Here is a 226,257-nt window from a genome sequence, read left to right as displayed (position 1 = left end):
CGGGCGGCTGGCTCTCCCGCGACACCGCCCACCGCTTCGCCGACTACACCGCCCTGGTGGCCGACCGGCTCGCCGACCGGATCCCGATGTGGATCACCCTGAACGAGCCCTTCGTCCACATGGCCTTCGGCTACGCCACCGGCGTGCACGCCCCCGGCCAGGTCCTGCTCACCGGGGCCCTGCCCGCCGCCCACCACCAGCTCCTCGGGCACGGCCTGGCCACGGCCGCGCTCCGGGCGCGCGGTGCGGAGCGCGTGCTGATCACCAACAACTGCACCCCGGTCCGGCCCGCCTCGGCCGACCCCGCCGACCTGGCCGCCGCCGACGCCTACGACGTCCTGCACAACCGGCTGTTCAACGACCCGGTCCTGCTCGGGACCTACCCCGACCTCGACGCGTACGGCGCGGCGCTCGACTGCGTCCGCGACGGCGATCTGGAGCTCATCTCCGCCCCGCTCGACGGGCTCGGCGTCAACTACTACAACCCCACCCGGATCGCCGCCCCCGACGCCGAGGCGGCCGCGCTCGGCCTGCCGTTCACCGACGCCGGGATCACCGGCCACCCCGTCACCGCCTTCGGCTGGCCCGTCGTCCCCGACGGCCTGCGCGAGCTCCTGACCGGCCTGAAGGCGAGGTACGGCGACGCCCTGCCGCCGGTCTACGTCACCGAGAACGGCTGCTCGCAGTCCGACGAGCCCGGCCCGGACGGCACGGTCGACGACCCGGAGCGGATCGCCTACCTCGACGGGCACATCGCGGCGATGGAGCGGGCCGCGGCCGAGGGGGTGGACGTCCGCGGCTACTACGTCTGGTCGCTGCTGGACAACTTCGAGTGGGCGGAGGGCTACCACCAGCGGTTCGGCCTGGTCCACGTCGACTTCGCCACCCAGCGGCGCACCCCCAAGGCCTCCTACCACTGGTTCCGGGAGCACATCGCCCGCCGCCGGGCGCGGCCCTGAACCCGCCCCGCGATCACAGCCCGCCGCCGGGCGCGGCCCTGAACCCGCCCCGCGGTCGCAGTTCGACCCCGGGCTCGGCACCGGACCCTGCCCCCGCCGCCTCATCAGGTGCCGGGTCCGGCACCGGTGCCTGACCCGGTGCCGGACCCGGCACCTGACCTGGTGTCGACCTGGCGCCGGCGACCCTTCGGGCGCTGCCACGGGTGACGGCGTCCTCATCCACGGTGATCAATCGATATCCAATCTTCGCAATCGGCGCCTTGAGCCCATTCCATGGCAACGGCATAGTGGGGCAGATCACAGCGCACCCCCGTCGCGGCCGCGATCCTCGGGGGGCCGACCGCTGCCCGCGGCCGCCCCCGCGCAGGACCGCGCGGAATTGGACACGATGAATGAGCACCCCCCGGCCGATCCGCACGAAGATCCTCGCAATCCTCCTGATCCCGTTGGTCTCCCTGGTCGCCCTGTGGGGCTACAACGCCTACTCCACCGCCGTCCAGATCTCCGGCATCGCCCAGAGCCAGAGCCGGTGGCAGGAGGTCGGCGCCCCGGTCCAGCGGCTGGTCGGGGAGCTGCGCCGGGAGCGGCAGCTGTCCGCCGAGGCCGCCGGGCGCACCGGGGGCCGGGCGGTGCTCCAGGAGCAGCGGCGGGCCACCGACGGCGCGGCCACGCGCCTGCGTGAGCTGGTCGTCTCCATCGGCCTGCAGGACGCGACGGGCCCCGACGACGGCGCCGACGCCGCCGCCACCGACGGCATGCGCTCCCTGCTGGGGGCCCTCGACGGGCTCGGCGCGCTGCGCTCCTCCGCCGACGGGGGGCAGGCCTCCCCGCTCCAGGTGACCGAGGGCTACAACAACCTCGTCAGCCTCGCCCAGCGGCAGTTCAACACCGCCGAGACGCTCACCGACGTGCCGTCCTACCGCATCATCCGCGGTCTCTCGTCCTACTCCGGCGCCCCCGAGTACCTCGCCCGCCAGCGCGCCGTCCTCACCGTCGCCCTGGCGCGCGGCGAGATGACCCCGGCCGAGCACACCGCCTTCGTCGCGGCGATGACCGGCCGCAGGCTGGTGCTCGCCAACGCCGAGCGCGACATGGGCCCCGAGCTGCGGGCGATGCACCGGGAGCTCGCCGCCGGCACCACCTACCGGCGCTTCCAGACGGCCGAGGACGAGATCGCCGCCTGGGCAGGGAGCGGGGCGCCGCCGGTGGACGGCGCGGTGTGGAACCGGGACTCCGAGTCCGTCCTCGCCGCCTTCGACTCCAACGTGCAGCGGGAGCTGGCCCGCGCCGGGGCCAAGGGGGACGTGCTCAAGTCCGCGGCGCTGTGGCGGATCGGACTGGTCCTGGGCCTGGGCCTGCTCGCCGTCGTCGCCTCGATCGTGCTCTCCTACCGGTTCGGCCGCTCCCTCGTCGACGAGCTGACCCGGCTGCGGGCCTCGGCCGCCGAACTGGCCGAGGAGCGGCTGCCCCGGTTGGTCGAACGGCTGCGCAAGGGCGAGGACGTCGACCCGGCGGCCGAGGCCCCCGAGCTGGCGCCCTCGCAGACGGCCGAGGTGGACGGCGTCGTGCGCGCCTTCTCGGCCGTCCGGCGGACCGCCATGGAGGCCGCGGTCGGCCAGGCCGTGCTCCGCAAGGGCCTCGGCCAGGTCTTCCTCAACCTGGCCCGGCGCAACCAGGCCCTGCTCCACCGCCAGCTCGCGCTGCTGGACGCGATGGAGCGCCGGACCGAGGACCCCGAGACGCTGGAGGACCTGTTCAGGGTCGACCACCTGACCACCCGCATGCGCCGCCACGCGGAGAACCTGATCGTGCTGTCCGACGCGGCGCCCGCCCGCCGGTGGCGCGACCCGGTGCCCGTCTTCGACGTGGTGCGCAGCGCCGTACTGGAGGTCGAGGACTACACCCGCGTCACGGTGCTGCCGATGCCCGACGCGCCGCTGCTCATCGGCGCCGCGGTGACCGACGTGATCCACCTGGTCGCCGAGCTGGTCGAGAACGCCACCGCCTTCTCCCCGCCGGGTACCGCGATCCACGTCCGCGGCATGCCGGCGGCCAACGGCTTCTCGATCGAGGTCGAGGACCGCGGCCTGGGCCTGGGGCAGGTCTGCGTCGAGGCGCTCAACGGCCGGCTCGCCGACCCGCCGGAGTTCGACCCGGCCGACAGCGACCGGCTCGGCCTGTTCGTCGTCTCCCGGCTCGCGGCCCGGCACGGGATCAGGGTCGTGCTGCGGCCCTCCCCCTACGACGGCGCCACGGCGATCGTGCTGCTACCCAACTCCGTCCTCGCCGCCCCCGGCCTGCCGTACGACGGGCCGTACGGCGAGCTCCCCACCCGTACCGACCGCCTGGTCCGCGGCGACGGACCCCGCCGGGCGCTGAGCGCCGTACCGGACGCCGTACCGGACGCTGTCCCGGCCGCGGCGCCCGACGCAGCACGGGAGACGGCACCGGCCGCAGTACCCGACGCGGCATGGAACGCGGTCCCGGGGACGGCACCGGCCGCGGTGCCCCGCGCGGTGCGGGACACGGCACCGGACCCGGCGCCCCGGTCGCTCTTCACTCCGGTGGAGGCGCCGCCCCCGCAGACTCCGCAGGCCCCGGTCCTCCCGCCCCACCCCGTGGCGGAGACCGGGCCCGCGCTCCCCCCGCAGCGCGAACCGGTCCCCGGTGATCCCGACGACCTCGACGACCTCGACGGGCTGCCCGTACGGGTACGGCAGGCCAGCCTGGCCCCCCAGCTGCGCCGGTCGCACCCGGCGCGCCAACCCGACCTCCCCGCCAACAACCGATCGCCCGAGGAGATCCTCAACCGCATGTCGTCCATGCAGCGCGGCTGGCAGCAGGGCCGCAGTCAGGCCGAGCGGCACAGCGGGCCGTGGAACGGCCCGCGGAACGGAAAGGAGGGCCACCCCGATGGCCGACCCCAGATCTGAGCTCAGCTGGCTGCTGGACGACCTCACCCGGCGCGTCCCCGGGATCCGGCACGCCATCGTGCTGTCCTCCGACGGACTGGCCATGGGCGGGTCCCAGGGCCTGACCCGGGAGGACGCCGAGCACCTGTCCGCCATCTCCGCGGGCAGTCACAGCCTCGCCCAGGGGGCGGGACGGCATTTCGGCCTCGGCGGCGTTCGGCAGACCATCATCGAGCTGGAGGGCGGCTTCCTGTTCGTCACCGCGGCCGGGCAGGGCGCCCGGCTCGCCGTGCTCGCCGCGCAGGACGCCGACCTCGGCATGGTCACCTACGAGATGGCGCTGCTCGTCAAGCGTGTCGGCGACCACCTGTCCGCCCAGCCCAGGACCGCGGCTCCGGCGCCGGCCTGGAACGGCGGGCGGCGGTGACGGGAGACGACCCGGGCCCGCTGGTCCGGCTCTACGGGCTGACCGGCGGCCGGGCCCGTCCGGCGGGCGAGTCCTTCGACCTGGTGGCCATCGTCACGACCACGGCCGCGGCCACCGCCGTCGTCGTGGCCGCGGCCGCCGGTGCGCCCGCCGTCACGGCCGCCGGCGCGCCCGCCGAGCCGTCCGGGCTGGTCCCCGAGCACCTCGCCGCGCTCGCGCTGTGCCGCCGGCCCACCCCGGTGGCGGACGTCGCGGCGCACCTCCGCCTGCCGCTCAACGTCACCCGCGTGCTCCTGGGCGACCTGCGGCACCAGGGCCTGGTGACCATCGACCGGCCGCGGCCCGCGGCGCAGACGATCGACGAGAACATCTACAGGGAAGTGCTGCATGGACTACGCAGGCTCTGAGCCGGCGTCGGCCGCGGTCACCGATCCGGCGATGGCGATCAAGATCCTCATCGCGGGCGGCTTCGGCGTCGGCAAGACGACCATGGTCGGCACCATCAGCGAGATCCGGCCGCTGCACACCGAGGAGGTGCTGAGCGAGCGCGGCGTCGGCGTGGACGACGTCTCGGGCGTGGAGGCCAAGACCACCACGACCGTCGCGCTCGACTTCGGCCGCATCACCATCCGCGAGGGCCTCTGGCTCTACCTGTTCGGCACCCCCGGCCAGGACCGGTTCTGGTTCATGTGGGACGAGCTGGCCCAGGGCGCCCTCGGCGCCGTGGTGCTCGCCGACACCCGCCGCCTGCAGGACTGCTTCCCCGCCGTGGACTACTTCGAGCAGCTGGGCCTGCCGTTCGTGGTCGCCGTCAACTGCTTCGACGGCGCCCGCCGCCACGACCCGGTCAAGGTACGGCGGGCGCTCGGCCTGGACGGGGTGGCGCCGATCCTGATGTGCGACGTGCGCGAACGCGACTCGGTCAAGGAGGTGCTGACCTCCCTGGTCACATACTCGGTCGGCGGCGCCTTCCCCGGCGGCTGACGGCTCCCGGCCGGGCCGCCGATGGGGAGGGCCGGCGGCACCCGCCGCTGGCCCTCCCCGTCGGCCGGAGATCAGCCGCGCGTCCACTTCTGGTTGGGCGTGCCGGCGCAGTCCCACAGCTGGAGCCGGGCGCCGTTGGCGGAGTTGCGGTCCACCACGTCCACGCACCGGTTGGAGACCGGGTTGACCAGGTCGCCGGCCGCGTTGAGCCGGAACTGCTGGGCGGCGTTGCCCTTGCACGGGTGGAGCTGGATCGGCGTGCCGTTGGCGGTGCCGGCCCCCGCGGCGTCCATGCACATGCCCATCGCGCTCACGGTGCCGTCGCCGTTGACGGACCACTTCTGGGCGGCGCTGCCGTTGCAGTCGTACATCTGCAGCCGGACGCCGTCGGCGGCCTTTCCGCCGGGGATGTCGATGCAGCGGCCGTTCAGCTTCGACTTCAGGACGCTCCCGCTCCCGGGGGTGCCGGGGGTCCCGGGGTTGGTGGGCGCCTGGTCGGTCGCGGAGACGCGGACGTAGTCGATCAGCATGGTCTGCGGGAACGAGGTGCTCGCGTCGGGGCTGCCCGGCCAGTTTCCGCCGACCGCCACGTTGAGAATCATGAAGAACGGGTGGTCGTAGACCCACTTGTTGCCGCGGATGCCGGACGGCGTCAGACGGAAGTACTCCGCTCCGTCCAGATACCAGACGATGAGGTTGGGCGACCAGTCGACCCGGTAGGTGTGGAAGGCGTCGCCGAGCGGCGCGCCGATCGTGCGGCTCCCGCCGATGCCGCCGCCGCCGGAGTAGCCGGGGCCGTGCACGGTGCCGTGGACCGTGTTCGGCGCCTTGCCGACGTTCTCCATGATGTCGATCTCACCGGTGTTCGGCCAGTCGTTGCCGCCGAGCATCCAGAACGCCGGCCAGATGCCCTGCCCCTTGGGGATCTTGATCCGGGCCTCGAACCGGCCGTAGGCCTGGCTGAACTTGCCCGCGGTCAGGATGCGGCCCGAGGTGTACTGGCAGGCCCCGTAGTGGCACTGGAGGTTGGACGGGTTCCCCTTGCGGGCGGTGATGGCCAGGTGGCCCTTGCCGTCGTGGTACACGTTCTGGGTCGAGTTGGTGTAGTACTGCAGCTCGTTGTTGCCCCAGCCGCCGCCCCCGATGTCGAACTTCCACTTGGAGGAGTCGACGGAGGTCCCGGCGGCGCCGTTGAACTCGTCGGACCAGGTCACGGGGCCGGCGGCGGCGGCCTCGGCCCGGCCGTCGCCCGTGGCGGTGACCAGCGTGGTGGCCAGGGCGAGGACCGTGGTCAGGGCAGCGAGAAGTGATCGGCGTTTGCGCATGGGGGATGGTTCCGCTCTGTGGTCGTTGCCGGGCGCGGCCTGCCGGCCCGCCCGCCGTACGGAGGCGCCGTCGCGATGCGGCGCTGTCTGAGAAGACCGTTACGGCTGAAGTCACGAAGATGTAACCGCACGCCGGAACCACTGTCAATACGAAACTTTATTTAAGGTTTATTTATGGTTGACAAGCCTGGTGAAGCCGGTACGGTGGCCTCCTCCACGCGGTCGGCCGCCTGCAGGGGCACGGTGAAGCCGGCACCGCGGCCACCGGACGGGAACGGCAGTCGGCTCAGGACCCCTCGTACAGGCGGTCGAGACCGACGAGTTGCAGGTCGTCACGCCCCTGCGCGATCTCCTGCAGCCCGGGCACGAACCCGGCGGCGCTGAAGAGCAGGAGCCGCATGCCGGGGCCCGCCCGGTCGTCCCGGCGGACGAGCAGCTCGCGGAGGCGCTCGAGACGTTCGAGATGGCCCTGTCCGACGACGTCGCCGTACTTCGCCTCGCCGATCGCCAGAATGCTCTCTCTCCCATCGTCGGTCCGGCCGAAGACGACGACGTCGAGCTCGTGGCCCGTCTTGGCCGCCGGGTCGGGCAGGACGCCGGAGGCGACGCGGGTGCGCAGGCCGCCGAGGGCCTCCGGACCGGCGTGCCAGCGCGTCCATACGCGGGCGAGATGCTCGAAGTGCGGACCGAGGACCTTGCTTCGGAAAGCCGCCTGCGACCGCTCCCATACCTGCTCGGCGTAGCCGGGACGCTCCAGGTCCGTCCACTCCGGCCGCATGATCGCGTGGTAGAAGCCGAGAATGGGCTCGGTGATCCGGTACGCGGAGCGCTTGCCGTGGAAGGCGTCCGCCTCCCTGGCGATCATCCCGACGTCCTCCAGCACGGTCAGCGCATGGCTGAGATCGGTGGACTTGCGGCCGAGGTATCCGGCGATGCCGCCCCGGGTGTGGTTGCCCCCCGCAATCGCCGACAGGACGCCGTGGTACAGGGCCGTGTCCCGCAGCTCGGGCTCCTCGGCGAGGAGGAACCGCGCCTCCCGGAACAGCGGACGGCCGGGGTTCAGCACGTTCCGGACCACCCACGGACCGAAATCATCGATGCCGCCGGGGGCGTCACCCAGCGTGAACTCGCGCCGATAGGCGGGGGTGCCGCCCACCACGGCGTTGACGAGCAGGGCCAGGGCGGGATCGGAGATGCCCCAGAAGTCCCGGGCCTGCCGGTAGTCCAGCGTGGGGACGACCAGTTCCAGGCTCGCCCGGCCTCTCAGCGGCGCGGTCCCCGCCAGCAGCGCCCCCATGAAGGAGAGCGCCGAACCGCACAGCAGCAGCCGTACGGCGCCGCTCCGGCGCTGCCCCTGCGGGCCGAGGGCCCGCTGGATCAGCGAGGGCAGCTGTGGGGAGGCCTTCACCAGGTAGGGGAACTCGTCGATGACCACGGGAACCGGCCCGGAGCCGGCGATCGCCATGAGGGTCTCGACGGCCTCGTCCCAGTGCGCGAACCTGCGGGGAGCCGGTTCGCCGAGATGGCGGGCGAGCGCCGTGCCGAACTGGTGCAGGGACTCGGCCTCGGTCGCCTCGGTCGCGGCGAAGTAGAACCCTCCCGCCGCCCGGCAGACCGCGTCCAGCAGGAACGTCTTGCCCTGTCGGCGCCGCCCGGACACCACGCCGAGCGTCGCCTCCGCTCCCGGATAGCGGACGAACCGCGTCAGCTCCGACCACTCGTAGTCCCGATCGAACATCTCTGCGGGCTTGTCCACGATCGGCCTCCTCAATGATGAGGAAGCCTATTATAAGCGTTCTCCTTATAGCTATTCAGTCGGATCGCCGCAGGCCGGAGCTCCATACGTCGCCGTTCAGCGCCTTCCCGGGGTCTTCCTCCTCGATCCCGGGCGCGCAGGCCGGGCGTCCGTCCGGCCGCCGGACCTCAAACCCCGCCTCCCGAGCTCCCGCCAGACGTCGGGCCGGCACAGCCCCTGCACGTCGTGGAAGTTCGCGTACGCCAGCGGGGTCACTCTCAGCTCCAGCCAGCTCTCCTTGTTCAGCACCCGGTGCCACCTGGCCAGAGGGAGGTGGAGATGACTCGGCATCCCGGTCTTGTCCTGGCTGGTGATCTTCAGGACGTCGGCGTGCCCGGCGGAGGCGCGCAGCACCAGGACGGGCCGGTCCTTCGACTCGTTCCCGTCCTCCCGGAAGGGCACGTTCGCGTACCAGACCTCCCCCGGTCGGGGCGGCCAGAGACCCCCGGAGCGGTCGGCGGCCCGGCTCAGCGTCCCGGTGCGCAGCTGCCGGACTAGCCGCCAGACGGCCGATCCCAGCAGGAGCACGGCGGCCGCCTGGAGGACCGCCAGCAGGAAGGCCGCCCACAGCGCCGCGCCCGAACCCGCCTGTTCTCCGGTCAGCACCGCCAGACCGTCCACCCCGGTCGTCACGCCGACGGCGACGCACGCACCGAGCACCGCCGCCGCCCACGCCAGCTGCGGCAGCGGCGCGAGCCCGTCCGCCATCCGCCACGCCGCCACGCAGGCGAGGGCCGCCGCCAGCGAGGCGCCGGCCCAGGTCCCGGAGACCGACGTGACCGGCAGCCCGCTCCGCTCGGCCGCGAGCACCGCCGTGACGCACGCGGCCAGCAGCAGCACGGCCCTCAGCACCAGGTACGGCCGGCGGAGCGGCGGCAGGACGGGCCGGAACCACCAGGCGACCGCCAGCGCGGCGAACGGCGACGCGGCGGTCACCAGCCAGACCTCCGGGTGCCGATCCAGCTCCGCGGTGCCCAGGTACATCAGCACCCCGGCCGGATACGCCATCACGTTCGCCCCCGCCCACAGGGCCAACGCCTTCAGCGGCCACCCCAGGCACCCGGCCCTGGACCGGCCACCGGTCTCACCCTTGACCAGGGCGAAGAACAGCGCCGGCACGATCGCGCAGGCGATCAGCAGCGGCTCGATCCAGCTCACCCCCGGTGCGGGCGCGGCCGGCCGGACCGACGCCACGAGACCGAGCGGACCCGCGCCCTGCGGCCACATCGATGGAACGAGGAGTGCCGCCACCATATGTCGCATCCGTCCTTGATCACCTTCTTGGTCCGGACAGACTCGCACGGATCACCCGCGCCGTACAGGTGATCGGGATGGCAAGGGCTGCTTCACCCGGGCACCCGGGACGCGGTGAACACCTTCTACATGCGACTGGAGGAGAAGGTCGGTCTGTGCGAGACCGCCAGGATGACCGAGCGGCTCGGACTCAGGCGCGCCGACGGAGCACCGCTCCGGGAACTGGAGACGTTCACGCTGGGCGTCAACGAGGTCGACCCCGTCTCGGTGGCCAACTCCTACGCGAGCCTCGCCGCCCGCGGCCGTTTCTGCGAGCCGACGGTGATCACGGAGATCCGCGATGACTCCGGTGCCCTGCGCTCCTTCCCGCCGCGCTGCCGCCAGATCCTGGACCCGGAGGTCGCCGACGCGGTCACCGGACTGCTGTCGGACGCCCTGGAGAGGAGCACGCTCCAGGGTCTCGGCCGCGAGGCGGCGGGCATGCCCGGCACGACCGACGCCTTCACCGCCGCCTGGTACGCCGGTTACACCCCCGGCCTGGCCTCGGCCGTCAGCGTCGGCGACCCCCGCGGGTACCAGCACCCCCTGATCGACGTCACCATCGGCGGCCGTCACCACCCTCAGGTGGACGGCACGTCGGTTCCCGGCCTGATCTGGAAGGAGGCGATGACCGAGGCGGTGCGCCGGACGCACGAGACCGGCTTCGTCCGGCCGGACGCCGTGCGCTTCGGCGCCTGCCGCGACGCCTGCCCGGACTGACCGCCGCGAACCCGGGCTCGCTCCGCGGGTTCAGACCGGCGTCCCTCAGCAGCCGCCCTCCCACGGCCCCGGCGAAACCTACCGCCGGGGCTCGCCGTACCAGCGCCAGGTGGTGAGCCGCGGGTGTCCGGGCAGTTCGGCGCGGCCGGTGGCCCACAGCAGGGCGGGCCAGGGGTCCGTGTCCCGCGGAGCATCCGGGAAGAGCCGGGCGAGCACCCGCGAGCACAGGCCGGCGGGCGGGTTCCAGGCGAGCCCGAGCCCCTGCGCCACGTCATGGGTGTGCACCAGGGTCTCCACGATCCCCATGGCGGCGAAGCCCTCCGGGTCCGACGCCCCGAAGACGTGGTGGGCGCGGACGTGCGGCGGCGTCGTGCGCACCATGGCGACCAGCAGCGCGCCGCTGGCCTCCAGCACCTGCAGCAACCCGGCCGGTCCCGCCGCGCGGTCGGCGTGGACGACGCTGGCCGGGCCTCCTGGCCTGCGCGACCGCAACACGAAGGGCACCTCGCCGTCCATCGGCGGTGTCCTGGGGCCCAGCTGCGCGGCGTACGCGAAGAGGTCGTCGCCGAGGTGCTCGACGGTCTCCCAGCAGTCCCACTCCAGCGTTCCCGCCCTGGCGTCCCAGACCGCGGCGGGCGCCTCGCGGAGAAGGGCCACGGCGAGTCGCACGGCCTGGTCGAGGTCGTCCACGGTGACCGGGGGTCTGAACGGTTCGGCTGTTCTCGGCATGACAGGGACCGTACCGGCTGCGGCGGGGGCCCGGCCGGCCGCGGCCGGGTCCGGGACCGGCCACCCGCGCGTGGGGGGGGTGGCCGGTGGCCGCGCGGTGCCCGGCATGACGCCGCGTGGCGGCCCCGGGAGACCGGGACCGCCACGCGGCGCGGGGAAGCCGTCGTCACACGGCCCAGGCGTACAGCGTGCGGATGCCGCCGCACCAGGCCTCGATGTCGGTGATGCCGCGGTTGACGGTGTACGGTCCGCAGTCCCACCAGAACGAGTTCTCCACCATGATCTGGACCGTGGAGTTCGGACCGCAGTGGTTGTACTTCGCCCGCCGGTCGGGGGTCTCGGTGAAGTGGATGTAACCGCAGCCGTACGCCGAGGTGTTACCGGTCGCCGTCTGGGCCGACGCCGACGAAGCGCTGCCCAGCAGGGATCCGGCCATCAGCAGCCCGGCCACGCCCGCGGCGATTCTCGTCGCTCTCATGCGCACTCCTGAATCGTGATGATCTCCGAACGCAGGTAGCCTGTCACCCCTCCCGGCACGCCGACAGCGGCGCGGCTGCCAAAAAGCAGCGGATCACTGCCAGTCCCGCCCCTGCCGCCACCTGGGCGTCATGCCGGCGCTCCCAGCGCACGCCGGCCCGCGTTCCTCCTCGCGGCGGCACGGTGCGTCATGGTCGATCGGACACCGGAGGGAACCGGTCCGGACGATGCTGCTCCGTTTCCGAGGGTGACGTCAGGTCAGAACATCGAGATGTGCACGTGGTCGATGTGGTTGGCGGTGTTGCCGCCGCGGTCGGACATCATCCGCCAGCCCGCGCCGGTCCGCACGTCGTAGTACTTCTGCTGCCAGATGACGTACATCACGCCGAGCCGCCGCCCGTTGGTGATCGCCCACTGGGCCAGGCGGTCGCCGCGGGCCTTGGCCTCGGGGGTCGGGACCCGGCCGCCGGCGCTCATCATGAAGTCGCAGGCCCGGCCGCTGCCGTGGTCGCCGGGGTCGCCGGGGCGCAGGCAGCCGTAGTGATACGGCATCGGGAAGTTCTGCAGCACCAGGTTGCGCATGGCGACCGTGCGGGCGGTAAGGCCGCCGGTCCCCGACGGCTGCTGGAAGCCGTACTTGGCCAGCAGCGTCTCGATCTTGACGCGGTCTTTCTTGAGCCTGGCGATGTCCCGCTGGAGCCGGGTGATCTCGGCGGCGGCCTTCTTCTCCGCCTTCTTGGCCTCCGCGATCAGCTCCTTGACGCGGATCAGCTGGGTGGCCCGCTGGCTGGCGAGGTAGGACATGGCCGCGGCCTGGTCGAGGACGGCTCCCGCGTCGCCCTTGAAGCTCAGCAGGCTGCCGGTGTCCAGCGGGCCGCCCATGTAGGTGGTCTGGGCGAAGCGGACCACGTCGGTCTGCGCGGTGGCCAGGGCCCGCTTGAGGCTCTTGGCGGTCTCGGTGGCCTTCTTGGCCTTGACCCGGGCGTCCTCCAGGGTCTGCACCTGGCCGCGGTAGAGCTTGTTGAGCTTGCTCGCCTCGGCCGTCAGCTTCTTCAGCTGGGCCTCCGGGTCGAGCCGGGTGGTGTGCCCGGCGCTCGCGCCCGCCATCGCGGGAGTCAGCAGGAGCGCCGCGAGCAGGACACCCAGCATCGCCGGGCGGCTCGGTCGCACGCTTCGCTCACCTCCAGAGCCCCTTGCGGACCGAGCGAAACTATAGAAGACGATCTTCAAGCCCGCCACCGGAACCGTGGAACTCGTACACCTTTGATGGACTGTCTACCAGTTTGTGAGATTTGAACAAAATTTCCGGACATGCCCTCGGAGCAGGGAAAGGAGACGGCCTTCCGCCGGGCGAGGACGCACCACGGCATGACAAGAGGGTACGGCCCCGGCCGCCCTCCTGACGGCCGAGTGCGGAACACCGGCGAGCCCGCGGAGGCCCCTTGCCATCACCCATAGAACATGATTCGGTCTCATGGGCGAGAGGCCTTGTGAAGCGCCTCCTCCCGCATGACACTGTCCGAGCAAGCACTCGCTCGGAAAACCGGCTCCGGTCCGCCCACCAGGAGGCAAGACACCATGCGCCAGCACGACACGCTGTTCATCGGGGGCGACTGGGTCGCTCCCGCCGGCACCGGGACCATCGACGTCATCTCGCCCCACACCGAGGAGGTCGTCGGCCGCGTCCCCGAGGGCACCCCCGCCGACATGGACCGCGCGGTGGCCGCCGCCCGCCGGGCCTTCGACCACGGCCCGTGGCCCCGGATGACGATGGCCGAGCGCGCCGCCGTCGTCGGCAGGCTCGCCGAGATCTACGCGGCCCGGCAGGGCGAGATGGCGGAGATCATCACGGAGGAGATGGGCTCGCCCATCACCTTCTCCCAGATGGCCCAGGCCCCGCAGCCGCTCGGCATGCTGCAGTACTACGCCGAGCTCGGCGCGACCTTCCCCGTGGAGGAGGAGCGGCCCGGCACGTTCGGCCCGGTGACCGTACGGCGCGAGCCCGTCGGCGTGGTCGCCGCGATCGTCCCGTGGAACGTCCCGCAGTTCGTCATCATGATCAAGCTGGCCCCCGCGCTCGTCGCGGGCTGCGCGATCGTGGTCAAGCCCGCGCCGGAGACCCCGCTCGACTCCTACCTCCTGGCCGAGATGGTCAAGGAGGCCGGGATCCCCGACGGCGTCGTCAACATCGTCGCCGCAGGGCGCGAGGCCGGCGAGCACCTGGTCTCCCACCCCGGCGTGGACAAGGTCGCCTTCACCGGCTCCACCGCCGCCGGCCGCCGCATCGGGAGCATCTGCGGCGAGCAGCTCAAGCGCTGCACCCTGGAGCTCGGCGGCAAGTCCGCCGCGATCATCCTGGACGACTGCGACCTGTCCTCCGCGATGGGCTTCCTGTCGATCGCCTCCCTGATGAACAACGGCCAGGCGTGCGTCGCGCAGACCCGCATCCTCGCCTCCCGCAACCGCTACGACGAGGTGGTGGACGCGGTCGCCGCGATGGTGCGGAGCATGCCGGTCGGCGACCCCGCCGACCCGGCCACCGGCATCGGCCCGCTGGTCGCCCAGCGCCAGCAGGCGCGGGTGGAGGACTACATCAGGATCGGCATCGACGAGGGCGCCAAGCCGGTCGTCGGCGGCCTGGAGCGCCCCCTCGACCGCGGCTGGTACGTGGCCCCCACCGTCTTCGCCGGCGCCACCAACGAGATGCGGATCGCCCGCGAGGAGATCTTCGGCCCGGTCCTGACCGTGATCCCCTACGAGGACGAGGCCGACGCGGTCCGCATCGCCAACGACAGCGACTACGGCCTGGCGGGCACGGTGTGGACCGCCGACACCGAGCGCGGCATGGAGGTGGCCCGCCAGGTGCGCACCGGCACCTACGGCGTCAACCTCTTCATGATCGAGACCAGCTCCCCGTTCGGCGGCTTCAAGAGCAGCGGCCTCGGGCGCGAGCTCGGCCCCGAGGGCCTGGCGGCCTATCTGGAGTACAAGTCCATCGCCCGCCTGGGCTGAGTCCCGGCGGTCCCGCGGCCCGGTGCCGGCACTCCCGCGACCGGCGTCCGACGTCCGGCCTCCCCGCAACCGGCGCCCCCGGCGCTCCGGCGCCCGGCGGCTCGATGGACGCGCCGGTACGGCTCCCGCCAGCCGTACCGGCGCACCCGCCCTCGGATGGATCACCCAGCGCGCCCCCGCGACGCTGGGCGACCGCCCGACTGCATGAAGTATGCCCCACGACCACCGGTTGGCAGTGGTTCGTGTCCCGTGGGCTTCTCCCGGCGGATTTCATCCATCCACTGTAGGTAGACGCCTTTTATCCGCGATCGGTTCGGGAGATGACGTCGAGAGTCTGGCGGGCGATCTCCAGTTCCTCGTCGGTGGGGACCACCGCCACCTTGACCCGCGAGCCGCCGGCCGAGATCACGCCCTCGCCCGCCGCGTTGAGGCCGTCGTCCAGGACGATCCCGAGCGCCTCCAGGCCGCTCAGCGCCCGCGCCCTGACCAGGGAGGAGTTCTCCCCGATGCCGCCGGTGAACGCGATCACGTCCACCGTCCCGAGCACCGCGTAGTAGGCGCCGACGTACTTGCGCAGCCGGTGGCAGTAGACCGCGTGGGCCAGCTCCGCCTCCGGGTCCCCGGCGGCCACCCGCTTCTCCACCGCGCGCATGTCGTTGTCGCCGCAGAGGCCGAGCAGGCCGCTGCGCCGGTTGAGCAGCTCGTCGATCCGCTCGACCTCCATCCCGGCCTCGCGGCGCAGGTGCATCAGCACCCCGGGGTCCACGTCACCGCTCCGGGTGCCCATGACGAGCCCCTCCAGCGGGGTCAGGCCCATGGAGGTCTCCACGCACCGCCCGCCCGCCACCGCCGAGGCGCTGGCGCCGTTGCCCAGGTGCAGCACGATCACGTTGGGCCCGCCGGGGCCCGGCCGGTCGGCCAGCCCTGCCGCCGCACGCGAGACGTAGGCGTGGGAGGTGCCGTGGAAGCCGTAGCGCCGGATGCCGTACCGCTCGGCGGTCTCGCGGTCGATCGCGTAGGTCGCGGCGGCGGCCGGGACCGTGCAGTGGAAGGCGGTGTCGAAGACCGCGACCTGCGGCAGGTCGGGGCGGATCCGCCGGGCCACCTCGATGCCCGCCAGGTTCGCCGGGTTGTGCAGGGGCGCCAGCGGGATGAGCCGTTCGATCCGCTCCGCCACCTCGTCGGTGATCAGCGTGGGCTCGGTGAAGTCCCGGCCGCCGTGGACGACCCGGTGCCCGATCGCGGTCAGCTCCGGCGAGTCGATCCCGAACCCGGCGGAGGCCAGTTCCGCGGAGACCGCGTCCAGCGCCGCACCGTGGTCGGCGACCGGGGAGCCGGGCTCGCCGATCCGCTCCACCAGGCCCGAGGCCAGCCGCACGGCCGTCCCCTGCCCGTCCCCGCCGCCGTCGCCGCCGTCGCCGATGGAGAGCAGCCGGTACTTCAGGGACGACGAGCCGGAGTTGATCACCAGGATGTGGGTCATCGGGTCTCTCCCTGCGCCTGGATGGCGGTGATGGCCACCGTGCTGACGATGTCGGTGACCAGCGCGCCGCGCGACAGGTCGTTGACCGGCTTGCGCAGGCCCTGCAGGACCGGGCCGACCGCGACCGCCCCGGCCGAGCGCTGCACCGCCTTGTAGGTGTTGTTGCCGGTGTTCAGGTCGGGGAAGATCAGTACGGTCGCCCGCCCGGCCACCTGGGAGCCGGGCAACTTGGCCGCGGCCACCCGGGGGTCCACCGCCGCGTCGTACTGGACGGGCCCCTCCACCAGCAGGCCCGGCGCCCGCTCGGCGACCATGGCGGTGGCCTCGCGGACCTTGTCGACGTCGGCGCCGCTGCCCGAGCGACCGGTGGAGTACGACAGCATCGCGATCCGGGGCTCGACGCCGAACCGCTCCGCCGTACGGGCCGAGGAGATCGCGATGTCGGCGAGCTGCCCGGCGTCCGGGTCGGGGTTGATCGCGCAGTCGCCGTAGACGAGCACCCGGTCGGCCAGGCACATGAAGAACACCGAGGAGACGATCGAGGTGCCCGGGACCGTCCTGATGATCTGGAAGGCGGGCAGGATCGTCGCGGCGGTGGTGTGCGCGGCGCCGGAGACCATGCCGTCCACGTCGCCCCGGTGCAGCATCATCGTGCCGAAGAAGTTGACGTCGGTGACCACGTCCCTGGCCCGCTCCAGGGTGATGCCCTTGTGCGCCCGGAGCGCGGCGTACTCCTCGGCGAAGGCGTCGCGCAGCGGCGAGCTCAGCGGGTCGGTCACGGTCACCCCGTCCAGGTCGAGGCCGAGGTCGGCGATCCGCCGCCGGACCACCTCCTCGCGGCCCAGCAGGGTGAGGTCCACGATGCCGCGGCGGACGAGGACGTCGGCGGCCCGCAGGATGCGGTCCTCCTCGCCCTCCGGCAGCACGATGTGCCTGCGGTCGGCCCGCGCCCGCTCCAGCAGCGTGTGCTCGAACATCATCGGGGTGACCCGCTCGGAGCGGGCCAGCTCGATGCGGTCGGCCAGACCGGCGGTGTCGACGTGCGCGTCGAAGTGGCCGAGCGCCGTCTCGATCTTGCGGGGGTTGTCCGCGCCGAGCCGTCCCTCCAGCCCGGCCAGGGTGGTGGCCACGGTGAAGCTGTCGTCGGCGGCCGCCAGCACCGGCATGCCGGGGGCCAGCCGCGCGGTGAGCGCCCGCACGTTGGCAGTGGGCTTCTCGCCCAGCGTGAGCACCACGCCGGAGGGGCGGGCCGTACCGGCCGCCTCGGCGGCCAGCGAGGCCAGCAGCAGGTCGGGCCGGTCACCGGGGGTGATCACCAGCGCCCCGTCCACCAGGTGCGAGAGGAACAGCGGGATCGTCGCGCCGCCGAACACGAACCCGGTCACGTCCCGGCGCAGCCCGTCCTCCTCTCCCTGGATCTGCTCGGCCCGCACGGCCTGCGCCACCTGGCCGACGGTCGGCGCCGACAGCGACGGGTGCTCGGGGATGACGTAGAACGGCACCGGCAGGTCGGGCTCGACGGTCATCTCGGGCGGGACCCGGTTGGCGATCACCGCCAGGACGGTGCAGCCCAGGTCGGAGAAGACCTGGTAGCCGGTGCGCATCTCCATCGCGATCTCGTCGGCGGAGTCGGCGTGCGCGCCGACCACCACGATCACCGGGGCGCCGAACTCGGCGGCGAGGCGGGCGTTGAAGGCCAGTTCGCGGGGGAGGTCGTCGGTGGCGAAGGAGCTGCCCAGCACCAGCAGCGCGTCGCACTCGCGCTCCAGCGTGTGGAAGCGGGCGACCAGGCGGCCGATCAGCTCCTCCGCGCCCCGCTGCGCGTAGATCTCGGCCGCGTCCTCGGCGGTCACCCCGATCGCCGAGGCGGCCGGGCGGTATCTGTCGTCGAGGAGCTCGGAGGCGCGCTCGCCCCGGGCGATCGGCCGGAACACGCCGGTGCGGTCGACCCGGCGGGTCAGCAGCTCCATCAGCCCGAGCTCGACGATCTGCCGGCCGTCTCCCGGGCCCAGACCGGCCACGTAGATGCTCCGCATGCCCATTTACCCCCGCCTCGACCCGTTGCCGTGCACACCAGGACTAAACCATGGCCGCCCACCGCCCGATCCGGCGGATCAGGGCGGGCGTGGCCGCCGTCTCCGCGTGGCCGTACCCGGGCTCCACCCACAGCTCCTTCGGGTCCCGGGCGGAGTCGTGGATCTGGTGCGCGTGGTCGAGCGGGAAGAACGCGTCGGCGTCGCCGTGAACCACCAGCAGCGGCGCCGGGGCGATGTGCGCGGCGGCCTCGTACGGCGCGGGCGGGACCGGGTCCCACGGTTTGCGGGAGATCCGCGTGCCCTTGCCCAGCCGCGCCGCCAGCCGCCCGGCCGGACGCTCGATCGCCCAGTGGACCTGGCGCATCGGCCGGGTCCCCCGGTAGTGCCAGCGCGCGGGGGCGCTGACCGCGACCACGCCGTCCACGCCCTTCAGCAGGCCCGCGTGCCGGAGCGCCACCGCCCCGCCCATCGAGAACCCGACGGTCACGACCCTGGTGTAGCCGATCGCCCGCGTGTGCCGCACGGCCGCGTCCAGGTCGTGGATCTCCAGGTCCCCGACGGTCGACTCCCCGCCGGACCGGCCGTGCCCCCGGAAGTCGAGCGCGACCACCCCGCCGAAGGCGCTGAGCACGTGGGCGATCCGCCGGGTGGTCCGCTCCCTGAGCGATCCGGTGAAGCCGTGCGCCAGCACGATCCCCAGGTCCCCGCCGCCTCCCGGCGGGGTGTGCGCGGCGTCGATCCGTACGCCGTCCCGGGTGATGAGCGTCGCGGGGAAGGAGGGGGTCAGGGGCATGTGCCGAGCTTAGGCAGTGCCGGTGCGATGTCCGTACGGCGCCCGCACGGAACCGCGCGGTGCCGTTCCGTACGGCGCCCGCACGGAACCGCGCGGTGCCCGGCACCGTGCCGCGCGGGGCCCGTGCGCAGGTGAGCGAGGGGTACGACCGGGTACCCGGAAGGTGAGCGCGCGGATGTCCGGGAGGTGAACGGGAAGCGCTTGACGCCGAGAGCGCGTTAGCGAAGGCGGGAATCAACTAAAATGGTACGGCCGCACGTCCGCGGCCAGCCTCCACGATCACAGAGTGAGACTCCATCATGCCTTTGAACAGCCGCGACGACCTGCGGAACATCGCGATCATCGCGCACGTCGACCACGGCAAGACCACTCTCGTGGATGCCATGCTCTGGCAGTCCGGGGCCTTCCGGGCCAACCAGGACGTGGACGACCGTGTCATGGACTCCAACGACCTCGAGCGCGAGAAGGGCATCACCATTCTCGCGAAGAACACCGCCGTCAAGCACGGCGGCATGACCCTCAACATCATCGACACCCCCGGCCACGCCGACTTCGGCGGCGAGGTCGAGCGCGGCCTGTCGATGGTCGACGGCGTCGTGCTGCTGGTGGACGCCTCCGAGGGCCCGCTGCCGCAGACCCGGTTCGTGCTGCGCAAGGCGTTCGCCGCCAAGATGCCGGTCATCCTCTGCATCAACAAGGTCGACCGCCCCGACGCCCGGATCAAGGAGGTCGTGGACGAGGTCTACGAGCTCTTCATGGACCTGGACGCGACCGAGGAGCAGATCGACTTCCCGATCGTCTACGCCTCGGCCAAGGCCGGCCGGGCCTCGCTGAACCGTCCCGAGGACGGCGGCATGCCGGACTCCGACGATCTGGAGCCGCTCTTCCAGGTCATCAAGGAGACCATCCCGGCTCCGACCTACGACCCCTCGGCTCCGCTGCAGGCGCACGTCACCAACCTGGACGCCTCGTCCTACCTGGGCCGGATCGCGCTGTGCCGCGTCCACCAGGGCACCATCAAGAAGGGCCAGCAGGTCTCCTGGTGCCGCACCGACGGCACCATCCAGAAGGTGAAGATCACCGAGCTGCTGATGACCGACGCGCTGGAGCGCAAGCCCGCCGAGGAGGCGGGCCCCGGCGACATCATCGCGATCGCCGGCATCCCGGAGATCATGATCGGTGAGACGCTCGCCGACCCCGAGGACCCGCGCCCGCTCCCGCTGATCACCGTGGACGAGCCCGCCATCTCGATGGTCATCGGCACCAACACCTCGCCGCTGGTCGGCAAGGTCAAGGGCGCCAAGGTGACCGCCCGCATGGTCAAGGACCGCCTGGACAAGGAGCTCGTCGGCAACGTCTCGCTGCGCGTGCTCCCGACCGAGCGCCCGGACGCCTGGGAGGTCCAGGGCCGCGGTGAGCTGGCGCTGGCCATCCTGGTCGAGCAGATGCGCCGCGAGGGCTACGAGCTGACCGTCGGCAAGCCGCAGGTCGTCACCAAGACGATCGACGGCAAGCTGCACGAGCCGGTCGAGCGCCTGACCGTCGACTGCCCGGAGGAGTACCTCGGCGCCGTCACCCAGCTGCTGGCCGTCCGCAAGGGCCGCATGGAGCACATGACCAACCACGGCACCGGCTGGATCCGGATGGAGTTCGTGGTCCCGGCCCGCGGCCTGATCGGCTTCCGGACCGAGTTCCTCACCGAGACCCGCGGCACCGGCCTGGTCCACCACGTCTTCGAGGCCTACGAGCCGTGGTTCGGCGAGCTGCGCACCCGCAACAACGGCTCCCTGGTCGCCGACCGCTCCGGCCCGGTGACCGCGTTCGCCATGCTCAACCTGCAGGAGCGCGGCGTGCTGTTCGTCTCGCCGGGCACCGAGGTCTACGAGGGCATGATCGTCGGCGAGAACTCGCGCTCCGACGACATGGACGTGAACATCACCAAGGAGAAGAAGCTCACCAACATGCGCTCCTCCACCGCGGACGAGACCGAGAAGGTCATCCCGCCGCGCCAGCTCTCCCTGGAGCAGGCGCTGGAGTTCATCCGCGAGGACGAGTGCGTGGAGATCACTCCGGAGTCCGTGCGCATCCGCAAGGTCGTCCTCGACGCCGCCACCCGCGGCCGCAGCGCCGCCCGCGCCAAGCGCGGCGGCTGAGCGTCCGTCCGGACCCGGCCACCGGACGCCGCCGAGCGGCCGCGGGGCGGCGCCTGCGCCGCCCCGGAGTCCGGGACCCGGACGGCCCGGCACGACCTGACTGACCGAAAGGGCTGGGGCCCGCCGCATGCGGCGGGCCCCAGCCCTTTTCCTTGTCCCCTTAAACCCCCTTTGTCGCATATATGGCTAACTCTAGGGTTGCACCCCATTTGCGGCGGTATGGAGACAGGCGAGATTTCTTCTCCGCACGGAGGCGGAGCACAGCCACGACACATGGGGGATCTTCCATGCACCGCACACCGCACCGCACACCGCATCTGCTCCTGGCCGCGGTCCTGGGCGCGGGGGCGCTCGCAGCCGGAGGCGCCTCGGCGGAGGCCTCGCCGGAACCGCCCGACCTCCCCGACCTGCCCGTCCCGACCGGCCCGACGGGCCGGGACCCCGCACCGGACGACACCGTCGACGGCCCTCCCGGCCCGACCGGCACCGCCGAGCAGGGGTCTCCCGATCCGACCGGCACGGCCTCCCCCGGAGCGGGCGGCGCCTCGGGCCGGGCCGACGTCAAGGACGCCGACGGCAGGTCCGTCGGCACCTTCAGCGTCGAGGAGGAGGACGGCAGGTCCGTGGTGACGGTCACCGTCAAGGGACTGCCGGACGGGTTCCACGGCTTCCACCTCCACGGCAAGGGCGTCTGCAGCGCCGAGTCGACCGATCCCGTCACCGGCGGCCCGTTCTCCAGCGCGGGCACGCACCTCAGCCTGGAGGAGGCCTCCCACCCCGACCACACCGGCGACATGCCCGACCTCCTGGTCGGCCGGGACGGCACCGGCGCCGCCTCCTTCGTCACCGACCGCTTCCAGGTGCGCCAGCTCTTCGACGGCGACGGCACCGCCGTCATCATCCACGCCCAGCCGGACAACCAGGCCAACATCCCCGACCGCTACAGCCACCCGGAGGCCACCGCAAGTCCCGGCGCCGACGCCGGCGCCATGACGAAAGGCCCCGACGCCGTGACCCGGAGGGGCGGAGACTCCGGCCAGCACATCGCCTGCGGCGTGCTCACCGAGCGCTGACCCCGAGCACCGGCCCCGAGCGCCGGCCCCGAGCGCCGACCGCTCTCATCGCCCCGGGCGCACCGGGCCAGGCGTCAGCGCTTCAGGCACGCCCGGCCCGGCGTCAGCGCTTCAGGTACGCCCGGCCCGGCGTCAGCGCGCGGCCGTACAGCTCCGAGAGCGTCACGAACGTGTAGCCCCTGGCCGCGAGGTCCTCCAGCAGCGCGGGGACGGTCTCCACCGTCACGCGGTGGATGTCGTGCATCAGCACGATGGAGCCCGGCTCCGCGCCGCCCGCGCGACGCAGCAGGGCCGCGCCGTCGCGCTCCAGCCAGTCCAGGGTGTCGACGTTCCACAGGATCTGGGCCAGTCCCTCGCGGCGGCTCGTCGAGGCGACCCTGCGGTCGGTGGCGCCGTACGGCGGGCGCATGAAGGCCATCCGCACCCCGGTGACCCGCCGCACCGCCTCCTGGGTGCGGCGCAGCTCCTCCTCGATGCCGTCCTCCGGCAGCCCGGTGAGATCGGCGTGGCTCCAGGAGTGGTTGCCCAGCTCGTGCCCCTCCGCCACCATGCGGCGCAGGTCCGCGCCGTCGCCGTCGGCCACCGTCCGCCCGATCACGAAGAAGGTCGCCCTGGCGCGGTGGGCGGCGAGGGTGTCGAGCAGCGGCCCGGTGTACTCGCCCGGCCCGTCGTCGAAGGTGAGCGCCACACACCTGGTCCTGGCGCAGTCCACCTTCCGGGCGGCGGGCGGGACGGGGAACCGGGCCGCCGGCCACTGCGGCTGGATCTCGGCGAGGTCCCTGGCCAGGGTCTCCGGATCCGGTGGAGGCGGGACCGGTGATCCGATCCCGAGCAGCAGGGCGATAGGCGCCGTCCACAGTCGCATGAGTCCCCCCGAAGCACCGCGGAGGTCAGCGGCGGTCCTCCGCCGCCTCCTCCCGCAAGATCTTGGCCAGGTCCTCCCACCAGAGTGGGACGTCGGTCTGCAGCTCGGCGTGTCGGCGTGCTATCCGAATGGCGCATCCAGTGGGATCTGTACCCAGATGGCGACACTTCACCGACCCTTCCCGCCACCGGTAGAAACCATCGCGGAAGCGCACCACCAGGCCGACCCAGACGGAGAGGGTGACCCCGTCCCCGAGCTCGCAGGCGCCGGTGATCCCCAGCCTCTCCAGCTCCGCCCGCAGGGCGGCCGCCGCCCCGTCCCGCCCGCTCACGCCGTCCCTCCGGCGGACGTCGGCGGCAGCGGACGGCGGCCGGGGAGCGAGTCGGGCACACCCATCCGGAACATCCGAAGTCGCATTCTGCAATGATGCGGCTTCGCACCGTCGCCGTGAAGCCTTTCGGTGTTATTGGTCGGGCGTCTCGCGCGGCTCCGTCACGACCATCACGAAGCGGAGCGGGCCTTCGCCCTCGTTGGCGTACCTGTGCGGCCGGTCCGCGCTGAACACGACGGCCCCGCCGGCGCCGACGACGTGGCTGCGGCCGTACACGGTGAGGGTGAGCTCGCCCTCGAGCACCGTCAGCATCTCCCGGGTCCCCGGCGGATGGGCGTCGCCGTCGTGGTGGTCGCCGGGGGCCAGCCGCCAGTCCCACAGCTCCAGGATGGCGGGCGCGTCGGTGCCGACCAGCAGGCGGGCCGCGCTCGCCCGGCCGTGCGCGAAGGTGACCACGTCGGCCGGGTGCACGACGCGGACCACGGGCGTGTCGGAGACCTCGACCATCCTGGCGACCGTCACCCCGAGCGCGTCGGCGATCCGGGTCAGCGTGTTGATGCTGGGGTTGGTCCTGCCCTGCTCGACCTGGACCAGCATGCCCCGGCTGACCCCCGACCGCGCGGCGAGCTCGTCGAGCGTCATCTGCCGGTGCGCCCGCTGGGCGCGCACGTTGTTGGCGATGGCGGCGGTGATCGTCTCCGGGTCCATGAGTGCAGTGTAGTGAACTTCACGTACATTCCACTGATCTCAGTGTGCTGTACTAACAGTGCAATCCAATGGACTGAGGTGAACGATGACAGCGGTGGTCCTGGCGACGGCCTGTGCCCTGGTGTACGGCACGGCGGACTTCTTCGGCGGGCTCGCCACCCGGCGCTCGCAGGTGCTCGCGGTGGTCGTGCTCTCCCAGCTGGCGGGCCTGGCCCTGGTCGCGGCGCTGCTGCCGTTCCTGCCGGGCACGCCCAGCGCCGCGGCCCTCGCCTGGGGCATGGCGGCCGGGGTGGCCGGAGCCGCCGCGCTGGTGCTGTTCTACCGCGCCCTGGCCACCGGCGTGATGTCCGTGGTCGCGCCGGTCACCGCGGCGACCTCGGCGACGCTCCCGGTGCTGTACGGCCTGGCGACCGGCGAGCGCCCCCAGCCGGTCGCGTTGGGCGGCATCGCGCTGGCCCTGGTGGCGGTGGTCCTGGTGAGCCGGGACTCCTCCCCCGCCTCGGCGGGCCGCGCCTACGGCCCGATCCTGGCCGCGCTGGGCTCCGGCGCGGGCTTCGGCTGCTTCTTCGTCCTGCTCGCCCGCAGCCCCGGGGACGGCGGCATGTGGCCGCTGTTCGGCGCACGGCTGGCCTCGGTGGCGCTGATCGCCCTGCTGGCCGTGGTCACCCGCCGCACCCTGCGCCCCGGGAACGGCGGCGCGCTGCGGATCATCGTGGTGGCCGGGGCGCTGGACATGGCGGCCAACGTCCTGTTCGTGCTGGCCGAGCAGCGCGGCATGATCGCCCTCGTCGGCGTACTGGCCTCGCTGTACCCGGCGAGCACGCTGGTGCTGGCCCGCTACGTGCTCGGCGAACGGCTCAACGGGGTTCAGCTGACGGGGATCGGGGCCACGCTCGCCGCGGTCGCGCTGATCGCCGCGGGCTGATCTCCGGCCGGCCCCGAGGGGCCGCCGGCTAGGCGGCCTGGCGCTGCTCCGGGAGCCGGAGCGCGCCCTCCTCGTGGGCGTAGTCGGCCAGCATGGTGCGGAGCTGGCGGCGGCCGCGGTGCAGCCGGGACATGACCGTGCCGATGGGGGTGCCCATCCGCTCTGCGATCTCCTTGTAGGCGAAGCCCTCGACGTCGGCGAGGTAGACGGCCACCCGGAAGTCCTCCGGCAGGGCCCGCAGGGCGTTCATCACCGCGTTGTCGGGAAGCTGCTCCAGGGCCTCGGTCTCGGCCGACTTGAGGCCGGTGGAGGTGTGGGACTCGGCGGCGGCTAGCTGCCAGTCCTCGATCTCCTCGGTGGCCGAGAGCTTCGGCGAGCGCTGCTTCTTGCGGTAGTCGTTGATGAAGTTGTTGGTGAGGATCCGGTGCAGCCACGCCTTGAGGTTGGTGCCCTCGCGGAACTGGTGGTAGGAGGTGAACGCCTTGGTGACGGTCTCCTGCACCAGGTCCTCGGCGTCGGCCGAGTTGCGGGTCAGACGCATGGCGGATGCGTAGAGCTGCCCGGTCACCGGCACGACGTCGCGTTCGAACCAGTCCTGCCGCTGCTCGTCGGTTATCGAGATCATGTCATCCCCCTCGTGTTCTTCCCCCCATGACCGCCTGCCCCGGATGCGGCACAGTCTTCTCGACGGTCCGGCTCATGGTCCCATCGGCGTCGTAAGAGGGCCGTTAAGGATTCCGCACGGTCGAAAGGTCGATGGGTGCCCCTGCCGTGGGCGGATGCGACACGCCCTACAGTCGGACAAGTATCGTTATCGTAACATCCTTCACTCGACTTGACAGAGAATGTGTCTGGTATCACATAACACCTGGTAGGACTACCTTTGGGGGCATGCGATACGTGGACCGACACGACCCCGAGACCCGCTCCTGGGTGGCCGAGGCCATCCGCCTCGTCGAGGCCGACGCCAACCGTAGCTGCGACACTCATCTCCACGTCTTTCCGCTGCCCGCGCACTGGGGAGTAAACCTCTACCTGAAAGACGAGTCCGTCCACCCCACCGGTTCACTCAAGCACCGCCTGGCCCGCTCGTTGTTCCTGTACGGCCTGGCCGGCGGCTGGATCGGCCCGTCCACCACGGTCGTGGAGGCCTCCAGCGGGTCGACCGCGGTGAGCGAGGCCTACTTCGCCCGCCTGCTCGGCCTGCCGTTCATCGCGGTGATGCCCGCCTCCACCTCGCCCGAGAAGATCGCCCTGATCGAGTTCCACGGCGGCAAGTGCCACCTGGTGGACGATCCCGGGACGATCTACTCCGAGTCCCGGCGGCTGGCCGCCGAGACGGGCGGCCACTTCATGGACCAGTTCACCTACGCCGAGCGGGCCACCGACTGGCGCGGCAACAACAACATCGCCGAGAGCATCTTCAACCAGATGGCGATGGAGCCCCACCCCGAGCCCGCCTGGATCGTGGTCGGCGCCGGGACCGGCGGCACCTCCTCCACGATCGGCCGCTACATCCGCTACCGCCGCCACGCCACCCGGCTGGCCGTGGTGGACCCCGAGGGCTCGGCCTTCTACCCCTCCTGGTGCTCCGGCGACCCCGAGGTCACCGCCCCCGGCTCCATCATCGAGGGCATCGGCCGCCCCCGGGTCGAGCCGTCCTTCATGCCCGCCGTGATCGACCGCATGATCCAGGTCCCCGACGCCCGGTCCGTCGCCGCCATGCGCTGGGTCCGCGAGGTCACCGGCCGGGACGTGGGCGGTTCCACCGGAACCAACGTGGCGGCGGCCGTACAGCTCATCCGGGAGATGCGCGAGGCGGGCGAGCGGGGCAGCGTGGTGACGCTGATCTGCGACGGCGGCGAGCGCTACCGCGGCACCTACGCCGACGACGCCTGGCTGGCCGGCCGCGGCCTGGACATCGCCCCGCACCTGGCCGAGTTCCGCGCCTTCCTCTCCGGGTCCTGAAAGCCGGGTCCTGAAGGTCCGGGAAGGGGCCTCCCGGTGGGAGACCCCGAGAGGCCGCCTCCCCGGCGGGACCGCCGCGGAGGCCGTCCCGCCCGGGGCGGGACGGCCTGCCTGCCATAGGGTGAGCACCGCATGGACGGATCTTGAAGCGGCCGAGAGAAGGGGTGCGCGACATGTCACATGATCGTCCCGGGCGGACCGGGAACGCCGACGTCGATCGGCTGCTCGACGATTTCGGCGCGGTCTCCCGGCACTACGAGAAGATCTACGAGGAGCTCGCCGACCTGCGGGGACGCGGCGAGGCCGCCGACGGCCTGGTGCGGGTCGAGGTCGCCCCGGGCGGCGCGCTGCTCGGGGTGGACATCGACCCGCGGGCCATGCGGCTGGGCTCCGCGGCGCTGGCCGAGGCCATCATGGAGGCCTCCACCACCGCCACCGAGCGGGCCACGGCCCGGATGACCGAGGTGCTCGAGCCCGTCATCGGCCGGGCCAACGGGTTCAGCGAGTCGCTCCAGGGCAGGCTGCCGCGCATGGACGTCGACTCCTCGATCACGTCCGACCCGCGCGTCTCCGAGGCGCTGCGCGGCCTGCAGGAGTTGCGCGACAAATACGGGAGCTGACGCCCGGGCGGCCGGCGGGGCACGCGGTGCCCCGCCGGCCGCCGGTCAGATGCGGCTCCAGCCCTCACTGCCGGACTGCTGCACGCTGCGGCGCCGGATGTCGTCGAAGTCCGTCCTGCCGTCGGTGCCGTCGCTGTCCAGGTTGGCCTGCGGCAGCGGGAACTGGTTGTCCGCGCTCATCAGCGCCGACAGGTTGCCGAGGCTGAAGATGAGCGCCGCGGTCGCGCCGACGACCGCGTTGACCGCCGTGCCCATGAGGATGAGGCCGGACGAGTCCTTCGTGGCCTCGGCCATGCTCTGGATCGCCTTCCCCTTCGTCACCAGCGCGACGCCGGCGGGGGTGGGGTTGGCCGCCCCGATGACCTGCATGCGGCTCCCGATCAGCTGCATGATCTCCGAGGTGATGATGACGCCCAGCAGGGCGTTGATGACCGTCCCGGCGTTGTCGACGATCTTGTGGATCTCCGACTGGGCGTTCTGCACGGAGGTGGCCATCTGCGCGGCGGCGTTCTCCGTCTGGATGACCTCGTGGAAGACCACCGCCATGAAGCGGTCGAACGCCCTGCGGTCGGCCCCCTCGGGCCAGGCGTCCTGGACCGCCTTGAGCTTGGTGTCCCACTCCCGCATCCGCAGGTGCATCAGCTTGAGGTTGACCGTGCGCCAGTCGTTCCACACCTTGGTGATCTGCTCGTCGCCCCACGGCTGGGCGAGCAGCCAGACGGCTCCCGCACCCGCCGCCGGCTTGGCGAGCTTGCCCGCCAGCTGGATCTTGGCCATGGTCGACGCCCAAGCCGGCCCGTAGGTGCCCAGCGCCTTCATCCCGGCGATGACCGCCGTCTGGCCGATCAGGCCGGTGAGCGGCTCTTCTCCCGCCATGGATCCCTCCCCCGTCCGTGTTCTCCGCCTGCCGTCCGCAGCCGCGCTAGTCCGTCAGTCCCTGGTCCTTCTTGCGGGCCTCCGCCAGGTCCGCCTGGTCCTGGCGGAGCTTCGCCTGGAGATCGGCCACCTTCTGGACCTTGTTCTCCACGTCGGCGGCGGCCTGCAGGGCGGCGAGCTCGGCCGCCCGGTAGTGGGCCACCACGCTGAGCAGGCCCGCGTGGACGCCGTTGAGGCACGCGACGAAGTCCTTCAGCTGCCGGGCCTGGTACTCGCGGGCGGGGGTGTAGTTGCCGGCGACCGTGGCCGCGCCGATGGCGCCCCACTGGTAGGCGCTCAGGTGGGTCCCGTCGGCCAGCGTGCTGGCGTCCTCCGCGAGGGGCAGCAGCGTGGCGATCAGCTCGTCCGTCGCGCTCCTCAGCTTCTCCGCGTCGACCTCGACCATCCGCGTCGGCCTCCCGTTCTCTCCGCGATGCCCATGAACGGGAAGTTAATCAAGAGCAGACGGGAGAAGGCCACCCTTTTGCGATCTTTCATACGGAAAAGCCCGGCACCGCAACGGTGCCGGGCTCGTCCACGGGACGCGGTCAGCCGGCCTTGGCCGGGTCGACCTCGAAGATCTTCGCCAGGTCGTCGAGGACGACGTGGGCACCCTGGAGGCCGACGGCCGCCATCCAGGTGGTGTCGTCGACCACGTGCTGCTCGCCCTTGAGCTTGCCCCAGAGCGGGTTGGTCTGGAACTTCTTCTGGATCGCCTGGACCTCCGGGTCCGGGTAGGAGACGACGAAGATGTGGTCGGCGTCGAGCTGCGGGATGTTCTCCTCGCTGATCGGCACCATGATCGTCTCAGTGGTGGTCGGCTGGCCCTCGGGGCGCGGGAAGCCGACGTCCTTCAGCACCAGGCCGGAGTAGGAGTTCTCCACGTACAGGCGGACGGTCGGCTCACCGGCGAACCGGGCGACGGAGACGGTGGGCATCTCCCCCTCCTTGGCCTTGACGGCCTCGCCGATCTTGGCCGCGCGGTCCTCGTAGGCCTTGATCCGCTCGTCGGCGAGGGCCTCCTTGCCCAGGGCCCGGCCCATCAGCCGGAGGTTGTCCTTCCAGATGGCGCCGGTGGTCTCGCTGAACACCGTCGGCGCGATCTGTGTGAGCTTGTCGTACAGCGCCTCGTGGCGGATCTTCGCCGAGACGATCAGATCGGGCTTGAGCGCGATGATCTGCTCCAGGCTCGGCGCCTCCAGGGTGCCGACCGGCTTGATGTTCTGCGCCTGGTCCATGACCGGGGCCAGGTAGTCGGGGAGCTTCTCGTCGATGCCCCGGTAGACGGTGTAGCCGACGACCTCGGTGTCCAGCGTCAGCACCGCATCGACGAAGCTCTGGTCGAGCGCGACGACCCGCTTGGGCTGCGCCGGGATCTCGGTCTCGCCCATGGCGTGCTTCACCGTCCGCGGGTAGGACGCGCCGTCGGCCGCGGGCGCCGAGGGCGCCGCGGTGGTCGTGCCGCCCGCCGTACCGGAGGTGTCCGACCCGCAGGCCGCTAGTCCGAGAGCCAGTACGGCTCCCGCCACACTCACGGTCAGCGTACGTAGCGCTCTCATCTGGAGATCCTCTCAGGCAGGTAAGGCTAACCTCATTTAGCTTAGCCATGCCTAAACTGGCATACTCGGAGCGGTTCCGGCAAACGACCGGTGGACGAGAGGGGTGCGGGTGAGCACAGCGGTAGCCGCGGCGCGGCCGCCGTCCCCCGGTCGCGCACGGACGCTCCAGGCCCGCCGGGGACGGCTCCTGCTCGTCCTGGCCGGGCTGTCCGCCGCCCTCGCCGCGGCGGTCGTGCTGAGCATCGCGATCGGCGCCAAGTCCGTCCCGCTCTCCGGCGTCTGGCACGGGCTCACCGGGCCGACCGGCACCGAGAGCGACATCATCGTCCGCTCGCTGCGGGTGCCCAGGACGGCGCTGGGCATCCTGGCCGGGGTCGCGCTCGGCGTCGCGGGCGCGCTCATGCAGGGCCACACCCGCAACCCCCTGGCCGACCCCGGGCTGCTCGGCGTCACCCAGGGGGCCGCGTTCGCGATGGTGCTGAGCATCATGGTCCTGGGCGTCACCGGCCTCTACTCCTACGTCTGGTTCGGCATGGCGGGCGCCCTGGTCGCCAGCGTGGGCGTCTTCGCGCTCGGCATGGCCGGCGGGCGCGGCGGGCCCACCCCGGTCACCCTGGCCCTGGCCGGCACCGCGGTCAGCGCCTTCCTCTACGGCCTCACCTCGGCCCTCGTGCTCGCCGACGACCAGGCCATGGACGTCTTCCGGTTCTGGCAGACGGGCTCCATCGCCGCACGCGGCGCCGAGACCGCCTGGCAGGTGCTGCCGTTCATCGCCGCCGGCCTGGTCCTGGCGCTCGTCAACGCCCCCGGCCTCAACGCGCTCTCCCTCGGCGAGGACGTCGCCCGCGCCCTCGGCCAGAACGTCGCGCTGACCCGCGCGGTCGGCGTCGCCGCGGTCACCCTGCTCACCGGCGGCGCGGTCGCGGCCTGCGGCTCGCTCGCCTTCGTCGGCCTGATGGTCCCGCACCTGGTCCGTCCCCTGTCCGGCCCGGACCACCGCTGGCTCCTGCCGTACTCCGGGCTGGCCGGCGCGACCGCCCTCCTCCTGGCCGACGTGGTCGGCCGGGTCGTCGCCCGCCCCGGCGAGCTGGAGGTCGGCGTCGTGCTCGCGCTGACCGGCGCGCCGTTCTTCGTCGCCCTGGTCCGCCGCAGGAAGCCGGTGCGCCTGTGACCCTCCTCCCCGGCGGCGGCACCGGCGCCCTTCCCGAAGACCCCCCCGGCGGCCTCCGCGGTGCCCTTCCCGAAGACCCTCCCGGTGGCCTCCGCGGCAGCCTCGCCGAAGACCCTCCCGGCGGCCCTCCCCGCGGCGCCGAGGCTTCCTCCGCCCGCCTGCGGCTCCCGCGCGAGCGGCCGGTCCGCCTCGGTCCCGCCTCGTGGCTGCTCCGCCTGCGCTCGGCAGCCGTCTGCCTGGTCCTGCTGGCCGCCGCGCTGCTGCTGATGGGGCTGGGCATGCGCATCGGCGACCTGCCGATGACGGTGCCCGAGGTGTTCCAGGCGATCGCCGGAGACGGACCGGCCCACTTCGTGGTGATGGAGCTCCGGCTCCCCCGCGCGCTCACCGGCGCGCTGGTCGGCACGGCGTTCGCGCTGTCCGGCGCGATCACCCAGGCCGTCGCCCGCAACCCGCTGGCCAGTCCCGACATCCTCGGCGTCACCACCGGCGCCAGCGTGGCCGTGGTCGCGGCCATCGTGGCGGCGGGGAGCACCGCCGGCGGGCCCAGCGGCGCCCTGGTCACGTTCGGCATCCCGGCGCTGGCCCTGGCGGGCGGCCTGGCCGGCGCGCTGGCCGTCTACCTGCTGGCCTGGCGGGGCGGGCTGGACGGCTACCGCCTGGTCCTGGTCGGCATCGGCGTCACCGCCGTGTTCGGCAACGTCAAGTACTGGCTGCTGACCGTCGGCGACGTCAACGACAGCAGCCGCGCCATGGTCTGGATCAGCGGCTCGCTGCACGGCCGGGGCTGGGAGCACGTCCATCCGGTCGCGCTCGCCCTGGCCGTGCTCGTCCCGCTGACGCTGCTGGGCACCCGCTCGCTCGGCGCGCTGCGCTTCGGCGACGACACGGTGACCGGGCTGGGCGTGCGGATGAACCTCGCGCGCGGCCTGATGATCCTCGCCGCCGTGCTGCTCGCCGCGGTCGCCACGGCCTCCGCCGGGCCCGTCGCCTTCGTCGCGCTGGCCGCCCCGCAGATCGCGCTCCGCCTGGCCGGTACGGCCCAGCCCCCGCTGGTGGTCTCCGCGCTGACCGGCGCCGTCCTCACCACCGCCGCCGACCTGGCCGCGCGGACCGCGTTCAGCCCCGTCGAGCTGCCGGTGGGCGTGGTCACCGCCGTCCTCGGCGCCCCCTATCTGATCTACCTTCTCGTCCGCGTGCGCAGAGAGGCCCGTTCATGAGACTTCAAGCCGTCGACGTCAGGCTGGGGTACGGCGACCGCGTCATCGTCGACGGACTCGACCTGGGCATCGAGACCGGCACGGTGACCACGATCATCGGCCCCAACGGGTGCGGCAAGTCCACGCTGCTCCGGGCGCTGGGGCGGCTGCTCAAGCCCTCCGGCGGCGAGGTGCTGCTGGACGGCAAGCGCATCGACCGCATGCCCACCAAGGAGGTCGCCAAGGTCCTCGGCGTGCTCCCGCAGGCGCCGACGGCCCCCGAGGGGCTGACCGTGGCCGACCTGGTGGCCCGGGGACGGCACCCGCACCAGACCTGGTACCGGCAGTGGTCGTCCGACGACGAGTCCGCGGTGAGCGAGGCGCTGTCCATGACGGGCCTGCTCGACCTGGGCGAGCGCCCGCTGGACGAGCTCTCCGGCGGCCAGCGCCAGCGCGCCTGGATCTCCATGGCCCTCGCGCAGGGCACCGACCTGCTCCTGCTCGACGAGCCGACGACCTTCCTGGACCTGGCGCACCAGATCGAGGTGCTGGAACTCGTCCGCAGGCTCCACGGCGAGCTGGGCCGTACCGTCGTGATGGTCCTGCACGACCTCAACCTGGCCGCCCGCTACGCCGACCGGCTGGTCGCCATGCGCGGCGGCCGGGTCATCGCCGCGGGCGCCCCGGCGGAGGTGCTCACCGAGTCGCTGCTCTCGGAGGTCTTCGACCTCGACGCCAAGGTCATCGAGGATCCGGTCGCGGGCACCCCGCTGGTCATCCCCATCGGGGTGCGCCAGCCGGCGGCCCGGAGCTGAGCCCCCGGTCCTCTCCCACCGCCGGTCCCACCGGAACGGCCGGTTCGGGCGCGGCCCGGCGGACGCTCCCCGGCGAGACGCCGAAGGCCCGTTTGAACGCCCGGCAGAACGCGGCCTCGGACCGGTAGCCGAACCGGCGGGCGACGGCCGAGAGCGGCTCCGCCGTCCGCCGGAGGTGCTCGCGGGCCAGCTGTAGGCGCCATCGGGCGAGGTAGCGCATGGCGGACTCGCCGACCAGGCCGGTGAACCTCGCGGAGAAGGCCGAGCGCGACATGCCGGCCTCCCCGGCGAGGGAGGCGACGTCCCAGTCCCGTTCGGGCTCGCGGTGGATCAGCAGCAGCGCCCGGCCCACCTGCTCGTCCCGCAGGGCGGCCAGCCAGCCCCGGTTCGCCTCGGGCGACGAGTCGAGCCAGGCCCGGATCGCCTGGATGACGAGGACGTCGGCGAGCCGGGTGATGACGGTCTCCCCGCCCGGCCGCAGCGCGAGCGCCTCACGGGAGATGAGGTGGAGCGTGCCGGCCAGCCAGCCGGCGGCGGCGTCGTCCCACGAGTCGAGGTGCAGGACGTCCGGGAGCCGCTCGACGAGGCGCCGGGCCACCGCGTGGTCGGGCCGGACCACCCCGCAGGTGACGTGGGTGAACTCCCCGCCGCCGCCGTGGCGCATGATCTCGTACCGCTCGCTGACCTGCTCCACCGGTATCTCGAAGAGCGGTTCGGTCCCGGCCTCGGGACCGCTCCGCAACCGGTGTGGGAGGCCGTGCGGGACCAGGGTGAGGCTGCCCCGCCGGAGCGGGCGCGGCTCGGCGCCGTCGACCTCGAGCAGGCACCCGCCCTCGGTGACGACGTAGAACATCATGAGCCCCTCGAGGGACGGCACCTGGACGCCCCAGGGGGCGGTGAGCTCGGCACGGCAGTAGAGGGCGCCCGTGAGCCGGAGCAGGTGCAGCGTCTCGCCGAGGGGATCGGCCGGGGCGGGGAACTGGCGGACGGCGCTCGGCATGGTGCCACGGTGCCATTGATGTGACCGATCGTCCACGAAGCTGGACGAACGGCAAAGAGATCCGGACTTTTCTTCATTGGAAGTCCAGCCGATCCGCTCCAGAGTGGACTCGACATCGATCCGGTCGGATCGGACCCTCATTCAAGGAGCACGCGACCATGCGGCGACGCCCCGCCCTCGTCATCGGATCGACCGGCAAGACCGGCCGCCGGATCGTCCACCGCCTCACCGGGCTCGGCCACCCGGTGCGGGGCGCCTCACGGCGCTCCGACCCGCCCTTCGTCTGGGAGGAGCCGTCCACCTGGTCCGAGGCGCTCCGCGGCGCCGGATCCGTCTACGTCTCGTTCTTCCCCGACCTCGCCGCACCCGGCGCGCCGACCGCGATAGAGACGCTGACCTCGTACGCGGCCGACGCGGGCGTCGAGCGGCTGGTGCTGCTCTCCGGGCGGGGCGAGGCCAACGCGCAGCGCTGCGAGGAGATCGTCCGCGAGTCCGGTCTCACCTGGACGCTCATCCGAACGAGCTGGTTCTCGCAGAACTTCACCGAGGGCCACCTGCTCCCGTCGGTGCTGGAAGGCGTGATCGCGCTGCCGGCCGGCGACGTCGCCGAGCCGTTCGTCGACGCCGACGACATCGCCGACGTCGCGGCCGCCGCGCTCACCGGCGACGGCCACTCCGGCCGGCTCTACGAGCTCACCGGGCCGCGGCTGCTGACCTTCTACGAGGCCGCGGCCGAGATCTCGAAGACCGCGGGCCACGATGTCGGGTACGTCCCCGTCACCTCGGAGCGGTTCCACGCCGCCGTCGCGCAGAGCGCCGGATCCGACTACGCCGACCTGCTCACGAACCTCTGCGCCGAGGTGTTCGACGGACGCAACGAGTCACTCGCTCACGGCGTGCGGGAAGCGCTCGGCCGGGAGCCCCGCGACTTCACCGACTTCTGCCGCGCCGCGGCCGCGTCCGGCGTGTGGACCCGATGACCGCGCCCCGCCGGGAGAACGCCGACCCGTCCCGTACGGTCCCCGCCGTACCGGAACGACCCGCCCGCCGGAGAGGAGAAAGAAGATGCGGAACACGAGACCTCTGAAATCCATCCTGTTCGTGTCCGGCCTGGTGGTGATCGTGATCGGCACGGCCACGCTGTTCGCGCCCGTGGCCTTCAACGGGTTCAACGGCGTCGAGCTCGGCGGGGACGCCGGCCTGCTCAGCGAGGTGCGGGCCGCAGGCGGCGCCCTGCTGGCGAGCGGTGTGGTGATCATGCTCGGCGCGTTCGTCCCGCGGCTGGCGTTCACCGCCGCGCTCCTCGGCACCGTGACCTATCTCGCCTACGGACTGTCCCGAGTGCTGAGCATCGCCGTGGACGGGATGCCCGGGAGCGGGCTCGTGCTCGCGGCGGCCGTGGAGACGGTCCTCGGCCTGGCCTGCGCCCTCGTTCTCGTACGGTGTCTCCGCGATCCCCGCGGCGGTGCGGAACCGGACGTGCCCCCGCGCCGCGGCGCTCCGCCGACGTCGGCCCGCATCGACTGATCCGGCGCGGAAGAGCAGGCGGAGACCCGGTCCCGGGAGAGGGAGAAGGAAGGGCCGCCTCCCGGGGGTTCCGGGAGACGGCCCTGTCGTCCGTACGGGATCAGTCGCCCAGCAGCGCGTCCACGAAGACCTCGGGGTCGAACGGGGCCAGGTCGTCGGGGCCCTCGCCGAGGCCGACGAGCTTGACCGGGACGCCCAGCTCGCGCTGGACCGAGATGACGATGCCGCCCTTGGCGGTGCCGTCGAGCTTGGTCAGGGCGATGCCGGTGATGTTGACGACCTCGGCGAACACCTGGGCCTGGCGCATGCCGTTCTGACCGGTGGTGGCGTCGAGGACCAGCAGCACCTCGTCCACCGTGGCCTTCTTCTCGATGACGCGCTTGACCTTGCCGAGCTCGTCCATCAGGCCGGTCTTGGTGTGCAGGCGGCCGGCCGTGTCCACGATCACGACGTCGACCTTCTCCTCCATGCCCTTGGCCACGGCGTCGAAGGCGACGGAGGCGGGGTCGCCCCCCTCGGGACCGCGCACCACCTCGGCCCCGGCCCGGTCGCCCCAGGTCTGGAGCTGGTCGGCGGCGGCGGCGCGGAAGGTGTCGGCCGCGCCGAGCACCACCCGGTTGCCGTCGCCGATCAGGGACCGGGCAAGCTTGCCGGTGGTCGTGGTCTTGCCCGTGCCGTTGACGCCCACCACGAGGACGACGGCCGGGCGCTCGCCGTGCTTGGCGACCCGCAGGGTGCGGTCGGTGTCGGCGCCGATCTGGGTGAGCAGCTGCTCCTTCAGCAGGCCGCGGACCTCGGCCGGCGTCCGGCTGCCGAGCACCTTCACCCGGGTGCGCAGCTCCTCGACCATCGCCTGGGTCGGCGCGACGCCCACGTCGGCGGTGATCAGGGTCTCCTCGATCTCGTCCCAGACGTCGTCGTCGAGGCGGTCGCGGGAGAGCAGCTCCAGCAGGCCCTTGCCGAGGGTGCTCTGCGAGCGGGCCAGCCGGGCGCGGAGCCGTACCATCCGGCCGGCGGACGGCGGCGGGACCTCGATCGGCGGGGCGACCGGGACCTCGATCGGCCGGGCCGGGGGCGGGACGGTGGTCGTCGCCTCGTCCTCGATGACGGCGCCCCTGGACGGCGCCTGCCCCTCCTCCTCGGGGATCGGCGGCGCCTCCGGCGGTCTCACCGGCGGCGGGGCCGCCTTCCGCCCCTGTCGGAACAGCAGGAACATGCCGCCCGCCGTCAGCACGACGACGGCGGCGATGATCAGGATCAGGCCGAGATAGCTCTCCACAACCGCCTAGTTTCCCAGACGCCCGGTGATAGTCCGACCTTTCGAGGTTCGGGACGTTCCGTGTCCTTTCGACGCCGCGTCCTTCGCACCGCGTCCTTTCGGCACCGCCCGCTCCGGCACCCGCTCCGGCGGCGGCACCAGACACCGGCACCAGACATCGGCACCGGGCACCGGGCACCGGGCACCGGGCACCGGGCACCGGGATCAGGCTTCGGCCTTCAGCCGCTGGCTGATGACCTGGGTGACGCCGTCGCCGCGCATCGACACGCCGTACAGCGCGTCGGCGATCTCCATGGTCCGCTTCTGGTGGGTGATGACGATGAGCTGGGAGGTCTCCCGCAGCTCCTCGAAGAGGGTCAGCAGCCGCTGGGTGTTGGTGTCGTCCAGGGCCGCCTCGACCTCGTCCATCACGTAGAACGGCGAGGGCCGCGCCTTGAAGATGGCCACCAGGAACGCCACCGCGGTCAGCGAGCGCTCGCCGCCCGACAGCAGCGACAGGCGCTTGACCTTCTTGCCCGGCGGGCGCGCCTCGACCTCGACCCCCGTGGTCAGCATGTCCTCGGGGTCGGTGAGCAGCAGCCGGCCCTCCCCGCCGGGGAAGACCCTGCCGAAGATCGTCTGGAACTCCCTGGCCACGTCGGCGTAGGCGGCCGAGAAGACCTGCTCGACCCGCTCGTCGACCTCCTTGACCACCAGCAGCAGGTCCCGGCGGGTCTTCTTGAGGTCCTCCAGCTGCGAGGTGAGGAACGCGTGCCGCTCCTCCAGCGCCGCGAACTCCTCCAGCGCCAGCGGGTTCACCTTGCCCAGCTGCGCCATCTGCCGTTCGGCCGCCCTGGCCCGCTTCTCCTGCTCCTGCCGGTCGTACGGCGCCGGCTCGCCGTCGGCCGACGGGACCGGCTCGCCGGGGCCGTACTCGGCGATGAGGACGTCCGGCTCGACGCCGTACTCCTCCACCGCGCGGGTCTGCAGCTGCTCCAGGCGCAGCCGCTGCTCGGTCCTGGCCATCTCGCTGCCGTGCACCCGGTTGACCAGCTTGTCGAGCTCCGCGGAGAGCTCCCGGACCCGGGCGCGGACGGACCTGAGCGAGGCGTCGATCCGGCCGCGGGCCTGCTCGGCCTCGTCGCGCTGGACCGCGGCCGCGGCGATCGAGGCCTCCAGCGCGCGCAGGGCCGACTCCGCGCCCCGCACGACCGCCGCGGCCGCCTCCGCCTGCCGGCGCCGGCGCTCCCGGAGCTCGGCCGCCCTGGCGCGCTCCTCGCGCTCCCGCGCCGCCGCCCGCACCAGCCCTTCGGCCCGGCCCGCGATGCCCTTGACCCGCTCCTCGGCCGTCCGTACGGCCAGGCGGGCCTCCATCTCGGTCTGCCGGGCCTCCGCGCAGAGCTCGGCGAGCTCGTCGCGGACCGCCGTGGACGGCTCGTCCTCCACATCCGCGGCGTCCGCGGCGGCGGCCAGCCGCTCCTCCAGCTCCGCCAGCTCGGCCATGCCCCGCCCGCGCGCCTCCTCGGCGGCCCGCACGCCCTCGGCCAGCCGCAGGCACTCGTCGCGGGCGGCCTGCGCCGCCGCATCGAGCTGGGCGAGCCGCCGGGCCGCCGCCGCGGCCCGCTGGTCGGCGTCGCGCTGCCTGCTCCGGACCTGGTCCAGCGCGGCCTGCGCCGCGTTGACCCCGGCCTGGGCGGTCTGCACGCCCGTCTGGGCCTCCGCCGCCCGGGCGCGCGCGGCCTCCACGGCGAGCCGCGCCTCCTCCTCGGCCTGCGCCGCCTCCTCCATGACCGCCGCGGCCCGCTCGGCCGCCACCCGGGCCCCGGCCAGGTCGGACGCGGCCTCGTCCAGCGCGGCCCGCACCGCCAGGGCCGACGATCCCGGCTCGGAACCACCCCGGGCCGCGTAGGCGCCCAGCACGTCGCCGGAACGGGTGACGGCCCGCAGTCCGGGGCGCTGCTCGACCGCCTTCCCGGCCGTCTGCAGGTCGTCGACGACGAGCACGTCCGTCAGCAGCGCGGCGACGGCCGCCCGCAGCTCCTCCGGAGCGTCCACCAGGTCGGCGGCCCACTCCGCGCCCGCCACCGGCACCGGACCGGCCGGCGGGCAGGGTCCCTCGGCGGCGATGACCAGGGACGCCTGCCCCTGACCGGTGGCCCGCAGAAGCTCCATGGCGTCCACCGCGGACTGGAGCGACCCCACCGCGACGGCCTCGGCCGCGGCGCCGAGCACCGCGGCCACGGCCGCCTCCGCGCCCGGGCGGACGGTCAGCAGCGTGGCGACCGGGCCGAGCACCCCGGTGCCGGGTCCACCGGCGGCCAGCAGCGCCGCACCGCCGTCCGTGCCCTTGGCCAGGCTCAGCTCCAGCGCCTCGAACCTCGCCTCCAGCGCGGCGACCTGGCGCTGCGCCTCCTGGTCGGCGGTGCGCGCGGCCGCCAGGGCGGCTCCGGCCGCGCTCAGCGCCGCGTTCGGCCCCCCGACGGCCGCCCGGGCCTCATCGGCCGCGGCCTTGGCCGCCTCGACCGCCAGTCCGGCCGATTCCACGGCCTCCAGCGCGATCTCCAGCTCCTCGGCCAGCGCGGGGTCGGCCGTCGGATCGGCCTGCTCCTGGCCGTCGCGCTCGGCCCGGGCCAGCTCGGCCCGGTGCTCGGCCTCGGTGAGCGAGCGGGTCAGCCGGCCGATCTCCTCGGCGGCCGCCTCGGTACGGCTGCGCGCCGCGCCGACCTGCCCCCGGAGCCGGGCCAGTCCCTCGCGCCGGTCGGCCGCGGCGCGCGCCTCGGCGGCCAGTCTCCGCTCCTCCGCGGCGAGCGCGCCCTCGGCCTCGGCCCGCCGGGCCACCTCCCGGGCCAGCGCCTCCTGCTCCTGCTCCAGCAGCTCGGCCAGGACCCGCTCCTGCTCGCGGACCTCCTCCGCCTCGCGCTCGAGGTCCTCCGGATCACGTCCGCGCCGTTCCACGCCCGTGTCGGCGGCGTGCCGGTGCCGCTCGGCGGCCAGCCCGGCCAGGCCCCGCAGCCGGTCGCGGATCGAGGAGAGCCGGAAGTAGGTCTCCTGCGCGGCGGCCAGGCGCGGCTGGGCCTCGGCCTCGGCGGCCTCCAGCTCGGTCTCGTCGCGCTGGCCCTGCTCCAGCTCCGCCTCCACGGCTCTGCGGCGCGCCAGGACCGCGGCCTCGTCTGCGGCCTCACGCTCCAGCGCGGTCCGCAGGGTGAGCACGTCGTCGGCGAGCAGGCGCAGCCGCGCGTCCCGGAGGTCGGCCTGGATCACGGCGGCCCTGCGGGCGATCTCCGCCTGGCGGCCCAGCGGCTTGAGCTGGCGGCGCAGCTCGGTGGTGAGGTCCTGGACGCGGGTCATATTGGCCTGCATCGCGTCCAGTTTGCGCAGCGCCTTCTCCTTGCGCTTGCGATGCTTCAGGACGCCGGCGGCCTCCTCGATGAACGCCCTGCGGTCCTCGGGGCCGGCGTGCAGGACCTGGTCGAGCTGGCCCTGGCCGACGATGACGTGCATCTCGCGGCCGATCCCGGAGTCCGACAGCAGCTCCTGGATGTCGAGGAGACGGCAGGTGTCGCCGTTGATGGCGTACTCGCTCTGGCCGCCCCGGAACATCAGGCGGCTGATGGTGACCTCGGTGTAGTCGATCGGCAGGGCGCCGTCGGTGTTGTCGATGGTGAGCGTCACCTCGGCGCGGCCCAGCGGGGCCCGCGAGGAGGTCCCGGCGAAGATGACGTCCTCCATCTTGCCGCCGCGCAGGGACTTGGCGCTGTGCTCGCCCATGACCCAGGCCAGGGCGTCGACCACGTTGGACTTGCCCGAGCCGTTGGGGCCGACGACGGCGGTGATGCCCGGCTCGAAGCGGAGCGTGGTCGCCGAGGCGAAGGACTTGAAGCCGCGCAGGGTGAGAGTCTTCAAATACATGGAAACCCCCTCGTCCCTGGTCTGCGCGGATCATCGGCCGGAGGTCCCGGTGCGGAGGCCGGGTCGGCGCCCCGGCGTCCCCGGGACCTCGCGGGACCTCGCGGGGCCACACGGAGCCACGGCACCGGCACCCGATCCGGGCCGGCGGCGGGCCCTTAGCGGGGAAGACTACCGTTCTTCGCCCGCGCCCGCCCATGCACGGCTTATGGTGCCCTGCATGGACGTGGAGCGCGGCGAGCGGGGAGCGCCACTACCCCCCCAGAACAGGGAAAATCCGCTTAGAAGACGAAGTTTTATGATCACCGGCGGCTTGGCGCTGCTCGGCCTCGGCGCCACCGCCGTGATGGCCGGGCCGGACGGCGTCCGGAAGGCCTACGGGCAGATCAGGTGCGGCAGGATGCCCGACCCTCCCGAGGTGCCGCCGGGCACGCTGCAGCGCAGCACGATGGACGACCGCAGGGTGGTGATCGGCATCCCTCCGGCCACCCGGGGCAGGATCCCGGTGGTGGTCATGCTGCACGGGGCCGCGGGTGACGCGCTGACCCCGTTCGAGCTCTACGCGGTGGACCGCTATCTGGCAGCGGGGGGCGCGCGCTTCGCGGTGGCCTCGATCGACGACTGGCCCTCGGCGGACATCGAGGGGCGGCTCCTGCCCTACCTGCGCGACTGCGGACTGGACACCGACCGGATCGGGCTGATGGGCTGGTCGGCCGGGGGTGCCGGAGCGCTCCGCCTCGCCGCCGAGCTGGGCGAGAAGAAGGTGGCCGTGGTCGTGGCGGTCGCACCGGCCATCACGACGGCGCAGGCGCCGCTGCGCGAGCTGGTGGACATCCCCGTCTGGCTGGGCTGCGGCGACCGCGACGGCTGGGCCAGGCAGACCGAGACGATGCTGAAAGGCCTGAGGGCACTGGGCGCGACGGCCGAGGGCGGGATCTCCGGCGGATGCCACAACGCGGCCTACCGCCGCCGGGTCCTGCCCGAGCAACTGGCCTTCGTCTCACGCCACATCCACCTCCGAGAAGGCGGATGATGGAGGGAAATGACAAGGGACGCCCCGTTGAGGCGTCCCTGGACAGGTGTTGCTCCGCGCCGGCCTCGGGAACCCGTCCCTGAACCCCGCACATCCGCGCCGGATCCGACTCGGATCCGCCGCCCCGACGGGCGAAGGTTCAGGAGAAGGGCCCTAGGTGAGAGCCGGCTCGCGATCCTGCAGGCGGGGGAACGCCTCTTCGCGGTTGCCTGCCGCGAGTTCGTCGTTCTGGGCCTGGAGCCGGGTGAGCTCTGCCTCGAGGTCGCGGATGCGCTGCTGAAGGCGACGCATTTCCGAGACCATCCGAGGGTCAGGACCGCCGACGTGGCCGAGTAGAGCCTTCGCCATGGTTAAGGGTCCTCCACGCTGAGTGACCAGACTGGTTCGCGCACTTCTTGCCGCGGGAGGGGTGCGCGTGGTTCCTATCAAGAGTCGCACCGGTGAGGGAGACGGTCAAGTTGAACACTCCGCATGGATGCACCTGTGGACACTCTCGACAGCTAAATATACCCCATTAAGGCGTTTCAAGGGAAGTGTCAGCGCTCCACGAAACCGGATAGATTTTCTCTCGCCTCGCTCCAGCGCTCCACGACCGTGTCCACCCGGCCGGGGGTCCCGCCGCCCCGGAGCAGCTCCAGCAGTTCGCCGGCCGCCTTCTCCGGCCCTTCGGCCACGACCTCCACCCGGCCGTCGTCGGTGTTCCTCGCCCAGCCGGCCAGGCCGAGCTCCAGCGCCCGCGCCCGCGTCCACCAGCGGAAACCCACGCCCTGCACCTTGCCCCTGACCCATGCGGTCAGCCGTACCTCCGTCATGCCCCCATCTTCCGGGACCGCCGCGGGGGAGGCTGGCAGCGGGGGCAGCTGTAGGAGGAGCGGTTCATGAACGACTCCCGGACGATCGGGGCGCCGCACCTCCGGCAGGGCAGGCCGCGCCTGCCGTACACGGCGAGTGACCGCTCGAAGTAGCCGCTCTCGCCATTGACATTCACGTAGAGACTGTCGAAAGATGTGCCGCCCTCCGCCAGGGCCTCGCTCATCACCTCGCGGGCGGCCGCCAGCAGTTCCGCGATCTTCGGCCGGGTCAGCGTGTCCGCGGGCCGCGTGCCGTGCAGCCGGGCCCTCCAGAGCGCCTCGTCGGCGTAGATGTTCCCGACCCCGCTGATCAGCGACTGGTCCAGCAGCGCCCGCTTGACCTCGGTCCGCCTGCGCCGCAGGCCGATGGTGAACAGCTCGTCGTCGAACTCGGCCTCGAAGGGGTCCGCCGCGATGTGCGCGATGGGCTCCGGCACCCACCGCGGCAGCCGGAGGGTCATCGGGGCGACCAGCACGTGCCCGAAGGTGCGCTGGTCGACGAAGCGGAGTTCGGGGCCGCCGTCGGCGAATCCCAGCCGGATGCGCAGGTGGCGCTCGGGGGCCGCGTCCGGCTCGACCACCAGCAGCTGGCCGCTCATCCCGAGGTGCGCCAGGATCGCGTCGGAGCCGTCCAGCGGGAGCCAGAGGTACTTGCCCCGGCGCTCGGCCGAGCCGATCGTGCGGCCCGCCAGCCGGGCGGCGAACTCCTCCGCGCCCGGGACGTGGCGCCGGACCGCCCGCGGGTGGAGCACCTCGGCCCGGGCGACGGTCCGCCCGGCGACCCAGCGCTCCAGGCCCCGCCGGACGACCTCGACCTCGGGCAACTCGGGCATGCGCGTCCCTTCCCGCCGACCGGTCTCAGCTCGCCTCGCGCGCGTCCCGGTCGGTCCTGATGCGGTTCCATGCGGCCTCGGCGGCCTGCTGCTCGGCCTCCTTCTTCGAGCGCCCGGCGCCCGAGCCGTACTCCTCGCCGCCCAGGCGGACGACCGCGCTGAAGGACTTGGCGTGGTCCGGGCCGCTCTCCGCGACGTGGTACTCGGGCACGCCGAGCGACTCCGAGGCCGTCAGCTCCTGCAGGGAGGTCTTCCAGTCGAGCCCCGCGCCCAGCGAGGCCGAGTGGGCGATGAGGGGGTCGAAGAGCAGGTGGACGACCCGGAACGACTCGTCCAGGCCCTTGTCCACGTAGACCGAGCCGATCAGCGCCTCGAGGGTGTCGGCGAGGATCGAGGACTTGTCGCGCCCCCCGGTGCCCTCCTCGCCGCGGCCGAGCCGCAGGAACCGGCCCAGGCCCAGGCCGCGCGCCACGTCGGCGAGGGCGCGCATGTTGACCACGGCGGCCCGCAGCTTGGCCAGCTGGCCCTCGGGCAGGTCGGGGTGGTTGCGGTAGAGGGTGTCGGTGACGACGAGACCCAGCACCGAGTCGCCGAGGAACTCCAGGCGCTCGTTGGTGGGCAGGCCGCCGTTCTCGTAGGCGTAGGAGCGGTGGGTCAGCGCCCGCTCCAGGATCGCCGCGTCCAGCCGCACGGACAGGATCTCTTCCAGCTCGTCCCGCACGGCCTCCACGGCCACCGGCTTCACGCTTGCTGCCACGTCTTCTTCTCCTCGCACGACGGTCGATCGAATGCGCGATGGCGAAGAGGCGAGACGAGAGATCGTCCGGATACTCCGAAGACGTGGTGGGCGCCGGGAGGGTACGCGTGACCGCGGACCCCGGCGTCCACCACGGCCGCGGGTGGACCGCCATCGCACTGGCGGGCGGACGGTGACGCCGGCCGGGAGCGAAGCGCTCCCGGCCGGCGTCCGTCGGTCAGAATGCGATCAGGCGGAGGGCTCGATCACCTGACGGCGGTTGTAGGTGCCGCAGGTCGGGCACACCATGTGCGGACGCTTCGGCGAGCGGCACTGGGGGCAGCTCACGAGCGAAACCGCGGCGGCCTTCCACTGCGACCGGCGGGAGCGAGTGTTGCTCCGCGACATTTTGCGCTTGGGGACAGCCACGTCAGCTCTCCTGATCGTTGTTATGTTCCGGAACCAGACCTTGCAACTTCGCCCAGCGGGCGTCGATCACCTCGTGCCCGTGGCCAGGCTCGGCATCAGCCAGCCTGACCCCGCACTCCGTGCAGAGCCCGGCGCAGTCCTCACTGCACAGCGGGCTCAACGGCAGTGTGAGCACCACCGCGTCGCGGAACACCGGTTCGAGGTCGAGCAGGTCACCGTCGAGGAGAAGGTCGTCCTCGGCTGCATCCTCAGCCGAGTAGAAGTACAGCTCCTGGAACGACACCTCGTTCTCCGAGGTGACCGGCTCCAGGCACCGTGCGCACTCCCCCCGCAGCGGGGACCGCGCCGTGCCCGTGACGAGCACGCCTTCCATGACCGACTCAAGCCGGATGTCCAGCTCGACATCGGCGTCCTTGGGGACGCCGATCATGTCGACGCCGGTCTCCGCCGGTGCCGGAAGAGTCAGGTGCAGCTGCTTCATGGCCCCCGGACGCCGCCCCAGTTCGTGGGTGGAGACCACCCAGGGGGCGCGAGGATCAAGGTGCAGAGTCATTCCGCTCTCATCAGGCATGGCGAATCACCGCCGTCGTGCAAGGCCGAAATAAGAGAATACCAGGGGTCGGAGTCTGCTTCGCGAGCCCTCGCCCCCCGCACTCCGCGGCGCGGGCCGGCACCGGGCCACCCGGCCCCCCGTCAGCCCCTGAGCCGCTCGACCAGCAGGTCCTGGACGAGATCGGGGACCAGCCCGGCCACGCTCCCGCCGTACCGGACGATCTCCTTGATCCGGCTGGACGACAGGAAGGACACCTCGGGACCGGTCGCCATGAACAGCGTCTCGACCCCGGACATCCGGTAGTTCAGCTGGGCCTGCTGCAGCTCGTAGTCGAAGTCGCTGACCGCGCGCAGTCCCTTGACGATCGCTGGGATCTCCTGCTGCCTGCAGTAGTCCACCAGCAGGCCGTGGAACTTGTCCACGCGCACGTTGCCGTACTCCTTCGTCACGGCCTGGAGCATCTCGATGCGCTCCTCGACCGTGAACAGGCTCTTCTTCTCGATGTTGATCAGGACTGCGACGACGACCTCGTCGTACTGCCGGGAGGCCCGGCCGATGATGTCCAGATGACCGTTGGTGACGGGGTCGAACGACCCCGGACAGACGACGCGACGCAAGGCGAACCCCCAGGTTTACGGATTCCCGGCGGCGCGACCGTACCAAACGGACGCTTCGCCGTAACGACGGACCCTCTCCTCTTCGTATCCGGCCGGCCAGACCAGGTCCTTCCCCCGGCTCTCCCGTTCCACCGCGACCAGCGCGTCCGGAGCGAGCCACCCGCCGTCGCGCAGGCGCTCCAGCACCGCGTCGACCTCCTCGGCCGTCACCGCGTAGGGCGGGTCGGCGAAGACGAGGTCGTACGGCTCGGCGGCGCCCCGGGCGAGCACCCGCTCCACCCGGTCGGCGGCGAGTTCGGCGCCCGGCAGCCCGAGGGAGGCGATGTTCTCCCTGATCGTCCTGACCGCCCTGGCGTCGGACTCGACCAGTAGCGCGTGGTCCGCCCCACGCGACAGCGCCTCCAGCCCGATCGCGCCGGACCCGGCGTACAGGTCCAGCACCCGGGTGCCGTCCAGCGGGCCGAGCAGCGAGCCCACCGTGGAGAAGATCCCCTCCCTGGCCCGGTCGCTCGTCGGCCGGGTCCGGTTCCCCGGCGGCACGGCCAGCCTTCTTCCCCCTGCGACACCTGCGATGACTCGACTCACCCGTCCATTGTCCCGTGTCGCAGCCGAACACATAACCGCAGGTCAGAGGGTTTTCGCCGGTCGATCCCGGTCAAGAGTGGGCAAGGGACGGCGACGAAAGCGCAAGGGTCGTTCCCTCGGGTCCCGCCGCCCTGCAAGATGAGTCCTGCGGCCTTCGAGTGACCCAGGGGAAGGCCGGCCGGCGTGATCGTGAGCCCTTCCGCACGCCGGTACTCTCGGCACCTGACCCGAGAGATGGGCCCAGGCGGGGACGGCATTCGGGGGGAGGCCGTCCCCGCAACTGGGCGTTCGGGCGTTGACCCGGCGATCGGGTTCCGGCACCGGCGACCACCGCACGGGGAGCACCTCCACCGACCACCGCACGGGACCGGGGCACCACCTCGGCGACCGCCGCACCGGGCACTCCCCGTCACGCCTTCTCGAGGTACTCCGCCCGCTCGTCGGCGAGCAGCCGGTCGATCTCCGCCCGCAGGACCGGGTGCCCGGCCAGGTCCGGATCGGCCGCCAGCATCGCCTCCGCCTCGTCCCGGGCGGCCTGGATGACGTCCTCGTCCCGGAGCAGCCGGAGCATCTTCAGCGACGACCTGCGGCCCGACTGGGCCACACCCAGCACGTCACCCTCCCTGCGCTGCTCCAGGTCCACCCGGGACAGCTCGAAGCCGTCCAGGGTCGAGGCGACCGCGTCGAGCCGCTCGCGCGCGGGGGTGCCCTGCGGCGCCTCGCTCACCAGGAGGCACAGGCCCGGCAGGCCGCCCCGGCCGACACGGCCGCGGAGCTGGTGGAGCTGGGAGACGCCGAAGCGGTCGGCATCCATGATCACCATGACCGACGAGTTCGGCACGTCCACGCCGACCTCGATGACCGTGGTCGCCACCAGGACGTCGACCTCGCCGCGGGCGAAGGCCCGCATCACGGCGTCCTTCTCCTCCGGCGGCAGCTTGCCGTGGAGCACGGCGGTGCGCAGTCCCTTCAGCGGCCCGTCGGCGAGGGTCGCCGCCACGTCCAGCACCGCCAGCGGCGGCCGGCGCTCGTCGTCCGCCTTGGCCAGGTCGCCCTCGTCGCCCTCCAGGTCGCCGATGCGCGGGCACACGACGTAGGCCTGCCGACCGAGCTCGATCTCCTCACGCACCCGGACCCAGGCGCGGTCCAGGAAGTGCGGCTTCTCCGCGACGGGGACCACGTGCGTGGTGATCGGGGCGCGGCCGGAGGGCAGCTGCGAGAGCGTGGAGACGGTCAGGTCGCCGAAGACGGTCATGGCGACCGTGCGCGGGATCGGGGTGGCGGTCATGACCAGGACGTGCGGGCGCCCGCCCCCCGCCTTCTCGCGCAGCGCGTCGCGCTGCTCCACGCCGAAGCGGTGCTGCTCGTCGACCACGACCAGCCCCAGGTCGGCGAACTGGACCCGTTCCTGGAGCACGGCGTGGGTGCCGACCACGATCCCGGCCGTCCCGGAGGCCGCGTCGAGCATCGCCGCCCGGCGGGCCGCGGCGCCGAGCGAGCCGGTCAGCAGGGCGACCGCGGTGCCGCCGAACATGCCGCCGGCGGCCAGGTCGCCGAGCATGGCGGTGATCGACCGGTGGTGCTGCTGGGCGAGCACCTCGGTGGGGGCGAGCAGCACGGCCTGGCCGCCGGCGTCGACCACCTGGAGCATGGCCCGCAGCGCCACCACGGTCTTGCCCGCGCCGACCTCGCCCTGGAGCAGCCGGTGCATCGGGTGGTCGAGGGCCAGGTCGGCGGCGATCTCCTCGCCCACGCTCTGCTGCCCCTCGGTGAGCCGGAACGGCAGCCGCCCGTCGAAGTCGGCCAGCAGCCCGTCGCCGCGCCGCGGCCGGGGCGTCGCCGACCAGGCGGCGGCGGCCATCTTCCGCTGCAGCAGCACGGCCTGGAGCAGGAACGCCTCGTCGAACCTGAGCCGCTTGCGCGCCCGGCTCACGTCGGCGTGGTCGCGCGGCCGGTGGATCGCCAGCAGCGCCTCGGTCAGGCCCGGCAGCCCGTGCCGGGCGCGCAGGTCCTCCGGGAGGGGGTCCTCCAGGGAGCCCATGGTGTCGAGGACCACGCCCAGGGCCCGCCGCAGCGCCCAGGGCGTCACGTCCTTGCCCGCCGGGTAGATCGGCACCAGCGCCGCGGCGAACTCCCCCGCGTCGCGCTCGGCCTCGTCGATCATCTCGAACTCGGGGTGGGAGAGCTGCCACTTGCGCCGCTCGCCCTGGCCGAACGCGCCGACCTTCCCGGCGAACATGCCCCGGGCGCCCGGGCGCAGCCGCGTCTCGGCGATGTGCGAGGCCTTGCCGAAGAACGACAGGTAGATCTTGCTCCGGCGGCCGTCGACGACCTCGACCTCCAGCCAGGTGCCGCCCTTGTTGCGCATCGGCTTGCGCATCACCCTGGTGACCTCGCCCACCACCGTGACGTGCTCGTCGACCCGCAGGTCGTCGAGGTCGGTCAGCTCGCCCCGCTGGGCGTAGCGCCGCGGGTAGTGCCGGAGCAGGTCGCCGACGGTCCGCAGGTCCAGGACGCTCTCCAGCAGCTTGGCCGTGCGGGGGTCCAGCACCTTGCCCGTCGGCTCGTCGAAGCTCGTCACGCCAGCTTTCTACCGCCTCCGGGCGACAGAATTCACCCGCATCCGCCTTCCCGCCTCCTCCGGCCCGGCTCACTCGACCCCGACGAGCAGCGGGTAACCGCCCTGCCCTCCCCCGTAGCGGACGACCTCGATGTCCGGCCGGGTCTCGGCCAGACGATCCTGTACGGCCTGCGCCAGCCCGGCGGGCGCGTCCGCGCCCTCCAGCAGGGTGACCAGCTCGCTGCTGGAGGACACCATCCGGCCGACGACCTCCAGCGCGGTCTCCACCAGGTCCGCGCCGACCAGGGCGGCGTCCCCGTCGATCACGCCGAGCACGGCCCCGGGCCGGATCAGCCCCGCGCTCGTCATGACCTCGCGGTCGGCCACCCACACGTGCCCGTGGCGGGTGTGCGCGGCCGCCTCGGTCATCGCGACCACGTCGTCGTCGAACCGCCGCAGCGGGTCGTGGACGGCCAGCGCCGCCAGGCCCTGCACCGACGCCCGGGTGGGCAGGACGCTCACCGCGAGCCCCTCCTCGCGAGCGATCTCGGCGGCGGCCGCCGCGACCTCGCGCGCCCCGCTGTCGTTGGGCAGGACCACGACCTCCGTGCCCGCCCCCCGGATCGCGGCTAGCACCGCGGCCAGGGACGGGCTGGAGCCCGGCTCGCGCCGGACCACGACGGCTCCCGAACGCTCGAACACCTCGCCCAGGGCGGGCCCCGCCGCCACCGCCACCACGCCCCGCCCGCCCGCGGCCGGGTGCGTCCGGCCGGACCCGGCCAGATAGGTCACCCTGATCCGGTGCGGCCTGCCGCCGGCCCGCAGGGCGGCCTCGATCGCCGCTCCCGCGTCCTCCACGTGCACGTGCACGTTCCACAGACCGTCCCCGCCCACGACGACCAGCGAGTCGCCGAGCGCGTCCAGCTCGCCGCGCAGGGTCTCCACGGCCTCGTCGCCGGCGTCCAGCAGGTACATGACCTCGTAGCCCGGGTGCCCCTCGGGCCGGTGCGGCTCCTCCGGCCCCGGCACGACCCTGCGGACCGGCGCGGGGACGTCGGGCCGCTCGGCGTAGGAGCCGGTCACCACCGCGGCGAGGCTCTCCAGGATGAGCGTCAGGCCCGCCGCGCCCGCGTCCACCACGCCGTTGCGGGACAGCACCTCCAGTTGGTCCGGGGTGCGCCGGAGCGCGGCGCGGGCCTCCTGCGCGGCCCTCGCGGCCACCGAGGCGAGGTCGCCGGACAGGTCGCGCACGGCGGAGGCCGCCGCGCCGAGCACGCTCAGCAGCGTGCCCTCGACCGGCCGCTCCACCGCGCCGCGCGCCAGCTCCGCGGCCCTGGCCAGACCGCGGCCGAGATCCGCGCCGCCGCCCTCGGCCGTCCTCAGCACCTCGGCGAGGCCGCGGAGCGCCTGGCTGACGATGACCCCCGAGTTACCCCGCGCGCCGAGCAAGGCGCCCTGGGCGAGGGTCCGCCAGGTCGTGGCCGCGTCGGCGTCGCCGGGCAGCCCGTCCAGCGCCTCGGCCGCCGAGAGCATGGTCAGGTGGAGGTTGGTGCCGGTGTCGCCGTCGGGCACGGGGAAGACGTTGAGGGCGTCGATCTCCTCCCTGGCCCGGCCCAGCGTCTCCGCGGCCAGCCATGACCACCGCCGGACCGCCGGCGGGTCGAGAACCTGCAGCATGCCTGCCCTCCGTGCCTGCGGGCGCGTTCGCCCCTCGTCCCCGGCGGTCGCGCCTCCCTGCGGGGCACGACCGGCGCGCCCGCCTCCGGACGCGGTCCGCCGCCGCGGCCGCCCGGATGCGCTACGGTTGCCTTTCGGAGATTATCCCCGTTCGGCCAGTCGTGGCAGCTCGCGTTGGCACGCACGGTCAGGCATCGGATATCCTCGTTTGGCCAGCCGGTCGTCCCGGCATGCCCGATGACCGCCCAGCGGATCGGGTCTCTCGACTGATATAAGGAGCGAACCGTGGCTTCCGTCTGCGACGTTTGCGCTAAGAAGCCGATCTTCGGCAACAACGTCTCCCACTCGCACCGCCGCACCCGTCGCAGCTGGAGCCCGAACATCCAGCCCGTGCGCGCGGTCGTGAACGGCACGCCGAAGCGGCTGAACGTGTGCACCTCCTGCATCAAGGCCGGCAAGGTCACCCGCTAGCCCAGGCTCTCCGCACAGCCCGCCGCCCCTCCGCCGAGGGGCGGCGGGCTGTCGGCTTTCCCGGAGGACGGACCGCCGGTTCAACGGAACCGCTGGCGGTGAACATGTTTTCGCAACCCGTCCACCGCACGGACCGTGACTCTCTATCGTCACAGCGTGACCATCACCTGCTTCCCTCGCGGCAACGTACGCGACATGACCAAGAAGATCGGCGTCGACCTCCCCGATGACCTGTACCGGTGGATGCAGTCCGAGGTCAGGGCCGGCCGGGCCCCCTCCATCTCCGGGTTGATCGCGGAGGTCGTCGAGCACCAGCGCAGCCGGGCGGAGCTGTCCGCGCTCGTCGCCGACCTCAGGACGGAGTTCGGCCCGCCGACCGCGGAGAGCAGGAAGCGGATCGACGAGGCCGTCGACGCCCTGTGCACGGTCCAGGAGACCGAGCCGGCCAGAAGGGGGCGGACGGCGTGACGCGCCCCGCCGGCCTGCGGCGCTTCGTGTTCGACACCGGGGCCCTCGTCGGGCTCGAACGGGGCAACCCCGACGTGATCGAGGCCCTGGAGCGGATCCTCGCGGGCGAGCTGGAGGGCGTCGTGCCCCGCACGGTGCTGGCCGAGGCCGGCCGGGACGGGACCCGCCGGGTACGGCTGGCCGCGGCGTTCAACCGCGCCCGGCGGATCCGCCACGGCTCGCTGGTGATCGACGAGCTGACCCCGGAGCGCGCCATGGAGATCGGTCGGAAGATCGGCGAGTGCGGCCATGACGACGTGGTCGACGTGAACGTCGCCCTGTGCGCCCGCAGCTCCCCTTCGGGGGTCGTCGACGCCATCGTGCTCACCGGCGACCGCGACGGCATCACCCGCGTCGACGGCGCGCTGGACCGCGTGATCATCGACGTCTGAGAACGGGTCCCGTCAGGCGCGCTGCCGCCAGGCGTGGTCCACCGGGCCGATGCCCGCGCCCAGCGCGAACCCCCGGGCGATCGCTCCGGTGACGTACTCCTTGGCCTTCCCCACCGCGGACGGGACGTCCTCGCCGAGGGCCAGCCAGGAGGCCACCGCCGAGGCCAGGGTACAGCCCGTGCCGTGGGTGTGCCGGTTGTCGTGGCGTTCCGCGGTGAAGCGGAACTCCCGGTCGCCGTCGGTGAGCAGGTCCACCGGGGCGCCCGGCAGGTGGCCGCCCTTGACCAGTGCCCAGGCGGGACCGAGCGCCAGGATCGCGTCCGCGGCCCGGCGCAGGTCCCTCTCGTCCTCGACCTTCACCCCGGTGAGCTGGGATACCTCCCAGAGGTTGGGGGTGACGACCGTGGCCACGGGCAGCAGCCGGGACTTGACGGTCTCCACGGCTTCGGGCGCCAGCAGGGCGTCCCCGTGCTTGGAGACGCCGACCGGATCCACCACGACCGGCGCGTCCACCCCGGACAGCGCCTCGGCGACGGTCTCCACGAGCACCGCCGAGGCCAGCATCCCCGTCTTGACGGCCTGGGCCCCGATGTCGCCGAGCACCGAGTCGAGCTGGGCCCGTACCGCCTCGGGCGGGAGCTCCCAGTAGCCCTGCACGCCCAGTGAGTTCTGCGCCGTCACCGCGGCGATGACGCTCATGCCGTGCACGCCGAGGGCCAGCATGGTCTTCAGGTCGGCCTGGATGCCCGCGCCACCGCCGGAGTCGGAGCCGGCGACGGTCAGCACGCGGGGAGGGGACGAAACGGTCATGGACCTCATCCAACCAGCTTCCGCCGGATTCCGTGGCGCCGTGTCCCCCGGCGGGCGGCCGCCACGCGGGTTCGGCACCGCGGCACGGCCCGCCTGGGACACGGGTCGCCGGGGCGGCCCTCAGCCCTTCCCGTCCAGCGGAAGAGGGAGCGGGAGCGGGAGCGGGATCCCAGGTCGGTCCCCGTTCCCGGAGTCGGGGGGCGGAGCGGTCGAGGGCGCCTGCGTGGGCGTGGGAGCGGCGGTCTGCGTGGGCGTGGGAGCGGCGGTCCGCGTGGGGGTCTCTTCGCGGGGCGTGCCCGGCCTTCCCGCGGACAGGTCCTGCTTCCGGGCCTCCTCGTCGCCGCCGGACGCCGATCCCGTCCCCCGGGGACGCCGGGTGGGCTCCTGCGCGGCGGGACGGGCCTTCGGGGTGCGGCTCGCCCCCGGGCGGCCGGTCGTCTCCTCGGGAGACGGGGACGGCGACGGGGCAGCGGTCGAGGACCGCTCCGGCCGCGGGGGCTCCTCCCCGGGGTCGGGTTCCCCGGGCTCGGCGGCATCTCCCTCGGGGCCCGCCGTCGGGCACTCCCCGGTCGAGCAGCCGAAGAGCGGCCCGGCCGAGTCCTTCCACGCCTGGACGCCGGCCGCGGTCCCGCCCAGCATCGCGGCCGCGGCGGCGACCGTCAGCGCCGCCACCTTGACCGGCGCCCCGAGGCGCCACCGCCCGCCGGTCCGGTCCGCCTCCGCGGGGCCGGAGTCCACGCGGTCCTCCGGCGCCGGGAGGACGTCGCCGGTCGCCGACTGCTCCGGACGGAGCCTGCGCCCGATCGGCGCGTCCGCGGGCTCGGGTCGCCCGCCACGGTGGAGGGCGTCCTCCGCCGCCGGCTCGTGACTACCCATGGCACCTCGTTCTCGCAGGACGTCGACCGCCAATCTTCCTACCATTTCGGTAAAGATCTGTCACAATTTTCGCCGATGCACCGGCCGGTGACAGATGTCACGTCCGGAAATGATCCCAGCCGCGGTGCTCCGAGGTCCTGTCTCCGGCTTCGACCCCCTCGCCCTCCGTCACGCGCCCGATCTCCGTCCAGGCAGGCGGGAGCCGTACGCCGCCGGGGAAGGTCGCGGCCAGGGCGTGGTCCTCTCCGCCGGTGAGCACCCAGTCCAGCGGGTCGGCGCCGAGCAGGCGGGCCGCGGTCTCCAGCTCTTCGGGAACGGTGAAGGCCGAGAGGTCGAGCGCGACGCCCACGCCGCCGGCCTCGGCGATGTGCCCCAGGTCCTGCAGGAGCCCGTCGCTGACGTCCAGCATCGCGGTCGCGCCCAGTTCGGCGGCCTGGACCCCGCACGGATAGGGCGGCCGCGGGCGGCGGTGGGCGTCCACCAGGGTCTCCAGCTCCGCCGGGGCCGGATCGCCGGGTCCGGCGCCCCCGGCGCGGCCGGCCTGGAGCAGGGCGAGCCCGGCCGCGGCGTGGCCGAGGCGCCCCGCCACCGCGACCACGTCGCCGGGGCGGGCCCCCGAACGCGTGACCGGCGTGCGCCCGCCCAGGTCGCCGAGGGCCGTCACGCCGATCACCACCAGGTCGCAGCGGGTGGTGTCGCCGCCCACGACGCTCGCCCCGACCAGGTCGCACTCGTCCCGGAAGCCGTCGGCGAGGTCGTCCAGCCAGCGGGCGGCGGTGGTGGCGGGCAGGCCGAGGCCCACCACGACGCCGGTGGGGACCGCCCCCATCGCGACGACGTCGGCGAGGTTCTGAGCTGCGGCTTTACGCCCGATATCGTAGGCACTAGACCAGTCAAGACGGAAATGTCTATTCTCAAGCAGTAAGTCCGTTGTGACGACGACCCGTCCGTCGGGCGCACCCACCAGCGCGGCGTCGTCCCCCGGGCCGAGCAGGACGGTCCGGCCCTGCGGCAAGCGTCCGGCAATACGCGCAACGATTCCGAATTCGCCGAGATCTCCGACTGTGATGACGCACCTCCCGTTCATCACAGGGTACGGTTGCCCTCCGGTACTGATCCAATCGCCCGGGAGGACGTGATGGTGCAGGCCTACATCCTTATCCAGACCGAAGTCGGCAAGGCCGCGGACGTCGCGCGCCAGATCTCCTCGATCTCCGGCGTCACGCAGGCCGAGGACGTCACCGGCCCCTACGACGTGATCGTGCGCGCGGAGGCCCGGAACGTGGACGAGCTCGGCAAACTCGTGGTGGCGCAGATCCAGGCGGTGGAGGGGATCACGCGGACCCTCACCTGCCCCATCGTGCACATCTGACCCGCGGGAAGACGCATGTCTCTCCGGTTCGCCCGCCGGGTCGAGCGGTCTCCCCGCTCCACCCGCGGGACCGACCGGTCTCCCGGCTTCGCCCGCCGGGCCGGCTGGGCCTGCGCCCTGCTGGCCCTGGCGGGATGCGGCGGGGCGGTCCGCATGGACCCGCCCTCGCCGGAGCCGCCGGCCGCCGCCGCGTGCCGTGCGCTCGCCGGGCGCCTGCCCCAGGTGCTCGACGGCGCCGAGCGGACCGAGTCGGACCCCCCGTCGCCGTACGTCGCGGTCTGGGGGGCCGGCGAGATCGGGCTGCGCTGCGGGGTGCCGCGCCCGGCGAACATGGCCGCCACCGACCAGGTGCCGGTGGTCGACGACGTGGCGTGGTTCGCCGACCCCGCCCGGCCCGCGTTGTTCACCGCGATCGGGCGGGCGGCCTACGTCGAGGTGACGATCTCCCGCGCGCACGCTCCGGAGAGCGTGCTGGTCGAGCTCGCGGTCCCCGTCAAGGCGGCGCTACCGCAGACCGGGTGAGCGCTCCAGGGCGAGCCGGATCAGCCGGTCGACCAGCTCGGCGTACGGCAGGCCGGTGGCCTCCCACAGCTGCGGCGCGGCCGACATCGCGGTGAAGCCCGGCATCGTGTTGATCTCGTTGAGCAGCAGCCTGCCGTCGTCGGTGCAGAAGAAGTCGACCCGGGCCAGCCCCTCGCAGCCCAGCGCCTCGAACGCCCGCACGGCCATGGCCCGCAGGTCCTCGGTCAGCCCGCCGGACAGGTCCGCCGGCACGACCAGGGACATGTCGTCCCCAACGTACTTGGCCTCGAAGTCGTAGAACTCGTGGTCGCCGTGGACCAGGATCTCCCCCGGGAGGCTGGCCTGCGGCGGCTCGTCCCCCAGGGACTCCAGCACGGCGCACTCGATCTCCCTGCCGGTGATCGCGGCCTCGACCAGCACCTTGGGGTCGTGCTCCCGGGCCAGCTCGACGGCGCGCTCCAGCTCCTCGAGGTCCGAGGCCTTGGAGATGCCCTGGCTCGACCCCGCCCGGGCCGGCTTGACGAAGACCGGCCAGCCCAGCTCCTGGACCTCCTTGAGGACCCGGTCCCGGTCCACCCGCCAGTCGCGGTCGCGGATCGTGACGTACGGGCCCACGGGCAGGCCCGAGGCCGCCAGCACCATCTTCATGTAGGCCTTGTCCATGCCGACCGCGCTGGCCAGCACGCCGGAGCCGACGTAGCGGACCCCCGCCATCTCGAGCAGGCCCTGGATGGTGCCGTCCTCGGCGAACGGGCCGTGCATGACCGGGAAGACCACGTCCACCCGCCCGAGCTCGACCGGGACGCTGGAGGCGTCGCGGGCCACCAGCGGGCCGTCGCCGGACGGCAGCACGAGCTCGGCCCCCCGGGCGTCCACGGACGGCAGTTCGCCGCCCTCGATCGCGTAGCGCTGGTCGCCGGAGGCGAGCACCCACCGCCCGTCCCGGGCGATCCCGATGGGGATCACCTCGTATCTGGACCGGTCGATCACCTCCAGCACGCTGCCCGCTCCGAGGATGGAGACGGCGTGCTCGGAGTTGCGGCCGCCGAAGAGGATCGCCACCCGCGGCCGAGGTGTGTGCTGCTCGCTCATGATGACCGAATGTACCCCCTCTGGGAGGTGAATCCGGTTGTCAGGCGCGCCTATCTCCCCGAAGCGAGCAGGGAGTCGAGCGCCCTGGTGACGTCCACGATGAGATCCTCGGCGTCCTCCAGCCCGATCGAGAAGCGCACGGCCCCCGCGTCGCCCCCCGCGTCCTCGCCGGATCGGCGGCCGAGGGAGGCGGTGCACACGGCCTTGGTGCGCGTGCCGCCCGCCGAGGAGGCGGGCGAGACCAGCCTGAGCGCGCCGGCCAGCCGTACCCCCGCGTCGTGACCACCGTGCGGGGTCACCGTCACGCAGGCGCCGTACCGGGTGCCCTCCGGGCCGGAGTCGAACAGGTGCCTGGCGAGCCGGTGGCCGGGGTGCCCGGGGAGGCCGGGGTAGTCGACCCGGTGGACGGCGGGGTGCTTGGCCACGGCCGCGGCGAACACCATCGCGGTGGAGCACATGCGGCGCACCCGCAGCGGCAGCGTCTCCAGGCCCCGGCGGAGCAGGAAGGCGTCGTCCGGGGAGAGTTCGGCCCCCGTGTCGACGCGGACCCGGCGGAGCCGGGCGATCAGGTCGGGACGGCCCACGACGACGCCGCCGGTGCAGTCGTCGTGCCCCCCGAGGTAGGTGGTCGCGGAGTGGACCACGAGGTCGGCGCCGTGCTCCAGGGGGCGGCACACGACCGGCGTGGCGAAGGTCGAGTCGACCACCAGGAGGGCTCCGGCGGAGCGGGCGATCCGGTAGAGGCCGCGGACGTCGGCCACGGCCGCCGACGGGGTGGAGAGCGTCTCCGCGTATATGATCTTCGTGCTCCGCCGGACCGCCGCGCCCACCCGGCCGAGATCGGCGTAGTCGACGAAGTCCGCGCTCACCCCGAACCTGGACAGCACGTTCGTGATCAGCGAGTGGGTCCGGTCGTGGACCTGGGCGGGGGCGACGACGTGCGCCCCCGAGCGCAGGAAGGTCATCAGCACCGCGTTGACCGCGGCCGTCCCCGAGGCGAAGGCCTGGCCCGCGACGTCCTCGGGCGCGGCCGCGCCCTCCAGGGAGGCGACGGCCGCGGCGAAGGCGGCGGTGGTCGGGTTGTCGACGCGGTCGGCGGCGTCCTCCCCCGTCGCCTCCGGGCCGCCGGGCGGGCCGGTGCGGCTCCACGCGGAGCTGCGCCACACCGGCAGGCCGAGAGGGCTGCCCGGAGGGCCCGCCGGGGCCGGCAGGTGCGCCGAGCGGGTGTTCTCGCCCCGCTGCCGGCGTGCGGGGCGGTTCACACGCCGTACCGTTCGGGTTTGGGGGTCCGCGACATCAGCAGCATCGCGGCCTCGCGGGGGGGCATGCCGTCATGGACGACGGCCACCACGACCTCGGTGATCGGCATCTCCACGTCGTGCTTTCTGGCCAGTTCGAGGACCGACTCGCAGGACTTGACGCCCTCTGCGGTCTGCTTGGTGGCGGCGACGACCTCGGCCAGGGTCATGCCCCGTCCCAGATTCTCACCGAAGGTGCGGTTCCGGGACAACGGTGAGGTACAGGTCGCCACCAGGTCGCCCATCCCCGCCAGCCCCGCGAACGTGTGCGGGTCGGCGCCGAGCGCCGCGCCGAGCCGGGAGATCTCCGCCAGCCCGCGCGTCATGAGCATCGCGCTGACGTTGTCGCCCATCCCCATGCCCGCCGAGACCCCGACGGCGAGCGCGATGACGTTCTTGACCGCCCCGCCGAGCTCCACACCCACCACGTCGGGGTTGGTGTAGGGGCGGAACCACGGCGGCAGGTGGCAGGCCGCCTGCAGCCGCTCCATGGCCCCCTCGTCGGGGCAGGCGACCACCGTCGCGGCGGGCTGGCCGCGGACGATCTCGCCGACCAGGTTGGGACCCGACACCACCGCGACCCGCTCCGCCGGAACCTCGGCGACCTCGCAGATCACCTCGCTCATCCGCTTGGTGGTGCCGAGCTCGATGCCCTTCATCAGGCTCACCAGGACCGCGTCGTCCGGCAGGTCCGGCTTCCAGGCGGTCAGGTTGCCGCGCAGGGTCTGCGAGGGCACGGCGAGCACCACGAAGTCGGCGCCGTCGAGCGCCTCGGCCGGCTCGGTGGTGGCGCGCAGCGTCTCGGGCAGGGCCGTACCCGGCAGGTAGTCGGGGTTCTCGTGGCGGCGGTCGATCGCCTCGACGATCTCCGGGCGCCTGCCCCACAGGGTCGTCCGGGTGCCCGCCCCGGCGAGGATCATCGCGAAAGTCGTGCCCCATGAACCCGTCCCGAACACGGCAGCCTTGGTCATTTCATCACCGTACGCCGAAGTCAGCCGTGAGAGGGCTTCTTGAACGGGGCGGCAGGCGCCTTCCGCCCGCGCAGCTCGGCCAGCTGGGCCGTGATCGCCGCCATGATGTCGGCGGTCGCCGCGCGCAGCGTCTCGGCCCCGGGCGGCCGCCCGCCGAGCCCTTCACGGTACTTCGACAGGTCCACCGGGGGCCCGACCTGTACGCGGAACGTCTTGCGAGGCAGGAGGCGGGGCCGCCTGCTGCCGTAGGGCAGGATCTCCTGCGCGCCCCAGTGCGCCACCGGGATCACCGGCACCCCGGTCTCCAGGGCCAGCCGCGCCGCGCCCGTCTTGCCCTCCATGGGCCAGAAGTCCGGATCGCGGGTGCAGGTGCCCTCGGGGTAGAACATCACGCACGCCCCCTCGTCGATCCGCTCCCGGGACGCCTCCAGCGAGCGGGCCGCGTCCGCGCTGCCCCGGTAGACGGGGATCGCCCGCATCGCCCGCACCATGCGGCCGATCACCGGCACCGAGAAGAGCCCGGACTTGGCCAGGACCACCGGCCAGCGCCCGTGGTCGTACAGGAAGTGCGCGACCAGGAAGGGGTCCACCCACGACAGGTGGTTGGTCACCATGATGATCGCGCCTTCGCGCGGCAACCGCTCCGCGTGCCGCCACTCCTTCTTCACCAGGAGCCACGAGATCGGTTTGACGATCACGACGGCCACCGCGACCCAGAACCTGGTCGGCCATCCGGGGCGTCTCATCCGCTCCTCCATACGCTCGGGGGGTACACCTCGAGTCTTCCGGTTGGCTCCGGAGGCTGTCGAGACGGGATGCTTAAGGGTATGCCTCCTTCCGAGAGCCCGGACTGGACCCTCGTCGTCCCGGTCAAGACCCTGGTGGCGGCCAAGACCCGGCTGTCCGAGGCCGCGGGCCCGCACCGCGCCGCGCTGGCGGTGGCGATCGCCTGCGACACCGTCGAGGCCGCGCTGAGCTGCGGCCCCGTCGCGCGCGTCGTGGTGGTGACGGGCGACCCGGTGGCCGCCGAGGCGCTGGCCGGGGTGGGCGCCCGCGTGGTCGGCGACCCGGAGGCGGGGCTCAACGCGGCGCTGCGCCACGGCGCGGGCGAGGCCGTACGGCTGGCGCCCGGTGACGCGGTCGGCGCGCTCCAGGCCGACCTGCCGGCCCTGCGCCCCGCGGAGCTGGCGCTCGTGCTGGCCGCCGCGGCCGAGTTCGACCAGGCCTTCCTGCCCGACGCGGCCGAGGTCGGCACGACCTTCTACGGCACGCGGCCCGGCGTCCCGTTCACCCCGGGGTTCGGCGGCGCCTCCCGCGACCGCCACCTGCGGCGCGGCGCGAAGGAGCTCTTCCTGACGGGGGCCGACTCGGTGCGCCGGGACGTGGACACCCCCGGCGACCTGCGCGCCGCCCTCGCCCTGGGCACCGGTCCGCGCACCCGCGCGGTGGCCTGGCTCATCGGGATGAGGTCTCCGGAGCGGAGACCTCCCGGAGACTGAGGATCCCCCGGGACGTCAGCACCGGCAGGTGGGCCAGGGCGATGCCGGCCGCGGCGGTCCACAGGGCCGTCCGGGCGTCGAGCAGCTCCCCCAGCACCCCGCCGAGCAGGCCGCCGAGCGGCGCCGCCCCCCACATCAGGAACCGCATGCTGGCGTTCATCCGGCCGAGCAGGCGCTCCGGGGTGATCCGCTGGCGGTAGCTCAGCTGGTTGACGCTGAACACCGCCGCGCCCACCCCGTTGAGCGCGTTGCCGAGGACGAACGGCGCCAGCGCCCATCCCGGGCCGGCCAGCGGGGCGAGCAGGACGGCCGCGGCGGCCAGTGCGGCTCCGCCGTACATCGCCGGGCCGGCGCCGGAGCGGGCGGCGGCGCGGGGGGCGAGGAACGCGCCCGCCAGCCAGCCGGCGGGTGCGGCCGCCAGGAGCAGGCCGTACCCCACCGGATCGACGCCGAGGAACCTGAGCAGGAAGAACGGCTGGGCGACGGACCAGACGCCGTTGGAGAGCATGACCAGCGCGCCGACCAGGGCGATACGCCGCAGGACCGGGTGGCCGGCGACGTACCGGACCCCCTCGGCGACCTCCTCCCGGAGCCGTCGCCGCTCTCCGGCCGGCGCCGGGTCCTCCTGCGCCCGCACGCCGCCGAGCAGCAGCGCCGAGACCAGGTGGCTGACGCCGTCGGCGAGCAGGGCGACCGGCGCGGTCACCGCGTGCACCAGTCCGCCGCCCAGCGGGGGACCGGAGAGCACCGCCGCGCCGCGCAGCGTCTCCAGGACCCCGTTGCCCCGCAGCACGTCGTCCCGGCCGACCAGGGAGGGCAGGAAGCTCATGTGCGCGACGTCGAAGAAGACCGATCCCAGGCCCATGAGCAGCGCGACCGCGTACAGGTGCGGCAGGGTGAGCGCGTCCAGGAGCACGGCGGCCGGAACGGAGAGCAGCGCGGCGCCCCGCAGCAGGTCGCTCCAGATCATGATCGGACGGCGCCGCAGCCGGTCCACCCACACGCCGGCGGGCAGCCCGACGAGCAGGAACGCGGCCGTCTCCGCGGCGGTGAGCAGGCCGAGCTGGAGAGGACTCGCCTCCAGCGTGAGCAGGGCGACCAGCGGGAGGGCGACGATGGTGACCTGGGTGCCGAACTGGCTGATCGCGTCGGCGCCCAGGAAGAGCCGGAACGACCTGTTCCGCCACATCCCCGCCCGCTCGTCCCCGGTCCGCACAGCCGTGAATGATCGCCGCCCGCGATGCGCCGGTCAAACCCTTTTCCGGTACGGCCGGCGGACGGAGGCGCTCCGCCGCACGGCCGGCGGGAGCCGTGAGGCGGCCGGACCCGGCCGCGTTAGGGTGGTGGGCGTGCAGGCGACGGTGAGGACCTTCGACCCCGCGACCCGGTCCGGGTCGGTGTTCCTGGACGACGGGACCGAGGTCCCGTTCGGCGCCGAGGCGTTCGACGCCGGGCCGCTCCGGCTGCTGAGACCGGGTCAGCGGGTCAACATCTCCGTGGACGGCGGACTGGTCACCTACGTGACGCTCTCGACGTTCCCGCTGCCGGACTGACCCGCGCGCCACCGGGCCGCGCGCGGGAGCCGGAGGGCTGCTCGTCCCGGCGGGCGCGCGCCACCCGATCGCGCCCGCGCGCAGGAGAGCGGCCTCCGTATCCGCCCGGTCCCGCCACCGGACGCCGCGCCCGCCGGACACGCCGAGCGCCCGGCCCCACGCGGGGATCCGGGCGCCCGATGTGCGATTCCGCCGCTCGGCGGAGGCCGCCTGGCTGCGGGTGCTACTTCTTGGCGGCCTTCTTGCCGCCCTCGTTGACGAGGTCCTTGAAGTCGGAGCCGGCGCGGAACTTCGGCGCCCAGCTCTCGGCCACCTTGATCTCGGCGCCCGTCGAGGGGTTCCGGGCCGTGCGGGCCGGCTTGTGCGCCATCTCGAAGGCGCCGAAACCCGTGATGGAGACCTTGTCGCCGCTGGCGACGGCCTTCTGGATGGTGTCGAGCACGGCGTTCACGGCCTCGGTGGCCGTCTTCTTGTCGCCCACCCGATCCGCGATGGCGTCGACGAGTTCTTTCTTGTTCATGAAGATTGTCCCTTGTTGCCGATGTCCGGGAGTGGGTCTCAAGACAGGAAGCCCGTCTCACCCGATTTGTCGCCGAGAGGGGTCTCAGGTGGAGCGAGAGACCCCTTACCCGCTTGAAATTAGGGGACGGAAGCGTGTGACTCAATCACCTTCCGCAATATTTCCAGCACTCCGTGTGTCTGAAACCAGGTCATCGAGGTCAATCAGGAACGATTCCAGGCGGGTGGCCGCTCGGTCCAGGTCGTGTTTGGCCGCTCCGCAGATGGCCAGCAGGTGCTTGGCCAGGCGCTGCCGCGTCTCCGGAGGCACGGGCAGCACGCGGACGCGGCTGTGCGCCTCGCGCAGCAGCCGCGCCAGCTCTCGTTCGGAGCGGGTCAGACCGTCGTCGGCAGCCATGGCTGCCGGCCATTCTCGTACGCCGTCACGTCGTCGGCGTTGCGCAGGGTCAGGCCGATGTCGTCCAGGCCCTCCATCAGCCGCCAGCGGGTGTAGTCGTCGATCTCGAAACCGGCGGACTCGGCGCCCCAGCGCACCCGGCGCTCCCCCAGGTCGACGGTGACCTCGAGGGCGGGGTCGGCCTCCACGGCCGACTGCAGCGCCTCGACGGTCTCGGCCGGCAGCACGACCGGGAGCAGCCCCATCTTGGTGGAGTTGTTACGGAAGATGTCGCCGAACCGGGCCGCGATCACGACGCGGAAGCCGTACTGCTGCAGGGCCCAGACCGCGTGCTCACGCGAGGAGCCGGTGCCGAAGTCCGGTCCGGAGACGAGGATCGAGGCGCCCTGGTAGGCGGGCTGGTTCAGGACGAAGTCCGGGTCCTCGCGCCAGGCGGAGAACAGGCCCTTCTCGAAGCCGGTCCGGCTGACCTGCTTGAGCCAGACGGCCGGGATGATCTGGTCGGTGTCGACGTTGCTGCGGCGCAGCGGCACGGCCCGGCCGGTGTGCGCGGTGAAGGCTTCCATGGTCGTGTCTCCTAGGCCAGGTCGGCGGGGGCGGTCAGCTTGCCGGTGACGGCGGTGGCGGCGGCGACGGCGGGCGAGACCAGGTGGGTGCGGCCGCCCTTGCCCTGGCGTCCCTCGAAGTTGCGGTTGGAGGTCGAGGCGCTGCGCTCGCCGGGGGCGAGGGTGTCGGGGTTCATGCCCAGGCACATCGAGCAGCCCGCCTCGCGCCACTCGGCGCCGGCGGCCTTGAACACCTCGTGCAGGCCCTCCTGCTCGGCCTGGAGTTTGACCAGCATCGAGCCGGGGACGATCAGCGTCCGGGTCACGACGCTGCGGCCGCGCAGCACCTCGGCCGCGGCCCGCAGGTCCTCCAGCCGGCCGTTGGTGCAGGAGCCCACGAAGACGGTGTCCACCTCGACCTCGCGGAGCGGGGTGCCGGGGGTGAGCCCCATGTACTCCAGCGCGCGGCGGGCGGCCGCCGGGTCGTTGGTCTCCTCGGGCGCCGGCACGGCCGTGCCCAGCGGGGCGCCCTGGCCGGGGTTGGTCCCCCAGGTGACGAACGGGGTCAGGGTCGAGGCGTCGATCTCCACGACGGTGTCGAAGACCGCGTCGGAGTCGGTGACCAAGGACTTCCAGTATTCGACGGCGGCGTCCCACTGCTCGCCGGTCGGGGCGTGGGGACGTCCCTGGAGGTAGGCGAACGTGGTCTCGTCGGGGGCGATCATGCCCGCGCGGGCGCCGGCCTCGATGGACATGTTGCAGATGGTCATCCGGCCCTCCATGGAGAGCTTGCGGATGGCCTCGCCGCGGTATTCGACGATGTAGCCCTGACCGCCGCCGGTGCCGATCTTCGCGATGATCGCCAGGATCAGGTCCTTGGCCGTGACGCCGGGCGGCAGCTCGCCGGAGACCTCGATGGCCATCGTCTTGGGCCGGTAGGCGGGCAGCGTCTGGGTGGCCAGCACGTGCTCCACCTCGGAGGTGCCGATGCCGAAGGCGATGCCGCCGAAGGCGCCGTGCGTCGAGGTGTGAGAATCACCACAGACGATGGTCATGCCGGGCTGGGTCAGACCGAACTGCGGGCCGATGATGTGCACGACGCCCTGGCCCGCGTCGCCCATCGGGTGCAGCCGGACGCCGAACTCGGCGCAGTTCTTGCGCAGCGTCTCGACCTGGGTCTTGGAGACCGGGTCGGTGATCGGGCCGAGCAGGGTCGGGACGTTGTGGTCCTCGGTGGCGATGGTGAGGTCCGGCCGCCGCACGGTCCGCCCCGCCATGCGCAGGCCGTCGAACGCCTGCGGGCTGGTCACCTCGTGGATGAGGTGCAGGTCGATGTAGAGCAGGTCGGGCTCTCCCTCGGCACGTCGCACGACGTGCTGCTCCCAGACCTTCTCCGCCAGCGTGCGGCCCATTGTCGCCTCCCTTTCGTTGCGACGCTGCGCGTCGTCGCCCGACTTGCCTTCTCATATGTCGAGACTGCAGTATCGGTGTATGGACAACTCTAGCGGAGTCGGCGTACTCGACAAGGCCGTTCTGGTGCTCAACGCCCTCGAGGCCGGCCCGGCATCCCTCGCGCAGCTCGTCCAGGCGACCGGCCTGGCCCGCCCCACCGCCCACCGGCTGGCGGTCGCGCTGGAGCACCACCGCATCGTCTCGCGCGACACGCAGGGCCGGTTCGTGCTGGGATCGCGGCTCTCGGAGCTGTCCACGGCCGCCGGCGAGGACCGGCTGCTGGCCGTCGCCTCGCCCGTGCTCACCCAGTTGCGGGACATGACCGGAGAAAGCGCACAACTTTACCGCCGCCAGGGCGACGAACGGGTCTGCGTGGCCGCCGCCGAGCGCTCCAGCGGGCTGCGCGACACCGTGCCGGTCGGCTCGGCCCTGCCGATGTTCGCCGGTTCGGCCGCGCAGATCCTGCTGGCCTGGGAGGAGCCCGACCGCCTCCACCGCGGCCTGCGCGGGGCCAAGTTCACCGCGGCCACGCTGTCGAGCGTCCGCCGCCGGGGCTGGGCGCACAGCGTCGGTGAGCGCGAGCAGGGGGTCGCCAGCGTCTCGGCCCCGATACGGGGCGCGGGCGGCAAGGTGATCGCCGCGGTCTCGGTGTCCGGGCCGATCGAGCGCCTCACCCGCACCCCCGGCAGGCTGCACGCCGCCCCCGTGGTCGCCGCCGCCGAGCGCATCACCGAGGCGATGCGCAGGAACGGCTGAGCCGTACGGCGCCGCCGCGCCGGACACCCTGCCGAACACCGGGCCGAACACCGGGCGGCACACCGTGCGGGAACACCGCGCACCGCGGCCGGTCGCCCACCCGATATGAGGAGGCGAGCACCCCCGCGGGCCCCTAGGCTGGGCGGGTGACAGATCGCATCGAGGCAGCCGCCGCTGAACTGCGTCCCCTGCTCCAAGAATTCATCCTCTGGGCCCGTGAGAACGCGCCCGGCAGCGATTCGAACCTGGTGGGCTCCGTCGCCCTGTGGCACCGGTTGATCGCCTCCGACGACGTCGGCCGCTGGAGGACCTCCGATCTGCGCACGGTGCTCCTGGAGCGGATGCCGAAGGTGGTGGAGGATCCCGAGGCCGCGGCGGAGGGACTGGTGCCCGCCGTCCGCGCCTACCTGGCCTACCTGTCGGACACCGCCCGGCTCTCGGCGGGCTCCTCCCCGCTCAAGGAGATGCTCGCCGAGCTCGACGAGATCGAGGACGACGTCGTCGACGCGATGGAGGAGCTGCTCTCCGAGGACGGCGAGGACGCCGAGGAGTACGACGAGGAGGAGTTCGAGGGGCTGGGCGACTTCGAGCCGTTCGCCGACCGGCTCGCCGCGCTGCCGACGATCCGGCTCCGGCCCGACGCCGAGCTGGCCGCGGCCGCGCGCCGGTCCGTCCTGATCGCCAAGGCCCGGGACCTGGCCGTCTGGGTCGGGACCGAGCGCCGGGTGGGCGAGGAGGACCTGCTCACCGACGCCGAGATCGCCGAGGCGCTGGCCGTCCTCGGGTTCCCCGTGCCGGAGGCGGTGGAGGGCCGGCTGGCCGACGCCGTGCCCGCCCTGTGGAACGTCTGGAACCTCGCGATCGACCTGGACTTCCTCCAGCCCGAGGGCGAGGACACCGTCAGCGTCGACCCCGACACCGCCGACTGGCCCTTCGAGGAGGACGACGACGTCCTGGACGCCTGGCTGGCCGGGCTGCACTCGATCGACTACGGCGACCCCGAGCTGGACGACGAGGACGCCACGATCGCCCTGTCCGGGCTGACCCGGGCGCTGCTGGTCCGGGTGCTGCTGGCGACCGGCTCCAAATCCCTCGACGATCTCCGCACCGAGCTGGCCGAGGCCGCCGCCGAGTACGACGACCTGGGCGCCGAGGCCTGGGACGCCGCCACCACGCAGTACGGCGACCCGCTCAACCCGGTGCTGGACTGGCTGTCGGGATACGGCATGGTCGAGGTCGAGCACGACCAGGTGCGGCTGACGCCGCTGGGCATGGAGGGCCTCGTCCACCTGGTGGACGAGGCCGACATCGAGCTGGACGCCCGGCCCGCCATCGACGCGATGACGGCCCTGGACCTGCTCGCCTTCAGCGCGGAGCTGCCCGAGGAGGAGGCCGACGCCGAGTTCGCCGCGTGGATGGAGCTCCGCGAGCCCGCCCGGGCCGCCGAGGAGCTGCTGGCGGCCGCGGCGGAGGACGACGCGGACGCGCTGGTCCGCGTCCAGGCGGCCAGCGTGGTCGGCTCGCTGGGCGCGGTGGCCGTGCCGGCCTGGCGCCGGGCCCTGGACGAGCCGTCTCTGCACCCCTACGCGGCCACGCACCTGGCCCAGCTGGGCGTCGAGGACGTCCCCGCGCCGACCCAGGCCGACACGCACTGGCTGATCCTCGACATGCTGACCATCTCCGCCGGACTCGGCCGCCCCGAGTTCGTCAGCAGCCTGGACGACATCGGCCCGACCTCGATGCTGGTCGGCCTGCTGGACGTCATCTGGAAGGTCCCCCACCCGCACCTGGAGGAGCTGCTGGAGACGATCTCCAAGGCCCACCCGGACCGGCAGGTGGGCAAGGCCGCCAAGCGGGCCCTGTTCAAGGCCCGCTCCGGCGACAACTAACGCGCCGCGCGGAGGGCCCGCCGGGCCCTCCGCGCCGCCCCCTTCCCAGGGCCTCCCGAGTCCTCCGCGCCGGCCCTTTCCCGGACCCCTCGGACCCTCCGCGCCGCCCTCCCTCCCGAGCCCCCCGCGTCGGCCCTTTCCCGGACCCTGCGCCCGGCGCCCTCCCGGGCCCCTCACCCGGCGGCCTCCTGCCAGTCGGGAAGCGGCCGGTAGATCGGGATGCCCGCGGCCTCCAGCTCCTCCCGGATCCTGAAGTACTCCTCGCCGAACGGGTCCACCCCGGCCAGCGGCATGAGGCCGCGCCGGACGGCCAGGTCGTGCGGGGCGAGCGCGGCGGCCGCCGCCAGATGCCGCCCGGCCGCGGCGGTACGGCCGGCGCGCAGCAGCCACGCCGCCACCCGGCCGTGCAGCCGGGCCAGGCGCTCGTCGGCGGTGGGAGCGCGCAGCTCGCGCAGCTCCGTCCCCGTGTCGCCCTCGATCACCCATCGGCGCAGGGCGGCGACGGCCCGCTCGGAGGACAGGCCGTTCATCGACCGGAAGGTGTCGGTGGCCGTCATGGTGTCCTGGGGACGGGCGATGCGGCCGTCGGGATCGATCCAGACCACGGTCGGCACGTTGACCACGTTGTACAGCTCGGCGATCCGGCCGTCGGCGTCGACCACCGCCGGATGGGTCAGGCCGGCGAGCCACTCCCCGGCGTGATCGGGGTCACGGTCGAGGGAGACGCTGACCACGCTGAAGCCGTACCCGCCCAGCTCGCGGTGGAGCTCCTCCCAGGCCGGCAGGTCGTAGCGGCAGCCGCACCAGGAGGCCCAGAAGACCAGCGCGACCTTGGCGCCGCGGAGCCCGGGCAGCGGGCCGAACTCCGGTGCCCGGTCCAGCACGGGCTCGACGGGTTCTCCGACCGCGACCACGCCCTCGTCCGGGTCGGCCACCGCCTGCCGGCCGAGCAACCCGGCGAAGGCGACCAGGTCCACGCCGTCGGCCGTCTCGGCCGCCGCGGCCCGGAACGAGGGGATGCACGCCTCGCCCCGGCACCAGCCGTGCGGCTTGCGCTCCCAGCCGAGCACCGGCGCGCCGTACGGCACGACCAGGCCGTCGATCGCGTCCTCGCGCCCGTCCGCCAGCAGGGTGATCATCATCGACCTCCATTGGATAGCTGTGGTACCCAATTATCAGGCAGCGGCACTATCCAATCAAGGGGGCAGGCCTGGAAATGCAGAAGACCCCTAGAAGCCGATGCTTCCAGGGGTCCTGCGATGTAGCCCCGACCGGATTCGAACCGGCGCTACCGCCTTGAGAGGGCGGCGTCCTAGGCCACTAGACGACGGAGCCTTGCAAATGTGACAGTGGTAGTCCCGACCGGATTCGAACCGGCGCTACCGCCTTGAGAGGGCGGCGTCCTGGGCCACTAGACGACGGGACCCTACGCACTGTCATCGGATCCGGAGGGGACCGGATCCATGCGATCTCCTTGCGGAGATCGCAGCTGGGGTACCAGGACTCGAACCTAGACTAACTGAACCAGAATCAGTCGTGCTGCCAATTACACCATACCCCACCGCTTCGGACTTTCCTTTCGGAGCGCCCTGGCGACTCCGAAAGAATAGCCCACCTTGAGTGCAAGGACCAAAACGATTGTCCCCGGCCCGCCCGGAACCCAACCCCGTGACGCCGGAGTGCCCGGCGGAGCCCGTCTGTGTAACGCTGCTCAGAAGATCCGTCCGCCGTGATCCGTATGCGAGGAGCCCACGCCTTGACCGTGAACCCGTCCAACCCCTTCTTCACCGCCAGCCCGCTGCCCTACCGGCTGCCGCCCTTCGCCGAGATCCGCGAGGAGCACTACCTGCCCGCGTTCGAGCGCGGCATGGCCGAGCAACTGCAGGAGGTGGCGGCGATCGCGGGCAGCACCGAACCCGCCACCTTCGCCAACACCGTCGAGGCCCTCGAGCGCTCCGGGCAGATCCTGAAGCGGACCGCGACCGTCTTCTTCAGCCTCGCCTCCTCCGACGCGACCGACGGCATCCGGGCGATCGAGAAGGAGATCGCCCCCCGGCTGACCAAGCACTCCGACGCCATCCACCTCGACCGCGCGCTCTACGCCCGGCTCAAGCAGGTCTCCACCGACGACCCCGAGGAGGCCTGGCTGCTGGAGAAGTACCGCGAGGACTTCGTCCGGGCCGGAGCCGAGCTGTCGGAGACCGAGCAGGAGCGGCTGAGGGCCCTCAACGAGGAGCTCTCCACGCTCGCCACGGCCTTCTCCCAGAACCTGCTGACGGCCTCCACCGCCTCGGCCCTGGTCGTCGAGGACGCCAAGGAGCTGGACGGGCTCGCCGAGAGCACGATCAAGGCGATCGAGAAGGACGGCCGGTACGTCCTTCCGCTGCTCAACTTCACCAACCAGCCGGCCCTGGCCGAGCTGACCGACCGCGGGACCCGCAGGAGGCTGTACGAGCTCTCGGTGAACCGGGCACCGGAGAACTTCGGGCTCGCGGCCAGGATGGCGGCGCTCCGCGCCGAGCGGGCGGCCCTGCTCGGCTTCCCCAGCCACGCGGCCTACTCCGTCGCCGACCAGACCGCCAAGACCACCGGCGCCGTCGAGGAGCTGCTCGGCAAGCTGGTGGGCCCGGCGGTGGCCAACGCCCGGCGGGAGGCCGAGGCGCTGAGCGAGCAGGCCGGGTTCGCCATCGAGCCGTGGGACTGGTCGTTCTACGCCGAGAAGGTGCGCAAGGCCCGCTACGACTTCGACGGCGCCGAGCTGCGCCCCTACTTCGAGCTGGACCGGGTGCTGCGGGACGGCGTCTTCCGCGCGGCCGGCGAGCTGTACGGCGTCACCTTCACCGACCGGCCCGACCTGGACGGCTACCACCCCGACGTGCGGGTCTACGAGGTCGCGGACGCCGACGGGTCGCCGCTCGGCCTGTTCGTCTTCGACCCCTACGCGCGGCCCACCAAGCGGGGCGGCGCGTGGATGAACAACCTGGTGGACCAGTCCCGCCTGTTCGGCGAGCTCCCCGTGGTGATGAACAACCTCAACATCACCAAGCCCGCGGAGGGCCCGACGCTGCTGACCTTCGACGAGGTCAACACCGCCTTCCACGAGTTCGGCCACGCGCTGCACGGCCTGTTCTCCGACGTGCGCTTCCCGCGCGTCTCCGGCACCACGGTCCCCCGCGACTTCGTGGAGTACCCCTCGCAGGTCAACGAGATGTGGGCGACCTGGCCGTCCATCCTGGAGGGCTTCGCCCGGCACCACGAGACGGGCGAGCCCGTCCCGGCGGAGCTGCTGGAGAAGATGCGGGCCGCGGAGAGGTTCAACCAGGGCTTCGCGACCGTGGAGTACCTCGCCGCGGCGCTGCTCGACTGGGCCTGGCACCGGCTCGCCCCGGGCGAGACGGTCGAGGACCCCGAGGCCTTCGAGGCCGCGGCCCTGGAGCGCGCCGGGATCGCCCTGGAGCTGGTCCGCCCCCGCTACCGGACCAACTACTTCGCGCACATCTTCTCGTCCGGCGTGGGCGGCTACAGCGCCGGCTACTACTCCTACATCTGGAGCGAGGTCCTCGACGCCGACAGCGTCGAGTGGTTCAAGGAGAACGGCGGCCTGCGGCGCGAGAACGGCGACCACTTCCGCGCCGCGCTGCTGTCGGTCGGCGGGTCCAAGGACGTGATGGACGCCTTCCGCGACTTCCGCGGGCGCGACCCGCGCATCGAGCCCCTGCTGGAGCGCCGGGGACTGCTGGCCTGACACGCCGGAGGCGGCCGGAGAGGTCCTCTCCGGCCGCCTCGGGCCCGCTCAGGTCTCGCAGACGTGCGCGGCGCCGCACGCGTGTGCTCGGCGCCGCACGCGCGCTCAGCCTCGCAGCCGCGTCAGCGCCGCGCGCACGCGCTCGATCGAGCGCTCCCGGCCGAGGGCCTCGATCGACTCGAACAGCGGCAGGCCGACCGTCCGCCCGGTGACCGCCACCCGGACCGGGGCCTGGGCCTTGCCGAGCTTGAGCCCGTGCTCGGCGCCGACCTCCTCCAGCGCGGTCTTCAGCGACTCGGGGTCCATGTCCGCCGTCTCCAGCCGGGCGAGGTAGCCGCTGAGGATCTCCTCCGGGGAGTTCTTCATCGCCTTGTCCCACGACGCCTGGTCGAAGACCGGCTCGTCCAGGAAGAGGAAGTCCACGTTGGCGGTGATCTCCGACAGGACCGCGATGCGGGTCTGCGCCAGCGGCGCGACCCTGGCGAACAGCTCCCGGTCCCAGCTCGGGTCGAGCCAGGGCTCGCAGCGCGCGGCGAACTCCTCCGGCGGCAGGGCCCGGATGTACTCGCCGTTGAAGGCGCGCAGCTTCTTCTCGTCGAAGAACGCGTTCGCCGAGTTGACGTCCTCCAGCCTGAACAGCGGCACCATCTCCGCCCAGGGCATGATCTCCCGGTCCTCGCCGGGGCCCCAGCCGAGCAGCATCAGATAGTTGACCATCGCCTCGGCCAGGTAGCCCTCGTCGCGGTAGGACTCCAGGGCCACCTTGTCCCGGCGCTTGGAGAGCTTCTTGCGCTGCTCGTTGACGATCACCGGCAGGTGCGCCCAGACCGGCGGGTTCGCGCCGAGCGCGGGCCAGAGCAGCTGCTGGCGCTGGGCGTTGGCCAGGTGCTCCTCGCCGCGGACCACGTGGGTGATGCCCTGGGTGATGTCGTCGACGGCGTTGGCCAGGACGTACAGCGGGGAGCCGTCGCTGCGCGCGATGACGAAGTCCTCCTGCGCGTCGTTCGGGAACTCCACCCGGCCGCGGATCACGTCGTCCACGACCGTGACGCCCTCGTCGGGGGTCCGGAAGCGGACCGCGCCCGCGGACAGGGCCCGGTCGCGGCAGAAGCCGTCGTAGCCCTTGTGCTCGGAACCGGTGCGCTCCTGGAGCAGCTCGCGGGTGCAGTCGCAGTAGTAGGCCTTGCCGTCGGCGAGCAGCTTGGCCACGGCCTCGCGGTGCTGCGATTCGTTCTCCGACTGGAAGTGCGGGCCCTCGAAGACCGGGTTGTCGCCGCTGATGCCGATCCAGGCCAGCGCGGACAGGATGCCCTCGGTCCACTCGGGCCGGTTGCGCGCCGCGTCGGTGTCCTCGATGCGCAGGACGAAGCGGCCCCCGGACTGCTCGGCCAGGGCCCAGTTGAACAGTGCCGAGCGGGCGCCGCCGACGTGGAACATGCCGGTCGGCGAAGGAGCGAAACGAACCCTGATCATCGCGAGACCACCCGGTTGCTGAGAGTGCCGATACCTTCGATGCTGACGCTGACCTCGTCGCCGATCTCGAGCGGCCCGACCCCCTCGGGCGTCCCGGTCAGGATGACGTCGCCGGGGATCAGGGTCATGACCGCGCTCACGTGCGCGATCAGCGCGGGGATGTCGTACATGAGCTTGGAGGTGCGCGAGCTCTGCCGTACCTCGCCGTTCACCTTCGTGGTGATGCCGAGGTCGGCCGGGTCGAGCTCGGTCTGGATCCACGGGCCGAGCGGGCAGAAGGTGTCGAAGCCCTTCGCCCGGGTGAACTGCACGTCCTTCTTCTGCAGGTCGCGGGCGGTGACGTCGTTGGCGCAGGTGTAGCCGAAGACGACCTCGTGCGCCCGCTCGACGGGCACCTCCCGGCAGAGCCTGCCGATGACCACCGCCAGCTCGCCCTCGAAGTCGACCCGCCGGGAGAGCCCGACGGGGTAGGCGACGGCCTCCGACGGGCCGATCACCGAGGTGGACGGCTTCAGGAACACCAGCGGCTCGTCGGGGACCTCCCCGCCCATCTCGCGGGCGTGCTCGGCGTAGTTCTTGCCGATGGCGACGACCTTGCTGGGCAGCATGGGCGCGAGCAGCTTGACCTGCGAGAGCGCGTGCCGCTCGCCGGTGAACTGGATCGGGCCGAACGGGTGCCCGGAGATCCCGGAGACGAACTCCTCGCCGGGGCCGCCCTCGACCACCCCGAATCCGACACCGTCACCTGTGGAGAACCTCGCTATACGCACCCCACAAGGCTAGTCGCGGTCGAGGTCCCGCCGGACCGCCCCCGCCGGGTACGGCCCGGCTCCGCCCCGGGGCCCGTCCCGCCACGCCCGCCGGAGCGGTTCCCCGGCCCCCGGGGCGGAGATCGTAGGGTGACCGGAGAAGACGTCCTGAAAGGAGCCCGCATGTCGGTTGTGAAGATGAACGTGCTCACCGTGCCCGCGGAGATGCGCGAGGAACTGGAGCGCCGGTTCTCCAACCGGGCCGGGATCGTGGAGTCGGCCGACGGGTTCGAGTGGTTCGAGCTGCTCCGCCCGGTCGACGGCACCGATCGCTACCTGGTCTACACGCGCTGGCGGTCCGAGGAGGACTTCAAGCGCTGGACCGAGAGCCAGGCGTTCCAGCGGGGCCACGCCCAGGCCGCGGCCGAGGCCGGCGCGCAGGGCCACGGGCACGGACAGGGCCACGGACAGGGACAAGGACAGGGCCACGGGCACGAACAGGCCCAAGGACACGGCCACGGCCACGGGCACGGCGGCCCCGCCGCCTCGGGGGCCGAGGTGTGGTCGTTCGAGGTCGTGCAGAGCGCCGGGCCCAAGGCCTGAGCACGGAGCCCCGCCGCCGGCCGTACCCGGTGGGGAGACCGGCGGCGGGGCGGGCTGTGACCGGGGCCGGAACCGGGCGGCCGGCAGGTCAGCAGGCCGGCGGGCGGGAGGCCGGCGGGCGGGAGGTCAGCGGGCGGGAGGTCAGCGGTCCAGCGGGTTGGCCTGGATGCGGCCGACGACGCCGTTGCGGACGAACTCCCCGGCCAGGCTCTCCGGCTTGCGCTCCCCCTGCGCCTTGATGCAGGCGGCGAACTCCTTGCCGATCTCCAGCCGGGGGTGGCGCTCCAGCACCTCGGCCCGCAGGCCGGCGGGCCAGTCCTCCGGTCGCCGCCCGGAGATGTCCAGGCCGGTGGAGAGCTCCAGCAGGTGCCCCTCGGGGTCGGCGGCGACGTCCACCTCGGCCCACATGTGCCGCACGACCACCTCCGAGGCGCGCCTGCGGCGCTCGACCGGCCAGCCCGCGCCCGCGGCGAACACCCACGCGACGTGGCCCCCGGCCTCCTCGAACGGGACCGTGTGGCTGTCGAACTCCGCCACCAGCCCGATGTCGTGGAACATCGACGAGACGTACAGCAGCTCGGCGTCGAAGGCGATGTCACGGGCCTGCGCGTAGGCCGCCGCCCACAGGTAGGCCCGGACCGAGTGGTTCAGCAGGGAGGGCGAGCAGTAGGCCTCGGCCGTCTCCAGCGCGGCGCGGCAGGCGGCGGTGTCGGGGACCGTGATGTCGGCGAGTCTCATGCCGACCAGCATGTCCGCCCGCACCTGACCGGACGAGCGGCCGGGAGGCCATCCGCCGATAGGATCCCGCCATGGGTTCTCCGGCAGCGCTCTTCCCCCCGGGCCCTCCCGGCACCGGCCCCTCCCCCGCGGACCGGCCCACGGACCCGCTCGCGGCGGACCTCCCTGCGGACCGGCCCACGGACCCGCCCGCGGCGGACCTCTCCGCGGACCCGCCCGCGGCGCCCCTCCCCACGGGCTTCTCGACCGTCGCGGTGCTGCTCTTCGACCAGATCCCCCTCTTCGAGGCGTCGGTGCCGATCGCGGTCTTCGGCGAGCGGCGGGAGGGCATGCCCGAGTTCGACGTCCGGGCGGTGGCCGCCGAGGGGGGCCCGGTGCGCACGGACGCCGGCATGACCCTCGCCGCGCCGTACGGCCTGGACGCCGTCGACGACGCCGACCTGGTGATCGTGCCGACCTGGCGCAACCCGTCCGCGGGCCGCCCGCCGTCGCCGGAGGCGCTGGAGTCGCTGCGCCGGGCCCACGGCAGGGGCGCGACGGTCGTCTCCCTGTGCCTCGGCACGTTCGTGCTGGCGGCCACCGGGCTGCTGGACGGGCGTCCGGCCACCACGCACTGGCGCTACGCGGGACTCCTCGCCTCGGCGTACCCGCGCGTCGAGGTCCGGCCCGACGTGCTCTACGTGGACGAGGGGGACATCCTCACCTCGGCGGGCAGCACCGGCGGCATCGACCTCTGCCTGCACCTGGTCCGCCGCGCGTACGGCACGCAGGTGGCCAACACCATCGCCAGGAGCCTCGTCACGCCGCCGCACCGGGCCGGCGGCCAGGCCCAGTACATCGACCACCCCGTCCCCGCCCCGGCCGCCGGCGACCCGTTCGGCGACGTCCTCGACTGGGCCCTGCGCCACCTGGACCGGGAGCTGAGCGTGGACGCCCTCGCCGCCCGGGCGCTGATGAGCCGCCGCACCTTCGACCGGCGCTTCCGCCGGGCCACCGGGACCACGCCCGCCCAGTGGCTGCTCCACCAGCGCGTTCTGCACGCCCGGCGGCTGCTGGAGACGACCGCCGAGCCGGTCGAGCAGGTGGCCCGCAGATCGGGCTTCGCCTCCGCGGTGGCGCTGCGGCCCCACTTCCGCCGCCAGGTGGGGGTCTCCCCCACCGCCTACCGGGAGGCCTTCGGCCCGGGCGGGACGGACGGCCCGGACCGAGGCTCGGACCGAGGCCCGGACCGCACCGGTCACACGGATGGCGTGAATCTCTCGGTGGTCGGCTGAGCCGGCGCTCACCCGGGACCCGCCCGAACCGCGAGGCTGGACGCGTGAAACGAGCCCTCATCGTCATCGACGTCCAGAACGAGTACTTCACCGGCGCCCTGCCGATCGCCCACCCGCCGCGCGAGGAGAGCCTCGCCAACGTCCTGACCGCGATGGACACCGCCCGCGCGCACGGCGTCCCGGTGGTCGTGGTCCGGCACACCGCCCCGGCCTCGTCGCCGATCTTCGCCTCCGGCGGGCACGGGTGGGAGCTGCGCGAGGAGGTGGCGGGCAGGCCGTACGACCACCTGGTGGACAAGGCGAGGGCCTCGGCCTTCACCGGGACGGATCTCGGGGAGTGGCTGGATGCGCGCGGGATCGACACGCTGACCGTCGCCGGCTACATGACCCAGAACTGCGACGAGTCGACCGCCCGCGACGCCTTCCACCGCGGCCTGTCCGTGGAGTTCCTCGCGGACGCCACCGGCACGGTCGCGCTGTCGAACCGGGCGGGGAGCCTGACCGCCCGGCAGGTCCACGAGCACGTACTGGTGGTGATGGACTCCAACTTCGCCTCGGTGGCCACCACCGCCGAGTGGACCGCCGCGGTGCAGGCGGGTGAACCGCTGCCGCTGACCGGCATCTGGGCGAGCACCCGCTGAACCACCGTGTGAGCCGCGACGTGAGCCGCGGCCGGTCGTCCGTCCCGGTCCCTGCCCGGGCCCCGATTCCGGCCCCGGTCCCTGCCCCGATCCCTGCCTGAGCCCCGGCTCCGACCTGGGCCGGGGCCCGGTAAACCGCCCCTGTGCATCTGGTTGCTAACGATGTGCTGGAAGAGGGCATCCCTGCTTGACCGGTTTGGTGGGATTCGGTCAGCTTGATCCGCCCTCTTCACTCGGCCCGGAAGGAACTGGCGTGCGCCGCCGCACACGAGCACTCGTACTCCCCACCGCCCTCCTGCTGACCTGCGGCGCGATGGTCGGCACCGCCCAGACCGCCGGCGCCGACGGCACCGCGGTCAAACGCACGGCCGAGTGCCAGGGCGACTGGCTGCCCGCGACCCCGACGTCCGCCGACGTCATGGCCGGGCAGGTGGACTTCCTCGGCCTGCCCGCGGTCAAGGTGGGCAAGGACGTCGACTGGCGGACCGACCCCTACCGCAACCGCTCCTGGAGCATGGTCTTCCACTCCCTGCGCTGGATGGGCCGCCTGGTCGCCGACTACGAGACCAACGGGGACAAGGCCTACCTGACCCGCGCCACCGAGATCGCCAAGGACTGGGTGGCGGACAACCCCCGCCGCGGCGGGGGCAGCCCGTACGCCTGGCAGGAGCACCCGATCGCGCTGCGCGCCCCCGCGCTGGTCTGCCTGAGCAAGCACGTCGGCGAGTCCTGGCTGACCAGGAGCCTGGCCGAGCACGCCTCGATGCTCTCCGACCCCAGGCTGTACGAGAAGGGCCACAACCACGGCATCGACCAGGACATCGCACTGCTCGGCATCGGCTGCCGCTACAGGCGCGACGAGTGGTCCTCCCTGGCGATCCGCCGCCTGACCGAGACCGTCGACCTCGACGTCGACTCCCAGGGCGCGCTGCGCGAGCAGGCGCCCCGCTACGCGACCTACGTCCACGACCGGCTCAAGGTGGCCATGGACGACATCAGGGAGTGCGGCCGGAAGGTGCCACCCTCGATCGAGAAGCGCTGGGAGTCGCTCAAGGACTTCGTCGCCCACTCCACCCAGCCCAACGGCTTCATGGTGCCGATCGGGGACGGCGGCGCCGACGTCCGCCCGGTCGGCTACGACAGCCCGAAGAAGACCGTGAAGGTGTACGGCAACGGCTACGTCTACGGCCGGACCGCCTGGGACAAGCCGGAGTCGGCGTTCTACTCCATCCGGTTCGGCCCGGGCACCAGGCACCACGGCCACGAGGACCACCTGGGCGTCACCTACTACGCCCAGGGCCGCGACGTCCTGGTCGACGCGGGCTTCCACTCCTACGAGAACAGCGGCTACCGCCGCTGGACGATGTCCCCCGAGGCGCACAACGTGCCGGTCGTGGCCGGCGCCCGCTTCCGCCCCCGGACCGCCACGGCCCTGAGCAGGTCGTCGATCGGCGGGGACCGGCAGAGCTTCCGCCTCACCGACAGGGCGTACGGCGTGCCGCGCACCCGCTCGGTCCTGGTCAACCACGGCGAGGACGTGATGGCCGTCCTCGACACGGTGCCCAAGGGCTCGAAGGTCGGCAACCTGTGGCACTTCGCCCCGGGGTTGTCGGTGGTCTCCGAGGGGGGCGGCCGGGTCGTCGTCAAGGACAAGACGGGCTGGAAGGCGACGCTGGTCCAGCTGGCGATGCCGGCCTGCACGCCGGTCGGCGGACAGAAGGTCGTCCGCGGCGCGAGCAGCCCCTACCAGGGCTGGGTCTCCACCGCCTATCTGAAGAAGGAGGCCGCCCCCGCGGTCGTCTCCCCCGCCGTCGCGGGCGGGCTGCTGACCGTGGTGGTGCCCGGCACCGACCGGCCCTCGGTCTCCTGCTCTGACGGCAGGGTCCGGCTGGAGACCTCCGACGGCTCGGTCTCCTTCAAGGCCGGTCGCGCGGACCTCTCCTGACTCGCCCTCCTCCGAGGCCGGCCGCGCGGACCCCTCCTGACGTGCGGTGCGGGCGGGGCGTGGCCGCGCCGTACCCCGCCCGCACCGCCCCGGCGCTCAGCCCGCCTCGTGCCCCGCGCGCAGCAGGCCGTAGGTGACGGCCTGCTCCAGGGCCTGCCAGGAGGCCTCGATGATGTTCTCGTCGACGCCCACGGTCGCCCACTCGGCGGTCGCGTCGCTGGAGGTGATCAGCACGCGCGTGATCGCGTCGGTGCCGTGCGTGCCCTCGAGGATCCGTACCTTGAAGTCGATCAGCTCGACCCCGGCCAGCTCCGGGTAGAGCCGCTCCAGTCCCGCCCGCACCGCGCGGTCCAGCGCGTTGACCGGGCCGTTGCCCTCTCCGGTGGCGACGATCCGCTCGCCCTTGGCGTGCAGCTTGACCGTGGCCTCGCTGACCAGCTCGCCGCCGCGCGTGCGCTCGACGATGACCCGCCAGGACTCGACCGCGAAGTGCCGGCGCCGCTCGCCCGCCACGGTGTCGCGGAGCAGCAGCTCGAAGGAGGCGTCGGCCGCCTCGAACGTGTAGCCCCGCGACTCCAGGTCCTTGACCCGGTCCACCAGGTCGCGCGAGGTCTCGGGCGACAGCTCGTAGCCCAGCTCGCGGCCCTTGAGCTCGACCGAGGCGCGCCCGGCCATGTCGGAGACGAGCATCCGCATGTCGTTGCCGACCTGCGCCGGGTCGATGTGCTGGTAGAGGTTGGGGTCGACCTTGATCGCGCTGGCGTGCAGCCCGGCCTTGTGCGCGAAGGCGGAGACGCCGACGTAGGGCGCGTGGGAGTTCGGGGTGACGTTGGTCACCTCGGTGATCGCGTGCGCGATGCGGGTCATGTCGGCCAGCGCCTCCCGCGGCACGAGGTCGAAGCCCCGCTTGAGCTGGAGGTTGGCCACCACGGTGAACAGGTTGGCGTTGCCGGAGCGCTCGCCGTACCCGTTGGCGCAGCCCTGCACGTGGGTGGCGCCGGCCTTGACCGCGGCCAGCGTGTTGGCCACCGCGCAGCCGGTGTCGTCGTGGCAGTGGATGCCGACGCGGGCGCCGGTGCCGACCGCCTCGTGGACGACCTCGGCGAGCTCGTCGGGGAGCATGCCGCCGTTGGTGTCGCAGAGCGCGATCACCGACGCGCCCGCCTCCGCGGCGGTCCGCAGGACCTCCAGTGCGTAGGCCGGGTTGGACTTGTAGCCGTCGAAGAAGTGCTCGGCGTCGAGGAAGACCCGCTGGCCCTCCGCCCGGAGGTGGGAGACCGTGTCGCGGATCATCGCGAGGTTCTCCTGCAGGGTCGTGCGCAGGGCCAGCTCGACGTGCCGGTCGTGACTCTTGGCGACGAGGGTCACGACCGGCGCGCCGGATTCGCGCAGTGCGGCGACCAGTGGGTCGTCGGCCGCCTTCACCCCGGCCCGGCGGGTCGCGCCGAACGCGGCGAGCTGCGCGTGCTTCAGGTCGAGCTCGGTCCGAGCCCGCCGGAAGAATTCGGTGTCCTTGGGGTTCGCGCCGGGCCAGCCGCCCTCGATGAACCCGACGCCCAGGCCGTCCAGGTGCCGCGCGATGGCCAGCTTGTCGGCCACCGTCAGGTTGAGGCCCTCCTGCTGCGCCCCGTCGCGGAGCGTCGTGTCGTAGACGTGGAAGCGGTCGTCGGTCATTGAGGATCTCCTTCGCGGTGCGATGATCGCCGCGCGCCCGTCCGGCCCCGGAAAGCAAAAAGACCCCTCACGGACGTGAGAGGTCTGCGCGCTGGCGGTGTCCCTTTTCAGCCAGCGCGCCTGCCGATAATGAGCAGACCGTAGAACATGATGCTCCGAAGTCTGCCACACGCGGCCACCATCTGACACATTGATCTCGGGATACGAGACGTACGGCACAGCCCCGCAGGAGGGGCCCCGCCCCGGGAGATCGACTCCGACCAGCGAGAATGGCCGGATGAAGGCGACTTATCTCGAACCGGCCGTCGGGCAGTATCTGCTCGCGCACACCGCCCGGCCCGACGAGCTGCTGGACGCCCTGGCCCTGGAGACGCGCGAGCTCATGGGCGAGCGGGCGAACATGCAGATCGCCCCCGACCAGGGCCGCTTCCTCACCATGATCGCCCAGATCTCCGCCGCCCGGAACGCCGTGGAGGTCGGCACCTTCACCGGCTACTCCTCCGTCTGCCTGGCCCGCGGCCTGGCCCCCGGCGGCCGGCTGACCTGCTTCGACGCCAGCGAGGAGTGGACCGCGGTGGCCCGCCGCTACTGGGAGAAGGCCGGCGTCGCCGACCGCGTCGAACTGCGGCTCGGCCCGGCCGAGGCGCGGCTGCGCGAGCTGACCGGCGGCCCGCCCGTCGACCTGGCCTTCATCGACGCCGACAAGCCCGGCTACCCGGTCTACTACGAGATCCTGATGTCCGTCCTGGCCCCGGGCGGGGTGATCCTCGTCGACAACACCTTGTGGAGCGGCCGGGTCGCCCATCCCAACGAGCGCGACGAGACCACCCAGGTGATGCGCGAGTTCAACGACCTGGTCATGGCCGACCCCCGGAGCACTTCGATCATGCTCCCCATGGCCGACGGCCTGACCATGATTCGAAAGCACTGACGAGAACTTTCCGAACCTCCGGACGGGCTGCAGACTTTGCCGTTACTTTGTGCGGCGCGTCAAACACGTTGCGTCCGCCCACCAGGAGGGGATGATGGACCCATGTCCAAAGTTCTGGCTCGTCGTAAGGCGAAGTGCATGTCGGATCGCGAGGAGATCGACCAGCGCTACCAGCATGAGTGCGCGCAGTGGCCCGACCGGAAGGTCGAGATCATCAGCGGCCGGATCGTGGTGAGGGAGTTGCCTACGTTCGACCACGCGAAGACCATCCTCTGGCTGCTGTCCCAGCTCCTTCCCGTGGCGACAGAGCGAGGATGGCTTCCCGTCTGGGGCATGAAGCTCTTCCTCGGCGTCCAGAAGGACCGCTACATACCGGACCTCCTCGTCCTCCCCCGCGATCCGCGCATGTGGGACGACGAGAACGTCCACGCGGAGGAGGCGCTCCTCGTCGTCGAGGTCGTCTCCCCCAGCAGCCAGAGCGACGACCATGTCGTCAAACCGCGGAACTGCGCCGCAGCGGGAGTCCCCCTCTACCTGGTGATCGACGCCTTCGAGAACCAGGTCACGCTGTTCAGCCAGCCGAGCGAGACGGGTTACCTCAACGAGGTCACCGAGACGATCGGCAAGCCGATCGAGCTGCCCGCGCCGTGGGATCTCACGATCGACACGGGCAGGCTGCTCACGGGAGAAAGCACAGGCGACACCGGGAAGTAAGACCGCCGCATGGAGAGAGCCCGGGTGGGACGGACGGGATCGGGCCCTCTCCTGCAGCACGGCGGACCGGCTCGCGACCGCGGACCCGGCCAGGACCGGGGCGCGAACGGGCGCGGACCGCAGGGGAGGCCGGTCAGCAGATCTTGTGGACCCAGCCGTGCGCGTCGGGGCGGGTGCCGTACTGGATGCCGGTGAGCTCCTCGCGGATGCGGCGGGTGACCGGGCCCGGAGTGCCGTCGCCGACCGTCCAGGCGCGGTCGGCGCCCTTGACCGAGCCGACCGGGGTGACGACCGCCGCGGTGCCGCAGGCGAAGACCTCGGTGAGCTCGCCCGACTCGCAGCCCGCCTGCCACTCCTCGATCGAGATGCGGCCCTCCTCGGCGGTGAGGCCGAGGCTGCCGGCCAGGGTGAGGATCGAGTCGCGGGTGATGCCCGGCAGCAGCGTGCCGGTGAGCGCCGGGGTGAGCAGGCGGTCGCCGTAGACGAAGAACAGGTTCATCCCGCCCATCTCCTCGACGTAGCGGTGCTCGTTCGCGTCCAGCCAGACCACCTGGTCGCAGCCCTGCTCGACGGCCTGGCGCTGGGCCACGAACGCCGCCGCGTAGTTGCCGCCGCACTTGGCGAAACCGGTGCCGCCGGGGGCCGCGCGGGTGTACTCCGTGGAGAGCCAGACCGAGACCGCCTTGCTGGCGCCGAAGTAGGCGGCGGCCGGGGAGGCGATCACCATGTACCGGTAGTTCTTCGACGGGTAGTTCACGCCGAGCGCGGGCTGCGTGGCGATCATGAAGGGCCGCAGGTAGAGGCTGTGTCCCTCGGTCGTCGGCACCCACTCGCGGTCGGTCTGGACGAGCAGCTCCAGCGACTCGACGAACGTCTCCTCGGGCAGCTCGGGCATGGCCATGCGCAGCGCGGAGGCGTTGAAGCGGGCCGCGTTGGCGTACGGCCGGAAGGAGACGATCGCCCCGCTGCTCGGCTGCCGGTAGGCCTTGAGCCCCTCGAAGAGCTCCTGGGCGTAGTGGAAGACCGAGGTCGCCGGGTCCAGGGTCAGCGGGCCGTACGGCGTGAGCCGCGCGTCGTGCCAGCCCTCGCCCTCGGTGTAGTCGATCGAGATCATGTGGTCGGTGAAGACCTGCCCGAACCCGGGACTCTCCATTACCCGCTCCCGCTCTGCCGCGGTGCGCGCGTGGTCGGAGAGCTGCACGTCGAAGCCGAGCTTCTGAGCGGTGGTCATGACGGAGATCCTTCTCTTTGTGGCGGGTCTACCCTTTAGTCCATTCTGCGACGGACCGGGTAACGGGAAACTACTGCATTCCGGCCGGTGATCGGCAGGAGGCGGGACCGGCGGAAGTGGCCGCGGACGCGAAGACGCGCCCGGCGGCTCACTGGGAGCCGCCGGGCGCGTCTGGGGTCGGGGTGGGCGGCTTCCTCAGCCGACTACTCGGGCGGTGATGTCGTCGCCGATCTCCTGGGTGGTCCGGCCGCTCCAGCCGGTCTGCCGCTCGACCAGGTCGTCGGCGACGGCCTGCTCGACCCGGGCGGCCTCCTCGGCCAGGCCCAGGTGGTCCAGGAGCATGGCGACCGACAGGATCGTGGCGGTGGGGTCGGCCTTGCTCTGCCCGGCGATGTCGGGGGCGCTGCCGTGGACCGGCTCGAACATGCTCGGTGCGGTGCGCTCGGGGTTGATGTTGCCACTGGCCGCCAGGCCGATGCCGCCGGCGATCGCCGCGCCGATGTCGGTGATGATGTCGCCGAAGAGGTTGTCGGTGACGATCACGTCGAACCGCTGCGGCTGGTTGACGAAGAACATCGAGGCCGCGTCGATGTGGCAGTAGTCGGACTCGACGTCGGGGTACTCCAGGCTGACGCGGTCGACGGTGCGGGCCCACAGGTCGCCCGCGTAGGTCAGCACGTTGGTCTTGTGCACCAGCGTCAGCTTCCTGCGGGGGCGGGAGAGCGCCTTGTCGAAGGCGTAGCGGACCACGCGCTCGACGCCGTGGGCGGTGTTCACCGACTCCTGGGTGGCGATCTCGTGCGGGGTGCCGCGGCGCAGCACGCCGCCGGCCCCGGCGTACAGGCCCTCGGTGCCCTCCCGCACGACGACCATGTCGATCTCCTCGGGGCGGACCCCGCCCAGCGGGGTCTCCACACCGGGGAAGAGCTTGACCGGGCGGAGGTTGACGTAGTGGTCGAGGTCGAAGCGGAGCCGGAGCAGCAGGTCGCGCTCCAGGACGCCCGGGGGCACGCTGGGGTCGCCGATCGCGCCGAGCAGGATCGCGTCGTAGCCGCGCAGCTCGTCCAGGACCGTGTCCGGGAGGGTCTCACCGGTCTCGTGGTAGCGCTTGGCGCCGAGGTCGTAGGTGGTGGTCTCCACCTTCCCCCCGACCGCTTCGAGGACCTTCAGGCCTTCGGCGACGACTTCGGTCCCGATCCCGTCACCCGGGATGACCGCCAGGCGGATGTTACGCGAATCCATGAGGGCACCTTACCGGTCCGTCCCGGTACTCGGACAACGGTCTCACCAATCGGACACTTCGGATGTCCCGGGCAGATCGGAGCGGGCGGGGCGATCGGGGCGGCGCACCGGCGCCCGCCCATTCGGCTAGCGGTTCGGCGCACCGCCGTTGTCGCGGCGGTCCAGCGCCGCCTGGAGGGCCTCTGCGGCCTCCTCCTTGGCGTCCTCGGGACGGTTCCAGGGATACATGTCGTACATGGCGACTCTCATCTCGGTCGTACGGAAAGCGGCACGGGACCAGGGGAGGGGGTCCGGAGGTGCCGATCGCGGCCCCGGACCGGGCCTGGGGTCGCGGGTCCGGATCGCGGACCGGCGACGAGGGGCCCGTCACCAGGAGGCGCCACCGCAGCGCGGCGGGCCGCCGGCCTGCCCCTCAGGCTCCGCCGTGACAGGTGAGGACGACGAGAACCTGGCGTATTTCATCCCAGACTACCTGGTCACCGCGATGCCGTCTCGCCCGCCGTACGGACTTCCCACATGCTGAGACGGCCGCCGCCCCTCGGACGAGGGACGGCGGCCGTCTCGGAGAGCGTCGCCGCGGGTGCGGTCCGCCGGTCGCCGCGGGCGGGGGCCGCTAGTCGGCCAGGTCGACCGTGCGGCCGCCCTCGGCGCCGATCTCGGCGACGATCTGCTCGACGACGTCGGCCGGGATGGCGGTGTCGACGGTCAGCGCGATGAGCGCCTTGCCGCCCTTGGCGTGCCGCGCCACCTGCATGGAGGCGATGTTGATGCCGTGGTCGCCCAGGATGCGGCCGACGACGCCGACGACGCCGGGGCGGTCGGAGTAGGTGAGGAACGACAGGTGGTCGGTCGGCTCGATCTCGATCTGGTAGCCGTTGACCTCGACGATCTTCGTGATCTGCCGCGGGCCGGACAGGGTGCCCGAGACCGAGACCGTGCGGCCGTCGGCCAGGACGCCGCGGACGGTCACCACGTTGCGCCAGTCGGGGCTCTCCGAGCCGGTGACCAGCTCCACCGTCACGCCGCGGTCCTTGGCCAGGAGCGGGGCGTTGACGTAGGTGACGGAGTCCTCGACCACGTCGGTGAAGACGCCCTTGAGCGCGGCCAGCTCCAGCACCCGGACGTCCTGGGCGGCGATCTCGCCGCGGACCTCGACGTCGAGCCTGGTGGCGACCTCGCCGGCCAGGGCGGTGAACACGCGGCCGAGCTTCTCGGCCAGCGGCAGGCCCGGCTTGACGTCCTCGGCGACGGCGCCGCCCTGGACGTTGACCGCGTCCGGCACGAACTCGCCCGCCAGGGCCAGCTTCACGCTCCGCGCGACCTGGGTGCCGGCCTTCTCCTGGGCCTCGTGGGTGGAGGCGCCCAGGTGCGGGGTGACGACGACCTGGTCCAGCTCGAACAGCGGGCTGTCGGTGACGGGCTCCTTGGGGAACACGTCGATGCCGGCGCCGGCGACGCGGCCCTCCTTGATCGCGGAGTACAGGGCGCCCTCGTCGATGATGCCGCCGCGGGCCACGTTGATCAGGCGGACCGACGGCTTGACCAGGTGCAGCTCCTTGTCACCGATGAGGCCGATCGTCTCCTTGGACTTCGGCAGGTGCACGGTGATGAAGTCGGCCTCACGCAGGGCCTCCTCCAGCGAGACCAGGCGCACGCCCATCTGCGCGGCGCGGGCCGGCTGCAGGTAGGGGTCGTAGGCGATCAGTTCGACGCCGAACGGCTGCAGGCGCTGGGCGACCAGCTGGCCGATCTTGCCGAGGCCGAGGATCGCGACGACCTTCTCGTCGAGCTCCACGCCGGTGTACTTCGAGCGCTTCCACTCGCCGCCCTTGAGCGCGGAGTGCGCCTGGGCGACGTTGCGGGCGGAGGCGAGGATCAGCGCGACGGTGTGCTCGGCGGCGCTGGTGATGTTGGAGGTCGGCGCGTTGACGACCATGACGCCGGCCTTGGTCGCGGCCTCCACGTCCACGTTGTCCAGGCCGACGCCCGCGCGGGCGACGACGCGGAGCCGGGGCGCGTGCGCGATGGCTTCGGCGTCCACCTGGGTGGCGCTGCGCACGATGAGCGCGTCCACGTCGGCGAGGGCGGGCAGGAACTGGGCGCGGTCGGCGCCGTCGGTGTGACGGACCTCGAAGTCCGCGCCCAGGACCGCGAGACCGGCCTCGGAGAGTTCCTCTGCGACCAGTACGACGGGCTTGTTCACTGGTGGTTCCTTACGAGACGGGGAGGGCTGCACCGGATCTCACGCAGTCTATCGACGCTTGTGAACGTGTTCACGAGTGTCCCGCGATCCGAGACGGAGATCACCCCCGGCCTGCGGGCGGAGACTGGTACCCAATCCCCCCGAATCTCATGCACGGAACCTTCAACTTGGTATTGCTGCGATAAATCTTCACGATTACCCTCATAAGCCGTGGTCCTCTACCTATCGTTCGTCATATGAGCATCGGCAACCCCGCTCTCGGCGATGTGCTCGCGCAGCACGGCGGCCCGCACCGGCTGCTGGCCGCGCTTGCCGAAGGGGGGCTCCTCGTCGCCGTGCGACCGGACCGCTCCGTCGTCCTCGGGACGACGCAGGCCGGTGACCGGGTGCTGCTCGGATACACCTCGGCGGGCACCTACGCACGGCACGGCGGCAGCCACTCCCTGTCGGACTGCGACGCCGACACCATCCTCGACATCCAGCGCGTCACGGGCGTGCGCGAGATCGTGATCGACGCCGCCGGGCCCACGGCTGCGGCCGTACCGATCGAGGACCTCCTGCGGTACCTGCGCTCCACCCGCCCCGGTCCCGCGCCGGCGCTGTCGGGCACGACCCCGACCGCCTACGCGACCGGGGCGATGGCGACGGTCAGCCGCGCCTCGGCGGTGAGCTCGGCCGGTTCGGCCGGTCCGGTGGGTTCGGCGGCCCCGCTGGCCCCGGCCGGTCCGATGAGCCCGCTGGCCTCGCCCACCCCTCCGCTCTCGCCGAGCCCGCCCGCGCCGCCGAGCCGGCCGCTCCCTCCGGCCCGGCCGATGACCACCCCGGTGCCCGCGGCCTCCGCCCAGCCGTGGATCCCCGCGCCGCGGCCCCACCTGTCGGGGCCGATGCAGATGGTCGACCCCGGCTACAAGCGGTGCGCCCACCCGATCCTGCCCGCGCTGCGCGTGGCGATCGCCCAGCTCCTCGCCGACTTCCCGCTCATCCACCACGTGTGGATCTCCGAGGCCCGGACCGCCTCGGGGGCTCCCGGGATCATGCTCCACGTCAAGGTGCACATGTCCGCGGCCGAGGACGTGGTGCGCGACCTGCACCGCATGGTGCGGGCCCGGCTGCCCCAGCTGGCGGCGAGCGACGCGCCGATCCTCATGGCGCGGGTCGCCGACGCGCGCAGCGAGCAGCGCATGATCGAGGTCGGCGCCCACGTGGTCTGCGCCGACGTACGGGACTGACCGCGGCCTCCAGCCTCCACGGGGCTCCGTGACCGCCCCGGGGCGCCTCCGGCGGCTCTCCGGGGCCGTTCCGGAGCTCTCCGGGGCGGGGAACGCGGTGGACCCGCGCGTCCGTGCGGCGGGTCGCCGTGCCATGCTTCGCGGCGTACGTCCCGGACGCTCCCGGACCGCCGCTGACGGCTCCGCCCCGCGGGGTTCTGGTAACCATGCCCTTGCGGGTCTGGCCGTCCAGCGGCCCGGCGGGCGCCGCGCGCTCCCCGGCAGGCCAGGCCGCCGTCCCCGCGGTGATCAGCTTCACCGCGGCGCCGACGACCTGCAAGCACCGGCTCGCGGAGGTTCAGCAGAGATGACCCGTTCCAACCCGATCCATCAGCTGCGCTATGCCGTACGGCATCCGGACCGGATCGTCCCGCACGTGCGGAGGCTGGCCCGGGACACCTGGTTCCGGCTGCGCACCGGCGACCACGTCAGCTACTACCGGGCCGTGATGAAGTCGGACACGGCGCGCAGCCCCGAGGCGGCGGTGGGCAGCAAGTCGCACGAGCGCTGGCTCGCCCTCGGCCGGATGCAGTTCGACTACCTGGTCGGGCACGGCCTGCGCCCCGAGCACCGGATGCTGGAGATCGGCTGCGGCAACCTGCGCGCCGGCCGCCTGTTCATCGACCACCTCGACACCGGCGGCTACTACGGCATCGACATCTCCCCCGACATCCTCGTCGCCGCCCAGAAGACCCTCACCGCGTACGGCCTGCGCGACAAGCTCCCGCACCTGACCCCGGTCCGGGACCTGAAGCTGGAGTTCCTGCCCGACGCCCACTTCGACGTGGTGCACGCGCACAGCGTCTTCTCCCACTCCCCGCTGCACGTGATCGAGGAGTGCTTCGCCCACGTGGGCCGCGTCATGCGGCCGGGCGGCTGGTTCGACTTCACCTTCGACCGGACCGAGGGCCGCGAGCACCAGGTGCTGCGCGAGGACTTCTACTACCGGACCGAGACGCTGGTGAACCTGGCCGCCCGGTACGGCCTGACGGCCAAGTTCATGGACGACTGGGAGGAGCTCCCGCACAAGCAGTCCAAGATCCGCATCACCCTGCCGTAGCCGTACCGCCCGGTCCTCCCCCGGCTCGTCGGCGGAGGACCGGGCCGGGGTCAGGCGATCCGGCGGGTGAGCGTCACCTTCGTCCGGGCGGACAGCGCCGCGATGAGCGCCGCCGCCAGCGGCAGGACCAAGCCCACCGCCAGGAACACCGGCCATGGCACGGCGAGGACCGCCTCCGATCTCTCGATCGGTACCCCGTTGAGCCCCACCTCGCGCCACCGGCCCATCTGCACGTCTCGCTGGAGCGTCAGGGCGAATCCGGGGACCAGCCCGGCCAGCAGCCCGAGAGGGGCGCCGAATCCGGCGATGAACAGCGCCTGGCCCGCCGCGACCGCCTGCCAGGTCCACGGCCTCGCCCCGACGGCGGAGAGCGTGGCCAGGTCGGACCGGGCGTCGGCGAGGGCGAGGCCGGCGGCGGTGAAGGTGCCGCCGAGCATCACCACCGAGGCGACGGCCGCCATGATCCACAGATTGAGGGTCTCATCGGGGGGATTCGCGAGAACGCCCCGTTCCACATGGACCGCGACGTTGGGGGTGACGGCCCGCACCGGGGCGTTGAACCGCCGTTCCTGCTCCGGGGTAGGCCGGGCGACCGCCGGATCCACGATGAGGTGGTGCAGCCTGGCCTTCAGCCCGACCTCTGCGAGCGCGGGGACGGGCACCACGCCGAGGACCATGGACGCTCCCCGGACGATGGCCGTCGTCGCGGGCAGAGTGATCTGCTTCGGCACGGCCGAGTCGGACATCCCCTGGGCCGAGGCGCGGAGCCGGACCTTCCCGCCGCGGACCGCCTCCGGGTTGAAGATCACCGCCTTGCCCTCCGCCAGCGCCGCCTCGGCCGCCGGATCGGTCCGGCCCAGCAGGAAGCGGAGCAGGCCGGGGCCGCCCGCGGGCAGCTCACCGAGGGGACCCACCGAGATCGCGCAGTCGTTGCAGCGGCCCTCCATCGGGTCGAAGTGGACGATCCGGCCGTCGGCGTCGACCGGCTGGTAGGCCTCCACCAGCGGCACTCCGGGAAGCGCCTGCTCAATGATCGGGCGGATCTTCTTCCAGGAGTCCTCGGTGACGTCATCGCCGTAGACGGCCGTGGCGCCCAACGGGTAGGACGGCCGGTAGCTCTCCACCCGGGAGCGCTCCGCACCGGCGATGACCACCGCGACCGTGCCGAAGGCGGCGGCCGCGGCCATGACCGCCACCACCGCGGGAGCCGTCCGGCCCCGGTTCCGGGCGGCATCGCGGACGGCCAGCCGGAGGGGCAGCGGGAGCCCGCCCGCCGGCCTGTCCGCCAGCCGGACCAGCAGCGGGGTCAGCAGGACCAGCCCGAGCAGCCCGAGCACCGCGCCGCCGATGACCCACGTGGTCTCCGCCCGGATCCCGTGGACCGTCGCACCCGTCCCCGCTGCCAGCAGGGCCAGTCCCAGCAGCGGCCAGCCGGCCCGGTCCCGCGGCCGGACCCGCCGGTCGGCGAGCACCGCCGCGGGACTCGTCCTCCCGGCCTGCACGGCCGGCACCACGGCCGCCGCCACCCCGCTGAACACGCCGAGCGCCACGGTGAGGGCGATCCGCCCCACCGGCACCTCGAACGGTCCCAACCCGCCGTCCGGCCAGACCCCGACGACGGATGCGGCCACCCGGGCCGCGCCGATCCCGAGCAGCGCGCCGAGCGCGGAGCCGGCCAGCCCCAGGGTCAGCCCGTCCGCCAGCACGACCAGCTTGAGGTGGCGGGCCGAGCCGCCCTGGGCGGCGACGAGCGCGAGTTCCCGGCGCCGGCGGCGCAGGCCGACGGCGAAGGCGGGCCCGGCCAGCAGCGCCACCTCGATCACGAGCAGGGTCACCGACAGACCGGCGAGCAGGAGCCCTTCCGTGCGGCCGGTCTCCGGGAAGGGGGCGAGGGCGTCCCGCGGCCCGTCACCGGTCGCGGGCGGATCCTCCAGGACCGCGCGCGAGAGCACGGCCAGTCCTTCCCGGTTCAGCCGGAGCGTCTCCTCCCAGGTGACCGGCTCCGGCGCGTCCAGCAGCCAGAAGCGCTCGGCCTCCGTCCCTGCGGGGAGCAGACTCCCGGGCAGCCCGATGATCGTCCTGCCGTACTCGTGGGGTTGCTCCCGCACGATCCCCACCACCCGCTTGGGCAGGTCGTCACGGGTGTAGCGGAGGGTCGTGCCGATCGCGGCCTCCACCGGGCCGGTGACCGCGACCTCGTCGGCGCTCTTCGGGTGGCGCCCGCCGAGCAGCGGGAACATGCCCGCCGTCATCGGGTCCCGCAGGTCGACCTCGGCGGCCTCCGCATCGCCGTACGCGGCGCCGGTCCGGTACTCCAGAAAGGCCCGGCTCATCGGGATCACCCGGCTGCCCGCCCCGGCCAGCCCCTGGATCTCCGCACCGCTCCGGGGCGGCCGCTCCGGTTCCCCCGTCCGGGCTTCCCAGAAGCCCGTGTCGTCCTGCCGGATCGGCACCGCCGCCCGGGTGTCCGTCAGCCTGGCATCGGCCGAGCCGAGCTTCAGCGGCACCCGTTCGAGCTCGGTGAGATCGCCGGTCGCCTGCCAGGTGAGCATGAAGGAGACCGCGAGCACGGGCAGGCCGATCATGGTCATGATCAGGGCGCTGCGCCCCTTCGTCCGCAGGGCGTCGCGGCGGGAGATCCGCAGGGCGGCGCGGAGGGCGGCCAGCGGGGATCGGGTGGTCTTCTCCATCCGACCGGCGCTCATCGGGCGCTCTCCAGAGGCGCGGCGGTGGAGTCGGCGATCTCACCGTCGCGCAGGAAGACCACCCGGTCGGCCCAGGCGGCGTAGCGCGGCTCGTGGGTGACCAGCAGCACGGCCGCGCCGGCGTCGCAGCGGGTGCGCAGCAGACGCAGGACGTCGTCGCCGGTGGGGGTGTCCAGCGCGCCGGTGGGCTCGTCGGCCAGGATCAGCCGCCGCTCGCCGACGAGGGCGCGGGCGATGGCGACCCGCTGCCGCTGGCCGCCGGAGAGCTCGTCGGGGAAGCGGCCGGGCTCGGTGATCCCGATCTCGGCGAGGATCTCCGCGGCCTCACTCCGGGCCTGCCGCGCCCGCACACCGTCCAGCTCGCGCGGGAGCATCACGTTTTCGGCGGCGGTCAGCGACGGGATCAGGTTGAGGTCCTGGAAGACGTAGCCGACGTGCCTGCGGCGCAGCGCCGCGAGCTCCCGGGCGGACAGCCCGGACAGCGGCGCGCCCTCGACGGTCACCTCGCCCGAGGTGGGCGCGTCCAGCCCACCGGCCAGGTTCAGCAGGGTCGACTTGCCGGACCCCGACGGTCCCATCACCGCGACCAGCTCTCCGGCGACGACGTCCAGGCTCACCCCGCGCAGCGCGGGTACGGCCTGCGGGCCGTCGCCGTGGACGCGGGTGACGTCCGCGAGCCGTACGACCGGGTCGAAACTCATCAGAACTCCTCGTCTGGGGAGGGCCCGGATCCCGGCTCCGGGGAGCGGGTGGCCTCCGGTGTCTCCTGCGTGCGGGGGGAGGCCGCGAGCACGGCCTCGCAGTGGTCGAGCCAGCGCTGCTCCGCCTCGGCCTGGAAGATCATCGAGTCGAGCACCAGCCGCTGCGCCGGGCCCTCGGCACCCGCCATGGCCCGGGTGAGCTCCTGCAGCGCGCGCATGGTCGCGGTGCGCTGGGCCCGGATCACCGGGCGCGGGTCGGCGCCGGCCGCGACCGCCATGGCCAGCTTGACGACCAGTTCGTCCCGGGGCCGGTCGGACCGGGCGACGGGGGTGCTGAGCCATCGCTCCATCTCGGCCCGGCCGGCCTCGGTGATCGTGTAGACGACCCGGCCCTGGGCGTCCTGCTCGCCGGGGGCGACCAGGCCGTCGCGTTCCAGCCGCGAGAGCGTCGTGTAGACCTGGCCGATGTTGAGCGGCCAGATCGCCCCCGTCGACGCCTCGAACTCGGAACGCAACTGGTAGCCGTAGCGGGGCCCCTGGCTCAGCAGGGCGAGCAGCCCTTGTCGGATCGCCATGGATACTGAGTATGCATACTCGGTATGGTCACGGCAACCGAGGGTGGGGATCCGCATATTCTGGACAGGAATCGGGGTTGGGACCGATACTCGGGGGATGAGCTCGACGCATCCCCCGGCCCGCGCATCCGACGGGGACCGCGATCGTGCGATCAACGAGCTCCGGGACCGCGCCGTCGAGGGGCGACTTTCGCACGACACGTTCCTCGGACGCGTCGACATGGCCCTGCGCGCCCGCAACCAGGGCGAGCTGGAGAACCTGGTCGCCGACCTGCCGCAGCGCGGCCGGTTCCGCCGCATGGTGACGGAGGTCGTCTCGTCGATCTCCGACTTCACCACCCGGGTGGAGTCCGCCTGGCGCCGGCCGCGGCTGCCCAAACTGGCCCTGCCCGGCGACGCCCGCAACCGCTATGTGGTGGGCCGGGGTTCGGCCTGCGACCTGGTCCTGGCCGACCTGACGGTCTCCCGGATCCACGCCGAGCTCCGCCGGGACGAGGAGGACTGGATCCTCGTCGACCTCGGCTCGCTCAACGGCACCCGGCTGAACGACTGGCGGCTGGTCGGTCCGGCGCGGGTCCGGCCGGGCGACGTGATCTCCTTCGGCGACTGCGCCTTCGTGGTGGTCACGCCCCAGCCGACCTGAGCTCCTGCTCCGTGAGGAGATAGCGCGTCGTCAGCAGCACCGCGATCCCGGCGAAGAGGGCGGGGACCAGCGTGCCGCCGTACAGCACGGCCCGGACCGCCGACGCGGGCTGCTCCACCGCCGCGCCCGAGCCTGACTCCACGAAGCCCGCCACGCCCAGCAGCCAGCCGAGCACCAGCGCGCCGAACGCGAAGACCACCGTCTCGGCCGCCGTCCACAGGCCGGTGAACACCCCGGCCCGGTTCCTGCCGGTGACCGCCGCATCATGGACGATCACGTCGGAGAGCATCGAGAACTGCAGCAGCTGCAGGCCTGCGTAGCCGACGCCGACGACGAGCACGCAAGCGTGCGCGTAGACCGGTCCGAGCTCCTCCGTCAGCGCCATCGCGGCCGCCCCGGCGGCGAACAGCGACGAGGCCGCGAGCATCGCCCCGCGCTTGTCGTAGCGCCGAGACAGGGCGACCCAGCCCGGCATCGTCACCAGCAGCGGCCCGACGATGCACAGCAGGAGGGTGCTGGTCGCCCCGGGATCGCCCAGCGTGTAGGTCGCGAAGTACGGCGCGCCCGCGAGCAGCGTCCCGGCGGCGAACATCTGGGCGCAGCTCAGGCCGAGCAGCAGCAGGAACGGCCGGTTCGTGCGGGCCGCGGCGAACTGCGCGCGCAACGACGGCTCGGACTCGGCCCGGACGACCACCGGGGCGCGGGCCGTACCGAAGAAGGAGGCCAGCATCGACACGAGCAGCACCGCGGCGACGACCACCCCCATGAGCCGGTAGCCGGACACCTCGGTGCCCGCGATCGCGGGGGCCACGGAACCGGACAGCAGGATCGCCAGGCCGATGAAGACCATCTTCCACTGCAGGATCGCCGAGCGCTCGTGGTAGTCGCCGGTCATCTCGGCCGGCATCGCCTTGTAGGGGACCTCGTAGAAGGCGTAGGCCGTGGCGGTGAGCAGGTAGCAGACCGCCACGTACGCCGCGGCGGGCAGGCCGGTCAGCGGCGGGCCCGCGAACGTCGCGGCGAACGCCGGGGGCAGGGTGAGCGCGCCCAGCAGCATCCAGGGGCGGCGGGCGCCGAAGCGGGAGACCGTCCGGTCGGAGCGCTGGCCGACCCAGGGGTTGACGACGACGTCCCAGACCTTGGGGAGGAAGGCCACCAGGCCCGCGATCCAGGCGGGCACGGCCAGCACGTTGGTCATGTAGAACAGCAGCAGCAGGCCCGGGACGGTGCCGAAGGTGGCGGTGCAGACCGAGCCGACGCCGTAGCCGAGGCGCACGCCCTGCGGAACGGTGGAGACCCGGGCACCGGACGCCGGTGTGATCATTGCCACATTGAACCCCACCAAGTGCCCGCTTGGTAGACCCCGTCGGCGCCCGTCTCGCTCCCGACCCCTTGGAGCGCTCCACCGCTACGGCTGTCAACCTCACTCCTGCGCCGGAAATATTCCTAAAGATGAATAGTTGACGCTTCTGTGGCATTTTGTCCGAAATTTCGTACAGGGGGCGTTCGTTGGCGGTGAAATGCGGAATTTATCCAGGTCAGACCATCTGAAGGATGGAGGACCCGACATGCGCAGACCGCTAGGAGCACTCGTGTGCCTCGGCGCCGTGACGGCCCTGGGCAGTCCGGCCGTCGCCGCCCCCGCGGTCGAGCCGACCGCCACTCCCACCGCGACGAGCGGCGTGGCGGCGACCCCCGAGGAGGACGAGGTGGTGCGGCTGACGAACATCCAGCGCCAGAAGGGGGGCTGCCGCGCCCTCGTCAACAACCCGTACCTCCGCAAGGCCGCCTACGGCCACTCGCTCGACATGGCCACCCAGAACTACTTCAGCCACACCTCCAAGGACGGCAGGAACGTCGGCGACCGCATCAGGGCGGCCGGCTACACCGGGGCCCGGCGCTGGGCGGAGAACATCGCCTGGGGCCAGCAGACCCCGTCCGCGGTGGTCACGGCCTGGATGAACAGCTCGGGGCACCGGGCCAACATCATGAACTGCGCCTACGCCGACATCGGGGTGGGCCTGGCCAAGAACAGCAGCGGCCGGCCGTACTGGACGCAGAACTTCGCCGCCAAGCAGTGACCCAACGCCGACCCAGCAGCGATCCGGAGGCGCGGGGAGGTTCCGCCCCTCCGGAGGCGTCCGGCCGGGACGTGCCGCCTCCCGGAGGGAGGCCGGCCGGAGGGCCGTACGTCCTCCGGCCGACCCTCGCATCCCCAAGATTTTTTCCGGGATTTCCCGATCTTTACGGACGTGTCCGGAATCAGAATATGCCTGGTCGAAATCGGTCCAACGGCGTTCCGCGACGCGTCAGCCGCCCCTTCGGTTTACCTGAGCCTCAGATTTTTGTCTGAAATTTCGTGACAAGACATGTCTGTGGGGACCAGAATGCGGACCCATCCAGCGTCCACCCATCTGGAGGAACCCACATGCGCAGACCGCTCGGAGCACTGATGTGCCTCGGAAGTCTGGCGGCCCTGAGCACTCCCGCCGTCGCGGCCCACGCCGCGGCAGGCCCGGGGGACATGTGCGGCGTGTCGGTGAGCGCCCCCTATGTCACGCCCGCCGGGAAGATCGAGGCGTCCGCGGCCCGCGCCGGCTGCGAGAACACCTCTCTGGTCCGGCTCCGCATCAAGCGCGCCCAGCCCGGTCCCGACCGGGTCGTCAAGAGCGGGTCCCAGCGAGGGCTCGTCAACGGTCAGCTCAACGTCAGCCTGCACTGCAGCAAGGCCGTCCGCACGTACTACGCCGAGGTCGTCGACTACCGGGGCAACCAGGCCCGGTCCCTTCCGATCCGGCTGTCCTGCTCCCTCCCGGGCTTCCCGTCCCCCACGGCCACCGCGGTGCCGAGCGCCACGCCTACCACCCCGGCCCCGCCGACCGCCAAGCCCACCACCCCCGCCCCGCCGAGCGGCACCCCCACGGCCAAGCCCACCACCCCGGCGCCCCCGAGCAGCACGCCCACGAACAAGCCCACCACCCCCGCCCCGCCGACCGCCAAGCCCACCACTCCGGCCCCGCCGAGCAGCACGCCCGGCAACCCCGGCACGCCCGGCGCCGTGGGCACGGCCGAGGAGAACGAGGTCGTGCGGCTGACCAACGTCGAGCGGGCCAAGGGCGGCTGCGCCCCCCTCAAGCACGACCCGCAGCTGCGCCAGTCGGCCTACGGCCACTCCGCCGACATGGCCGCCAAGGGCTACTTCGACCACAAGTCCCAGGACGGCCGCTCCTTCATGGACCGCATCCGCGGGGCCGGCTTCACCGGGGGCAGGGCCTTCGCGGAGAACATCGCCTGGGGCTACCCGAACCCGGCCGCCGTGGTCAACGGCTGGATGAACAGCTCCGGCCACAAGGCCAACATCATGAACTGCGGCTACAACCTCATCGGCGTCGGCGCGGCCAAGAACGCGCAGGGCCAGATCTACTGGACCCAGAACTTCGCCACCAGGTAGGACCCCGGACGGCCGAGGGGTCTCCTCGCCGCTCCCCCGCGTGCCCCGCGGGCCCTTTCGTCCTCCGCCGCCGCCGTCCGGGCGGTCACGGCGGGCACGGGACCCGCAGGGCGCTCCCGGCCGACCCCCCACCGGGAGAAGACGACGCCCCCGCGACGGTCATCCGTCGCGGGGGCGTCGCCGTACGGGGGACTCCCCGTACGGCCGGCACCGGAGGGTTCCCGGGCCTACTTGTCCTTGAGCCAGCTCATCATCGGGCGGAGCTTGGCGCCGGTCTTCTCGATCGGGTGCTCGGCCAGCTCCTCGCGGTAGGCGGTGAAGCGCTTCTGGCCGCCGTCGAACTCGTCGACGAGCTCCTTGGCGAACTCGCCGGACTGGATCTCCGCCAGGATGCGCTGCATCTCCTTCTTCGTCTCCGGCGTCACGACGCGCGGGCCGCGGGAGTAGCCGCCGTACTCGGCGGTGTCGGAGACCGACCAGTACATCTTGTGGATGCCGCCCTCGTACATGAGGTCGACGATCAGCTTCATCTCGTGCAGGCACTCGAAGTAGGCGACCTCGGGCTGGTAGCCGGCCTCGATCAGGGTCTCGAACCCGGCCTTGATCAGCTCGGAGACGCCGCCGCACAGCACGGCCTGCTCGCCGAAGAGGTCGGTCTCGGTCTCCTCGGTGAAGGTCGTCTTCAGCGCGCCCGCCCGGGTGCCGCCGATGCCCTTGGCGTACGACAGGACCAGCGGCCAGGCGTTGCCGGTGGCGTCCTTCTCGACGGCGACGAGGCACGGCACGCCGCGGCCCGCGGCGTACTGGCGGCGGACGAGGTGGCCGGGGCCCTTGGGGGCGACCATCGCGACGTCGACGCCCTCGGGCGCCTCGATGAGGCCGTAGCGGATGTTCAGTCCGTGGCCGAAGAAGAGCGCGTCGCCCTGCTGCAGGTTCGGCAGGATGTCCTGCGCGTACAGGTGGCGCTGGATGTGGTCCGGCGCGAGGATCATGATCAGGTCGGCCTCGGCGGCCGCCTCCGCCGGGGTCAGCACGCGCAGGCCGTCGGCCTCGGCCTTCTCCCTGCTCTTGGAGCCCTCGGGCAGGCCGACGCGGACGTCCACGCCGGAGTCCCGCAGGGAGAGCGCGTGGGCGTGGCCCTGGCTGCCGTACCCGATGACGGCCACGACGCGGCCCTGGATGATCGACAGGTCGGCCTGGTCGTCGTAGAAGATCTCAGTCACTTACTTGAACCTTTCAGGGTTTTGTACGGCTCTGCTCGCGGTCGGGCTTCCCGCCCCGCGCGCGTCGCGCCCGTCCGGATCCGCTCCGGGCGGCCGCTCCGCTCGCTCGGCGATCCGCCCGCTACGCGGTCCGGTCCAGGGCCCGGAGGGAGCGGTCGGTGATGGAACGGGCGCCGCGGCCGATGGCCACCATGCCCGACTGGACGAGTTCCTTGATGCCGAACGGCTCCAGGACCTTGATGAAGGCCTCCAGCTTGTCCGGCGTCCCGGTGACCTCGATGGTCACCGCGTCGGAGGCGACGTCGACGCAGCGCGCCCGGAACAGATTGACCAGTTCCAGCACGTTCGAGCGGGTCTCGGCGTCGGCCCGCACCTTGATCAGCATGAGTTCGCGTTGGACCGACTGGCCCGGGTCGAGCTCCACGATCTTCAGCACGTTGATCAGCTTGTTGAGCTGCTTGGTGACCTGCTCCAGGGGCAGTTCCTCGACGTTGACCACGATGGTCATCCGCGAGATGTCCGCGTGCTCGGTCGGACCCACCGCCAGCGAGTCGATGTTGAACCCGCGGCGGCTGAACAGCGCCGCGACGCGCGCGAGCACGCCGGGCTTGTTCTCCACCAGGACGGAGAGCGTGTGCCTGCTCATGCGTTCCTCCTCGCCTGGCGGCTCGTCGACGCATTCGCAAGCTCGCTGTGTCTCTTGGTTCGCTCGCTGCGCTCGCTCACGTCCTACTCCTCGCTGTCCCAGACCGGCGCCATGTCGCGCGCGAACTTGATGTCGTCGTTGCTGGTCCCGGCGGCGACCATCGGCCAGACCATCGCGTCCTGGTGGACGACGAAGTCGATCACCACCGGCACGTCGTTGATCTCCATCGCCTTCTCGATGGTCGCGTCCACGTCCTCGGGACGCTCGCAGCGCAGGCCCACACAACCGTACGCTTCCGCGAGCTTGACGAAGTCGGGGATCCGGCGGACCGTCTGCAGGTCGGTGTTGGAGTAGCGCTCGTTGTAGAAGAGCGTCTGCCACTGGCGGACCATGCCGAGGTTGCCGTTGTTGATGACCGCGATCTTGATCGGCACGCCCTCGATGGTGCAGGTGGCCAGCTCCTGGTTGGTCATCTGGAAGCAGCCGTCGCCGTCGATGGCCCAGACCGTGGCGTCGGGGCGGCCCATCTTGGCGCCCATCGCGGCCGGGACCGCGAAGCCCATGGTGCCGGCGCCGCCGGAGTTGATGAACGTGCCGGGCTTCTCGTAGCCGATGAACTGCGCGGCCCACATCTGGTGCTGGCCGACGCCCGCGGTGTAGATCGCGTCCGGACCGACGAGCGCGCTCAGCCGCTCCATGACGTACTGCGGGGCCAGCGAGCCGTCCTCGAACTCGGTGTAGCCGAGGGGGTAGGTCTTCTTGTAGGTGCCGAGGGCCGTCCACCAGTCGGTGTAGTCGCCCTTCCGGTCGTCCGCGCGCACCATGGCGATCAGCTCGGTGAGGACCTCCTTGCAGTCGCCCACGATCGGGACGTCCGCGTGCCGGTTCTTGGAGATCTCGGCCGGGTCGATGTCGGCGTGGACCACCTTGGCGTACGGCGCGAAGCTGGACAGCTCGCCGGTGACCCGGTCGTCGAAGCGCACGCCCAGCCCGATGAGCAGGTCGGACTTCTGCAGCGCGCCGACCGCCGACACCGAGCCGTGCATGCCGGGCATGCCCATGTGCTGCGGGTGGCTGTCGGGGAAGGTGCCGCGCGCCATCAGGGTGGTGACCACCGGGATGCCGGTCAGCTCGGCGAACTCCAGCAGCTCCGGCGAGGCGCCCGCCTTGTGCACGCCGCCGCCGACGTACAGCACCGGCCGCTTCGCCTCGGCGATCAGCTTGACCGCCTCGCGGATCTGCTTGGAGTGCGGCCGGGTCACCGGCCGGTAGCCCGGCAGCTGCATCGCCGGCGGCCAGCTCGGGAAGGTCGTCATGGCCTGGAGGGCGTCCTTGGCGATGTCGACCAGGACCGGGCCCGGGCGGCCGGTGGAGGCGATGTGGAAGGCCTCCAGGATCGTCCGCGGGATCTCGGCCGGGTCGGTGACCAGGAAGTTGTGCTTCGTGATCGGCATGGTGATGCCGGAGATGTCGGCTTCCTGGAACGCGTCGGTGCCGATCGCGGCGCTCGCCACCTGGCCGGTGATCGCGACCATCGGGACGGAGTCCATGTAGGCGTCGGCGATCGGGGTGACCAGGTTGGTCGCGCCCGGGCCGCTGGTGGCCATGCACACCCCGACCCTGCCGGTGGCCTGCGCGTAGCCCTGGGCGGCGTGCCCCGCGCCCTGCTCGTGCCGTACGAGCACGTGCCGGACCTTGGTCGAGTCGTAGAGGGGATCGTAGGCGGGGAGGATCGCCCCGCCCGGAATCCCGAACACGGTGTCAACCCCGACGTGCTCCAGCGCCCTCACGAGGGCCTGGGCTCCTGTCATCTGTTCGGTCATCGGCTCGTTCCTTGCGTGGCTGATGCGTGGCTGAGCTTCCTGCTGGCATAAAAAATGCCCCGTCCGCCTACGTGAGGCGGAGCCGGGGCGGCGCGCAGGTCGGAGTGCTTCGCTTAACGGCCTGCGCGCCGGCGAAGTACTACGCGGATCCCACGGTGATGCATGGCTCCACCATGACCGACGGAGCGTTCCGGCGTCAAATCCATGGAACGCAAGTCTCAGGATACGAGATGTCAGGCGGTGCCCTGCAGGCTGGAGGCGCCGGCCGGCATCAGCGAGTCGACGCCCCGGGCGGTCATCGGCCGCGCCACCAGGTATCCCTGGCCGTGCGTGCAGCCCATCTCCCGCAGCAGCTCCAGCTGCTCGGCGCGCTCGATGCCCTCGGCGACCACGGTGAGCCCGAGGTCGTGGCCGAGCCGCACGATCGTGCGGGTCAGCAGCGTCAGCGTCTCGTCCGAGCCGAGTCCCGACACGAACGACGGATCGATCTTGATCATGTCCACGGGGAGCTGGCGCAGGAACGCCAGCGAGGCGTAACCGGTGCCGAAGTCGTCGATCGCCAGCCGTACGCCCAGGTTCCGCAACGCCGAGAGGCGGTCGGTGATCTCCTCGGCGTCCTCGACCAGCATCTCCTCGATCACTTCGAGGGTGAGCGCGCTGGGCGGCAGGCCGCTCTCGGCCAGCGCCGACTCCACCGTCTCCACGAAGCGCGGTGCGATGATCTGCCGGGCCGACAGGTTGAGCGAGAGCCCGATGTCCCACGACGAGGCCCGCCACGCGGCCACCTCCTGGCACGCCTGGCGCAGGATCCACTCGCTCAGCGGCACGATCAGGCCGGTGTCCTCGGCCGGCCCCAGGAACTGCTCCGGCGGCACGAACGCGCTCCCCCGCCACCAGCGCACCAGCGCCTCCACCGCGGTGACCCGCGAGGTCGCCAGGTCCACCACCGGCTGGTACTCGATGGCGAACTGGTTCTCCAGCAGCGCCCGCTGCAGGTCCGCGGCGAGCTCCAGGCGGCGGACCACGTCGGCGTGCATGTGCGCGGCGAACACCTCGACCCGGCGCCCGCCCAGCTCCTTGGCGCGGGCCATCGCCACGTCGGCGTTGCGGATCAGGTCGGCCGAGGGCACGTCGTCGTCGGCGAAGGCCACCCCGACGCTCGCGGTCAGCGCGATGTCGCGGTCGGCCACCCGGAACGGCTCGGAGGAGACCGTGTGGACCAGCAGCTCGGCCAGGTCCACCGCCGTCTGCGCGTCCGCCCCCGTCTCCAGCAGCACCGCGAACTCGTCGCCGCCCCAGCGCGCCAGGGTGTCGTCGGCCCGTACCGCGGCGCGCAGCCGGCGCGCGGCCTGGCCGAGCAGGTAGTCGCCGCTGGCGTGGCCGACCGAGTCGTTGACCGAGGTGAAGCCGTCCAGGTCGAGGAAGACCACGACGGCGCGGCTCTCGCCGGGGCGGGCCAGCACCTCGCGGGTGCGCTCCTCGAAGTAGGCGCGGTTGGGCAGGCCGGTCACGCCGTCGTGGAAGGTGAGGTGGGCGACCTGGTTGCGCAGGGCCTCCTCGTCGCTGACGTCGCGGGCGGTGATCAGCAGCAGGTCCTGCCCGCGCACGTGCCGGGTGACCACCGACTCGGTCGGCCGCCAGGTGCCGTCGGCCGCCCGGACCCGGCAGGCGATCATGAAGGCCTCCGGGCCCCGGACCGGCTCCTCCTCCAGGCTCATCGCGCGCAGCGCCTCCTGGATCCCGGGCAGGTCCTCGGGATGGACGTAGTCGAAGACCGGCTGCCCGGTCAGCTCGTCGGGGCGGTAGCCGTACAGGATCTCCACGCCGGCGCCGACCTCGTGCATCACGCCGTCGTAGTCGCACAGCAGGACCACGTCGCCGGTGCTCTCCGCCAGGTCGCGCAGCTGCCGCTCGCCGAGGTCGACCAGGACCCGCGCGCGGCCGATCTCCGCCAGCGCCCCCGACAGCCGGACCAGCAGGACGACCACGACCGACGCCGAGACGACCGCCAGGACCTGCACCGGTCCCTGCGCGCCGCCCCTGAGCACCCGGAGGAGCACGACCGCGGTGGCGGCGGCGACCAGCAGCAGCGGCACCGCCGCGATCAGCGGTGAGGCGGGCCGCGGCACGGGCCGCTCCCCGTCGTCCTCCGGCGCGCGCCCGCTCCAGGGGACCGCGGCGAGCAGCAGGAACGCCATGGGGGCGGGCCACGCCCAGGGCATGGACGGGGTCTCCCCGGCGAGCCGGGTCACCGCGGTGGCCGTCTCCGCGACGGTGATCGCCCCGAGCACGGCGAGCGCCGCCAGGCCCACCGGCCAGGCCGACCGGCGGATCGGCACCACCGCCGGACCGACCACGCAGGTCAGCAGCAGGCAGAGCAGCGGCGGGGCGAAGTTGACCGCGAAGTCGCCCGCCCCGGCCGCCTCCCGGTAGACCGGGCCCAGCACGAGCACCCAGGCGATCACGAGGAGGGAGGCCGCGCAGACGTAGGCGTCCGACAGGTCCCGCATGAACGCCCTGCCGTACGCGGGCCGGGCCGCGGACAGGCCCGTGCCCACCGCCAGCATCGCCGTGCCGGCCAGCAGCACCAGGTCGGCGAAGTTCACCGCGAACGGCGTGCCGTCCGCGAACGGCCGGACGGCGGTCCCGGCCAGCCAGGTCATCGACCCCGCGGCGAGCCAGCGCCAGGCGAGCGCCCTGCGGCGGCCCGTCACCCGGGAGGCCGCGGCCAGCAGCGACACCGCGGCGATCCCCGCCGTCACGGCTCCCGCCACCGCACCCGCGGCCACGGCCTGGACGCCGCTGACGAGAGCGGCAACGAACCCCGCCACGCCGACCGCGGCGGCGGCCGCCAGAGGTGTCCGGGGATCACGCCAGCGGATCAATGTCGTCTGCCCATCCAGTGTCGATTCGTCCCGCTCGCGCGGCGTCCCTCTGTCCGTCGCGCTCACGGTGCCCCTCGGGCACGTCGTCCTGTGCTCTCCGTGTCCTGTGAAGTCCCCGGAAGAGCACAGGGCCAGTGTGTGCTCTCCGTTGAGCGCCGGAGGTGACAACACCGCAGTCGTCACCGTTCTGATAACCATGCGAGCGATCAGTGTCGCAGGAGACCACGATATCCACCGAAGGTCACGGGGCAGCCACGGTACGGATTCCTTTTCTCCCCTGCCTTTCTGTGTCAGTAAGATCCGGTAATGACGTTCTTGAGCGGCTCACCTGCGAGATAGCGCAGGAGCTGCGAGCGGAGCAGGCGCAGCGTGCGCCGTCCCGAGGCGGGGGTGCTACCCGCGACGTGCGGGGTGAGGAAGACCCCGGGGGCCGTCCACAGCGGGTGGCCGGGCGGCAGCGGCTCGGGGTCGGTCACGTCGAGCGCGGCCAGGATCCGCTTCTTCTCCAGCTCGGCCACGAGCGCGCCGGTGTCCACCACCCCTCCCCGGGCCGCGTTCACCAGCAGCGCGCCGTCCTTCATCGCGCCCAGGAACGCCGTGTCGACCAGTCCGGCGGTGTCGGCCGTGGCCGGGACCAGCAGCACCACCACGTCCGCCCGGGGCAGCAGTGCGGGCAGCTCGTCCTGCCCGTGCACGCCTGCCCGCGCGGTCCTGGCCACCCGGACCACCTCCACCTCGAACCCGGCCAGCCGCCGCTCCAGGGCCTCGCCGATCGAGCCGTACCCCACGATCAGCACGGTCGAGTCGGCCAGCACGCCCGTGTGGCGGTAGGTCCACTCCCCTTGCTCCTGGGCCCGGACGAAGCCGGGGAACTCCCGCAGCACCGCGATCATCGCGCCGACCGCCCACTCCGCGGTGCCCGCGTCGTGCACCCCCCGCGCGTTGCAGAGCGTCACCCCCTCCGGCAGGTGCGGCCGGTACGGCTCCACCCCCGCGGTGACGGTCTGCAGCAGCCGCAGGGAGGACATCCGGCCCAGCAGCTCCGCGGCCCCCTCCACCGTGACCAGCGGCGGGATCCAGACCTCGACCTCGTCAGCCCCCGCGGGCGCCGGCCCGCGGCCGTCGTAGACGACGCACTCCACGTCGGGCAGATCGCTCAGGACATCGGCGGCGGCCTCGGAGGGAACCCAGATCTTCATGGCATGGATTATCGCCGCCCGCGCTCACGAGCCCTTCCGCGGCACCGGTCGTGTATGGATAGAGGGACGGACGAGACGGGAGAGCCCCATGACCGGCATGACCTCACACGGCGCGGGCCGCACGCGCTGGGCGGCCCTCCTGATCGCGGCGTCCGCCGTGCTGGCGGGCGGGTGCTCGGAGGCCCCCGCCCCCGCCGCCTCCCAGCCGACCCGCCCCTCCCCGCCGCCGGGGTCACCGGCGGCGACCTCCCCGGCCGAGGAGCCCGGACCGGCCGCCGAGCCGCGCGTCCTGGCGAAGGACCTCGCCGTGCCCTGGGGGATCGCGTTCCTGCCCGGCGGCGACGCGCTGGTGACCGAGCGGGACACCGCCCGGCTGCTCCGGGTGACGGCGGCCGGGAAGGTCTCCGAGGTCGCGCGGATCGACGGCGTCCGGCCGGACGGCGAGGGCGGCCTGATGGGCGTCGCGGTCTCCCCCTCGTTCGAGCGGGACCGGCACGTCTTCCTCTACTACACCGCCGCCTCGGACAACCGGATCGTGCGCTACCGCTACGACCGCACCCTGACCGGCGCCACGGTCGTCCTCGACGGCATCCCGAAGGGCGCCATCCACAACGGCGGCCGCCTGGCCTTCGGCCCCGACGGCCAGCTGTACGCCTCCACCGGGGAGGTCGGCGACCGTTCCCTCGCCCAGGACCGGGACTCCCTCGCCGGCAAGATCCTGCGCATGACCCCGGACGGCAGGCCCGCCCCCGGCAACCCGTTCTCCAGCGTGGTCTGGAGCTACGGCCACCGCAACGTCCAGGGCCTGGCCTGGGACCCGTCGGGGCGGATGTACGCCAGCGAGTTCGGCCAGAACTCCTTCGACGAGCTCAACCTGATCACCAAGGGCGGCAACTACGGCTGGCCCGAGGTGGAGGGCACCGGCGGCGGCTCCCGCTTCATCGACCCGATCGCCACCTGGAGCACCGACGAGGCCTCCCCCTCCGGCCTGGCCTACGCCGACGGCTCCCTCTGGATGGCCGCCCTGCGCGGCGCCCGGCTCTGGCGCGTCCCGCTCACCGCGGACGGCGGGGCCGGCGAGCCCGTCCCGCTCTTCACCGACCGGTACGGCCGGCTCCGCGCGGTCGCCACCGCGCCCGGCGGCTCCCTGTGGTTCGGCACCAGCAACAAGGACGGCCGCGGCTCCCCCGCCGCAGACGACGACCGCCTCTTCACGCTCGCCCCCTGACCGCGGCGCGGGCGCGGACCGGCTACGCCGCGCCCGTGGATCGTCATGGAGCCGGTGCCGTGGATCGTCATGGAGCCGGTGCGCGGCCGGTCCCTGCAGGAGCACCTCTCGCGAGAACCGCTGACCCCGGCGGACGCGGCGCGGGTGGGCCGCGGAATCCCGGCCGCGCCGCGGACCGCCCACGACGTCGGTCCGGCGGCGGATCCGCGGGTCCTCCGCAAGATCTACCTCGCGGCGTCTTCACCCGTACATTCGACACAAAAGGATCATTTACCCTCTGTAGGCACACGTTCACGGACGCGAGGAATCCCGCGTCCGGACGATTCCATCCCCTCAAGGAAGAGGGGATCTACGGGGAGTACATCCATGAGGCGATGGATCGCCACTGTCACCACCACTGCCGCCGTCGCGGTCGCCGCCGCGGCGACCGCACCGGCCATGATCGCGCCCGCGCACGCGCAGGCCGCCCCCAAGGGACCGGTGACCGCGCCCGAGCGCGAGCAGGCGCGGGCCCTTCCCAAGGGAGCCGTGGCCGCGCTCAAGCGCCGGCAGGAGCGGGCCTCGGCCAAGAGAGCGGTGACCGCGCTCAAGCGTCAGTTCGTCGCCGGTCGCGGCGTCAAGGTCACGGAGACGATCACCAGCCGGCAGACCGGCAGCGGGGGCGCGTTCACCTCCCGGTTCCGGACGACGGGCGCGTACATGTTCGGCGCCTCCGGCGCGGTCGCTTCCGACCTCACCTACGCCCACGATTCCGGCGGTTCCGGAATTCGGGTCATCACGACGCGCAATGCGTCCTACACCTCCGGAGGCTTCTTCGGAGGCATGCTGCCCGAGGGCAAGACCTGGCTGCGCTGGCCGGGCCCGGAGAGCTTCTCCTCCTCGGTGGTCAACGCCCTGGAACCCACCACGCTCAAGGGCCTACTGGCCACCACGGAGAAGAAGCGCCGCGGCGGAAAGATCGACGGCGTCTCCACGACGCTTCGCACGGGCTCCATCACGGTCCGCCAGCTCTATGCGGCCTCGCCCTCCCTGCGGCGGCTGCTCGGCGAGAAGCCCCAGGGGGCGACCGGCGACCTCGTCATCGACTGGAGGCTGTGGCAGGACGGCAAGCAGCGCACCCGCAAGCTGGTCAGCTCCTACACCGAGTCGACGCAGGGCCTGCGGGGCAGCTGGCGCACGAAGGTCACCGCCACCAGCCTCTTCAGGGCCTGGGGCACCAAGATCACCATCAAGGCGCCGGCGGCCGCCTCGGTCCTGGACATCGAGGACTGGCAGCCCGAGGAGCCGCTGCCGGTGATGCCGGACCTGCGTCCGCCCCTCCCCGGCCGCGACCGGTGAGCACCGGGCTCCCTCCCCGGGCTAGTCGCCCTCGGTGGGAGCCTCAGTGGAGGCGACGCACTTGAGGTCGGTCTCGGGCTTGTAGACGGTCTTCTCCGTCTCCCGCTTGACCTCCTTGCCGTCCTTCTTGAAGACGCGGGTCACGTCGATGGTGAACCCCTGCTGACCGACCATCGGGATGCAGTCCGGGCCGCTGTCGGTCTTCCTCTCGAATGGGGTGACGTTGTAGCGCTCCGAGGAGATGGACTCGATCTCGTAGCGCTTGGTGCTCCAGAAGGCGACGGTGACCGAGGTGCTCGTGGTCGAGGTCTTCACCAGCACGCCGTACGGCGAGTCGTTCTTCCAGCGGAAGTCCGGCGCCGGCCAGGAGACCGTCGACTCGCGTCCGGCCGGGTAGCGGGAGATGTAGAACTCGTGCGCCATGTGCTGGACGTCCTGGAGACCGCCGAAGAACACCGCGTTGTACATCGTCGTGACGAACTGGGAGATGCCTCCGCCCACGGAGGGCACCAGCCTGCCGCCCGCGATCATGGGGGCCTCGACGAAGCCGCGGGCCGTGTCGCGCTCGCCGACGACGCCGTTGAGGGAGAAGGTCTCACCGGGCTTGACCAGGTGGCCGTCCAGCAGCTTGGCGATCGTGCGGATGTTGGTGACCCGGGGAGGGCAGCACTCGAACGGCGTGGTGAACTCGCTGATCTTCTCCTTGATGCCGAGCTTGCGCAGCTCGGCCTCGGAGGTGCGCGGCCGGACCGTCGTGAGGCTGACCGGGATCGTCCGGCTGCCGCCCTCGGAGACCAGCTCCGCCACGGCGGCGGCGAGCTTCTTGTCGTCCACGCCCCGGCCCTTGCGGCCCGGGACCAGCTCCGGCTTGCCGCCGACGATCCGGAAGGTGGGTTCGCGGGGCGCCTGTGCCTGGTCGACCAGGTCCTTCTCGACTGTCGCGACGGCCTTCCTGGCGTCGAAGACGGGCCGCATGCCGCCGGAGTCGCCGGGCTCGAAGGACAGGTGGGCGGCGACCGTCTCGACCGGGAGGACGGCCTGCCGCGCTCCCGCCTTCAGGGTGATCGGGCCGGACAGGGCCTTGCCCGCGGAGGCCGCGGTCTTCGCGACCACGGCGGCGGTGACCTTCGGCTTGATCACGGTGACCGGCAGCTCCACCGGCCCGGCCGGGCCGAGGTAGGCCTTCTGGATCGCGGCGGCCGCGGCCGCCTTCTCCAGCTCGCGGCCGTCCCGGGGCTTCACCGTCACCGGCTCGACGCCCTTGAAGCGGACCGCGCCCTCCACGACCTCCCGGTCGATGTCCTCGGCCAGCGCCGCCACGGCGGCGTCCAGCCGTTCGGAGTCGACCGAGTGCCTGGGGTCCAGCTCGGTGGTGCCGGTGAGCGCGCGCCACACCTCTCCCGGGGTGGGGAAGTCGCTGGGCGCCTGGTCGATGGTGGCGACCACGTCGAGTTCGAGGCCCGCCTTCTCGGGGTCCAGTTCGTGGCGCTTGCCGAAGGCCGTCAGCACCATCGGCTCGCCCGCCCGCTCCGCCAGCCGCTCCCTGAGCCGGTCGGCCGCCTCGGTCGCGGTGAGCCCGCCGATGTCGACGCCCCGGACCCGGGTGCCGGACAGGATCTTGCCGGACATGGCGACCGCGGGGACCGCGTAGGCGAGAGCGGCCAGGACCAGCAGGAGCACGGTGACGAGGAGGAGCCTCCGGCTCCGGCCGCGCGGGGCCCGCTCCTCCCGGCCGGGGGGACCCGCCGGGGAGGGATCGCCGGGGCCGCCCTGCGGCGGGCGGGGCGGAATCGGCTGCTCGGGCGGCGGGGCCGCCATCCGCCAGGGCTGGGGCGGGGACGCGGCCTGCGGCAGGCCCGTTCCTCCCGCGGCCGGTCCGGCGGTCCGGCCGAAGCCGGCGGGCTCCCCGGAGGGCCCGAAGATGTCGGGTGAGACGCCCGGAGGGAGGCGGGGGCCACCGGTCGGGGCGGCGCCCGGAGTGCCGTTCGGGGCACCGTTCGGGGCAGGGCCCGGCCGCTCCGCGGCGGGCCGGCGCGGGTCCCGTGACCCGGCTGCGGCGCCCGGTCGGACGGGGTGCGAGGGCAGGGGGACCGCGGCGAACGGATCCGTCGGTGGTTCGGTTGGCCTTCCGGCGTTCCGCACGGCCTCCGTCCCCTCCTTCACGCTTTCTCCCCCCGGCAACCCTAAACCACAATGGTCGGCCATCGCCCCCGAAGGGGTAACAAATCAACCGGTCCACAGGTAGCGGTGCTCCGGCCGGCCGGCGGTGCCGTACCTCGGCCGGAGGCGGGTCCGGCCGGTGGCGCACAGGTGCTCCAGGTAGCGCCGGGCGCTGACCCGCGACAGTCCGGTGAGCGCCGCCACCTCGGTCGCCGACAGGTCGGCGCCCGCCTCCCTGAGCACGTCCTCCACGAGGGCGCAGGTCGTGCCGGACAAGCCCTTGGGCAGCGGCTGCGGGCCGCCTCCGCTCCCGCCCTCGCCGAACAGCCGGTCGATCTCGCCCTGGCCCGCGCCGGAGCCGATCGCGGAGAGCTGCCGGCGCAGGTCGGCGTAGCGCTCCAGCCGCTCGGTGAGCGCGCCGGCCGCGAACGGCTTGACCAGGTAGTTCACCGCGCCGCCGTGCATGGCCGCGCGCACCGTGGCCGCGTCGCGCGCGGCGGTGACGACCAGGACGTCGACGGGGTGGGCGGCGCCTCTCAGCGTCCTGAGCACGTCCAGTCCCGACATGTCCGGCAGGTAGATGTCGAGCAGCACCAGGTCCGGCCGGTGCCGCGCCACCGCGGCCAGCGCCGTCTCCCCGGTGTGCGCGGCGCCGACCACGGTGAACCCGGGCACCCGCGCGACGTACCCGGCGTGGATCCTGGCCACCATGAAGTCGTCGTCCACGACCAGGACGCCGGTCTGCGGCGCCGTTCCCCGGGGGGCGCTCACGCGGCCTCCTCCCTGCGGGGCAGCAGGGCCGTGAAGACCGCGCCGCCCGCGTTGTGCACCCGGATCCAGCCACCGCGCCGCAGGCAGGCCTGCCGGGTCAGGGCCAGGCCCAGCCCGCGGGGGCCGGACCGGGCGACCTTCGTGGTGAAGCCCTCCCGGAACACCTCCTCGGCCAGCGCGGGGCTGACGCCGGGGCCCGAGTCGCCGACGCGGACGTGCAGGCCGTCCTTCTCGGTGCGCACCGAGACCTCCACCGTCCCTCCGATCTCCTCCAGCACGTCCAGGGCGTTGGCCACCAGGTTGCCGACGACGAGCACGGCGTCCTGCGGGTCGCCGAGCGCGCCCTCCTCCACCCGGCAGTCGTCGGCGAGCACCAGGGTCGCGCCCCGCTCGGCCGCCTCGGCGGACTTGGCCAGCAGCAGCGCGGCCAGGGTCGGGTCGGCGACCTTCTCCCTGATGCCCGCGGAGTGGTGGCCGATCACCTCGGTGGTCCGGGTGATGTAGCCGATCGCCGTCTCGTGCTCGCCGAGCTCCAGCAGGCCGACGACGGTGTGCATGCGGTTGGCGAACTCGTGGGCCTGGGCGCGCAGCGCGTCGGTCGTGCTGCTGGCCTGGTCGAGCGCGCGCGCCAGCCGTACCAGCTCGGTCCGGTCGCGCAGGGTGACCACCCAGCCGTTGCTCCGCCCGCGTACGGCCACCGGCATGCGGTTGAGCACCAGCACCCGGTCGCGGTGCAGGACCACCAGGTCGTCGCCCTCGTCCTCCCCGGCCAGCACGTCGCGCATGCGGTCGGAGAGCGGCATCTCCTCGATCCGGCGGCCGACGTCGCAGGGCGACAGGCCGAGCAGTTCCCGGGCGGCGTCGTTGAGCAGTGTCACCCTGCCCTGCAGGTCGAGGGCGACCACGCCCTCCTTCACGCCGTGCAGCACGCCTTCGCGCTGCTCCAGCAGGGAGGCGATCTCCGCCGGCTCGAGGCCGAAGGTCTGCCGGCGGACCCGGCGGGCGATCAGCGCGGCCCCGGCCGATCCGGCGAGGAGCACGGCCAGCACGGTCCAGAGCAGCGGCGGCAGGGCCGCGCCGAACTGGCCCGCGACGGTCTCCTCCAACACCCCGACCGAGGTCAGGCCGATGATCGCGCCGGAGGCGTCGCGGACGGGGGCCTTGCCCCGCACCGAGCGGCCGAGGGTCCCGGTCTGGACGCCGGTCCAGGCGCGGCCGGTGGACAGGACCGGTGAGCCGTCGGTGGACAGCCGCCTGCCGATCAGCTCCGGGTTGGGGTGGGTGTAGCGGATCTGGTCGCGGTTGGCGATCACCACGTAGTCCGCGCCGGTCGCGGCCTGCACGCCCAGCGCTATCGGCTGCAGGACCGACGGTGGGCGGGGGTGGGCGAACGCCTCCCGCACCTCGGGCAGCCCGGCCACCGCCTCGGCGATGGCCAGGGCCCGCTGCTGGTGCCGCCGCTCGAGCTGGTCGCGCAGGTGCTCCGTCCAGACGCCCGCCGTACCGCCCGCCGAGAGCAGCACGACCGCCATCTGCAGCACGAACAGCTGGGTGCCGAGAGAGGCGCTGAGGATCTTTCGCACGAGTACTCCCAGGTCAGAGACCTCATGAAAGCACCCGGAGGTCACGGCCGGGTCGCGGGCGGCCCGGCGGCCGTGACCAATACGACCGATACGACGGCAAGCACGCAAAGCATCGACAGCGCGGCGCGCACCCCCCAGCATCCTCACCACGCCGTTTCTTTCGTTGTCAGGAGATGACATGCGCCTTCGCAGACTCGCGGTCCTGGCGATCCTGCCGCTCGCCGCCCTCACGGCCTGCGGCTCGGGGTCGGCCACGGGCACCAGCGCGCTGAGGATCATGGCCCCCGCCTCGCCCGGCGGCGGCTGGGACCAGACCGCCCGTACGGCGGAGCAGGCCCTCAAGAGCCTCGACCCGTCCCGCAAGATCGAGGTCTACAACGTGCCGGGGGCGGGCGGCACCATCGGCCTGTCCCAGCTGGAGCGGGAGAAGGGCAACGGCGACCTGCTGATGACCATGGGGTTGGTCATGGTGGGCGCGGTCGAGCAGAACAAGTCGCAGGTGACCCTGGCCGACACCACGCCCGTGGCGAAGCTGGTCGAGGAGTACGAGCTCGTCGTCGTCCCCGCCGAGTCCCCGCACCGGACGCTGGCGGACCTGGTCGCGGCGTGGAAGGCGGACCCCGCGAAGATCGCGGTCGCGGGGGGTTCGGCCGGCGGCACCGATCACATCGTGGCGGGGCTGATGGCCAAGGCCGCCGGGATCGACCCCAAGCGGGTCAACTACGTCGCGCACTCCGGCGGCGGCGAGGCGCTGAACGCGCTGCTGGGCAACAAGGTCGCGATGGGCGTCTCCGGGGTCGGCGAGTTCGCCGAGCACGTGAAGTCGGGACGGCTGCGCGCCCTCGGCGTGTCCGCTCCGGCGCGGATCGCGAGCGTGGACGCGCCCACGCTGAAGGAGGCCGGCCTGGACGTCGAGCTGGCCAACTGGCGCGGTTTCGTCGCCCCCCGCGACCTGGACGAGGAGGCCCAGAAGAAGCTGGTCGACCTGGTCACCAAGATGCACGGGTCGCAGGCGTGGAAGGACGCGGTGGCCAAGAACGGCTGGACCGACGCCTTCCAGGCGGGCAAGCCGTTCGCCGACTTCCTGGCGGCCGAGCAGATCCGGATCAAGGCCATCATCGCCGAGATGGGGCTCGTCTCCTGATGTCCTCCGACATGTCCTCGCACGAGGAGCCGGAGGAGCGCCCTGCCGCCGGGGCCGCCGGGGCCGCCGGGGCCGGTGGAACCGCCGAGGCCGAGGGCGGGCCCGCCGTACCGGAGCGGAGAGCCGCCGGGAGCGGGTGGGACTGGCGGCGGCCGGAGCTGGTGATGGCGCTGGTCGTCGCGGGGCTCGGCGGGTTCGTGCTCGCGGGTACGGCGGACGTCTCCGCCGCCAGCTCCACGCTGGGGCTGGGGCCCCGCTTCTTCCCTGTGCTCGTCGGGATCGCGCTGCTGCTGATCGGGGTCTGCTACGCGGCCGACGTGGTCCGCGGCGGCCGCGGCGACCCGGAGGAGAGCGAGGACGTCGACGCCGCCGCCCCCGCGGACTGGCGGACGGTGGCCCAGGTCAGTGTGATCTTCCTGGCCTTCGCGGGCCTGGTCGACCCGCTGGGCTGGATCATCGCGGGCGCGCTGCTGTTCTTCGGGCTGGCGGTGACGCTCGGCGCGGAGCACCGGCTCCGGGCGGGCGCACTCGCGATCGTCCTGTCCACCCTGTCCTACCTGGCCTTCGTCAAGGGCCTGGGCGTCTCGCTGCCCGCCGGGCTGCTCTCGGGGGTGATCTAGGTGGAGTCGTTCCGGTTGCTGCTGGACGGGTTCGCGACCGCGCTCACCCCGGTCAACCTGCTCTACGCGCTGGCCGGGGTGACCCTCGGCACGCTGGTGGGGGTGCTGCCCGGCATCGGCCCGGCGATGACCGTGGCCCTGCTGCTGCCGATCACCTTCAACGTGCCCCCGGCCGGCGCGTTCATCATGTTCGCCGGGATCTACTACGGCGGCATGTACGGCGGGTCCACGACCTCGATCCTGCTCAACACGCCCGGTGAGAGCTCCTCGATGATCACCGCGCTGGAGGGCAACAAGATGGCGCGGCGCGGCCGGGCCGCCCAGGCCCTGGCCACGGCGGCGATCGGGTCGTTCGTCGCGGGCACGATCGCCACGGGCCTGCTGGTGGTCGCGGCCCCCCTGGTCGTGGACTTCGCGATCTCCTTCGGGCCGGAGGACTACTTCGCGCTGGCGGTGCTGGCGTTCACCGCGGTCTCGTCGGTGCTCTCGCGCTCGGTGGTGCGCGGCCTGGCCTCACTGGGGTTCGGCCTGGTCATCGGCCTGGTCGGGATCGACGAGCAGACCGGGCAGGCCCGGCTGACCCTGGGTGTCCCGCAGCTGCTCGGCGGCATCGAGGTGGTGGTCGTCGCGGTCGGCCTGTTCGCGCTGGGTGAGGCGCTCTACGTGGCCTCCCGGCTCCGCCACGGCGAGCCGGAGATCATCCCGGTCGGCCGGGCGTTCCTCGGCCGCTCCGACTGGTCCCGGTCCTGGCGGCCGTGGCTGCGCGGGACCGCGCTGGGCTTCCCGTTCGGCGCGCTGCCGGGCGGCGGCGCGGAGATCCCGACGTTCCTGTCCTACTCGATCGAGCGGCGGCTGGCCCGCGGGGTCGCCCGCGAGGAGTACGGCAGGGGTGCGATCGAGGGCGTCGCGGGTCCCGAGGCGGCCAACAACGCCTCCGCCGCAGGCACCCTGGTCCCGCTGCTCACCCTGGGCCTGCCCACCTCGGCCACCGCCGCGATCATGCTGGCGGCCTTCCAGCAGTACGGCCTGCAGCCCGGCCCCCAGCTGTTCGACCACAACCCGGCCCTGGTCTGGGGCATGATCGCGTCGCTGTTCCTGGGCAACGCCATGCTGCTGGTGCTCAACCTGCCGCTGGCCCCGGTCTGGGCGAAGGTGCTGCACATCCCCCGGCCCTACCTCTACGCCGGGATCGTGCTGTTCGCCGCGCTCGGCGTCTACGCCCTGAACGCCTCCTGGGTCGACCTGGTGGTGCTCTACGTCCTGGGTCTGCTCGGCTTCGCGATGCGCTGCTTCGGCCTGCCGATCGCGCCCGCGGTGATCGGCATGATCCTGGGCCCGATGGCGGAGATCCAGCTGCGCCGGGCGCTGGCCATCGGCGCGGGCGACGCCGCGGTCCTGGTGCGCAGCCCGATCGCGGCGGCCCTGCTGGCGCTGTCGCTGCTGGCCCTGCTCACCCCGCTGGTCAGGGCGCTGGTCAGGAGGCTGCTCGCACGCCGGGCGGGGAGCCGGTGACGCCGGGGACCGCCCGCCCCCTTCCCGCGGGCGGTCCCGGAACCGGCCGCCCGTTCTCTCCCCGCGGGGCCGGCACGGGCCGCCCGCCCGTTCTCCTCGCGGGCGGCCCCGGCACGGGCCCGGGAGCCGGTCACCCGCCGGTGCGCCTGCGGACCAGCTCCCTGTCCTCCTCCGGCAGGGCGTCGGCGGCGAGCAGCCGCGGCAGCAGATCCGGCTCGGTGGTCAGCGCGCGGAAGGCGAGCGCGACGGTGACGTCGTGGCCGGGCCGGTGCACGATCTCGACCGGGTCGCCGCCGCGGATGTCCCCCGGCTCGATCACCCGCAGGTACGGGCCCGGCAGCGCCGCCCGGGTGAACCGCTTGATCCAGCCCTCCACCTCCAGCCAGCCCTGGAACGTCCCGCAGGGGATGCGCGGGCACGAGACCTCCAGGACCGTGTCACGCCCGATCCGCCAGCGCTCCCCGATCAGGGCGCCGTTGACGTCGAGGCCGGAGGTCGTGAGGTTCTCCCCGAAGGCGCCGTTCGGCAGCGGCCTGCCCAGCTCGGCCTCCCAGAGGTCGAGGTCCTCGCGGGCGTAGGCGTAGACGGCCTGGTCCGATCCGCCGTGGTGCTTCACGTCGTAGACGCGGTCGCCCGCCAGGCCGACCGCGCCGGTGCCCTTGGGGCCGGGTTCGCGCACGGCGACCGGGCCGTCGGCGGGGCGCTTGTCGATGCCCGTCGCGCCCAGGTTCTTCCACGGGTTGGGCCGGGGCCGGCCGATGTTGACGGACAGCAGCTTCATGCGGATGACGGTACGGCCCCACCGCGGACCGTGCGACCCGTTATCTCCCGGTGCGGCGGGGTGCATGAGAATGGTGCGGTTCGGGACGGGGCGCACGCGTCCGGCCGGGGTCGCATCTCGACGGGCGGATCGGCGGGTGGTACGACCCCGGACAGAGGCGCATGTCCGACCGTGGGCAGACGCCGCATGCTCCGGTGCGACGATAGCTTGCCGCCATGGAATGGGCTGAACGGCGGTTCGACGGAAAGAGCGTCGCCGACGCCGCGGTGACCGACGAGCGCAGGCGCATCGCCCGGGAACTGCACGACGTCATCGGTCACAGCATGAGCCTGATCGCCGTCAAGGCCGCCGTCGCCAACCACGTCGCCGACGCCCGTCCGCAGGAGATGCGCGCCGCGCTGGCCGTCATCGAGCAGACCAGCCGCAGCACGCTCGCCGAGATCCACCGGGTGCTCGACCTGCTGCGCGCCGACGGCGACCCCCGGCAGGACCGGCTGCCCGCGCCCGGCATGGGGGACCTGCCCGAACTGGCCGCCCACGCCCGCTCGGCCGGGATCGAGGTGGAGCTGACCGTCCGCGAAAGGGCCGTGCTGCCCGCCACGGTCGCGGTGTCGGTGTACCGGATCGTGCAGCGGGCCCTGGCCAACGTCGTCACCCACGCCGGGCCCACCCGCTGCGCGGTCACCGTCGACGTCGACGGGCGGGAGGCCGTGATCGAGGTCGTCGACGACGGCCCCCGCCACGGCCGTCCGCCGCGCGCGGACCACGCCGGCCGGGACGGTCACGGCCTGATCGGCATGCGCGAGCGCGCCAAGATGTACGGAGGCGCGTTCGAGGCGGGGCCCCGGCCCGGAGGAGGCTTCCGCGTGGCGGCCCGGCTGCCCTACGACCCGGACGGCACCCCGGTATGAGCACCACCGGACCCGGACGGCGGTCGCGCACCAGGCGGGTCTGTCCAGTGAACCGCGCTGTCCCGTGATTCGAGGTACGGATTTGCCGCAGATGCAAGCGCCCCACCTGGCCCGGGGGATCACCCTCGCCGTTCTGGGCGCGTTCGCCAGCGTGTACCTGCTGGCCGGGGTGCCGATCGCGATCGCCGTGTTCGCGCTGCAGCTCGTTCACGTCCTGCCGGCGCTCGGGAGGTTCCGGGGGCCGATGCTGTTCGCCGTACAGGCCGGAGCCGGGTTCTGGGGCGTTCTCGCCTCCGGCGCGTCCGTCGGCATGCTCGGCTTCCTGGCCGGGTCGCTGCTGCTGTCTCCGCTGTGGCCGCTCGCTCCGGCGGTCGCCGTGGCGGCGGCGGTGATCGGCTCCGTCCGGTACGGCGAAGCGTCCGCCACGGCCGACGCCACGATCACGATGGTCCTGATCGCGCTGGTGGTCTACGGCCTGACCCGGCTCACCGAGCGGGTCGACCAACTGCACTCGGCCAGGCTCGCCCTCGCCGTGACCGCCGTCGCCGAGGAGCGGCTGCGCATCACCGCCGAACTGAGCGACGGTCTCGGGCGAGGCCTCACCATGATCGCTGCAGGCGGCAGGCGCGCCCTGGCCGAGCCGGAACGCACGGCTGAGATCCTCGGACAGGTCGCGGACATGGCGCGGCGGGCTCTGGCCGAGGCGCGGGCCGCCGCCTCCGGGTACCGCGCCATGTCCCTGGCGCCCGAGATCACCACCGCCCGCGCGATGCTGATGGCCGCGGGCGTGACCGCGCAAGTGCGCGCCGGCCACGCCGAACCGCTGGGGCCCGCGGGCGCGCTGCTCGCGGCCGTGCTCCGGGAGGCGGTGACCGAGGTCGTACGGCGCGGCACGGCGACGACGTGCGAGATCGAGACCGACACGTCCGAGGGCGGAGTCCGGCTCCGCGTCTCCAACGACGGAGCCAGGACCGCGGAGGACGAGAGCCTGGGCGACCTTCCCGGCCGGGTCGCCGAGGCGGGCGGATCGCTCACGACGGGCCTGTCCTCCACCGGCCGTTTCACCGTCTCCGTCGTGCTTCCCAGCACCGGATCCGCTCCGTCGCTCCCGCCGGACGACCGGCACGCCTCCGTTCTCTCCTTCACCCTGCTGGCCGTCGTCCTGGCCGGGTTCAGCGCCAAGGCGCTGCTCCGGCTCCCGGCGGACTCGCTGCTCCCGGCGGCCGCCTGCCTCGGGCTGATCCTTCTCCTCCAGCTCCGCCTGGTGTCCGGCCGCCACCTGCGGTCACTGGCGGTCATGGCCCTGCTCACCTATCTCCCGATCCCCGCCTTCGGCGAGGTCTGGCTGGGCGTCGCCGGTTTCCTCTCCGGTCCGCTCCTGCTGGCCTTCCCCGCGGTGCTCGCCTGGCCGCTCGTCGCCTCCGTGACGGCGAGCGCCGCGGTCATCGGCGTCGTCCTCGGGCTGGAGCCCGCCGTGACGGTGAACCACACCGTGAGCACGCTGGTGACCGGCCTGGTCGTCCACGGACTCATCCGCCTGGCCCTGCTGGCGAAGGAGATCCAGGCGGTCAAGGAGGGACTGGCCCGCTCGGCGGTGGTCGAGGAGCGCCTGCGCGCCGCCCGGGACCTGCACGACCTGCTCGGCCACAGCATGGCGGCGATCCTCCTCAAGTGCGAGCTGGCCAGGAGGCTCGACCCCGTCCGGGCCCGCGCCGAGATCGAGGACGTGCTCGGGATGGTGGAGAAGGCCGAGGCCGACATGCGCTCCGTCTCCGGGGAGCGGCACGAGATGACGCTGGCCGCCGAGGCGGAGTCGGCGCGGTCGCTCCTGGGCGCCGCGGGCATCGATGTCACGGTCGAGCTGGGCCACGGCCGCGTCACCGCGGGGGTCGAGACCGTGCTGAGCACGGTGCTGCGTGAGGCGGTGACCAACGTGCTCCGGCACAGCACAGCACGCCGCTGCACGATCGCGACGGACCGCGGGCAGGGCGAGGTACGGCTCCGCGTGCGCAACGACGGTGTTCGCCCGGCAGCGGTACCCGCCGGGGGTCCCGCCCCGGACCGGACCGCGGGGCGCCGCGGCTCGGCGGGAGTCGGAAACCTGACCACGCGGCTGGCCGTCCTCGGCGGCGGTCTCGCCACCACCCGTGACGGCGAGCGGTTCGAGATCGAGGCCCGTGTCCCCGCCGCGTCCCCCGCCATGTCCGTACCCGCCGGCTGAGGCTCCCCGCGCCTCGGACGGCACGGCGCCGCGGTCCCTCCCCGGACGGCCCCGTCCGCCGCCTCAGCCCCGACCGGCCCGTCCCCGGGCGGCCCGGTCGCAGGGCGGTCCGCACCCGCATGGCCCGGTCCCCGTCCTGGCCGTGCGGGCACGGCGCGGTCAGATCCAGCCCGCCTCTCTCGCGACGCGCACCGCGTCGACCCGGTTGCGGGCGTTGAGCTTGGCGACGATCGCGGTGATGTAGTTGCGCACGGTTCCCGCGCTCAGGAAGAGGCGCCCGGCGATCTCGGCGGCGTCGATCCCCTCCGCCACCAGCCGGAGCACGTCGGCCTCGCGGGGGGTGAGCGGGTTGTCGGCCAGGTCCCAGGCCGTCACCGCCAACGAGGGGTCGAGCACCCGCTCGCCGCCGGCCACCGCGCGGATGGCGGCCACCAGTTCCTCCGGCGGTGCGGTCTTCAGCAGGAACCCGTCCGCCCTCGCACCGAGCGCCCGGCGGAGATGACCCGGCTTGCCGTACGCGGTGAGCATGAGCGTCCGGCAGGCGGGCAGCCGCGAGCGGAGCTCTCCCGCGGCGGCGAGGCCGTCGAGCGCGCCGGGCATGTCGATGTCGAGGACCGCGACGTCGGGCCGGTGCAGAAGCGCGGCGGGCACCACGGCGTCGCCCGACTCGACGGCGGCGACGACCTCCAGGTCCTCCTCCAGGCCCAGCAGCGCCACCAGGGCGCCCCGGACGACGTGCTGGTCCTCGGCCAGCAGCACACGGATCACGGGACATGTCTACCAGTGCCCGGATCATGACGATGTCACGGTCCGCCGGTGATCACATCTCTGGCCCGGCGGACCGCAGGCCAGCAGGCTGGCAGGCATGACGGATGTGGTGCGTTTGGACGCGGTGAGCAAGGTGTACGGCACGGGCCAGGGCGCGGTGGCGGCCCTGCGCGAGGTGACGGTGGGCATCCCGCAGGGGAGCTTCACCGCGGTGATGGGGCCGTCGGGATCGGGGAAGAGCACGTTCCTGCACTGCGCGGCCGGGCTGGACGCACCGTCCTCGGGCTCGGTACGGCTGGGCGGCACCGAGCTGACCGGGATGGACGAGACGCGGCTGACGAAGCTGCGCAGGCAGCGGATCGGATTCGTGTTCCAGGCGTTCAACCTGGTGCCCTCGCTGACCGTGACCGAGAACATCACGCTGCCGCTCCGGCTCTCGGGCAGCCGGGTGGATCGGGCCTGGCTCCGCGAGGTCGTCTCGAGGGTCGGCCTGGACGGGCGGACCGGGCACCGGCCCGCCCAGCTCTCCGGCGGGCAGCAGCAGCGGGTGGCCATCGCCCGGGCGCTGGCGGTCCGGCCCGAGGTGGTCTTCGGCGACGAGCCCACCGGAGCGCTCGACACGATGACCGCCCGTGACGTGCTGAGGCTGCTCCGCGAGGTGGTGGACGGCATGGGCCAGACCGTGGTGATGGTCACCCACGACCCGGTGGCGGCCTCCTACGCCGACACCGTCCTGTTCCTGGCCGACGGCCGGATCGTGGACGCGATGACCGCGCCCACCTCCGACCGGGTGGCCGAGCGCATGACCAGACTGGGAGCGTGGGTTTAATGATCTTCTTCGCGTTGCGGGCGATCCGGCACCGCAAGGCCGGCTTCGCGGGCGCCTTCCTCGCCCTGATGTGCGCGGCGGCCCTGGTCTGCGCCTGCGGGATGCTGCTGGAGACCGGGCTGCGCGGCGGCGTCGCCCCCGAACGCTACGCGGGCGCCCCGGTGCTCGTCGCGGGCGACCGGTATGCCCGCGAGACGATCCGGAAGTCGGAGGAGAAGACCAAGACGAAGGCCAAGGCCCTGTCGGAGCGCCGGTGGATCCCCGCCTCCCTCGCCGGGGAGCTGGGCCGGCTGCCGGGGGTCGGGCGGGTGGTCACCGAGGTGACGTTCCCCGTCCTGGTCGCGGGCCGGTCCTTCTGGGGGCACGGCTGGGAGTCGGCCCCGCTCACTCCGTTCACCCTGCGCGCCGGACGCGCGCCCGGGAACGGGAACGAACTGGTGGCGGACGCGCGGGCGGGGCTGGACGTGGGCGCCGAGGTGACCGTGGAGTCACCGGCGGGATCACGGGTCTACCGGGTGTCGGGCGTCACCGCCGAGGCCCTGCCCAGCCAGGACACGCTGTTCTTCGCCGCCGCCGAGGCCCGCCGCCTGGCCGGCCGCCCCGGTCTGGTCAGCGCGATCGGCGTCTTCCCCCGGTCCGGTGCGCCTCGGACCGACCTGACCCCGGTGCTCGGCGGTGCGGTCGCCCACACCGGGGACGAGCGCGGCGCGGCCGAGTTCCTCGACGCGGAGCAGGCACGGCTGAAGCTGATCAGCATGGGCGGCGCCCTCGGCGGTACCGCGCTGCTGGTCGCGGTCCTCGTCGTGGTCGGCACGTTCGCGCTCTCCGTCCAGCAGCGCCACCGGGAGATCGCCCTGCTGAGAGCGGTCGCGGCGACACCCCGGCAGGTGCGCCGGCTGCTCGGCGGCGAGGCGCTCGTGCTCGGCGTCGTCGCCGGAGCCCTGGGGTCCGCTCTGGGAATCGGCCTGGGCTTCTGGCTGCGCTCCCGGTTCGTCGCGCTGGGTGTGATGCCGGAGAACCTGCGGCTCGTGGTGAGCCCGTTCCCGGTACTCGCCGCGCTCGCGGCGACCGTCCTGGCCGCCTGGACCGCCGCGCGCGTCTCCGCCCGCCGGACCGCCCGCATCCGCCCGGTCGAGGCCCTCGGCGAGGCGGCGCTGCCGACCGCGCGCCTGCCCCGGGGACGGATGCTCGCCGGGCTGTCGTGCGCCGCGGGCGGTGCCGTGCTGACGTCGGTGCTGTCGGGGTTGTCCACCGAGGCGGCGTCCGGTCCGGTGACGATGCTGACCCCACTGGTGTGGACGGTCGCGGTCGCCCTGCTCGGCCCGGTGATCGCCCGGGTGTCCGTCGCGGTGCTCGGAGTGGTGCTGCGCGCCTCCCGGGTGAGCGGGTACCTCGCCGCGGCGAACCTGCGGGCCGGGTCGCACCGACTGGCCTCGGTGATCACTCCACTCAGCCTGATGGTCGCGATGACGTGCACGATCCTGTTCGTGCAGACCACGATGGGGCACGCCGCCCAGGAGGAGGCGGCGGCGGGCGACCGCGCCGACTACGTGCTCGGCCCGCGGGTCTCCTCCGCCGCGGCCGAGGCCGTACGCGGGGTGCCGGGCGTGGAGGCGGTCACCGAGGTGCTGCACACCTCGGTCCGGGTCGGCCTGGAGAAGTACGGCGCACGAGCCGTCACACCCGCGGGGCTCTCGTCGACGCTCGACCCCGGAGTGGTCGCCGGATCGCTGCACGGGCTCGGCCCGCAGACGGTCGCCGTCAGCCGGACCGCCGCGTCCCGCCTCGGCGTGTCGGTCGGCTCGCCGCTCCGGCTCGTCCTCGGCGACGGCGCCGGCGCGACGCTCCGCGTCGTCGCCGTCTACGAGCGGGGCCTCGGGTACGGCGAGCTCCTCCTGGCGCACGAGCTGGTGCGCCCGCACGTCGACGATCCCTTCTCCACCGTCCTGGTCTCGGCGCCGTCGCTCTCCCGCGCGGCCCTGGAGCGGGCCGCACCGGGCGTCGCGGTGCTCGACAGGGCCCGGGCCGCCGCGGCGGGCACACCGAACGCCGAGGTCAACTACGTGGCGATGGGTCTGATCATCGCGTTCACCGCGATCGCCGCGGTCAACACGCTGGCGATGTCCGCCGCGGACCGCTCCCGCGAGTTCGCCCTGCTCCGCCTCGTCGGCACCACGCGCCGGCAGGTGCTGAGGACGGCCCGTCTGGAGACGCTGACCGCGGTGCTCGTCTCGGTGACCGTCGGCACGGTGATCTCGCTGGTCACGCTCACGGCCTTCAGCCTGGGCATGACCGGTTCGGCACGGCCGTACGTGCCGCCGCCGGCCTACCTGGCCGTGGTCGCCTCGGTGGCCGTCCTGGCCCTGGCCGCCACCGCCCTTCCCGCGCGGCTCGTGCTTCGTGCCCGTCCCGCCGAGGCGATCTCCTGATCTGCGGATCCGGACGGCCCTCGGCAGGCGCCGGACACCGCGAAGGCGCGGGCCCGCCGGTCGGGACCGGTGGGCCCGCGCCTTCGCGGATCACTCCCCCTCTGGGACGGCGCCGCCCCGGAGAGGCCTACTCGGAGACGCCGAGCTTCTGCAGGATCAGCTCGCGGGCCCGGCCCGCGTCGGCCTTGCCGCGGCTGGCCTTCATGACGCCGCCGACCAGCGCGCCGGCTGCGGCGATCTTGCCGTTGCGGACCTTGTCCGCCGCGTCGGCGTTGTCCGCCAGCACCTGGTCGATGATCGCCGACAGCTCGCCCTCGTCGTTGACGATCTGCAGGCCGCGGGCGGCCACCACGTCGTCCGGCGAGCCCTCGCCGTTCAGCACGCCCTCCAGCACCTGGCGGGCCAGCTTGTCGTTGAGCGCGCCGCCGGCGACCATCGCGCAGACCCGCGCGATCTCGTCCGGGGTGATCCGCAGCGCGCTCAGCGGCACGCCGGCCTCGTTGGCCCGGCGGGCCAGCTCGCCCATCCACCACTTGCGGGCGTCCGCGGGCGGTGCGCCGGCGGACACCGTCGCCTCGACCAGGTCGATGGCGTCGGCGTTGTGCATGGCCTCCATGTCCAGGTCGGACACGCCCCACTCCTGCTGGAGCCGCTTGCGCTTCAGCCGCGGCAGCTCCGGCAGGGCCGTCTTGAGCGCGGCCACCCAGGCGAAGTCCGGGGCGATCGGCACCAGGTCGGGCTCGGGGAAGTAGCGGTAGTCCTGCGCCTCCTCCTTGGACCGGCCCGAGGTGGTGGTGCCGGTGTCCTCGTGGAAGTGGCGGGTCTCCTGGACGATCCGGCCGCCGCCGGCGAGGATCCCGGCCTGGCGTTCGATCTCGCTGCGGACCGCGCGCTCGACGCTGCGCAGCGAGTTGACGTTCTTGGTCTCGGTCCGGGTGCCCCACTCGGAGGCGCCGCGCGGCATGAGGGAGACGTTGACGTCGCACCGCATGGAGCCCTCCTCCATGCGCACGTCGGAGACGCCGAGGGAGCGCATGACCTCGCGCAGCTCGGTGACGTAGGCGCGGGCGACCTCGGGCGCGAGCCGGTCGGTGCCGGGGATCGGCTTGGTGACGATCTCCACCAGCGGGATGCCCGCGCGGTTGTAGTCGACGATCGAGTAGTCGGCGCCGTGGATGCGGCCGGTCGCGCCGCCCATGTGGGTGGACTTGCCGGTGTCCTCCTCCAGGTGCACGCGCTCGATCTCGATGCGCACCGTCTGACCGTTCACCTCGACGTCGAGGTAGCCGTCGAAGCAGAGCGGCTCGTCGTACTGGCTGATCTGGTAGTTCTTCGGCATGTCCGGATAGAAGTAGTTCTTCCGGGCGAAGCGGCACCACTCGGCGATGGAGCAGTTCAGCGCCAGGCCGATCCGGATCGTCGACTCGATCGCCTTGGCGTTGGCCGTCGGCAGCGAACCCGGCAGCGCCAGGCAGACCGGGCAGACGTGGGTGTTCGGCGGCGCGCCGAACGTCGTCGGGCAGGCGCAGAACATCTTCGAGGCCGTACCGAGCTCGACGTGCGTCTCCAGGCCCAGCACCGGCTCGAAGCGCTCCAGCGCCTCGTCGTACGGCATGAGCGTGCCTGTACTCATGATTCGTTCACCATTTCCATCAGATCTAGCGAGGGAACTGCCGGGTTCACCCGGCAGGGGAATCGCTTCCCTGTTACAGTTCGTCTGCTTGAAACGGGCAGGGCTTGTCCGTCGCCTACCTCAGCAGAGGAAAGCGAGAAGCCGCTCCCTTCAGGGAGCGGAGGAGTCACCAGTCCGATCCGGGAGAGCCGGAGCGTTCTGCGATGACAGTGCCGTCGTGGGCCGTCGCCGCGGGCGGTGGGAGGCGTCAAAGGTACCCGAGTCCCTTCAGCGCGTTCCGCGTCTCGGCGACCCAGCCGGCGTAGCCGGGGACCCGGGCCAGGACGGCGAGGTCGATGTTGCGTCCGATGTACTCGAAGTAGTCGCCGACCGGCTTGCCCCGCCGGGGCGCGGTCGCGGTCAGCACCTCCCGCGGGTAGGCGATCCGCTCGACGTCGGCCGGGCTGGCGGGCAGCCGGGACAGGTCGCTGCCCGGCAGCCCGGCCCACGCGGCGGGGTCCGCCAGCGGCCAGGCCTCGGTGTCGCCCAGGCCGACCACCGGCACCAGGTAGTGCGAGTGGTAGCGGATCCCGTCCGACCGGCCGCGTTCGCGGTCGCCGGACCGGGCGAAGATCAGGTGGCAGTCGCCCGCCAGCTCCTCCAGCGCCGCCACCAGGTGCTCGCGGCCGCACACGATGACCCGCGTGGCCTCGACGTCCACGGTGTACGGCGAGGCCCGCACGAGCTCGCGGAGCTGCCGGGGCACCACCACGCTCAGGAAGCCCCCGTCCGCGTCCCCCTCGGCGACCAGGCCGGGGACCAGGGAGCGGCTGCTCATGCCGCCGCCCCGAGGTACTGGCGGAGCTGCCGGGGCGAGACGAACGTGCCCGGCTCGCCGTCCGGCAGGACCGGCTTGGCCACGCTCACCCGCGACGTCCGGTCGGCCGCCGGGTCGACCCGCACCACCGCGTCCAGGAAGACCAGCGACTCCGGGGCCGTCCGGCCGAGCTCGGCGACCACCGCCGGCGAGTGGCTGGTCACGATCACCTGCCGGTACGGCTCCGCGCCGCCGGGCTCGCGGACCCGCTGCCGGACCCGCCGGAGCAGCTCGCCCAGCCGCCCGGGGTGCACGCCGGCCTCGACCTCCTCCACCAGGAGGGTGGCCGGGTGGTCCGGGTCGTGCAGGGCCGCCAGCAGGCCGGTGATCCGCAGGGTCCCGTCCGACAGCAGCGCCACCGGGACCTCGCCCTGGCCGTCCAGGATCAGGTCGAAGGACCACTCGCCGCGCTCCAGCCGGGGCAGGAGCCCGGCCGCGCCGGGGACCAGCGCGGCGAGGTCGGCCACCAGGTCGGCGAAGGCCGCCGTGCCCGCCATCCGGCCGAGCACCGCGGCGAGGTTCGCCCCGTCGGCGGCCAGCGGCCCGAGGTCGTCCGGCGCGCCCCGCCCGCGCATGGCGCGCGGGACCGGGGCGTGGCGGCGCCACGCGGCGACCGTGCGGCGGGGCGTGCCCGCCGGGTCGGGATCCACCACCATGAGCTCCAGCAGCTCCGGCGGGAGCCGCCGGGCCACGTGGCTGACGACCGCCCCGGTGGACCTCGGGATGCGCAGCACCATCTCCGCGCCCGTGTCGAACCGGACCGGGAGCAGGGCCCCGGGCTCCGGGGAGACCAGGGCCTCCACCGCGACGGTGAACGCCGCGACGGGGGCGCCCTGCGCGACCCGGTGGAACTGCTCGTTCGGCGCTCCCCGGCGCGCGCCGAGGAGACCGCCGGAGCCGCCGACCTCGTCGGCGACGAAGCCCAGCGCGTCGAACAGGTTGGACTTGCCCCCGGCGTTCGGACCGACCAGCGCGAGGAACGGCGGCACGTCGATCTCGAAGTCCAGGAACGACTTGAACCCGTCGATCTCGATGCGAGTGATCACTCCCCCGTTTCCTCCCCGGTGCCCTGCCCGCGCCTAGAGCGCGGGCGCCTTGGACAGCAGACCGCCGCCCCAGCGGTCCGTCAGGGCCCGCTCCACCGCGGCGCCGACCCGGTAGCAGCGGTCGTCGCCGAGCACGGGCGCCATGATCTGCAGACCGACCGGGAGGCCGTCCTCGTCCGCCAGACCGCACGGCACCGAGATGGCCGCGTTGCCGGCCAGGTTGGTGGGGATCGTGCACAGGTCGGCGAGGTACATCGCCATGGGGTCGTCGGCGCGCTCGCCGATCGGGAACGCAGTGGTCGGCGTGGTCGGCGAGACGAGCACGTCCACCTGGTGGAAGGCCGCCTCGAAGTCGCGGGCGATCAGCGTGCGGACCTTCTGCGCCTGCCCGTAGTAGGCGTCGTAGTAGCCGCTGGACAGCGCGTAGGTGCCCAGGATGATGCGCCGCTTGACCTCGGGGCCGAAGCCCTGCGCCCGGGTCAGCGCCATGACCTCCTCGGCCGACCGCGTGCCGTCGTCGCCGACGCGCAGGCCGTACCGCATCGCGTCGAAGCGCGCCAGGTTGGACGAGCACTCCGACGGGGCGATGAGGTAGTAGGCGGGCAGCGCGGTGGTGAACGACGGGCAGGAGACCTCGACGACCTTGGCGCCGAGGGACTCCAGCAGCTCCACGGTCTCCCGGAAGCGGGCCAGCACGCCCGGCTGGTAGCCGTCCCCGCCGAACTCCTTGACCACGCCGATCCGCAGGCCCGCCACGTCGCCCTCGCGGGCCGCCTCGGCGACCCGCGGCACGGCGGCGTCGATGGAGGTGGAGTCCATCGCGTCGTGCCCGGAGAACGCCTCGTGCAGCAGCGCCGCGTCCAGCACGGTGCGGGCGAACGGGCCCGGGGTGTCCAGGGAGCTGGCGAAGGCGATCAGGCCGTAGCGGGAGGAGCCGCCGTAGGTCGGCTTCATGCCGACGATGCCGGTGACGGCGGCGGGCTGCCGGATGGAGCCGCCGGTGTCGGTGCCGGTGGACAGCGGGGCCTCGTAGGCCGCGACCGCCGCGGACGAGCCGCCGGAGGAGCCGCCCGGGATGCGGGACAGGTCCCACGGGTTGCGGGTGACGCCGTAGGCGGAGTTCTCGGTGGAGGAGCCCATCGCGAACTCGTCCAGGTTGGTCTTGCCGAGGATCACCAGCCCGGCCTCGCGCAGCCGCCGGGTCACGGTCGCGTCGTACGGCGGGCGCCAGCCCTCGAGGATCTTCGATCCCGCGGTGGTGGGCATGTCCGTGGTGGTGAAGACGTCCTTGTGCGCGATCGGCACACCCGCCAGCGGGCCGAGCTCCTCGCCCGCCGCCAGGCGCTCGTCGACCCTCCGCGCCTGCGCCAGGGTCGTCTCGGCGTCGACGTGCAGGAACGCGTTGACCTGCGGCTCGACGGCGGCGATCCGGTCGAGGTGGGCCTGGGCGACCTCCACGGCCGAGGTCTCGCCGCTCGCGATCAGCGCGCCGAGCTCGGCGGCGGTCTTGTGGATCAGGCTCATGCTTCCTCCCCGAGGATGCGCGGGACGCGGAAGCGGTTCTCCTCGACGGCCGGGGCGCCGGACAGCGCCGCCTCGGGCGTCAGGCCGGGCCGTACCTCGTCGGGACGGTAGACGTTGGTGAGCGGGAGCGCGTGCGAGGACGGCGGGATGTCGTCGGCCGCCACCTCGGCGACGCGGGCGACCGCACCGATGATCACATCGAGCTGGGCGGCGAAGTGGTCGAGCTCCTCGTCGGACAGCGCCAGCCTGGACAGCCGGGCGAGGTGAGCGACCTCGTCGCGGGTTATGGCGGACATGAGTCGTTGAACCCGTTTCGTGGAATGGCAATCGGACACTGTCATCCTAGAGTGCGTGACCGTACGTGCCCGACTCCTCGGGTTCGGGTACGGCTCGGCGCCGCCGGAGAGCGCCTCCCCGGCTCCCCTCCCGACGTGCCCGGCGGCCGTCCCACGCCCGCCGCCGGAGTTTCCGTACTTCGCCGAACCCTGAACTCCGCATTGCCGGAAGGAGGCAGGAGGGCACTTCGTCGAAGTACAGTCCTACTTCTTCTCGAAATACTATCGCTGGCGATAGTATCCCCGGGAGAAGTCTCAGGGAGGTCGCATGGGCGGGTTCGTCGGCCGGGAGCACGAGCTGGCGTCGCTCGACTCGCTGCTCGGCCAGGTGCGATCAGAGATCTCCACGGCGCGTCCCGGCCGATGCGTGCTGATGCGTGGACGGCGGCGGATCGGCAAGTCGACTCTGGCCGAGGAGTTCCTCAACCGGAGCGGCCTGCCGTCGCTGTTCTACACGGCGGCGCGCGCCGACGCCCAGACCGAGCTGCGACAGCTCATGGACGACGTCTCCGCTTCCGGGCTACCGGGAAAGGACGTCTTCGCGGAGACGGCCCCGAGCACGTGGAACGGGGCCCTGCAACTCCTCGCCGACGCTCTGCCCGGTGACGGCCCCTCCGTCGTCGTGATCGACGAGGTCCCCTACCTCATGGAACGCGTCGACGCCTTCGAAGGCCTCCTGCAGCGTGCCTGGGACCGGTTCCTCAGCCGGAAACCCGTCCTGCTCGTCCTCATCGGCTCCGACCTGTCGATGATGGAGGCCCTGAACGGCTACGAGCGCCCGTTCCACCAGCGGGGGACCGAGATGGTCGTCGGACCGCTCAACCCCCACGAGATCCAGCGCATGCTCCAGCTCTCCCCGGCCGACGCGTTCGACGCCACCGTCGTCACGGGCGGTCTCCCCCTGGTCTGCGGCGAATGGCCGCGCGGGGCGTCGCTCTGGGAGTACCTGCACGGCGCCCTGACGAATCCGGTCTCCGCGCTCCTGGTGTCCGCCGAGCGCTCACTCGCGGCCGAGTTCCCGGTGGAGGCACAGGCCAGCCAGGTGCTGCAGGCGATCGGCAGCGGCGAGCGCACGTTCACCAACATCGCCCGGAAGGCTGGCGGCATCTCCCACAGCACGCTGTCCCGCGCGGCAGATCTACTGACCACCAAGGGGATGGTGGCCGGTGAGCTCCCCGTGTCCCTGCGCCCGTCGAAGGAGCGCCGCTACCGGGTCACCGACCCCTACCTGCGCTTCTGGCTCTCCTTCCTCCATCCGCACATGCCGGAGATCGAGCGCCGCCGCGGCGATCTGACCCTCCGGCGGATCGTCTCGCGGTGGAGCACCTGGCGGGGACGCGCCATCGAGCCGCTCGTACGCGAGTCACTGGCCAGGCTGCTGCCGGACGACAGGCTCCCGGAGGCTCCGACGGTCGGCTCCTACTGGACCCGGAGCAACGACTTGGAGATCGACATCGTCGGAGCCGACCGCGGACCGATCGCGCGGGAGCTCCGCTTCCTCGGATCGATCAAGTGGCTGGAGAACGCCGCCTTCGACGACCACGACCTGGCCGCGCTGGCCAGGCACCGCGCCGCCCTCACCGGTGATCCGGTGCCCCTCGTCGCCGTCTCCCGCAACGGGGTCTCCTGTTCGGGCCTGACCGCGTCGTACGGCCCCGACGATCTGATGAGCGCCTGGGGCTAGGCCGTCTGGGGGTCGAGCAGCCCGGCCGGGTCGGGCACCCGGAAGGCGGGCCGGACCGGGGCGCGGTGCTCGCGGAGCCAGGCCGTCGCGTCGGCGGCGGACATCGGCTCGGCGAACCACCAGCCCTGGGCGAGGTCGCAGCCCATCTCCTCCAGGCGCGCGGCCACCTCGGCCGACTCGACGCCCTCGGCGACCGAGCGCAGCCCCAGCGAGCGGACCAGGTCGACGATGGAGCGGACGATCCGCTCGTCGTCCCCGGACTCGCAGATCCTCCGCACGAACGAGGCGTCGATCTTGACCTCGGCCACCGGGAGCCGCTGCAGGCGCACCAGCGAGGAGTAGCCGGTGCCGAAGTCGTCCAGGGCGAGCGGCACGCCCAGGGAGTTCAGCGCCCGTACGGCGTCGGCGGTGTAAGCCTGGTCGGTCATCAGGATGCGCTCGGTGACCTCCAGCTGGATCGCCTTGGGCGGCAGCCGGTGCTTCGCCAGGCCGGCCTCCAGCCGTTCGGGGAGGGCGGAGTCGAGCAGGTCGCGGGCCGAGACGTTGACGGAGATCTGCTCGTGCACCCCCGCGTGCCACCAGTCGGCGGCCTGCTCCAGCGCCGCGTCGATGACGTACTCGGTGAGCTGGCGCATCAGGTAGGACTGCTCGGCGAGCGGGATGAAGTCGTCCGGGTAGACCGTCCCCCGCACCGGGTGGCGCCAGCGCAGCAGCGCCTCCACCCCCCGCACCTGCCCGGCGGCCAGATCGATCTTCGGCTGGTAGTGCAGCGCGAGCTCGCCGCGGTCGATGGCCCGGCGCAGGTCGCCGAGGAGGCCGAGCCGTTCGGGGCTGTTTCGGTCCTTGTCGGCGACGTAGAGCTCGACGCCGGTCCGGCCCTCCTTGGCGAGGTACATCGCCACGTCGGAGCGCTGCAGCAGCAGCTCGAAGTCCGGCGCGTGGTCGGGGTGGAGCGCGATGCCGATCGAGGCGTCCATGTCGAAGGTCATGCCCTCCAGCCGGACCGGCTCGGTGAGCGCCACCCGCAGGCGCGCGGCCACCTCTCGCGCCGCGGCGGCGTCCCGGACCGAGGGCAGCAGCACCGCGAACTCGTCGCCGCCGAGCCGGGCGACCACGTCCCCCGGCCGCACACTGTGGGTCAGCCGGTGCGCCACCGTCTGCAGCAGCCGGTCGCCCACCGGGTGCCCGAGCGTGTCGTTGACCTCCTTGAAGCGGTCGAGGTCCAGCAGGAGCAGGCCGACCCGCTCCCCCTGCCGCGCCCGCGCCTCGGCGAGCGCCTCCTCGGTGCGCAGCACGAGCAGCTTCCGGTTCGGCAGCCCGGTCAGCCCGTCGTGCATCGCCTGGTGGTCGCGGCGGACCGAGATCGTGGCGGTGAAGTAGACGGCGGCCATCGGCGCGACGAACAGCGGCACCAGCGCCGGGGAGTGGTTCATGACCACCACGACGAGCGGGGCCAGGCCGAGCAGCGCGGCGTAGACCAGGCTCTGGTGGCCGATCGTGGTCCTGATCACCCGGTGGACCGACCGCCGCTCGTGCAGCGCGACCGCCCCGCACACCAGCAGCCCCCTGGTCACGAAGTAGGCCAGCCCGGCCAGGCCGATGGCGAGCAGGTCGGTGCCGGCCGGGACCCAGGCGGCCCCCGGCCGGTGGCCGAACAGCGCGAGCACCGCCCCGGCCGCCGCGCAGGCCAGCGTCACCTGGGCGACGTTGAACAGGACCCGGTGCCACGCCTTGCGGGTGACCGCCCCGTTGAACAGGATGCCGACCGCCTGCATCAGCGCGGCGACCGGCAGCCCGTAGTGGAGCAGCGCGGCGAAGGTGAACATCGTCGACGGGTAGGTGCCCCCCGCCGCCGTCGACGACGAGAGCAGCACCGGTCGCAGGTCCCCCAGCACGATCAGGACCATGAGCGTCCAGAACAGCGGGGAGCGCACGAGGTCCGCCGGGTCGCCGGGACTGATCCACCACAGCGCCGCGACCAGGGCGGCGATCCCGGTGGCGGTGACCGCCGTGAGGTAGGCCCACAGGGGCGAGCCCACACGTGGTCCGGTGTCGCGTGTATCTGTTGGGTCGGCCATGAGTAATAAAACCCCCATTAGTTCACTATGGGAGAGTACGGCCTCCGGGCCACTTCGCGAAACCGATTGGGCACGTTCTGTGACGGGATGCAGAGAACGTGCACACAGCGGCTCCCACCGTCGCGGAGCGTCATCCCTCCGGCGGGACCGCCATCGCCGCCGCGGCCTCGGGCCCCTCCTTGAGGAGGACCTCCAGGCCGCCCTCGTTGAGGATCGGCACGCCCAGCTTGACCGCCTTGTCGAACTTGGAGCCGGCGTTCTCCCCGGCGATCACGAAGGAGGTCTTCTTCGACACCGAGCCGGAGACCTTCCCGCCCCTGCCCGACAGTGCGGCTCCCGCCTCGTCGCGGGTGTAGCCCGCCAGCGTGCCGGTGACCACGAAGGTCAGCCCGGCCAGGGTCTGCGGCGGCAGGTCGGCCGGCGGCGCGTCCTCCATCCGGACCCCGGCGGCCCGCCAGCGATCGACGATCTCCCGGTGCCAGCCGACCTCGAACCAGTCGCGGATCGCCGCGGCCACCCGCGGGCCGACGCCCTCGACCGCGGCGAGCTCCTCCTCGGAGGCCGCCATGATCGCGTCCATCGAGCCGAACTCGGCGGCGACGGCCTGGGCGGTGGGCGGGCCGACGTGCCGGATGGAGAGCGCCACCAGCACCCGCCAGAGCGGCCGGTCCTTGGCCTTCTCCAGCTCCTGGAGCATCTTCTCGGCGTTCTTGCTGGGCGTGCCGTTCTTGTTGGCGAAGAAGGTGACGACCTTGGGGGCGCCGGTCTCGGGGTCGGTCTTCGGCAGGCCGGTGTCGATGTCCCGGACGACCGACTCGATCGGCAGCAACCGCTCGATGGTCAGGTCGAACAGGTCGGCCTCGGTGCGGACCGGCGGCTCGTGTGGGGGCAGCGGCTGGGTCAGCGCGGTGGCCGCCACGTAGCCCAGGCCCTCGATGTCGAGGGACTTGCGCCCGGCGGCGAAGTAGATGCGCTCGCGGAGCTGGGCCGGGCAGGCCTGGGTGTTGGGGCAGCGCAGGTCGGCGTCGCCCTCCTTCTCGTAGGCCAGCTCGGTGCCACACTCCGGGCAGTGGGTCGGCATGGTGAACTCGCGCTCGGTGCCGTCGCGCAGCTCCTCGACCGGCTTGACGATCTCCGGGATCACGTCGCCCGCCTTGCGCAGCACCACGGTGTCGCCGATCCGCACCCCCTTGCGCGCGACCTCCGAGCCGTTGTGGAGCGTGGCCCGCTCGACCGTGGAGCCCGCCACCACCACCGGCTCCATGACCCCGAACGGCGTGACCCGGCCGGTCCGGCCGACGCCCACCTGGATGTCGAGGAGCTTGGTGTTGACCTCCTCGGGGGGGTATTTGTAGGCGATCGCCCAGCGCGGCGCCCGGCTGGTGGAGCCGAGGTTGCGCTGGATCTCGACGCGGTCGGCCTTCACCACGACGCCGTCGATCTCGTAGGCCGGGTCGTGGCGGTGCTCCCGGTAGAACTCGATGAACTCGTTGACCCCGTCGAGGTCGTCGACGACCCGGTAGAGGTCGCTCACCGGCAGGCCGAACTCCCGGAGCCGGTCGTAGACCTCCGACTGGGCCCGCGGCCGCTCGCTCCCCTGCCACACGCCGACCCCGTGGACGATCATCCGCAGCGGGCGCCGGGCGGTGACCCGCGGGTCCTTCTGCCGCAGCGAGCCCGCCGCGGAGTTGCGCGGGTTGGCGAACTGCGCCCTGCCCGCCTCGGCCAGCTGCTCGTTCAGCCTGGTGAACTCCGCGACCGGGATGTAGACCTCGCCCCGGACCTCGACCAGGTCGGGCACGCCGTCGCCGGTCAGGCGGTGCGGGATGTCGGCGATGGTGCGCACGTTGGCCGTCACGTCGTCGCCGACCCGGCCGTCGCCCCGGACCACCCCTCGGACCAGCCTGCCCTTCTCGTAGACCAGGGAGATCGCCAGGCCGTCGATCTTCAGCTCGCACAGGTAGGGCCCCGGGTCCTGCTCGGCCAGCCGCTCGATCCGCGCCTGCCAGGAGGCCAGGTCGTCGGCGTCGAACGCGTTGTCCAGGCTCTCCATCCGGCTCAGGTGCTCGACCGGCGTGAAATCCCCCGAGATCGGCGCGCCGACCTTCTGCGTCGGCGAGTCGGGGGTGCGCAGGGCGGGGTGCTCCTCCTCCAGGGCGTGCAGCTCGCGCATCCACGTGTCGTACTGCGCGTCGCTGGCGGTCGGCGCGTCGAGCACGTAGTAGCGCCAGTTGGCCTCCTCGACCAGCTCGCTCAGCTCCGCGTGCCGCTCCAGCGCCGCCACCGGAACGCCCTCGACCTCTACGCCCATCGCCTGTTCTCCCCTCGTCGGACCGGCCAGGGAGAATCTATCGCCGGGCACCGACATCCGGCCGGGCGGCGGGCGGTGCACCACTGGCGGACACGACCGGGACGGCGGCGGCCGGGCGCGGTGCGGGCCGCACGGCCCGTGGCCGGGACGGCGGCGGCCGGGCGCGGTGCGGGCCGCACGGCCCGTGGCCGGGGGCCCGGGTCACCCGGGCCCCCGGCCGCCGGGGATCAGCCGCCCTGGCGGTAGACGGTCCTCCAGGACGTGCACCGGCCGGTGGGCCCGCCGGAGGTGCCCCGGCAGACCTTCGCCTTGACCGTCAGGGGATAGCCGATGTTCTTGCGGAACGTGCCCGTGCCCGGCGTGCAGTTGTAGTAGGCCGCCGAGCCCCAGCGGCCGGTGCTCCCGCTCAGCCAGCGCAGCTGCACCCACGAGCAGCCCTTCCCCCGGGTGTCGTAGAGGTCGCCCCGGATCTGGAAGGCGCTCTGGGTGACGACGATCCTGCCCTTGGCGGTGGCGTGGCCGTCGGTGGAGTGGATCGGTCCCCATTTCCAGGAGGAGGCCGCCGCGTCGGCCGAGGCCGCCGTGGACCCGCCGAGGGTGAGGGCCGCGGCGGCGGTCAGGCCGAGCAGGACACGGAACCCGGTGCGCATCGAAACTCCAGACATGTGATCGGTTCAGCGACACGTCCAGAGATAGGGCCTCGTACTTGCACCCCGCTTGAAGCTCCGTAGGACCGCTGGCAGGAGTGGCCGTCCCGCTCCTCCGTCCGGTCGGAAACCTCTGACGGGCCGTGCCCGGAGGCGCCCGTACGGCCCGCGGCACCCCGGGCGGGCCCCGCCCGGTGAGGACCGGCCTACTCGCCCGGGTCCTCGCGCAGCACCCGGGCCGACTCCCGGCACTTGGCCAGCGCGGCCCTGGCGTAGGCGGGCGAGGCCCCGGCCAGGCCGCAGGCGGGGGTGAGCACGACCTGGGAGGCCAGGGTCGCGGAGGGGAAGCCCAGGCGGCGCCAGAGCTCGACGGCGGGCCGGGCGACCTCCCCGACGTCCGGGAGCGGGGCGTCGGCGCCGGGCACGACCCCGAGGAGGAACGCCGTCCCCGCCTCGACGGACTCGCCGATCGCGTCCTCGTCGCGCCGTCGCAGCAGGGAGGCGTCCAGCGAGACGCCCTTCACCCCCGCCTCGCGCAGGACCCGCAGGGGCACGCCGGGGGCGCAGCAGTGCACGACCGGGAAGGCGGCGTCCGGGAGCACCGACCGGAGCCGCTCGGCGGCCACCGGCGCCTCGACTGCGCGCAGCCGGCCGAAGCCCGACGCCGTCGGCACCGTGCCGGCGAGCACGCCGGGCAGACCCGGCTCGTCGAGCTGGACCACGATCTCCGTCGCACCCGGCACCCGCTTGCGGACCTCCGCGAGGTGCAGGGCGAGCCCTTCGGCGTAGGACGCCACGAGGTCGCGCACCGCTCCGGGGTCGGCGAGCGTCCGGTCGCCGTGGCGCAGTTCGACGGCCCCGGCCAGAGTCCACGGCCCGCACACCTGGATCTTGAAGGGGCCCTCGTAGCCCTGGGCCGCCTCCTCCAGGCCGTCGAGGTCGCGCAGCAGGTGGTCACGGGCCCGTTTGGCGTCCCGGCCGGGCCTGTCGGTGAAGCGCCAGCCCGAGGGCTGCACCTCCACGGCCAGCTCCACCAGCAGGGACGCGGCCCTCCCGATCATGTCCGCGCCGACTCCGCGCGCCGGGAGCTCCGGCAGGTACGGCAGAGCGGGCGTCTCGCCGAAGACGATCCTGACCGCCTCGGCGTGGTCCTCACCCGGGTGCGACCCGATGCCGGTCGCGGCCGCCTCATCCCACGGAAACACGTTCACGACGGTCAGCTTAGGCCCGGCGGGCGATCCGCACCGATCACCCTGCCCGGCGGGCGGTGTCACCGGTGTTCCGGTACGACCCGGAACGCCAGGGTTCCCGATTCGTTAGGAAATGAAACGTGGAATACCGACGAAGCGGGTGATGAGGACGAGACAGATTTGCTTGGATGGTCCTAGATCAACCCATAGACGCTTATATCGATAGCGGGGATGGAAGGAATTCCATGGGCGATTTACACCCATTGCTACCTAACGATCCGGAACGTATCGGTATATACGTTCTGATCGGGCGGTTCTCCCCGGACCCCGGGCAGGCCGTTTACCTGGGTCATCTGCTGGACGACGACACGCCTCGCGTGATCCGCATGCTGGAGCCCCGCCCGGACGCCGACCCGCAGGCGCGGGAGCGGATCACCAACGGGCTGAACGCGGCCAAGCGGGTCTCGGGAGCCCACACCGCCCGGCTGGTCGAGGTCGGCTGGTTCGACGACGCGCCGTACGTGGTCCGCGAGCACGTCGAAGGGCGCTCGCTCCGTGCGACGGTGTCCGCGGACGGGCCGCTCACCGGGGACGCGCTGGAGCGGCTCGCCGTGGGCACGCTCAACGCCCTCACCGCCGTCCACATGTCCGGGATCGTCCACGGCGGGCTCACCCCCGACACGGTGCTCCTGGGTCCCGACGGCCCCCGGGTGTGCGACGTCGGCCTCGGCGCGGCGGGATCCGAGCCGGACTACGTCGCGCCCGAGCGCCTCCGTGCGGGGCTCCTCCCCGACGGCGCTCCGGGTGCTCCCGGTGCGCCCCCGGCTCCGGGCGCCCCCGGTGCGTCCACCGCCGCGAAACCCGCCGACCTGTTCGCCTGGGCGGCGACGGTCGCCTACGCGGCCACCGGCCGGCCGCCCTACGGCGGCCGGCCCGAGCTGGTGCTGGAGGGGCCCGCCGACCTGAGCGGCATCCCGGCGGCGCTCCGCCCGCTCATCGCCGCCTGCCTGGACAAGCGTCCGGAGGCCCGGCCGGACGCGGGCGCGGCCATGCTGCGGCTGCTCGGCGAGCGCCCCGAGGACCGCGTGCTGTCCGCCGTCCCCGTCCCGCAGGAGGGCCGCCCGGTCCTCCCCGGCGACGACCTGCGGGGAGAGGTCATGCCGGGTGCGGCCGGGCAGCCCGGTCCCGGTGCGCCGACGGCCCCCGCCCCCCAGGTCTGGGGCGCGCCGCCCCTGCCGGGGGATCCGCCGCCGGCGAACGTGACCGTGCTCGCCGCACCCGTCAGGGAGCGGCCGAGGACCGGAGGGCTCTCCCTCCTCCTGGCGGCCTGCGTGGGCGTGGTCGCCCTGCTGTCCGGACTCGGGGTCTGGGCCGCGGGGAAGTACACCTCCCTGGACAACGCAGGACGGACGGCCGCCGACGGGGCCGCTCCCCGGATCCCGCTGGAACTGGCCGGGCGGGGAGAGGACCAGGCCGCTGACGGCGACCAGGGGCAGGGCACCGGCACGGGACAGGGCACCGGAGACGACCCGGTGAACAGGGTCACGGTGCCGTGGGGGACGACCCCGGAGCCGCGGGAGGGCGATGTCGGGCCGCTGCAGCTGCCCACCGACATCCCCGCCGTGCCCACCGTCGCGCCCGTCCCGACGCTGAGCTCGCTCACCCCGCCCCCGGTCCCCGTTCCGTCGACCGCGGCGCCGCAGCAGACGGACCGGCCCGGCACGCAGCAGACCCCCACCGCCGCGCCGGCCCCCACGGCCACCGCGACGCAGCAGCCGGCGACCCCGCAGCCGACGGTGACCCTCACGGTGACGCCGCAACCGGCTCCGGAGTCCCCGCAGCCCACGGGGTCGCCCGCGCCCTCTCCGTCGACCACCCCCGGGGTGACGCCCACCGCCGCTCCGGCGCCCTCGGTGACGCCCACTGCGGTTCCGTCGGCTTCGGCGACGCCCACTGCGGTTCCGTCGGCTTCGGCGACGGCCACGCCCACGGCGGTTCCGAGCGTGCCGCCGGCGACGCCCACCGCGGCCAAGCCCACCACGGCACCGACCCAGGTCAAGCCCACCACGGCACCGACCCGGGCCAAGCCCACCACCACCGCGGCCAAGCCCACCTGGAACCCGTCGGCCATCACGGCCAAGCCGACGCCGACCCGGGCCAAGCCCACCTGGAACCCGCCGACCAGCACGGCCAAGCCGGTCCCCACCGGTGTGCTGCCGACGGTCGGGGCCGGCCCGTCGCGGACCGCGACGGCGCCCGCTCCCCCGCCCCCCGCCGGGCTGTTCAGCCCGCAGGAGGTCTGCGGGGCGGGGTACGTCCCGCAGCGGTCCCTGTCGTTCAACGGCGGGACGGTCCACCAGCTCTACAACGCGTCCACCGGGAACAACTGCGTGGTCACCGTCAAGAGCAGCGACGTGGGCAAGGCGAGCCAGCTCTGGGCCACGCTCGAGGTGCAGGGCGGCGGTTCCCTGACCGACAGGGGCTCCTTCGAGTACTACGCGGGACCGGTCGTCCTCCCCGCCAAGGGCAAGTGCGTGCGCTTCTCGGGCGGCGGCCCCGGCGGCCAGGCCTCCTCGGACTGGGGGAACTGCCGCTGACCCCGTCCTGAAGGCCCGTTCCGGGCCTGACGCGCCCCCTCCCGGACGGCCCCGGTCTCCGGGAGGGGGCTTCCGGCCGTTCCCCCCGGTCCTCTGCGGAGACCCGGGGAACGGCACCCGACCGAGTTCGGCGGGCGGCCGTACGGAGGCCGCCCGCGCGGAGGTGAAGATTCCGTGATCGCCGGAAGGCTCGCCGCGGGTGTGCTGACACTGGCGGTCGCCGCCCCGCCCGCCGCCGGGAACGCGGCGGCGGGCGGGGCGGCGGGGTCCGACTGCACGCCGCAGCGCGGGACGACGAGCATCGGCGAGTCGTGGGCCCAGCGGCGCCTGAACCTGCCGGAGGTCTGGCGGCTCACCAAGGGCGCGGGGGTGACGGTGGCGATCGTGGACAGCGGCGTGGACACCCGGCACCCGCAGCTGAAGGTGGCCTCGTCCGTCGACCTCACCGGCACGCACGGTTACGACTGCGTCGGGCACGGCACGGCCGTGGCGGGCATCATCGCGGGAGCCGAGATCCGCGGGGTGCCCTTCACGGGTGTCGCGCCCCGGGCCAAGTTGATCTCGATCAAGCAGACCAACGAGAGCAACGGCGACGTGGGCAAACTGGCCCAGGGGATCGTGCGCGCCGTCGAGCTCGGCGCGGACGTGGTCAACGTCTCCATCCAGGCGGCCGACCAGCCGGATCTGAAGGCCGCGGTCGACTACGCGCTGGCCCAGGACGTGGTGGTGGTGGCCGCGGCGGGCAACGTCCAGCGGTCCGACGGCTCGGCGGCCCCCGCCTACCCGGCCGCCTACCCGGGCGTGCTCTCCGTCGGCTCGGCGGGTCCCGAGGGCGGCAGGGCGGACTCGTCCAACGCGTCGACCCCCGTCTCCGTCCTGGCCCCCGGCACCGCCGTCACCGCCCCCTGGCCGGGCCTCGCCTACCGGGAGGACCTGGAGGGGACCAGCTTCGCCGCGCCGTACGTCGCGGGGGTGGCCGCGCTGGTGCGGGCCCGGTACCCAGGGCTGGACCAGGTGCGGGTACGGCGGCGCATCGAGCTGACCGCCGACGGCGCCTCCGGCTCCGGGACCGGCGCGGGGATGGTCAACCCGCTGCTCGCCGTGTCCGCGATCCTGCCGGAGACGGTCGCGATCGCGCCGCAGGATCCCGCCCCGCTGCCGCCCGGCGCGGTACGGCCCGCACCCGCCGAGGACGTCAGAGGGATCTCGATCGCGGGCCGGGTCGCCCTGTTCTCCCTCTCCGCGGCGGTCCTGGCCGCCCTGGCCGGCGTCGTCGTCCCGCTGGGCCGGCGGCGCGGATGGCGGCCAGGCGCGCAGCGCCCCGCCACCCGGCCCGCGAGTCCGCAGCGCTCCCCTCTCTAGCCTGGAAGGCCGCGGCGCTCCCCTGCCCGGTCTGGGAGGCCGCGGCGGCTTCCCGGCCGGGCGGGGAGCCGGCGGGCCTCCCGCCCGGGCGGGAAGGCGCCGCTACGCGCGGAAGCCGCTGCGCCTCTCGAAGTCCCGGCGCGCGCCGCCGAGCAGCTCTCCCAGGCTGGGCAGGCTCCCCAGGCGCAGCCCGTGCATCATCTCGTCCTTCGCCCGGGCCGCGGCCTCCTCCGCGGCCCCGACCGCCGCGACGACGGCCTCGCCGAGGGAGGCGCCGTCGAGCCGGCGCCGGCTGAGCACGTGGATCTCGAGGTCGAGGAGCGAGCCGAGCGCGTCGACCGTGGCGACGACGCGTCCTTCGTCCGCGGTGCCGTGGAAGCGCCTGCCGCTCCACTCCTCCACGGCCGACTCCAGCTCCGCGAGCGCCTCGGGGAGCCGTTCGGCGAGTTCGAGGAGTTCGTGCTCCTCCACGGTCACGCCCCCCTCAGCAGCGCGTCGACCGCCGGTGCCAGCGGGTCCGCCGGGACGACCGGGCCGTCCGGGTCCGCCAGATCCGGAGGCCGCGTGCCGGTCGCCTCGGCGACCGCTTCGGCCAGTTCCGCCCCCGCGGCCTCGCGCGCCCGCCGGATCGCCTCCACGACGGCCCGGCCCAGTTCCTCGTGGTCGAGGTCCCGCATCGCCCGGGCGCCGACGGTGACGGCGAGCAGCCTGCCCGACCCCGAGACCCTCACCCGGATCCCGCCGTCGGCCGCGTCCGCCTCCACCTCCCGCCCGCTCAGCCCGCGGAGCGCGGCGGTCAGCCGGTCGACCTGCTCGCCGACCTCCCGCAGGAGGCCCGCGACGTCACCCTCGGCACCGGCCGCGAACGCGGTGATCTGCCCTGTCCGTTCCATCTTCCGTCCGTCCGCGCTCATCCGGGGCGCTCCCGTCACCGGTGGTGCGGGGCGCGCTTCCAGTAGTCGTCGTTGATGTTGCCGGGGTCGGTCACGCCGGGAGGCAGGCCCAGCCGCCGCGGCCCCCTGTCCGGGTCCCCGCCGGTCCAGAAGGCGGCCCGCAGGTCGTTCAGCTTGAGTTCGAGCTTGTTGAGCTCCGTCTCGTAGCCGTTGTAGACGTCGGCGAACTGCTTGACCAGGTTCCCCAGCCCTCCGGCGAAGGTCGCCACGTAGGCCATGAGGGCCCCCCTGGCGACCGGGTTGGTCGTGCTGAGCGCCGTGAGCGTCTTGAAGATCGGCGCGGAGGCCGCATAGATCGCGAAGACCGAGAGGTCGTACTCCAGGACCTCCTTGTACTGGCCCTGCATGGTGGTGCTCATGTCGTCGGACACCTTGGTCAGCGCGCCGAACAGGCCGTTGGTGTTGAACCGCAGGTGCGTCTGGAGCGCCTGCTTGGCCTCGCCCTGCCAGTTCGGGGAGACCTCGTCGAAGAACGCCCGCCACAGGTCCGCCCGGCCGCTCTCCAGCCGCCCGGAGATCTCCTTCCAGGTGTCCCTGCGGTTCGCGAAGAGGAAGGGGTTGCCGATGTTCGCGGTCGCGGCGACGTCCAGGGCGAGGGCGGCGGCGCCGATGCCCGACATCACCATGGCGGTCCGGGTCGGCTGCCGCAGCACGTTCAGCGACCCCATCAGCTTGCGGAAGAAACCGGGGTCGGTCCGGGCCTGCCCGACCGGCGCGGCCGCGCGGGCCTGCCCGACCGGACCGGGCCCGCCGGCCGGCCCCACCTGCACGGTCCGGCGGACCGTGCCGTGGCGGTCGGTGACGTACAGCGGGCCCTGCCGTGGCTGCTGCCCGCCCGGGAGCAGCGGATTCTCGCTCAGGGCTTCCCTCCCGCCGCGTTGGCCCGCTCCACCTGCACGTACGTGGCGGCCACCCGCACCAGCCGCTCGGAGTCCGATGCGAGGGTCTCCCGCAGGACCCGCGCGCCCGCCGCCCAGGTGTCCGCGACGGCGTTGAGCCGGTTGACGAAGAGCAGCCCGACGAGCGGGACGCCCGCGAGCGGGGCGAGGTTCCACCCCTCGAAGCGGGGCGTCCCGTCCAGCGCGCCCTGCACCTCGGTGCCCGCGTCCCCCGCGGTCCCCGCGAACTTCTCCAGGTGCCCGGCCGCGACCTCGTATCCGGGGGTCTGAGGAGCCAATCGACCAGCCTCCGAGAATCGTCTCCGTACCGCTGTACCGCCGTGCCGTCACCGTGTCCCCGGCGCCGCCGGGCCGCGCGTCGCCGCGCGTACGGCCGGGCGGCGGCTCAGAGGCTACGGGGCCCCCGTTAACGCCGGGCGGCCTGCGGATGTCCGGGCGCTTTCCGGCTTCCTGCCGTGTTCCTGCCGGCGTCCTGCGATCTCTCCCGTCCAGGCGTCCCGGGGCCTCCCCTGCCCGCCTTCCCCCCGCCTCGGAAGAGAGGAAGATCCCTTTTCTGTCTCGGAGGGGGCAACTCCTTGATCGCGCTTCTATGCTGTCGGCTACCGCGTGTCCGGCGAGACGGAGGTGGAATGCAGACCCGTCGCGATCTCTACCAGGCGTACCGGCTGATGACGCAGCGACTGGGCACGGCTCTGCTCCAGGGCGAGCCGGACCTGCCCGAGTCGCCGATGCGCAGGTACAACGTGGCGATGTTCTGCGCGGTGCTGGCCGCCGTCCTGGTGGCGGTCGTCTTCGGCGTGCTGGGGCTGCTGCGCCCGGGCGGCGCCACCGCGCTCACCGAACCCGGCACGGTCCTCGTCGAGGAGGAGTCGGGCGCGACGTTCGTCTACAGCGCTCCGCAGCGGCGGATGATCCCCGTCGCCAACGTGGCCTCCGCCCGGCTGCTCCTGGGCACGCAGGGCGCGAAGGTCCGGACGGTGACCTCGGCCTCGCTCGCCCGCTTCGCCCGGGGCACGCTGGTGGGCATCCCGGGCGCTCCGGAGTCGCTGCCCGCGCCCGACCGCCTGGTCCGCGCGCCGTGGTCGGCCTGCGTGGTGGAGGGCACGGACGCCACCGGCGGACGCAGGCCGTACACGTCCCTGATCGGCGGCTTCGAGGTCGGCGGGCGCCCGATCGGGCAGGACTCCGCCATGGTGGTCGAGGAGGGCGGGCAGACCTGGATGCTCTGGTCGAACCGGCGGATGCGGGTGGCGTCCGAGAGCGTGCGGGCGCTGCCGGAGGGAGGGCGCCGGCAGGTCCCGGCCGCCTGGCTCAACGCGCTGCCCGCCGGACCCGACCTGCGCAGTCCCTGGATCCCGGGGCTGGGCCGCGCGGTGCGCGGGCCGGACGGCCGCGGGTCCGCGGCGGGCCGGGTGTACACCGTTCCGCCGGCCGTCGGCGGCCCCGCCAAGTGGTACGTCCTGCTCTCCGACGGGCTGGCGAGCCTCACCCCCGTCCAGGCGGACCTGCTCCTGCAGAACCCCGCGACCAGGAAGGCGTACGGCCGCGCCCCCGTCCGGGCGATCACGCTGGACGCCGCGACCGCGAACGCGACGCGGGTCTCGAAGACCCGGCTGGACTCCACCGGCCTCCCCGAGACCATGCCGAAGGTCATCGAGCCGGACCCGGCGGACCCGCTCTGCGCCGTCTACTCCGGCACGGCGCGGGGGTCGGCGCAGGCGACGCTGACCGTCGAGAGCACGGTACGGATCCCCGCACCCCCGAGCGAGCGCTTCGACCAGGCCACGGTCGACCAGGTGGTGCTCCCGCCCGGTTCCGGCGCGCTCGTGGGGTTGCTGCCGGGGGACGGCAGGCTGGACGCGGTCCGCTCGCTCTACCTGATCGGCGACCAGGGACGGCGGCACGCGATCCCCTCACCGGAGGCGCTGCAGAGCCTCGGCTACGCCGACGGGGACGTCGCCCCGCTCCCGGCCCACCTGGTGCACCTGATCCCGGAGGGACCGGCGCTCGACCCGGCCGCCGCCAGGGTGCCGGTGCGGGTCGAGCAGCCGGCCGCGGCCCGGCCGTAGCGGCCGGGACCCGCCCGTCCCGTACGGGGCCCGGACCCCGTACGGCTCCGGGTCAGGGGAGACCGGGGAAGTGGAGGCCCCCCTGGTTCAGGTTCATGTTCAGGCTCGGCAGTTCCGTCTTCTTGAGTCCGGAGGCCGGATCGTAGTTCAGACCCGCCTTGGTGAACTCCGGCGTCCCCTCCGGCATGGCCTTCATCCCGAAGAACAGCTTGCCCATGTTGTCCTGGAGGGTGGCCACCCCGTAGAGGATGCCCGCGACCACCCCGGCGGCCGTCATCTTCTTCTTGGCCATCGCCTTGACCGCCTTGTCGATGGAGTTGAGCACGCCGGTGAGGGCGACCTCGAAGGCCACCTTCCCCCCGGGGTGGACGAGGAAGACGATGGAGAGCGCCGCCAGCGCCTGCATGATGACCGCGACGGACATCGCGATGATCGCGCCCACGTGGTAGACGAGGGCGGTCTGGTCCAGGGCGTCGCCCATGCCCTTGCGGAGGTTCTGCGCGTTGCCCAGTTCGTCGTTGAACTTCAGGACGGCGGCGTCGAACGCGGCGAAGGCCTCGCCCTCCCACTTGCCGTCCTTCCTCAACGTCTCCTTCAGCTCGGTTATCTCCCGCTTGAGCTGGTCGAGGTCCGCCTTGTCCCATTCCTTCGCCGCCGCGTTCATGGCACCCGGGTCGGAGACCATCAGGCCGAGGGTCGCGACGATGGAGAACGCCATGGGACGTCTGAGGACGCCGGCCGCGATGGTCGCAAGCGCCACCGCCGCGATGTACATGTCCTTGTCGTTCTCGTACGCCATGCCGTCAGCCTCCCGTCCCGCCGCGTCCCGTCCGGATCACGGCTCCTGGCCGATCACCGAGGGGGCGACGTCCTCGTCGCCGCCCCAGACCCCCTCGTCCTCCGAGAGCCAGGTGGTCTGGTCGCGATCGCGCTCCTGCTCACCCGTTCCGGCGCCGCCCATCGGCATCATCGGCATCATCGGCATGCCGCCGTTCGCGCCGGTCCCGCGCACGCCTGCCTGCAGGCCGCCCGGTCCGCCGCTCCCCGCCCCTGCGGGGAGCGCGCCGCCCCCTCGGCCCGCCGTGCCCGTCCCGGCCGCCTGGTCGCCCGTCCAGGTCGTGGCGTCCGGGACCTTGAACTGCGGCACGGACGGCTCGCCGGGCGTGTAGGCGGACAGGTCCGTCCGGCGCGGGTCGACCGATCCGAGGCCGGGCAGTCCGGTCGCGGCCTGTCCGGGCAGTCCGGGGATCCGCCCGTCGAGCCCTCCGCTCCCCGGGACGCCGCCGGTGCCCGGCAGATTCGCGCCCGGCAGGTCCGTGCCCGGCAGACCGCCCCCCGGCAGACCGCCCCCCGGAAGGCCACCTCCGGGCAGGCCACCCCCGGGGAGGTCCGTGCCCGGCAGACCACCTCCGGGCAGACCGCCCCCGGGGAGGTCCGTGCCCGGCAGATCCGTGCCCGGCAGACCACCTCCGGGCAGGCCACCCCCGGGGAGGTCCGTGCCCGGCAGACCGCCCCCGGGCAGACCGCCCCCCGGAAGGCCTCCTCCGGGCAGGCCGCCCCCCGGGAGGTCCGTGCCCGGGAGCTCCGGCAGCTTGTTGGCGTCCTCGGCGGCCTTGTAGGTGTGGCTGGCCGTCTCGAGGGCCGTCCGCCACGACGCCAGCACCTCCCTGCCCGCACCGAGCGCGTCGGCGGCGCTGTCCCGGGCGCGGTCGTGCGCGATGTGCAGCCCGGCGCCCAGGACGCCGAATCCGGGGAAGGGCACGCCGATCGCCTTCGTCTGGTCGGCGACGTTCTCCATCGTGCCGGCGTGGGTGTCGTAGTCCTTCCCGAGCGCCTTCAGCCTCTCCTCGCTGAAGGAGACCCCCGGCCCGTTCAACCCGTAGCCCCCGAACGTCTGGCCGCCGCCGGGTCCGCCCATCGTCACTCCTCCGCACTCAGCCGATCACCGGCGGGATGGTGTCGCCGCCGCCACCCCAGACGTCGTCGTCCTCCAGGAGCCAGGTGGTGTTCTCCCGGTCCCGCTCCTCCTCGCCTCCCGCGCCGCCCTTCGCAGCGGCGCCCATCGGCATGAACGGCGTCGCCGGCACACCGCCGCCCGCCTTCATCCTGCCTCCGGCCGCCCCTCCGGCGCCCCCGGCCCCTGCGGCGCCGCCGGTGCCCCCGGGCGCGCCCGCGGTGCCGAAGGCCCCGCCCGGGAAGGCGCCGCCTCCCTGCCCGCCCCCGGCTCCGGTCCCGAACCCGCCCGCCCCGGAGGGGCCGCCGGGGAGGTGGGCCGTCCCCGGGAAGGCCGGTGATCCGGTCATCGAGGGGTCGCGCAGACCGGCGAGCGTGGTCGTGGACGATCCCGGCGCGGGAACGCCCGCATCCGGCGCTCCCGGGAGGCGAGGAGAAGCGTCGCCCGTGTTCACCGCCCCGCCCGCCCCCGGAAGGCCCGGCAGCCCCGGGGAGCCCTCGGGGAGCGGGTGGACGAGCCCGGACGGGTCGAGGCCCGCCGGGACGGTCCCCCCGTCTCCGGGGAGCCCGCCGAGCCCGTACGGATCGTCGTCCACACCGGGGTCGAAGGCGACGGTCCCGGGCGGCCCTCCTCCCGTGAGGTCCGCGGGGAGGTCCGGGGACGGGCCGCCGGGGAGACCGGTCGGCTTGTACTCGGGCAGGTCCACCTCCGTGGGGGTGGGCAGCGCCTGCTGGACGTCGGGGGGCAGCTCCGCGTAGAGCTCGCGGATCTTCTCGTTCACCGCGTAGAAGTGGTCCCTGGCCCGGCGCTGGACCCGGTAGACCCCGTAGAACGGGGTGAGGTCGGCCCAGTCGATGTCCCGGTCCGTGCGCGAGTCCCGGCCCTGCTGGACGACCACCTCGCGCTGCGCCCAGGCCATCGTGTCGGCGTACTTGCGCAGCACCGTGCCGGTGGCGTTCAGTTTGCCGGCGAGCTCGCGCATGGTCGCGTGCAGGAACTGCAGCTGCTTCTGGACCTCGACGCCCGCCGGTCCCTTCAGGTGCCGGGCCAGCTCCGCGGCCTTCGCCTTGAGCGCCGCCGCCCCGGCCTCGAGCGCTCCGTGGCCGGCGACGTAGTAGTCGCCCGCCCGCCGCACCGCGACCGGATCGGCGCCGTCGATCCACTCCTGGATCCGCTTCTCCAGGTAGTCGAAGTAGAAGATCTGCGTCTCTTCGGTGGGCAGCGGCCCGTCCGTGGGCTTGACCCTGATCTTCTGCACGTCCGCCATGATCGTCCGTCCCGCACTCAGCGCCGGTCGCCCGGCCGGCCGTAGGCCTGTTCCGCGCCGTCGTAGGACCTGGCCATCTCCAGCAGCGCGTTGATGGACTCCCCGTACTGCCGGGCCAGCGAGGCGTACAGGCCGCCGCCCGGGCTGCCCGGGTCCCCGACGAGGACGGAGTAGGCCGAGACGATCCCCATGGAGAACTGCTGCGCGGTCTGCCACTGGCCGAGCTGGGCCTCGCTGAGCGCGCAGTGACGCTGCAGGTCGGGCAGCGACCCCGCGCCCGAGGGAGGAGGCGGAGGCGGCGAGAACTCGTCACCGGGCTTGTGCTCGCCCGCCGCCGCGGGTTCCGCGCCGCCCGTGGTCAGCGCCTTCAGCGCCTTCTCCAGCTCGCCCGCGATCCGCTTCACCTCCGTACGGTCCACCTCGGCGCCGTGCTTGCGGTCGGCCTCCGTCAGGCCGGGCCAGTCTGGATCCAGTTGAAACGCCATGCCGTGCCTTCCGGGAGCCGGGCGGGGTCAGGTGATGACCGGGGGGATCACCTCGTGGCCGGTGTTCCAGACGTCGTGCTCCTCGGTCAGCCAGCTCGTCCGCTCCTGGCCCTGCGACTCCTCGCCGCCGGCGGCGCCGCCCATCGGCATGAACGGCATCATCGGCGCGCCGCCCGCGGCGGCGCCCCGCAGCGAGGGCAGGGCCGCCCCGCCGCCGGCGCCCGAGCCGCCGCCCAGGACCGGGGGCACGCTCGTCATCGGCCCGCCGATCCCGAGCGGGTTCGGCCGGACCACCGTGCCGGGACCGAAGCCTGAGCCCGAGCCCGAGCCGGGACCGAAGCCTGGCTGCGCGGTGACCGCCGCCGGATTCTGCGTGGTCGTCAGGGCCGTGGCCGGATCGTTCGGGGCGAAGGCGGCGACCTCGGTGGTCCGGGGGTCGCCGGCGCCGGCCTGACCGATCACCGGGGGAACCGTGCCGTCACCGGTGACGCCCGAGCCCGGGAACGCGCCGTTCCCGTTCCCGCCGGGACCGGAGCCCGGTCCACTCCCTCCGGGCCCGCTCCCACCGGGTCCGCCTCCACCGGGGTCGGTCCCGCCGCCGGGTCCGCTCCCGCCGGGGTCGGTCCCGCCGCCGGAACCAGGCCCACCGGGACCGGGGCCCGGTCCGCCGCCCGAGCCGGGACCGCCCCCGGAACCGCCGCCGGGGCCGCCCCCGGAACCGACGCCGCCGCCCGAGCCGGGACCGCCCCCCGTGCCCGAACCGCCGGTGCCGCCGGGGTTTCCGGAGTAGGCCGGGACGGATCCGCCGTTCCCGCGGGGCGAGCCGCCCTCGTAGGGGCTGCCGCCCGGCGGGTACTCCACGGGCGTGTAGCCGCCGGACGCCTCCGGGATGGTCACGGTCGGCAGGTTGTACGTCACGTTCGCCGGAACGCTCTCGTAGAGCTGCACGATCCTCGTGTCCAGCTTGCGGAGGATCTCCCGGGCCGCGTGGTCGCCGTTCATGGCGGCCTGCGCCGAGGGCGTCAGGCCCGGAGCGGGCTCGTTCAGCGGCCCGATCGTGGGCGGCGCGGTGGACGGGGAGGCCGAGGGGGACGGCGACGGCGACGCGGTGGCCGAAGGCGTCGGCGCCGGGCCGGGCGAGGGGTTCGGCTGCGGGGCGGGGTCGGCCTTCAGCCGCTCCAGCTCGTCGATCGCCTGGGGCAGGGCGGCCCCGCCGTACGTCTGCAGGACGGAGGCCATCTGCCCCATCTTCTCGCTCAGCTCCGCGCCGGTGGCGTGCAGCATCTGCAGCGCCCGCTGGACCTCGACGGACGCGGGCCCGCTCCACGCCCCGGCGAGTTCCCTGGCATTGCGGGCCAGGGCCTCGCGGACGGAGCCGAGGACGGCCACGCCGGCCTGGTAGGAGGCCGCGGCGGCCGTCACCTTCTCCGGCGCCGTGGCGCGCAGCCACCGCTCGATCTCCTCCTTCGACGCGGACACCTGGCCCGCGCTGGGGACCGCGCTGGTGGACCGGACGTCCAGGCTCCCGCTCTCACTGCCCACGACGACCCTCCCGTGATCGCTTCCGCCCGCCGTCAGCCACCGTTGGCGCGGCGGACCCTGTCGTACTCGTCGGCGTTGGCCCGAATCGCCTTGGCGGCGTCCTCCAGCCGGACCGCGAACATCCCGTAGACGTAGGCCAGCGTGTTCGACACCGGCCCGACGTACATGCCGGCGATGCCGTCGGGGGAATGGTTGCGGCCGACGCTCCGGGTGAACGCGCTGGCCGCCGGCCAGGTCCCCACCTGGAACTCGGTCAGGGCGGAGTCCTGCCAGAGGCCGGTCGCCGACCCGGCTCCGCTCTTCATCTCGCCGGCGCAGCGCTCCAGGTCCTCGGCGACCTTGCGCATCCGCGCCACGTCGAACTCGGTCCCCGTCACGTAGTTGTGCACGCCGGGCCAGTTCGGATCCGGGGAGAGCTCGTTACCCATCGTTCTCCTTGAAGACTCCCGTGAGGACTCCGAAGAATCCTCGGCCGCCCTCCGCCGCGGCGGCGTGCGGGACGCACCGGCCGGACGCGGCCGCCGCGTCCGGCGGCGTCCGCGCGGAGCCCGGCCGACGCGCCTCCCGGGTCAGCTGGACCAAATCGCCCGGTTGCGCGCCTCGGCCGCCTTGTAGTTCTCGTTGGCGGTGCCGAGCGCGACGGCGGCCTCGTTGAGCTGGCGCCCCATCTCCTGCTCGGCGGCGTCCCAGATCTTGCGGTGCTCCTCGAAGAAGTTCGCCGCGTCGCCGGCCCAGTTGTCGCCCAGGACCTCCTGGAGCTTCCTGATGAGCTCGTCGGTCGCCTTGTCCATGTTGCTGACGACCTTGAGGAGCCCCAGCTGGGCCTGCTCCATCTGCACGAAGTTGACCTTCGTATAGTCGGACACTGTGCTCTCCGTCCTTGTCGTGGAGGGATCGTGGGGAGGGATGCCGGGGGCCGCGCGGGCCTCAGGTCACCTGGTTCCGGTGTTGATGAGGGCGTCGACCCTGTTCATGCCGCTCTGCACGTCCTGGTCGGCCGCGCTGTAGGTGATGGAGTTGTCGCCCATCTTCTGCGCGATGGACTCCAGGTCGCGCCGGACGATCATCATCTGCTCGTCCCACTTGGTCATGGCCTGGAGGAACCTGGCCGACGCCGTGCCCAGCCACCCCGTGGCCGTCAGTTCCTGCGTGGTGGTCTGCACACCCTTGCGGAGACCCTCGACGTACTGCGCGGTGTCCACGACGAGTTCCGACGCCTTCTTGATCTGTGCCGGACTGGCACCGAAGAAATCCGCCACCGGTCACCTCCGTGACATAGGACCTGTTTGCCGGTCGCGGCTCAGCGCCCGCGTCGGCCGTGCGACCCGATGCCGCATCGCCGACGAGGCGGACTGCTCCCGCGAACATCATCACCAGGCATGCTAGTGATCTCACCCGCCCTGGATAACAAGAATGCATATTACGGACAGATAACTTTGCCGCCTATTAGGTCAGATGTCCCATCCGAGGTATATATCCAGAAAGGGGAGGCATTGAGGCACGTATCTTCCCTTACATGCTCCTACAGTCCCAAACGGTGACGAATACGGTCAAGCTCCCCCATAACATCGTTGAAGGTGCGGTCGTAGGCCGTCTCCATCTCCTTGATCCGGTCCTTCAGGGCCTCCGGATCACGGGCCTCCCGCATCGCGCCGTCCCCGCCGAAGGCGCCGTCCAGCAGATCCTCGAACCGGGTGTTGAAGTCCTCGGCGGCGGCGCGGACCGTCGCCTTGATCATCTCCGCGAGCTCCCCCGCGCTCAGCCGCATCGCCTTGGGGTGGAGCTCGAGCCCGCTCAGCCCCTGGCTCCCGTACTCCACCGCGACCAGGCCGCTCTCGTCCTCGGCCCGCCCGACCAGCTCGGACGCGGCCTTCTGCACGTCCTGCACGTGGTCGAACCGCATGTTCAGCAGCTTGTCGACATCGATGTTCGCGAAATCCCCGAACCCAGCCGTCATCGCTCATCCCTCCTCGTGGACGCCACCGGCCCGCGGGCGCGGGCCCCGGTCCGGCGGCACGCCGGCTTCTCCTCCCGGACCGCGCGGCACTCCCGCGGGCACGGGCCGTACTCCCCCGGACCGCGCGGCACTCCCGCGGGCACGGGCCGTTCTCACCCAGCCAGGCCGCGCACCCAGGCGTAGACGTCCAGCACGCCGAGGGCGAGCGGGAACAGCGCGACCACGAGCAGGACCTCGATGATGTCCCCGGCCCGCCCCCAGAACGGCGACGGCCGCCCCGACGGGAGCCACAGGCCCAGGCCCGCGGGGAGCGCCGCGGCCCACAGCAGCGCCACCACCACGGTGATCGCCGCGGCACCGCCCCCGGCGACCGCCTGCCCGACCGCGAACACCGCGAGCCCGGCGACGCCGCCGAGCGTCAGCCAGAGCCGCTGGCCGAGCCCCTGGAAGACGCGGGCCCGCATGACGAGCACCGCCGCCAGCACCAGCGCCGTGGCGATCGCGATCCAGCGGCCGTCCAGCAGCAGGTACACCTGGGTGACCAGCGCCGTCAGCGCGATCCCGGCCACCATCCCGGTCGCGTAGCGCTGCGCCCGGCCGGTGCGCTCCCGGATGGTCTCGCCGTCGACCCGCTGGTTGTCGGCGCGCAGTTCCTCCGCGTTGGTCGGCATCGCGGGCATCGGCAGCCGGGCGATCCGGAACGACAGCATCGGGACCGCGGAGCCGAGCGCCAGCAGGATCGAGGCCGTCACCGCCGCGACCCCGGCGGGGGATGCGCCCGAGACCATCACGACCCCGGCCGCCGCCGCCCCGGCCGCCGCCGCCACGCCGGTGCCCATGAAGCCCGGCACGCCGTCGGCGATCACGATCCCGCCGGCGGTGGCCACGAAGACGGTGACGGCGAAGCCGGACAGCAGGTGCGGCGCGCCGAACCCGGCCGGGGAGTCCGTCAGGCCCGCCGGTGCGAGCAGCCCGGCGAGGAAGCCGTACGGCAGGGCCGTGTAGCCGATCAGCGCGCCCGCCGCGGAGTCGCCCAGCGCCCGCGAGACCGCGCCGCCGGCGCCGAGCAGCAGGAGCGCCAGCACCGCGGCGAGCACCGCGGGGACCGTCCAGGGAGGGCCGGCGGCCACCAGCGCCACCGTCCCGGTGAGCAGGAGCGCCACCGCGGCTCCCAGCCCGGTCAGCCGGGTGTGCTTCTTCTCCCAGTTGCTCGGCCCCTCCTTGACGCTGGTGGCGACCACGTCGGCCACGTCGTCGAACACGGCCGGGGGCAGTACGGCGTCGCGGGGACGCAGGTAGAGCACCTCGCCGTCGAGTACGCCCAGGGTGCCCAGGCTCTGGCCGAGGTCGAGAGGGGCGCCCCCGATCCGCTGGAGCACCCAGACGGGGACCGCGGCGGCGCCGCCGCCCGTCTCGCCCACCGCCTGCAGCAGGCCCGGCAGGATGTGCGGCAGCGGGATGTCCGCGGGCAGCGCCAGGTCGGCCTTCACCCGGGGGGCCACGATCGTGACGTGGCACAGCGGCGGCAGCGGCGCGGCGGACCGGACCGCTACCCCCTGCGGCCCCGGTCCCTGGACGGGTGGTTGACTCAGCGGTAGCACAGCCGTTTCCCTCTCCCGTGGACATCACGAATATCACCGACATAGGGGATATCTCGGATATGGCGGATACGGTAGCGGCACAATGTGGATCACGCGCGGTGGTCGGCCGCAGGCGCCGGCGGCCGCGCGAGTGGACGGGTCCACCGGCGGCAGGGAAGACGTCCGGGCACAGGAGGGCATTTCCAGGGTGAGCATCGTCGTCGTACGGCGTTCCGAGCGCCGTCCCCCGCCCAAGCCACCGCGGGGCGAGATCCTCCTCGAGTCCCCCCCGGAGATCCCCGAGGTCCAGTCGCAGGGCTTCGCCGGGGTGATGACCTACCTGCCCATGCTGGCGGGAGGCGCCGCCATGGGCCTGATGTTCACCGCCGGGGGCAACACCAACCCGGTCATGTACGTCGCCAGCGGCCTGTTCGCCCTGTCCATGGTCGGCATGACCGTCGGCCAGCTCGGCCGCCAGGCCGGGGAGCGCAAGTCCCGCCTGAACGGCCTGCGCCGCGACTACTTCCGCTACCTCTCCCAGGTCCGCAAGCGGGTGCGCCGCGCCGCCGTGCAGCAGCGGGAGGCGCTCGAGTGGAGCAGCCCCGCCCCCGACTCCCTGTGGTGGATCGCCCTGGGCCCGCGCCTGTGGGAGCGGCGGCCCCGCGACGACGACTTCGGCACCGTACGGCTCGGCACCGGCGTGCAGAAGCTCGCGATCCAGCTGATCCCCCCGGACTCCAAGCCGGTCGAGGACCTGGACGCCCTCTCGGCCGGCGCGCTGCGCAGGTTCGTCCGGACGCACTCGACCGTCCCGCACCTCCCGGTCGCCGTGGCCCTGCACTCCTTCGCCCGGATCAGGCTCACCGGCGACCCGGTGGCCGTCCGCGGGCTGGTCCGGGCGATGGTCGCCCAGATGGCCGTGTTCCACTCCCCCGACGACCTGCGGATCATGGTCTGCGCGGGCGGCGAGTGGATGGCGCAGTGGGACTGGGTCAAGTGGCTGCCCCACGCGCTGCACCCCGAGGAGACCGACGCCGCCGGTCAGGCCCGGCTCATGTCCGGCACCCTCGCCGACCTCGACCGGCTGGTCGGCGAGGACCTGAAGGAGCGCGCCCGCTTCCGGCCCGGCGCCTCCGCCGACGCCCTGCCGTACCACGTGCTGATCGTCGACGGCGGGCACATCCCGCACGACTCCCAGCTCGGCGCCGACGCGATCCAGGGCGTGACCGTCATCGACCTGTCCGGGACCGCCGGGGCCGTGGAGGAGAAGAGCACCCTGCGGCTGGACGTCCGGCCGGACGGCTTCTTCATGATCAAGGTCGACCACGCGGGCAAGGAGAGCTCGACCCGGCTCGGCGACCCCGACCGGCTGGACTTCCTGCGGGCCGAGGGCCTGGCCCGGCAGCTGGCCCCGCTGCGCGCCTCGACCGCCAAGGGGGGCGAGGAGCAGGACGTGCTCACGGCGAACACCTCGCTGACCGACCTGCTCGGGGTGGGCGACCCGGCCCGCCTCGACCCGGCGGTGGCCTGGCGGCCCCGGGCGGGGCGCAACCGGCTGCGGGTGCCGATCGGCCTCGGCGGGGACGGGCGGGTGGTCGAGCTCGACATCAAGGAGTCGGCGCAGGGCGGCATGGGCCCGCACGGCCTGGTCATCGGCGCCACCGGCTCGGGCAAGAGCGAGCTGCTGCGCACCCTGGTCCTCGGCCTGGCCATGACCCACTCGTCGGAGATCCTGAACTTCGTCCTGGTCGACTTCAAGGGCGGCGCCACCTTCCTCGGCCTGGACTCCCTCTCCCACGTCTCCGCGGTGATCACCAACCTGGAGGACGAGCTCCCCCTCGTCGACCGCATGCACGATGCCCTGCACGGCGAGATGGTCCGCCGCCAGGAGCTGCTGCGCGCCGCGGGCAACTACGCCTCGCTGCGCGACTACGAGCGCGCCCGCGAGCAGGGCGTGCCCCTGCAGCCGCTGCCCACCCTGTTCGTCGTCATCGACGAGTTCAGCGAGCTGCTCGCGGCCAAGCCCGAGTTCATCGAGCTGTTCGTGATGATCGGCCGGCTGGGCCGGTCGCTCGGCGTCCACCTGCTGCTGGCCTCCCAGCGGCTGGAGGAGGGCAGGCTCCGCGGTCTGGACACCCACCTGTCCTACCGGGTCGGCCTGCGCACCTTCTCGGCCATGGAGAGCCGGGTCGTGCTGGGCGTCGCCGACGCCTACGAGCTGCCGTCCGCGCCCGGGAACGGCTACCTCAAGTTCGACACGACCGGGATGACCCGGTTCAAGGCCGCCTACGTCTCCGGCCCCTACCAGGCGGACCCGAGCCACGGGACGGCGGGCGCGCGCGGGCCCGTCCGCCAGGTCGTGCCGTACGGCCCGGCGTTCGTCCCGTTCCCCGTCGTGGAGGAGCCGGCCGGGCGGCCGGAGGCGGAGGACGGGCCGCCGGACGGGACCGGCGGGGAGGGCGGCAGGGACGCTCCCAGCCTGCTGGACGTCGTGGTCGGCCGGCTGCGCGGCCAGGGCCCTCCCGCCCACCGCATCTGGCTGCCGCCGCTGGGTGATCCCCCCACCCTCGCCGACCTGCTCCCGCCGCTGTCCGTCACGCCGCAGCTCGGCCTCACCACGGCCGGCTGGGCGGGCCGGGGCCGGCTGCACGCCGTCGCGGGCGTCGTCGACAAGCCGTTCGAACAGCGCAGCGACCCGTTCTGGCTGGACCTGTCGGGCGCGGCCGGCCACGTCGGCGTCGCCGGCGGGACGCAGAGCGGCAAGAGCACGGTGCTGCGCACGCTCATCACCGGCATGGCGCTCACCCACACGCCGCGTGAGGTCCAGTTCTACTGCCTGGACTTCGGCGGCGGCTCGCTCGCCTCGCTGGAGGCCCTGCCGCACGTGGGCGGGATCGCCACCCGCCTCGACGCCGACCGCGTGCGCCGTACGGTGGCCGAGATCGCCGCCCTCCTGGAGCGGCGCGAGCGGGACTTCGCCGAGCAGGGCATCGAGTCGATCGCCGCCTACCGGCGGCAGCTCGCCGACGGCACGATCCAGGGCGACGGCTGGGGCGACGTCTTCCTGGTGGTCGACGGCTGGCTGACCGTCCGGCAGGAGTTCGAGACGCTCGAACCCGTCATCACCGACCTGGCCGCGCGCGGCCTCGGCTACGGCATCCACGTGGTGGCCGCCACCAACAAGTGGTCGGAGTTCCGCCCCGGCATCCGCGACCTGTTCGGCACCCGGGTCGAGCTCAAGCTCGGCGACGCCTACGAGTCGGAGGTCAACCGCAAGGCGTCGCTCGCCGTACCCGAGGGCGTGCCGGGCCGCGGCCTCACCAAGGAGGGCCTGCACTTCCTGTCGGCGGTCCCCCGGATCGACGGCGTCCGCAGCGCCGAGGACCTGCCGGCCGGGGTGCGCGCGCTCGTCCACGCGGTCAGGGACGCCTGGCAGGGCCCCGCCGCCCCGGGGGTGCGGCTGCTGCCGGCGGTGCTGCCCGCCGAGACGCTGCCGGGAGCCGAGCAGACCGGGAACCGGATCCCCATCGGCATCGACGAGGCCGCCCTCTCCCCCGTCCTGGTGGACTTCGACACCGATCCGCACTTCATCGTGGTGGGCGACACCGAGAGCGGCAAGTCCAACCTGCTCCGGCTCGTCACCGAGGGACTGGTCGCCCGGCGCACGCCGCAGGAGGCCATGATGATCGTGATCGACTACCGGCGGTCGCTGCTGGACTCCGCCGCCACCGAGCACCGCATCGGCTACGCCGCCTCCGGCGCGGCCGCGCTCGAACTGATCAACGACGCGCGCGGCGCCCTGCTCAAGCGGCTGCCCCCGGCGAACCTCACCCCCGAGGAGCTGCGGGCCAGGAGCTGGTGGCAGGGCTCGGACCTGTACATCGTGGTCGAGGACTACGACCTGGTGGCGACCTCGTCGAACCCGCTGCTGCCCCTGGTCGACCTGATCCCGCAGGCCCGCGACATCGGCCTCCACCTGGTCATGTCGCGGGCGATGGGCGGCGTGGGCCGGGCGATGTTCGATCCGGTCCTCCAGCGGATCAAGGACATGGCGACCCCCGCCGTCATCCTGTCCGGCAACAAGGACGAGGGCACCCTGTTCGGCAACGTGCGCCCGCACCCGCTCCCGCCCGGCCGGGGCTACCACACCGACCGGCGGCACGGCGCCCGCCTGGTCCAGACGGCCTTCCTCGCCCCCCAGCCGCCGCCCGAGGCCGGATAGGCTCGGCTGCGTCCCGCGGAAAGGAGGACATCGTGCTCCGCGACCCGAACATCTGCGACGCCTGTGCCCGCCTGCGGCTGCGCCGCAACCGCGAGGCCGCGACCTCGCTCGACCTGTGGATCCCGCACTGCGAGGCCTTCCCCGGCCGGGTGCCGGACGAGATCTTCCTCGGCGGTTTCGACCACCGCGCGGCGTATCCCGGTGACGGCGGCGTCCGCTTCGCGCCGCGCGAGGGCGCGGAGGACGCGCTCCGCCTCTACGAGGAGCGGATCGGCGCCGTCTGAGGCGGCCGCGCGGCGGTGCTCAGCCGTCCGCGCCGCCCGGCAGGTGGTGGGCCCTCAGCACGACGCCCAGGGCGATGGCCAGCGGGCGCGGCATGCCCGCCCCCATGTACTCGGCGAACGCCTCGGCGACCATCTCGTGCGGGTCGGCGGCGCCGTAGCGCGACAGCGCCCGCCCCACCTCCGCGGCAGTGTCCGGGTGGAACGGCATGTCCACCGCGAGCCGCCGCCCGGTCACCTCCCGGAACGCCTGCGCCAGCTGGCGCTCCGCGCTGTAGGGCAGATCCTGGAGCAGGTGGTGGCCGAACTCGTGGTACAGGACCGCGCCGAGGTCCTCGTAGCCGCGGGAGAGCCAGCCCACCCGCATCCGGTCGGCGTACAGCTCGGTGACGCGCCGCGGGTCGTCCAGCATCCCCGCGTTCAGGTAGATCCCCTGGTCGGGTCCCCTCAGCACGGAGTAGCCACCGCCGACGCCCCCCTCGAACCTGCCGAGCGGGTCCCGCGTGCTGATCTCGCCGAGCCCGGCCATCACCTCGGGGAAGCCGTCCGCGAGCCGCACCAGCGCGCGGTTGTACTCGCGGGCGATGTCGGGGTGCATGGGCGTGGAGGTGTAGTCGACCACCGGGGCCTCGTCACCGAACCTGTCGGCGAGGATCCGCTCCGCCTCCGCCTGGGCGTCGGCCAGCTCCCTGAGCTGCTCCGGGGAGAACTGCGCGTCCCCCGCACGCCCCTGCCCGCCGCCCGGGTCTCCACCCGGGTCGCCCACGACCGCGTCCCGGACGCCGGCGGCCTCCCGGGCGCCCGCCGCATCTCGAGCACCCGCCGCCTCCCGGGCACCGGCGGCGTCCCGGCCACCCGCCGTCTCCCGGCCCGGCCCGTCCGCCGACCGGTCCCCCCAGTTCAGCAACCTGTCGACGGCCGAACGCGGCGCGGTCCCGTCCTGTCCGCCGTGCCCGGCGCCGGAGCGTCCCTCCCCCGCGTGTCCCGCGCCGCCGTACCCGGTGCCGTCGCCGGGCCGCCCGGCGCCGGGTACGGCTCCGCCGTCGGGTGCGGCCTGCGCGAGTCGGGTCGCCGATCCGGCGCCCTCCGGAACACCGGAACCACCGGAACCACCACCGTCACGAGCACCGGAACCGCCGGAGCTGCCGGGGCTCCCGCCGTCACGAGCACCGGAGCCACCGGAACCGCCGGAACCACCACCGTCACGAGCACCGGGACCGCCGGAACCGCCGGTATCACCGGAAGCGTCCGAGCCCCGGGAGCCGCCCGGGCCTCCGGGACCGCCGAGGTCACCGGGACCGCCGTGATCACCGCTCCGCCACGAAGGGCTCGCGCCCGCCCAGTGCGCGTCCGCGCCCCCGAGCGCGCCCGCCGTGGTCCCCTTGAGCACCGTCTCCCAGTCGAAGTCGCCGCTCAACCCCAGCGAGACCGCCGTGGCCGCGCCGTTGGCCAGCGCCGACTGGCCCATCAGCCCCCACATCGACCGGCTCGACGCCGCCAGCAGTTTCTCCAGCGCCGACATCTCCGCCCGGGTCAGACCGGCCTGCAGCCCTCCGGTGGCCAGCCGCGACAGGCCGCCCGACAGCCCGGTCAGGAACGCTCCCGTCAGCGCACCCGTCCCGGCCGATGCCAGGACCTGGTCCCAGTCGATCGAGTCGCGCCGCGACTGGGACGCCTGCACGCCCAGGTCCAGCCCGGCCATGAGTCCCCCGAACAGCCCGATGTTGAGCAGCAGCCGCCGGGCGATCTGCCGGACCGTCATCCTGGCGATCTGCGCCCGCGCACCGACCAGCGTCAGCGACACCGCCCCCCACGGCCCGGCCGCCGCCGCCAGGAGCCAGGCGATCTGGAGGATCAGGAACCAGACCGACACCTCGATCATCCGCTTGGTGTACTCGACCTGCACCCCGACCCGGTTGAACTCCAGCGCCGCCGCCACCAGCCGGTCCACCAGGTCGGCCTGCCTGCCCCCCGAGACGCGCCGCACATGGTCGGCGAACGCCTTCAGCGCCTCGCCGTCCCAGTCGTCACCCGGCCGGACCGGCGCCCCCGAGCCGAGCGGCCCGCCCGAGGCCACCTTCAGCGCCGCCGCCGCGCACGCGTCCGCCAGCCGGAAACACGCCGACTCGTCCCCCTCCGGCCAGTCCGTGCCCACGACCCAGCCCACCCACGGTTTCGCCCAGTCCGGGACCAGGAAGCCGTCGAATCCCACGGGCCTCACTCACCGGGGGCGGTGCCGGCCTGCTCCGCGGCCCGGTAACCATCGGCGTTCGCGATCAGCCCCTTGCGCACGCCCTCCAGTTCGTCGATGTACGCCCGGAATCCACCGAAGACCGACTCCTTCAGCTTCGGCAGGTTCCGCTCCAGCTCCGCGCCGTACTGGTCGTCCCCGAGCGGCCGCCCCTCCCGGAGGAACACCTCCTCCAGGGCCGCGCACTCCGCGGCCATCCGGTCGCGCTCGTCGGCGAACGCCCGCGCCCGCCGGAGCAGCCCCGCCCGCTCCGCCTGGTAGCCCCCGGACCGCTCCGTCATCCGCGCTCCTCCACCCGGAGGTCGGCGGACCGGGGCAGGAAGGACGCGAGGTCCACCCCCTCGCCGAAGACCTCCTCGTACGGCAGGCCCTCCGGCACGAAGGGCGCCATCAGCTCCCGGGTCCCCTCCGCCACCTCGGCCGTCGCCGCGTCGATCTGCTCCATGATCGTCTGCGCCAGCTCCGACGGGGACAGTCTCCGGTAGGCCCGGGGATCGAACTCGATCTTCTGCACCCGGCCGCGCGGCCCCACCGTCACCGTGACCATGCGGTCGCGCGAGGAGGCGGTCGCCGACAACTCGCCGAGCCTGCCGTACACGTCCCGCAGCCGCTCCGCCTGCCGGTCGTACTCCGCGGCGAGCCCGTCCATCGCCGCCCGGAACTCGTCCATCAGCGGTGGCCCCCTCCCCCTGGTGTCACAGGCATGTCACCCATTATCGAGCCGAATACCGGAGTCGAGTAAAAAACGACCGATTCCCGGAAGATCCTTATCTACTATGCTCGATCGGGTCCGACTCCGTAGCGGCCGGAAGGAGACAGCCGGATGGCGGGTGTCGACCTCCACTACGAGGCGCTCGAACGGTGCCGCACTGCGGCCAGGACCCTGGCCGGGAAGTTCGCCGATCTCGGCGCCGGATATCCCGCCAAGGGGACCGACTCGTCCGTCTTCGGAAAACTCGCCGACTCCTCGGCGCTGGCCACCGCCGTCGACGGGGTCGAGACCGCGGTCGACGGCGAACTCGGGCGCGTCACGAGCAGGCTGAAGGGCGTCGAGCGCGCGCTGGACCTCGTGCAGGACAACGTCCGCGGCGCGAACCGGGCCGGCGGGGCGGCGGAAGCATGAGCCTCAGGGACCAGGTCGCCGGCCTGCCCGGCGGCGCCGAGCTGTCCGAGCTCGCGGGCAAGGTCGACGGCGACCCGGCCGCCGTCCGCGCCGTCGCCGCCCGCTGGCGGAGCGCGGCGGGCAAGGTGAGCGACCACACCGGCGGCCTCGGCGGCGCCGTCGCCGAGGTGGACGCCGCGTGGAAGGGCGAGTCCGCCGACGCCTTCGCCACCTACATGCGCCGCTACGGCCGCGCCGGCGACGCGCTGCACGACGCGCTGACCGACTGCGCGACCGCCCTCGACACGGCGGCCGCGGCCCTGGAGAGCGCCGAGACCAGGATCGGTTCCATCATGGGCACCCTCCTCGACGACGTGGCCGCCCACCGCGAGAGGAACCCCGGCAGGTCGGACAAGGACCTGGAGCCGGGCATCAGGTCGCTGGTCGGCCGGGCCGTCTCGGACGCCCGCCCGCACGTCGAGGCCGCCGGCAAGGCCGTGACCGCGGCGAAGGACGCGGTCACCAGGCACATGGCCGAGCGGCCCCTGACCTTCGCCGACATCGCGGCGGCGGGCGACGAGCGGTTCGTGCCCGCGCCGGACCGTCGACTGGGAGCGGACCGCGGGCTACCGGCCGCAGGACGGAGCCGGGAGCGGCGGGAACGGCGGCGGAGGGAACGGTGGCGGAGGGAACGGTGGCGGAGGGAACGGCGGCTTCGGCGGCTACGGATCGAGCGGTCCGCCCCCGCCCGGCGGCGGGCCCGCGCCGACCGGGCAGGTCAAGGAGTGGATCGAGCAGGCGATCGAGATCCTCAAGGCGCAGGGGTACCCCGCCGAGAAGATGAACCCCAGCGACATCTGGATGATCATCCAGCACGAGTCCGGCGGGAACCCGCACGCGATCAACAACTGGGACTCCAACGCGGCGGCGGGCATCCCGTCCAAGGGGCTGATGCAGACCATCGACCCGACCTTCGACCGCTGGTCCCTCCCCGGCCACAAGGACATCTACGATCCGGTGGACAACATCATCGCCGGGGTCCGGTACGCCATCGGGCGCTACGGCTCCGTCTCGGCGGTGCCCGGCGTGGTCGGCACGAAGAACGGCACCGGCTACGTCGGCTACTGACCCGGACCGGCCGCCCGTCCCCCGGCACCGGCGGGCTCCTCGCCCCCGGACCGGCTCCGCCGGCACCGATCCCGGCGGCGCCGTCCGCGGGCTCCCCGCCCCGGGCCGCCGGGCTCCCAGCCCTCCGACCGTCTCTCTATAGAGTGTGATGATGAAGCTCACGAAGTTCGGACATGCGTGCGTGCGCCTGGAGAAGAGTGATTCGGCGCTGGTGATCGACCCGGGTTCCTTCAGCGAGGAGTCCGCGCTCGACGGCGCCCGGGCCGTGCTCATCACCCACGAGCACTTCGACCACGTCGAGCCCGAGCGGCTGCGCCGCGCCGCCGAGGCCGACCCGTCCCTGGAGATCTGGACCTGCGAGGGCGTGGCCACCGCGCTGGCCGGAGTCCCGGCGGAGATCCACGTCGTGCGGGACGGCGACGCGTTCGACGCGGCCGGGTTCCGGGTGAAGGCGGTCGGCGAGTGGCACGCGCCGAACCACCCCGACCAGCCGATCGTGCAGAACGTCGGCTTCATGGTGGACGACGAGGTCTTCTACCCCGGCGACGCGCTCACCCCGCCGGGCGTCGAGGTGCCCACGCTGCTGGCGCCGACCAACGCGCCGTGGCTGAAGGGGTCGGAGCTGATCGCCTACCTGCGCGAGGTCCGTCCCGCCCGGGCCTTCTCCACCCACGACGGGCTGCTCAACGAGATCGGCCTGGGCATCGTCGACCGGTGGCTGGCGCTGGAGTCGGAGAAGCAGCAGGCCGACATGCGCCGTCTCAAGCCCGGCGAGTCGGTCACCCTGCTCTGAGACGGCGTCGGCCCTCGCGACGCCGAGGGGCCGCGGCGGACCGGCGCGGAGCCGGACCGCCGCTCAAACCGGTCAGGCCGTGCCGGTCAGGTCAGGCCGCTCAGGCCGCGGAGGCGATGGTGGCGGAGCCGATCACGGTGTCGCCGAGGTAGAGCACCGCGGCCTGGCCCGCCGCCACCCCCGTCGCCGGGGCGTCCAGCTCCAGGTGGAGCCGCTCCCCGTCGCCGGACACCTGCGCGCGGCAGCCGTACACCTCGCCGTGCGCGCGGAGCTGGACGATGCAGGCCAGCGGCTCGCGGGGCGCGTCGACCGGGCCGTTCCAGACCGGGCGGACGGCCTCGATGGCCCTGACCTCCAGGGACGAGCGCGGGCCGACCGTGACCGTGTTGGAGACCGGTTCGATGGACAGCACGTAGCGCGGCCTGCCGTCGGCGGCCGGGCGGTCGATGCGCAGGCCCTTGCGCTGGCCGACGGTGAAGCCGTAGGCGCCCTCGTGGCTGCCCACGACCTCGCCCGACTCGTCCACGATCGGGCCCTCGGCCGCGCCGAGGCGGTCGGCCAGGAAGCCCCGGGTGTCGCCGTCGGCGATGAAGCAGATGTCGTGGCTGTCGGGCTTGTCGGCCACCATGAGCCCGCGGCGCGCGGCCTCGGCGCGGACCTCGGTCTTGGTCGAGTCACCGAGCGGGAAGATCGCGTGGCCGAGCTGCTCGCGGGTGAGCACGCCGAGCACGTAGGACTGGTCCTTGCCCTCGTCGGGGCTGCGGTGCAGCACGCCGTCGACGATCCGGGCGTGGTGCCCGGTGGCCACGGCGTCGAAGCCCAGGGCGAGGGCCCGGTCGAGCACCGCCTCGAATTTGATCTTCTCGTTGCAGCGCAGGCACGGGTTGGGCGTGCGGCCGGCGGCGTACTCGCTGACGAAGTCCTCGACCACGTCCCGGTGGAACCGCTCGGCCATGTCCCAGATGTAGAAGGGGATGCCGATCACGTCGGCGGCCCGGCGGGCGTCGCGGGAGTCCTCGATCGTGCAGCACCCCCGGGCACCGGTCCGGTAGGACTGCGGGTTGGCCGAGAGCGCCAGGTGCACGCCCGTGACGTCGTGGCCCGCCTCGGCGATGCGAGCGGCGGCCACGGCTGAGTCGACGCCGCCCGACATGGCGGCAAGCACACGGAGAGCCATAACCCTCCTGAGCCTACCCGCGTTGGCAGGTGCCCCGTAGTGCTGGGAGAATCCGGGACCATGCGACTGTTCGGGCGCAAGAGCGAGCCCTCCGGCGAATCCGCCGACGGCGTCGCGGAGTTCTGGTCGTGGTGGGAGGGCGCGCGACCGGAGCTGGACGCGATGGTCGCCGCCGGGGAGGCCGACCGGCTGGCCGAGCGGATCGCGCCCGCGGTGCGGCTGGTCCACCCCTCCCTGGTGTGGGAGATCGCCCCCGGCCTGGCCGCCGACCAGGCGCTGGTGGTCACCTCCGCCGGAGACCCCGAGCTGCGTCCCGTCGCGCACCGTTGGGCCGCCGCCGCGCCGCCCGCCGACGCGCGGTGGGAGTTCCACCCGTCCCGGCAGGCCAACCCGGAGGCCATGACCCTCACCCTCGACGTGGGGGGCCACGGGTTCGGGCTGGACGGGCTCGTCCTCGGTCTGCGGGCCCCGCACGGCGCCCCCCGCGTCGACGTGGTCGCCCACCATCCGATCTTCGACCTCGTCGACGAGGAGACCCGGACCGAGGCGACGCTGCTCGCCCTCGACTGGCTGCTCGGCGAGGACGAGGTGGCCCGCTGGGTCGGGGACGTCTCCGCCTCCCGGTTCCCGCCGATCGACGCCGTGCCCGCGGTCCACCTGCCCGCGGTGGTGGCCGACCTGGCCTCCGGCTTCCGGGAGGAGCAGTGGGCGCTGCTGGAGGGCGAGACCATCGGCGGCGCCCGCCTGATCGCCACCGCCCGCTACCCGCTCCGCCCGGTCGACCACCCGCTGTTCGACCAGCACATCGCGATCACCCTGCCCTACCTGCACCGCGACGCCGACGGCCTGCCCACCGGGCCCTCCCTGGACGCGTTGCGCGACTTCGAGGAGCGCCTGGCCGGGCGGATCAGCCGCTTGAACGGCTCCGCCGTGCTCGCCGTGCACACCAGTGCCGAGGGACAGCGGGTGCTGCACGTCTACGCCGACCCGGCGGGGGAGGCGGCGATCCACGCCAAGGAGCTCGTGGTGAGCTGGGAGGAGGGCCGCCCCCGGGTGGACGTCGTCACCGATCCCGGCTGGATCGCCGTCTCCCCGTTCCTGAGCTGAGCACGCCCGCGCGGAGCCGTTCCGGCGAACTCGGCGGGCCGATCGGACGACGCACCGGCGGCACGAGGCACCGGCCGGGCCGGTGCCGGGCGGTCGCCATCGCCGTCGCCGTCGCCTGGCCGAATCCGTACCGCGTTATGCGCATTCCTGCATACCGCCGCGCGCCCGTACCGGAAATCCTGGTGGCACACCGTCGTCCACCAGGAAGGATCGGCCATGACCGCGCCGGACACCGCCCCCTCCCCGCAGCCGGGGACCGACCGCGGGGAGCTGCTCGCCGAGCGGTTGTTCGACGGCGCCGTCGGCGCCCTGGAGCTCTTCTCGGTCTACCTCGGCACCGAGCTCGGCCTCTACCGGGCCCTCGAACGGCACGGCCCGCTGACCCCGGCCGGACTGGCCGAGCGGGCCGGGATCGCGCCGCGCTACGCGCGTGAGTGGCTGGAGCAGCAGGCCGTCGCCGGCCTGCTGGAGGCCGCCGGCGAGGAGTCCGCCGGCGAGCGCCGCTACCGGCTGGACCCGGCGCACGCCCGGGTGCTGCTGCACGCCGACGATCCCGCGCACGTCGCGCCGTTCGCCCACCTCCTCGCCGGGATCGGCGGTGTCCTGCCCCGGGTGGCCGAGGCCTACCGCACCGGCGGGGGCGTGCCGTACGAGGCGTACGGCCGGGCGTTCCGGCACGGCCAGGGGCACATCAACCGGCCGGCCTTCACCCACGAGCTGCCCACCGCCTGGCTGGCCGCCCTGCCCGACGTGGTCGCGCGGCTGGAGGCGGACCCGGGGACGGGCCCGCGGCCGCGCGTCGCCGACGTGGGGTGCGGGCAGGGCTGGGCGGTCCTCGCGCTCGCCCGCGCCTTCCCGCACGCCCTGGTGGAGGGCGTCGACCTGGACGCGGCCTCGATCGCCGACGCGCGCGACCACGCCGCGCGGGCCGGCCTCCGCGACCGCGTCCGCCTGACGTGCGGCGACGCGGCCTCGATGGCCGCCTCGGGCCCCTACGACCTGGTGCTCGTCCTGGAGGCGCTGCACGACTTCGCCCGGCCGGTGGAGGCGCTGCGGGCCGTCCGCGCCGCCCTCGCCCCCGGCGGCGCGGTGCTGGTCGCCGACGAGCGGGTGGCCGACCGGTTCACCGCGCCCGGCGACGGGGTCGAGCGGATGATGTACGGCTGGAGCGTCACGCACTGCCTGCCCACCCAGCTGGTCGAGCGGCCCTCGGCGGCCACCGGCACGGTGCTGCGCGCCGACGTCCTGCGCGGGTACGCGGCCGAGGCCGGTTTCCGGCGGTGCACCGTGCTGCCGGTCGACAACGACTTCCTCCGCCTGTACCGGCTCGACGGCTGACCGGGCCGGACCCGGGGGCCGGGTCAGGTCAGGCCGGCGCGGCGGGCGCGCTCCACGACCGTGCCGATGACGTCGGCGACGCGGTCGACGTCGGCCCCGGTCGAGGTGTGGCCGAGGGAGAAGCGCAGGGAGCCCCGGGCTCTGATCCCGTCCGCGCCCATGGCGAGCAGCACGTGGGAGGGCTGGGCGACCCCGGCCGAGCAGGCGGAGCCGGTGGAGCACTCCACGCCCTTGGCGTCCAGCAGCATGAGCAGGGCGTCGCCCTCGCAGCCGGGGAAGGAGAAGTGCGCGTTGCCGGGCAGGCGGTTCACCGGGTCGCCGTTGAGGATCACGTCGGGGACCGCCTGCCGTACGCGGCGGATGAGGTCGTCGCGGAGCTCCGTCAGCCGGGCGGCGGTCTCGGCCCGGTGGGCGACCGCGGCCCGCACGGCCGCCGCGAGCCCGGCGATCGCCGGGGCGTCGAGGGTGCCCGAGCGCACGTCGCGCTCCTGGCCGCCGCCGTGCAGCACCGGCACCGGCTCGACCCCGCGGGCCAGCAGCAGCGCGCCGACGCCCATCGGGCCGCCGATCTTGTGTCCCGAGAGCGTCAGCGCGTCCACCCCGGAGTCCGCGAAGACCACCGGGAGCTGGCCGACGGCCTGGACCGCGTCGGTGTGGAACGGGATGCCGTGGTCCCGGGCGATCGCGGCGAGCACCCGGACGGGCTGGACGGTGCCGACCTCGTTGTTGGCCCACATCACGCTCACCAGGGCGACGCCGTCCGGGTCGCGCTCGATGGCGTCGCGCAGCGTCTGCGGGTGGACCCGGCCGAACTCGTCGACGTCGAGCAGTTCGACGGTGGCGCCCTGGTGGTCGGCCAGCCAGTGCGCGGGGTCGAGCGCGGCGTGGTGCTCGACCGCGCTGACCAGGATGCGGGTCGCCCCGGCCGCCCGCCGCGACCAGTAGAGACCCTTGATCGCCAGGTTGTCGGCCTCGGTGCCCCCCGCGGTGAAGACGACCTCGCTGGGCCGGGCGCCGAGGGCGTCCGCGATGGACTCGCGTGCCTCCTCCACCACCCGGCGGACGCGGCGGCCCGCCGCGTGCAGCGAGGAGGCGTTGCCCACCTGGCCGAGCCGGGCGGTCATCGCCTCGATCGCCTCGGGAAGCATCGGCGTGGTCGCCGCATGGTCGAGATAGGCGGACTCCACAGCCGCACTCCCCTCCGCAACTCTTTTTCAGCCCTCCAAGCGTATCCGCGACCGTGAGGGGCGGTCCCCCCGAGCTTGCCGCTGTACCGTCCGGACGGTACAGTGCTCGGCATGAGACGCGAGGAGCTGCTGGACGCGGCCGAGGGCCTGCTGTCCGACCAGGGCTCCTCCGCGCTCACCCTGGCGGCCGTCGCCGAGCGCGCCGGCTGCAGCAAGGGCGGCCTGCTCTATCACTTCGCCACCAAGGAAGCCCTGATCAAGGGCATGGTCGAGCGACTGATCGAGGAGTTCGACGAACTCGTCGCCGCCCAGGGCCACGACACCTACACCAAGAACTACCTGGCCGCCACGTTCGCCGCCGTCCAGAGCGGCAGGCTCCGCCGCTGGGCGGTGGTCACCGGGGCCTCCGGCAACCTCTATCTCCTCACCCCGCTGCGCGAGGCGATGGCCCGCTGGCACCGCGAGGGGCTGGAGAGCGAGCCCGACCCGGTGGCCGCGCGGATCGTGCGCCTCGCCTGCGAAGGCGTGTGGGACGTGGCCAGCCACGACCCCGGGCTCTACGACGGGCGGCACTACGCCGAGCTGGAACGGCGGCTGCTGGACCTGCTCGGCGGCTGACCGCGCCCCGCCACCGGCCTCGCCGGCCCGGCGGGCTCGTGTCCCCCGGGCCCCGGTCTCCGGCCCGCTCCCGTCCGCGACGGGCCCCGCGCACACGGATTGGTGGTCGCTCCCGCACGCGGCGGAAGCGACCGGCTTGTGTCTGCCCGATAGCCGTCACCTGCAAACCTCTTATGAAGGGATCGAGTCATGACCCGCGACCTGAGGAGGGCCCGTAACGGGGCAATCCTCACTTTCGTCCTCGGCGGCCTGCTGTGTGGATCGATGACCGTGCGTCTGCCCGCGCTGTCCGACAAACTCGGCCTGTCCGAGACGTCGATCGGCGTCACCCTGCTCGTGTGGGGCCTGGGCGCGCTGGTGACCATGCAGTCGATGCGCGGCGTGATGACGCGCGTCGGCAGCCGGAGCGTCCTGCGGGTCGGCGCTCCCCTCTGCGCCGCGGCCCTGGTCCTGCTGGCGTTCGCGCCGACCTTCCCGCTGCTGCTGGCCGCCGCCGGGCTGTTCGGCCTGGCGTTCGGCGCGGTGGACGTCGCGATGAACGCGCAGGGCTCGACCGTCGAGCGCGCCCACGGCCGCCCGCTGATGAACGGCATGCACGCCGGCTGGTGCGTCGGCGCGATCGCCGCCGGCGTGGTCGGCACCGCGGCCATCGCGGCGGGCCTGTCGGTCACCGCCCACCTGGTCCTGGTCGCACTGGCCGCGCTGCCCGTGCTGGTCGCCGTCAGCCGCTCCTACCTGCCCGACCCCGCCCCGGAACCGGCCGCCCGCGACGGGGCCCGGCACCGCATGCCCCCGGTGGTCTACCTGCTCGGCGTGATCGCGTTCTGCGCCTTCATGGTCGAGGGCACGATCGCCGACTGGAACGGCCTGTACCTGCGCGACACGCTGGGCGCCCCGGAGGCCGTCGCCGCCCTCGGCTACCCGGTCTTCGAGGTCGGCATGCTGCTGGCCCGCCTCGCCGGCGACCGCGTCCGGGCCAGGTTCGGCGCCCGGAACATGATCGTCCTCTCCGGGCTGGCCACCGCCGCCACCTTCGCCGTGGTCATCACGGTCCCCTCGGCGCCGGTCGCCGTCGCGGCCATGTTCCTCGTCGGCCTCGCGGTGGTGACGGTCTCCCCGGTGGCCATGTCCATGGCCGGCGAGGCGACCCGCAACCCGGGCCCCGCCATCGCCCAGACGGGCGCGATGGGCTACGCCGGCCTGCTGCTCGGCCCGGTGGCCATCGGTTTCCTGTCGGATCTGTCGTCACTGCGGACCGCGCTCGGCGGCGCCGTCGCGCTCGGCGTCCTGATCGCCGTGGCCGCCCGGTTCCTGCCCCGGACCGGCGCGGGTACGGCCTCCGCCGCCCCGGCCCGCTCCCCCGAGCCCGAGCTCACCCTGGCCGGCTGACATACGAAGGAGGGGCGGGGAGCATGTGCTCCCCGCCCCTCGCCTCCGTCCGCGTGCGATCGCCTACTTGCGCTTGGCGATCTCTTCGGTCAGCTGCGGGACGACCTGGTTGAGGTCGCCCACCACGCCGAAGTCGGCGAGCTCGAAGATCGGCGCCTCGGGGTCCTTGTTGACGGCGACGATCGTCTTGGCGGTCTGCATGCCGGCCCGGTGCTGGATGGCCCCGGAGATGCCCGCCGCGATGTAGAGCTGCGGCGAGACCGTCTTGCCGGTCTGGCCGACCTGGAACTGGTGCGGGTACCAGCCGGCGTCGGTGGCGGCGCGGGAGGCGCCGACGGCCGCGCCGAGCGAGTCGGCCAGCTTCTCGATGAGCGAGAAGTTCTCGGCCGAGCCCACGCCCCGGCCACCGGAGACCACGATCGCGGCCTCGGTGAGCTCCGGACGGGCGCCCTTCTCCTCCTTGACCCGCTCCACGACCCTGGCGGCCTTGGACGCCTCGGAGACGGCCACGCTGACCTGCTCCTCGGCGCCCGCGCCCGCGGCGGCCTCGACCGGGCTCGCGTTCGGGCGGACCGCGATGATCGGCAGGCCCTTGGTGACGCGCGCGCGGACGTTGACGCCGCCGCCGAAGATGGACTGGTCGGCGACCAGGCCCTCCTCGATGCCGACGACGTCGGTCAGCACGCCGGAGTCGGTCCGTACGGCGAGCCGGCCGGCGATCTCCTTCGCCTCGGCCGTGGCGGCGACGAGCACCGCGGCCGGGGAGGCCGAGGAGACGAGCTGGGCCAGCAGGTCCACCTTCGGCGCCACCACGTAGTCGGTGATGTCCGCGGAGTCGGCGACGTAGATCTTCTCGGCGCCGTGCTCGGCCAGCTTGGCCTTGGCCTCGGCGGAGTAGCCCGGCCCGGTCCAGACGGCCGACGGGGCGCCCAGCTTGCGGGCGAGCGTCAGCAGCTCGAGCGTGACCTTCTTGATCTGGCCTTCGACGTGCTCGACGAGAACGAGAACTTCGGACATGTCAGCTATTCCCCCGTCCTCAGACGAACTTCTTCGACGCGAGGAACTCGGCGGCCTTCACGCCGCCGTCGCCCTCGTCCTTGACGATCGTGCCGGCCGCGCGCGGCGGGGCCGCGGCGAAGTCGACGACCTCGCTCCAGGAGTTGGCCAGGCCGACCTGGGAGGCGTCGATCCCGGCGTCGGCGACGCCGAGCTTCTCGACCGGCTTCTTCTTGGCCGCCATGATGCCCTTGAAGGACGGGTAACGCGGCTCGTTGATCTTCTCCACCACGGAGACGACGGCGGGCAGCGTGGCCTCGACCTTGTCGTAGCCGTAGTCGGTGACGCGCTGGACCGCGATGGACGACCCGTCGACCTCGACCTTCTTGGCGAAGGTGAGCTGCGGCACGCCCAGGCGCTCGGCCAGCATGGCGGCGAGCACGCCGGTGCGGGCGTCGGTGGACTCCGAGCCGAGGATGACCAGGTCGAACCCGATCTTCTTCAGCGCCTGGGCCATGGCGTGGGAGGTGCCCAGCGCGTCCGAGCCGTGCAGGGCGTCGTCGACCAGGTGGACGGCCTTGTCGGCGCCCATGGCCAGGGCCTTGCGGATGGTGTCGCTGGCCTTGTCGGGACCCATGGTGAGGACGGTCACCTCACCGCCGTGGGCCTCCTTCAGCAGCAGCGCCTCCTCGACCGCGTACTCACACAGCTCGTTGATGACGCCGTCGGCGGCATCGCGGTCGAGCGTCTTGTCATCGGACCTCAGCTTGCGCTCGGTCGCCGTGTCGGGGACCTGCTTCACGCAGACGACGATGTTCATGGCCGGTGGCCGACCTCCCGTGTTCGCGTGCGCCGCCGCGTCGCCGCGGCTGACGCCGGATGCTCGGTACGCGCACGCGGGGCACGTGCACGCGGATGCCAAGACTGCCAGGTGCCCGAGGGCGTCGTGACAGCGGGTGGCCCGGCCGGGACGTGCCCGATCCTGGTCCCCCGCCCTCATGTTACCCATCGGTAGCTTAGGCGCAAACCGCCGCCCCGTACGGCTTCCGCCGCCCGGTGGGCTCCTACCCGGCGAGTCACCCCCTCCACCATACCGAACTATGTTCCGGAAGCGGCGGACGGGCGGGGATCAGCTGCTCAGCAGGATGACGACCAGCACGAGGACCACGGTGCCCAGCGCCAGGCCCAGGCTGAGCGGGCTGAAGAACGCCGCCAGGACGGCCCAGAGCAGGACGACCCCGGCGGCGCAGGACAGGTCGAGGACCGCCCGGCCGCGGTTCCGCCGGGCGAACAGGGCCACTCCCCCGTCGACGAGCATCACCGAGCCGTAGACCGTCAGCAGCAGCAGCGAGACCTCGGGCAGCGGGCTCTTGGCCGTGGCCGCCGCCAGCGCCGTGAACAGACCGGTCCCGACGGCCCAGCGCCGGTGGAGCACGGCCCGGCGACGCTCCCGGGCCTCCGGCGGGAAGGCCGCGGACCGAACGCGGCGGCCCGGGCGCCACTCCCGTGTGCTGAGGCCCTGCACCCCGGTGGCGGGGGCCCCGCGGACCGCCGCCTCCGGCGCGCCGCCGGAGGGCGCCGGCGGGCGGGCACCGGCCTCCGGGTGCGCCGACGGGCGGGCGCCGGACTCCGAGGCCACCAGCGGCCGGGGACCGGGTTCTGCGGCCACCAGTGGGCGGGCACCGGGCTCCGGGGCCGCCAGGCGGAGCGGCAGCAGGCTCGCGGGCGGCCGGTCGGCCGGGTCGCGGGCCAGGCACTCCCGCAGCAGCGGCTCCAGCCAGGACGGCACGTCGCCGAGGTCGGGATCGTGGTGCACGACCCGGTAGCCGACCGCCGAGGCCGGGCCGGTGCCGTACGGGTGGCGGCCGGTCGCCGCGTAGGCCAGCGTGGCCGCGAACGAGAAGACGTCGGCCTCCGGCCCCGCCCCGCCACCCTCCAGGACCTCCGGCGCGAGGTAGCCCGGCGTGCCGAGGACCGCCCCGGAGGCGGTGACCGCGGCGGAGTCGAGCAGGCACGCGATGCCGAAGTCGATCACGACCGGCTCGCCGCCCTCGCAGATGACGTTGGCCGGCTTCAGGTCGCGGTGGACCACCCCCGAGGCGTGGATCGCGGCCAGCGCCTCGGCCAGGCCGCGCGCCAGCCGTACGAGATCGTCCCCGGCGACCGGGCCGGCGGCGGCGACCACCGCGTCGAGCGGGCGGCCCTGGACGTAGCGGGTGGCCAGGTAGGGGCGGTCGCCGTCCAGCGAGGCGCCGAGGAGCTCGGCGACGTGCGGGCTGCGCACCCGGCGCATGGCCTCCACCTCGCGGGCCAGCCGGGCCAGGGCCGTGCCGTCGGCCGCCACGTGCGGATGCAGGACCTTGACCGCCGCCGTGCGCCCTCCGGGGTCCAGCGCGAGGTGGACCTCCCCGAAGCCTCCCGCCCCCAGCGGCGAGAGCAGTCGGTACGGCCCGCAGTGCCCGTCGTCCGGCGCTCCCATGCGACTCCCTCCGGCGGCTCCCCTTCATCGTCCCCCAGCGATCGCGGGATCGCACGGGGCGCGGGCAAGAAACCCCCCATCTCCGGACACCGAACCCGGGCCGAACGACACCCGCCCGCCGTGCCCGGCACAAGGGACGGTCATCGGGCTCCGCGGGGCGCGGAGACCTCCGCCGCCGGACGGGGCGGAGGAGGTCACTTCCAGAAGGACAGGAACCCGAGGCCCACGCTCTTGAGCAGGTCGTCCACCAGGCCCCCGATGAGGTCCATCACGCCCATCGCGCTCTCGTTCGCCTGGGCCTTCCAGCTCTCGGTCAGCTCGCGGACCGCGACGGACGGCGGTCGCCACGGGTCGAAGGACGGGTTCATCCCCAGCGCCGCCATCACCGTGAAGAAGGCCAGCGTGCCCAGGATGATCGTGGTGACCATGGCGGCGCCCGGGCTGCGGATCACCCCGGTCAGCGCGCGGGAGACGGCCTTGCGGGGTTTGCCCCCGCCGGGCAGCACGAACAGCCCCGCCACGAAGGCGCCCGCCGCGTAGGCGGCGGCCTGGTCGGTGCCCATCTTGCCGATGTAGACCAGCGCCCCCCAGACGCACATGCCGAACATCGCGGCCAGCGGGCCGGTGAGCAGCGTCGCCGTCGCGGCTTTGAGCAGCGCCCAGGGCGTGCCGACCAGCACGAGCAGCGGGTCGGAGGCGCTGCTGCCCCGCACCGAGCGCCGCTCGGCCAGGTCGCCGAAGAGGTTCTCGCCCACCCGGAGGCAGAGCACCGCCACCAGCGCGATCGCGCTCACCGCGACGGGCAGCACGCAGGCCAGCCCGACCGCGATCACCAGCAGCAGCAGCGCGGCCAGCGGGTGGCCGGTGCGGTACGGAGGACGCGCCTGCCGCTCCGGGGCGGGCGGGGTGTGGCGCGGGGCGGGCGGGGCGTAGCCCCGGGGCTGGGTGGCCGGGGGCGGATACGGCTGCGCCGGGCCCGTCGGCTGCGGCGCCGGGTAGCCGGCGACCCGCTGGTCGGGATAGGGCGGCGGGGCGGCCCGCCGCGCGGCGGGCGGGGCCGGGACGTACGGCGGCGGGGCGGCCGGGACGTACGGCGGCGGCGCCGCGGCGGCGGAGCGGCCCCGGTCGTCGCGGGGGTCACGGGGGTCACGGGGGTCACGGACCTTGCGGTCGCGCCGGTCGGGCTTGGCGTACTCCACCGGGGGGAGCAGGTCGGAGAACGTCTCGTCCTGCGCCAGGGCCCGGGCGCCGTTCGCGGGTGCGGACGGGACCGGGTCGATGATCTTCGTGCCGTCCGGCGGGGCCGGGTCGAGCACCCTGGTGCCGTCGGACGGCATCCGGCCGATCACCTCGGTCCCGTCCGGCGGGACCGGATCGATGATCTTCGTGCCGTCCGGCGGCGGGGCCTCTCCGGGCAGCACCCGGGTGCCGCCGAGCACGGCGGTGCGGGGCGGCGGTTCCGCATGGGACCCGGTGTGGGGCTCGGAGCGGAACGCCGTCACCGCGGGGTCGAGGGAGCGCGCCGCCCGGTAGAGCTCCTGCGCGCCCGGCCGGGCCGCGGCGTCGACGTCCAGCGCCCGGCGGAGCCAGCCGCGCAGCCAGGCGGGGGCCAGGTCGAGGTTGGCCCGGCCCTCCATGATGTTGAAGCAGACGACCTCGAAGCTGCCCGTGCCGAACGGCGGCTTGCCGGTCGCGGCGAAGAAGACCGTGGAGGCCAGCGCGTGCACGTCGGCCGCCTGGGTGATCTCGGAGTCCCGGATGATCTCCGGGGCGAGGTAGCCGGGCGTGCCGACGAACATGCCCGTCTGGGTCAGCCGGGTCGCGTTGACCAGGTGCGCGATGCCGAAGTCGATGACCAGCGGGTCGCCGTCGACGAGCATCACGTTGGCCGGCTTGAGATCGCGGTGGACCACGTCGGCGGCGTGGATGGCCACCAGCGCGGCGCACAGGCCCCGCGCCAGCCGGATCACCTGGTCGTCGGGGAGCGGGCCGTCCGCCAGGACGGTCTCCTCCAGCGTCCGGCCGGGGGCGAAACGGGTCACGATGTACGGCTGCGCGCCGGTCAGCCGGGCGTCCAGCACCTCCGCGACGTGCGGGCTGCGCACCCGCCGCATGGTCTCCACCTCGCGGGTGAGCCGGTCGCGCGCCTTGAGGTCGGCGGCCACGTGCGGGTGCAGGACCTTGACGGCCACCTCGCGCCCGTCCTCGTCGAGCCCCAGGTGGACGGCTCCCATGCCGCCCTCGCCGATCTTCCTCAGCAGCCGGTACGGCCCCAGCCGCTCGGGCGCCTGCGTGTCCCCCGTCATCGCGCCTTCCTCCGTAACCCGTCCAGTTCCTTCACCACCGTCCCGACGTCCGCGGGCCGCCACTCCGCCTTCCTCGCACCGGTCCCCACGGTGTCGCCCGCGAGGTAGACCGTCAGCGCGGCCACCACGCCCAGCGCGGCGGCCACGGCCACGGCACCGTTCCGCGACGGCACCAGTGATGCCAGCGTACGTCGCGTCTGGCGTCCGGGGCCCTCCACTCCGGGACCTGCGCAGACCGTCGCCAGGGCGATCGCCGCCCCCCAGCCGAGCGCGTTGACCGCGGGCATCCGCGGGACCAGCACGGCAAGCAGCAGCGTCACCGGCAGGCCGAGGATGAGCCCGTACGGCACGAGCGCGGCCGTGACGCCGGCCGACTTCAGCAGCGCGCCCGGCATGGCGAGCACCCGGAGCACGTCGGCCGCCGCCTCGCCGGCCGGGCGGCGCGCGTTGAGCCTCGGCTGGGCGATGTCGGCGGCGCGCAGCAGGATGACGACCGGGATCACCGCGAGCCAGACGAGGACCGGCAGCACGACCGCCACGACCGCCACGACCACCAGCAGCAGCGCGCTCGCCACGCCGTGGACCCCGGAGGGCTGCACCGCGTGACTCCGTCCCTGGTGCCCCTGCCGCTCCGGCTGTCCTTGCCGCCCGTGGTGTCCCTGGTGCCCCGGGCCCTGGACCTGCCGCCCGTCCGGGTGGAACGGACCGGGGGCGGCCTGGCCGTGCCGGTCCGCCGGGGGATAGGGGTACTGCGGCGTCGCGGCCGGGCGGACGTGCGGCGTCCGCTCGAACGAGGCGTGCGGCTGCTCGAACGAGGCGTGCGGCGGGTACGGCTGCTGCGGCTGCTGCTGCGGCTGCCGATAGGAGTGCGAGGACGGCTGCTGCGGCTGCCGGTGCGACTGCGGGGACGGGCCGGGGCCGCGCATGTGCTCCGGCAGGTCCTGGGGGCGGACCCGCTGGGTCGGGATGTCCCCGTCGGGCACCGGGGCCGTGGGACCGAGCAGGCCGGCCGCACCGGACCCGTGCGGTCCCGCCGGCCGTCCCGGAGCACCGTGGTCCGGGACGCCGTGGTCCGGGACGCCGTGGTCCGGGCCGCTCCGCCCGGCCCGCCCTGCCTCGCCCCGCCCTGACCCGCCCTGCCCCGCCTGACCCGTCCGGTCGCGGCCGGGGGCCCTGGTGGTGGGGACGTCCTCCTGGCCGAGCAGCCCGGTGGGCAGGTCGTGCGAGGGCCGCGCGGACGGGGAGGGGGCCCCCGCCTGGCGCAGCTCCTCGGACGTCACCCTGCGGGTCGGCCACGGGTCGGGCTGGTCGGAGTCGAGCAGCGAGGAGTATTCGCCCGGACGGGCCGCCGGGGGCCACGGCGTGGACGGCGCGGGACCCGCCGGTCGCGAGGACACCGGCGTCGGCACGTCCCCCGGGTCGGCGGGCAGGAGCGAGCCCGTGGCGAAATCCGCGGCCCCGGCACCGGCCGGCGCCGCCGGCGCACCGTGGCCGCCCGTGCCCCGCCCGCCCCCGCCTCCGCGGCCGCCCGGACCCGCGTGGCCGCCGGTGCCTCCGCGGCCGCCCGGGACCGGGTCGTCGAAGCTCGGGACGGTGGTGATCTCGTCGGGGACGCGGGGCCGGCCCCCGCCCGTCCTGGCCATCAGGCGCGCCGTCTCGGCGGCCAGCTCCGCGGCCGGGGGCCGCTTGGACGGGTCGCGCTGGAGCGCGGCGCGCAGCACCGGCTGGAGCTCCGGCGGGGCGCCGTCCACGTTCGCCCGGCCCGCGGTGATGTTGTAGAAGATCATCTCCAGCGTGCCCTTGCCGAAGGGCGGCTGGCCGGTGGCGGCGAAGACGAGCGTGCCCGCCCAGGCGTGCACGTCCACCTCCGGTCCGGCCTCGTGCCCCTCGATGATCTCGGGGGCCAGGTAGCCGGGCGTGCCGATGAACATGCCCGTCTGGGTGAGCCGGGTGGCGTCCACCGCCTGGGCGATGCCGAAGTCGATGAGGACGGGCCTGCCGTCCAGGATGAGCACGTTGCCGGGCTTGAGGTCGCGGTGGATCACCCCGACGGAGTGCACGGAGGCCAGCGCCGAGGCGACCCCGTGGGCGACCTGGAGCAGCGCGGGGAGATCGAAGGGGCCCTCCTGCTTGACGACCTCGTCCAGCGGGTCTCCGGCGACGTATCTGGTGACGATGTAGGGGCGGTGGCCGGTCACGTCGGCGTCGAGCACCTCCGCGATGTACTCGCTGCGCACCCGCCGCATGGTCTCGACCTCGCGCGAGAGACGGCGGCGCGCGACGTCGTCGCCCGCCACCTCCGAGCGCAGGACCTTCACCGCGACCTGTCGTCCCTGCGGGTCGACGGCGAGGTGCACCACGCCCATGCCGCCCTCACCGAGCCGCCGCAGCAGTCGGTACGGGCCCAGTCGATCGTCCTGATTCATGGCATGAAGCACCATACCGGCTTAAACCCCGCCTACGAGATGAACCATCAGGCCACATTCCCCGTTCGAACAACGTCTGGCACGCCTCAACGGTTTCCCAAGCGGAGGTAACGCGCAATCTCATTTCGGCGTCAGTTTGCCAGGTACCGGCCTCTCCCGGCGCCCGGGCGCCGCGATCCGGCCGGACCGGCCGCCGTCGCCGGGCCCGTCCGGCGGCCCCACCGGCCGGGACCGCCGCCGCTCAGGAGGCCGCCAGGACCCGCTGGTGCAGGGCGGTCACGGCCTTGCGCGCCGACTCCATGGCACCGGCCTGCCAGGCGACCAGGTGGGTGAGCCAGTCCCCGGCGAAGTGGACCCGGCCGGCGGGCTGCTGCAGGACGGTGAAGGCCCCGCCGTAGGAGGGCCACACGGCCCACCCGCCCTCGACGTGCGGGCGGCGGTGCCAGGCTACGGAGACGCTGGAGCGCAGCTCGGCGCGGTACTTCTCGCCGTGGATCTTCTTGCCCTGGGTGAGCGCGCGGGCCCGGCGCTCATGGTGCGGCAGGCTGCCGTACAGCTCGGCCTCCGCCCCGGTGTTGTAGTAGCCGACGAGCAGGCCGGTCCTGCCGTGGTAGCCGTGCGAGGGGTACCAGATGTGGGTGATGTCCAGGTCCGTCTCGGTGATGCCGCCGTAGATGCGGTCGTCGGTCTCCCACCAGCGCCTGCCGTACTCCAGCCCCAGCTTGCCCGCGGCGACCGGCGTGGGGGTCCGCAGGGCGGCGGTGACCCGGGCGCCCAGGTTGTGCGGGACGCGCGCGAGCAGGTGGGGCGGGAGGGTGGCCACGCAGTAGTCGGCGCGGACCGCCCCGCCGGAGCCGCCGGGGCCGCCGGAGTACGTCACCTCGACGCCGTCCGGCAGGTTCCGTACGCCGGTGACCGGGGCGCCGGTCAGGATCCGCTCCTCGCCGACCTCGCGCACCAGGGCCCGTACGATCGCGTCCATCCCGCCGACCGGCTGGAACATCGGCATGGCCTGCTCGAAGCCGAAGTCCGCGGTGAGGGCCCGCCCGGTCCCCGCGGCGAGCACCTCGCCCAGCGGGGGCGGCCCGGCCAGCGGCTCGCCGCTCCCGTGCCCCGGGTAGACGGTGAAACCCCGGCGCGGGGAGCCCCGGTAGGACAGGTCCGGGCCGAGGTCGCCGAAGCGGCGCAGGAACTCCGTCAGCCGCTCGCGGTCCTCCCCCGTCAGCCGCCGGTCCAGCGCGCCCGCGTCGGCGGCCTTGGCCAGCAGCTCGGCGATGTAGCCGTACATGTCCGCGCGGGCCGTGCGGACCCGGACCGGGGCGTCCATCGCGTGGGTGCGCACGTACGCCGAGGCGTTGCCGTTGACGAAGACCTCCAGGGGCACGCCCAGCTCGCGGCAGTAGTCCATGGTGACCATCCACTGCGCGATCCGGCCGGGACCGGCGTTGAAGTAGACGTCCGGCCCGAACTCCGCCGTCTGCGTCTCCCCGCCGAGCTCCGTCAGCCGGTCTCCGCCCCGGACCGTGAGGTTCCTGCCGCCCACCCGGCCCGCGGCCTCCAGGACGGTGCAGTCGTATCCGGCCTTGCCGAGCTCGTAGGCGCAGGTCAGACCGGCGATCCCGGCTCCGAGGACCACGACCTTCGCCGCGCCCCGGCCGGTGAGGGAGAAGTCGGAGCGCTGCGGCGGGGTGAACGCCCGGTCCTGGGAGTCGGGGGCCAGCCCGAGCGCGCCCATCGCGGCGAACATCGCCCCCGCGCCCCCCGCCGCCCCGACGCCGGCGAGCAGCGCCCGCCGCGTCAGGGTGCCCGGCATGCCCGGCGTGCCCGATGTGCCCGGTGCGCTCGGCGTGCCCGCGCCGGACCGGCCGGCCGGTCCGGGAGCCCCCGCCCCGGGCGCCGCTCCGGCCCGCCCGCTCCCCGCGGGTCCGTCCGGCTCAGCCATAGATCCCGCTGCCGCAGGCGACCTGGCCGCCGATCATGGCGAAGACGCCGAACAGGGACATGATCTGCCCGAAGTCGTCGGTGGTGAACTCGGTCTCGCGGGGGCCGGTCGCCCGCACTCCGGGGATGACCGCGCAACCGGCCGCGATCGCGGTGGAGTTCCACTCCACGCCCAGCGTGTAGGGCGGCTCGACGACGTACGGGCGGAAGTCGCCCAGGCGGCCGAGCGCGCGGGCGGCGGCCTCCCGGATGCGGGCCTGCGCGACGACCGGCGGCAGGAGCTCGGCGGAGAACCGGTCGACGCCCTTCTTCACCTCGGCCGTCTCGACGTCGCCGAGCAGCTCGCGGGCCTCCTCGCAGACGGCCTCGTCCCCGGTCACCAGGGCCACCGGCACGCCGAGCGAGCCGGCGAAGGCCGCGACCAGGCGCGTCTCCCCGCAGATCTCCCCGTTGAGGCGGACGTTCTGGATCTCCTTGCCCATCCAGGTGTGGTTGAGCACGCCGTGCCGCACCCCGGCGCGCGCGTGGTAGCCCGCGAAGCAGGCCGCCGCGTAGGTCCCGTCGAGCCCCTGGCCCATCCGCAGCGGCTTGCCCGGTCCCCGCACGAGCGTGGCCCGCGGGTCGAGCAGGTCGATCCTGAGGTTCTTGGTCGACCCGTGGGCGTCGTTGACGCGTACGGCCCGCGCCCCCGCGTCGAAGGCCCCCTGCACCACCGCGTTGGCGTCGCCGGTCATCAGCTCGCAGCCGCGCTCGTAGCCTCGTCCGCCCGCCCGCATCTCCTCCGGGTCGGTCAGCCCGGTGACGCCCTCCATGTCCACCGACACGTACACCTTCACGACGGCCCCCTCACAGTCCCCCACGTCTCGACCCGGCGCGCCTCATCCTCGCTCATGAAGCCGACCTCGGCGGCCATGAAGGCGCGGACCCGCTCGCGCCACGGCGCGGGGACCTCCTCGACCGCGGGCGGGTAGCAGCGGTCCAGCCAGGCGGTCGACTCCTCGGTGGCGCCCAGGAACGCCGCGGCCTTCGCGAAGGCCGTGTCCTCGATGCCGGGCACCCGGGCGCAGCCGTACTCGATCATCTCCTGCCCGCCGTACGGCGGGGGCCGCTGCCACTTGCGGGCGACCCCGCGGTCCGCGGTGATCGAGGTGCGCAGCGGGCGGCGCTCGATCGCGGCCTGGATGAGCTCCTTGTACAGGCACTTGCCGCACGTCCCGCAGGGTCCGCCGGTCCCGCGCAGGCACCAGCGGACGTGCTCGCGCAGAGGTGAGCCCAGCGCGAGCCGCATGGTGACCGCCTCGCTGACCCCCCCGACCGGGAGCACGATGCGCACCCCCGCCGCGGCGAACGCCCGCCCCCAGGCGCCGTGCGGGGCCCACATCGGGTTGTCGGGGGTGTACCTGTGCAGGTAGCGGCCGCCGCCCAGCCAGCGCGAGCCCAGCTCGTAGCCGAAGGCGATCCCGCCCAGGTCGAGCTCGTCGGCCAGCAGCAGCGACCCTGCGGCCACCGCGTGGTGCTCGGGGTAGCCGGGGCGGGGTTCGGCCAGGACGAACTCGAGGTCGGAGCGGACGGTCACCGACTCGCGGCCGGTCCTGCCGACCAGCCGGGCCAGGGTGTCCGACCGGTAGTGGGCCCAGCGGTTGGGCACCCGGGGGTGCGGGACCCGCTGGAAGTGCACGAACGGGACGTCGGGCAGCATCGCGGCGACGGCCGCCGAGTCCGCCCCGCCGCTGTAGGAGATCGCCAGCCCGCGCCCGGACCGGGGCGATCCGCCCACCGGCCCCGCCTCGATCCCCCAGCCCTCCTCGATCGCCGCGGCGAACTCCGGCGAGACCGGCCGGTCGAAGACGACCCGCCGCCGCGTCCACGGCGCGACGACCGTCCACGCGGTCAGCGCGAGCAGATCGGGGTGGGTCTCCCCCGGCTCGTACGGCAGCTCGACCCGGCAGGAGTTCGTGGCCATCTTCAGGGGCTGGCCGTCGGTGCACGGGCCGGTGATGCCGTCCTCGGCGTCCAGCCGGAAGGCGAGGTGCCGGAGCCCGTCCCCGGCGGTCCAGGCGACCCTCACGCCGTCCTGCCGGCCGGTGCGCTCCCCTCTCCGGCCGCCCGGCCCCCGGAGACGCGGTCCACCGCCTGCCAGAGCAGGACCTCGTTCTGGAGCACCCGCTCCAGCGCGGCCGCGGTCTCCTGCGCCAGCCGGTGGGCGTCGTCCCACCGGGCGGCCCGCTCCGCGTCGATGCCCGGCCCGGCCGACCGCGCCCGGAGGCGTCCGACCTCCCTGCGCAGCCCGTCGGCCTCCGCGCGCAGCGCGGTGACCTCGCGACCCAGCGTCTGGACCTCCCACAGGGCGTCCCTGATGTCCCGCCGGTGATCGGCCCGCGAGATGTAGCGGGAGTCGAACCAGTTGCGGACCACCCGCCGCAGGCGTGCGGGAATCGGGATCCGTGTCATCAACCGCACCATAATTTTGCACGATATCTTTAAAAGAGGATCTGTTTCAGGTCAAGGTCATATCCTGGCGAAGATCGTGACGCAGCACGTGCGTACGGGGCGCGGGATCACAGGAATGGCCAGGCATGTCACGAACGCGAAGACGTCTCACCACCGGATCGCTCGTCGCGGGACTGCTGATCCCCCTCCTATCCGGGGTGTCCGCCGCTCCCGCCTCCGCGGCCCAGCTCAACGCGGCGCTGGTGAGGACGGTCGACCTCTCCGCGCTCGACCCGCCGCTTCCGGACCCGTCGGGCATCGCCTACGTCCCCTCCCGGGACCGCCTGCTGATCGTCGACGGCGAGGTCGACGAGATGCCCGTCTTCGCCGGTTCCAACCTCTTCGAGATCACCCGCTCCGGGACCCTCACGGACCGGGGCCTGACGAACCCGCCCACCAAGGAGCCCGTCGGGATCAGCCACGACCCGGGCAGCGGGCACGCGTTCATCGCCGACGACGACCAGCAGCGCATCCACGACTTCGACCCGGGGCCGGACGGGCGGTTCGCCACCGCCGACGACGTGCGCACCTGGTTCAGCACCGGGGCCTTCGGCAGCACCGACCCCGAGGACGTGGCGTTCCATCCGCAGACCGGCGAGATCTTCGTGCTGGAGGGCACCGACAACGACATCCACCGGGTCGGCCCCGGGCCGAACGGCGTCTTCGACGGGGTGGCGCCGAGCGGCGACGACGTGAGCACGGAGTTCGACGTGCTCGGCCTCGGCATCCGCGACCCGGAGGGCATCGCCGTCCACCCGGTCAGGCACACCCTCCTCGTCGCCGACTTCACCACCCGGCGGGTGTACGAGCTCAACCGCGAGGTGATGCCGGTCAACAGCATCGACATCTCGGCGTCCGGTCAGACGAAGGCGGCGGGGATAGCGGTCGCCCCCGCCACGGACGACCCGCAGCGGCTGAACCTGTACATCGTGGACCGCGGCGTCGACAACGACACCGACCCGGACGAGAACGACGGGAAGATGTACGAGATGTCGGTGGACCTCCCACCGGTCCCGAACCTCGCCCCCGTGCCGCAGGCCGGGCGCGACGTCGCGTCGCACCTCACCGACCCGCTGACGCTGCGCGGCGCCGTACGCGACGACGGCGGCCCCGCGCCGGTGGCCGTCGCCTGGTCGCAGACCGGCGGCCCGGGCACCGCCGTGTTCGCGGACGCGGCGGCCGCCGTGACGGAGGTCTCCTTCTCCGCCCCCGGGACCTACGTCCTGCGCCTGACCGCCTCCGACTCGGCGCTGTCCGGCTCGGACGACGTCACCGTCACCGTGCTGCCGGACGGCGCCCCCATCCCGCTGAACGTCCCGGTGGCCAAGGCCTTCGACGACGTCGAGCAGCCGCCGACGGGTTACGTGGACTGGCTCGGCAAGTCGCTCAACATCCCGAACGCGGGCGGTACCGCCCAGACGATCGGGCTGCGCTTCGCCGGGCTCGACGTCCCGCCGGGCTCGACGATCACCTCCGCCTCCGTGCAGTTCACCTCCGCGCGCAGCGGGTCGGCGGCCACGACCGCGCGGGTGTGGGCCGTCGCGTCGGACGACACGCCGACCTTCGCCACCACGCCCGGCAGCGTCGCGGCCCGGCCCCGCACCCAGGCGTCGGTGACCTGGAGCCCGCCGGCGTGGACCGGCGCGGGCCAGGCCGGCGAGGCGCAGCGCACCTCCGAGCTGAAGACGCTGGTGCAGGAGGTCGTCGACCGGCCGGGGTGGGCCCGCGGCAACGCGATCGCGTTCGTCATGACCGGCACCGGCGAACGCGCCGCCCAGTCCCACGACGGGGGCACGGCCCCGGTGCTGCACCTGAGCTACGTCGCGGGCGGCGCGCCGCCGGTCCAGCCCGTCGCCTTCCGCGCCGCCGCACACTTCGCCGGGAACACCACGAGCGCGAGCGTCGGCGTGCCGTCCGCGGTCCAGAGCGGCGACGGGATGCTGCTGTTCGCGACCGTCAACACCGTCTCGGCGACGGTCACCGGGCCCGCCGGAGTGATCGGCTGGACCCTGGTCGCCGACTTCACGACCGGCTCCGCCCGGACCCTCGTGTGGAAGAAGGTCGCGGTCGCCGGGGACGCCGGCACCCCCGTCAGCCTGGAGCTCAGCCCCATCACCAAGATCGGTCTGCAGCTCGTCGCCTACGACGGGACCTCGGCGGCCGATCCGGTCGCGGCGGTGGCCACCCGGTCGGACACCACGGCCACGACCTCCCACACCGGCCCGGCGGTCGAGGTGGGTACGGCGGGCGGCTGGCTGGTGTCCTACTGGGCCGACAAGTCCTCGGTCACCACCGCCTGGACCCCGCCCCCGGGCATGGCCGTCCGCGACCAGCTCGCCGGGGCCGGCTCGGGGCGCGTCACCTCGCTGCTGGCCGACAGCGGCGGTACCGTGCCGATCGGCACCGCCGCCGGTCCGACCGCGACGACCGACGAGGCCTCCCGCGCTGCGATGGTGCGCGTGCTGCTGGCCCGGGAGCCGTGACCCGCGCCGCGTGAACCCGCCCGTCCGCGTCGCTCCGGCCGCCCGGCCGGAGCGGCGCGGTGGAGCGACGGCACGGGCGGCCCTGCCGGAGCGACAGTGCAGGGTGCAGGGTGCAGGCGGCCCCACCGGAGCGACGCGGCGCGGCGCGGCGAGCGGCCCGCTCAGCGCCCCGTGAACTTCGCCTGGGCCTTCTCGGCGAACGCGCGCATGCCGATCCGCGCGTCGTCGGTGGCGAACAGCCCGGAGAACGCCAGCCGCTCGATCTCCAGGCCCGTGTCGAGGTCGGCCTCCAGGCCGTGGTCGATCGCCCGCTTGGCCGCGCGCAGGGCCGCCGCCGGGCCGCCGGCGAACCGGGCCGCGTAGGCGAGGGCCTCGGTGTGCACGTCGGCGTCGGGGACGACCCGGTCGACCAGGCCGATCTCCAGCGCCTCGGCGGCGGTCACCTGGCGGCCGGTGAAGATGAGGTCCTTGGCCTTCGCCGGGCCGATCAGCCGCGGCAGCCGCTGGGTGCCGCCCGCGCCCGGGATGATGCCCAGCAGGATCTCCGGCTGGCCGAGCCTGGCGGACTCGCCCGCGATGCGGACGTCCGCGCACAGGGCGAGCTCGCAGCCGCCGCCGAGCGCGTAACCGGTGATCGCCGCGACGACGGGCTTGCCGATCTCCGCCACCGCGGTGAAGCAGTCCTGGAGCACCGAGGAGTGCGCTGACATCTCCGCGTACGGCATGTCCGCCATCTCCTTGACGTCGGCACCCGCCGCGAAGACCCGCTCACCGCCGTAGAGGACCACCGCGTGCACGCCGGGGTCGGCGTCCACCTGCCGGGCGCAGTCCGCGATCTCCCGCTGGACCTGCGCGTTGAGCGCGTTCATCTTCGGCCGGTCGAGCCTGATCGTCGCGACCCCGTCGGCGGACTCGACCCGTACGAACTCACCCATCGCTGTCCTCCACTGGAAACGCCGTCGTTCCGCATGCCGTCCCACCATAGAGCCGGACCCGCCCGCCCCGGCCCCGGCGGGTGCCGTACGGCGGGAGCGCACGGGCCTGCGGACGCCGTACGGGAGAGGGGACCGGACCTGCGGGTGCCGCCCGGCGGGAGCCCACGCGGGCCGCGGGAGGCGGGAGGCGGGAGGCGGGAGGCGGGAGGCGTCAGCGGAGGGGTAACACCGCCTCGCCCGTCCCGCCGGTGACGCCGGCGGGACCTTCGGGGCCGGCCGCCGCCGCCCGGTAGACCCTCTCGTACCCCTCGGCCATCACCTCGACGTCGAAGCGGCGCCTGACCCGGGAGCGGCAGGCCCGCGGATCGAGCCCGTCGGCCGCCTCGACCGCCTCGGCGAGTTCCTCCGGCCGGCTCCGGACGAACCCGGTGAGGCCGTCGGCGACCACCTCCGGCACCGCTCCCCGGCGGAGGGCGACCACCGGGGTGCCGCAGGCCATGGCCTCGATCATCACCATTCCGAACGGCTCCTCCCAGAGGATCGGGAAGAGCAGGCAGCGGGCGCCCGCCAGCAGCTCGCGCTTGCGGACGGCGTCGGCCTCGCCGACGTACACCGCGTCGGGCCCCAGGCGGGGGGCGACCTCCCGGTCGAAGTACTCCCGCTCCCCCGGTTCGGTGATCCGCCCGGCGAGCAGGATCCGCCGCCCGGCCGCGCGGGCCGCGTCGACGGCCAGATGCGCCCCCTTGTCCTCGTTGAACCGGCCCAGCCACAGCACCCAGTCCTCCTTGCGCTCGCGGAAGGGGAACGAGCCCGTCTCGACGGCGTTGTGGACCACTCCCGCCCAGTTCAGGTCGGGGGCCAGCCGCCGCTGGGCGGCGGAGATGCCGACCATGGAGACCTCGCGGCCGAGTGCCCGGTAGTACTCGCCGAACTCGCCGTCCACCTCGTGGTGGCAGGTGACCACGGTCGGGGCGGTGCGCGCGGCGGCGGTCAGCGGCCCGGCCAGCGAGTGGTCGTGGACGACGTCGGCGTCGATCCCCGCGAGCAGGTCGTGCGCCCGGGCCGCGTGCAGCACCTCGGGTAACGCCTGGCCGATCCGCCCGGAGGGGGGCGAGGCGTAGGTGCGCAGGAAGCGCGCGGAGGTGCCCGGCCTGCCCGCCGCCACCAGCGTGACCTCGTGCCCGCGCCGGGAGAGACCGGCGATCAGCTCGGCCAGCATCGACTCGATCCCCCCGTAGCCGCGGGGCGGCACCTCGTACCAGGGCGGCGCGACCATCACGATGCGCAGCGTGCCGCGCCGTCCCGGGAGACCCGTTGCGGAAACCATCTCAACCTCGCCTACGGCCGACCGGCCTTCTGAAGGACATCCGGACCACTGATCGGGGAGAGATCGAAAGGGCGTCCGCCCGGGAGGGGTCAGTGGATCTCCTCCAGGACGGCGGTCAGCGGCGGCCGCGGCGCGCCGACCACGGTGACGTGCTCCGGGAGCCCGGTGACCGCGACCTCGCCGCCGTCGACGTCGATCGTGACCCGGGCCCCCGCGAGCTGCAGACCGGCGATCTTCATGCTGGTCAGCCCGACGGGCGACATCCACACCTTGTTCTGCGGCACGCACGGGTCCAGGCGGAGCAGGCTGCGCATCAGCTGGATGGGGGCCGCCGAGGCCCAGGCCTGCGGGGCGCAGGAGGTGGGGAACGGCACCGGCTCGGGGAACTCGTCCCGGCCGAACCCGCAGTACAGCTCCGGCAGCCGCCAGTTGAAGGCCTTGGCCGCGTCCAGCAGGCCGAACGCGACCTGCCTCGCCTCCTCCTCGAAGCCGTAGCGCATCAGGCCCGCGGTGACCAGCGCGCTGTCGTGCGGCCAGACCGAGCCGTTGTGGTAGCTCATCGGGTTGTAGGCGCCCATGCTGGAGGCCAGGGTCCGGATGCCGAACCCGGTGAACATCTCCGGTGAGAGCAGGTGCTCTGCAACGGAGGCGGCCCGCTCCTCGTTCACGATGCCGGTCCACAGGCAGTGCCCCATGTTGGAGCCGAGCCCGTCGATGGGTCGGCCCGCCCGGTCCAGGCCCATGGCGTAGTAACCCCGGTCCGGCAGCCAGAACATCTCGTCGAACGCGTCCCGCAGCCGCATCGCGCGCTCGATCCACTGCTCCTGGAGCACCGGGTCGCCCGCCTCCCGGGCGAAGTGCGACCGTGCGATGTACGCGGCGTAGACGTACCCCTGGACCTCGGCCAGGGCGATGGGCGGGCGGGCCAGCGTGCCGTCGGCGAAGTTGACGCCGTCCACGGAGTCCTTCCAGCCCTGGTTGAGCAGGCCGTGGTCGGTCTTGCGCCGGTAGTACAGGAACGGGTCGGCCGACCTGGTGATCCAGTCGAGGGCCGCGTCGGCGTGCGGCAGCAGTTCCTCGACCGCCTCCTCGTACAGGCCCCACCGGCGCAGCTCGCCCAGGAGCATCACGAACAGCGGGGTGGAGTCGACCGAGCCGAAGTAGACGTGCCCGTCGTGGGCCGAGACGCCGTCCTGCACCCCGAAGCGCAGCTCGTGCATGATCTTGCCCGGTTCCTCCTCCGAGAGCGGCTCCTCCGCCCGGCCCTGCACCCGGGCCAGCCGGCGCAGCGTGCCCAGGGCCAGGGACTGGTCCATCGGGAGCGCCATCCACGAGGTCAGCAGCGAGTCGCGGCCGAACAGCGTCATGAACCACGGGGCGCCCGCGGCGACCGACGGCGGCTCGCCGGGCTTGTCCTCCTCGAAGAGCCGGAGCGAGCCGAGGTCCTCCTTCGACTTGGCCAGCACCTGGGCGACGGTCCGGTTGGAGGTCGTGACGACCGGCGCGAGCCGTTCCCAGTCGGCGCGCCGCCGGGCCGGCTCGGCGTGCTCCACCGGATGGTGGGTGGAGAACCAGGCGGGCGTCTCCTCCCCGTCCACGATCGGGTTGACCTGCAGGGCGACGGTCCAGTCGCCACGCGCGGGGACCACCACCCGGAAGGAGAGCAGGCCCATCGTGGCGGTCGGCATGGGGTTGCTCATGATCCTGGCTCCGCGCCCCCGGGTGGCGGAGACGACCAGCAGGCCCGAGATGTCGGACGTCATCTCCACGTCCGCCACGTGCATGACCCGCCCGCCCTTCACCTCGAACAGGTCGGCCAGGTCGGAGCCGAGGTGCAGGGCGATCGTGCACCCGGCCGCCTCGTCGGACATGTTGCGCAGGGTCAGGTCCTCGCGCAGGCCCCCGCCGACGTAGCGGTCCCTGATCACCAGCATGGTGCTCTCCGCCTGGCCCGGCCGGGGCCCGGTGCGGCCGAGGAAGATCGCGTGATACGGCTCGGGGTTGATCGTCCGGAGCGACTCGATCGGCGCCTCGTCCACCTTCAGCTCCAGGCGCGACACCAGGCGGGTGTCGGCGTGGTACAGCCCCTGGGCGCCGCCCGGGGTGATGTCGCCGTTGCAGGTGGACACGCAGAAGGAGCCGCCCTCGACCAGGGTCACCGTGGTGCCGCCCAGCGCCCCCGGCTGGCCCTCGAACGTCCATGCGTTCACTGTTGTCTCCGCGATGTGGAAGGTTCCCGGCTCCTGAGCCATTCCCCCTTCATCCCGAAAGGAACAACGAAAGCGCACTTCAGGGCGTTACGCCCGGGACGGCGCGGCCCTTCAGACGTCCCCGGCCCCCTCCGCCACGACCTCCTCCGCCTTGGCCCCCTCCGCCCCGGCCGCCGGGAGGTCGCTCCGGACGTGGCTCCCCGCTCGGGCCGTCGGGCGGTAACCCCGGACGTAGTCGACGGTGAACCGCTTGGGGTACGGATGCTCCGGCGCCGGCGGGGTGTCCCGCTCTGGCGCCTCCGGGAACTCGTAGATGTTGAGCATGAGCTGCATCGGGTAGCGCGGCGACTGGCGCACGGTCCTGACGTGCCGGCCGTCGACGAGGAAGGAGACCCGCTCGGGGGTCCACTCGGCGGCGTAGACGTGGAACTCCCGCGCGTCGATGGGCAGGGTCTCCACCGTGAAGTCGTCGGTGATCGCCGGATCGCCGAAGGGGTGCAGGCCCATCCCGACCCTCACGGTGTCCGGCCCGACGTCGCGGCCGAAGATCTCGCAGACGCAGATCTCCGCCGACCGCTCGGGCTCGTCCTCGTAGCCGATCATCCAGAGCGCCACCATGGAGCGCGGATCGTCGATCGCCCTGGCCCGCAGCTCGATCAGGCCGTACTGCGGGGTGTAGAGCCGGACGGCGCGCTGCTCCTCGCGGACCGCCATACCGGAGCCGCGCCCGTGCTGCCCGACCGTGCTCCCGAGCGGCCCGGCGAAGACGCCGGTCTGCAGGGACGAGACGCGCAGCCCCCCTTCCCGTTCGGGGTACCAGGGCGGCTGGTCCTCCTCGATCAGCAGGTCCAGGCGGCCCCCGCCGACCTCGTACCGGGCCGCGGAGGCGGCGCGGCCGTTCCACTGCGGCAGGTAGTACGGCATCCAGCGGCCCTCGTTCAGCCGGTCCCCCTCGAAGAGGTCCTCGAACTCCAGCACGTAGCCGGCCTTCGTCACCGGATCGGGCCCGCCCGGCCCCTCCCCCGCCTCGATCGCGCCGTGCCCGCCCTCGCCCGTTCCCATCACAGGTCGTCCGCCTTCCCCCCGGCCGGCCGGTCCGTCGACCAGCGCCGGTCCTCTTCTCCACCCCAGGACGCCCGCCGCCGCCAGGGCAGGCGAGACGATCATGACATCGGTCCACGGGGAGTCGGTCACCCCGCCCCCGGTCGCCGCCAGGACGGCGGCCTCCAGCGCGACCGCGGCGGCCAGGACCACCGCCGCGCACACCGCCCGCGCCCGCGTCGGCCGCGCCGCCAGCAGGGGGGCCGCGAGCGCCATCACCGCCGCGGCGGGCACGGCGACGACGAGCCCCGCGGCCAGCCCGATCAGGGCGCCGATCAGCCCCACCTGGACTGACGCGGGGATCAGCAGGAGGATGCGCTCCACCCAGTCGCCGACGCCCTCGGCGCCCTCACCTCCGGTGAGGACGGCCACGACGATGACGAGCACCGCCGAGGCCGCTCCCGCCGCGGCGCCGCCGAGGAGACCCGTGGCGAGCGTCCTGCCGGCGACCGCCATCCTTTGAACGCGTTCAACGGTCATGCCCCCAGTCTCCACGACGATCACGCGTCCGCCCAGGGGCGGGCGGCCCCGGATCCGCTTGGCGCCGCCGTTCCCGGGTACCGGCACTGGTCTCCGGCGGGCCCTGAAGAGGTTCTTCTACCTGCTCGACAGGGGATTGACCCATTCGAGCTTCGGGAAGCGGGCGAAGTCGGAGTCGAACGAGCAGACGCCGACGCCGTGCTCGATGGCGAGCGCGGCGAGATGCGCGTCCGTGACCAGGTTCCCCCGCAGGTCCCCCTCGACCAGCAGATCCCGCAGCACCTCGGCGTGCCGTGCCGTGGGACCGGGGATCCACACGGTCTCCGCGTCCAGCCAGTCCTGAACGAAGCCCCACGCCTCCTCCACGCCGAGAGGATCAGCCGAGGCCCGGGGGTGGGTCGAGATCCTCACGAACGCGCACAGGGAGTTCCAGGGGAGACCCACCCGCGACGACCCGTTGAGTGCCCGCTCCAGCCAGCTCTTCGACGCCTCGTGGAACGAACTGCCGCTGTCGACGGCGTAGAGGAGAACGTTCGCATCGACGATCATCAGTCGTGTTCCAGATCATCGAGCAGGTCCAGCGCCTCCGCCACGTTGGAGACGTCGACACGCATCTGCAGCGCCCGGGTGCGCTGCTGGAACACCCGCCGCTGAGGCCGGGCCCGCATCCCCGCCCTGACCAGCTCGTTGAGCGCTTCACTCAGCCCTATGTGCCTTTCGCGCCGCAGTTGCTCGACGGCGGCGACGACATCCTCTTCGAGACGCACCGTGGTCCTCACTTTTCAAGTGTCGCATCAGAGATGCGAGCTCTCAAGCATCATGATGCGCGTAAGCCTATATCGATGAATTACCAAGCGTTCGCACATCGTCACAGAATGCTCTGGTGGTATCGCTTCAGGTGCAGGCTTGTAGAGGCACCGGACGAGGGACGGCACCGCGTTCCCCCGGCTTGGCGCCGCGGTTTCCGGGTAACGGCGGATCATGACCGACCTGCTGCCCGAGGCGTTCCTCCGCGAGGCCGTCGACCTGCTCGTCCGCCTCGTCGAGGCCGCGGGCGCGATCGTCATCTTCGTCGGCGCGGCGGTGGCCTTCGCGCGCTTCCTGGTGGTCACCGTACGGCGCCGCGGCCACGACGACTTCGTCGCCGTCCGCCTGTTCCTGGGACGGTTCCTCGCGCTGGGCCTGGAGTTCCAGCTGGCCGGGGATGTGCTGCGCACGGCCATCGCGCCGAGCTTCCCCCAGATCGGGCAGCTCGCGGCGATCGCCGCCATCCGGACCGCGCTGAACTTCTTCCTCAGCCGGGAGATCGAACGGGAGGGCCGCACGGTCCGGGACTCCCGCCCCGACCGGCCTGCTGGACCCGGGAACGACTGAAGATCTCGCACTGATGCGAATCGACCAGTGGGAGCATGATGGTGCGGTGGTCTACTTCACCGCCGACCTGCTGGCCGGCCTGGTGCGCGTGGGTGATCCGGCCCAGTTGAGGGCGGCACTGCGCGAAGCGCTGCCCTGGGTGTCATTCCTGCCCGACGACGACGCCGAGACATTCCTTCACGAGTTGGTGGAGGTGGCCCGTGGAGCGGCTTCACTCGACAACCTCGCCCCCCTCGCGGTGCTGCTGACCCAGTGGCGCCACACCGCCGAAGTCCACGCCGATCCGGCGCTGCTCGCGCTGGTCGCCCGTGAGCCCGAGGGCGACTCCGGACGGGTGCCGCCGAAGGCCTGACGAGAGGGGTGCCGACCGGGAGAGGGGTGCCCTCCCGGCCGGCCGGTGGTGTCAGCGCAGGGTGCCGTTGGTCATGCCTTCGGGCTCCTGCGGGACGGCGACCAGGCCCAGTTCGGCGGGGGCCGCCATCAGCGGGTGGGACGGGACGACCCGGACGGTGTAGCCGAAGGCCCCGGTGCGCTGCAGCGGGATCGCGCCGTTGAACACGGCCCTGCCGTCGTCGCCCCGGGAGTCGGCGTTCAGCGACGCGTACTCGGGGTCCACCAGCTCGTCGTGGAGCCCCACCCGGCCGTAGGCGACCTGGACCTCGATGTCACCGGGATCGAGCTCGCCCAGGGCGATCGTGGCCCGCAGCTCCAGGGAGGCGCCGACCTCGGGGGTGTCGCCCAGGCCGGACGCCTCGACGTGCTCGACCCGCACGCCGGGCCAGGCCCGGCCGACCCGCAGCTTCCAGGAGGCGAAGTCCTTGGCCTGGTCGTGCCCGCCGGCCGACAGGGCGCGCCCGGCCTGGGCCGCCGGGGTGTACAGGTCGACGACGTAGTCGCGGAGCATGCGACCGGCCAGGACCTTCGGGCCGAGGGAGGTCAGGGTGTGGCGGACCATCTCCAGCCAGCGGCGGGGCAGCCCGTCGACGGGGCGGTCGTAGAACCGGTCGGCCACCTCGTGCTCGATCAGGTCGTACAGCGCGCCTGCCTCCAGCTCGTCGCGGCGGTCGGGGTCGGCGACGCCGTCGGCGGTGGGGATGGCCCAGCCGTTCGTCCCGTCGTACCACTCGTCCCACCAGCCGTCGCGGATCGACAGGTTGAGCCCGCCGTTCAGCGCCGCCTTCATGCCGCTGGTCCCGCAGGCCTCCAGCGGGCGCAGCGGGTTGTTCATCCACACGTCGCAGCCCTGGACCAGCAGCTGGCCGAGGGCCATGTCGTAGTCGGGCAGGAAGACGATGCGGTGGCGGACGTCCTCGGAGTCGGCGAACTTCACGATCTGCTGGATGAGCTTCTTGCCGCCCTCGTCGGCCGGGTGGGCCTTGCCCGCGATCAGGATCTGGATCGGCCGCTCCGGGTGGAGCAGCAGCTCGCGCAGGCGCGCCGGGTCGGAGAGCATCAGCGTGAGCCTCTTGTAGGAGGGCACGCGGCGGGCGAAGCCGATCGTCAGCACCTCGGGGTCGAGGGCCTCGTCGATCCAGCCGAGCTCGGCCGGGGAGGCGCCGCGGTCGAGCCAGGAGCGGCGGAGCCGGACGCGGGCCGCCTCGACCAGGCGCTCGCGCATCCGTCCCCGGATGCTCCAGACGTCCTCATCGGAGATCTTGTTCACGCCCTCCCAGCCCTGGGCGCGGTCCACCAGCGAGGGCAGCTCCCGCCCGGCCAGCTCCATGATCTCCCGGCCGACCCAGGTCGGCGCGTGCACGCCGTTGGTGATCGACCCGATCGGCACCTCGTCGATGTCGAAGCCCGGCCACAGCCCCTGGAACATCCCCCGGCTGACCTCGCCGTGCAGCTGCGAGACGCCGTTGACCCGCTGGGCCAGGCGCATGCCCATCGCCGCCATGTTGAACTTGCCGGGCTCCTCCTCGGCGCCGAGCGCGAGGATGCGGTCCACCGGGACGGTGGGCCAGGCGTTGTCGCCGCCGAACTGCCGGCCGATCAGGTCGGTCGGGAAGCGGTCGATGCCCGCGGGCACGGGGGTGTGCGTGGTGAACACGGTCCCGGCCCGGACCGCCTCCAGGGCCTCGTCGAAGGAGAGCCGGGCCTCGGTGAGCTCGCGGATGCGCTCCAGGCCGAGGAAGCCGGCGTGGCCCTCGTTGGTGTGGAAGACCTCCGGCTCGGGGTGCCCGCCGATCCGGCAGTAGGCCCGGATGGCGCGGACCCCGCCGATGCCGAGCAGCAGCTCCTGCTTCAGGCGGTGGTCGGTGCCTCCGCCGTACAGGCGGTCGGTCACGTCGCGCTCGGCGTTGTCGTTCTCGGCCACGTCGGAGTCGAGCAGCAGCAGCGGGACCCGGCCCACCTGGGCCACCCAGACCTGGGCGTGGAGCGTGCGGTGCTCGGGCAGGCCGATCCGGATCCGGACCGGGGAGCCGTCGGCCTCCTTCAGGAGGGTCAGCGGCAGCCCGCCCGGGTCGAGCGACGGGTAGTGCTCCAGCTGCCAGCCCTCGGGCGAGAGGGACTGGGTGAAGTAGCCGTGCCGGTACAGCAGGCCGACCGCGAGGATCGGCACCCCGAGGTCGCTGGCCGCCTTCAGGTGGTCTCCGGCCAGGATGCCCAGGCCGCCGGAGTACTGCGGCAGGGCGGCGGCGATGCCGTACTCGGGGGAGAAATAGGCGATGGCCCGGGCGGCGTCCGGTAGCGACTGGTACCACCGCGGGGCGGTCATGTACTCGCGGAGGTCGTCGGCCGCGTCGGCGAGCCGCCGCAGGAAGCGGCGGTCGGCGGCCAGCTCGCGCAGGCGCTCGGGCTCGACTGCGCCCAGCAGCGCCACGGGGTCGTGGCCCACCCGTTCCCAGGTGTCCGGATCCACCTCGGCGAACAGGTCGAGTGTCTCGGGATGCCAGGACCAGCGGAGGTTGTGCACGAGCTCGCCGAGGGCGGCCAGCTCCGGAGGCAGGACGGTGCGGACGGTGAACCTGCGGATAGCTCTCACGCTGTCAGACCCTAGTTACTCAACGCCACAGGGGCGACCAAATTGCTCACGCGTGTCCCCCTCACCGCAATCACCGGGCTCCAAACGCGTCCCGGTCGGTTGATGGCCCGGCCGCGGGGAGAACGATGGCCCGGCGACCGGCGGAATGAGGGCCCGGCGACGGGAAGGAGAAATCCTCATGAAGGAACCTCTCCGGATCTTCGCTCCGTCAGGTATGAAGAGCCACTATCGGGGCAACCCACATATGAGCCAGCGGCTCCGTCTCCGGGATCCGGCCGTCCACGCGGGAGGCGGTGCCTCGTCCTGCCCCGCGGCCGGTCAGGGGATGCTTGAGAAGCGAAGGGTCTTTCTTGGCCGGACCATCCCGGCGGCACCGGGCGTGCCGCCGCTACCGTGAGACGCGATGATCGGACGAATCCCTATTCAGGACATCCACCCCGTGGTCGACTGCGGGCGCTATCCCGCCAAGGCCGCCGCGGGCGAGACCTTCGAGATCTCCGCCGTCGTGTTCCGGGAGGGACACGACGCGGTCGCCGCCGGAGTCGTGCTGACCGGCCCGGACGGCACCCGCGGACCGCTGCTGCGCATGCGCGAGCTGGCGTCGGGGACCGACCGCTGGGGCGTGGACGTGACGCTGCCCGACGAGGGCACGTGGCACTTCCGCGTCGAGGCGTGGAGCGACCCCATCGCCACCTGGCTGCACGACGCGGGCATCAAGATCCCGCGCGGCATGGACGCCGACCTGATGTGCGAGGAGGGCGCCCGGCTCTTCGAACGCGCGGCCCGGGCCGTACGGCCCGCGGACTGCTCCGGGAGGGGCCTGCCCCCCGAGGACGCCGAAGGCGACGGAGCCGAGGGCGGCACCGCCGGGAACGGCGCGGCGCACGGCAACGGCAACGGCAGGAACGGTCACGCGGCCTGCGGGCACCGGGCGGCGCTCTCGGCGATCGCCGCCGCGCTGCGCGACGAGAGCCGCGACCCCCGGGCCCGGTTCGCGGCGGTCCAGCTCCCGGAGACGGCCGCGATGCTGCGCGCGCACCCGCTGCGGGACCTGGTGACGCGGTCGGCCAGGCACACGGTCCTGGTCCACCGGCGCAGGGCGCTGTTCGGCTCCTGGTACGAGTTCTTCCCGCGCTCCGAGGGCGCGGTCGTCGAGCCGGGGTCGACGCCCAAGTCGGGCACCTTCCAGACCGCGGCCGAGCGGCTGCCCGCGGTCGCGCAGATGGGCTTCGACGTCGTCTACCTGCCGCCGATCCACCCGATCGGACACGCCTTCCGCAAGGGACGCAACAACACGCTGACCCCCGAGGAGCACGACCCCGGCTCGCCGTGGGCGATCGGCTCCGAGGCGGGCGGGCACGACGCGATCCACCCCGACCTCGGCACCTTCGACGACTTCGACGCGTTCGTCGCCAGGGCCCGGCGGCTCGGCATGGAGATCGCCCTCGACCTGGCGCTGCAGTGCTCGCCCGACCACCCCTGGGTCAAGGAGCACCCGGAGTGGTTCAACGTGCGCGCCGACGGCTCGATCGCCTACGCCGAGAACCCGCCGAAGAAGTACCAGGACATCTACCCCGTCAACTTCGACAAGGACCCCGAGGGGATCTACGCCGAGGTCAAGCGGGTGGTCCGGCTCTGGATGGACCACGGCGTGCGGATCTTCCGGGTGGACAACCCGCACACCAAGCCGGTCGCCTTCTGGGAGCGGCTGCTGGCCGACATCCACACCACCGACCCCGACGTGCTGTTCCTGGCCGAGGCGTTCACCCGCCCGCCGATGATGCGGGCCCTGGCCAAGGTCGGCTACCACCAGTCGTACACGTACTTCACCTGGCGCAACTCCCGCCAGGAGATCGAGGATTATCTGAACGAACTGGCCTACGAGACGTCGCATTTCATGCGGCCGAACCTCTTCGTCAACACCCCGGACATCCTCCACGAATACCTCCAGCACGGCGGGATCCCCGCGTTCAAGATCAGGGCCGTCATCGCGGCCCTGGGCGCGCCGACCTGGGGGGTCTACTCCGGGTACGAACTGGGAGAGAACGTCCCGGTCCGACCGGGCAGCGAAGAATACCTGGATAGCGAGAAATACCAGTACAGACCTCGCGACTGGGCCAAAGCAGAGCAAGAGGCGCGGAGCCTGGCGCCTTTCATCACGCGTCTGAATTTGTTGCGAAGAGCGCACCCCGCCCTTCAGGAATTGCGTAATCTACGGTTCCACAGCGTCGACCACCCGGACCTGATCTGCTTGTCCAAGCGGCTCCCGGGGGCCCGCGACACGGCCACACGACGGCACGGCGCGGGTGACGTCGTCCTGGCCGTCGTCAACCTGGATCCCCACCACACCCATGAGGCGACGGTGTCCCTGGACATGCCCGCCCTCGGCCTCGACTGGCAGGACGAGTTCGTCGTCGACGACGAGCTGTCCGGCGAGTCGTACCGCTGGCGGCAGTCGAACTACGTGCGCCTTGATCCCCACATCCAACCAGCGCACGTCTTCACCCTGCGCACGGCGGCGAACCCAAGGTAAGCCGGCCGGGTGCGCGATCCGGCAGAACAGCGGGGAGCCATGAGCCATTTGTCCGAACCCATTCCGAACACCTTCGACGAGGAAGAGCCGCGCGACCCCTACTGGTTCAAGCGCGCGGTCTTCTACGAGGTCCTGATCCGGGGATTCGCCGACTCCAACGGCGACGGCACCGGGGACATCCGCGGCCTCATCCAGAAGCTGGACTACCTCCAGTGGCTGGGCGTCGACTGCCTGTGGCTGCTGCCCCTGTACGAGTCGCCGCTCCGTGACGGCGGCTACGACATCGCCGACTTCATGAAGATCCTCCCCGAATTCGGCGACCTCGGGGACTTCGTGAAGCTGGTGGACGAGGCGCACAAGCGCGGCATGCGCGTCATCGCCGACCTGGTGATGAACCACACCAGCGACGCCCACCCCTGGTTCCAGGCCTCCCGGCACGACCCCGAGGGCCCGTTCGGCGACTTCTACGTCTGGTCCGACACCGACGAGCTCTACAAGGACGCCCGGATCATCTTCGTCGACACCGAGTCGTCCAACTGGACCTACGACCCGGTGCGGCAGCAGTACTACTGGCACCGCTTCTTCTCCCACCAGCCGGACCTCAACTACGAGAACCCGGACGTGCAGGACGCGATGCTGGAGGTGCTGCGCTTCTGGCTGGACCTGGGCATCGACGGCTTCCGGATGGACGCCATCCCCTACCTGTTCGAGGCCGACGGGACCAACTGCGAGAACCTCCCCCGGACCCACGAGTACCTCAAGCGGGTCCGGGCGGAGGTCGACCGGCTCTACCCCGACCGGGTGCTGCTGGCCGAGGCCAACCAGTGGCCGGCCGACGTGGTCGAGTACTTCGGCGACCCGGCCACCGGCGGCGACGAGTGCCACATGGCCTTCCACTTCCCGCTGATGCCGCGCATCTTCATGGCCGTGCGCCGGGAGTCCCGCTACCCGATCTCGGAGATCCTGGCCCAGACGCCGAAGATCCCCGAGAACTGCCAGTGGGGCATCTTCCTGCGCAACCACGACGAGCTCACGCTCGAGATGGTGACCGACGACGAGCGCGACTACATGTACTCGGAGTACGCCAAGGACCCGCGCATGCGCGCCAACGTCGGCATCCGGCGGCGGCTGGCGCCGCTGCTGGAGAACGACCGCAACCAGATCGAGCTCTTCACCGCGCTGCTGCTCTCCCTGCCCGGCTCGCCCGTGCTCTACTACGGCGACGAGATCGGCATGGGCGACAACATCTGGCTGGGCGACCGCGACGGCGTCCGGACCCCGATGCAGTGGAGCCCCGACCGCAACGCCGGGTTCTCCGACTGCGACCCGGGACGGCTGTACCTGCCGGTGATCATGGACCCGATCTACGGCTACCAGGCGATCAACGTCGAGGCCCAGCAGAAGAGCAGCGGCTCGCTGCTGCACTGGACCAAGCGCATGATCGAGATCCGCAAACGCCACCCGGTCTTCGGCCTGGGCGCGTTCACCGAGCTGAACGCCTCCAACCCCAGCGTCCTGGCCTACGTGCGCGAGCTGGGCGACGACCGGATGCTCTGCGTCAACAACCTCTCCAGGTTCCCGCAGCCGGTCGAGCTGGACCTGCGCCGGTTCGAGGGCTCGGTCCCGGTGGAGACCATGGGCGGCGTCCCGTTCCCACCAATTGGCGAACTTCCGTATCTTCTGACGCTTCCTGGGCATGGGTTCTACTGGTTCACCCTGCCACCCGCGACCCAGGAGGCGTAGACCGTGTTGACGGAGCTCCTTGCCGGTTGGATAGCGCATCAGCGATGGTTCGCCGGTAAGGGGCGCCCCATCGACGAGCTGGCGGTCGACTCCGACCTCGAACTCGTCCCGGGACTCCGTCACCTGATCGTCTCCGTGCGCCAGGGGAACGGGCGCGACCGCTACCAGCTCCTGCTGGGCGCCCGCCACGACGTCCCCGACCGGCTCGCCCACGTGCTGATCGGCCACGACGACGGCCGGGGCCTCTACGACGCGGCCCACGACGCCGACCTCACCGGCACCCTGCTGGAGGCCATGGCCGCCGGGCGCGACCTCGGCCCGCTGCGCTTCCGCCACCTGGAGGGCACCGAGCTCGACACCTCGCAGCGCAGCCTGGTGCTCGGCGCCGAGCAGTCCAACACCTCCCTGGTGTACGGCGACGCCTACATCTGCAAGCTGTTCCGCCGGCTGATCCCGGGCGTCAACCCGGAGCTGGAGATCGTCAACGCGCTCGCCCTGCGCAAGGCGGCCCACATCGCGCAGCCGTACGGCTGGATCGAGACCGACCTCGACGGCGAGCCGACCACGCTCGCGATGACCCAGGAGTTCCTGCCCAACGCCAACGACGGCTGGGCGCTGGCGCTGGCGAGCGTCCGCGACCTGTACGGCTCCCCGGAGCAGTCGGCCTCGGACGCGGGCGGCGACTTCAGCGCCGAGTCCTTCCGGCTCGGCACCGCCACCGCCGAGGTCCACCAGGAGCTGGCCACCGCCTTCCCGACCGGTGTGATGGAGGCGGCCGAGGTCAAGCACCTGATGGAGGACCAGCACCGCCGCCTGCTCCGCGCCGTCGAGGAGGTGCCTCGACTGGCCGAGTACGCCCCGGTCGCCGAGGAGGCCTACCAGCGGGTCATGGACGTGGCGCACGCCGTCCCCGTCCAGCGGGTGCACGGCGACTACCACCTGGGCCAGGTGATGCGCACCCCGACGGACTGGATCGTCCTCGACTTCGAGGGCGAGCCCGGCCAGCCGCTGGCCGAGCGCCGGGCGCTGTCCTCCCCGCTGCGCGACGTGGCCGGGATGCTCCGCTCCTTCGACTACGCCGCGCGGCACCTGCTGGCCGACCACCCGGAGGCCGCCGACCTGCTCCCGCAGGCCGCCGAGTGGGCCGAGCTCAACCGCTCGTCGTTCCTGGCCGGCTACTCGGCGGGCGGCGGGCGCCTGCTGGGGGAGGACGCCGTGCTGCTGCGCGCGTTGGAGCTGTCCAAGGCGGTCTACGAGGTCGTCTACGAGGCGCGCAACCGCCCCTCCTGGCTGCCGGTGCCCCTGGCCGCGTTCGGCTCCTGAGCCAACGGTTCCCCATTCGCCCTGACCGGCCGCCGCGGATTCACTACTCTTCGCATACGAAAACACGCGGAGAGTAGGTATTAGATGAGACGGGCACGGATCATGATGGCATTCGCCGTCGCCGGGGCGACGGCCGTCGTGGGGGTGCTGTCCCTGGTGCCGGGGGAGCAGGGATCGCAGGCGGCCCAGTCCGTCGCCCGCCCGCCCTCGCCCGGAGACCCGCTGACCGGTGACGAGATCACCCGGGCGGGCCAGATCGCCTCGGCTACCTGGCGCAGCCACATGACGACCGGGCGGGCCGAGCTGCTCTACGTCGAGCGCGACGACGACAAGGAGGCCGGGGACCGGCGCCGGGCCGACGCCTACATCTACGACTACCGCACCGACCGGCTCGTCGTGCGGACCGTGGACCTGGCCAAGGGCGAGGTCGTGGAGGAGCGGACCGGCCGCGGCGTGCACCCGCCGCCGTCCCGCGGCGAGGAGACCGCGGCGGCCGAGCTGCTGCTGGCCGACCCGGAGTACGGCGAGCGGGTGCGCGCGGCGCACCTCAAGGCGGGCGGCAGGCCGCTGGTCTCCGCCGCCGACCTGGGACTGCGGGCGCTGACCTTCACCCCGCGCCCCGGGGACAAGGTCGCCGGGGCCTGCGAGACCCACCGGTGCGTCCGGCTGTTCGTCCGGCTGCCCGACGGCAGCTGGCTGGACACCAGCCGGATCGTCGTCGACCTGTCCGCCAAGAAGATCCTCACCCTGGAGTGGTGACCGTGTTCCTCCGCCTGACCCTCTCCTGCGCCCTGCTCGTCACCGGGCTCACCGGCGCCGCCGGGGCCACCGCGAACGCGGGCGCCGCCGGGGCCGCCGGGGCCGCCGGGGCCACAGACCCCGCCCGGAACGCGCAGGCCGCGCCGGGCTCCCAGCCGTCGTGCAGCTCGCCGTACCGGATCGACAAGACGCTGCCGAACGGTGCGCGCTGGCGGCTCTGCTGGGAGATGCGCACCATCGAGGGCCTGACCCTCACCGACGTCACCTACACCCCCAAGGGCGGCGAGACGATCGGCGTGCTGCGCAGCACCGCGCTGGCGCAGATCCACGTCCCCTACGACAGCGGCGAGCCGCGCTTCCACGACATCGGGACCATCGGCGACGACGCCATCGCGCTGAAGGCCGCCGACTGCCCCGGCGGCGAGCGCCGCAACCAGTTCGTCTGCGTCACCACCCGGGCACGCGGCCACGGCTACCTGAAGTCGGACGGCGAGGGGGTGAGCAAGTCCGTGCAGGGGACCGACCTGGTGGTGTTCGCCGCCTTCCAGTTGGGCTGGTACACCTACCTGGTCGAGTGGGCCTTCGGCGACGACGGGGCGATCACCCCGCGCATCGGGGCGACCGGCTCGCTCTCCGGCTTCACCACCACGCCCGCGCACGGCTGGCCGGTCGGGGTGGGCTCGACGAAGTTCGAGGAGAGCCACAACCACAACGTCTTCTGGCGGCTCGACTTCGACATCGACGGCTCGCGCGGCGACGTCGTCGAGCAGTACGACTTCACCGGGTCCGGCACGTCGAAGCGGAAGCTCTCCAGGACCGTCTTCGACGAGGAGACCAAGGCCGTCAACAGCCGGATGCGGTGGTGGCGGGTGGTCGACTCCGGCGTGCGCAACGCCGACCGGCACCCGGTCTCCTGGGAGATCAACAACCTCGCCAGCGCGGAGTACCGGGGACCCGCCGACGAGGCCTTCACCCGCGCCGACCTCTACGTGACCGACTACCGGGCGTGCGAGCGCCTGGCGAGCACCAACCCCACGCCCGGCTGCGGCAAGAGCGTCGACCGCTACGTCGCCGACGAGGATGAGCTCACCGACCCCGTGGTCTGGGTCAACGTGGGCTTCCACCACGTCGCCCGGGACGAGGACGCCGACCCCATGCCCACCCACTGGCAGGGCTTCCGGATCACCCCGCGCGACGTGACCGCGAAGAACCCGTACTGAGCCGCGCTGAGCCGCACTGAGCCCGGTACGGGTCCGGAACGAGCCGTCCCGGGCCCGTACGGACCCGGGACCGGCCCGGTCCGGCCGGCGCCGCCTCCCCCGCTCCCGGGGAGGCGGCGGGCACGAGAAGATCTTTCCTGGTATGCCGCCCACGGAGTGGGTTGAACGCCGACAGGCGGGCAGGGTTAGGGAATATCGACCAACGGGAGTTGATCCATGAACGCGGACCTGGACCTGAACCGGCTGGCAGGCGGAGCGCACCACGACCCGCACTCGATCCTCGGCGCGCATCCGGGGCCGGGCGGCGTCACGATCAGGACGCTGCGGCCGTTGGCGGAGAAGGTCCAGGTGCTCGTCGACGGCGACGTCCACGACATGGAGCACCTCGACTCCGGCGTGTTCGAGGTGACGGTCCCGGGGCTGGACAAGGTTCCCGACTACCGGCTCCGGGTGTCCTACGCGGGGGCGGAGCCGTACGAGGCGGCCGACCCCTACCGGTTCTGGCCCACGCTGGGCGAGGTGGACCTGCACCTGATCGGCGAGGGGCGGCACGAGCGGCTCTGGGAGGTGCTCGGCGCGCGGCTCATGCGGCACCAGGACGTGGACGGCACGGCTTTCGCCGTCTGGGCGCCGAACGCGCGCGGGGTCCGGGTGATCGGCGACTTCAACCACTGGAACGGCTCCGGCCACCCCATGCGCTCCCTGGGCGGCTCCGGGGTGTGGGAGCTGTTCGTCCCCGGGGTCGGCGAGGGCGCCCGCTACAAGTTCGCGGTCCTGGGCGCCGACAGCGTCTGGCGGGAGAAGGCCGACCCGATGGCCCGCCGTACCGAGGTGCCGCCCGCGACCGCGTCGGTGGTCGACCGGTCGGAGTACGGCTGGCAGGACGACGAGTGGATGCGGGCGCGCCCGGACCGCCGGGCGCTGGAGGAGCCGATGAGCGTCTACGAGGTGCACCTGGCCTCGTGGCGGCCCGGCCTGTCCTACCTGCAGCTCGCCGACGAGCTGGTCGACTACGTCCGGGACATGGGGTTCACGCACGTGGAGCTCCTGCCGGTGGCCGAGCACCCGTTCGGCGGCTCCTGGGGCTACCAGGTGACCTCGTACTACGCGCCGACCTCCCGGTTCGGCTCGCCCGACGAGTTCCGGCACCTGGTCGACCGGCTGCACCGGGCCGGGATCGGCGTGATCCTCGACTGGGTGCCGGCGCACTTCCCCAAGGACGCCTGGGCGCTGGCCCGCTTCGACGGCACGCCCCTGTACGAGCACTCCGATCCGGCGCGCGGCGAGCACCCCGAGTGGGGGACCTACATCTTCGACTTCGGGCGCAAGGAGGTGCGCAACTTCCTGGTCGCCAACGCGCTGTACTGGCTGAAGGAGTTCCACATCGACGGCCTGCGGGTGGACGCGGTCGCCTCGATGCTCTACCTCGACTACTCGCGGCGCGAGGGCGAGTGGACCCCCAACCAGTACGGCGGGCGCGAGAACCTGGACGCGGTGGAGTTCCTCAAGGAGATGAACGCGGTCTGCTACCGCGAGGCCCCGGGGATCGTCACGATCGCCGAGGAGTCGACCGCCTGGCCGGGCGTCTCCCGCCCCGCCTACCTCGGCGGCCTGGGCTTCGGGTTCAAGTGGAACATGGGCTGGATGCACGACACGCTGGCCTACCTGGCGCACGAGCCGGTCTTCCGGCAGTACCACCACCACCAGATGACGTTCTCCCTGATGTACGCCTACTCGGAGAACTTCGTGCTGCCGCTCTCGCACGACGAGGTGGTGCACGGCAAGGGCTCACTGCTGGGCAAGATGCCCGGTGACGAGTGGCAGCGCTTCGCCAACCTGCGTGCCCTGCTGGCGTTCATGTGGGCCCACCCCGGCAAGCAGCTGCTGTTCATGGGCGGCGAGTTCGGCCAGGGGGCCGAGTGGTCCGAGGAGCGCGGGCTCGACTGGTGGATGCTGCAGTTCGACGGGCACAAGGGCGTCCAGCAGCTGGTGCGCGACCTCAACCGGGTCTACCGGGAGACCCCGGCCATGTGGCGGCTGGACACCTCGCCCGAGGGGTTCCGCTGGATCGACGCCGACGACGCGCCGGGCAACGTGTTCTCCTTCCTCCGGCAGGCCCCCGACGGCTCGGCCGTGGCCTGCGTGGCCAACTTCTCCGGCGCGCCGCACGAGGACTACCACCTCGGCCTGCCGGCCGCCGGCACCTGGACGGAGGTCGTCAACACCGACGCCTACGCCTACGCGGGCGGCGGCATCGGCAACCTCGGCGCGGTGGAGGCCATCGAGGAGCCCCGGCACGGCCTGCCGTACTCCGCACGCCTGCGCGTCCCGCCGCTCGGCGCCCTCTGGCTCCGGCGCACCGCCTCCGAGGAGGCCCCGGAGACGGCCGGGGAGGACGTCGAGGTCGCTCCCAGCGGGGAGATCGCCTGACCTGATCCGCGCGGAGACTCCGTCCGCCTCCGCCGGAACCGGCGGAGGCGCCGACTCTCGCCGATGTCGCCGAGAGCGACGTGTTCCGTCACGTCGGCGGTGGCACCGGGACAGTGTAGAGGGCTCTCTTCTCCCCCAGCCATGCGCGGTCGATAAACCGGCCGCTCATGCGTGCGGTGAGGAGGAGATAGATCTCCAGGCAGACCCGGTTGTGGTACTCGGGTTCGGTGGTTCCGGATCCGGAGTGCACGGCCTCCGGCATCACGGGCGGGTCGATCTCCCGGAGGTAGGGCTCGACCATGGAACCGGGTTCGACGACGACCTCGCCGTACCACCGCTGGGTCAACCAGGCGGTCGTGACGCCGTCGCCGTAGAGGAGATCGTAGACGTAGGAGTCCATGGTGCGGATCTGGAGGAAGCGCAGTCCCGCTTCCGTCAGGCCGGTGGTCACCGGGGGCGGGCCGCTGATGGTGAGGGCGTGGGTCCAGCCGTCGGCGTGCGGGCCGGTCCAGATGCGTTCGGTGAAGGCCATCGGCCGGTAATGGGCCATGGCGGTGGCCAGGTCGCAGTCCTGGCGGGAGGCGAGGTCCGCGCCGAGCAGGGCGGCCACGGCCTCGGCGTCGCCCGACTCGACCCAGGTGCCGGTGAATCCGCGGCTCAGCCCTGCGCCGCGCAGGAGCTCCCACTGGTCAGCCACGGGGCCACGCCCCCTCCGGGATGCGGCAGAGCAGCCCTGGCGTGGTGAACCAGGTGTCGTCGACGAACCTGCCGGTGGTGTAGGCCAGCGCGGCGAGGTAGAAGTTCATCTCCTGGGCGAGGTCGGAGGATCCGACGAGACCCGCGCCCTCCTGTCTGGGGCGGTCCCAATGATCCTCGGGGATATCCTCCCACTCGCCCCCGTTGACATAGACCGGTTCGCTGACCTCACCCGCAAAGCAGAGCAGATGGTAGGCCCGGCCGCCCGGCTGCGGGAGCGATTCGAGGGCCCGCCACGGGAACAACCCGGACACAGTGAACAGCTTGACCCAGCCGGGGCTCTGCTCGGCCACCCACACGACGTGCTCATCCGAATAGGGGAGATACCATCGCCACGCCTGGTTCAGGTCACAGGCGAGTGTCTCCTCCACTCGCAGCGCGGTGACCAGCGCGCGGTAGTCGGGCGCCTCGACCCATGAGCACTCGAACCCGTCCTCCAGACCCCGCCCCTCAAAATATGACCATTGATCAAATTTCTTACGACTTGTCATCATGCCTCAATTCAGGCGGGATCGGATGGCCGAGGCGATCACCGAACAAAGCCGACGGCACTGTACACGGGTGATCTCTACGGGATCGACCGATGACGCACCGGTGGGAACCGAACGCCCGCGCCGGACGCCGGGATGCGCGGCCCGGCGACCGAATCACCCGTCATACCTTAAATCTGGCTTATGTCCGACTTATGGGACCGCCGGATCGTTGACCGCTGCGGGAGCATGGACTTACGCTCCAGAATCAATAGGAAACTTTCCTATGAGTACGGGGGCTAAGCACTCTCTGACCTGGAGCGATCCTTGCGAAGAATCACCATCGGCTCTCTGGTTACGGCAGCAGCGCTGCTGGTCCCCATGGGAATCGGAACCATGAGCACGGCGAGCGCCGCCGCCTCGGCCACCGCCACCTACGTGACCACCTCCGACTGGGGCACCGGTTTCGAGGGCAAGGTCACCGTCAAGGCGGGCAGCACCGCCCTCAACGACTGGAAGGTCGAGTTCGACCTCCCCTCCGGCACCTCGATCTCCTCCGCGTGGGACGCGGAGATGAGCAAGAGCGGCAGCCACTACGCCTTCACCGGCAAGTCGTGGAACAGGTCCCTGGCGGCGGGGGCCTCGCTGAGCTTCGGCTTCGTCGGCGCGCCCGGCGGGGTGAAGACCCTGCTGAACTGCAAGCTCAACGGCGCCTCCTGCGGCGGCGGCACCACCGAGCCCACCCCGACCGCCACCCCGACGGTCACGCCGACCGTCACCCCCACGGCCACGCCCACCGCGACGCCGACGGTGACCCCGACGGTCAAGCCCACGGTCACCCCGACCGTCGACCCCGACCCGTCGGGCAAGAAGATCGTCGGCTACTTCACCAACTGGGGCGTCTACGGGCGCAACTACCACGTGAAGAACCTGGTCACCAGCGGCTCGGCGGCGAAGCTGACCCACATCCTGTACGCCTTCGGCAACACCACCGGCGGCAAGTGCACGATCGGCGACTCCTACGCCGACTACGACAGGGCCTACACCGCCGACCAGAGCGTCGACGGCGTCGCCGACACCTGGGACCAGCCGCTGCGCGGCAACTTCAACCAGCTCCGCAAGCTCAAGAAGGCCTACCCGCACATCAAGGTGATCTGGTCCTTCGGCGGCTGGACCTGGTCCGGCGGCTTCACCCAGGCCGCGGCCAACCCTGCCGCGTTCGCCAAGTCCTGCCACGATCTGGTCGAGGACCCGCGCTGGGCCGACGTGTTCGACGGCATCGACGTCGACTGGGAGTACCCCAACGCCTGCGGCCTGTCCTGTGACACCAGCGGGCCGGACGCCTTCAAGAAGGTGATCCGGGCCCTGCGCGCCGAGTTCGGTTCCAGCGCCCTGATCACCGCGGCCACCACCGCCGACGGCTCCAACGGCGGCAAGATCGACGCCGCCGACTACGCCGGCGCCATCGGCGACCTCAACTGGCTCATGCCGATGACCTACGACTACTTCGGCGCGTTCTCGCCCAAGGGCCCGACGGCCCCGCACTCGCCGCTGACCTCGTACGCGGGCATCCCGCAGGCCGGGTTCGACTCCGACTCCGCGATCAAGAAGTTCAAGGCCAAGGGCGTCCCGGCGAGCAAGCTCCTGCTGGGCATCGGCTTCTACGGCCGCGGCTGGAACGGCGTGACCCAGGCGGCTCCGGGCGGCACCGCCACCGGTGCGGCGCCGGGCACCTACGAGGCGGGCATCGAGGACTACAAGGTCCTCAAGACCAAGTGCCCGGCCACCGGCACCGTGGGCGGCACCGCCTACGGCTTCTGCAACGGCGAGTGGTGGAGCTACGACACCCCGAGCACCATCGCGGGCAAGATGACCTACGCCAAGAACCAGGGCCTGGGCGGCGCCTTCTTCTGGGAGACCAGCGGCGACACGGCCAACGGTGAGCTGATCACCGCGATCGCCAACGGACTGAAGTAATATTTCGGGCACTCGACCCTCCGCGTGCGCAACGCCGCGGGGGGTCGAGCCGCGTCCGGCCCCGGAGATCCCGTCCGGGATCCGCGACCAGGGACCCTGAAGAACCGCTGTGAAGATCCACGAATCCGGGACAAGGGTATTCTCCGGGCGCGAACCGCTGCCTAGACTCCGAATCGCCCGCTTCATCCCCCGGAGGACGTGTGCGACTTCGAGCTGCCGTGGCCCTGGCGATCGTGCTCACCATCACCCCTGCCGTGCCCGCGGTCGCCGAGGACCCCGCCGCACCGGCCCCGGCGGCCACCGGGAGTCCCGCCGTACCGCCCCCGGCGACGGGTGAGACGCCGACCCCGCCTTCGGACGCCTCCGCCGACGCTCCCCCCACCCCGGACGGGACCCCGGTGCCGGAGGCGCCGAAGCTGGAGGACGGCCTCGCCGCCGACGAGGACGGGACCCGCGTCATCGTCGAGGTGACCGCCCCCGCCGAGGCCGCCCCGGTGGCGGGCGCGGCCGAGGCCCTGCCGGAGTCGGAGGTCCTGCTCCGGCCGCCGGACAGCTCGTTCATCGTGGTCGAGGCCACCGGCGACTCCCTGGCCGCGCTGGCCGCCGACCCCCGGGTGGTCTCGGTGCGGCGGGACCGCACCTACTCCCCCGTCTCCCTGGCCTCGGGCCTGGCGGTGATCGGGGCCGACAGGGCGCACGCCGCCGGGGTGACCGGCCAGGGCCAGACCATCGCGATCGTCGACACCGGCGTCGACGCCGACCACCCCGCCCTGGGCGGCAGGGTCGTACGGCAGGCGTGCTTCTCCGCCACGGACGGCGGCGCGCAGTCCCTGTGCCCCAACGGGCAGGCCGAGGACGCCTCCGCCGACGCCGAGACGGCCGCGTGCGTGCACGAGGGCGTCAACCTGTGCGACCACGGCACCCACGTCGCGGGCATCGCCCACGCGGTCGCCCCCGCCGCCGACCTCGTCGCCCTCCAGGTCTTCAGCCGGACCACCGACTGCTGGGAGGGCGAGACCGCCTGCCTGACCGCCTACGAGTCCTCGATCCTGCTCGCCCTCGACCACGTCGCCGCGCTGAAGGACACCGTCCCCGGCCTCGTCGCGGTCAACCTCAGCCTGGGCGGCGGGGTGTTCGACGGGGCGTGCGACGCCGTACCGGAGCTGCAGGCCATGCGGGAGCGGGTGGAGACCCTGCGGGCCAAGGGCGTGGCGGTCGTCGCGGCGGCCGGGAACGAGGGCTTCGCCGGAGCCGGGGCGCCCGGGTGCTTCTCCGGCTCGGTGACCGTGGGCGCGACCGCCGACGACGACCACGTCCCCTACTGGTCCAACCACGGTCCGGTGCTCGACCTGTTCGCCCCCGGTGTCGAGATCGACTCCGCGGTCCCGGGCGGCGGCACCCAGGTCTACAGCGGGACCTCCATGGCGACCCCGCACGTTGCCGGCGCGTTCGCGCTGCTGGCCCAGAAGGACGCCGACGACGCCCCCGACGCGCTCCTGGGCAGGCTCAGGGCCTCGGGCCGCCCGGTCTCCTACGACGGGGTGAGCACGCCCCGAATCGACCTGGCCGTCGCGGTCGAGGGCGGGACCCCCGCACCCGGGATCACTCCTCCGGGCCCGGAGCAGGGCGCCGTCCCGGACGATCCCGCCGACGAGCCGGTCCCCGACCCGAGTGCGGGCCCGCAGCCCTCCCCCGGCCCGGAGAACCCCTCCCCCGCCGATCCGGCGCCGGTCCCGCTGCCCACGGTGACCGTCACGGTGACCGTGACCGCCACCCCGACCGCCGCGGCCGCCGCACGGGCGGTGTGCACCCGGGGTACGGCGAAGCGGACCCTGACGGCGGCGCAGTGGGCCGCCGAGCTGACCCGGGGCAGGGGGGACCTGCCGGACGGGACGCTCGGCTGCTACCTGCGCCTGGTGGGCAAGGCCAGCGCGGTCTTCTCCGAGACGGTCCGCGCCTCCACGCTGGGCACCGCCTACCGGGTGCTCAAGCCCGCCAAGCGGACGAAGCGGGCCGTGCTGGACAGCGAGCTGCTGGCCGCCTGGCTGAACTGGGCGCACGGCGCGGTCGACCTCGGCGCCGGGGCGGGCGGGACGGGAACGGTGAGGGGCGTGCTCGCGACGGCCGAGAAGCGCCGCCTGGCGGGGGCGTCTCCGGGCGGATCCGTCTCCGCCCTACGAAAGTATGCGAACGCACGCCGTACCGCATGAGCCGCGAAAGCGTCGCTTAGGGTGAGTCCATGGACGCGACGAAGGCGATCATCGACACCGTCGACAAGATCCGGCAGCGGCGGACCGCTCCGCTGATCCTCGAGCTCGACCTCAGCGAGGGCCTCATCGACCGGCCTCCGGCCGACCCGCTGAGCGCGGTCCTGTCCATGCGCAGGGCGCGCCTGTCCGACGTGCTGTCCGGACTGAAACGGGCCAGGACGGACGACCGGGTCAAGGGGCTGGTCGTCAAGATCGGCACCCACCACCTGGGCCTGGCCATGGTGCAGGAGCTGCGCCAGGCGGTGCTCCGGTTCCGGGCGGCGGGCAAGCGGGCGGTGGTGTTCGCCGAGTCGTTCGGCGAGTTCGGCGCGGGCACCGTCCCCTACTACCTGGCCAGCGCCTTCGACCGGGTCTACCTGCAGCCCTCGGGCGACGTCGGGCTGACCGGCATCGCGCTGGAGCAGCGCTTCGTGCGCGGCGCGCTGGAGAAGCTCGGCGTCGAGTACCAACTCGGCCAGCGCCACGAGTACAAGACCGCGGCCAACATGTTCACCCGGGAGGGCATGACCGAGCCGCACCGCGAGTCGGTGGCCCGGATCGCCGAGTCGGTCACCGAGCAGGTCGTCGCGGGCATCGCCGAGGGCCGCCGGCTCGACCCGGCCAAGGTCCGCGAGCTCGTCGACGCCGGGCCGTTCATCGGCGCCGAGGCGGTCGAGGCCGGCCTGGTGGACGGGCTCGCCTACCGCGACGAGGTCTACGACGAGATCAGGCGGGAGGCGGGCGCGGACGCCCTGCTCCTGTACGTCTCCCGCTACCACAAGGGCGCGCTCGCCAGAAAGCTGCCGCACCCCGGTGAGCAGACCGTGGCGCTGGTGCAGGGCAGCGGGCCGATCAAGCTCGGCCGGAGCGGGCGCGGCCCCATGGGCGGCGGCGCGATGGGCTCCGACACGGTCTGCGCCGCCCTGCGCGCGGCCCGCCGCGACGACCACGTGCGGGCGGTCGTGTTCCGGGTGGACAGCCCCGGCGGCTCCTACGTCGCCTCCGACGCCGTCTGGCGCGAGGTCGTGCTCACCCGCCAGGCGGGCAAGCCCGTCATCGTCTCGATGGGGGACGTGGCCGCCTCCGGCGGTTACTTCGTCGCCATGGCCGCCGACGTGATCATGGCCCAGCCCGGCACGCTCACCGGCTCCATCGGCGTGTTCGGCGGCAAGCCTGTCATCGGCGAGCTGCTGGGGAAGCTCGGCGTGACCTCCGAGACCGTGCGCGAGGGCGCCAACGCGGCGATGTTCTCGCCCTCGCACGGCTTCTCCGACGCCCAGTGGGACCGGGTCAACGCCTGGCTGGACCGGATCTACGACGACTTCGTGGGCAAGGTGGCCGAGGGCCGCGGCCTGACCCGCGAGCGCGCCCACGAGCTGGCCAGGGGGCGCGTCTGGACCGGCGCCGACGCCCACGCGAGCGGGCTGGTGGACGAGCTCGGCGGGCTGGAGGACGCCCTGGCCCTGGCCCGGAAGAAGGCCGGGCTCGCGGCCGACGCCCCGGTGCGGCCCTACCCCCGGCTGAACCCGCTGGAGCGCCTGCGCCCGCCGGAGTCCAGCGAGGACAGGGCCGCCGCGCTCGCCCGGGTCCGGCTGGAGGCCTGGGGCCCGCTGGCCGCCCTCGCCGCCGAGCTCGGCCTGCCGTCGTACGGTCCGCTCACGCTCCCCGGCTCCTGGACGATCCGCTAGGAGCCCGTCCCGGGCCCGGATCCTCTCCGTCGACGCCCCGTCCCGGCGAGAGCCGTACGGCGGGGCGTCGCCGTGTCCGCCGTACGGATCCCACGGCGTCCGCAGCATGCGCGGAGGGCGCCACCGCCCTCCCTCATGGCGCCGGAGCCGCACGACCCTCGACGCGGTGCGATGCCCAAATTTATAAATGAACGTTCATTTACAAATGGGGCGTGCAGCGGTAGCCTTCCCGAGCGGAGATCGGCGGACGCCCGTCCGCCGGCGGACGGGCACGGGAGAAGGGAGGCGGCCATGGCGCGACCCCGTACGACCAGTGACGAGGCGATCATGCGAGCCACCGGACGGGCGGTCACCGCCCGCGGGCCGGCGGGCCTGACGCTGGCCGCCGTCGCGGCCGAGGCGGGGCTGTCCCCCGCCGCGCTCGTGCAGCGGTTCGGGTCCAAGCGCGGCCTGCTGCTGGCCTTCGCGGCATGGGCCGCCGCCGGCGCCGGGGAGGTCTTCCTGCAGGCACGACGGCGGCACGACTCCCCCCTGGCGGCCCTGCACGGCGCCCTGGCCGAGCTGGCCTCGGGTCTGCGCACCCCCGAGGAGGTGGCCAACGGCCTGGCCTTCCTGCAGCTCGACCTGACCGATCCGGAGTTCCGCGAGCACGCCGCCGACCAGGCCCGCCGGGTACGGGAAGAGATCACCGGGCTGCTCGCCGACGCCGTGGCCGCCCGCCTGCTGGCCGGGGACACCGATCCCGTACGGCTGGCCCGCGCGGTCCAGGTCGCCTACAACGGCGCACTCATCCTGTGGGCCGTGACCGGCGGGGAGGACCTCGCCGACGCCCTGCGTTCCGACATCGACCAGTTGCTCCAGCCCCACCGATCCTGACGACCCCGAGGAGACCCACGACATGACGTCCCAGCATCCGTTCACCGTGTCGGTGTTCATCGCCACCAGCCTGGACGGGTTCATCGCCCGCCCCGACGGCGACATCGACTGGCTCACCAGCCGGGGGGAGCAGGCCGGCGACATGGGCTACCAGGAGTTCATCGCCGGGATCGACACCGTCGTGATGGGCCGCGCCACCTACGAGAAGGCCCTCACCTTCGGCGCCGGGCAGTGGCCGTACGACGGCAGGCACGTGGCGGTCCTGAGCACCCGCCTGGACGACGGCGCCGATCCCCGGATCACCGTCCACCGCGACCTCGACGGGTTGACGCGGGACCTCGCCGAGCGCGGCGCCAAGAGCGTCTACGCCGACGGGGGCCAGGTCGTGCAGTCGTTCCTGCGCGCCGGACTGGTGCACGAGCTGACCATCACCACGGCCCCCGTGCTGCTCGGCGGCGGCCTGCGCCTCTTCGGCGCCCTCGACGGGGACATCGCGCTCGTCCACCGGTCGACCACGGTCCCCGGCGCCGGTTTCGTCCAGACCACCTACGCCGTGCAGGACCGGGTCTGAGGCCTGCCCCGCGGCGCCCCGCCGACGGCGTCCGCGCGGAGCGGATTCAGCCGACGGACCGGTAGCGGCCGCGGAGCCGTACGAGCGGGGCGGCCGCCGCGTCGACGTAGGCGACGCCCAGGACCCGGGCGACGTAGAGGGTGTGGTCCCCGGCGGGGACGACCTGGGTCGTCTCGGCCTCCAGGGCGGTCACGCCCTTCTCCACGACGAGCGCCTCGCTCAGCGGGCCCCGGTGGTGCGGGGTGCCCGCGAGCAGGAGCCGGGCTCCGGGGCGGCCGGCGGCGGCGAACCTGCTGGCGACGGCCTTCTGCTCCGCCGAGAGCACGCTGGCGGCCCAGCGGTCGCGGCGGAGCAGCAGCTCGTTGAGGTAGCCGCCGCTCGCCAGGCTGACCATGACCAGCGGCGGGTCGAGCGAGATCGAGGTGAGGGTGGTCACGGTCGTGCCCACGTCGTCGCGCCCGTCCCGGACGGTCACCACGGACACCGCCCCGGCGACCTGCGCCATGGCCTCGGTGAACTCGCCCATCACCACCCCCTCACGCCGACCACCCTAAGGGTCAGACCAGGCCGTTCTGCGTCAGCCAGTCCTTGGCCACGACGGCGGCGTCGTCCTTGTCGACCGCGACGCGCTTCATCAGCGCGACCAGGCCGGCGGTGTCCAGCTTGGCGGAGACCGCGTCCAGGGTCGTGCGCACCGTGTCGTCCACGCCCGCCTTGTTGACCAGCGGCGCGATGTTCTCGGCGGCGAAGGCGCTCTTGGTGTCCTTGAGCGAGACCAGGTCGTTGAGAACGATCTTGGGGTCGGTGGTGAAGACGTTGCCGACCTGGACGGTGCCGTCCTTGATCGCGTCGGCGGTGGCGGCGCCGGTCTTCTTCCACTCCTTGAACTCCAGGCCGTAGACGTCCTTGAAGTTCTGCTCCTGGCGCGACTGGAACTCCGGCGGGCCGCCCACCGCGTAGCCCTTGGCGACCTTGGCCAGGTCCTCGATCGTGGCCAGGCCCTCCTTCTCCGCGGTGGCCTTGGTGACGGTCAGCGAGTTGTTGTCCTCGGCCGCGGCGGGCTGGAGGATCTCCAGCTCGGCGGGGAGCTTCTCCTTGAGCGCGGCGACGACGTCGTCCTTGGTCCTGGCGGTGCTGGTCTTGTCGACGTAGGCCAGGAGTGAACCGACGTACTCCGGCAGGACGGTCAGGCCGCCGCCCTTGACCTGGTCGTAGAGGACCTCGCGGCTGCCGATGTTGAGCTTCTTCTCGACCTGCACGCCCTTGGCCTCCAGGGCCTGGGCGTAGATCTCGGCCAGCAGGACGTTCTCCGGGAAGTTGGCCGAACCGACGACGACCTTCCCTCCCGGGGCGGATGCGGACCCGGAGTCCGCCGGAGCGGGCGACGCGCTGGTGAGCGGATCGCCGCCCCCGCACGCGCTGAGCGTGAACGCCGCGGACAGGACGACGACCGCGGTACGGATCAGGCGCTTCATCGAAATTCCCTTCTGAAGCGGTAGGAAAAAGGAGGCTATCGGATGCCCGGCCGGCGGCTCACCCCCGGTGACACCGAGATCCGTGACAGGATCGCGAACAGCCCCTGGACCGCCAGCGCGAGCCCCGCCACGAGGACGGCCCCGCCGACGGCGCGCGGGTAGTCCTGGGTCGCCAGGCCGTCGATGACGTAGCGGCCGAGACCGCCCAGACCCACGTAGGCGGCGACCGTCGCGGTCGCCACCACCTGGATGGCGGCCGTGCGCAGGCCGAGCAGGATCAGCGGGAGCGCCACCGGGACCAGCACCCCGAACAGCACCTGGCGGCCGCGCAGGCCCATGCCGTAGGCGGCGTCGCGCAGCTCGGGGTCCACCCCCCGCACGCCCTCGTAGGCGTTGACCAGGATGGGCGGTACGGCCAGCGCCACCAGCGGGATCAGCACCGGGACGATCGTGCCGACCCCCATCAGGAGCACGATCAGCACGAGCAGGCCCAGCGTCGGCAGGGCCCGGGCCGCGTTGGCGCTCAGCACCACCAGCAGCGCGCCCCGGCCGGTGTGCCCGATCCACAGCCCCAGCGGCACCGCGACGGCCATGGCCAGCAGCAGCGAGAGCCCGGCGAACTCCAGGTGCTCCAGCAACCGGGCCGGGACGCCGTCCGCGCCGGTCCAGTTGGCGGGGTCCCCGAGGAACTCGATCAGCCAGTTCACGCCCGCCTCCTCGTCCGGGACCCGGCCCACGGCGTCAGCAGGCGCTGCGCGCCGACCAGCAGCAGGTCGGCGATGCCGGCCAGGAGCACGATCAGCACGATGCCCACGATGATCGGGGTGGGGAACTGCCGCTGCCAGCCGTCGATGAACAGGTAGCCGAGCCCGCCCCTGCCGACCAGCGCGCCCACGCTCACCAGGCTGACGCTGGAGACCGTCGCCACCCGCAGCCCGGCGAGCACGACCGGCACCGCGATCGGCAGCTCGACCTGCAGCAGCCGCCGCAGCGGGGTGAAGCCCATGGCCACCGCGGACTGGCGGACGTGGTCGGGGACCGCGGCCAGCCCGTCCACCACGGCCGGGACCAGCACCGCCATCGCGTAGAAGGTGAGCGGGACCATGACGGTCAGCCGGGTGGCCAGGCCCGTGATCGGGATCAGCACGATGAAGACCGCGAGCGAGGGCAGCGAGTAGACCACGTTCATCACGCCGACGGTGGGCTGGTAGAGCCGGCGCCAGCGCACTCCCGCCAGCCCGAGCGGGAGCGCCAGGAGCAGCCCGGCGAGCACCGGGACCAGCGCCATGACGGCGTTGTCCACCAGCAGTTCCCGGAGCACGGGCAGGTTGCGCCCGATCCAGTCCCAGCGGACCAGCGGCTCCTCACCCACGGGCGTCCCCCGTCGCCCGCGCCAGCGCGGCGTCCAGCGCCTCGCGGGTCACCACCCCTTCGACCCGGCCGGACTCGTCCACCGCGATCGCGTGGCCCGAGGGGGACAGCAGCGCCGCGTCCAGCACGGAGCGCAGCGGGTCGCGCCCCCTGACGAACGTCCCGTACGGCTCCGGCCGCACGTCGGCCGGGGTGCCGGAGTCCGGCAGGCTCCGCGGGGCGATCCAGCCCAGCGGCCTGCCGCCGTCGTCCACCAGGGCCAGCCAGGGCTCGGCCGTACCGCGCGCCGAGGCGGTCGTCGAGACCGGGACGGTCAGATCGGTGCGGAGCGGCAGGTCCCCGCTCGGGACGAACGAGAGCAGGCGGATGCCCCTGTCCCGGCCGAGGAACTCGCGGACGAAGTCGTCGGCGGGCTCGGCCAGCAGCCGCGCCGGGGCGTCGAGCTGGGCCAGCCGCCCGCCGACGCGGAGCACGGCCACCCGGTCGCCGAGCTTGATCGCCTCGTCGATGTCGTGGGTCACGAACACGATCGTCTTGCGCAGCTCGGCCTGCAGGCGCAGCAGCTCGTCCTGCAGGCTCGCGCGCACGACCGGGTCCACGGCGCTGAACGGCTCGTCCATCAGCAGCACCGGCGGGTCCGCCGCCAGCGCCCTGGCCACCCCGACGCGCTGCTGCTGGCCGCCCGACAGCTGGAACGGGTAGCGGTCGGCCAGCGCGGCGTCGAGCCCGACCCGCTCCAGCAGCTCCATGGCCCGCGCCCGGGCCCGGCGCCGCTCCCAGCCGAGCAGGCGGGGCACCGTGGCCACGTTGTCGACCACCTTCCGGTGCGGGAAGAGCCCGGCCTGCTGGATGACGTAGCCGATGCCGCGCCGCAGGGTCGGCGGGTCGATGGTCGTCACGTCCACGCCGTCGAGCAGGACCCGCCCGCCGGTCGGGTCGACCATCCTGTTGATCATGCGGAGTGACGTGGTCTTCCCGCACCCGGACGGACCCACGAACACGGTGATCTCCCCCGTGGGGACCTCCAGCCCGAGGTCGTCCACCGCGACGGTCCCTCCGGCGTACCGCTTGGTGACACCGTCAAATGTGATCATGTCCAACCCCTGGTCTCCGGCAGGGGCACGGCCCCCCTGCCGCAACCGCCCCCATGATCCCTCGCGGAACAGCCTATGGTGCCTCCTTCCGGTCTGTCCCGCTACCTCCCGCTCTTTCAGCGGACCCGCAGGTCTTCGACATCAAATAGGTATCCAATAGTGCGAAGAACCTCGATGACTTGGCATCATTGCCCATATCGTGGGCACTCAGACCACCCACGTCACACATGCCACAGGCCCCGCCCCCACCACACCCCCGCCCGCACCCTTCAGGAACCGGTCCCGCCGTGACCCAACCGCTCCTCGGCCGGCGATCGCTCAGCGACTCGATCGGCGAGCTCTACGATCTCCACGCCTCCGGTCTGTTCGCCTACTGCCACGACCAGCTCGGCGATCCCGACGCCGCCTCCGCCGCCGTCCTGTCCGTCCTGTCCGGCGTGCCCGCCGAGCGGCGGCCCCCGCGCGCCGGGCTGTACGCCATGGCCCGCGGCGAGATCCAGCGGCGCGACGTCGTGCACGCGCCGCCCTCCGCCGGCGCCGATCCGGTGGCCGTCTTCGTCCGGCGGGTCCTGCTGGACCTCCGGCCGCACCAGCGCGAGGTGCTGTACCTGTCCGGCGTGTGCGGGATGGACACCGCGGAGCTCTCCTGGGTGCTCGACGTGGCGGCGGACACCGCCGACGAGCTGACCGTGAGCGCCTGCCGCCGCTTCGCCCAGTCCCTGGCCCTGGCCCTGCCCTCGGCACGGCCGCCGGCCCACCTGGCCGGCGTCTTCGCCCTCCTCGGGACCGCCCAGATCCGCGACGTGCTCGCCCGCGCCCCGTGGGCCTCCCCTCCCCGGGGGCTGCGCGCCGCCGTGCTGGCCGCCGCGCCCGGCACGGCCCCCGGCGCCGCACCGGGTACGGCTCCCGCCGCCCGGGCCTCCTCCCTTCCGGTCAGGAGGCTCTGGCCGACCACCCCCGCCTGGCCGCTGCCGCTCACCGAGCCGCACGCGCTGACCAGCACCCGCCTGTTCCTCCCGCCGGACCCGGAGGCCGTCTCCGCGCACGAGGCGACCACCGAGCCGATGCCCAGGCTGCGCGGCTCGGTCCTGACGGCCCTCGACACGGTCCACGAGACGGCCCGCGACGGCGGCCCCGGCACGGCCCCCGCCTCCGATACGGCCTTCGCCCCCGGCACGTCCCCAGCCTCCGACCCGCATCTCGCCTCCGATCCGCCCCTCCGGACGCCCCGTCCCCGGCCGCGACGTCCGAGGCCGCGGCAGGCCACGCCGCCGCTGTCCGCCCCGGTCCCCGGCGACGTGCTCGACCCTCCTCCGGCGGCGGACGGCCCCGCCCCGGGGCAGGACCTGTTCCGCCCCCTCAGCCCGGAGGCCCGGGCGGCCCTGGCCTACACCGACAAGCTGGTCGCCTCGGCCCCGCTCAGGACCCGGCCGGAGATCCCGGCGGCGGCCTCCCCCGGGACCCCCGCCCCGGCTTCCACCGGGACTCCGGCCGGGTCCCCGGACCGCGCCGGTCGGGAGGAGGCGGCCCGTCCCCTGCCCGGCTGGCCTCTGCCCGCGGACCAGCTGGGCGGCCTCGCGCCTCCTCTGGGGACGCCCCGCACCGGTCACGGCGCGGACGGCGGTCCCGCCGGCCCCGTGTTCGCCGCCCCTGCCCGCACCGCTCCCGCTGAGCCGGACCGTCCCGCTCGGCCGGACGACCGGACCGGGCCCCTCGACGCCCCGGAGGTCCGCGAGCCCGGCCGGCGGGCCCGGTCCGCGCCCGCGCCGACCGGGAGCCGCCGCAGGCGCAGGCAGACCGGGCACGGCGAGCGCCACCACGACTGGGTCTGGGAAGTGGTTGGCTTCATCATCTGCGTCGCGATCGCGATGCTCGTCTTCTTCGCCGTCCCGACCATCGTCACCCCGTAGGACGCGGCCGGTCCCGTCGCCCGACGCGGCGTGATGGGCCGCCGCCGTCCCGACGGTCGCGGTCGGCTCCGTCACCTCGCGTGGCGCGGCCGGTCCCGTCACCCCGCGTGGCGCGGTCCCTCGCCGTGCGCCGCGGGCTCCTGCTCCTCGCCGACGGCGGGGCGCAGGGTCCTGAGTGTGCGACAGGCGAGGTCGAGCTCCTCCCGCAGCGGCCGCAGCGTCTCCACGGTGGCCGAGAGTTCTCCCGATCTGCCCTGCGCCTCCAGCCGGGCGCACAGCTCCGCCAGGGCGGTCGCGCCCATGTTGACGGCGGAGCCCTTCAGGCTGTGCGCCCGCTTCTCCACGTCCCCGGCGTGGCCCCGGGCGACGGCCTCCTCCAGCTCCTCCAGGGCGCCCGGGGCCTTGGCCACGAAGGAGGTCGCCAGGTAGTCGACCATCTCCCAGTCGTCCTCCCCCGCGTCCGGCCCGGCCAGCTCGTCGAGGCGCTCCCTGATGGAGGCCTCGCGCGACGGCAGTCCGGACTCCTCCGAGGACGGCCCGGGCTCCTGCGCGGGTCCACCGGCCTCCTCCGAAGGCGGCCCGGGCTCCTGCACGGGTCCACCGGCCTCCTCCGAGGACGGCTCGGACTCCTGCGCGGGTCCGCCGGACTCCGCCAGGGAGGCCGGGACGCCGGACGTGCCCGCCTCGGGGACGCCGGACTTGTCGGTCTCCGGGACGGGCGCCGCATCGGCAGGCGGCGCCGTACCAGGCCCCGCCACAGCGGCAGGCGCGGCCGGGGCGGGCCGCCCCGCGTCGAGGTCGGACCGCGCGGGCCGCAGCGGTTCGAGGAGCTCTCCCAGTTCGTGCGCGCGCACCGGTTTGGCCAGGTAGTCGTCCATGCCCGCGTTCCGGCAGGCCTCCTGGTCCTCGCCGAGCACGCTGGCCGTCAGCGCCACGATGTACGGCCGGGTCCCCGGCTGCTCCGCGCGGATCCGCCTGGTCGCCTCCAGCCCGTCCATGTTCGGCATGTGCATGTCCATGAGGATCACGTCGTAGGAGGCGTGCCGTACCGCCTCCACCGCCTGCGCGCCGTCGTCGACCGTGTCGACCCGGTGGCCGAGCCTGGCCAGCATGAGCTGGGCGACCTTCTGGTTGACCGGGTTGTCCTCGGCGAGGAGCACGTCGAGGACGCCCTTCCCGGCGGCCCCTCCCGGCTCGGCTCCCTCCGTGCGCTCACCGGCCGTCTCCGCCTCGGAGACCGCGGCCCCCCTGCGGGCTATCGCGCCCGCCATCTTCTCCCGCAGCACGGCGCTGCGGGCGGGCTTGGTGAGCACCGCGTCGAACAGCTCCTTCTGTTCGAGCCTGGCCCGCCAGTGCACGCTCGTCAGCAGCACCAGCGGCAGGTCCCGGCCGACGGGGAGATCGCGCAGGACACCGGCCAGCTGCTCCCCGCTCATCTCCGGCATGTGCATGTCCAGGACGGCGACGTCGTAGGAGTGGCCGCCGGTCACCAGGTCCACCGCCTCGCCCGGGGTGCCGACGTCGGTGCACTCCATGCCCCAGCCCGCGAGCTGCAGCCGCAGAACGCGCCGGTTCGTCGCGTTGTCGTCCACGACGAGCGCGGACTTGCCGGTGAGCGCCACGGCGGCGGGCGTGGGCGTGGACGCCGGGCACTCGGGGCAGCCGGCGAGCACCGCGGTCAGCGTGAAGGTGGAGCCGACGCCGACCTCGCTCTCGACGCCCAGGTCCCCGCCCATGGCCCGGGCGAGCCGCCGGCTGATCGCCAGGCCGAGTCCCGTGCCCCCGTAGACCCGGGTGGTCGAGGAGTCCACCTGGCTGAACGAGCGGAACAACCGGTCCATGCGCTCGGCCGGGATGCCGATCCCGGTATCTCTGACCGCCACCCGGAGCCGGATCGGGCCGTCGTCCCGTTCCGAGAGCCGCTGCCCGTCCGCGGTGACGACGATCTCCCCCTGGTCGGTGAACTTCACCGCGTTGCTGAGCAGGTTGACGATCACCTGCCGGAGCCGCGTCACGTCGCCGCGCAGCACCCTCGGGCAGTCCGGAGCGACGTCCCCGACCAGTTCGAGGCCCTTGCTCTCGGCGGCGAGGGCCATCAGGGCGAGCGTGCCCTCCACGCACTCCCGCACGTCGAACGGCTCGTCGTCGAGGTCGAGCTGCCCGGCCTCGATCTTGGAGTAGTCCAGGATGTCGTTGATCACGGAGAGCAGGGCCTCACCGCTGTTGCGCACGGTGTCGGCGAGCTCCCGCTGGTCGGTGTCGAGGTCGGTCTCCAGCAGCAGGTCCGTCATCCCGATGACGGCGTTCATGGGGGTGCGGATCTCGTGACTCATGGTGGCCAGGAACGAGGCCTTGGCCGCCGCGGCGGCGAGCGCCTCGTCCCGCGCCCGGGAGATGACCTGCACCGAGCCGTTGACGGCCGCGGCCATCTCCGCCAGCTCCACCGGCTCGGTCACCTGCGCGGGCCGGGTCGCGTCACCGGCCGCGACCCGCCGGGCCGCGGCCGCCACCTCCTCGACGGAGGCGGTCACCTTGCGCGTCGCCCACCGCGCGGCGACGGCGACCAGCAGGGCCGCGAGCAGCGAGCCCCACAGGATGACGTTCCGGGTATCGGCCGCGCTCTCGGCCCGGCTGCGCTGCTGCGCCTCCAGCAGGCTCTCCTCCCGCTCCTTCAGCTGGTTCAGCAGTGTCTCGGCCTGGACCATGCTCCACACGCCGCGGTCGGTCAGCACGACGTCGCGGGCGGCCGCGAAGCCCTGCTCGCGGCGGAGGCGGATCGTCTCGTCGAGCTCGCCGAGCTTCTCGCGCACCGGCTGCTGGAGCCTGGTGAGGGTCTCCTGCTCGCGGGGGTCGTCCCCGGTCACCCGGCGCAGGGCCGCGAGGTCATCCTCGATCCCGGTGAGCGCCTGCCGGTACGGGTGCAGGTAGCGGTCCTGACCGGTGATGACGTAGCCGCGCTGGCCCCGCTCCGCGTCCTTGAGCCGGTCACGGAGGTCCTCGATCCGTTCGATGGTCCGCTGGGTGTGCTCGATCGACTCCCGATCCTCCAGCTGGGCGCCGATGCGCATGTAGGAACTGATCCCGATGACCGCGAAGGCGACGAACGCGAGGACGTAGCCGACCGCGAGCAGCCCGCTCACCGTCCAGCCGCCTCTGCGCCGTCGCCTGCCCGGATCGGGCGTCTGCCGTTCGGATGAGGTTGAGGGCGCGCCTGTCGCCATGTTCTCGTCCTCTTCTCCACAGTGGACATAAATAGCCGTTTATTCTATATGTCCGCTTTTTCGAAGAGGATGTACCGCCTGCCGGCTCAGCGGGGCGGTCTCGGCAGGCCCAGCCCGAGCATGGCGATCAGCTCGCGCTGCACCTCGTTCACCCCGCCGCCGAAGGTCAGCACGAGCGCGCCCTTGGCCAGGTGGTCGAGCCGCTCGGCGAACTCCGCCGTCTCCGGGTCCGCCAGGTCCCCGAAGCGGGCCAGGACGTCCCCGAGGAGCCGGCCGGCCTCCTGCATCGCCTCCGAGGCGTAGACCTTGGTGGCGGAGGCGTCCGGGGCGCCCAGCCAGCCGCGGTCCATGCCCGCCGCGACCTGCCAGTTGAGCAGCTCGTTGGTGCGGAAGAGCACGTGGAGGCGGCCGAGCGCGCGGCGCACCGCGGGCTCGCCGTCCAGGCCCGCGCCCCGCGCCCAGTCCAGGAACCGGTCGCGCAGGCGGCCGAGGTTGCCGGCCGGGCCGAGCGTGACCCGCTCGTGGTTGAGCTGGTCGACGATCAGGTCCCAGCCCCGGTTCACCTCCCCCACCACCATGTCCACCGGCACGCGCACCCCCGAGTAGTAGGTGGCGTTGGTGTGGTGCCGCCCGTCCATGGTGATGATCGGCGTCCAGGAGAAGCCGGGGTCGGCGCAGTCGACGATCATCATCGTGATGCCGCGGTGCCGCTTGGCCGCCGGGTCGGTCCGGGCGGCCAGCCAGATGTGGTCCGCGTGGTGGGCGCCCGAGGTGAACGTCTTCTGCCCGTCGACCACGTAGTGGTCGCCGTCGAGGACCGCGGTGGTGCGCAGGGACGCCAGGTCGGTCCCCGCCTCGGGCTCGCTGTAGCCGATCGCGAAGTGGCACTCCCCAGCCAGGATGCGCGGGAGGAAGAAGTCCTTCTGCGCGGGCGTGCCGTGCTGCATGAGGGTCGGGCCGACGGTCTGCACGGTGATGAGCGGGTAGGGCACCTCGGCGCGCGCGATCTCGTTGGCGAAGATCTGCTGCTCCAGCGGGCCGTACCCGCCGCCGCCGTACTCCTTCGGCCAGCCGAGGCCGAGCCTGCCGTCGCGGCCGAGGCGCCGGCAGTGCTCCATGTAGGCGTCGCCGAACGGGTCGGCGGCGATCTTCGCCCGCTCCTCGGCGGTCAGGCAGCCCTGGAAGTACTCGCGCAGCTCGTCGCGGAGCCGCTTCTGCTCCGCGGTCAGGTCGATCATCATCCGGCGAGCGCTCCGATCTCGTCGAGCCGGGCCTCCGCCCCGCCCAGCAGGTGGGCCTGGTGCCTGGCCCAGGCGAAGTGGCGGTGCAGCGGGTAGGTCACGTCCAGCCCGATCCCGCCGTGCAGGTGCTGGCAGGTGTACAGGGCCTTCAGCCCGGCGCCGGCCGCGGTGAACGCGCCCACCGCCAGGTCGGCCTCGGCCTCCTCGGGCGGTCCCTCCGCCAGCCGCCAGACCGCCGACCAGAGGGCCACGTCCAGGGCCCTGCCCGCGATGTAGACGTCGGCGATCTGCACGGTCACCGCCTGGAACTCGGCCAGCGCCCGGCCGAACTGCCTGCGCGTCCCGATGTAGCCGGTGGTCAGCGCCAGGGCCCCGGCCAGCACGCCGGAGGCGGTGGCCACGGCCCCCGCGGTGGCCAGGCGCCGCAGCCCCCGCAGCGCCTCCCCGCCCCCGCCCCCGTCCGGGCCGACCGGCTCGGCGGGGGCGCCGTCCAGCACCAGCACGGCCCCCGGCTCCCCGGACGGCAGGGGTACGGCCCGCAGCTCCGCCGCCCCGGGTCCGACCATGAACAGCCCGGCCCCGCCGTCCAGCGCGGCCGGGACCAGCACCCGGTCCGCCTGGGCGGCGTAGGGCACGGCGCCGGTGCGGCCGTCGAGCACCCAGCCGCCTCCCGGGGTCCGCCGGGCCGTGACGGCGCCTGGGCCGTCGGCGGTCCCCGCGGTTCCGGAGGCGGTCCCCATGGTCCCGGGAGCGGTCCCCGCGGTCCCGGGAACGCCGCGGGCGCCGCGCGGGCGGGCGGGCCCCCGCGGCGCCGCGCTCAGCACCAGCCCGCCCTCGGCCAGCGGGGCCAGCGCCCGGCGCTGCGCGGCCGAGCCGTACCCGGCGACGGTCATCGCGGCGACCAGGCTCTGCTGGACGGGGACGGGGGCGACGTGGGCGCCGACCTCGCGCAGGATCACGGCCAGCTCCACCGGCCCGAGCCCGGCGCCGCCCGCCTCCTCGGGGAGGACCGCGCCGAGCAGCCCGGCCCGGGCGAGGGCGCGCCACAGACCCGCGTCGTACGGCTCGCCGCTCCGTTCGTGCGCGTCGAGCCGGGCCGGGGCCGCCTCCCGTCCTAGCAGCCCCGCCGCCAGCCCGCGCAGCTCTTCCTGCGCCTCGTCAAGGGTGAAGTCCACTGGCGCCTCCCGGCGGTGGTGCCCGAATCGCTCGACCAGAAATTAGAACAGATTCCAATAACTGTCCATACTGCCCACTCGCAACATCGCACAGAATGCCGCCGCGAGACATACCGCATGGAGGATCCAGGAGATTTGTGACTGGCGGGTAACTCATCGGAAGAGGAGGGAATCAGATAACGTGTTCTCATGCGCACTCCGCATACGACCATCGAGGCGCCGGTCACCCCGCGCCTCACCGGCACGTCCGCCCCGAGCACCGCCGGATCCGTCACGAGCAAGGGGGCAGGCGTGCACGGCGAACCCTCGTCCACCGGCGTCCGCACGAGGAGCCAGCACCAGCGGCGCAAGCGCATCATCCAGGCCGCCGCGGCCCTCGCCTCGCGCGGCGGCGTCGAGGCCATGCAGATGCGCACCGTCGCCGAGCGCGCGGGTGTCGCGCTGGGCACGCTCTACCGCTACTTCCCCTCGAAGATGGATCTGGTCGTCGCCGTCGTGGGCGAGGAGATCGACCTGCTCGAGAGCAGCATCGAGCGCCGGCCGCCCAGTGCCTCGGCCCCGGCGGGCCGTGCGGTCGACGTGCTGATGCGGGCCACCCGCGGCCTCATGCGCGAGCCCGAGCTCGCCGACGCGCTCATCCGCTCGCTGATCATGACCGAGGTGGAGACCCCCTTCGGGGACCGCATGGCGGGCCTGCTCGTCCGCGTCG

The 226,257-nt window shown here is 73.1% G+C and carries 194 protein-coding genes, 3 tRNA genes and 1 pseudogene (2 of these 198 cut by a window edge); 78 read left to right on the top strand and 120 right to left on the bottom strand.

Features of this window, described 5'->3' with window-relative positions; genetic code table 11:
* The 5 genes from IEZ07_RS04360 to IEZ07_RS04340 all read left to right on the top strand — a co-directional run.
* Window positions 1-959: the 3' portion of a GH1 family beta-glucosidase gene (locus tag IEZ07_RS04360; protein ID WP_191893594.1), read on the top strand. It extends 367 nt beyond the left edge of the window; 959 of the gene's 1,326 nt are visible here — the last part of the coding sequence; its start codon lies off the left edge, out of view; the stop codon is at window positions 957-959.
* Between the two features lie 392 nt (window positions 960-1,351).
* Entirely contained in the window at window positions 1,352-3,892 is a 2,541-nt protein-coding gene (locus IEZ07_RS04355; RefSeq protein ID WP_191893593.1) for a sensor histidine kinase, read from the top strand.
* Entirely contained in the window at window positions 3,873-4,298 is a 426-nt protein-coding gene (locus tag IEZ07_RS04350) for a roadblock/LC7 domain-containing protein (protein ID WP_191893592.1), read from the top strand. The genes IEZ07_RS04355 and IEZ07_RS04350 overlap by 20 nt, the downstream gene beginning before the upstream one ends.
* On the top strand, window positions 4,295-4,705 hold the full coding sequence (locus tag IEZ07_RS04345; protein WP_204054256.1) for a DUF742 domain-containing protein: 411 nt from the start codon (window positions 4,295-4,297) through the stop codon (window positions 4,703-4,705). Before IEZ07_RS04350 ends, IEZ07_RS04345 begins: the two co-directional genes overlap by 4 nt.
* Entirely contained in the window at window positions 4,686-5,282 is a 597-nt protein-coding gene (locus IEZ07_RS04340; RefSeq protein ID WP_068897545.1) for a GTP-binding protein, read from the top strand. Before IEZ07_RS04345 ends, IEZ07_RS04340 begins: the two co-directional genes overlap by 20 nt.
* A 71-nt stretch (window positions 5,283-5,353) precedes the next feature.
* On the opposite strand, the gene IEZ07_RS04335 is transcribed toward IEZ07_RS04340, so the two are convergent.
* From IEZ07_RS04335 to IEZ07_RS35425, 3 genes are all read right to left on the bottom strand, one after another.
* Window positions 5,354-6,607, bottom strand: a complete 1,254-nt coding sequence (locus tag IEZ07_RS04335) for a family 16 glycosylhydrolase (RefSeq protein ID WP_191893591.1) — start codon at window positions 6,605-6,607, stop codon at window positions 5,354-5,356.
* Between the two features lie 286 nt (window positions 6,608-6,893).
* Complete coding sequence (locus tag IEZ07_RS04330; protein ID WP_191893590.1) at window positions 6,894-8,363, bottom strand: AAA family ATPase; 1,470 nt, start codon at window positions 8,361-8,363, stop codon at window positions 6,894-6,896.
* A gap of 96 nt (window positions 8,364-8,459) precedes the next feature.
* A complete protein-coding gene (locus tag IEZ07_RS35425) occupies window positions 8,460-9,656 on the bottom strand; it encodes a hypothetical protein (RefSeq protein WP_239319441.1) in 1,197 nt (398 codons plus the stop codon).
* A 114-nt stretch (window positions 9,657-9,770) separates the two neighbouring features.
* On the opposite strand from IEZ07_RS35425, the gene IEZ07_RS04320 reads away from it, so the two are divergent.
* A complete protein-coding gene (locus IEZ07_RS04320) occupies window positions 9,771-10,415 on the top strand; it encodes a hypothetical protein (RefSeq protein WP_191893589.1) in 645 nt (214 codons plus the stop codon).
* Between the two features lie 78 nt (window positions 10,416-10,493).
* Here IEZ07_RS04320 and IEZ07_RS04315 read toward each other — a convergent pair whose 3' ends face one another.
* From IEZ07_RS04315 to IEZ07_RS04305, 3 genes are all read right to left on the bottom strand, one after another.
* Window positions 10,494-11,144: a maleylpyruvate isomerase N-terminal domain-containing protein gene (locus IEZ07_RS04315; RefSeq protein ID WP_191893588.1), complete on the bottom strand. Its 651-nt coding sequence runs from the start codon at window positions 11,142-11,144 to the stop codon at window positions 10,494-10,496.
* Window positions 11,145-11,310: 166 nt separating this feature from the next.
* Complete coding sequence (locus IEZ07_RS04310; RefSeq protein WP_153054274.1) at window positions 11,311-11,622, bottom strand: DUF6355 family natural product biosynthesis protein; 312 nt, start codon at window positions 11,620-11,622, stop codon at window positions 11,311-11,313.
* A 257-nt stretch (window positions 11,623-11,879) separates the two neighbouring features.
* Window positions 11,880-12,791, bottom strand: a complete 912-nt coding sequence (locus IEZ07_RS04305) for a coiled-coil domain-containing protein (protein ID WP_191893587.1) — start codon at window positions 12,789-12,791, stop codon at window positions 11,880-11,882.
* A gap of 408 nt (window positions 12,792-13,199) precedes the next feature.
* Between IEZ07_RS04305 and IEZ07_RS04300 the strand changes: the two genes are divergently transcribed.
* Entirely contained in the window at window positions 13,200-14,633 is a 1,434-nt protein-coding gene (locus IEZ07_RS04300) for an aldehyde dehydrogenase (protein ID WP_191893586.1), read from the top strand.
* A 298-nt stretch (window positions 14,634-14,931) separates the two neighbouring features.
* Here IEZ07_RS04300 and IEZ07_RS04295 read toward each other — a convergent pair whose 3' ends face one another.
* From IEZ07_RS04295 to IEZ07_RS04285, 3 genes are read right to left on the bottom strand one after another with little or no spacing between them, the layout of a single operon-like run.
* On the bottom strand, window positions 14,932-16,116 hold the full coding sequence (locus IEZ07_RS04295; protein ID WP_191893585.1) for an acetate/propionate family kinase: 1,185 nt from the start codon (window positions 16,114-16,116) through the stop codon (window positions 14,932-14,934).
* Window positions 16,113-18,152 (bottom strand): phosphate acetyltransferase, encoded by a 2,040-nt coding sequence (gene pta / locus IEZ07_RS04290; protein ID WP_191893584.1) that lies wholly within the window; start codon window positions 18,150-18,152, stop codon window positions 16,113-16,115. The genes IEZ07_RS04295 and pta overlap by 4 nt, the downstream gene beginning before the upstream one ends.
* Window positions 18,153-18,195: 43 nt before the next feature.
* A complete protein-coding gene (locus IEZ07_RS04285) occupies window positions 18,196-18,945 on the bottom strand; it encodes an alpha/beta hydrolase (protein WP_191893583.1) in 750 nt (249 codons plus the stop codon).
* A 299-nt stretch (window positions 18,946-19,244) separates the two neighbouring features.
* Here IEZ07_RS04285 and typA point away from each other — a divergent pair, with 299 nt between their 5' ends.
* Window positions 19,245-21,098, top strand: a complete 1,854-nt coding sequence (gene typA / locus IEZ07_RS04280) for a translational GTPase TypA (protein WP_191893582.1) — start codon at window positions 19,245-19,247, stop codon at window positions 21,096-21,098.
* Window positions 21,099-21,385: 287 nt separating this feature from the next.
* Window positions 21,386-22,171: a superoxide dismutase family protein gene (locus IEZ07_RS04275; protein ID WP_191893581.1), complete on the top strand. Its 786-nt coding sequence runs from the start codon at window positions 21,386-21,388 to the stop codon at window positions 22,169-22,171.
* 103 nt (window positions 22,172-22,274) lie between these two features.
* On the opposite strand, the gene IEZ07_RS04270 is transcribed toward IEZ07_RS04275, so the two are convergent.
* From IEZ07_RS04270 to IEZ07_RS04260, 3 genes are all read right to left on the bottom strand, one after another.
* Window positions 22,275-23,036: a polysaccharide deacetylase family protein gene (locus tag IEZ07_RS04270; protein WP_191893580.1), complete on the bottom strand. Its 762-nt coding sequence runs from the start codon at window positions 23,034-23,036 to the stop codon at window positions 22,275-22,277.
* Window positions 23,037-23,061: 25 nt separating this feature from the next.
* A complete protein-coding gene (locus IEZ07_RS04265) occupies window positions 23,062-23,367 on the bottom strand; it encodes a hypothetical protein (protein WP_068897554.1) in 306 nt (101 codons plus the stop codon).
* A gap of 132 nt (window positions 23,368-23,499) precedes the next feature.
* Window positions 23,500-24,075, bottom strand: a complete 576-nt coding sequence (locus IEZ07_RS04260) for a helix-turn-helix domain-containing protein (RefSeq protein WP_191893579.1) — start codon at window positions 24,073-24,075, stop codon at window positions 23,500-23,502.
* Between the two features lie 85 nt (window positions 24,076-24,160).
* On the opposite strand from IEZ07_RS04260, the gene IEZ07_RS04255 reads away from it, so the two are divergent.
* A complete protein-coding gene (locus tag IEZ07_RS04255; protein ID WP_191893578.1) occupies window positions 24,161-25,000 on the top strand; it encodes an EamA family transporter in 840 nt (279 codons plus the stop codon).
* Window positions 25,001-25,028: 28 nt separating this feature from the next.
* On the opposite strand, the gene IEZ07_RS04250 is transcribed toward IEZ07_RS04255, so the two are convergent.
* On the bottom strand, window positions 25,029-25,625 hold the full coding sequence (locus IEZ07_RS04250) for a sigma-70 family RNA polymerase sigma factor (protein ID WP_068897556.1): 597 nt from the start codon (window positions 25,623-25,625) through the stop codon (window positions 25,029-25,031).
* A 266-nt stretch (window positions 25,626-25,891) separates the two neighbouring features.
* Between IEZ07_RS04250 and cds1 the strand changes: the two genes are divergently transcribed.
* Window positions 25,892-26,968, top strand: coding sequence for an L-cysteine desulfhydrase Cds1 (gene cds1, locus IEZ07_RS04245; protein ID WP_191893577.1), 1,077 nt, complete (start codon window positions 25,892-25,894; stop codon window positions 26,966-26,968).
* A gap of 173 nt (window positions 26,969-27,141) precedes the next feature.
* Window positions 27,142-27,588, top strand: a complete 447-nt coding sequence (locus tag IEZ07_RS04240) for a YbaB/EbfC family nucleoid-associated protein (RefSeq protein ID WP_191893576.1) — start codon at window positions 27,142-27,144, stop codon at window positions 27,586-27,588.
* A 45-nt stretch (window positions 27,589-27,633) separates the two neighbouring features.
* Here IEZ07_RS04240 and IEZ07_RS04235 read toward each other — a convergent pair whose 3' ends face one another.
* From IEZ07_RS04235 to IEZ07_RS04225, 3 genes are all read right to left on the bottom strand, one after another.
* Window positions 27,634-28,464 carry a hypothetical protein gene (locus IEZ07_RS04235; protein WP_191893575.1) on the bottom strand — a complete coding sequence of 277 codons (831 nt, stop codon included), beginning with the start codon at window positions 28,462-28,464 and terminating at the stop codon, window positions 27,634-27,636.
* Between the two features lie 46 nt (window positions 28,465-28,510).
* Window positions 28,511-28,909, bottom strand: coding sequence for a hypothetical protein (locus IEZ07_RS04230; protein WP_068897560.1), 399 nt, complete (start codon window positions 28,907-28,909; stop codon window positions 28,511-28,513).
* 142 nt (window positions 28,910-29,051) lie between these two features.
* Window positions 29,052-30,062 (bottom strand): ABC transporter substrate-binding protein, encoded by a 1,011-nt coding sequence (locus IEZ07_RS04225; protein WP_191893574.1) that lies wholly within the window; start codon window positions 30,060-30,062, stop codon window positions 29,052-29,054.
* Between the two features lie 109 nt (window positions 30,063-30,171).
* On the opposite strand from IEZ07_RS04225, the gene IEZ07_RS04220 reads away from it, so the two are divergent.
* From IEZ07_RS04220 to IEZ07_RS04210, 3 genes are read left to right on the top strand one after another with little or no spacing between them, the layout of a single operon-like run.
* Window positions 30,172-31,233, top strand: coding sequence for a FecCD family ABC transporter permease (locus IEZ07_RS04220; protein WP_191893573.1), 1,062 nt, complete (start codon window positions 30,172-30,174; stop codon window positions 31,231-31,233).
* Window positions 31,230-32,453, top strand: a complete 1,224-nt coding sequence (locus IEZ07_RS04215; RefSeq protein ID WP_239319444.1) for a FecCD family ABC transporter permease — start codon at window positions 31,230-31,232, stop codon at window positions 32,451-32,453. The genes IEZ07_RS04220 and IEZ07_RS04215 overlap by 4 nt, the downstream gene beginning before the upstream one ends.
* Complete coding sequence (locus IEZ07_RS04210) at window positions 32,450-33,247, top strand: ABC transporter ATP-binding protein (protein WP_068897562.1); 798 nt, start codon at window positions 32,450-32,452, stop codon at window positions 33,245-33,247. The genes IEZ07_RS04215 and IEZ07_RS04210 overlap by 4 nt, the downstream gene beginning before the upstream one ends.
* Here IEZ07_RS04210 and IEZ07_RS04205 read toward each other — a convergent pair.
* Window positions 33,207-34,247 carry an AraC family transcriptional regulator gene (locus tag IEZ07_RS04205; RefSeq protein WP_191893572.1) on the bottom strand — a complete coding sequence of 347 codons (1,041 nt, stop codon included), beginning with the start codon at window positions 34,245-34,247 and terminating at the stop codon, window positions 33,207-33,209. The two genes, IEZ07_RS04210 and IEZ07_RS04205, sit on opposite strands and share 41 nt — an antisense overlap.
* A 158-nt stretch (window positions 34,248-34,405) precedes the next feature.
* Between IEZ07_RS04205 and IEZ07_RS04200 the strand changes: the two genes are divergently transcribed.
* Both IEZ07_RS04200 and IEZ07_RS04195 read left to right on the top strand, forming a co-directional pair.
* Window positions 34,406-35,227: a Rossmann-fold NAD(P)-binding domain-containing protein gene (locus IEZ07_RS04200; RefSeq protein ID WP_191893571.1), complete on the top strand. Its 822-nt coding sequence runs from the start codon at window positions 34,406-34,408 to the stop codon at window positions 35,225-35,227.
* A gap of 85 nt (window positions 35,228-35,312) precedes the next feature.
* Window positions 35,313-35,774: a DUF4345 domain-containing protein gene (locus tag IEZ07_RS04195; protein WP_191893570.1), complete on the top strand. Its 462-nt coding sequence runs from the start codon at window positions 35,313-35,315 to the stop codon at window positions 35,772-35,774.
* A gap of 100 nt (window positions 35,775-35,874) precedes the next feature.
* On the opposite strand, the gene ftsY is transcribed toward IEZ07_RS04195, so the two are convergent.
* Both ftsY and smc read right to left on the bottom strand, forming a co-directional pair.
* A complete protein-coding gene (ftsY, locus tag IEZ07_RS04190; RefSeq protein ID WP_191893569.1) occupies window positions 35,875-37,053 on the bottom strand; it encodes a signal recognition particle-docking protein FtsY in 1,179 nt (392 codons plus the stop codon).
* Window positions 37,054-37,257: 204 nt separating this feature from the next.
* Window positions 37,258-40,941, bottom strand: coding sequence for a chromosome segregation protein SMC (gene smc, locus IEZ07_RS04185; RefSeq protein ID WP_191893568.1), 3,684 nt, complete (start codon window positions 40,939-40,941; stop codon window positions 37,258-37,260).
* 310 nt (window positions 40,942-41,251) lie between these two features.
* Here smc and IEZ07_RS04180 point away from each other — a divergent pair, with 310 nt between their 5' ends.
* Window positions 41,252-41,971: an alpha/beta hydrolase gene (locus IEZ07_RS04180; RefSeq protein WP_153054275.1), complete on the top strand. Its 720-nt coding sequence runs from the start codon at window positions 41,252-41,254 to the stop codon at window positions 41,969-41,971.
* Window positions 41,972-42,124: 153 nt separating this feature from the next.
* Here the strand turns inward: IEZ07_RS04180 and IEZ07_RS04175 are convergent, their stop codons facing one another.
* The 10 genes from IEZ07_RS04175 to fakA form a co-directional block, all read right to left on the bottom strand.
* Complete coding sequence (locus IEZ07_RS04175; protein WP_068897566.1) at window positions 42,125-42,319, bottom strand: hypothetical protein; 195 nt, start codon at window positions 42,317-42,319, stop codon at window positions 42,125-42,127.
* A 188-nt stretch (window positions 42,320-42,507) separates the two neighbouring features.
* Window positions 42,508-42,783, bottom strand: a complete 276-nt coding sequence (locus tag IEZ07_RS04170; RefSeq protein ID WP_191893567.1) for an acylphosphatase — start codon at window positions 42,781-42,783, stop codon at window positions 42,508-42,510.
* Window positions 42,780-43,655, bottom strand: a complete 876-nt coding sequence (mutM, locus tag IEZ07_RS04165; RefSeq protein WP_191893566.1) for a bifunctional DNA-formamidopyrimidine glycosylase/DNA-(apurinic or apyrimidinic site) lyase — start codon at window positions 43,653-43,655, stop codon at window positions 42,780-42,782. Before mutM ends, IEZ07_RS04170 begins: the two co-directional genes overlap by 4 nt.
* A gap of 25 nt (window positions 43,656-43,680) precedes the next feature.
* Window positions 43,681-44,385, bottom strand: coding sequence for a ribonuclease III (gene rnc / locus IEZ07_RS04160; RefSeq protein ID WP_229798570.1), 705 nt, complete (start codon window positions 44,383-44,385; stop codon window positions 43,681-43,683).
* A gap of 255 nt (window positions 44,386-44,640) precedes the next feature.
* Entirely contained in the window at window positions 44,641-44,820 is a 180-nt protein-coding gene (gene rpmF, locus IEZ07_RS04155; RefSeq protein WP_084008384.1) for a 50S ribosomal protein L32, read from the bottom strand.
* Between the two features lies 1 nt (window position 44,821).
* Window positions 44,822-45,373 carry a YceD family protein gene (locus IEZ07_RS04150; protein WP_191893565.1) on the bottom strand — a complete coding sequence of 184 codons (552 nt, stop codon included), beginning with the start codon at window positions 45,371-45,373 and terminating at the stop codon, window positions 44,822-44,824.
* A gap of 140 nt (window positions 45,374-45,513) precedes the next feature.
* Window positions 45,514-45,990 (bottom strand): pantetheine-phosphate adenylyltransferase, encoded by a 477-nt coding sequence (coaD, locus tag IEZ07_RS04145; RefSeq protein ID WP_068897571.1) that lies wholly within the window; start codon window positions 45,988-45,990, stop codon window positions 45,514-45,516.
* Between the two features lie 15 nt (window positions 45,991-46,005).
* The gene (gene rsmD, locus IEZ07_RS04140) at window positions 46,006-46,575 is read right to left on the bottom strand and encodes a 16S rRNA (guanine(966)-N(2))-methyltransferase RsmD (protein WP_068897572.1); all 570 of its coding nucleotides are present in this window, start codon (window positions 46,573-46,575) and stop codon (window positions 46,006-46,008) included.
* A gap of 409 nt (window positions 46,576-46,984) precedes the next feature.
* Window positions 46,985-49,156 (bottom strand): ATP-dependent DNA helicase RecG, encoded by a 2,172-nt coding sequence (recG, locus tag IEZ07_RS04135; RefSeq protein ID WP_191893564.1) that lies wholly within the window; start codon window positions 49,154-49,156, stop codon window positions 46,985-46,987.
* A gap of 69 nt (window positions 49,157-49,225) precedes the next feature.
* Window positions 49,226-50,812 carry a DAK2 domain-containing protein gene (gene fakA, locus IEZ07_RS04130; protein WP_191893563.1) on the bottom strand — a complete coding sequence of 529 codons (1,587 nt, stop codon included), beginning with the start codon at window positions 50,810-50,812 and terminating at the stop codon, window positions 49,226-49,228.
* Window positions 50,813-51,097: 285 nt separating this feature from the next.
* Between fakA and rpmB the strand changes: the two genes are divergently transcribed.
* The 3 genes from rpmB (at window position 51,098) to IEZ07_RS04115 (ending at window position 52,182) form a co-directional block, all read left to right on the top strand.
* Window positions 51,098-51,283, top strand: a complete 186-nt coding sequence (rpmB, locus tag IEZ07_RS04125) for a 50S ribosomal protein L28 (protein WP_068897575.1) — start codon at window positions 51,098-51,100, stop codon at window positions 51,281-51,283.
* 156 nt (window positions 51,284-51,439) lie between these two features.
* Window positions 51,440-51,751 (top strand): hypothetical protein, encoded by a 312-nt coding sequence (locus IEZ07_RS04120; protein ID WP_191893562.1) that lies wholly within the window; start codon window positions 51,440-51,442, stop codon window positions 51,749-51,751.
* Window positions 51,748-52,182, top strand: a complete 435-nt coding sequence (locus IEZ07_RS04115) for a PIN domain-containing protein (RefSeq protein WP_191893561.1) — start codon at window positions 51,748-51,750, stop codon at window positions 52,180-52,182. Before IEZ07_RS04120 ends, IEZ07_RS04115 begins: the two co-directional genes overlap by 4 nt.
* A gap of 12 nt (window positions 52,183-52,194) precedes the next feature.
* On the opposite strand, the gene thiD is transcribed toward IEZ07_RS04115, so the two are convergent.
* From thiD to IEZ07_RS04100, 3 genes are all read right to left on the bottom strand, one after another.
* On the bottom strand, window positions 52,195-52,992 hold the full coding sequence (thiD, locus tag IEZ07_RS04110) for a bifunctional hydroxymethylpyrimidine kinase/phosphomethylpyrimidine kinase (RefSeq protein ID WP_153054276.1): 798 nt from the start codon (window positions 52,990-52,992) through the stop codon (window positions 52,195-52,197).
* A 120-nt stretch (window positions 52,993-53,112) separates the two neighbouring features.
* Complete coding sequence (locus tag IEZ07_RS04105) at window positions 53,113-53,868, bottom strand: hypothetical protein (RefSeq protein ID WP_191893560.1); 756 nt, start codon at window positions 53,866-53,868, stop codon at window positions 53,113-53,115.
* Window positions 53,869-53,965: 97 nt separating this feature from the next.
* On the bottom strand, window positions 53,966-54,955 hold the full coding sequence (locus tag IEZ07_RS04100; protein ID WP_191893559.1) for a thiamine-phosphate kinase: 990 nt from the start codon (window positions 54,953-54,955) through the stop codon (window positions 53,966-53,968).
* Window positions 54,956-55,006: 51 nt separating this feature from the next.
* Here IEZ07_RS04100 and IEZ07_RS04095 point away from each other — a divergent pair, with 51 nt between their 5' ends.
* Together IEZ07_RS04095 and IEZ07_RS04090 are read left to right on the top strand one after the other, a co-directional pair.
* Entirely contained in the window at window positions 55,007-55,240 is a 234-nt protein-coding gene (locus tag IEZ07_RS04095; RefSeq protein ID WP_068897581.1) for an Lrp/AsnC family transcriptional regulator, read from the top strand.
* A gap of 15 nt (window positions 55,241-55,255) precedes the next feature.
* Window positions 55,256-55,762 carry a DUF3515 family protein gene (locus IEZ07_RS04090; RefSeq protein WP_191893558.1) on the top strand — a complete coding sequence of 169 codons (507 nt, stop codon included), beginning with the start codon at window positions 55,256-55,258 and terminating at the stop codon, window positions 55,760-55,762.
* On the opposite strand, the gene IEZ07_RS04085 is transcribed toward IEZ07_RS04090, so the two are convergent.
* The 4 genes from IEZ07_RS04085 to IEZ07_RS04070 are packed head-to-tail and all read right to left on the bottom strand — an operon-like array spanning window position 55,745 to window position 59,869.
* Window positions 55,745-56,854: a D-alanine--D-alanine ligase family protein gene (locus IEZ07_RS04085; protein WP_191893557.1), complete on the bottom strand. Its 1,110-nt coding sequence runs from the start codon at window positions 56,852-56,854 to the stop codon at window positions 55,745-55,747. The two genes, IEZ07_RS04090 and IEZ07_RS04085, sit on opposite strands and share 18 nt — an antisense overlap.
* Window positions 56,855-56,904: 50 nt before the next feature.
* On the bottom strand, window positions 56,905-58,116 hold the full coding sequence (locus tag IEZ07_RS04080) for a trans-sulfuration enzyme family protein (RefSeq protein ID WP_191893556.1): 1,212 nt from the start codon (window positions 58,114-58,116) through the stop codon (window positions 56,905-56,907).
* On the bottom strand, window positions 58,113-59,123 hold the full coding sequence (locus IEZ07_RS04075; protein WP_068897584.1) for an NAD(P)H-dependent glycerol-3-phosphate dehydrogenase: 1,011 nt from the start codon (window positions 59,121-59,123) through the stop codon (window positions 58,113-58,115). The genes IEZ07_RS04080 and IEZ07_RS04075 overlap by 4 nt, the downstream gene beginning before the upstream one ends.
* A gap of 20 nt (window positions 59,124-59,143) precedes the next feature.
* A complete protein-coding gene (locus tag IEZ07_RS04070; RefSeq protein WP_191893555.1) occupies window positions 59,144-59,869 on the bottom strand; it encodes a lysophospholipid acyltransferase family protein in 726 nt (241 codons plus the stop codon).
* 69 nt (window positions 59,870-59,938) lie between these two features.
* Between IEZ07_RS04070 and cofC the strand changes: the two genes are divergently transcribed.
* Entirely contained in the window at window positions 59,939-60,622 is a 684-nt protein-coding gene (gene cofC, locus IEZ07_RS04065) for a 2-phospho-L-lactate guanylyltransferase (protein ID WP_191893554.1), read from the top strand.
* On the opposite strand, the gene IEZ07_RS04060 is transcribed toward cofC, so the two are convergent.
* Window positions 60,579-61,838: an MFS transporter gene (locus IEZ07_RS04060; RefSeq protein ID WP_239319447.1), complete on the bottom strand. Its 1,260-nt coding sequence runs from the start codon at window positions 61,836-61,838 to the stop codon at window positions 60,579-60,581. The genes cofC and IEZ07_RS04060 overlap by 44 nt on opposite strands.
* Window positions 61,839-61,971: 133 nt before the next feature.
* On the opposite strand from IEZ07_RS04060, the gene IEZ07_RS04055 reads away from it, so the two are divergent.
* Window positions 61,972-62,175 carry a hypothetical protein gene (locus IEZ07_RS04055; protein WP_068897804.1) on the top strand — a complete coding sequence of 68 codons (204 nt, stop codon included), beginning with the start codon at window positions 61,972-61,974 and terminating at the stop codon, window positions 62,173-62,175.
* A 223-nt stretch (window positions 62,176-62,398) separates the two neighbouring features.
* Here IEZ07_RS04055 and IEZ07_RS04050 read toward each other — a convergent pair whose 3' ends face one another.
* The 4 genes from IEZ07_RS04050 to leuC form a co-directional block, all read right to left on the bottom strand.
* Window positions 62,399-62,695, bottom strand: coding sequence for an HU family DNA-binding protein (locus IEZ07_RS04050; RefSeq protein ID WP_068897587.1), 297 nt, complete (start codon window positions 62,693-62,695; stop codon window positions 62,399-62,401).
* A gap of 141 nt (window positions 62,696-62,836) precedes the next feature.
* On the bottom strand, window positions 62,837-63,091 hold the full coding sequence (locus tag IEZ07_RS04045) for an SCO5555 family protein (protein WP_068897588.1): 255 nt from the start codon (window positions 63,089-63,091) through the stop codon (window positions 62,837-62,839).
* Window positions 63,070-63,657, bottom strand: coding sequence for a 3-isopropylmalate dehydratase small subunit (leuD, locus tag IEZ07_RS04040; protein ID WP_189238675.1), 588 nt, complete (start codon window positions 63,655-63,657; stop codon window positions 63,070-63,072). Before leuD ends, IEZ07_RS04045 begins: the two co-directional genes overlap by 22 nt.
* An 11-nt stretch (window positions 63,658-63,668) precedes the next feature.
* On the bottom strand, window positions 63,669-65,048 hold the full coding sequence (gene leuC, locus IEZ07_RS04035) for a 3-isopropylmalate dehydratase large subunit (RefSeq protein ID WP_191893553.1): 1,380 nt from the start codon (window positions 65,046-65,048) through the stop codon (window positions 63,669-63,671).
* A gap of 79 nt (window positions 65,049-65,127) precedes the next feature.
* Here leuC and IEZ07_RS04030 point away from each other — a divergent pair, with 79 nt between their 5' ends.
* Both IEZ07_RS04030 and IEZ07_RS04025 read left to right on the top strand, forming a co-directional pair.
* Window positions 65,128-65,844, top strand: a complete 717-nt coding sequence (locus IEZ07_RS04030) for an IclR family transcriptional regulator (RefSeq protein WP_068897591.1) — start codon at window positions 65,128-65,130, stop codon at window positions 65,842-65,844.
* 146 nt (window positions 65,845-65,990) lie between these two features.
* Complete coding sequence (locus tag IEZ07_RS04025; protein ID WP_191893552.1) at window positions 65,991-67,733, top strand: hypothetical protein; 1,743 nt, start codon at window positions 65,991-65,993, stop codon at window positions 67,731-67,733.
* 173 nt (window positions 67,734-67,906) lie between these two features.
* Here the strand turns inward: IEZ07_RS04025 and IEZ07_RS04020 are convergent, their stop codons facing one another.
* The 4 genes from IEZ07_RS04020 to IEZ07_RS04005 all read right to left on the bottom strand — a co-directional run bounded on the left by IEZ07_RS04020 (window position 67,907) and on the right by IEZ07_RS04005 (window position 69,294).
* Complete coding sequence (locus tag IEZ07_RS04020; RefSeq protein ID WP_239319450.1) at window positions 67,907-68,875, bottom strand: TlpA disulfide reductase family protein; 969 nt, start codon at window positions 68,873-68,875, stop codon at window positions 67,907-67,909.
* Window positions 68,876-68,995: 120 nt separating this feature from the next.
* Window positions 68,996-69,068, bottom strand: a tRNA-Glu gene (locus IEZ07_RS04015).
* Window positions 69,069-69,083: 15 nt separating this feature from the next.
* A tRNA-Glu gene (locus IEZ07_RS04010) sits at window positions 69,084-69,159 on the bottom strand.
* A gap of 63 nt (window positions 69,160-69,222) precedes the next feature.
* Window positions 69,223-69,294, bottom strand: a tRNA-Gln gene (locus IEZ07_RS04005).
* 177 nt (window positions 69,295-69,471) lie between these two features.
* On the opposite strand from IEZ07_RS04005, the gene IEZ07_RS04000 reads away from it, so the two are divergent.
* On the top strand, window positions 69,472-71,478 hold the full coding sequence (locus IEZ07_RS04000; RefSeq protein WP_191893551.1) for a M3 family metallopeptidase: 2,007 nt from the start codon (window positions 69,472-69,474) through the stop codon (window positions 71,476-71,478).
* 105 nt (window positions 71,479-71,583) lie between these two features.
* On the opposite strand, the gene gltX is transcribed toward IEZ07_RS04000, so the two are convergent.
* Window positions 71,584-72,951, bottom strand: coding sequence for a glutamate--tRNA ligase (gltX, locus tag IEZ07_RS03995; protein WP_191893550.1), 1,368 nt, complete (start codon window positions 72,949-72,951; stop codon window positions 71,584-71,586).
* A complete protein-coding gene (locus tag IEZ07_RS03990; RefSeq protein ID WP_068897597.1) occupies window positions 72,948-73,721 on the bottom strand; it encodes a fumarylacetoacetate hydrolase family protein in 774 nt (257 codons plus the stop codon). Before IEZ07_RS03990 ends, gltX begins: the two co-directional genes overlap by 4 nt.
* Before the next feature lie 162 nt (window positions 73,722-73,883).
* Here IEZ07_RS03990 and IEZ07_RS03985 point away from each other — a divergent pair, with 162 nt between their 5' ends.
* The gene (locus IEZ07_RS03985) at window positions 73,884-74,303 is read left to right on the top strand and encodes an antibiotic biosynthesis monooxygenase family protein (protein WP_191893549.1); all 420 of its coding nucleotides are present in this window, start codon (window positions 73,884-73,886) and stop codon (window positions 74,301-74,303) included.
* Window positions 74,304-74,444: 141 nt separating this feature from the next.
* On the opposite strand, the gene IEZ07_RS03980 is transcribed toward IEZ07_RS03985, so the two are convergent.
* The gene (locus IEZ07_RS03980) at window positions 74,445-75,041 is read right to left on the bottom strand and encodes an HD domain-containing protein (RefSeq protein WP_068897806.1); all 597 of its coding nucleotides are present in this window, start codon (window positions 75,039-75,041) and stop codon (window positions 74,445-74,447) included.
* A 71-nt stretch (window positions 75,042-75,112) separates the two neighbouring features.
* Between IEZ07_RS03980 and IEZ07_RS03975 the strand changes: the two genes are divergently transcribed.
* The 3 genes from IEZ07_RS03975 (at window position 75,113) to IEZ07_RS03965 (ending at window position 78,901) form a co-directional block, all read left to right on the top strand.
* Complete coding sequence (locus IEZ07_RS03975) at window positions 75,113-76,315, top strand: helix-turn-helix domain-containing protein (protein ID WP_204054257.1); 1,203 nt, start codon at window positions 75,113-75,115, stop codon at window positions 76,313-76,315.
* 44 nt (window positions 76,316-76,359) lie between these two features.
* Window positions 76,360-76,956: a cysteine hydrolase family protein gene (locus tag IEZ07_RS03970; RefSeq protein WP_191893548.1), complete on the top strand. Its 597-nt coding sequence runs from the start codon at window positions 76,360-76,362 to the stop codon at window positions 76,954-76,956.
* A gap of 253 nt (window positions 76,957-77,209) precedes the next feature.
* Window positions 77,210-78,901, top strand: coding sequence for a heparinase II/III domain-containing protein (locus IEZ07_RS03965; protein ID WP_191893547.1), 1,692 nt, complete (start codon window positions 77,210-77,212; stop codon window positions 78,899-78,901).
* Between the two features lie 96 nt (window positions 78,902-78,997).
* On the opposite strand, the gene cimA is transcribed toward IEZ07_RS03965, so the two are convergent.
* Complete coding sequence (cimA, locus tag IEZ07_RS03960; RefSeq protein ID WP_191893546.1) at window positions 78,998-80,575, bottom strand: citramalate synthase; 1,578 nt, start codon at window positions 80,573-80,575, stop codon at window positions 78,998-79,000.
* A gap of 277 nt (window positions 80,576-80,852) precedes the next feature.
* Between cimA and IEZ07_RS03955 the strand changes: the two genes are divergently transcribed.
* A complete protein-coding gene (locus IEZ07_RS03955; RefSeq protein WP_191893545.1) occupies window positions 80,853-81,506 on the top strand; it encodes an O-methyltransferase in 654 nt (217 codons plus the stop codon).
* A 138-nt stretch (window positions 81,507-81,644) separates the two neighbouring features.
* Window positions 81,645-82,220 (top strand): Uma2 family endonuclease, encoded by a 576-nt coding sequence (locus IEZ07_RS03950; protein ID WP_191893544.1) that lies wholly within the window; start codon window positions 81,645-81,647, stop codon window positions 82,218-82,220.
* 133 nt (window positions 82,221-82,353) lie between these two features.
* Here the strand turns inward: IEZ07_RS03950 and IEZ07_RS03945 are convergent, their stop codons facing one another.
* The 3 genes from IEZ07_RS03945 to serA form a co-directional block, all read right to left on the bottom strand.
* Window positions 82,354-83,451 (bottom strand): branched-chain amino acid aminotransferase, encoded by a 1,098-nt coding sequence (locus IEZ07_RS03945; RefSeq protein WP_191893543.1) that lies wholly within the window; start codon window positions 83,449-83,451, stop codon window positions 82,354-82,356.
* Between the two features lie 195 nt (window positions 83,452-83,646).
* Entirely contained in the window at window positions 83,647-84,693 is a 1,047-nt protein-coding gene (locus IEZ07_RS03940) for a 3-isopropylmalate dehydrogenase (protein ID WP_191893542.1), read from the bottom strand.
* Window positions 84,694-85,306: 613 nt separating this feature from the next.
* Window positions 85,307-86,896, bottom strand: a complete 1,590-nt coding sequence (gene serA / locus IEZ07_RS03935) for a phosphoglycerate dehydrogenase (protein WP_068897606.1) — start codon at window positions 86,894-86,896, stop codon at window positions 85,307-85,309.
* A gap of 236 nt (window positions 86,897-87,132) precedes the next feature.
* Between serA and IEZ07_RS03930 the strand changes: the two genes are divergently transcribed.
* On the top strand, window positions 87,133-88,125 hold the full coding sequence (locus IEZ07_RS03930; protein ID WP_068897607.1) for a hypothetical protein: 993 nt from the start codon (window positions 87,133-87,135) through the stop codon (window positions 88,123-88,125).
* A gap of 346 nt (window positions 88,126-88,471) precedes the next feature.
* Window positions 88,472-89,224 (top strand): class I SAM-dependent methyltransferase, encoded by a 753-nt coding sequence (locus tag IEZ07_RS03925; RefSeq protein WP_191893541.1) that lies wholly within the window; start codon window positions 88,472-88,474, stop codon window positions 89,222-89,224.
* A 50-nt stretch (window positions 89,225-89,274) separates the two neighbouring features.
* On the opposite strand, the gene IEZ07_RS03920 is transcribed toward IEZ07_RS03925, so the two are convergent.
* Genes IEZ07_RS03920 through IEZ07_RS03910 form a run of 3 tightly spaced genes read right to left on the bottom strand, consistent with a single transcriptional unit; the run spans window position 89,275 to window position 93,205 of the window.
* Window positions 89,275-91,929 (bottom strand): FtsX-like permease family protein, encoded by a 2,655-nt coding sequence (locus tag IEZ07_RS03920; protein ID WP_191893540.1) that lies wholly within the window; start codon window positions 91,927-91,929, stop codon window positions 89,275-89,277.
* Entirely contained in the window at window positions 91,926-92,630 is a 705-nt protein-coding gene (locus tag IEZ07_RS03915; RefSeq protein WP_191893539.1) for an ABC transporter ATP-binding protein, read from the bottom strand. The genes IEZ07_RS03920 and IEZ07_RS03915 overlap by 4 nt, the downstream gene beginning before the upstream one ends.
* Complete coding sequence (locus IEZ07_RS03910) at window positions 92,630-93,205, bottom strand: PadR family transcriptional regulator (protein WP_191893538.1); 576 nt, start codon at window positions 93,203-93,205, stop codon at window positions 92,630-92,632. Before IEZ07_RS03910 ends, IEZ07_RS03915 begins: the two co-directional genes overlap by 1 nt.
* A 97-nt stretch (window positions 93,206-93,302) precedes the next feature.
* Here IEZ07_RS03910 and IEZ07_RS03905 point away from each other — a divergent pair, with 97 nt between their 5' ends.
* Window positions 93,303-93,848 carry an FHA domain-containing protein gene (locus IEZ07_RS03905; RefSeq protein ID WP_068897612.1) on the top strand — a complete coding sequence of 182 codons (546 nt, stop codon included), beginning with the start codon at window positions 93,303-93,305 and terminating at the stop codon, window positions 93,846-93,848.
* Here the strand turns inward: IEZ07_RS03905 and IEZ07_RS03900 are convergent.
* On the bottom strand, window positions 93,829-95,172 hold the full coding sequence (locus IEZ07_RS03900; RefSeq protein ID WP_191893537.1) for an MFS transporter: 1,344 nt from the start codon (window positions 95,170-95,172) through the stop codon (window positions 93,829-93,831). The genes IEZ07_RS03905 and IEZ07_RS03900 overlap by 20 nt on opposite strands.
* A 244-nt stretch (window positions 95,173-95,416) precedes the next feature.
* Here IEZ07_RS03900 and IEZ07_RS03895 point away from each other — a divergent pair, with 244 nt between their 5' ends.
* Window positions 95,417-95,929 (top strand): CAP domain-containing protein, encoded by a 513-nt coding sequence (locus IEZ07_RS03895; RefSeq protein WP_191893536.1) that lies wholly within the window; start codon window positions 95,417-95,419, stop codon window positions 95,927-95,929.
* A gap of 347 nt (window positions 95,930-96,276) precedes the next feature.
* Window positions 96,277-97,299, top strand: coding sequence for a CAP domain-containing protein (locus IEZ07_RS03890; RefSeq protein ID WP_204054259.1), 1,023 nt, complete (start codon window positions 96,277-96,279; stop codon window positions 97,297-97,299).
* Between the two features lie 227 nt (window positions 97,300-97,526).
* Here IEZ07_RS03890 and ilvC read toward each other — a convergent pair whose 3' ends face one another.
* From ilvC to IEZ07_RS03865, 5 genes are all read right to left on the bottom strand, one after another.
* On the bottom strand, window positions 97,527-98,522 hold the full coding sequence (ilvC, locus tag IEZ07_RS03885) for a ketol-acid reductoisomerase (RefSeq protein WP_507763330.1): 996 nt from the start codon (window positions 98,520-98,522) through the stop codon (window positions 97,527-97,529).
* 121 nt (window positions 98,523-98,643) lie between these two features.
* A complete protein-coding gene (gene ilvN, locus IEZ07_RS03880) occupies window positions 98,644-99,168 on the bottom strand; it encodes an acetolactate synthase small subunit (protein ID WP_068897615.1) in 525 nt (174 codons plus the stop codon).
* Between the two features lie 83 nt (window positions 99,169-99,251).
* Entirely contained in the window at window positions 99,252-101,213 is a 1,962-nt protein-coding gene (locus IEZ07_RS03875; RefSeq protein WP_301549304.1) for an acetolactate synthase large subunit, read from the bottom strand.
* An 11-nt stretch (window positions 101,214-101,224) separates the two neighbouring features.
* Window positions 101,225-103,942 (bottom strand): putative bifunctional diguanylate cyclase/phosphodiesterase, encoded by a 2,718-nt coding sequence (locus tag IEZ07_RS03870; protein WP_301549301.1) that lies wholly within the window; start codon window positions 103,940-103,942, stop codon window positions 101,225-101,227.
* 224 nt (window positions 103,943-104,166) lie between these two features.
* Window positions 104,167-105,075 carry a 2-hydroxyacid dehydrogenase gene (locus tag IEZ07_RS03865; protein ID WP_191893534.1) on the bottom strand — a complete coding sequence of 303 codons (909 nt, stop codon included), beginning with the start codon at window positions 105,073-105,075 and terminating at the stop codon, window positions 104,167-104,169.
* 88 nt (window positions 105,076-105,163) lie between these two features.
* Between IEZ07_RS03865 and IEZ07_RS03860 the strand changes: the two genes are divergently transcribed.
* A complete protein-coding gene (locus tag IEZ07_RS03860; protein ID WP_239319456.1) occupies window positions 105,164-106,303 on the top strand; it encodes a PQQ-dependent sugar dehydrogenase in 1,140 nt (379 codons plus the stop codon).
* Window positions 106,304-106,669: 366 nt separating this feature from the next.
* The gene (locus IEZ07_RS03855) at window positions 106,670-107,641 is read left to right on the top strand and encodes a hypothetical protein (RefSeq protein WP_191893533.1); all 972 of its coding nucleotides are present in this window, start codon (window positions 106,670-106,672) and stop codon (window positions 107,639-107,641) included.
* Window positions 107,642-107,662: 21 nt separating this feature from the next.
* Here the strand turns inward: IEZ07_RS03855 and IEZ07_RS03850 are convergent, their stop codons facing one another.
* From IEZ07_RS03850 to IEZ07_RS03840, 3 genes are all read right to left on the bottom strand, one after another.
* A complete protein-coding gene (locus IEZ07_RS03850) occupies window positions 107,663-109,459 on the bottom strand; it encodes a VanW family protein (protein ID WP_191893532.1) in 1,797 nt (598 codons plus the stop codon).
* Window positions 109,460-109,867: 408 nt separating this feature from the next.
* The gene (locus tag IEZ07_RS03845; RefSeq protein WP_191893745.1) at window positions 109,868-110,512 is read right to left on the bottom strand and encodes a response regulator; all 645 of its coding nucleotides are present in this window, start codon (window positions 110,510-110,512) and stop codon (window positions 109,868-109,870) included.
* Window positions 110,513-110,568: 56 nt separating this feature from the next.
* The gene (locus IEZ07_RS03840) at window positions 110,569-112,155 is read right to left on the bottom strand and encodes an ATP-binding protein (RefSeq protein ID WP_239319459.1); all 1,587 of its coding nucleotides are present in this window, start codon (window positions 112,153-112,155) and stop codon (window positions 110,569-110,571) included.
* Between the two features lie 178 nt (window positions 112,156-112,333).
* Between IEZ07_RS03840 and IEZ07_RS03835 the strand changes: the two genes are divergently transcribed.
* Genes IEZ07_RS03835 through IEZ07_RS03825 form a run of 3 tightly spaced genes read left to right on the top strand, consistent with a single transcriptional unit; the run spans window position 112,334 to window position 115,431 of the window.
* Entirely contained in the window at window positions 112,334-113,299 is a 966-nt protein-coding gene (locus tag IEZ07_RS03835; RefSeq protein WP_191893531.1) for a Bug family tripartite tricarboxylate transporter substrate binding protein, read from the top strand.
* A complete protein-coding gene (locus IEZ07_RS03830) occupies window positions 113,299-113,919 on the top strand; it encodes a tripartite tricarboxylate transporter TctB family protein (RefSeq protein ID WP_239319462.1) in 621 nt (206 codons plus the stop codon). The genes IEZ07_RS03835 and IEZ07_RS03830 overlap by 1 nt, the downstream gene beginning before the upstream one ends.
* Window positions 113,920-115,431, top strand: a complete 1,512-nt coding sequence (locus IEZ07_RS03825; RefSeq protein WP_191893530.1) for a tripartite tricarboxylate transporter permease — start codon at window positions 113,920-113,922, stop codon at window positions 115,429-115,431.
* A 130-nt stretch (window positions 115,432-115,561) separates the two neighbouring features.
* Here IEZ07_RS03825 and IEZ07_RS03820 read toward each other — a convergent pair whose 3' ends face one another.
* The gene (locus IEZ07_RS03820; RefSeq protein ID WP_191893529.1) at window positions 115,562-116,212 is read right to left on the bottom strand and encodes an MOSC domain-containing protein; all 651 of its coding nucleotides are present in this window, start codon (window positions 116,210-116,212) and stop codon (window positions 115,562-115,564) included.
* Between the two features lie 215 nt (window positions 116,213-116,427).
* Between IEZ07_RS03820 and IEZ07_RS03815 the strand changes: the two genes are divergently transcribed.
* Together IEZ07_RS03815 and IEZ07_RS03810 are read left to right on the top strand one after the other, a co-directional pair.
* Window positions 116,428-117,123, top strand: a complete 696-nt coding sequence (locus IEZ07_RS03815) for a sensor histidine kinase (protein ID WP_191893528.1) — start codon at window positions 116,428-116,430, stop codon at window positions 117,121-117,123.
* A 91-nt stretch (window positions 117,124-117,214) separates the two neighbouring features.
* Window positions 117,215-119,344, top strand: coding sequence for a sensor histidine kinase (locus IEZ07_RS03810; RefSeq protein WP_204054260.1), 2,130 nt, complete (start codon window positions 117,215-117,217; stop codon window positions 119,342-119,344).
* A gap of 159 nt (window positions 119,345-119,503) precedes the next feature.
* Here IEZ07_RS03810 and IEZ07_RS03805 read toward each other — a convergent pair whose 3' ends face one another.
* Complete coding sequence (locus IEZ07_RS03805; RefSeq protein ID WP_191893527.1) at window positions 119,504-120,112, bottom strand: response regulator transcription factor; 609 nt, start codon at window positions 120,110-120,112, stop codon at window positions 119,504-119,506.
* 97 nt (window positions 120,113-120,209) lie between these two features.
* On the opposite strand from IEZ07_RS03805, the gene IEZ07_RS03800 reads away from it, so the two are divergent.
* Both IEZ07_RS03800 and IEZ07_RS03795 read left to right on the top strand, forming a co-directional pair.
* Window positions 120,210-120,941 (top strand): ABC transporter ATP-binding protein, encoded by a 732-nt coding sequence (locus IEZ07_RS03800; protein WP_191893526.1) that lies wholly within the window; start codon window positions 120,210-120,212, stop codon window positions 120,939-120,941.
* Window positions 120,941-123,370, top strand: coding sequence for an ABC transporter permease (locus IEZ07_RS03795; protein WP_191893741.1), 2,430 nt, complete (start codon window positions 120,941-120,943; stop codon window positions 123,368-123,370). The genes IEZ07_RS03800 and IEZ07_RS03795 overlap by 1 nt, the downstream gene beginning before the upstream one ends.
* A 127-nt stretch (window positions 123,371-123,497) precedes the next feature.
* Here the strand turns inward: IEZ07_RS03795 and gatB are convergent, their stop codons facing one another.
* The 5 genes from gatB to gatC form a co-directional block, all read right to left on the bottom strand.
* Window positions 123,498-125,003, bottom strand: coding sequence for an Asp-tRNA(Asn)/Glu-tRNA(Gln) amidotransferase subunit GatB (gene gatB / locus IEZ07_RS03790; protein ID WP_191893525.1), 1,506 nt, complete (start codon window positions 125,001-125,003; stop codon window positions 123,498-123,500).
* 247 nt (window positions 125,004-125,250) lie between these two features.
* A complete protein-coding gene (locus IEZ07_RS03785; protein ID WP_191893524.1) occupies window positions 125,251-125,820 on the bottom strand; it encodes a hypothetical protein in 570 nt (189 codons plus the stop codon).
* The gene (locus IEZ07_RS03780; RefSeq protein WP_191893523.1) at window positions 125,817-126,905 is read right to left on the bottom strand and encodes an AAA family ATPase; all 1,089 of its coding nucleotides are present in this window, start codon (window positions 126,903-126,905) and stop codon (window positions 125,817-125,819) included. The genes IEZ07_RS03785 and IEZ07_RS03780 overlap by 4 nt, the downstream gene beginning before the upstream one ends.
* Before the next feature lie 33 nt (window positions 126,906-126,938).
* A complete protein-coding gene (gene gatA, locus IEZ07_RS03775) occupies window positions 126,939-128,429 on the bottom strand; it encodes an Asp-tRNA(Asn)/Glu-tRNA(Gln) amidotransferase subunit GatA (protein WP_191893522.1) in 1,491 nt (496 codons plus the stop codon).
* Window positions 128,426-128,725, bottom strand: a complete 300-nt coding sequence (gene gatC, locus IEZ07_RS03770) for an Asp-tRNA(Asn)/Glu-tRNA(Gln) amidotransferase subunit GatC (protein WP_191893521.1) — start codon at window positions 128,723-128,725, stop codon at window positions 128,426-128,428. Before gatC ends, gatA begins: the two co-directional genes overlap by 4 nt.
* Before the next feature lie 307 nt (window positions 128,726-129,032).
* Between gatC and IEZ07_RS03765 the strand changes: the two genes are divergently transcribed.
* Window positions 129,033-130,448 (top strand): ATP-binding protein, encoded by a 1,416-nt coding sequence (locus tag IEZ07_RS03765; protein WP_191893520.1) that lies wholly within the window; start codon window positions 129,033-129,035, stop codon window positions 130,446-130,448.
* Here IEZ07_RS03765 and IEZ07_RS03760 read toward each other — a convergent pair.
* The 4 genes from IEZ07_RS03760 to IEZ07_RS03745 all read right to left on the bottom strand — a co-directional run bounded on the left by IEZ07_RS03760 (window position 130,445) and on the right by IEZ07_RS03745 (window position 136,695).
* Window positions 130,445-132,526 (bottom strand): putative bifunctional diguanylate cyclase/phosphodiesterase, encoded by a 2,082-nt coding sequence (locus tag IEZ07_RS03760; RefSeq protein WP_191893519.1) that lies wholly within the window; start codon window positions 132,524-132,526, stop codon window positions 130,445-130,447. The genes IEZ07_RS03765 and IEZ07_RS03760 overlap by 4 nt on opposite strands.
* 130 nt (window positions 132,527-132,656) lie before the next feature.
* Window positions 132,657-134,837, bottom strand: a complete 2,181-nt coding sequence (gene ligA / locus IEZ07_RS03755; RefSeq protein WP_191893518.1) for an NAD-dependent DNA ligase LigA — start codon at window positions 134,835-134,837, stop codon at window positions 132,657-132,659.
* A 227-nt stretch (window positions 134,838-135,064) separates the two neighbouring features.
* Window positions 135,065-135,487: a hypothetical protein gene (locus IEZ07_RS03750; RefSeq protein ID WP_191893517.1), complete on the bottom strand. Its 423-nt coding sequence runs from the start codon at window positions 135,485-135,487 to the stop codon at window positions 135,065-135,067.
* Between the two features lie 203 nt (window positions 135,488-135,690).
* Window positions 135,691-136,695 (bottom strand): methionine synthase, encoded by a 1,005-nt coding sequence (locus tag IEZ07_RS03745; protein WP_191893516.1) that lies wholly within the window; start codon window positions 136,693-136,695, stop codon window positions 135,691-135,693.
* A gap of 365 nt (window positions 136,696-137,060) precedes the next feature.
* Between IEZ07_RS03745 and IEZ07_RS03740 the strand changes: the two genes are divergently transcribed.
* Both IEZ07_RS03740 and IEZ07_RS03735 read left to right on the top strand, forming a co-directional pair.
* Window positions 137,061-139,271, top strand: a complete 2,211-nt coding sequence (locus IEZ07_RS03740) for a protein kinase family protein (protein WP_239319506.1) — start codon at window positions 137,061-137,063, stop codon at window positions 139,269-139,271.
* A 174-nt stretch (window positions 139,272-139,445) separates the two neighbouring features.
* Window positions 139,446-140,633 carry a S8 family serine peptidase gene (locus IEZ07_RS03735; protein ID WP_191893514.1) on the top strand — a complete coding sequence of 396 codons (1,188 nt, stop codon included), beginning with the start codon at window positions 139,446-139,448 and terminating at the stop codon, window positions 140,631-140,633.
* 102 nt (window positions 140,634-140,735) lie between these two features.
* Here IEZ07_RS03735 and IEZ07_RS03730 read toward each other — a convergent pair whose 3' ends face one another.
* The 4 genes from IEZ07_RS03730 to IEZ07_RS03715 all read right to left on the bottom strand — a co-directional run bounded on the left by IEZ07_RS03730 (window position 140,736) and on the right by IEZ07_RS03715 (window position 142,763).
* Entirely contained in the window at window positions 140,736-141,110 is a 375-nt protein-coding gene (locus IEZ07_RS03730; RefSeq protein ID WP_191893513.1) for a YbaB/EbfC family nucleoid-associated protein, read from the bottom strand.
* Window positions 141,107-141,526, bottom strand: a complete 420-nt coding sequence (locus tag IEZ07_RS03725; protein WP_191893512.1) for a YbaB/EbfC family nucleoid-associated protein — start codon at window positions 141,524-141,526, stop codon at window positions 141,107-141,109. The genes IEZ07_RS03730 and IEZ07_RS03725 overlap by 4 nt, the downstream gene beginning before the upstream one ends.
* 35 nt (window positions 141,527-141,561) lie before the next feature.
* The gene (locus IEZ07_RS03720; protein ID WP_191893511.1) at window positions 141,562-142,356 is read right to left on the bottom strand and encodes a hypothetical protein; all 795 of its coding nucleotides are present in this window, start codon (window positions 142,354-142,356) and stop codon (window positions 141,562-141,564) included.
* Between the two features lie 86 nt (window positions 142,357-142,442).
* Entirely contained in the window at window positions 142,443-142,763 is a 321-nt protein-coding gene (locus IEZ07_RS03715) for a hypothetical protein (RefSeq protein ID WP_191893510.1), read from the bottom strand.
* Window positions 142,764-143,114: 351 nt separating this feature from the next.
* Between IEZ07_RS03715 and eccB the strand changes: the two genes are divergently transcribed.
* Window positions 143,115-144,554, top strand: coding sequence for a type VII secretion protein EccB (eccB, locus tag IEZ07_RS03710; protein WP_191893509.1), 1,440 nt, complete (start codon window positions 143,115-143,117; stop codon window positions 144,552-144,554).
* A gap of 52 nt (window positions 144,555-144,606) precedes the next feature.
* On the opposite strand, the gene IEZ07_RS03705 is transcribed toward eccB, so the two are convergent.
* The 10 genes from IEZ07_RS03705 to eccD all read right to left on the bottom strand — a co-directional run bounded on the left by IEZ07_RS03705 (window position 144,607) and on the right by eccD (window position 153,360).
* Complete coding sequence (locus IEZ07_RS03705; protein WP_191893508.1) at window positions 144,607-145,353, bottom strand: WXG100 family type VII secretion target; 747 nt, start codon at window positions 145,351-145,353, stop codon at window positions 144,607-144,609.
* 36 nt (window positions 145,354-145,389) lie between these two features.
* Window positions 145,390-146,472, bottom strand: coding sequence for a hypothetical protein (locus tag IEZ07_RS03700; RefSeq protein WP_191893507.1), 1,083 nt, complete (start codon window positions 146,470-146,472; stop codon window positions 145,390-145,392).
* Between the two features lie 16 nt (window positions 146,473-146,488).
* Window positions 146,489-147,766 (bottom strand): hypothetical protein, encoded by a 1,278-nt coding sequence (locus IEZ07_RS03695; RefSeq protein ID WP_191893506.1) that lies wholly within the window; start codon window positions 147,764-147,766, stop codon window positions 146,489-146,491.
* Between the two features lie 26 nt (window positions 147,767-147,792).
* Entirely contained in the window at window positions 147,793-148,260 is a 468-nt protein-coding gene (locus IEZ07_RS03690) for a hypothetical protein (RefSeq protein ID WP_191893505.1), read from the bottom strand.
* 27 nt (window positions 148,261-148,287) lie between these two features.
* Window positions 148,288-149,802 carry a WXG100 family type VII secretion target gene (locus tag IEZ07_RS03685; RefSeq protein WP_191893504.1) on the bottom strand — a complete coding sequence of 505 codons (1,515 nt, stop codon included), beginning with the start codon at window positions 149,800-149,802 and terminating at the stop codon, window positions 148,288-148,290.
* Window positions 149,803-149,834: 32 nt separating this feature from the next.
* Entirely contained in the window at window positions 149,835-150,230 is a 396-nt protein-coding gene (locus IEZ07_RS03680; protein WP_191893503.1) for a hypothetical protein, read from the bottom strand.
* Window positions 150,231-150,371: 141 nt separating this feature from the next.
* Window positions 150,372-150,668, bottom strand: a complete 297-nt coding sequence (locus IEZ07_RS03675; protein WP_068897647.1) for a WXG100 family type VII secretion target — start codon at window positions 150,666-150,668, stop codon at window positions 150,372-150,374.
* A gap of 66 nt (window positions 150,669-150,734) precedes the next feature.
* Window positions 150,735-151,061, bottom strand: a complete 327-nt coding sequence (locus IEZ07_RS03670; protein ID WP_191893502.1) for a WXG100 family type VII secretion target — start codon at window positions 151,059-151,061, stop codon at window positions 150,735-150,737.
* Between the two features lie 263 nt (window positions 151,062-151,324).
* Window positions 151,325-151,759 (bottom strand): hypothetical protein, encoded by a 435-nt coding sequence (locus IEZ07_RS03665; protein ID WP_068897649.1) that lies wholly within the window; start codon window positions 151,757-151,759, stop codon window positions 151,325-151,327.
* Window positions 151,760-151,911: 152 nt separating this feature from the next.
* Entirely contained in the window at window positions 151,912-153,360 is a 1,449-nt protein-coding gene (eccD, locus tag IEZ07_RS03660) for a type VII secretion integral membrane protein EccD (protein ID WP_191893501.1), read from the bottom strand.
* Between the two features lie 187 nt (window positions 153,361-153,547).
* Here eccD and eccCa point away from each other — a divergent pair, with 187 nt between their 5' ends.
* Together eccCa and IEZ07_RS03650 are read left to right on the top strand one after the other, a co-directional pair.
* On the top strand, window positions 153,548-157,561 hold the full coding sequence (eccCa, locus tag IEZ07_RS03655; protein WP_191893500.1) for a type VII secretion protein EccCa: 4,014 nt from the start codon (window positions 153,548-153,550) through the stop codon (window positions 157,559-157,561).
* Window positions 157,562-157,593: 32 nt separating this feature from the next.
* Complete coding sequence (locus tag IEZ07_RS03650; protein WP_191893499.1) at window positions 157,594-157,845, top strand: RNA-binding protein; 252 nt, start codon at window positions 157,594-157,596, stop codon at window positions 157,843-157,845.
* Window positions 157,846-157,864: 19 nt separating this feature from the next.
* On the opposite strand, the gene IEZ07_RS03645 is transcribed toward IEZ07_RS03650, so the two are convergent.
* The 3 genes from IEZ07_RS03645 to IEZ07_RS03635 are packed head-to-tail and all read right to left on the bottom strand — an operon-like array spanning window position 157,865 to window position 160,763.
* Window positions 157,865-160,054, bottom strand: a complete 2,190-nt coding sequence (locus IEZ07_RS03645) for a WXG100-like domain-containing protein (protein WP_191893498.1) — start codon at window positions 160,052-160,054, stop codon at window positions 157,865-157,867.
* Between the two features lie 5 nt (window positions 160,055-160,059).
* Complete coding sequence (locus IEZ07_RS03640) at window positions 160,060-160,374, bottom strand: hypothetical protein (protein ID WP_191893497.1); 315 nt, start codon at window positions 160,372-160,374, stop codon at window positions 160,060-160,062.
* A complete protein-coding gene (locus IEZ07_RS03635; protein ID WP_191893496.1) occupies window positions 160,371-160,763 on the bottom strand; it encodes a YbaB/EbfC family nucleoid-associated protein in 393 nt (130 codons plus the stop codon). Before IEZ07_RS03635 ends, IEZ07_RS03640 begins: the two co-directional genes overlap by 4 nt.
* Window positions 160,764-160,916: 153 nt before the next feature.
* On the opposite strand from IEZ07_RS03635, the gene IEZ07_RS03630 reads away from it, so the two are divergent.
* The 4 genes and pseudogenes from IEZ07_RS03630 to IEZ07_RS03620 all read left to right on the top strand — a co-directional run bounded on the left by IEZ07_RS03630 (window position 160,917) and on the right by IEZ07_RS03620 (window position 163,116).
* Window positions 160,917-161,216 (top strand): hypothetical protein, encoded by a 300-nt coding sequence (locus IEZ07_RS03630; RefSeq protein ID WP_068897656.1) that lies wholly within the window; start codon window positions 160,917-160,919, stop codon window positions 161,214-161,216.
* Window positions 161,213-161,479: pseudogene (locus IEZ07_RS36245) on the top strand (WXG100 family type VII secretion target); the annotation flags it as partial. The gene IEZ07_RS03630 and the pseudogene IEZ07_RS36245, both read left to right, overlap by 4 nt.
* A 556-nt stretch (window positions 161,480-162,035) precedes the next feature.
* A complete protein-coding gene (locus IEZ07_RS35420) occupies window positions 162,036-162,323 on the top strand; it encodes a transglycosylase SLT domain-containing protein (RefSeq protein ID WP_204054262.1) in 288 nt (95 codons plus the stop codon).
* A gap of 151 nt (window positions 162,324-162,474) precedes the next feature.
* Complete coding sequence (locus tag IEZ07_RS03620; protein WP_191893495.1) at window positions 162,475-163,116, top strand: MBL fold metallo-hydrolase; 642 nt, start codon at window positions 162,475-162,477, stop codon at window positions 163,114-163,116.
* Window positions 163,117-163,216: 100 nt separating this feature from the next.
* On the opposite strand, the gene mnmA is transcribed toward IEZ07_RS03620, so the two are convergent.
* Complete coding sequence (gene mnmA / locus IEZ07_RS03615; protein ID WP_191893494.1) at window positions 163,217-164,293, bottom strand: tRNA 2-thiouridine(34) synthase MnmA; 1,077 nt, start codon at window positions 164,291-164,293, stop codon at window positions 163,217-163,219.
* A gap of 60 nt (window positions 164,294-164,353) precedes the next feature.
* Here mnmA and IEZ07_RS03610 point away from each other — a divergent pair, with 60 nt between their 5' ends.
* Together IEZ07_RS03610 and IEZ07_RS03605 are read left to right on the top strand one after the other, a co-directional pair.
* Window positions 164,354-165,400, top strand: coding sequence for a DUF695 domain-containing protein (locus IEZ07_RS03610; RefSeq protein WP_191893493.1), 1,047 nt, complete (start codon window positions 164,354-164,356; stop codon window positions 165,398-165,400).
* A 216-nt stretch (window positions 165,401-165,616) separates the two neighbouring features.
* Complete coding sequence (locus IEZ07_RS03605; protein WP_191893492.1) at window positions 165,617-166,738, top strand: class I SAM-dependent methyltransferase; 1,122 nt, start codon at window positions 165,617-165,619, stop codon at window positions 166,736-166,738.
* A 23-nt stretch (window positions 166,739-166,761) separates the two neighbouring features.
* Here IEZ07_RS03605 and IEZ07_RS03600 read toward each other — a convergent pair whose 3' ends face one another.
* The gene (locus tag IEZ07_RS03600) at window positions 166,762-167,925 is read right to left on the bottom strand and encodes a cysteine desulfurase family protein (protein ID WP_191893491.1); all 1,164 of its coding nucleotides are present in this window, start codon (window positions 167,923-167,925) and stop codon (window positions 166,762-166,764) included.
* A gap of 111 nt (window positions 167,926-168,036) precedes the next feature.
* Between IEZ07_RS03600 and IEZ07_RS03595 the strand changes: the two genes are divergently transcribed.
* Both IEZ07_RS03595 and IEZ07_RS03590 read left to right on the top strand, forming a co-directional pair.
* Window positions 168,037-168,543 carry a TetR/AcrR family transcriptional regulator gene (locus IEZ07_RS03595; RefSeq protein ID WP_191893490.1) on the top strand — a complete coding sequence of 169 codons (507 nt, stop codon included), beginning with the start codon at window positions 168,037-168,039 and terminating at the stop codon, window positions 168,541-168,543.
* A gap of 189 nt (window positions 168,544-168,732) precedes the next feature.
* Complete coding sequence (locus IEZ07_RS03590; RefSeq protein ID WP_191893489.1) at window positions 168,733-169,932, top strand: MFS transporter; 1,200 nt, start codon at window positions 168,733-168,735, stop codon at window positions 169,930-169,932.
* 63 nt (window positions 169,933-169,995) lie between these two features.
* Here IEZ07_RS03590 and IEZ07_RS03585 read toward each other — a convergent pair whose 3' ends face one another.
* From IEZ07_RS03585 to IEZ07_RS03545, 9 genes are all read right to left on the bottom strand, one after another.
* On the bottom strand, window positions 169,996-170,949 hold the full coding sequence (locus IEZ07_RS03585; protein ID WP_191893488.1) for an electron transfer flavoprotein subunit alpha/FixB family protein: 954 nt from the start codon (window positions 170,947-170,949) through the stop codon (window positions 169,996-169,998).
* Window positions 170,950-170,968: 19 nt separating this feature from the next.
* Window positions 170,969-171,748 (bottom strand): electron transfer flavoprotein subunit beta/FixA family protein, encoded by a 780-nt coding sequence (locus tag IEZ07_RS03580; RefSeq protein ID WP_191893487.1) that lies wholly within the window; start codon window positions 171,746-171,748, stop codon window positions 170,969-170,971.
* 309 nt (window positions 171,749-172,057) lie between these two features.
* Window positions 172,058-173,407, bottom strand: a complete 1,350-nt coding sequence (locus IEZ07_RS03575) for a serine/threonine-protein kinase (protein WP_191893486.1) — start codon at window positions 173,405-173,407, stop codon at window positions 172,058-172,060.
* 194 nt (window positions 173,408-173,601) lie between these two features.
* Window positions 173,602-175,713: a serine/threonine protein kinase gene (locus IEZ07_RS03570; protein WP_191893485.1), complete on the bottom strand. Its 2,112-nt coding sequence runs from the start codon at window positions 175,711-175,713 to the stop codon at window positions 173,602-173,604.
* Window positions 175,710-178,139, bottom strand: coding sequence for a serine/threonine-protein kinase (locus tag IEZ07_RS03565; protein ID WP_191893484.1), 2,430 nt, complete (start codon window positions 178,137-178,139; stop codon window positions 175,710-175,712). The genes IEZ07_RS03570 and IEZ07_RS03565 overlap by 4 nt, the downstream gene beginning before the upstream one ends.
* A 241-nt stretch (window positions 178,140-178,380) precedes the next feature.
* On the bottom strand, window positions 178,381-179,952 hold the full coding sequence (locus IEZ07_RS03560) for a flavin monoamine oxidase family protein (RefSeq protein ID WP_191893483.1): 1,572 nt from the start codon (window positions 179,950-179,952) through the stop codon (window positions 178,381-178,383).
* 121 nt (window positions 179,953-180,073) lie between these two features.
* Window positions 180,074-180,916 (bottom strand): M55 family metallopeptidase, encoded by an 843-nt coding sequence (locus IEZ07_RS03555; protein WP_068897815.1) that lies wholly within the window; start codon window positions 180,914-180,916, stop codon window positions 180,074-180,076.
* Complete coding sequence (locus IEZ07_RS03550) at window positions 180,913-182,148, bottom strand: DUF6395 domain-containing protein (RefSeq protein WP_191893482.1); 1,236 nt, start codon at window positions 182,146-182,148, stop codon at window positions 180,913-180,915. The genes IEZ07_RS03555 and IEZ07_RS03550 overlap by 4 nt, the downstream gene beginning before the upstream one ends.
* Window positions 182,145-182,531, bottom strand: a complete 387-nt coding sequence (locus IEZ07_RS03545) for a hypothetical protein (protein WP_239319467.1) — start codon at window positions 182,529-182,531, stop codon at window positions 182,145-182,147. The genes IEZ07_RS03550 and IEZ07_RS03545 overlap by 4 nt, the downstream gene beginning before the upstream one ends.
* A 125-nt stretch (window positions 182,532-182,656) precedes the next feature.
* Between IEZ07_RS03545 and IEZ07_RS03540 the strand changes: the two genes are divergently transcribed.
* Entirely contained in the window at window positions 182,657-185,053 is a 2,397-nt protein-coding gene (locus IEZ07_RS03540; RefSeq protein ID WP_191893481.1) for a PKD domain-containing protein, read from the top strand.
* A 161-nt stretch (window positions 185,054-185,214) separates the two neighbouring features.
* Here the strand turns inward: IEZ07_RS03540 and IEZ07_RS03535 are convergent, their stop codons facing one another.
* The 6 genes from IEZ07_RS03535 to IEZ07_RS03510 form a co-directional block, all read right to left on the bottom strand.
* Window positions 185,215-185,988, bottom strand: a complete 774-nt coding sequence (locus IEZ07_RS03535) for an enoyl-CoA hydratase/isomerase family protein (protein WP_191893480.1) — start codon at window positions 185,986-185,988, stop codon at window positions 185,215-185,217.
* 211 nt (window positions 185,989-186,199) lie between these two features.
* Window positions 186,200-187,315 carry a glycosyltransferase family 4 protein gene (locus IEZ07_RS03530; protein ID WP_191893479.1) on the bottom strand — a complete coding sequence of 372 codons (1,116 nt, stop codon included), beginning with the start codon at window positions 187,313-187,315 and terminating at the stop codon, window positions 186,200-186,202.
* 89 nt (window positions 187,316-187,404) lie between these two features.
* Window positions 187,405-189,525 carry an amylo-alpha-1,6-glucosidase gene (locus IEZ07_RS03525; RefSeq protein ID WP_204054263.1) on the bottom strand — a complete coding sequence of 707 codons (2,121 nt, stop codon included), beginning with the start codon at window positions 189,523-189,525 and terminating at the stop codon, window positions 187,405-187,407.
* 111 nt (window positions 189,526-189,636) lie between these two features.
* On the bottom strand, window positions 189,637-191,106 hold the full coding sequence (locus tag IEZ07_RS35415; RefSeq protein ID WP_239319469.1) for a glycoside hydrolase family 16 protein: 1,470 nt from the start codon (window positions 191,104-191,106) through the stop codon (window positions 189,637-189,639).
* Between the two features lie 117 nt (window positions 191,107-191,223).
* Complete coding sequence (locus IEZ07_RS03515) at window positions 191,224-191,655, bottom strand: type II toxin-antitoxin system VapC family toxin (RefSeq protein ID WP_191893477.1); 432 nt, start codon at window positions 191,653-191,655, stop codon at window positions 191,224-191,226.
* A complete protein-coding gene (locus IEZ07_RS03510) occupies window positions 191,655-191,873 on the bottom strand; it encodes a hypothetical protein (protein ID WP_301549300.1) in 219 nt (72 codons plus the stop codon). Before IEZ07_RS03510 ends, IEZ07_RS03515 begins: the two co-directional genes overlap by 1 nt.
* 214 nt (window positions 191,874-192,087) lie before the next feature.
* On the opposite strand from IEZ07_RS03510, the gene IEZ07_RS03505 reads away from it, so the two are divergent.
* Together IEZ07_RS03505 and IEZ07_RS03500 are read left to right on the top strand one after the other, a co-directional pair.
* Window positions 192,088-192,480 carry a DUF1622 domain-containing protein gene (locus IEZ07_RS03505; protein ID WP_191893475.1) on the top strand — a complete coding sequence of 131 codons (393 nt, stop codon included), beginning with the start codon at window positions 192,088-192,090 and terminating at the stop codon, window positions 192,478-192,480.
* A gap of 13 nt (window positions 192,481-192,493) precedes the next feature.
* Window positions 192,494-192,832, top strand: a complete 339-nt coding sequence (locus IEZ07_RS03500) for a hypothetical protein (RefSeq protein ID WP_191893474.1) — start codon at window positions 192,494-192,496, stop codon at window positions 192,830-192,832.
* Window positions 192,833-192,883: 51 nt separating this feature from the next.
* Here the strand turns inward: IEZ07_RS03500 and glgP are convergent, their stop codons facing one another.
* Window positions 192,884-195,466 carry an alpha-glucan family phosphorylase gene (gene glgP, locus IEZ07_RS03495; protein ID WP_191893473.1) on the bottom strand — a complete coding sequence of 861 codons (2,583 nt, stop codon included), beginning with the start codon at window positions 195,464-195,466 and terminating at the stop codon, window positions 192,884-192,886.
* 403 nt (window positions 195,467-195,869) lie between these two features.
* On the opposite strand from glgP, the gene IEZ07_RS03490 reads away from it, so the two are divergent.
* The 6 genes from IEZ07_RS03490 to glgB all read left to right on the top strand — a co-directional run bounded on the left by IEZ07_RS03490 (window position 195,870) and on the right by glgB (window position 205,474).
* Entirely contained in the window at window positions 195,870-197,999 is a 2,130-nt protein-coding gene (locus IEZ07_RS03490; protein WP_191893471.1) for an alpha-1,4-glucan--maltose-1-phosphate maltosyltransferase, read from the top strand.
* Window positions 198,000-198,038: 39 nt separating this feature from the next.
* On the top strand, window positions 198,039-199,742 hold the full coding sequence (treS, locus tag IEZ07_RS03485; protein ID WP_191893470.1) for a maltose alpha-D-glucosyltransferase: 1,704 nt from the start codon (window positions 198,039-198,041) through the stop codon (window positions 199,740-199,742).
* Window positions 199,743-199,745: 3 nt separating this feature from the next.
* On the top strand, window positions 199,746-201,065 hold the full coding sequence (locus tag IEZ07_RS03480) for a maltokinase N-terminal cap-like domain-containing protein (RefSeq protein WP_191893469.1): 1,320 nt from the start codon (window positions 199,746-199,748) through the stop codon (window positions 201,063-201,065).
* 102 nt (window positions 201,066-201,167) lie between these two features.
* Window positions 201,168-201,824: a hypothetical protein gene (locus IEZ07_RS03475; RefSeq protein ID WP_068897682.1), complete on the top strand. Its 657-nt coding sequence runs from the start codon at window positions 201,168-201,170 to the stop codon at window positions 201,822-201,824.
* Entirely contained in the window at window positions 201,821-203,044 is a 1,224-nt protein-coding gene (locus tag IEZ07_RS03470; protein WP_239319471.1) for a copper amine oxidase, read from the top strand. Before IEZ07_RS03475 ends, IEZ07_RS03470 begins: the two co-directional genes overlap by 4 nt.
* Window positions 203,045-203,260: 216 nt before the next feature.
* Window positions 203,261-205,474, top strand: a complete 2,214-nt coding sequence (gene glgB, locus IEZ07_RS03465) for a 1,4-alpha-glucan branching protein GlgB (protein ID WP_191893468.1) — start codon at window positions 203,261-203,263, stop codon at window positions 205,472-205,474.
* Window positions 205,475-205,562: 88 nt separating this feature from the next.
* Here glgB and IEZ07_RS03460 read toward each other — a convergent pair whose 3' ends face one another.
* Both IEZ07_RS03460 and IEZ07_RS03455 read right to left on the bottom strand, forming a co-directional pair.
* The gene (locus IEZ07_RS03460) at window positions 205,563-206,171 is read right to left on the bottom strand and encodes a hypothetical protein (protein WP_191893467.1); all 609 of its coding nucleotides are present in this window, start codon (window positions 206,169-206,171) and stop codon (window positions 205,563-205,565) included.
* The gene (locus tag IEZ07_RS03455; RefSeq protein WP_191893466.1) at window positions 206,164-206,724 is read right to left on the bottom strand and encodes a hypothetical protein; all 561 of its coding nucleotides are present in this window, start codon (window positions 206,722-206,724) and stop codon (window positions 206,164-206,166) included. The genes IEZ07_RS03460 and IEZ07_RS03455 overlap by 8 nt, the downstream gene beginning before the upstream one ends.
* 372 nt (window positions 206,725-207,096) lie before the next feature.
* Here IEZ07_RS03455 and IEZ07_RS03450 point away from each other — a divergent pair, with 372 nt between their 5' ends.
* From IEZ07_RS03450 to IEZ07_RS03430, 5 genes are all read left to right on the top strand, one after another.
* Complete coding sequence (locus IEZ07_RS03450) at window positions 207,097-208,677, top strand: glycosyl hydrolase family 18 protein (RefSeq protein ID WP_239319477.1); 1,581 nt, start codon at window positions 207,097-207,099, stop codon at window positions 208,675-208,677.
* Window positions 208,678-208,877: 200 nt separating this feature from the next.
* Window positions 208,878-210,887: a S8 family peptidase gene (locus IEZ07_RS03445; protein WP_191893465.1), complete on the top strand. Its 2,010-nt coding sequence runs from the start codon at window positions 208,878-208,880 to the stop codon at window positions 210,885-210,887.
* Window positions 210,888-210,916: 29 nt separating this feature from the next.
* Window positions 210,917-212,614, top strand: coding sequence for a signal peptide peptidase SppA (sppA, locus tag IEZ07_RS03440; RefSeq protein WP_191893464.1), 1,698 nt, complete (start codon window positions 210,917-210,919; stop codon window positions 212,612-212,614).
* A gap of 291 nt (window positions 212,615-212,905) precedes the next feature.
* A complete protein-coding gene (locus tag IEZ07_RS03435) occupies window positions 212,906-213,490 on the top strand; it encodes a TetR family transcriptional regulator (RefSeq protein ID WP_191893462.1) in 585 nt (194 codons plus the stop codon).
* 22 nt (window positions 213,491-213,512) lie between these two features.
* Window positions 213,513-214,061, top strand: coding sequence for a dihydrofolate reductase family protein (locus tag IEZ07_RS03430; RefSeq protein WP_191893461.1), 549 nt, complete (start codon window positions 213,513-213,515; stop codon window positions 214,059-214,061).
* Between the two features lie 46 nt (window positions 214,062-214,107).
* On the opposite strand, the gene IEZ07_RS03425 is transcribed toward IEZ07_RS03430, so the two are convergent.
* From IEZ07_RS03425 to IEZ07_RS03405, 5 genes are read right to left on the bottom strand one after another with little or no spacing between them, the layout of a single operon-like run.
* Window positions 214,108-214,587 (bottom strand): flavin reductase family protein, encoded by a 480-nt coding sequence (locus IEZ07_RS03425; protein ID WP_068897689.1) that lies wholly within the window; start codon window positions 214,585-214,587, stop codon window positions 214,108-214,110.
* 31 nt (window positions 214,588-214,618) lie between these two features.
* Window positions 214,619-215,536 (bottom strand): ABC transporter substrate-binding protein, encoded by a 918-nt coding sequence (locus IEZ07_RS03420; protein WP_191893460.1) that lies wholly within the window; start codon window positions 215,534-215,536, stop codon window positions 214,619-214,621.
* Window positions 215,537-215,571: 35 nt separating this feature from the next.
* Window positions 215,572-216,243 (bottom strand): ABC transporter permease, encoded by a 672-nt coding sequence (locus tag IEZ07_RS03415; RefSeq protein ID WP_191893459.1) that lies wholly within the window; start codon window positions 216,241-216,243, stop codon window positions 215,572-215,574.
* Window positions 216,240-216,908 carry an ABC transporter permease gene (locus tag IEZ07_RS03410; RefSeq protein WP_191893458.1) on the bottom strand — a complete coding sequence of 223 codons (669 nt, stop codon included), beginning with the start codon at window positions 216,906-216,908 and terminating at the stop codon, window positions 216,240-216,242. Before IEZ07_RS03410 ends, IEZ07_RS03415 begins: the two co-directional genes overlap by 4 nt.
* Window positions 216,901-218,001: an ABC transporter ATP-binding protein gene (locus IEZ07_RS03405; RefSeq protein ID WP_191893457.1), complete on the bottom strand. Its 1,101-nt coding sequence runs from the start codon at window positions 217,999-218,001 to the stop codon at window positions 216,901-216,903. The genes IEZ07_RS03410 and IEZ07_RS03405 overlap by 8 nt, the downstream gene beginning before the upstream one ends.
* Window positions 218,002-218,288: 287 nt before the next feature.
* On the opposite strand from IEZ07_RS03405, the gene IEZ07_RS03400 reads away from it, so the two are divergent.
* A complete protein-coding gene (locus tag IEZ07_RS03400) occupies window positions 218,289-219,911 on the top strand; it encodes a hypothetical protein (RefSeq protein WP_191893456.1) in 1,623 nt (540 codons plus the stop codon).
* Window positions 219,912-220,009: 98 nt separating this feature from the next.
* Here the strand turns inward: IEZ07_RS03400 and IEZ07_RS03395 are convergent, their stop codons facing one another.
* The 3 genes from IEZ07_RS03395 to IEZ07_RS03385 form a co-directional block, all read right to left on the bottom strand.
* Complete coding sequence (locus IEZ07_RS03395; protein WP_191893455.1) at window positions 220,010-223,051, bottom strand: hybrid sensor histidine kinase/response regulator; 3,042 nt, start codon at window positions 223,049-223,051, stop codon at window positions 220,010-220,012.
* Window positions 223,052-223,218: 167 nt separating this feature from the next.
* Window positions 223,219-224,373, bottom strand: a complete 1,155-nt coding sequence (locus tag IEZ07_RS03390) for an acyl-CoA dehydrogenase family protein (protein ID WP_068897695.1) — start codon at window positions 224,371-224,373, stop codon at window positions 223,219-223,221.
* The gene (locus tag IEZ07_RS03385) at window positions 224,370-225,548 is read right to left on the bottom strand and encodes an acyl-CoA dehydrogenase family protein (RefSeq protein ID WP_191893454.1); all 1,179 of its coding nucleotides are present in this window, start codon (window positions 225,546-225,548) and stop codon (window positions 224,370-224,372) included. Before IEZ07_RS03385 ends, IEZ07_RS03390 begins: the two co-directional genes overlap by 4 nt.
* Before the next feature lie 189 nt (window positions 225,549-225,737).
* Between IEZ07_RS03385 and IEZ07_RS03380 the strand changes: the two genes are divergently transcribed.
* Window positions 225,738-226,257: the 5' portion of a TetR family transcriptional regulator gene (locus tag IEZ07_RS03380; RefSeq protein ID WP_191893453.1), read on the top strand. The gene runs 191 nt beyond the window's last position; the window shows 520 of its 711 coding nt (coding positions 1-520); its start codon is at window positions 225,738-225,740; its stop codon lies off the right edge, out of view.

The organism is Planomonospora parontospora (assembly GCA_014647935.1).
Lineage (GTDB): Bacteria > Actinomycetota > Actinomycetes > Streptosporangiales > Streptosporangiaceae > Planomonospora > Planomonospora parontospora.
The sequence above is the reverse complement of the archived record's forward strand: the minus strand, read 5'-3'. Positions and strand labels throughout refer to the sequence as shown.

What these genes read in the sequence shown, in the direction of transcription:
- IEZ07_RS04355 (WP_191893593.1), top strand. Translation starts at nt 1,352, where the DNA reads ATGAGCACCCCCCGGCCGATCCGCACGAAGATCCTCGCAATCCTCCTG.
- IEZ07_RS04350 (WP_191893592.1), top strand. Translation starts at nt 3,873, where the DNA reads ATGGCCGACCCCAGATCTGAGCTCAGCTGGCTGCTGGACGACCTCACC.
- IEZ07_RS04340 (WP_068897545.1), top strand. Translation starts at nt 4,686, where the DNA reads ATGGACTACGCAGGCTCTGAGCCGGCGTCGGCCGCGGTCACCGATCCG.
- IEZ07_RS04335 (WP_191893591.1), bottom strand. Translation starts at nt 6,607, where the DNA reads ATGCGCAAACGCCGATCACTTCTCGCTGCCCTGACCACGGTCCTCGCC.
- IEZ07_RS35425 (WP_239319441.1), bottom strand. Translation starts at nt 9,656, where the DNA reads ATGGTGGCGGCACTCCTCGTTCCATCGATGTGGCCGCAGGGCGCGGGT.
- IEZ07_RS04315 (WP_191893588.1), bottom strand. Translation starts at nt 11,144, where the DNA reads ATGCCGAGAACAGCCGAACCGTTCAGACCCCCGGTCACCGTGGACGAC.
- IEZ07_RS04310 (WP_153054274.1), bottom strand. Translation starts at nt 11,622, where the DNA reads ATGAGAGCGACGAGAATCGCCGCGGGCGTGGCCGGGCTGCTGATGGCC.
- IEZ07_RS04300 (WP_191893586.1), top strand. Translation starts at nt 13,200, where the DNA reads ATGCGCCAGCACGACACGCTGTTCATCGGGGGCGACTGGGTCGCTCCC.
- IEZ07_RS04295 (WP_191893585.1), bottom strand. Translation starts at nt 16,116, where the DNA reads ATGACCCACATCCTGGTGATCAACTCCGGCTCGTCGTCCCTGAAGTAC.
- pta (WP_191893584.1), bottom strand. Translation starts at nt 18,152, where the DNA reads ATGCGGAGCATCTACGTGGCCGGTCTGGGCCCGGGAGACGGCCGGCAG.
- IEZ07_RS04285 (WP_191893583.1), bottom strand. Translation starts at nt 18,945, where the DNA reads ATGCCCCTGACCCCCTCCTTCCCCGCGACGCTCATCACCCGGGACGGC.
- typA (WP_191893582.1), top strand. Translation starts at nt 19,245, where the DNA reads ATGCCTTTGAACAGCCGCGACGACCTGCGGAACATCGCGATCATCGCG.
- IEZ07_RS04275 (WP_191893581.1), top strand. Translation starts at nt 21,386, where the DNA reads ATGCACCGCACACCGCACCGCACACCGCATCTGCTCCTGGCCGCGGTC.
- IEZ07_RS04270 (WP_191893580.1), bottom strand. Translation starts at nt 23,036, where the DNA reads ATGCGACTGTGGACGGCGCCTATCGCCCTGCTGCTCGGGATCGGATCA.
- IEZ07_RS04260 (WP_191893579.1), bottom strand. Translation starts at nt 24,075, where the DNA reads ATGGACCCGGAGACGATCACCGCCGCCATCGCCAACAACGTGCGCGCC.
- IEZ07_RS04255 (WP_191893578.1), top strand. Translation starts at nt 24,161, where the DNA reads ATGACAGCGGTGGTCCTGGCGACGGCCTGTGCCCTGGTGTACGGCACG.
- IEZ07_RS04250 (WP_068897556.1), bottom strand. Translation starts at nt 25,625, where the DNA reads ATGATCTCGATAACCGACGAGCAGCGGCAGGACTGGTTCGAACGCGAC.
- cds1 (WP_191893577.1), top strand. Translation starts at nt 25,892, where the DNA reads ATGCGATACGTGGACCGACACGACCCCGAGACCCGCTCCTGGGTGGCC.
- IEZ07_RS04240 (WP_191893576.1), top strand. Translation starts at nt 27,142, where the DNA reads ATGTCACATGATCGTCCCGGGCGGACCGGGAACGCCGACGTCGATCGG.
- IEZ07_RS04235 (WP_191893575.1), bottom strand. Translation starts at nt 28,464, where the DNA reads ATGGCGGGAGAAGAGCCGCTCACCGGCCTGATCGGCCAGACGGCGGTC.
- IEZ07_RS04230 (WP_068897560.1), bottom strand. Translation starts at nt 28,909, where the DNA reads ATGGTCGAGGTCGACGCGGAGAAGCTGAGGAGCGCGACGGACGAGCTG.
- IEZ07_RS04225 (WP_191893574.1), bottom strand. Translation starts at nt 30,062, where the DNA reads ATGAGAGCGCTACGTACGCTGACCGTGAGTGTGGCGGGAGCCGTACTG.
- IEZ07_RS04210 (WP_068897562.1), top strand. Translation starts at nt 32,450, where the DNA reads ATGAGACTTCAAGCCGTCGACGTCAGGCTGGGGTACGGCGACCGCGTC.
- IEZ07_RS04205 (WP_191893572.1), bottom strand. Translation starts at nt 34,247, where the DNA reads ATGCCGAGCGCCGTCCGCCAGTTCCCCGCCCCGGCCGATCCCCTCGGC.
- IEZ07_RS04200 (WP_191893571.1), top strand. Translation starts at nt 34,406, where the DNA reads ATGCGGCGACGCCCCGCCCTCGTCATCGGATCGACCGGCAAGACCGGC.
- IEZ07_RS04195 (WP_191893570.1), top strand. Translation starts at nt 35,313, where the DNA reads ATGCGGAACACGAGACCTCTGAAATCCATCCTGTTCGTGTCCGGCCTG.
- smc (WP_191893568.1), bottom strand. Translation starts at nt 40,941, where the DNA reads ATGTATTTGAAGACTCTCACCCTGCGCGGCTTCAAGTCCTTCGCCTCG.
- IEZ07_RS04175 (WP_068897566.1), bottom strand. Translation starts at nt 42,319, where the DNA reads ATGGCGAAGGCTCTACTCGGCCACGTCGGCGGTCCTGACCCTCGGATG.
- IEZ07_RS04170 (WP_191893567.1), bottom strand. Translation starts at nt 42,783, where the DNA reads ATGACGGAGGTACGGCTGACCGCATGGGTCAGGGGCAAGGTGCAGGGC.
- mutM (WP_191893566.1), bottom strand. Translation starts at nt 43,655, where the DNA reads ATGCCCGAGTTGCCCGAGGTCGAGGTCGTCCGGCGGGGCCTGGAGCGC.
- IEZ07_RS04150 (WP_191893565.1), bottom strand. Translation starts at nt 45,373, where the DNA reads ATGACTCTGCACCTTGATCCTCGCGCCCCCTGGGTGGTCTCCACCCAC.
- fakA (WP_191893563.1), bottom strand. Translation starts at nt 50,812, where the DNA reads ATGCTGCAGGTTCTCGACCCGCCGGCGGTCCGGCGGTGGTCATGGCTG.
- thiD (WP_153054276.1), bottom strand. Translation starts at nt 52,992, where the DNA reads ATGACCGTTTCGTCCCCTCCCCGCGTGCTGACCGTCGCCGGCTCCGAC.
- IEZ07_RS04105 (WP_191893560.1), bottom strand. Translation starts at nt 53,868, where the DNA reads ATGGGTAGTCACGAGCCGGCGGCGGAGGACGCCCTCCACCGTGGCGGG.
- IEZ07_RS04100 (WP_191893559.1), bottom strand. Translation starts at nt 54,955, where the DNA reads ATGAACGGGAGGTGCGTCATCACAGTCGGAGATCTCGGCGAATTCGGA.
- IEZ07_RS04095 (WP_068897581.1), top strand. Translation starts at nt 55,007, where the DNA reads ATGGTGCAGGCCTACATCCTTATCCAGACCGAAGTCGGCAAGGCCGCG.
- IEZ07_RS04090 (WP_191893558.1), top strand. Translation starts at nt 55,256, where the DNA reads ATGTCTCTCCGGTTCGCCCGCCGGGTCGAGCGGTCTCCCCGCTCCACC.
- IEZ07_RS04085 (WP_191893557.1), bottom strand. Translation starts at nt 56,854, where the DNA reads ATGAGCGAGCAGCACACACCTCGGCCGCGGGTGGCGATCCTCTTCGGC.
- IEZ07_RS04075 (WP_068897584.1), bottom strand. Translation starts at nt 59,123, where the DNA reads ATGACCAAGGCTGCCGTGTTCGGGACGGGTTCATGGGGCACGACTTTC.
- IEZ07_RS04070 (WP_191893555.1), bottom strand. Translation starts at nt 59,869, where the DNA reads ATGAGACGCCCCGGATGGCCGACCAGGTTCTGGGTCGCGGTGGCCGTC.
- cofC (WP_191893554.1), top strand. Translation starts at nt 59,939, where the DNA reads ATGCTTAAGGGTATGCCTCCTTCCGAGAGCCCGGACTGGACCCTCGTC.
- IEZ07_RS04050 (WP_068897587.1), bottom strand. Translation starts at nt 62,695, where the DNA reads ATGAACAAGAAAGAACTCGTCGACGCCATCGCGGATCGGGTGGGCGAC.
- IEZ07_RS04045 (WP_068897588.1), bottom strand. Translation starts at nt 63,091, where the DNA reads ATGGCTGCCGACGACGGTCTGACCCGCTCCGAACGAGAGCTGGCGCGG.
- leuD (WP_189238675.1), bottom strand. Translation starts at nt 63,657, where the DNA reads ATGGAAGCCTTCACCGCGCACACCGGCCGGGCCGTGCCGCTGCGCCGC.
- leuC (WP_191893553.1), bottom strand. Translation starts at nt 65,048, where the DNA reads ATGGGCCGCACGCTGGCGGAGAAGGTCTGGGAGCAGCACGTCGTGCGA.
- IEZ07_RS04030 (WP_068897591.1), top strand. Translation starts at nt 65,128, where the DNA reads ATGGACAACTCTAGCGGAGTCGGCGTACTCGACAAGGCCGTTCTGGTG.
- IEZ07_RS04020 (WP_239319450.1), bottom strand. Translation starts at nt 68,875, where the DNA reads ATGATGATCACCCTGCTGGCGGACGGGCGCGAGGACGCGATCGACGGC.
- IEZ07_RS04000 (WP_191893551.1), top strand. Translation starts at nt 69,472, where the DNA reads ATGCGAGGAGCCCACGCCTTGACCGTGAACCCGTCCAACCCCTTCTTC.
- gltX (WP_191893550.1), bottom strand. Translation starts at nt 72,951, where the DNA reads ATGATCAGGGTTCGTTTCGCTCCTTCGCCGACCGGCATGTTCCACGTC.
- IEZ07_RS03985 (WP_191893549.1), top strand. Translation starts at nt 73,884, where the DNA reads ATGTCGGTTGTGAAGATGAACGTGCTCACCGTGCCCGCGGAGATGCGC.
- IEZ07_RS03980 (WP_068897806.1), bottom strand. Translation starts at nt 75,041, where the DNA reads ATGAGACTCGCCGACATCACGGTCCCCGACACCGCCGCCTGCCGCGCC.
- IEZ07_RS03975 (WP_204054257.1), top strand. Translation starts at nt 75,113, where the DNA reads ATGGGTTCTCCGGCAGCGCTCTTCCCCCCGGGCCCTCCCGGCACCGGC.
- cimA (WP_191893546.1), bottom strand. Translation starts at nt 80,575, where the DNA reads ATGACCGACGACCGCTTCCACGTCTACGACACGACGCTCCGCGACGGG.
- IEZ07_RS03955 (WP_191893545.1), top strand. Translation starts at nt 80,853, where the DNA reads ATGAAGGCGACTTATCTCGAACCGGCCGTCGGGCAGTATCTGCTCGCG.
- IEZ07_RS03950 (WP_191893544.1), top strand. Translation starts at nt 81,645, where the DNA reads ATGTCGGATCGCGAGGAGATCGACCAGCGCTACCAGCATGAGTGCGCG.
- IEZ07_RS03945 (WP_191893543.1), bottom strand. Translation starts at nt 83,451, where the DNA reads ATGACCACCGCTCAGAAGCTCGGCTTCGACGTGCAGCTCTCCGACCAC.
- IEZ07_RS03940 (WP_191893542.1), bottom strand. Translation starts at nt 84,693, where the DNA reads ATGGATTCGCGTAACATCCGCCTGGCGGTCATCCCGGGTGACGGGATC.
- IEZ07_RS03930 (WP_068897607.1), top strand. Translation starts at nt 87,133, where the DNA reads ATGAGCATCGGCAACCCCGCTCTCGGCGATGTGCTCGCGCAGCACGGC.
- IEZ07_RS03925 (WP_191893541.1), top strand. Translation starts at nt 88,472, where the DNA reads ATGACCCGTTCCAACCCGATCCATCAGCTGCGCTATGCCGTACGGCAT.
- IEZ07_RS03920 (WP_191893540.1), bottom strand. Translation starts at nt 91,929, where the DNA reads ATGAGCGCCGGTCGGATGGAGAAGACCACCCGATCCCCGCTGGCCGCC.
- IEZ07_RS03915 (WP_191893539.1), bottom strand. Translation starts at nt 92,630, where the DNA reads ATGAGTTTCGACCCGGTCGTACGGCTCGCGGACGTCACCCGCGTCCAC.
- IEZ07_RS03910 (WP_191893538.1), bottom strand. Translation starts at nt 93,205, where the DNA reads ATGGCGATCCGACAAGGGCTGCTCGCCCTGCTGAGCCAGGGGCCCCGC.
- IEZ07_RS03905 (WP_068897612.1), top strand. Translation starts at nt 93,303, where the DNA reads ATGAGCTCGACGCATCCCCCGGCCCGCGCATCCGACGGGGACCGCGAT.
- IEZ07_RS03900 (WP_191893537.1), bottom strand. Translation starts at nt 95,172, where the DNA reads ATGATCACACCGGCGTCCGGTGCCCGGGTCTCCACCGTTCCGCAGGGC.
- IEZ07_RS03895 (WP_191893536.1), top strand. Translation starts at nt 95,417, where the DNA reads ATGCGCAGACCGCTAGGAGCACTCGTGTGCCTCGGCGCCGTGACGGCC.
- IEZ07_RS03890 (WP_204054259.1), top strand. Translation starts at nt 96,277, where the DNA reads ATGCGCAGACCGCTCGGAGCACTGATGTGCCTCGGAAGTCTGGCGGCC.
- ilvN (WP_068897615.1), bottom strand. Translation starts at nt 99,168, where the DNA reads ATGAGCAGGCACACGCTCTCCGTCCTGGTGGAGAACAAGCCCGGCGTG.
- IEZ07_RS03865 (WP_191893534.1), bottom strand. Translation starts at nt 105,075, where the DNA reads ATGAAGATCTGGGTTCCCTCCGAGGCCGCCGCCGATGTCCTGAGCGAT.
- IEZ07_RS03860 (WP_239319456.1), top strand. Translation starts at nt 105,164, where the DNA reads ATGACCGGCATGACCTCACACGGCGCGGGCCGCACGCGCTGGGCGGCC.
- IEZ07_RS03855 (WP_191893533.1), top strand. Translation starts at nt 106,670, where the DNA reads ATGAGGCGATGGATCGCCACTGTCACCACCACTGCCGCCGTCGCGGTC.
- IEZ07_RS03850 (WP_191893532.1), bottom strand. Translation starts at nt 109,459, where the DNA reads ATGGCGGCCCCGCCGCCCGAGCAGCCGATTCCGCCCCGCCCGCCGCAG.
- IEZ07_RS03845 (WP_191893745.1), bottom strand. Translation starts at nt 110,512, where the DNA reads ATGGTGGCCAGGATCCACGCCGGGTACGTCGCGCGGGTGCCCGGGTTC.
- IEZ07_RS03835 (WP_191893531.1), top strand. Translation starts at nt 112,334, where the DNA reads ATGCGCCTTCGCAGACTCGCGGTCCTGGCGATCCTGCCGCTCGCCGCC.
- IEZ07_RS03830 (WP_239319462.1), top strand. Translation starts at nt 113,299, where the DNA reads ATGTCCTCCGACATGTCCTCGCACGAGGAGCCGGAGGAGCGCCCTGCC.
- IEZ07_RS03820 (WP_191893529.1), bottom strand. Translation starts at nt 116,212, where the DNA reads ATGAAGCTGCTGTCCGTCAACATCGGCCGGCCCCGGCCCAACCCGTGG.
- IEZ07_RS03815 (WP_191893528.1), top strand. Translation starts at nt 116,428, where the DNA reads ATGGAATGGGCTGAACGGCGGTTCGACGGAAAGAGCGTCGCCGACGCC.
- IEZ07_RS03810 (WP_204054260.1), top strand. Translation starts at nt 117,215, where the DNA reads ATGCAAGCGCCCCACCTGGCCCGGGGGATCACCCTCGCCGTTCTGGGC.
- IEZ07_RS03800 (WP_191893526.1), top strand. Translation starts at nt 120,210, where the DNA reads ATGACGGATGTGGTGCGTTTGGACGCGGTGAGCAAGGTGTACGGCACG.
- IEZ07_RS03795 (WP_191893741.1), top strand. Translation starts at nt 120,941, where the DNA reads ATGATCTTCTTCGCGTTGCGGGCGATCCGGCACCGCAAGGCCGGCTTC.
- gatB (WP_191893525.1), bottom strand. Translation starts at nt 125,003, where the DNA reads ATGAGTACAGGCACGCTCATGCCGTACGACGAGGCGCTGGAGCGCTTC.
- IEZ07_RS03785 (WP_191893524.1), bottom strand. Translation starts at nt 125,820, where the DNA reads ATGAGCAGCCGCTCCCTGGTCCCCGGCCTGGTCGCCGAGGGGGACGCG.
- gatA (WP_191893522.1), bottom strand. Translation starts at nt 128,429, where the DNA reads ATGAGCCTGATCCACAAGACCGCCGCCGAGCTCGGCGCGCTGATCGCG.
- gatC (WP_191893521.1), bottom strand. Translation starts at nt 128,725, where the DNA reads ATGTCCGCCATAACCCGCGACGAGGTCGCTCACCTCGCCCGGCTGTCC.
- IEZ07_RS03765 (WP_191893520.1), top strand. Translation starts at nt 129,033, where the DNA reads ATGGGCGGGTTCGTCGGCCGGGAGCACGAGCTGGCGTCGCTCGACTCG.
- IEZ07_RS03760 (WP_191893519.1), bottom strand. Translation starts at nt 132,526, where the DNA reads ATGGCCGACCCAACAGATACACGCGACACCGGACCACGTGTGGGCTCG.
- ligA (WP_191893518.1), bottom strand. Translation starts at nt 134,837, where the DNA reads ATGGGCGTAGAGGTCGAGGGCGTTCCGGTGGCGGCGCTGGAGCGGCAC.
- IEZ07_RS03750 (WP_191893517.1), bottom strand. Translation starts at nt 135,487, where the DNA reads ATGCGCACCGGGTTCCGTGTCCTGCTCGGCCTGACCGCCGCCGCGGCC.
- IEZ07_RS03740 (WP_239319506.1), top strand. Translation starts at nt 137,061, where the DNA reads ATGCTGGAGCCCCGCCCGGACGCCGACCCGCAGGCGCGGGAGCGGATC.
- IEZ07_RS03725 (WP_191893512.1), bottom strand. Translation starts at nt 141,526, where the DNA reads ATGGAACGGACAGGGCAGATCACCGCGTTCGCGGCCGGTGCCGAGGGT.
- eccB (WP_191893509.1), top strand. Translation starts at nt 143,115, where the DNA reads ATGCAGACCCGTCGCGATCTCTACCAGGCGTACCGGCTGATGACGCAG.
- IEZ07_RS03705 (WP_191893508.1), bottom strand. Translation starts at nt 145,353, where the DNA reads ATGGCGTACGAGAACGACAAGGACATGTACATCGCGGCGGTGGCGCTT.
- IEZ07_RS03700 (WP_191893507.1), bottom strand. Translation starts at nt 146,472, where the DNA reads ATGGGCGGACCCGGCGGCGGCCAGACGTTCGGGGGCTACGGGTTGAAC.
- IEZ07_RS03690 (WP_191893505.1), bottom strand. Translation starts at nt 148,260, where the DNA reads ATGGCGTTTCAACTGGATCCAGACTGGCCCGGCCTGACGGAGGCCGAC.
- IEZ07_RS03680 (WP_191893503.1), bottom strand. Translation starts at nt 150,230, where the DNA reads ATGGGTAACGAGCTCTCCCCGGATCCGAACTGGCCCGGCGTGCACAAC.
- IEZ07_RS03665 (WP_068897649.1), bottom strand. Translation starts at nt 151,759, where the DNA reads ATGACGGCTGGGTTCGGGGATTTCGCGAACATCGATGTCGACAAGCTG.
- IEZ07_RS03640 (WP_191893497.1), bottom strand. Translation starts at nt 160,374, where the DNA reads ATGACGGAGCGGTCCGGGGGCTACCAGGCGGAGCGGGCGGGGCTGCTC.
- IEZ07_RS03635 (WP_191893496.1), bottom strand. Translation starts at nt 160,763, where the DNA reads ATGGACGAGTTCCGGGCGGCGATGGACGGGCTCGCCGCGGAGTACGAC.
- IEZ07_RS03630 (WP_068897656.1), top strand. Translation starts at nt 160,917, where the DNA reads ATGGCGGGTGTCGACCTCCACTACGAGGCGCTCGAACGGTGCCGCACT.
- IEZ07_RS35420 (WP_204054262.1), top strand. Translation starts at nt 162,036, where the DNA reads ATGAACCCCAGCGACATCTGGATGATCATCCAGCACGAGTCCGGCGGG.
- IEZ07_RS03620 (WP_191893495.1), top strand. Translation starts at nt 162,475, where the DNA reads ATGAAGCTCACGAAGTTCGGACATGCGTGCGTGCGCCTGGAGAAGAGT.
- mnmA (WP_191893494.1), bottom strand. Translation starts at nt 164,293, where the DNA reads ATGGCTCTCCGTGTGCTTGCCGCCATGTCGGGCGGCGTCGACTCAGCC.
- IEZ07_RS03610 (WP_191893493.1), top strand. Translation starts at nt 164,354, where the DNA reads ATGCGACTGTTCGGGCGCAAGAGCGAGCCCTCCGGCGAATCCGCCGAC.
- IEZ07_RS03605 (WP_191893492.1), top strand. Translation starts at nt 165,617, where the DNA reads ATGACCGCGCCGGACACCGCCCCCTCCCCGCAGCCGGGGACCGACCGC.
- IEZ07_RS03595 (WP_191893490.1), top strand. Translation starts at nt 168,037, where the DNA reads ATGAGACGCGAGGAGCTGCTGGACGCGGCCGAGGGCCTGCTGTCCGAC.
- IEZ07_RS03590 (WP_191893489.1), top strand. Translation starts at nt 168,733, where the DNA reads ATGACCCGCGACCTGAGGAGGGCCCGTAACGGGGCAATCCTCACTTTC.
- IEZ07_RS03585 (WP_191893488.1), bottom strand. Translation starts at nt 170,949, where the DNA reads ATGTCCGAAGTTCTCGTTCTCGTCGAGCACGTCGAAGGCCAGATCAAG.
- IEZ07_RS03580 (WP_191893487.1), bottom strand. Translation starts at nt 171,748, where the DNA reads ATGAACATCGTCGTCTGCGTGAAGCAGGTCCCCGACACGGCGACCGAG.
- IEZ07_RS03575 (WP_191893486.1), bottom strand. Translation starts at nt 173,407, where the DNA reads ATGGGAGCGCCGGACGACGGGCACTGCGGGCCGTACCGACTGCTCTCG.
- IEZ07_RS03570 (WP_191893485.1), bottom strand. Translation starts at nt 175,713, where the DNA reads ATGACGGGGGACACGCAGGCGCCCGAGCGGCTGGGGCCGTACCGGCTG.
- IEZ07_RS03565 (WP_191893484.1), bottom strand. Translation starts at nt 178,139, where the DNA reads ATGAATCAGGACGATCGACTGGGCCCGTACCGACTGCTGCGGCGGCTC.
- IEZ07_RS03560 (WP_191893483.1), bottom strand. Translation starts at nt 179,952, where the DNA reads ATGCCGGGCACCCTGACGCGGCGGGCGCTGCTCGCCGGCGTCGGGGCG.
- IEZ07_RS03545 (WP_239319467.1), bottom strand. Translation starts at nt 182,531, where the DNA reads ATGACACGGATCCCGATTCCCGCACGCCTGCGGCGGGTGGTCCGCAAC.
- IEZ07_RS03540 (WP_191893481.1), top strand. Translation starts at nt 182,657, where the DNA reads ATGTCACGAACGCGAAGACGTCTCACCACCGGATCGCTCGTCGCGGGA.
- IEZ07_RS03535 (WP_191893480.1), bottom strand. Translation starts at nt 185,988, where the DNA reads ATGGGTGAGTTCGTACGGGTCGAGTCCGCCGACGGGGTCGCGACGATC.
- IEZ07_RS03530 (WP_191893479.1), bottom strand. Translation starts at nt 187,315, where the DNA reads ATGGTTTCCGCAACGGGTCTCCCGGGACGGCGCGGCACGCTGCGCATC.
- IEZ07_RS35415 (WP_239319469.1), bottom strand. Translation starts at nt 191,106, where the DNA reads ATGACCGTTGAACGCGTTCAAAGGATGGCGGTCGCCGGCAGGACGCTC.
- IEZ07_RS03515 (WP_191893477.1), bottom strand. Translation starts at nt 191,655, where the DNA reads ATGATCGTCGATGCGAACGTTCTCCTCTACGCCGTCGACAGCGGCAGT.
- IEZ07_RS03505 (WP_191893475.1), top strand. Translation starts at nt 192,088, where the DNA reads ATGACCGACCTGCTGCCCGAGGCGTTCCTCCGCGAGGCCGTCGACCTG.
- IEZ07_RS03500 (WP_191893474.1), top strand. Translation starts at nt 192,494, where the DNA reads ATGCGAATCGACCAGTGGGAGCATGATGGTGCGGTGGTCTACTTCACC.
- IEZ07_RS03490 (WP_191893471.1), top strand. Translation starts at nt 195,870, where the DNA reads ATGATCGGACGAATCCCTATTCAGGACATCCACCCCGTGGTCGACTGC.
- treS (WP_191893470.1), top strand. Translation starts at nt 198,039, where the DNA reads ATGAGCCATTTGTCCGAACCCATTCCGAACACCTTCGACGAGGAAGAG.
- IEZ07_RS03475 (WP_068897682.1), top strand. Translation starts at nt 201,168, where the DNA reads ATGATGGCATTCGCCGTCGCCGGGGCGACGGCCGTCGTGGGGGTGCTG.
- glgB (WP_191893468.1), top strand. Translation starts at nt 203,261, where the DNA reads ATGAACGCGGACCTGGACCTGAACCGGCTGGCAGGCGGAGCGCACCAC.
- IEZ07_RS03455 (WP_191893466.1), bottom strand. Translation starts at nt 206,724, where the DNA reads ATGATGACAAGTCGTAAGAAATTTGATCAATGGTCATATTTTGAGGGG.
- IEZ07_RS03450 (WP_239319477.1), top strand. Translation starts at nt 207,097, where the DNA reads ATGAGCACGGCGAGCGCCGCCGCCTCGGCCACCGCCACCTACGTGACC.
- sppA (WP_191893464.1), top strand. Translation starts at nt 210,917, where the DNA reads ATGGACGCGACGAAGGCGATCATCGACACCGTCGACAAGATCCGGCAG.
- IEZ07_RS03435 (WP_191893462.1), top strand. Translation starts at nt 212,906, where the DNA reads ATGGCGCGACCCCGTACGACCAGTGACGAGGCGATCATGCGAGCCACC.
- IEZ07_RS03430 (WP_191893461.1), top strand. Translation starts at nt 213,513, where the DNA reads ATGACGTCCCAGCATCCGTTCACCGTGTCGGTGTTCATCGCCACCAGC.
- IEZ07_RS03425 (WP_068897689.1), bottom strand. Translation starts at nt 214,587, where the DNA reads ATGGGCGAGTTCACCGAGGCCATGGCGCAGGTCGCCGGGGCGGTGTCC.
- IEZ07_RS03420 (WP_191893460.1), bottom strand. Translation starts at nt 215,536, where the DNA reads ATGAAGCGCCTGATCCGTACCGCGGTCGTCGTCCTGTCCGCGGCGTTC.
- IEZ07_RS03405 (WP_191893457.1), bottom strand. Translation starts at nt 218,001, where the DNA reads ATGATCACATTTGACGGTGTCACCAAGCGGTACGCCGGAGGGACCGTC.
- IEZ07_RS03390 (WP_068897695.1), bottom strand. Translation starts at nt 224,373, where the DNA reads ATGATGATCGACCTGACCGCGGAGCAGAAGCGGCTCCGCGACGAGCTG.